The following is a 227,299-nucleotide window of genomic DNA, read 5'->3' as shown; positions in this document are numbered from 1 at the left end:
TGTTCTTCCAGGACGTCACCAACAAGCCGGTGGAAGGCATGAAGCCGCGCACCGCGCTGGAACTGGAAGGCCGCGACGTCTATATCGCCAACGGCTGTGTCGGCTGCCACTCGCAGATGATCCGTCCGTTCCGCGCTGAAACCGAACGTTACGGCCACTACTCGGTCGCCGGTGAAAGCGTCTGGGACCACCCGTTCCTGTGGGGTTCCAAGCGTACCGGTCCGGACCTGGCCCGCGTCGGTGGTCGTTACTCCGATGACTGGCAACGTGCGCACTTGTACAACCCGCGCAACGTTGTACCCGAGTCGAAAATGCCGGCTTACCCGTTCCTCGTAGAAAACAAGCTCGACGGCAAAGACACCGCGAAAAAAATGGAAGTCTTGCGCACGCTCGGCGTCCCTTACACCGACGAAGACATCGCCGGTGCCAAGGATGCCGTGAAGGGCAAAACCGAAATGGACGCGCTGGTGGCCTATCTGCAAGGCCTGGGCACCATCATCAAAAGCAAACGGTGATTTAGATGGATATCGGGATGATTCGTGGCCTGGGCACCGTAGTGGTGATGGTGGCCTTCATCGGCCTGGCGCTGTGGGTATTCAGCCCCAAGCGCAAGTCCGAGTTCGAAGACGCGACCTTGCTGCCGTTCGCGGATGATCCCGAAGCCATCAAGCACGTCGAGCAAGCTTCTAGGAGTAACAAAGAATGACTACGTTCTGGAGTCTGTACGTCACAGTCCTCAGTCTGGGTACCATTTTCGCCCTGACCTGGCTGCTGCTGTCGACCCGCAAGGGCCAGCGCGCCGAGCAGACCGACGAGACGGTCGGCCACTCCTTCGACGGGATCGAGGAGTACGACAACCCGCTGCCGAAATGGTGGTTCATGTTGTTCGTCGGCACCATCGTCTTCGCCCTGGGTTATCTGGTGCTCTACCCGGGCCTGGGTAACTGGAAAGGCCTGCTGCCAGGCTACAACTACCTGGACACCGAAAAGCAGACCCCCTTCGCCAACGGCCAGACCGGCTGGACCGGCGTGCACGAGTGGGAAAAGGAAATGGCCAAGTCGGACGCCAAGTTCGGTCCGATCTTCGCCAAGTTCGCCTCCATGCCGATCGAAGAAGTCGCCAAGGACCCGCAAGCCCTGAAGATGGGTGGCCGCCTGTTCGCCTCCAACTGCTCGGTCTGCCACGGTTCCGACGCCAAGGGCGCCTATGGCTTCCCGAACCTGACCGACGCCGACTGGCGCTGGGGCGGCGAGCCGGAGACCATCAAGACCACCATCATGGGCGGTCGTCACGCGGTGATGCCGGCCTGGGCCGAAGTCATCGGCGAACAAGGCGTCAGCGATGTGGCCGCCTATGTGCTGACCAACCTCGATGGCCGCAAGCTGCCGGAAAGCGCCAAGGCCGACCCGGCCAACGGCCAGAAGATCTTCGCCGCCAACTGCGTGGCGTGCCACGGTCCGGCCGGTAAAGGCACCCCAGCCATGGGCGCGCCTGACCTGACCCACCCGGGCGCGTTCATCTACGGCTCGAGCTTCGCCCAACTGCAGCAGACCATCCGTTACGGCCGCCAGGGCCAGATGCCTGCCCAGGAACAGCTGCAAGGCAACGACAAGGTTCACCTGCTGGCGGCTTACGTCTACAGCCTGTCCCACAGTGACAAGCCGGCGGACGCCGAGTAAGACAGACACCTTCGGGTAACAGAAAAGGCCCCGCCAATGTCCATTGGCGGGGCCTTTTTATTTTCCTCTCCCCCTCACGTCCGTCGCTCTGCCCCCGCTTGAGATTGCCGCCTCCCCGCCAAGAGTAGTAACGTTGCTACATGAAATTTTTGTCGAGGGTATGACGATGCCTACCACCACCATCTCCAGTCGCGAATTCAATCAGGACACAAGTGGTGCCAAAAAAGCCTCAAGAAACGGCCCGGTCATCATCACCGACCGTGGCAGGCCCGCCCATGTGCTGCTAAGCATTGAGGACTACGAAAAACTGAGCGGCCTGAACACCAGCATCGTCGACATGCTGGTCATGCCTGAAGCGCCTGAAATCGATTTCGAAACAGAGCGCGCAACCATCATTCCTCGCGAGATCGATCTGTCCTGATGTTTTTGCTCGATACCAACGTCGTGTCCGAATTACGTAAGCCCAACGCTGATCGCAAGGTTGTGGCCTGGGCTCAGACCGTTGCGCCAACCAGCCTGTTTTTGTCAGTCATTACGTTATTGGAACTGGAAACCGGCATCCTGCGGTTGGAACGCCGCGATCGCACCCAAGGGGCGCTGCTGCGTGCCTGGCTGGAACTGCACGTGATGCCCGCTTTCAACGGACGAATACTGGCCATTGACCCTGCTGTCGCGATGCGCTGCGCCCGATTGCACGTTCCTGATCGCAGTAATGAATGCGATGCCCTGATTGCGGCGACCGCCCTGGAACATGGGCTGACAGTCGTTACCCGCAACATCGCCGACTTCCAGTCCAGCGGTGTGCAACTGCTCAACCCGTGGAACGATTGAACGCGGTCGCGGCGAAAAGCGTCCATAATTCACAAGTCAATTGATTCAAGTCATTACACCATCATTTGATTTCCCCCAACGCGACCAAAGGTCGCACCCTTGAGCTAGAGCGACAGGCGTATCATTGCGCCACTGCAACACCCCTACTTGATCGCGGTCGGCACGTACTGACCGGGGCATTTCTCCACTGCCGTGGGATGCAATGATGAGCAACCAGATTCCGGTACATGACGTCACCCCTCCTGCCAAGAATTCGAACAACAGCGTAGACCTCTACGCCTCTCGGGAAAAAATCTACACACGCGCTTTCACCGGCCTCTTCCGCAACTTGCGGATGGTTGGCGGTGCGGCCCTGTTCCTGCTGTATTTCGGTACGGTGTGGCTCAACTGGGGCGGCCACCAGGCTGTCTGGTGGAACCTGCCGGAACGCAAGTTCTTCATTTTCGGCGCCACCTTCTGGCCCCAGGATTTTATCCTGCTGTCCGGGCTTTTGATCATCGCCGCCTTCGGCCTGTTCTTCATCACCGTGTATGCCGGGCGCGTCTGGTGCGGCTATACCTGCCCGCAAAGCGTCTGGACCTGGATCTTCATGTGGTGCGAGAAGGTCACCGAAGGCGACCGCAACCAGCGCATCAAGCTCGACAAGGCGCCGATGAGCGCCAACAAATTGCTGCGCAAGTTCAGCAAGCACAGCCTCTGGCTGCTGATCGGCTTCGTCACCGGCATGACCTTCGTCGGTTACTTCTCGCCGATCCGCGAGCTGGTCATCGACTTCTTCACCGGCCAGGCCGATGGCTGGTCGTATTTCTGGGTCGGCTTCTTCACCCTCGCCACCTATGGCAACGCCGGCTGGCTGCGCGAACAGGTGTGCATCTACATGTGCCCGTACGCCCGCTTCCAGAGCGTGATGTTCGACAAGGACACCCTGATCGTCTCCTACGACCCGCGTCGTGGCGAAGGTCGCGGCCCGCGCAAGAAAGGCGCCGACTACAAGGCCATGGGCCTGGGCGATTGCATCGACTGCACCATGTGCGTGCAGGTCTGCCCGACCGGCATCGACATCCGTGACGGCCTGCAGATCGAATGCATCGGCTGCGCCGCCTGTATCGATGCCTGCGACAACATCATGGACAAGATGGACTACCCGCGCGGCCTGATCAGCTACACCACCGAACACAACCTGTCCGGGCAGAAAACCCATAAACTGCGTCCACGCCTGATCGGTTATGCGCTGGTGCTGCTGGCGATGATCAGCCTGCTGGTCACGGCCTTCTTCATGCGTTCGCTGGTGGGCTTCGATGTCAGCAAGGACCGTGTGCTCTATCGCGAGAACGCCGAAGGCCGGATCGAAAACGTCTACAGCCTGAAGATCATGAACAAGGACCAGCGCGACCATACCTACGTACTGGACGCCGCCGGCCTGCCGGGCCTCAAGCTGCAAGGCCGGCGCGAGATCAAGGTGGCAGCCGGCGATATCGTCAGCATGCCGGTCGAGCTGTCGAGTTCGCCGGAACAACTGCCGTCGAGCACCAACGAGGTGAAGTTCATCCTCAAGGACGCCGACGACGAAAGCGTCCACGTTGAAGCCAAGAGCCGGTTCATCGGCCCACAAATTCGTTAAGAGAAGTCATCATGCCCGCAGCGACCGCCACAAGCCCCTGGTACAAGCACCTCTGGCCCTGGATCATCATCGGCATCCTGGCCTGCTCGGTGACCTTGACCCTGTCCATGGTGACCATCGCGGTGAACAACCCGGACAACCTGGTCAACGACAACTACTACGAGGCCGGCAAAGGTATCAACCGCTCCCTGGACCGCGAGCTGCTGGCCCAGACCCTGCAACTGCGCGCCAGCGTGCATCTGGATGACCTCACCGGCGAAGTCGACCTGCGCCTGAGCGGCAACAGCGCGCCCGCCACCCTGGAGCTGAACCTGATCTCGCCGACCCAGCCGGAAAAAGACCGCAAGATCACCCTCGCCCGCAGCGAAACCGAACAAGGCCGCTACATTGGCCAGTTGAGCGACAAGGTCGATGGCCGCCGGTTTGTCGAACTGCTGGGTGTCGAGGGCGACAAGACCTGGCGCATGTTCGAAGAAGAACAGGTCAGCCACGACAAGGACCTGCTGCTGGGTGACGAACCGCTGCAAGGCGCGGAACACCTGGACAAGTAAGCGCCCTCCGAACATCGCTGGCAGGCTGCTGCTTCCCAGGCAGCGGCCTGCCGGCGATGAGGTCCGCCCCTGGAACAAAGACCCGCGATGACCACGCCACTGCCCTGCTACCACTGCGCCCTGCCCGTTCCCGCCGGCAGCCGCTTCACCGCCGTCGTGCTCGGCGCCCCCCGCGAGTTCTGCTGCCCGGGCTGCCAGGCGGTGGCCGAAGCCATAGTCGCTGGCGGCCTGGAAAGCTACTACAGCCATCGCAGCGAAGCCTCGGCCAACCCGGAGGCGCTGCCGGTGCAACTGGTGGACGAACTGGCGCTGTACGACCGGGCGGACGTGCAGCAACCCTTCGTCCGGCATGAGGGAGAACTGGCCGAAACCACCCTGCTGATGGAAGGCATCAGCTGCGCCGCCTGTGGCTGGCTGATCGAGAAACACCTGCGCAGCCTGCCGGCGGTGGCCGAGGCGCGGCTGAACCTGTCCAACCATCGCCTGCATGTGCGCTGGGCCGACAGCCAGTTGCCACTGAGCCAGGTGCTCAGCGAGCTGCGCCTGATCGGCTACGCCGCACACCCCTATCAGGCCGACCGTGCTTCCGAGCAACTAGCCAGTGAAAACCGCCTGGCCCTGCGCCAACTGGGCGTGGCCGGGCTGCTGTGGTTCCAGGCGATGATGGCGACCATGGCCACCTGGCCGGAATTCAATATCGACCTGAGCCCCGAGCTGCACACCATCCTGCGCTGGGTCGCGCTGTTTCTCACCACGCCGATCGTGTTCTACAGCTGCTCGCCGTTTTTCAAGGGCGCCCTGCGCGACCTGCGCACCCGCCACCTGACCATGGACGTTTCCGTATCGCTGGCGATTGGCGCCGCCTACATCGCCGGGATCTGGACCTCGATCACTGGCGTCGGCGAGCTGTACTTCGATGCCGTGGGCATGTTCGCCCTGTTCCTGCTGGCCGGACGCTACCTGGAACGCCGTGCCCGCGAACGCACCGCCGCCGCTACCGCGCAACTGGTGAACCTGCTGCCGGCCTCGTGCCTGCGCCTGGGCGCCGACGGCCAGAGCGAACGCATCCTGCTCAGCGAACTGCGCCTGGGCGACCAGGTGCTGGTGCATCCCGGCGCCATTCTGCCGGCCGACGGCAAGATCCTCGATGGCCAGTCGAGCATCGACGAATCCCTGCTCACCGGTGAATACCTGCCGCAACCGCGCAACATCGGCGATGCGGTTACCGCCGGCACCCTCAACGTCGAGGGCGCGCTGACCGTGGAGGTCCTGGCCCTGGGGCAGGACACACGCCTGTCGGCCATCGTCCGCCTGCTGGACCGGGCCCAGGCGGAAAAACCGCGCCTGGCGGAGATCGCCGACCGCGCCGCCCAATGGTTCCTGCTGTTCTCCCTGATCGCCGCGGCCGCCATCGGCCTGCTCTGGTGGCAGCTGGACGCCTCCCGGGCCTTCTGGATCGTCCTGGCCATGCTGGTCGCCACCTGCCCCTGTGCGCTGTCCCTGGCCACCCCGACCGCGCTCACCGCCGCCACCGGCACCCTGCACAAACTCGGCCTGCTGCTGACCCGCGGCCATGTACTCGAAGGCCTGAACCAGATCGACACGGTGATTTTCGACAAGACCGGCACCCTCACCGAGGGGCGCCTGGCCTTGCGCTCGATTCTTCCTGTGGGCGACCTCGACAGCCAGCAGTGCCTGGGCCTGGCCGCCGCCCTGGAAAACCGCTCCGAACACCCGATTGCCCGAGCCTTCGGCCGTGCGCCGCTGGCCGCGGAAGAAGTACTGAGCATGCCCGGGCTGGGCCTGGAAGGGCTGGTGGGCGAACAGCGTCTGCGCATCGGCCAACCCGCCTTCGTCTGCGAGCTCAGCGCCTGTGCGGTCCCGGCGATGCCGGACGAAGCCGGCCAATGGCTGCTGCTGGGCGATAGCCGAGGGCCGCTGGCCTGGCTGGTCCTCGACGATCGCCTGCGCAGCGATGCTCCGGCACTGCTGGCCGCCTGCAAGGCGCGCGGCTGGAACACCCTGCTGCTCTCGGGCGACAGCTCGCCGATGGTCGCCAGCGTCGCCGCCGAACTGGGCATCGACGAAGCCCGCGGCGGCCTGCGTCCCGACGACAAGCTGCAGGTGCTGCAACAACTGCATCGCCAGGGTCGCAAAGTGCTGATGCTCGGCGACGGGGTCAATGATGTGCCAGTGCTGGCCGCCGCCGATATCAGCGTGGCTATGGGCTCGGCCACCGACCTGGCCAAGACCAGCGCCGATGCGGTGCTGCTGTCCAACCGCCTGGATGCGCTGGTGCAGGCCTTCGGCCTGGCCCGCCGCACGCGTCGAATAATCATCGAGAACCTGCTGTGGGCCGGGCTGTACAATGGCCTCATGCTGCCGTTCGCCGCCCTCGGCTGGATCACTCCGGTATGGGCCGCCATCGGCATGTCCATCAGTTCGTTGACCGTGGTGCTCAATGCCCTGCGCCTGACTCGCCTGCCGGGCCAGCCCCAGGCCGAGGCCACGACCCAAACCCGCCCGCTGCCGGCCTGAGCCGCGCGGGCATGGAGCCTACCCATGCCAGCTCTCTACGTGATGATCCCCGCGGCGCTGCTGATCGTGGCCATCGCCATCTACATCTTCTTCTGGGCGGTCGACAGCGGTCAGTACGACGACCTCGACGGCCCCGCCCACAGCATTCTGTTCGACGACCAGGACCCCAAGCACACCGCCGCGATCGACGAAGCCAAGGGCCAGCCAGCGGCCGAGCAGCCACCGCACAAAGACCAGGTGCCGCCCCATGCTTGAGCTGGCGCCGCTGCTGGTTTCCGCGGTGATTCTCGGCCTGCTCGGCGGCGGTCACTGCCTGGGCATGTGCGGCGGCCTGATGGGCGCCTTGACCCTGGCCATTCCCCAGGAGCAGCGCAGCCGGCGTTTTCGCCTGCTGCTGGCCTACAACCTGGGGCGCATCCTCAGCTATGCCACCGCGGGCCTGCTGATCGGCCTGGCCGGCTGGGCCGTGGCCAGCAGCCCGGCGGCCATGGCCATGCGCGTGCTGGCCGGCCTGCTGCTGATTGCCATGGGCCTGTACCTGGCCGGCTGGTGGAGCGGCCTGACCCGCATCGAAAGCCTCGGACGCGGCCTGTGGCGCCATATACAGCCGGTGGCCAACCGCCTGCTGCCGGTGTCGAGCCTGCCACGCGCCTTGCTGCTGGGCGCGCTCTGGGGCTGGCTGCCGTGCGGCCTGGTCTACAGCACCCTGCTGTGGTCCGCCAGCCAGGGCAATGCCCTCGACAGCGCCTTGCTGATGCTGGCCTTCGGCCTGGGTACCTGGCCGGTGCTGCTGGCGACCGGGCTCGCAGCGGAACGGGTCACCGCGCTGCTGCGTCGGCGCAGCGTGCGCATGGCCGGTGGCCTGCTGGTGATCCTGTTCGGCATCTGGACCTTGCCCGGTCCACATCAGCATTGGTTGATGGGGCACTGAGGCAACCCTTCCCGCTGCCTCCGCCCTTCGGCAGCGACGACGCAAGACTCGTATGACAGGTTCCGCGCCCCCGCCAGCCTTGATGCAAATCAAGATGGTCCGGGCGCCAACCCCCTAGACTCGCGAACACTGCCAGCCTACCGGGGGAATTCCCGCATGCTCGACGCCATTCGTTGGGACACCGATCTGATCCGCCGTTACGACCTGGCGGGACCGCGCTACACCTCCTACCCCACCGCTGTGCAATTCCACAGCCAGGTGGGCACCTTCGACCTGCTCCACGCCCTGCGCGAGAGCCGCAAGGCGCTACGGCCGCTGTCGCTGTACGTGCACGTGCCGTTCTGCGCGAACATCTGCTACTACTGCGCCTGCAACAAGGTCATCACCAAGGACCGCGGGCGCGCCCTGCCCTACTTGCAGCGCCTGGAACAGGAAATCCAGCTGATCGCCTGCCATCTCGACCCCGGGCAGAAGGTCGAGCAACTGCACTTCGGCGGCGGCACCCCGACCTTTCTCAGCCACGATGAACTGCGGCAGCTGATGAGCCACCTGCGCCAGCACTTCAACCTGCTGGACGATGATTCGGGCGACTACGGCATCGAGATCGACCCACGCGAAGCCGACTGGTCGACCATGGGCCTGCTGCGCGAGCTGGGCTTCAACCGCGTCAGCATCGGCCTGCAGGATCTCGACCCGGCGGTACAGCGCGCGGTCAATCGCCTGCAGAGCCTGGAAGAAACCCGGGCGGTGATCGAAGCGGCGCGCACCCTGCAGTTTCGCTCGATCAACATCGACCTGATCTACGGCCTGCCAAAACAGACGCCGGACAACTTCGCCCGCACCGTCGAGGAAGTCATCAACCTGCAGCCGGACCGGCTCTCGGTGTTCAACTACGCGCATCTGCCGGAGCGCTTCATGCCGCAACGGCGGATCAACAGCCACGAGCTGCCGGAACCGGCGGAAAAACTGCAGATGCTGCAGCGCACCATCGAACAGCTGACGGCTGCGGGCTACCGCTACATCGGCATGGACCATTTCGCCCTGCCCGACGATGAGCTGGCGATCGCCCAGGAAGAATCGACCCTGCAACGCAACTTCCAGGGCTACACCACCCATGGCCACTGCGACCTGATCGGCCTGGGCGTCTCGGCCATCAGCCAGATCGGCGACCTGTACTGCCAGAACAGCAGCGACCTGACCCAGTACCAGAACCTGTTGGGCGGCGCGCAACTGGCCACCAGTCGCGGCCTGGTATGCAATCAGGACGACCGCGTCAGGCGCGCGGTGATCCAGCAGTTGATCTGTAATTTCAGCCTCGACTTCGAGGCCATCGAGCAGCAGTTCAACATCGACTTTCGCGGTTACTTCGGCGACCTCTGGCCGCAACTGCAAGCCATGGCCGAAGACGGCCTGATCACGCTGAACAACGAAGGCATTGAAGTGCTGCCTGCCGGGCGCCTGCTGGTGCGTTCGGTGTGCATGGTGTTCGACACGTATCTGGAGCAACAGAATCGACAGCGTTTTTCCCGGGTCATCTAGGGCGTCATGAGCCACGACCTGACCGCTCGGCGCGACAACTTGTCGCAGGTAGCGGGCAAAAACTGTCGGGACAGACAAGGCGCAAACAAGCCTGATACTTGACGCTGGGATAATCGGCGGCTGCAAGTGACGGTCAGCGCTGGAAATACCCTGAATGGACTGCACGAGCGCATTTTTCCGCAGTGGCCTGGAAGCTACAAACGGACAGCTTTACGACTAAGCGCAAATACGGCACGGACTGGCCGGAACCTCCTCCCGTGAGTTACCCTTACGGCTTATGTGTGTTTTCCCACAAGGATTCTATTGAATGTCCGAGCCAGTAAAACTGCGCGCTCACAACCAGGCCCATTGCAAGGATTGCAGCCTGGCCCCCCTCTGCCTGCCACTTTCTCTGAATCTGGAAGACATGGATGCGCTGGACGAAATCGTTAAACGCGGCCGCCCCCTGAAAAAAGGCGAGTTCCTGTTTCGCCAGGGCGACGCCTTCGACTCCGTCTATGCAGTGCGCTCCGGTGCCCTGAAGACCTTCAGCCTCAGCGACGGCGGCGAAGAACAGATCACCGGCTTCCACCTGCCCAGCGAACTGGTCGGCCTGTCCGGCATGGACACCGAGATCCACCCGGTTTCCGCCCAGGCCCTGGAAACCACGTCGGTCTGTGAAATCCCCTTCGAACGCCTCGACGAACTGGCCCTGCAGTTGCCCCAACTGCGCCGCCAGCTGATGCGGGTGATGAGCCGCGAGATCCGCGACGACCAGCAGATGATGCTGTTGCTGTCGAAAAAGACCGCCGACGAGCGCATCGCCACCTTCCTGGTCAACCTGTCGGCACGCTTCCGCGCCCGCGGCTTCTCGGCCAACCAGTTCCGCTTGAGCATGTCGCGCAACGAGATCGGCAACTACCTGGGGCTGGCGGTGGAAACCGTGTCCCGGGTGTTCACCCGCTTCCAGCAGAACGCGTTGATCGCCGCTGAAGGCAAAGAGGTGCACATTCTCGACCCGATCCAGCTGTGCGCCCTCGCCGGCGGCTCCCTGGAAGGCTGAAGCAGAGCCCCCGCCCGAGCCAAGCGGCTCGTGCGGGGCTATACTGGCGCGCTCCACTTCATGCCCGCCAGGACACCGCCACGATGGCCTTCGACTCCTTCGACATCAAATCCCTGATCCGCCCAGTCATCGACTTCCCCAAGCCGGGCGTGATCTTCCGTGACATCACTCCCCTGTTCCAGTCGCCCAAGGCCTTGCGCCTGGTCGCCGACACCTTTGCCCAGCGTTATGTCGAAGAAGACTTCACTCACGTCGGTGCCATGGATGCCCGCGGCTTCCTGATCGGCTCGATCATCGCCTACCAGCTGAACAAACCGCTGATCCTGTTCCGCAAGCAAGGCAAGCTGCCGGCCGATGTGCTTGCCGAGGGTTACCAGACCGAATACGGCGAAGCCTTCCTGGAAGTGCATGCCGACAGCCTGTGCGAAGGCGATTCGGTGCTGATGTTCGATGACCTGATCGCCACCGGCGGTACCTTGATCGCCGCAGCCAACCTAGTGCGCCGCATGGGGGCAAAAGTCTACGAGGCCGCCGCCATTATCGACCTGCCTGAGCTGGGCGGCTCGCAACGCCTGCGAGACATGGACATTCCAACTTTCTGCCTGACGCAGTTCTCGTTGAGCGAGCGTTAAATCGCTGCCACTTGGGTTGTCAGGGCCGGCGCTATCGCGAGCAAGCTTCGCTCCTACAGAGATGGCGCCCCACGCCTTCAGCTGGCCTACAACCCCATCTGCTTGCTGATGATTTCGTTCATCACTTCCCGGGTGCCGCCGCCGATGGACAGGATGCGGTTGTCGCGATACAGCCGCTCCACCAGGCTTTCGCGCATGTAACCCAGCCCGCCGAGAATCTGCACGGCATCGTGGGTGATGCGGTCGGCGGTATCGGTGGCGAAGTTCTTGGCCATGGAAATCTCCTTGATCACACTCTGGCCCGCCGCCATCTTCGCCGCCTGGCGATAAGTGAACTCGCGGGACACCTCCAGCGCGGTCGCCATCTCCGCCAGGCGATGCTTGATCACCTGGAACTTGCCGATGGGCTTGCCGAAGGCCTCGCGCTCCCGGGCCCACTTCAGGCTCTCTTCCAGCGCCAGCTGAGCGGTCATGTTGGCCATCAGGGCCAGCGCCAGGCGCTCGCTCTGGAAGTTGCCCATGATGCAGGCGAAGCCCAGGTTCTCGACGCCGATCAAGTGGCTGGCCGGCACCCGGCAATCGTCGAAAAACAGCTCGGCGGTATCCGACGCCCACCAGCCCATCTTCTTCAGTTGCCGGCCGACGGTGAATCCCGGTGTGCCCTTGTCGATCAGCAGCAGGCTGATGCCGCCGAAACCGGGCTCGCCGGTACGCACCGCCACCGTGTAGAAATCGGCGCGCACGCCACTGGTGATAAAGGTCTTGCTGCCGCTGACGCGGTAGAAGTCGCCGTCACGCAGCGCCCGGGTCTGCAGATTGGCCACGTCCGAACCGCCGCCGGGCTCGGTGACCGCCAGGGCGCTGATCTTCTCCCCCGCCAGTACCTGCGGCACCACTCGCTCGCGAGCCTCGGGCCGCGCCCATTTGACGATCGGCGGCAAACCGATGTCCAGCGACCCCAGGCCCGCCACCAGGCCGCCGGAGCCACAGCGCATCAGCTCCTCGCTGGCGGCGATCTTGGCGAACAGGTCGCCCTCATGGCTGCCCCCCAGGGCCTCGGGATAGCCGATACCGAGGATGCCGGCCGCGCCAGCCTTGAGGTACAGCTCGCGGGGGAAGCCTTGCGCCTCCTCCCATTGATCGATGTCCGGGAGGATTTCCCGCTCGACGAAACGTCGAACGCTGTCGCGGACCAACTGATGGCTAGGGTCGAAGTATTCCTGGCAGGCAGACATCGGCAAGCTCCTCTGAAGGTTGAGGAAACTTACCTAGCGCTTGCTTGGTTTTCAAGAAGGACCGCGCGAACCGCCCTGTAGGAGCCAGCTTGCTGGCGATGCAAGCGACGCGGCGCGCCAGGTCGGGCGGCCATCGCGAGCAAGCTCGCTCCTACAGTAGTTTTTTGCTCACAGCCGAAACACTTACAGCGCGATCGGCTTGCGCCCGGCAAACGAGTGCGCCAGGGTGCCGCCGTCCACCAGTTCCAGCTCGCCGCCCAGGGGCACGCCATGGGCGATACGCGAGGTGATCAGGCCTTTGTTGGTCAACAGCTGGGCAATGTAATGGGCGGTCGCCTCGCCTTCCACCGTCGGGTTGGTGGCCAGGATCACCTCGGTGAAACTGCCTTGCTCTTCGATCCGCGCCAGCAGTTGGGGAATGCCGATGGCTTCCGGGCCCAGGCCGTCGAGAGGCGACAGGTGGCCTTTGAGCACGAAATAGCGACCGCGATAACCGGTCTGCTCCACCGCGTAGACATCCATCGGCCCTTCGACCACGCACAACAGCGTGTCGTCGCGCCGTGGATCGGCGCATTGCGGGCACAGGTCGTCCTCGGTCAGGGTGCGGCACAGGCGGCAGTGGCCGACGCCCTCCATGGCCTGGCTCAGCGCCTGGGCCAATCGCGTACCGCCGCTGCGGTCGCGCTCCAGCAGCTGCAAGGCCATGCGCTGGGCGGTTTTCTGACCCACGCCCGGCAAAGTGCGCAGGGCATCAATCAGTTGGCGAATCAGGGGGCTGAAGCTCATGGGTAAAGGTCCGACAAAACGACGAGACGCGGTTTATACCCGCGCCTCCGATTAGCGTCAAATGCTCAGTCCGGGGCGACCCGCACCACCAGCTTGCCGAAGTTGCGCCCTTCCAGCAGCCCGATGAAGGCTTGCGGCGCGTGCTCCAGGCCGTCTACCACATCCTCCTTGAACTTGACCTTGCCCTGCAGCACCCAGGGCGCCATGGCGCTGACAAACTCCGGCTGCCGATCGCCGTAGTCGTCGAACACGATAAACCCCTGGATGCGCACGCGCTTGGTCAACAGCTGACGCTGCAACAGTGGCAGGCGATCAGGTCCTGGCGGCAATTCCTGAGCGTTGTACTGGGCGATCAGCCCGCACAGCGGAATCCGCGCCTTGGGGTTGAGCAACGGCAGCACCGCATCGAATACCTTGCCACCGACGTTTTCAAAGTAGACGTCCACGCCCTCGGAGCAGGCCTGCGCCAGTTCGTCGGCAAAGTCCGGGCTGTGGTGGTCGATACAGGCATCAAACCCCAGCTCCTCGACCACATAGCGGCACTTGTCGGCACCGCCCGCCACACCGACCGCCCGCAGCCCCTTGATCTTGGCCACCTGCCCCACCACCGAGCCCACGGCGCCCGACGCCGCGGCCACCACCAGGGTTTCCCCGGCCTTGGGCTGGCCGATGTCCATCAGGCCCATGTAGGCGGTCATGCCCGGCATACCCAGCACGCCCAGGGCCATCGAAGGGCTGGGCAAACCCGCCGGCACCGGTATCAGGTTACGCCCGTCGCAAATGCTGTGGCTCTGCCATCCGGTGGCGCCCACCACCAGGTCGCCCTCCTGGAATTTCGGATTCAGCGAGCGCTCGACCCGGCTGACTGCGCCACCGGTCATCACTTCGTTGATTTGCACCGGGGCGGCGTAGGACGGCGCATCACTCATGCGCCCGCGCATATAAGGGTCCAGCGACAGGTAAAGGGTTTTGAGCAACACCTGGCCATCCGCCAGGTCCGGCAGCGCCACCCGCTCCAGGCGGAAGTTTTCCGGCACGGGCGCGCCCTGGGGCCGGGAGGCCAGAACAATGCGCTGGTTGAGGGTCAATGCTTGCGACATCAGAGCAACTCCTTATCGAGAATTGAATCGGACCATACAGAGTGCAGACCATCGTACTGCGATCGGCGTTCGATGTTTCTCTTCCCTCGCCGCTGCCGCAGGCTGCGATCGATTGCACGGCAACCACAATCATCCAGTCAGACCCCATCGCCTGAATGACGACCGCTGCGCGCTCGATCGCAGCCTGCGGCAGCGGCTACAGGCGCCACAAACAAAAATGCCAGGCGCGATGCCTGGCATTTTCAAGTCCGACCGATGCGCGGGCGCGAATCAGAACGGCAGCTTCATACCCGGTGGCAGTTGCATGCCAGCGGTCACGCCGGACATCTTGTCCTGGCTGTTGGCTTCGATCTTGCGCACGGCGTCGTTGACGGCGGCGGCGAACAGATCTTCCAGCACTTCGCGGTCATCTTCGCTGACGCCTTCCAGCAGGCTTGGGTCGATGCTCACGCGCTTGATGTCGTGACGACCGGTCATGACCACGGTGACCATATCGCCACCCGCCTTGCCGGTGACTTCGGCGTTGGCCAGCTCTTCCTGCATCTTGGCCATCTTTTCCTGCATCTGCTGCGCCTGCTTCATCAGGCCGGCCATGCCACCTTTCATCATGGGAATCACCTCAAAGTACTTGGATAAAAACAGCGCCCGGCCTCAAGGCCCGGCGCCCTTCAGTTATTAACCCTGGCTGACCAGGGCCTCGACAGGTTCAATAGTATCGTGACGGACCACCGCGCCGAACTCCCGCACCATCTGCTGGATGAACGGATCGCCGTGGATCGACTCCTCGGCTTCGCGCTGGCGATTGGCCCGGCGGCGCGACGCGGCCTGGGCCGGGGTCTCCTGCTCGGGTTTGATCAGCTCGATGCTCACCGTCAGCGTGCGCTGGTGGTACTGGTTCAGGGCATCGTTCAGGCGCCGCTGCTGAGTGGCGTTGAACAAGGCGCTGTGGGCCGGATCCAGATGCAGCAACCAGTTGTCGCCCTCGGCGGCAATCAAGGTGCAGTTGGCGGCGATGCTCGCCGTCATCCCGGAAATCGGCAGCTTCGGGAACAGCTCCAGCCACTCCAGCGCCAGGCCGGTGGCCGGCTGGGCGGCTGGCAACGGCTCGGGTTCCGGCTCGGGATCGGCGGCGTGCTCGCTGGCCAGTTCGTCCAGGTAGCTGTAGGCCGAATCCATGTCCGGCTCGATGTAGTCTTCGTCCAGCGGTGGCTCGTCGTCCAGGTCGATCCCCGGTGTCGCGGCATCGACCTCGGCAACGCTGGGCTCCGGCACCGGGGCGCTGACCCATTCCGGCGCGTCCGGCACCACGCTGTCCGGGGCCGGGGTCGGCATCGGAGTCAGCTCAGGCTGCTCTGCGGCGGTCTCCAGCACGGGCTCGACGGCCGGTTGCTGCGCGACGACCGGTTCGACCGGGTCGTTCCACGGCAGGTCGACCACCTCTTCGGCGACGACAGGCGCTGCCTCTGGCGGCGTCTCGACCACAGGTTGCGGTGCAGGCGCCACCGGCGCTGCTGAAACAGGTGCGGGCGTTGCAACCGGGGCTGCGGCAGGTACGGCCACGGGAGTGGCCTCGACCACCGGCGCCACAACCGGCGCGGCGGCGGCAACTACCGGCGCAGCAACGGCTGCGCCAGCCACGGATTGGGCGGAATCAACTGTGGCCTGGCTGATCCCCACTGGCTTTAGCGGTTGTCTCGGCGCGTCTGCCGAGTCCGCTGGCCGGAAGGCCAGCATCCGCAGCAGGACCATCTCGAAACCGCCCCGAGGATCTGGCGCCAGCGGCAAGTCGCGCCGGCCGATCAGGCCCATCTGGTAATAGAACTGCACATCTTCGGCCGGCAACGCCTGGGCCAAAGCCAGCACCCGATCGCGGTCGCCATGCCCGTTGTCGACACCGTCCGGCAAGGCCTGGGCAATGGCCACACGGTGCAGGACATTGAGAATCTCCGACAGCACGCCGTTCCAATCCGGGCCCTGTTCGGCCAAGTGACGTACGGCCTCCAGCAAGGCCTTGGCATCGCCGTCGATCAGCGCATGCAGGACGTCGTAGACCTGACCGTGATCGAGGGTGCCGAGCATCGCCCGCACATCGGCGGCCATGACCTTGCCTTCACCGAAGGCGATGGCCTGGTCGGTGAGGCTCATGGCATCGCGCATCGAACCGTCGGCGGCGCGGCCCAACAGCCACAGCGCGTCGTCTTCGAACGGCACGTTCTCGACGCCCAGCACATGGGTCAGGTGCTCGACCACTCGCTCCGGGGTCATGTTCTTCAGAGAGAACTGCAGGCAGCGCGAAAGAATCGTTGCCGGAAGTTTCTGCGGGTCGGTGGTCGCCAGAATGAATTTGACGTAGGGCGGCGGCTCTTCCAGGGTCTTCAACAAGGCGTTGAACGAGTGACTGGACAGCATGTGCACTTCGTCGATCAGGTAGACCTTGAAGCGCCCGCGGCTCGGGGCGTATTGCACGTTGTCCAGCAGCTCGCGCGTGTCCTCGACCTTGGTCCGGCTCGCGGCGTCGATCTCGATCAGGTCGACGAAACGCCCTTCGTCGATCTCGCGGCATACCGAACAGGTGCCGCAGGGCGTGGAAGTAATGCCTGTTTCACAGTTCAGGCATTTGGCAATGATCCGCGCGATGGTGGTCTTGCCCACCCCGCGGGTGCCGGTAAACAGATAGGCATGGTGCAGCCGCTGGCTGTCCAAGGCATTGATCAGAGCCTTGAGCACATGGGTCTGGCCGACCATTTCGCGGAACGAGCGCGGACGCCATTTACGTGCAAGAACCTGATAACTCATCGAAAACCGTCGCAACTGGGAAGCGGAAGCCCGTAATGCTAGCGGAGCAAGGGCGAAATTGCATCCGGTGCGCTCGTCTAATCTGGCTAAGCTGCTCTTTGTCGGGCTCGTCAGTGGCCTTTTCCTGCGTGGAGACTCTATGCGTTTAGCCTTGGGCGCCTTTCTGCTGGTTGCCATGAATGGTTTTGCCGCAGAACCGGCCCTGCGCTTCTCGATCCCCGACAGCTGGGCCATGCCCGTGGTACAGATCGAACGCGGCCGGCCCACCCAGGGCATTCTCCACGACCTGATGGCCAGCCTCGCCACCCAGGTTGGCAACCCGGCCGAATTCCATGTTCTGGCCCGGGCTCGCGTACAAGCGGCCATGGATCATGGGGAAATCGATATCCGCTGCTATGCCGCCCAGTCCTGGCTGTCCAACCCGTCCGGCGATTACATCTGGAGTATCCCGCTGTTCGTCCAGCGCGACCTGCTGATCAGCCGCGAGCAGCCCCCGCTCCCGGTCATTCCCAGGGACCTGCCGGCGCAGCCCATCGGCACCGTCCTCAGCTACACCTACCCTTCCCTGCAACCCTTGTTCGACAGCCGCCAGTTGATCCGCGACGATGCGCGCAACCAGGAACAGGTGCTGCAAAAACTCTGGGCCGGCCGCTACCGCTACGCGGTGAGCAACCAATGGACACTGGACTGGTTCAATCAGACCCTGCCACCCGACCAGCAGTTGCACGGCGTGGCCATCCTCCAGGAACAGGCGGTCGGCTGCGTCATCCGCAACGATCCGGCGCTACCGGTGCAACGAGTGCTGCGCACTTTGTTGCGCATGAAGATGTCAGGAGAGATCGACGACATCATCGGCCTGTACACCGGCCGCAGGCCGACCGAGAGCGTCCCGCAAAGCTATGGGGCGCCGTAGCTGTCAGCCGGCTTCGTCCTGCGGACACCACTCCAGCGGCGGCAGGAAGGTCGCCACCCAGCCCGGCACCTCGCTGGCCGGCATGGGCGGGGCGATGAAATAGCCTTGCGCCACGTCGCAGCCCAGCGACATCAGCAACTCGCCGTGCTCCATGGTTTCCAGGCCTTCGGCCACCACCTGCCGGTCAAACGCCCGGGCCAGGCCGATCAGGGCCTGGGTCAGCGCCAGATCGCCCTTGTCGTGCAGCATGTCGCGCACGAACATGCGGTCGATCTTGATGGTCTGGGTGCGCAAGCGCTTGAGGTAGCTCAGCGACGAATGCCCGGTACCGAAATCCCCCAGGGAGAATTGCACGCCCAGCGCCTGGCAGGCCTCGAGGCAAGCGCTGACGTGCTGGAGATTCTCCACCGCCACCGCCTCGACGATTTCCAGGTCCAGCAACTGCGGGGCAATCTGCGGATGGCGCTCAAGCACCGCCTTGAGCCGGTCGACGAAATCCCCCCGCTGGAAATGCCGCGCGGCGATATTGACGCTGATCGGCCAACGCTGTCCGGCCAACTGCCATTGCCGCAACTGGGCCATGACCTGCTCCATCACCCACTCGCCGATATCGACGATCAGGTCGGTCTCCTCCACCAGCGGCAGGAACTCCCGAGGCGCAACCATGCCCCGCTGCGGATGCTGCCAACGCAGCAACGCCTCGAAACCCACCACCTCGCCGCTGCGCATATTGACCTTGGGTTGAAAGTGCAGGCACAGCTCGCCGGCCGCCAGCGCCTGCCGGACCCGCTCCACTGTCTGGTGGGTGGCCTTGACCTCGCGGTCCCGCGACACATCGAACAAGTGGAAGCGATTGCGCCCGCTCTGCTTGGCCACGTACATCGCCTGGTCGGCATGCCGCAGCAAGGTGTCGGCATCGTCATTGTCAGCGGGAAACAGCGTGACGCCGATGCTGGCGCAGACGTTGATCTCCTTGTCCTGGATCAGATAAGGCGTGGCGATCACCCCCAGCACCCGGTGCAGCGCCGCCCGCAACTCGCGAATGTCACGCACATGACGCAGGATCAGCACGAACTCGTCCCCGGCCAGCCGCGCCACCACGTCTTCGCCGCGAATGATCGAGCGCAGGCGCGCCGCTACCTCCACCAATAACAGGTCGCCACTGGCATGCCCGTAGCCATCGTTGACCGCCTTGAAGCCGTCGAGATCGAGCATGCACACCGCCAGCGCAATGTTCTCCTTGCGCGAGTAGTCCAGCGCCTGGTTGAGCAGGTCGGACAGAAAGGAACGGTTGGGCAAACCGGTCAGCACATCGTGCCCGACCCGCCATTGCAGCGAGTGCAACAAGCGCCGTTTTTCGCTGATATCGAAACGGATCGCCACATAACGCTGGACCCGACCAGTGGCCTCATCGAGTAAGGGCACGACAGTGCTGTCGACCCAATACAAGGTCCCATCCTTGGCCCGGTTGCAGATCTCGCCCTTCCAGACCTGGCCCAGGGCAATGGTGCGCCACATGCTGCTGAAAAATTCGGGAGGGTGCAGGCCGGAGCCAAGGATCCGGTGATTGGCGCCCAGCAGCTCTTCACGGCTGTAGCCGGAAATCGAACAGAACTGGTCGTTGACGTAAGTGATCCGGCCGGTCAGGTCGGTCTCGGAAAAAATGGCGGCTGCATCCACGGCCCTGCGGTATTTCTCATCCATGAGTCTGGCTCACTGTCGCTAGCGGTTGAACCGCTCGACCAAGGCACGAGGCCCGGAAGAGATGTTTGGGCGTTCATCCTCACTCACTTCGCAAACCCAGGCAGGCTTAGGCTGCTGGTCCGAAGGTATCTGCTGAACAGAGGTGACCGGCACATTCAGACGCACGTTAAAACTCCATAGACAGCATTCGACAATGCCAGCCCAGACAAGCCGGCAAGAGGCCGACCGAGGAAAATGGCGCACCGTCTCGCCCCACCTGACGCAATTGCAACCGTACAGCGATCGGCACCGTCATTGACCTTCGAATCGACGAAGATCAACTAAAATCAGTTAGGGATCAGCCGAATTTGGCGGGTGGGACACTGGCAATCATCAGCGAGACGTTCGCGCCTGCGCCATACCCTCGATTCTGGTGAACAAGGAAAATGCAATGAGTTCTTGTTTCATCAGTTCATCTTCTGAAACTAGATCACCAAATGCCTGTCCGAAGCGTCGATTCTACGAATTGCATCACATTTTGCAAGGCAAGGTGATGAATCATGGCGTTGCCTAATGCAAAGATTTATCGTTAAGTTCTTGATTCTAAATGGGAATTGAGCGATGCAAATTTCAAGTTTGGGTCCAGCCATCAGGCGTTACCGCAAGGTAGCGGGGCTTACTCAGGCTGAACTAGGCGAAAAAACCGGTTTTGACCCTAAAACCATCAGCCGCTTCGAAACCGGCACCTACACCCCCAGTGTGGAAGCCCTGTTCCTGCTGGCCGATGTACTCGGGGTGAAGCTGAAAGCCTTTTTCGCAGATCTGGGCGACGAAGACGAACAGCGGGCGTATCTGTTCGGTGTCATTCACAAAGCCACCCCGAAGGACCTGGGAAAGCTGATAGCAGCGGTAGACCTGGCCTTGTCCAAGCCTTAGAGCCGAGCAACACGCAGAGGAGGCAGATCTATCGAAGCCGATAGCCTGCCTCCTCTTCATTTCCGCCAGACGACTCCTGACAGGAACTGACAGCGGCGCCCCTTAAGCTGGCGTGCGCAGCCCAACCTTCCCAGGAGTCCAGATGATCGCTACCAGCACTTACCTTCTGCTTTACGTCGACAGCCCCGCCACCAGCGCCAACTTTTATAGCCGCCTGCTGGACAGGCCACCGGTCGAGCTGTCGCCGACCTTTGCCCTGTTCATTCTTGATTCGGGGCTCAAGCTCGGCCTGTGGTCCAGACAGGATGTCGAGCCAGCCACCCAAGTCACCGGCGGTGGCGGCGAACTGGCCCTGGCCGTGGCCGATAAGCAGACCGTCGACCTGCTGCACGGCCAATGGGGCGAATCCGGCGTGAACATCGCCCAGGCCCCGACCACCCTGGACTTCGGCTACACCTTCGTCGCCCTGGACCCGGACGGGCATCGGCTCAGGGTGTTTTGCCTCACCCCGGAGTGAACAGGAGCCGTGTCGATAGTGTCCGGCAGCACGGAGCGGCGCCGCGCCCAGCGCCCCTCCAGCTGCATCGCCATTACGCTGCCGAGGACGATCGCCGCGCCCACGATCACCGCGCCATGCACCCGCTCATGCAGGACCAACGCCGCCAGCAGCATGGCGATCGGCGGTATCAGGTACATGGCGATGGATGCCCGGCTGACTTCGACCCGCGCCAGCACATAGGCCCACGCCAGGTAAGCCAACGCACTGGGAAACAGCCCCAGCAGCAATACCGCCAGATTCACCCGCCATGGCGCCTGGACCACCGCGACCGCCAGCCCCGGCCAATACAGGCTCAACAGCAAGGTGCCGGCCCAGACCATGTAGCACACGACGGTCAGCAGGTCGTAACGCCCCGAATAGCGCCGCTGCAAAACGAAGTACAAGCCCCAGGAGAAGGCCGCCAGCAGCACCAGCAATCCCTGCGGCTCGATCGACGCCATGCCCTGGTCGCCCCAGACCACCACGACCGCCCCCAGCAACCCCAGCCCGACACAACCCCAGCGCCAGCCGCTGACCGGCTCTCTCAAGCAGAAAAACGCAATCAGGGTGCTGAAGATCGGCGCCGACTGCGCCAGCACACTGGATGCCCCCGCGCTCAAACCCTGCTGGCCATAGTTGAGGCTGACGTGATGCAGGGCGATGGCGAAAAAGCCCAGCACCAGCAACCAGGGCAGATCGCGCCAGCGCGGCAGGGAGATTCTTTTCACCAGGGCGATTGCCCCCATGAACAGCGAGGCAATCAAAAAGCGCAGCAACGCCAGATGGCCAGGTTCGTAGCCTTCCAGCCCAATGTGGATACCCACCGGGGAGTAGGCCCAACACAGAATGACCGCAGCGGTCGCCAGGACCAGCTTCAACGCAGGAGAGATGTTCAAGACACAGGCACTCGGCAGCACAAGAAAGGCCTTCAGTCTCCCGCCCGCCACAACTCACCACAATTAACGGATACTGAGACCAGACCTCACTGGAAATGAGTAATGGAACTGAGCCAACTGAAAATGGTGAAAGCGGTCGCCCGCACCGGCAGCATTGCCCGGGCAGCCGAACAACTGCATTGCGTGCCCTCCAACATCACCAACCGCCTCAAGCAACTGGAAGGCGAGCTGGGCACCCGCCTGTTTATCCGCGCCGGCCGCGGGCTGAAAATCAGTCCGGACGGGGAAATATTTCTCGGCTACAGCGAGCGCATCCTGGCCCTGGTGGATGAAGCCAAACGCTCTGTCGACCGCAAGGCCGAACCCAGCGGCATCCTGCGCATCGGCGCCATCGAATCCTGCGCCGGCGGGCGCTTGCCGCCCCTGCTGGCGGAATTCCATCAGCGCTTTCCACAGGTCACTCTGGAGCTGGTAACCGGCACTTGGTCGCAGCTGTTCGAGGAACTGCAACATCACCGGATCGATGGCGCACTGGTCGCGGTCGACACCCTCCCCCCGAAACTGGAGCGCACCGCCCTCTACAACGAGCCACTGGTGCTGGTTACCAGCGCCGACGCCGCGCCCGTGCTGAACCCGCGAGACCTGCAAGACCAGACCCTGTTCATGTGGCCCGGCGGCTGCCCTTATCGCCGCGCCCTGGAGCATTGGCTGAACGCCCACGACGTGACCGCGACCATCATCGGTTACGCCAGTTGGGGCACCATTATCGACTGCGTCAGCGCCGGCGCCGGCATGACCCTGGCCCCGGAAGGCGTACTCGACCGCTACACCCTGTCCGCAGGCCTGGCGCGCCACCGCTTCGCCGACCTGCAGCCGATCGACATTCGTTTTGTCTGGAACAAGGAAATACAACGCCACACCGCACGGGACGCGTTTGCGCAGTTATTGCAGGAACGATTGGGGAAATGAAACGAGCGACCGGCGAGAGACCAGATCAGGTAAAACAGGGGGGGAATTCAGAATATTCGTCGAGGACCGACAGAGGGCGTTATGGAGGCAACCCCACCAGCCACACCCCGGCACACAATGTCACCGCTGCGGCTGCTCCCTTCCAGGCCTGACCGGGTTCACGGCTGATCGTTGCGAGGGGACCAATGGGGTCACCATAACGACGCTCACCTGACGGCGAGCCGCGCCATTGTACCTATCTGCGGCGAAGTTACAACCGCTCTGTAAAGATTAAAAAATCTGAACCGCTTCAAGTACTTGGATCATTACCCCGCTCGCTTGTCGATTCCTGTAGCCGCTGCCGCAAACTGCGATCGACGGCGAAGCCGTCGCCAACCATTGGTCGAGCAGCAACGAAACGCCCTGTTGTCCGCCATTGCGGCCGCTGCGCGACCGATCGCAGCCTGCGGCAGCGGCTACAGGGACCGCGCATGAGCGAGATGGCAGTTTTGCGGCGAGCCGGCAGTCGATTTTTCGCTTTGTTTTGTAAGGGGTTTCCTAGAAACTCTGGAACGCCTTTGGGCGGGTTGTACCCCTGAATTTGATCGGGCAGTCTGCGTGGGTCGTTGCAGTTTCAACGACCCGGATGTGGAAGTCTGGAAAAGTCATTGGTACAGCGCTCAACAGCGACTGCTGGCGTTTTATGTCCGCAGATCCGTGTTATGGCGACCATGCGTGGGGCACTTTCGAGTGCGCCGGGTTTTGGGTACCAAGGACTCCCCGGTCTTCCACACCCACGCATGGCTGCCACCCTCTCGTGTGGAAGCGAGACTGGCGGCTTTCACTTTTCAGAGAGTCGTAGGTACCCACATGAAAAAGCTCGTCCCCGACCCGCCCTTCACCACCCCGCGCCGATTACGCGACCCTGAACTGGATGCGGCCAATGCCTCCCTACTCCTGTCGCTCAACGACCAGAAACAACCGCTGCTGGCGCAACTGAAAGAAACCCGCAGCCAGCCCTTCGGCCTGCATGACGCCCAGCAACGGCCGCTGTTCGCGGTGCAGGCCGGGGTGAATGCCGAAGAAGCCTTGATGCACGTCTCGCTATTGCTCAAATGCGCCGAAGAAGTCTCGGATGAAATCACCGAACAGGGCAGCGGCATCGAACGCGGGTTGATCTGGTCCATGGTGCATTCCGTGGAGATGGCTCGCGCGGTGGTCGATGCCTTGCTCGATGGCGTGCGCACCAGCCGCTGATCGCGATCCAGGGGCTTGCTTGCGATGCAGGCGACGCGGTCCGGAAGCAGACCGTGGGGATGCCATCGCGAGCAAGCTTCGCTCCTACAGAAGCAGATGGTGAGCTCAGGCTTGTTCGAGTGCTGCGTCGGCCTTGCCGCCGGCTTGTTGGATCACCAGGTGGATGAAGTGCAGCTTGGCGATCACCGCCGGCGGCAGGATGAAGGGATAGAAATCCGGCTGGCCCATGCTGCGCGACAGTTCGTTGAGCATGCCGGCCAGTTCGATCCAGGCGTTAACAAAAGAGAGGAACGCCGGGCCGCCAGGGTGCTGCGGGTCATACAGGGTATCCAGCGGGAACGGCTGGTAGTCGAAGTCCATTTCCCGGGCGCTCATGCCGAAGCCCAGCGCGGTATCGACCGCGTCCATCATGTGCAGGTAATGGGCCCAGGTTTCCGCCCAGTCCTCCCAGGGATGCATGGTGGCGTAGGCGCTGACATAGGTCTGCGACCAATCGTTCGGTGCGCCCTGCTGGTAATGCCGGTCCAGGGCTTCGGCGTAGCTCGCGCGTTCGTCGCCGAACAGCGCGCGACAGGGTTCCAGCCAATGGCTGCCTGCGATCAGGCGATCCCAGTAGTAATGCCCCACCTCATGCCGGAAGTGGCCGAGCAAGGTGCGATAGGGTTCGCGCATCTGTACCCGCACCTGCTCGCGATACGCATCGTCGGCCTCCTTGATGTCGAGGGTGATCAGGCCGTTGGCGTGGCCGGTCATGGGCGCCCTGCCCTGCAGATCAATGCCGACAAAATCGAAAGCCAGGCCGGCCTCTTCATCCTCGGCCTTGGCGATCAGCGGCAAGCCCAGGCTCACCAGTTGCGCCACCAGGCGGCGCTTGGCGATTTCCACCATGCGCCAGCGCTCGGGGTTTTCCGGTACGCTAAGATCGGGAATGGTCCGGTTCAGCCTGCACGCCACACACAGGGTAGCGGCGCCATGCGCAGGCAGCAGCCAATTGCAGGCCGCCGGGGTATCGAGGTTGGCGCAACGCCGGAACAACCCGGCTTGCGGATCGACGTCCAGCCGCCAGGTATCGGCCTCCGGTCCTGGCTGCAGCGACGACAGGCGACTCTGCTCGGGCTGATAACCCAGGGCCGCCGAACAGGCCAGGCACTGACTGTTGCGAAAGAACAGCGATTGCCCGCAGCGACACCGCCAGACCTTGCTGTTGCGGCTGTCTTCACGGACAAAGGGTGCGGCGATACGGGAACTGAGCTGTTCGAAGAAGCGGTACATGGCGATCTCTCCCTGGGCGTGCCAAGACTAGATCATATGGACGAGATGATCGTTCCATCACCTTCAGGGTGTTCCTGCCGGGGAACGCCATTCCATGTAGCCGCTGCCGCAGGCTGCGACAAGGTCCGCAGGACCTTCCGGCGCCCAACAGAGCAACGCCCGCTGCGCGGTCGATCGCCGCCTTCGGCAGCGGCTACAGGGTTATACCGAGATACCGTGCTGGCCGAGGAAGGCCACGAAGGCTTCTTCGTCCAGCACTTTCAGGCCCAATTCGTTGGCCTTGGCCAGCTTGGAGCCGGCACCGGGGCCGGCCACCACGCAGTGGGTCTTGGCCGAAACGGAACCGGCGACCTTGGCGCCCAGGCTTTCCAGCTTGTCCTTGGCCACGTCGCGGCTCATCAGCTCCAGCGAGCCGGTGAGCACCCAGGTCTGACCGGCCAGCGGCAGCCCTTCCACCACTTTCTTCTCGCTCTGCCAGTGCATGCCGAAGGCTTGCAACTGCGCCTCGATGGCCAGTGCCCGCTCGGCGTTTTCCGCGATGTCGAAGAACTCGCGCACGGCCTTGGCCTGCTTCTCCGGCAAGGTCTGGCGCATGTCCAGCCAGTCCGCCTTGACCACGCCGTCGAGGGTCGCGAACTTGTCCGCCAACTTCTGCGCCGCACCCGGCCCCACCGATGGAATGTTCAGCTTGTCGAGCATGCCGCCCAGGGTGGTGCTGGCAGCGAACTCGGCGCCCAGGTCGCCCTGATCCTGCAACTGCAGCCCGCACTGCTGCGGATCGAGCAGGGCACCGATCACCTGCTGGTTATGGCTGTCCTCGAAGAAGCTGTGAATCTCGTGAGCCACTTCCAGGCCGATATCCGGCAGGTAGGTCAGTACTTCCGGCAAGGCCTGCTGCACGCGCTCCAGAGAGGCCAGGGAGCGTGCCAGGACCTTGGCCGTCTCCTCGCCCACATCGGGAATGCCCAGGGCGTAGATGAAACGCGCCAGGCCCGGCTTCTTGCTGTCTTCGATGGCCTTGAGCAGCTTGTTGCTGGAGACTTCGGCGAAGCCTTCCAGGTCGATGATCTGCTCGTACTTGAGTTTGTAGAGATCGGCCGGCGAACCAATGAGCTTTTCGTCCACCAGCTGCTCGATGGTCTTGTCGCCCAGCCCTTCGATATCCATCGCCCGACGGGAAACGAAGTGGATGATCGCCTGCTTGAGCTGCGCGCCACAGGCCAGGCGACCGACGCAGCGGTACACCGCACCTTCGCTGATGGTTTCCTTGCCCTTGCTGCGCTTGATCAGTTGCGTGCGCTCGACATGGGAGCCGCACACCGGGCAGGTCTGCGGGATATGCACCTTGCGCGCATTTTCCGGACGACGCTCGGCGACCACCTGCACCACTTGCGGAATCACATCGCCCGCCCGGCGGATGATCACGGTGTCGCCGATCATCAGGCCCAGGCGCGCCACTTCATCCATGTTGTGCAGGGTCGCGTTGGAGACGGTGACACCCGCCACCTTGACCGGTTTCAGACGGGCCACCGGGGTCACCGCGCCGGTGCGGCCAACCTGGAATTCCACGTCCAGCAGCTCGGTCAGCTCCTCCATCGCCGGGAATTTATGAGCGATCGCCCAGCGCGGCTCGCGAGCCCGGAAGCCCAGTTCGCGCTGCGAGGCAATGCTGTTGACCTTGAACACCACACCGTCGATTTCATAAGGCAAGCCGTTACGGCGCTCGCCGATATCGCGGTAGTAATCCAGGCATTCGTCGATACCCTTGGCCAGTTTCAGCTCGCGACTGACGGGCATGCCCCAGCGCTTGAGCTGCTCCAGGTTGCCGATATGGGTGTCGGCGATATCCGCAGTAACCTGGCCGATCCCGTAGCAGCAGAATTCCAGCGGGCGACTGGCGGTGATCTTCGAGTCCAGCTGGCGCAAGCTGCCGGCCGCGGCGTTCCGTGGGTTGGCGAAGGTCTTGCCGCCAACTTCCAGCTGCGCGGCATTGAGCCGCTCGAAACCGGCCTTGGACATGTACACCTCGCCGCGCACCTCCAGGGTCGCCGGCCAGCCACTGCCGTGCAGCTTCAGCGGAATGTTGCGCACGGTGCGCACGTTGACGCTGATGTCTTCGCCAGTGGTGCCGTCGCCGCGAGTCGCGCCGCGCACCAGCACGCCGTCCAGGTACAGCAGGCTGACCGCCAGGCCATCGAGCTTCGGCTCGCAGCTGTATTCCACCGCCGCACCGCCACCGAACAGATCGCCTACCGGCAGGTCGAGACCCTCGGTCACCCGGCGATCGAACTCGCGCATGTCGGTTTCTTCGAAGGCGTTGCCCAGGCTGAGCATGGGGATTTCGTGGCGCACCTGAGTGAAGGCCGAGAGCGCCGCACTACCGACGCGCTGGGTGGGCGAGTCGCTGCTGACCAGCTCCGGGTGTTCGGCTTCCAGTGCCTTGAGCTCATGGAACAGGCGATCGTATTCAGCGTCCGGAATGCTCGGCTCGTCGAGTACGTGATAGCGATAGTTGTGCTGATCCAGCTCAGCGCGCAGCTCAAGAATGCGGGTTTCGGCGGAGGTCATGGTGTTCTCTCAAAAAGCAAAAGAGCAGCCTAGGCTGCTCAATATTTGTCTGGGTGGGCCCTTCGGCCCTATCGCGAGCCCGCTCCGGCAGGCCAAGGGTTATGCCGGAACGGCTGGCTCGCGAAGCGCTCAGCGCTTCTGGGTCAGGGCGCGACGTTCGAATTCGACGATGCGCTGACGGTAGTGCTCGATGGTCTGGGCGGTCAGCACACTGCGCTGGTCATCCTTCAGCTCGCCATTCAGTTCCTGGGACAGCTTGCGCGCCGCGGCCACCATCACGTCGAAAGCCTGTTTCGGATGACGCGGGCCTGGCAGGCCGAGAAAGAAGCTCACTGCCGGGGTGCTGAAGTGGTCGATGTCGTCCAGGTCGAACACGCCTGGCTTGACCGCGTTGGCCATGGAGAACAGCACTTCGCCGTTGCCGGCCATGCTTTCGTGACGGTGGAAAATATCCATCTCGCCAAAACGCAGGCCGCTTTCCAGGATGTTCTGCAACAGCGCCGGGCCCTTGAAGCCGCCGGAGTCACGGCAGATCACGCTGATCACCAGCACTTCTTCGGCTTGCGGCTGGTCCTTGTCGGCGTAACCGGAAGCCTTGGTTTCATCCGGGAAGTCATCGTCGCGGCTGCTGAAGCTCGGGCCGCCATCCAGATCCAGGTTGAGGTTCAGGTCGCCCTGCTGTGGCTCGCTGGCACGCTTGCCACGCTTGGAACCGGATTCGCGCGGTTCGCGCGCCGGCGCGCTCATCGACGGCAGGTCGTGCTCGTCGAGTTGCGGTTCCTTATGGGTATCCAGCACGCGGGGCGGGCCCAGCAGTTCGGCACTGCTGTCGTCGTCCGGCAGGTTGGACAGGCTACGATCCAGGCGGAATTTCAACTTTCCCTTGCCGCCGCGCATACGGCGCCAGCCATCAAAAAGAATACCGGCAATGACAATGATGCCGATGACGATCAGCCACTCGCGCAGACCGATTTCCATGTAATCCCGTGCCTCTATGAAAAATGCTGAAAAATAAGAGGTTTAGCAAACTGCAAACCGCTTTAAAACGTGGCGCCAACTCTATGTTCTGACTGGCCTTTTGCCCACGTATAGGAAAAATTGACATTAAACTAGCACGACCAAAGACAACTTTACACCGTCTGTCGCAACGGCTTCATTCAATATGTCGATCAGCCAGTACTCGGCACAGGTAAAAACCTCTTACTTGTCACTTACATACCGGCTTTGGTCGCCCGGATATCAGGCGTCCACCATCGCCATCGCCTCCTCGACATCCACTGCTACCAGGCGCGAACAGCCGGGTTCGTGCATCGTCACGCCCATCAATTGATCGGCCATTTCCATGGCGATCTTGTTGTGGGTGATATAGATGAACTGCACCGTCTGCGACATCTCTTTAACCAGCCTTGCGTAGCGTCCAACGTTAGCGTCATCCAGCGGGGCGTCAACTTCGTCGAGCATGCAGAACGGTGCCGGGTTCAACTTGAAGATGGCAAATACCAGCGCCAGGGCCGTCAATGCTTTCTCACCACCGGACAACAAATGAATGGTGCTGTTCTTCTTCCCTGGCGGACGCGCCATGATCGTTACCCCTGTATCGAGTAGATCTTCGCCCGTCAGTTCCAAATAAGCGCTGCCGCCACCGAAAACTTTTGGAAAGAGCGCCTGTAAACCGCCGTTAATCTGATCAAAGGTATCCTTGAAACGATTACGGGTTTCCTTGTCGATCTTGCGAATCACGTTTTCCAGGGTTTCCAGGGCTTCCACCAGATCGGCGTCCTGGGCGTCCAGATAACGTTTGCGCTCGGACTGCTGCTGGTACTCATCGATGGCCGCGAGGTTGATCGCCCCCAGGCGCTGGATACGCGCGGCAATCCGCTCGAGTTCTTCCTCGGCCTCTTTCTCGCTGGCCTGCTCGGCCAGCGTGGCGAGCACGCCCTGCAAGTCGTAGCCGTCTTCCAGCAACTGGTCCTGCAAGGTCTTGCGGCGCACGCTCAGGGCCTGCCATTCCATGCGCTGCTGTTCGAGCTGGCCACGGATCAACTGCGATTGCTGCTCGGCCTGGGTCCGACGTTTTTCCGCGTCGCGCAATTCGCGGTCGGCATCTTCCATGGCGATCTGCGCGCTCTTGAGCTCGACGTCGACGGTCATGCGTTTTTCGAGCAATTCCTCGAGTTTCAAGCGCAGCTCTTCCAGCGGCGCGGCGCCCTCCTCCAGGTTCAGGCTGAGCTGTTCGCGCTTCTCCGTCAGGCGTTCCGATTGCAGCTCCAGGCGCTCCAGGGCCTGACGGGTGGAATCGTGCTGGGCCTTGAGCGACCCCAGGCGTACCGCCAACTGATGAGCGTGATCCTTGTGCTGGCGCGCCTCCTGGCGCACCCGATCCAGGTGCTCGCGCAAACTGTCGCGCTGGGCCAGCAGCAATTCGCGCTGCTCGGTGTCCAGGGCCATGCTGTCGAGGGCTTCCTGCAACTGCAGACGGGCTTCGCCCACCTGCTCGTGCTCCACAGCGCGCTGCTCGCCCAGCTCCGCCACTTCTTCATCCAGACGGGTACGGCGCAGGGCCAACTGCTCGGCCTTGGCCTTGCCGGCGGAAAGCCTGGCTTTCAATTCACCCTGCTGACGGGCTTCGTCCTGCAGCAGGCGGCGCAGGTGTTCGCGACCGTTCTCTTGCTGGCGCTGTTGCGCACGCAGGTTCTGCAAATGGGTTTCCAGGTCTTCCACGCTGGCTTCGCGCTCGTCGCGCTCTTGGCTCAACTGCTCGATTTCCTGGTTGCGCGCGAGCATGCCGCTTTCCGCTTCGCTGGCGCGGCGCACCCGCAGGAAATGCCGACCGACCCAGAAGCCGTCGCGACTGATCAGACTCTCGCCGGCCGCCAACTGACCGCGCAGAGCGAGGGCCTGTTCAAGGCTTTCCACCGGCTTGACCTGGCCCAGCCACGGCGCCAGATCGACCTGAGAATCGACCTTGTCCAGCAGGCTGCCAGGCATCCGCGCGCCCTCGCCCGCCAACTGGAGCAGGCGCAGCTCGCCCTGCTCGAAGCCGGCCAGGTCGAAGCCGGCAAAATCGTCGACCAGTACCGCTTGCAGGTCGGCGCCGAGTACGGTTTCCACCGCCAGCTCCCAACCGGCCTCGACCTTCAGGCCTTCGGCCAGCCGCGGACGCTCGGCCAACTGTTGCTCCTGCAGCCATTGCGCGGCGCCGGTCCCCGGATTGAGTGCTGCCTGCTGCAAAGCCTCCAGCGAGGCCAGGCGCCCATTGAGACGCTGCAATTCGCCCTGGGCCTGCTGTTGGGCCTGGGTCGCCTGATGCAGCTCCTGGCGCAGTTGCTCCAGGCGCTCGACTTGAGCGTCTTCGCTGGCCTGCAAATCTTCCAGGGTCGCCTCGCTGGCCGCGAGTTGTTCATTGAGTTCGAGGATCGCCGCGTCTTCCGGGTCGGCGGCGAGCAACGCGCGCTCCTCCACCAGGCGCCGCTGGCGCTCGCCCAGGCGTTCCATGCTGCCTTCGAGCTGCTGGATACGCGACTGCTGCACCTCGGCCTGGCGTCGCGGTTCGGCGGATTTGAGGTTGAAACCGTCCCACTGCTCCTGCCAGCCGTGCATGGTGGTTTCGGCTTCTTCCAGGGCCGCGGCGGCCTCTTCGGCGGCGGCGCTGGTGACTTCCTGCTCGGGCTCGAGCATTTCCAGCTCTTCACCGAGAGTGGCGAGCAAGGTGCGGTCGTGGCCCAGGTGGGATTCGGTCTCCTGCCGTGCACGCTCGGCTTCGCGCAAGTCGTCCTGCAACTGGCGCAAACGCTGCTGGCCGTGCTGGATGCTCTGCTCGACCCGGGCGATGTCGCCACCGACCGAATAGAAGCGCCCCTGCACTAGATTGAAGCGCTCGGACAGCTCATGGTGACCGTCACGCAGGCGTTCGATGGCGGCATCGGCATTGCGTTGCTCCGCCACCAGGGCTTCAAAGCCGACTTCCTGGTTGCCGATGATCGACTCGCGCTGGCCGACCTGATCGTTCAACGCCTGCCAGCGCAACGCCGACAGCTGGGCCTTGAGCTGACGCTCCTCGCTTTTGTATTCCTGGTACTTCTCGGCCGCCTGGGCCTGGCGGTGCAGGCGTTCGAGCTGGCGTTCCAGCTCCTCGCGCAGGTCGGTCAGGCGCGCCAGGTTTTCGTGGGTACGGCGGATGCGGTTTTCGGTTTCCCGGCGGCGCTCCTTGTACTTGGAAATCCCGGCGGCTTCCTCGATGAAGTTGCGCAGGTCTTCCGGCTTGGCTTCGATCAGCTTGGAGATCATGCCCTGCTCGATGATCGAGTAGCTGCGTGGCCCCAGGCCGGTGCCGAGGAAAATGTCGGTAATGTCGCGACGGCGGCACTTGGCGCCGTTGAGGAAATAGCTGTTCTGGCTGTCGCGGGTGACCTTGCGGCGGATGGAGATTTCCGCGTAGGCCGCGTACTCGCCGACCAGGGTGCCGTCGGAGTTGTCGAAGACCAGCTCGATGCTGGCCTGGCTCACTGGCTTGCGACTGGTGGAACCGTTGAAGATGACGTCGGTCATCGACTCGCCGCGCAGGTTCTTGGCCGAGCTCTCGCCCATGACCCAGCGCACGGCGTCGATGATGTTCGACTTGCCGCAACCATTGGGTCCGACCACCGCCGCCATGTTACTGGGGAAGTTCACCGTGGTCGGGTCGACGAAGGACTTGAAGCCCGCCAGCTTGATGCACTTGAGCCGCACGCTCAGGCAACCGTCAAGGCGGCGACTACCAGGTCGCAACTGCGCCGGGCATAGGCCGTCAGCACCAGGCGGATCGTCGGCAGGTCACGGGCCAGCACGGCGGCCAGCAGTTGCTCGAACAGGTCGAGGAATTCGCTCATTTCCGCCTTGCGCTGCTCCAGGGCCAGGAAATAGGCACGGCTCATCGCCGGCTGCAGGTTCTCGACGGTTTCCTGCAAGTACGGGTTGTCGGCGAACGGGTAGGCGGCGCGCATCACGTTGAAGCTGTCTTCGACGAAACTGCGGATGTCCTGGCGCTCGTAGGCGGCGATCAATCGTTGTTGGATCTGCAGGAACGGCGCCATGTCGGCCTGCAGTTCCCAGCCGTTGGCCACCGAGTTGCCCAGCAGGATGTACAGCTCGCTCATCAGGGTGCACAGGCTCTGCACCTTGTGCGGGGTGAGTTCGGTCACATGGGCGCCACGACGCGGCAGGATGGCGATCAGGTGACGGCGCTCGAGGATCAGCAGGGCCTCGCGGACCGAGCCGCGGCTGACGTTGAGGGCCAACGTGACCTTCTGTTCCTGAATGCGCTCCCCAGGCTTGAGCTCGCCGCGAATGATGCGTTCGGCGAGGTGGTGAGCGATTTGCTCGGCGAGGCTGTCCGGCGCCTTGAACGTCATGGTTTTCCTTCAAACTCTTAGATCGGTACAAGCGGCGCAGTGTAGCGCAATTGCTACCTCATGGCGGAGTGCCCAAGGGCCTGAATTTGGCACGGAATAAGCAAAAGGCACTGCGGCCCGGGAGGGTCAATACTGTTTGAAAGCGCTTGTTGATCGGCAAAAAACGATTTCCTGACCCTTAAGTCAGAAAATCATTGACCGAAAAGTCAGACATGACTAAATTCGGCCCCAGTCGGTTAACAACAATAATGAGTCTGCGAGGCCTTCCGTGATCCAGTTTTTACTCAACCAGGAACTCCGTAGCGAGCACACCCTGGACCCGAATCTGACGGTGCTCAATTATCTGCGCGAGCATCTGGGCAAGCCCGGCACCAAGGAAGGCTGCGCCAGTGGCGACTGTGGCGCCTGCACCGTGGTGGTCGGCGAATTGCAGACCGACGATACGGGCACGGAGCACATCCGTTATCGCAGCCTCAACTCGTGCCTGACCTTCGTCTCGTCGCTGCACGGCAAACAGCTGATCAGCGTCGAAGACCTCAAGCACCAGAGCCAGTTGCACAGCGTGCAGAAGGCCATGGTCGAGTGCCACGGCTCGCAGTGCGGCTTCTGTACGCCGGGCTTCGTCATGTCGCTGTTCGCCCTGCAGAAGAACTCCGAACAACCCGATGCGCACAAGGCCCACGAGGCCCTGGCCGGCAACCTGTGCCGCTGCACCGGCTACCGCCCGATCCTCGCCGCCGCCGAGCAGGCCTGCTGCGGCAAGCAGCCGGACCAGTTCGACGCCCGCGAAGCCGAGACCATCGCCCGCCTGAAAGCCATCGCCCCCAGCGACACTGGCGAGCTGAACAGTGGCAACAAGCGTTGCCTGGTACCCCTGACCGTATCCGACCTGGCCGACCTGTATGACGCCTACCCGCAAGCTCGGTTGCTGGCCGGCGGCACCGACCTGGCGCTGGAGGTCACCCAGTTCCACCGCCCGCTGCCGGTGATGATCTACGTCGGCAACGTCGCCGAAATGAAACGCGTCGAGCGCTTCGACGACCGCCTGGAAATCGGCGCCGCCACCGTCCTCTCCGATTGCTACGACGCCCTCAAGGCCGAGTACCCGGACTTCGGCGAACTGCTGCAACGCTTCGCCTCGTTGCAGATCCGCAACCAGGGCACCCTGGGCGGCAACATCGGCAACGCTTCGCCCATCGGCGACTCACCGCCCTTGCTGATCGCCCTGGGCGCGCAGATCGTCCTGTGCAAGGGCAACACCCGCCGCACCCTGGCCCTGGAAGACTATTTCATCGACTACCGCGTCACCGCGCGCCAGGAAAGCGAGTTCATCGAGAAGATCATCGTGCCACGGGCCAGTGCCCAGCAGCTGTTCCGCGCCTACAAGGTGTCCAAGCGCCTGGACGACGATATTTCCGCGGTCTGCGCGGCCTTCAACCTGCGTATCGAGAACGGCGTGATCGCCGACGCCCGCGTGGCCTTCGGTGGCATGGCCGCCACCCCGAAACGCGCCAAGCACTGTGAGGCCGCACTGCTCGGCGCCTCGTGGAGCGAGACCACCGTCGAACGTGCCTGCGCCGCCCTCGGCGAAGACTTCACCCCGCTTTCGGACTTCCGCGCCAGCAAGGAATACCGCCTGCTCAGCGCCCAGAACCTGCTGCGCAAATACTTTATCGAACTGCAAACACCGCACATCGAGACCCGGGTGACCGCTTATGTCTAATCATCACAAAGTCGAGAAGACTCAAGCCGAACTGAGCACCCTGTTTCAACAGGACCTGGCCACCGGCGTCGGGCGCAGCGTCAAGCACGACAGCGCCGCCAAGCATGTGTCCGGCGAGGCGGTGTACATCGATGACCGGCTGGAATTCCCCAACCAGCTGCATGTGTATGCGCGCCTCTCGGACCGAGCCCACGCCAAGATCCTCAGCATCGACACCGCGCCCTGCCATGCCTTCGACGGCGTGCGTATCGTCATCACCCACAAGGACATTCCGGGGCTGAAAGACATCGGCCCGCTGCTGCCCGGCGACCCGCTGCTGGCCATCGACGACGTGCAGTTCGTCGGCCAGCCGGTGCTGGCCGTGGCCGCCCGCGACCTGGAAACCGCGCGCCAGGCGGCCATGGCCGCGGTCATCGAATACGAGGACCTGGAGCCAGTCCTGGACGTGGTCGAAGCCCTGCGCAAACGCCACTTCGTCCTCGACAGCCACACCCACCAGCGCGGCGACTCGGCCAAGGCCCTGGCCAGCGCCGAGCATCGCCTGCAGGGCACGCTGCACATCGGCGGCCAGGAACACTTCTACCTGGAGACCCAGATTTCCTCGGTGATGCCCACCGAAGACGGCGGCATGATCGTCTACTGCTCGACCCAGAACCCCACCGAGGTGCAGAAACTGGTGGCCGAGGTGCTGGACGTGTCGATGAACAAGATCGTGGTCGACATGCGCCGCATGGGCGGTGGTTTCGGCGGCAAGGAAACCCAGGCCGCCAGCCCGGCATGCCTGTGCGCGGTAATCGCGCACCTCACCGGCCAGCCGACCAAGATGCGCCTGCCGCGGGTCGAAGACATGCTGATGACCGGCAAGCGCCACCCCTTCTATATCGAGTACGACGTCGGCTTCGACAGCACCGGGCGCCTGCATGGCATCCAGCTGGAGCTGGCCGGCAACTGCGGTTGCTCGCCGGACCTGTCGGCCTCGATCGTCGATCGGGCAATGTTCCACGCCGACAACTCGTACTACCTGGGCGACGCCACCATCAACGGCCATCGCTGCAAGACCAACACCGCGTCGAACACCGCCTACCGTGGTTTCGGCGGCCCGCAAGGCATGGTCGCCATCGAGGAAGTGATGGACGCCATCGCCCGCCATCTCGCCCTTGATCCGCTGGCCGTGCGCAAGGCCAACTACTACGGCAAGACCGAACGCAACGTCACCCACTACTACCAGACCGTCGAGCACAACATGCTCGAAGAAATGACCGCCGAACTGGAAGCCAGCAGCCAGTACGCCGAGCGCCGCGAAGCGATCCGCCGCTACAACGCCGGCAGCCCGATCCTGAAAAAGGGTCTGGCGCTGACCCCGGTGAAATTCGGCATTTCCTTCACCGCCAGCTTCCTCAACCAGGCCGGCGCGCTGGTGCACGTCTATACCGACGGCAGCATCCACCTCAACCACGGCGGCACGGAAATGGGCCAGGGCCTGAACACCAAGGTGGCGCAGGTGGTGGCCGAGGTGTTCCAGGTGGAGATCGACCGGGTGCAGATCACCGCGACCAACACCGACAAGGTGCCCAACACCTCGCCGACCGCCGCCTCCAGCGGTGCCGACCTGAACGGCAAGGCGGCGCAGAACGCAGCGGAAATCATCAAGAAACGCCTGGTGGAGTTTGCCGCCCGGCAGTACAAGGTCAGCGAGGAAGATGTGGAATTCCACAACGGCCATGTGCGGGTCCGCGACCAGATCCTGAGTTTCGAGGAGCTGATCCAGCAGGCCTATTTTGCCCAGGTTTCGCTGTCCAGCACCGGCTTCTACAAAACCCCGAAAATCTACTACGACCGCGCCCAGGCCCGTGGCCGGCCGTTCTACTACTTCGCCTACGGTGCCGCCTGCGCCGAAGTGATAGTCGACACCCTGACCGGCGAGTACAAGATGCTGCGCACCGACATCCTGCATGACGTCGGTGCCTCGCTGAACCCGGCCATCGACATCGGCCAGGTGGAAGGTGGCTTTATCCAGGGCATGGGCTGGCTGACCATGGAAGAGCTGGTGTGGAACAACAAGGGCAAGCTGATGACCAACGGCCCGGCCAGCTACAAGATTCCAGCCGTTGCCGACATGCCTTTGGATTTGCGCGTGAAACTGGTGGAAAACCGCAAGAACCCGGAAGACACGGTGTTCCACTCCAAGGCCGTGGGCGAGCCGCCGTTCATGCTCGGCATCGCCGCCTGGTGCGCGATCAAGGACGCCGTGGCCAGCCTCGGCGATTACCGGCACCAGCCGAAGATCGACGCACCGGCCACGCCGGAGCGGGTGTTGTGGGGCTGCGAGCAGATGCGCCAGCTGAAGGTGGCGAAGGCCGTGGAGACCAAGGCGGAACTGGCTTCCCTGTAAATCCCATCGCGAGCAAGCTCGCTCCTACAGATATCGCACCCTCCTGTAGGAGCGAGCTTGCTCGCGATGACGACATTGCAGACGACAACGTTGCAAGAGGTGAAACATGTACAACTGGATCAGCGCCCTCGCCGACCTGCAAACTCGCGGCGAACCCTGCGTGCTGGTGACCATCATCGAAGAGCTGGGTTCGACGCCACGCAATGCCGGCTCGAAAATGGTCATCAGCGCCACCCAGAGCTTCGACACCATCGGCGGCGGCCACCTGGAATACAAGGCCATGCAGATCGCCCGCGAGATGCTCGCCAGCGGTAAGCAGGATACCCACCTGGAGCGCTTCAGCCTGGGCGCCAGCCTCGGCCAGTGCTGCGGCGGCGTGACGGTGTTGCTGTTCGAACCCATGGGCCAGGTCCAGGCGCAGATTGCGGTCTTCGGCGCCGGCCATGTCGGCCGCGCCCTGGTGCCGCTGCTCGCCAGCCTGCCGTGCAAGGTGCGCTGGATCGACTCGCGGGAACAGGAATTCCCCGAGCAAATCCCCCAGGGCGTACGCAAGATTGTCAGCGAAGAGCCCGTCGATGAAATCGACGACCTGCCCGCCGGCAGCTACTGCATCGTCATGACCCACAATCACCAGCTCGACCTGGAGCTCACCGCCGCGATCCTCAAGCGCAACGACTTTGCCTACTTCGGCCTGATCGGCTCGAAGACCAAACGGGTGAAGTTCGAACACCGCCTGCGCGAGCGCGGCTTCGACAGCGGTGTGCTGCAACGCATGCGCTGCCCGATGGGGCTCGGCGAAGTCAAAGGCAAGTTGCCTGTGGAAATCGCCATCTCCATCGCCGGCGAAATCATCGCCACCTATAACGCCAATTTCGGCCAGCACAGTGCCCGCGCCGAACCCATTGCCAAACTGCTGCCGGCCTCGCGCCGCAGCCATGCCACTCATTAAAAAGCCACGAACCGAGACTGCCTCATGCCTCTGACTCGCAAAGCCTACCGTGCCGCCATCCTGCACAGCATCGCCGACCCCGCCGAGGTCGGCATCGAAGCCTCCTACGAGTATTTCGAGGATGGCCTGCTGGTGGTCGACAACGGCCAGATCAGCGCCCTCGGCCACGCCAGCGAATTGCTCGCCAGCCTGCCCGCCGATATCGAGATCACTCACTACCAGGATGCGCTGATCACCCCAGGCTTTATCGACACCCATATCCACCTGCCGCAGACCGGCATGGTCGGTGCCTATGGCGAGCAATTGCTGGACTGGCTCAACACCTACACCTTCCCCTGCGAAAGCCAGTTCGCCGACCAGGCTCATGCCGAGGAAGTGGCGGAGATTTTCATCAAGGAACTGCTGCGCAACGGCACCACTACCGCCCTGGTCTTCGGCAGCGTGCATCCGCAATCGGTGAATGCCTTTTTCGAAGCGGCCGAGAAGCTCGACCTGCGGATGATCGCCGGCAAGGTCATGATGGACCGCAACGCCCCCGACTACCTGACCGACACCGCCGAATCCAGCTACCTGGAAAGCAAGGCGCTGATCGAGCGCTGGCATGGCAAGGGCCGCCTGCACTACGCGGTGACGCCGCGTTTCGCCCCGACCAGCACCCCGGAACAACTGACCCTCGCCGGGCAGTTGCTCGGCGAATACCCCGACCTGTACATGCAGACCCACATCAGCGAGAACCTGCAGGAAGTCGAATGGGTCAAGGAACTGTTCCCCGAGCGCAAGGGCTACCTGGACGTGTACGACCACTACCAGTTGCTGGGCGAGCGCTCGGTGTTCGCCCACGGCGTGCACCTGTGCGACGACGAATGCGCGCGCCTGGCGCAGACCGGTTCGGCCGTGGCCTTCTGCCCGACCTCGAACCTGTTCCTCGGCAGCGGCCTGTTCAACCTGCCGATGGCCGAGAAGCACAAGCTGAATGTCGGCCTGGGCACCGACGTCGGCGGCGGCACCAGCTTCTCGCTGCTGCAGACCCTGAACGAAGCCTACAAGGTCATGCAGTTGCAGGGCGCGCGCCTGAGTCCGTTCAAGTCGCTGTACCTGGCCACCCTCGGCGGCGCGCGCGCACTGCGCCTGGAAGAGCGGATCGGCACCCTGCAACCAGGCACCGACGCCGACTTCCTGGTGCTCGACTACAACGCCACGCCACTGCTGAGCTATCGCCTGAAACAATCCAAGAGCATCGCCGAGACGCTGTTCGTGCTGATGACCCTGGGCGATGACCGCACCGTGGCGCAGACCTATGCCGCAGGCAATCTGGTGCACCAGCGCTAATCCCGGAAACGAAAAATCCCCCGCCTCATGCGCTGAGGCGGGGGATTTTTTTATCTGCTGTAAACCCTGTAGGAGCGAGCTTGCTCGCGAAAAGATCGCCAAGGATGACGAGTTTTGGCAGACAGGTCGCCGCTTCGCGGCTATCGCGAGCAAGCTCGCTCCTACAGAGATATGGCGTTACAGCTTGGCGGGAGAGCGGCCCGGCTTCTTGGTTTGCAGCAGGTGCGAGAACACCGCATGCAGGTCGTCCGAGGCGCTTTCTTCGTCGAGGTTGAGCTTGCTGTCGATGTGATCCATGTGATGCATCATCAGGGTCACCGCCAGCTCAGCGTCGCGGGCCTCGATGGCGTCGATCAACTGGGTGTGCTCATCGTAGGAACAGTGCGAACGGTTGCCGCTTTCGTACTGGGCGATGATCAGCGAGGTCTGCGACACCAGGCTGCGCTGGAAGCTGATCAGCGGAGCATTCTTCGCCGCCTCGGCAAGTTTGAGGTGGAACTCGCCCGACAAGCGGATACCGGCGCCGCGATCGCCACGGGAAAAACTGTCGCGCTCGTCGTTGACCATCTGCCGCAGCTCGGCAAGCTGTTCGGCCGTGGCGTGCTGCACCGCCAGCTCGGTGATCGCCCGTTCCACCAGCCGGCGCGCCATGAACACCTGGCGGGCTTCCTCGACACTCGGGCTGGCCACGACCGCGCCGCGATTGGGCCGCAGCAGCACCACGCCTTCATGGGCCAGGCGCGACAGCGCACGACGAATGATGGTACGGCTGACCCCGAAAATTTCCCCCAGCGCCTCTTCGCTCAACTTGGTGCCGGGCGCCAGGCGCTGTTCGAGGATGGCCTCGAAGATATGCGCGTAGACAATATCGTCCTGGGTCCCGCTGCGACCGGCCTTGCCTGCTCGCGGTTGTTTCTTGAGGGGTTGCAACTGTTCGTTCATGGGCACTCGAGTCGGGAGAACTGCGGCGAATTGACCGTGACTGTAATACGGCACAGCGGGTCGCTGACAAGTATCGCGTAAAAACAATGGCACATTGTACACAACCCATGGGGTCCATTCGCAATAACTGTATGGGCCACAGGCAACCACAACGACTGTACGGCCATTTGCCGCCCTGGCTGTATTGCAATGAATGGTTACTTTTACGTTTAGGCTTGGCCCCTGCTTTCGTCACCCAACTCCCCTGCGCCGGGCTTTCGGGCGACAGATATCTTTATCAGAACAAGGAACAGTGCTCCATGTCCGACGCCTCCCTCGCGCCATTACGCCCCCTGGCCGATACTTCGCCCTCGGCCGTAGTCGCCGGCTTCATCGCCATGATGACCGGCTACACCAGCTCCCTGGTGCTGATGTTCCAGGCCGGACAGGCCGCCGGGCTGACCAGCGGGCAGATTTCCTCGTGGATCTGGGCCATCTCCATCGGCATGGCCATCTGCAGCATCGGCCTGTCCTTGCGCTACCGCACCCCGATCACCGTCGCCTGGTCGACCCCCGGCGCCGCGCTGCTGATCACCAGCCTGTCCGGGGTGAGCTACGGCGAAGCCATCGGCGCCTATATCACCTGCGCGGTGCTGGTAACCATCTGTGGCCTGACCGGCAGCTTCGAACGCCTGGTCAAGCGCATCCCGGCCTCCCTCGCCGCGGCACTGCTGGCGGGCATCCTGTTCAAGATCGGCAGCGAGATCTTCGTCGCCGCGCAGCACCGCACCGGCCTGGTGCTGGGCATGTTCTTCAGCTACCTGCTGGTCAAGCGCCTGTCGCCACGCTATGCGGTGCTCGCCGCGCTGCTGATCGGCACTGCATTGGCCGGGGTGATGGGCCTGCTGGACTTCAGCCAATTCCACCTGGAAGTTGCCACGCCAGTGTGGACCACCCCGCACTTCTCCCTGGCGGCGACCATCAGCATCGGCATCCCGCTGTTCGTGGTGGCCATGACCTCGCAGAACATGCCCGGGGTCGCCGTGCTGCGCGCCGACGGCTACAACGTGCCGGCCTCGCCACTGGTCACCATCACCGGTATCGCCTCCCTGCTGCTGGCGCCGTTCGGCTCCCACGGCATCAACCTGGCGGCCATCAGCGCGGCGATTTGCACCGGGCCCCACGCCCATGAGGACCGCAACAAGCGCTACACCGCGGCGGTCTGGTGCGGGATTTTCTACGGCATCGCCGGGGTCTTCGGCGCCACGTTGGCGGCACTGTTCGCGGCCCTGCCCAAGGAGTTGGTGCTGTCGATCGCCGCGCTGGCGCTGTTCGGCTCGATCATCAATGGCCTGAGCATCGCCATGAGCCAGGTGAAGGAGCGCGAGGCGGCGTTGATCACCTTTATGGTGACCGCCTCGGGCCTGACCCTGTTCTCCGTCGGCTCGGCGTTCTGGGGAATCGTGGCCGGCGTGCTGACCCTGGCGATCCTGAACTGGAACAACGAATAAGCCTGTAGCCGCTGCCGCAGGCTGCGACAAGCCCGAAGGGCTTCAGCGATCTCAAGACCTTGCGCGTCCTTCGGTCGCGATCGCAGCCTACGGCAGCGGCTACAACCCGCCCACGCGAAATCCCGGGAAACAGGCCCGAGGCATATCAAGGTTCTGCGGGGGAAATAAATAGAGAAGGCTGTACAGCGACAGCCGTGAGTCGGCGACCCGGACGGGCCACCGACTCAGCACATCAGGCTACCGGATTGATCGAGTTTTCCGGGTACCAGACGTCCAGCAGCGGGCTGACTTCAACGCTGGTCAGCTCGGTGCGGGCCTTGAGCCAGGCTTCGACCTTGGCACGTTGCTCTTCGCTGACCGAACCGCGTTTGCTCAGGCAAACCAGGCCGAAGTCATCGCCACCAACATAGCCGAGGCCGTTGGCTTCCATCGCTTCTTTCAGGAACGCGTCGAGGAAAGCGTCAATAGCCTCTTCGGCCAGATCTTCTTTGAAATCCAGGTTCAGCTCAAAACCCAGCTCCTGAAATTCATCTACGCACAGTTTTTTGCGCAGACGGCGGGAACGGTTAGTGGCCATGGAACAATCCTCATAAGTAATAACGGGCGGCACTTTACCAGTTTAAGCAACCGATTGCCTGACTCTATGAGGGCCTTGGCCTGCCATTGGGAAAAAAATAGCGCATTAGCCCGCCGCGGCACGGCACAAGCCGCTATACCTTGGGGCATAATGCCGACACTTTCGTGACCACTGAGGGAATTTATCGTCATGCCCTCGTCTTTTCTCCCCTCGGCTGTAGGGTTTTACTTCACATGATCAAATCTTTGCGTCCACTTTTTCTTGCCGGTCTTCTTCTGCCCCTGGCCATTTCCGTTTCCGCCGCCCCCGTCAACACCACCCTTTCGCCCAAGGTCCAACAGGCCCTCAAGGCCAGCAAACTGCAAGACAACGCCCTGTCGCTGGTGATGATCCCGCTCAGCGGCCCGGGCACGGCCACCGTTTACAACGCCGACGTGTCGGTCAACCCGGCCTCGACCATGAAACTGGTTACCACCTACGCCGCCCTGGAAATGCTCGGCCCGACCCACCAGTGGAAAACCGAGTTCTACACCGACGGCACCCTGAGCGGCGGCATCCTCAATGGCAACCTGTACCTCAAGGGCGGCGGCGATCCCAAGCTGAACATGGAAAAACTCTGGTTGCTGATGCGCGACCTGCGGGCCAACGGCGTGCAGCAAGTGACCGGCGACCTGGTGCTGGACCGCAACTTCTTCGTGCAGCCGCAGCTGCCGCAGTTCAACGACGACGGTAACGACGAGAACAAGCCGTTCCTGGTCAAGCCCGATGCCCTGCTGGTCAACCTCAAGGCCCTGCGCTTCGTGGCGCGCAACGATTCGGGCAAGGTGCTGATTTCCGTCGAGCCGCCGATTGCCAGCATTCGCATCGACAACCAGGTCAAGGCCATCGGCGGCAAGCAGTGCACCGGCAACGTGCGCTACAACCCGGTCCCACAGGCGGACGGCAGCGTCACCGTGACCGTCAACGGCCAACTGGGCGACGGTTGCAGCTCTCAGACCTACCTGTCGCTGCTCGACCACGCGACCTACACCGCCGGCGCCGTACGCGCCATCTGGAAGGAACTGGGCGGCAGCATCCAGGGCAAGGACCGCCTGGCCGCCGTGCCATCCAGCGCCAAGGTGCTGGCCCGGGCCTTCTCGCCGGACCTGGCGGAAATCATCCGCGACATAAACAAATACAGTAACAACACCATGGCCCAGCAACTGTTCCTCAGCCTCGGCGCGCAATACCGCACCGAAGCCGATGGCGACGATGCCAAGGCGGCGCAACGGGTGGTGCGTCAGTGGCTGGCGAAGAAAGGCATCACCGCACCGCACCTGGTGATGGAGAACGGTTCGGGCCTGTCCCGTGCCGAACGGGTCAGCGCCCGCGAAATGGCCTCCATGCTGCAAGCGGCCTGGAGAAGCCCGTACTCGGCGGAGTTCATCAGCTCGATGCCGATCGCCGGCATGGATGGCACCATGCGCAAGCGCCTGAAGCGCACCGCGATGTCCGGTGAAGCCCACGTGAAGACCGGGACCCTGAACACCGTCCGCGCCATCGCCGGCTACAGCCGCGACAGCAACGGCAACACCTGGGCCGTGGTAGCGATTCTCAACGATCCGAAGCCCTGGGGCGCGTCCTCGGTGCTCGATCAGGTGCTGCTGGATCTGTACCGCCAGCCGAAACTGGCAGACACCGCTTCGACCCTGTAAACCGTCACTCAGGTGGCGCGAGGACAACCTCGCGTCACCCCCACTTCCGCGTCCCTGCCTACCCCATCTCGGCCTCGACCCGGTCGCGCCCAGCCTGCTTGGCCGCATAGACCCCGGAATCCGCCCGCAGCAACAGCCCGTCGGCCCCTTCGTGCTCCCGCCAGCTGGCGATGCCGAAACTGGCCGTGACAATGCCCACGCCATCGATCGGCGAGCTGCGCAGCCCGCGCCACAGTTCCTCGGCCAGGACATAGGCTTGCTGGCCATCGGTGTCCGGGCACAGCACCATGAACTCTTCGCCGCCCAGCCGGCAAAACACATCCGTGCGCCGCAGACGAAGGCCGATGCGCTCACAGACGCCGCGCAGCACCATGTCGCCGATGGCATGCCCGTACTGGTCGTTGATCCGCTTGAAGTGGTCGATATCCAGCATGATCACCGCCAGGCTGCCCACCCCGCGCTCGACCCGCGCCATTTCCGTCTGCAGGCGCTCCTGGAAATAGCGGCGGTTGTGGATACCGGTCAGCGAGTCGGTGACCGACAGGGCCCGCAACTCTTCCTCGACCCGCTTGAGGTCGGAGATGTCCGACAGATAGCCATGCCACAGCACCCCGCCCCCCGCCAGCTTTTCCGGGGTCGCTTCGCCGCGTATCCAGCGCAGGCCGCGCTGTGGCAACTGCACCCGATATTCCTCGCGCCAGGGGCTGAGTTTCTTCGCCGAGGTCCAGATCGAGCCGCGCACCCGGGCCACATCGTCCGGATGAATACGCTCGAACACCGGGTTGGCATCGCGCTGCAACTGCTGTGGATCGATCTCGTAGATATCGCGGATGCCGTCACTGACGTAGCTGAAGCTGGAATGGCCTTCGGCATCCACCTGGAACTGATAGATGGCGCCCGGTACATGGGCGCTGAGCTTCTTCAGCAGACGATCACGGGCCGCCAGCGCCTCGTGGACTCGCTTGCGTTCGGTGATATCGATACAAATCGCCAGGTGCCCGACCCATAAACCGTGATCGTCCAGGACCGGGGTGGCCAGCATGTTCACCACCAGATGGCTGCCATCGCGGCGCATCAGGGTCCACTCGCGGGTTTCCTCGCCACGCTCTTCGGAACCGTCCACCAGCATCGCCTGGCACATCGGGATCTGCCGGCCGTAACGCTGGCTCAGGGCTTGCGCGCGCGCATTCAGCTCCGCGGGCAGGTGCAGGCTTTCCAGGGTCAGGTGGCCCACCACCTCGGCGCTGCTGTAGCCGAGCATATGTTCGGCGCCGGCATTGAAGGTGCTGATCACGCCCCGCAGGTCGGTGGCGATGATCGCCACCTGGGTCGCCGCATTGAGCACGCTGCGCAGCTGTCCGTGGGTGCCGCGCAATTCCTGCTCCCTGGCCCGCAGCTCCCCGGTGCGCTGCTCCACCAGCCGCAGCGCGCGCTGCCGCTGGCTGACCAGGACATACAGCAAGGCACTGAGCAGCAGACTCAGCAGCGTGCCCAGGACCACCTGACTGGACACCGAAGAATGGTTGGCCTGGAGGAACACCGCGCTGGGGCGGATGTTCACCTGGTAATCATGGTCGGCCAGGCTCAGCACCCGGCTCACCGCCAGTGGGCTGTCCCCCGGCCCGTTGCTCGACTCATAGAGTTTGCCGTACGACTCGGCGGTCGACAGGTCGATGATCTGCACGAACAGGTTGTCCTGACGCTGCTCGGGCAGACCATCGACCACCAGCTGGCGCATGCTGATCACCGCGATCACATAACCGTAAGGCTCGGGGGTCGACATGGCCACATCGGCGCGCAGGCTGACGGGAGTCGCCAGGATGATGCCGCGCGCGTAGGAAGGCTCGACTCCGACCAAGCGCACCGGCTGCGAAACCGCCACGCCGCCACGCCGCCGTGCCCGTTCGAGGGTGTCGCGACGCATTGGCTGGGCCAACAGGTCGAACCCCAGGGGCGAGCCCAGCGGGCTTTGGGTCTGGCTGTAGAGCACCGGTATGTACTCATCGCGCTCGGCGGCTCGCTGCAGCTTGCCTTCGGCATTCAGGTCGGCAATGAAATAATCCGGCGCCCCCTGCTCCTGCGCCATGCGCTCGAACAGCGCACGCTCGGCACCGCTGACGCGCGGCGCCCAAGCGTAGGCCTGGGTGCGATGCAAGAGAGGTTGGGTGTAGCCGTCGAAATCCTGGCGCGAGACCGCGCCGGAATTGATGAAGAAACGCTTGAGACCATCCAGGCGCTGCTCCTGATCTTCGAAGCGCTCTTCGATGCGGCTATAACGTTCGCTGGCCAGCAGCTGGAAACGTTGGCGCAACTGCTGCTGATACAGATTGAGGGTCGACCAGGCCAGCAGCCCGGTCAATACACAACCAAACAGCAATACCACTAACGCGACCAGCCAGGCCGACACGTCTTCGCTGATGAAGCCCAGGATTTTCGGGCGTACCGAGTGCAACGACATAAGCAAAACTCATAACGCCAGCGAACGTGAGCGTCACATGGGCTTGCATTGAGTTATAGCTATTCGCCACTAATTTGGCTAGAGCAAAGAGCCTTGAAAATCAAGGCTCTGTGGATCCAATCAACCTCAGCGGGCGGTGATTTTCCAGGCCCGGTGGATCTTGCCGTTACGGGCGAAATCCGGGTCGATGGTCTTGGCGGTGATCTCCTCGACGGCATAACGCGCCGCCAGGTTTTCCTCGAGCTGGAACTTGCGGAAGTTGTTGGAGAAATACAGCACGCCACCGCTGGCCAACCGGGCCATGGCCAGGTCGAGCAGTTGCACGTGGTCACGCTGCACGTCGAACACCCCTTCCATGCGCTTGGAGTTGGAGAAGGTCGGCGGGTCGATGAAGATCAGGTCGAACTCATCGCGGCAAGTCTCCAGCCAGGCCATGACATCGCCCTGCTCCAGACGGTTCTTGTCAGAGAAACCGTTGAGCGACAGGTTGCGCCGCGCCCAATCCAGGTAGGTTTTCGACAGGTCGACGCTGGTGGTGCTGCGCGCGCCGCCCTTGGCCGCGTGCACACTGGCGGTGGCGGTGTAGCAGAACAGGTTGAGGAAACGCTTGCCGGCGGCTTCTTTCTGGATCCGCAGGCGCATCGGCCGGTGGTCGAGGAACAGCCCGGTGTCGAGATAGTCGGTGAGGTTGACCAACAGCTTCACGCCGCCTTCGCTGACCTCGGTGAACTTGCCCTGGGCGCTCTGGCGTTCGTACTGCTTGGTGCCGCTCTGGCGTTCGCGGCGCTTGATCACCACCCGGTTCTTGTCGACGTTCAACGCTTGCGGAATGGCCGCCAGGGCATCGAACAGACGGGCCTGGGCCTTTTCCGGGTCGATGGATTTCGGCGCGGCGTATTCCTGCACGTGCACCCAGTCGTGGTACAGGTCGATGGCCAGGGAATATTCCGGCATGTCGGCATCGTAGACGCGATAGCACTCGACGCCTTCGCGCTTGGCCCACTTGCCCAGCAGCTTGAGGTTCTTCTGCAGGCGGTTGGCGAACATCTGCCCGCCTTCGCTCAGGCGCGCCTGCTCGACCACGGGGGCTGGCGCCGGCGTCGGTTTGATCGGGTTGCCATTCTTGTTGTACTGGCGCTCCTGCGGAACCAGCGGCGCCTTGTCGGCCTCGGCCTGTTCGCGTTCGATCTGCCGTTGCTCCGGGGTACGCCGCTCGCCGGTGACGAACTGGTCTGGCTGCACCTTGATCAACAGCAGCTTGCACGGCAAGGCGCCGTTCCAGAACGAATACTGCTTGTGGCTGCGGATGCCCATGCGCTTGCCCAGGTCCGGCGCGCCGGTGAATACCGCCGCTTCCCAGCCCAGGCAGGCCTGACGCAGGCGCTCGCCGAGGTTCTGGTAGAGATACAGCAGGCTGGCTTCGTCACCCAGGCGCTCGCCGTAGGGCGGGTTGCTGATCACCAGGCCTTTCTGATTCTGGTCCGGGCGCGGCTCGAAGGTCGCCACTTCGCCCTGGTAGATCTTGATCCACTCACTGAGGCCGGCGCGCTCGACGTTGTTGCGCCCTGGCTGGATCAGCCGCGGGTCGGCTTCGTAACCGCGAATCCACAGCGGCGGCTTGGCCAGGCCGGCCTGGGCCCGCGCCTGGGCTTCTTCATGCAGCTTGCGCCACAGGGCCGGGACGTGACCGAGCCAGGCAGTGAACCCCCATTGCTCGCGCTTGAGGTTGGGGGCGATGTCGGCGGCAATCATCGCTGCTTCCACCAGGAAGGTCCCCACGCCGCACATCGGGTCGGCCAGGGCGCCGCCATTGGCCGCGATACGTGGCCAGCCGGAACGGATCAGGATCGCCGCCGCGAGGTTTTCCTTCAGCGGCGCCGCGCCCTGCTGCAGGCGATAGCCGCGCTGGTGCAGGCTGTGGCCGGACAGGTCGAGGGAGAGGATGGCTTCGCCGCGATCCAGGCGCAGGTGAATGCGCAGGTCCGGGTTGAGCTTGTCGATGGAGGGACGCTCGCCGGTCGGCGTGCGCAGCCGGTCGACGATGGCGTCCTTGACCTTCAAGGCGCCGAAGTGAGTGTTGTCGATGCCCGAGCCGTGGCCGCTGAACTCCACCGCCAGGGTGCCGTCCGCCAGCATGTGGTCCTGCCAGTCGACGTCATGCACGCCGTGATAGAGGTCTTCGGCGTCCTTCATCGGGAAGCGCTTGAGCACCAGCAGTACCCGGTTGGCCAGGCGCGACCAGAGGCACAGGCGGTAGGCGGTCTCCATGTCGGCCATGCCGCGCACGGCCGAGGTATGTTCGCGCGCGTCTTCAAGGCCAAGCCCGGCGGCTTCCTCGATGAGCAGGCCTTCAAGGCCTTTGGGACAGGTGAGGAAGAGTTCGTAGCGATCCGACATGGGAGTTCAGGGCCTTTAGCAATAAGTGAACGGACAACGCATCGTCCGCCCGGTTTTCAATCAAGCGCTTTTCTTGAAGAGCGCTCGCGTGGCACGAATCTGTGCCGTCCCGCCCCTGCTGTTCAGCTCGCCGCTAGCGGTGACCACTGGGGTCAAAAGAGCTTAGATGCCGGGGCAGATAATAAAGTCAGCGAAACAAAAGGTCATAACTCGACCTTTCATCGAATAATACCTGAGTGCAACGGAATGGAATTCTCACTAAAGCATTAAGCCCATCATCCAGTAAGAGGCTGATCAGAGCGAGGTTTGCCTGATCAACCCGATGTAAAGCAGGCCGTTCTTATGGCCTCAACATCATTATCGTTACGTCCTTATGACAAAACGATCATTCCCTCGTTGTGACGCATTGGTTAGAAATCAACTCAGGTTGGCGCCGCAATGACGCCAACGCCACGCTCGCGACGCCGGCAGCGAGCACCAACGGCAGAAGCATTCTGCCCGGCCTCAAACGAGGCCGACGGGACATAAGACAGTCAACAAGTGAGGGAAACACCCTATGAGAAGACTTAAGCGTGATCCGTTGGAAAGAGCATTTTTGCGCGGATATCAGTATGGCGTTCATGGCAAGTCCCGTGAGCTTTGCCCATTTACTCTACCGTCGGTACGCCAAGCCTGGATCAATGGCTGGCGCGAAGGACGCGGCGACAACTGGGACGGTATGACCGGCACTGCGGGAATCCACAGACTCAACGAACTTCACGCCGTCGGCTAAAACAGGGCACACATTCCGACACCAAAATATGAATACGTAACGACTTAACCACGCACGTCCCATCCGGACGGCGGGCTGCGGCCCAGGGGCTCCTTTAAGGAGCCCTTTTTATTGGCCGCGCAAAAAGCCGCTGTCCTCAGCGCAACGCCGCGATCGCGTCCACCGACTCGCGAATCAGCGCCGGGCCCTTGTAGATGAAGCCCGAATACAACTGCACCAGGCTGGCGCCGGCAGCGATCTTTTCCGCCGCATGCTTGCCTTCGGTGATACCGCCCACCGCAATGATCGGCAAACGCCCGGCCAGCTCGCCCGCCAGCACCTTCACGGTGTGGGTGCTCTTGTCGCGCACCGGCGCACCGGACAGGCCGCCCGCCTCGTCGCCGTGCTCCATGCCTTCGACGCCAACACGGCTCAGGGTGGTGTTGGTGGCGATGACCGCGTCCATCCCGGTCTCGATCAGGGCTTGCGCCACTTCGGCAGTTTCTTCGTCGGTCATGTCAGGGGCGATCTTGATCGCCAGCGGAACCCGCTTGCCGTGCTGCACTGCCAGCTCCTGCTGACGCTGGCTGAGGGCGCCAAGCAACTGCTTGAGCGACTCGCCGAACTGCAGGCTGCGCAGGCCCGGGGTGTTGGGCGAACTGACGTTGACCGTCACATAGCTGGCGTGGGCATACACCTTGTCCAGGCAGATCAGGTAATCATCCACCGCACGCTCGACCGGGGTGTCGAAGTTCTTGCCGATGTTGATCCCCAGCACGCCCTTGTACTTGGCCGCCGCCACCCGGGCCAGCAGGTGATCGACGCCCAGGTTGTTGAAGCCCATGCGGTTGATGATCGCCTCGGCTTCCGGCAGGCGGAAGATCCGCGGCTTGGGATTGCCCGGCTGCGGACGCGGAGTGATGGTGCCGATTTCGACGAAACCGAAACCCAATTGGGCGAAGCCGTCGATGGCCGCGCCATTCTTGTCCAGGCCGGCCGCGAGGCCGACCGGGTTCGGGAAGTCCAGGCCCATGACCTTCACCGGCATCTGCGCCGGCGCCTTGCACAGCAAGCCATTGAGGCCCAAACGCCCGCCCGCGCCGATCAGGTCCAAGGACAGATCGTGGGAGGTTTCCGGGGAGAGTTTGAACAACAGCTGGCGGGCCAGGGTATACATGGGCGGGCTTGACTCGGTGGCGGCGAAATGAGGCGGCGATTATAGCCGGGCATGGGGGCCGCAGGCGAGGCACGCGGCGAAATCAGCGGTGAATGGCATATGCCTTGCACCACAACCTGCATCAGCACCCAGGCCAATGGCGGCGTGGGTCGAAAGACAAAGGCGTCGTTACCCCGCCGGCTCTGCCTGGCGCGGGTGCGACGTTTTTTTTATGGAAGCTTTTTATCGAGGGCGCCACCCCATGAACGAACTCCCCGTCAGCCCGCTGGCCTGGGTCAACGGCAGCGATGCCCCGGAAAAGACCGCGATCAACCTCGGCTTCATGGCCTTGAGCGACTGCGCCTCGGTGGTGGTCGCCGCCACCCAGGGCTTCGCCCAGCCTTACGGCCTGACCCTGAACCTCAAGCGCCAGGCGTCCTGGGCCAACCTGCGGGACAAGCTGGTGAGCGGCGAGCTGGATGCCGCCCACAGCCTGTACGGCCTGATCTACGCCGTGCACCTGGGCATCGGCGGGGTCAACGCCAGCGACATGGCGGTGCTGATGGGCCTGAACCAGAACGGCCAGAGCATCAACCTCTCGCGAGAGCTGCAAGCCCTGAACGTGACCACTCCTGAAGCGCTTCACCGGCACGTGCACCAAAGCCGGGCAAGGCTGACCTTCGCCCAGACCTTCCCCACCGGCACCCACGCCATGTGGCTGTATTACTGGCTGGCCGCCCAGGGCATCCACCCGTTGCAGGACGTCGACAGCGTGGTGGTGCCGCCGCCGCAAATGGTCGCGCACCTGCAGGCCGGGCGCATCGACGGTTTCTGCGTGGGTGAACCCTGGAGCGCCAGCGCGGTGAACCAGAACCTGGGCTTCACCCTGGCCACCAGCCAGGCGATCTGGCCCGACCACCCGGAAAAAGTCCTCGGCTGCACCCGTGCCTTCGTCGAGCAGTACCCGAACACCGCGCGGGCCCTGGTCATGGCGATCCTCGAGGCCAGCCGCTTCATCGAGCAGAGCCGCGAGAACCGCCAGAGCACCGCGCAACTGCTGAGCGCCCGCGAGTACCTCGATGCGCCGCTGGACTGCATCGAGCCGCGCCTGCTCGGCGAATATGCCGACGGCCTCGGCCACCGCTGGCAGGACCTGCACGCGCTACGCTTTCATAATGAAGGCGCGGTCAACCTGCCGTATCTGTCCGACGGCATGTGGTTCATGACCCAGTTCCGCCGCTGGGGCCTGCTGCGCGAAGACCCGGATTACCTGGGCATCGCGCGCCAGGTGCAGCAACTCGAACTCTATCGTGAAGCCGCCACTGCCGTCGGCGTCGCCTCCTGGGGCCAGGACATGCGCAGCAGCCAGTTGATCGACGGCAAGCTATGGGACGGTTCGGACCCGGCCGCCTATGCCCGCAGCTTCCAGCTGCACGCCATGAGCGACAGCTCCCCTCTTCTCGCCAGCCGCTGACAGGAGCCCGAGACCATGTTGCGTATCCTGCTGATCAACGACACCGCCAAGAAGGTCGGTCGGCTCAAGGCGGCCCTGATGGAAGCCGGTTTCGAGGTGATCGACGAATCGGGCCTGACCATCGACCTGCCGACGCGCGTCGAAACGGTGCGTCCGGACGTGATCCTGATCGATACCGAATCACCGAGCCGCGATGTGATGGAGCAAGTGGTGCTGGTCAGCCGCGACCAGCCACGGCCGATCGTGATGTTCACCGACGAGCACGACCCCGACGTGATGCGCCACGCCATCAAGTCCGGGGTCAGTGCCTACATAGTCGAAGGCATCCAGGCCCAACGCCTGCAGCCCATTCTCGACGTGGCCATGGCCCGCTTCGAGAGCGACCAGGCCTTGCGCGCGCAGCTGCAGGCCCGCGACCAGCAACTGGCCGAGCGCAAGCGCATCGAGCTGGCCAAGGGCCTGTTGATGAAGATGAAAGACTGCAACGAAGAACAGGCCTACACCCTGATGCGCCGCCAGGCCATGAGCCGCCAGCAGAAGCTGATCCAGGTGGCCGAGCAGATCATCGCCATGAGCGAGTTGCTGGGCTGAATCCCACGGCTGCGGTGCAGCTTGCCCGCGATCCGGAACACCAGGACTGCAACTCTTGGCACAAATCTGGCTATGTAATCGACACAGGTAACCAACGGCGGTTGCCCCACCTACGACAAAGACGTCGCACACCCTTCTCGCCCCAGGCGAAACGGGTTGCGGCGTTTTTTCGTTTTGGCCCCACAGCCCGGGGCCGGTGGAGCGGCCGTAATGGCGCCCCACGCAAAAGCTCATGACTCCTTTCGAGACTCTTAACAGCTGAGGTGCGCGATGAATTCAAGCTTCTGGAAATCCGGCCACACCCCGACATTGTTCGCGGCCTTCCTCTACTTCGACCTGAGCTTCATGGTCTGGTACCTGCTCGGCCCGCTGGCCGTGCAGATCGCCGCCGACCTGCAACTGACCACCCAGCAGCGCGGGCTGATGGTGGCCACGCCGATCCTGGCCGGCGCCGTGCTGCGGTTCGCCATGGGCCTGCTGGCCGATCGCCTGTCCCCCAAGACCGCCGGGCTGATCGGTCAGGTGATTGTCATCGGCGCGCTGTTCTGCGCCTGGAAGCTGGGCATCCACAGCTATGAACAGGCCCTGCTGCTGGGGCTGTTCCTGGGCATGGCCGGCGCTTCGTTCGCCGTGGCCCTGCCGCTGGCCTCGCAATGGTATCCACCGCAGCACCAGGGCAAGGCGATGGGCATCGCCGGGGCCGGCAACTCCGGTACGGTATTCGCGGCGCTGTTCGCGCCCTTGCTGGCCGGTGCCTTCGGCTGGAGCAACGTGTTCGGCTTCGCCCTGATCCCTCTGATCCTGACCCTGGTCCTGTTCGCCTGGCTGGCCAGGAACGCCCCGGAACGGCCCAAGGCCAAATCCATGGCCGACTACTTCAAGGCCCTGGGCGACCGCGACAGCTGGTGGTTCATGTTCTTCTACAGCGTGACCTTCGGCGGCTTCATCGGCCTGGCCAGCGCCCTGCCCGGCTACTTCAACGACCAGTACGGCCTGAGCCCGGTCACCGCCGGCTACTACACTGCCGCCTGCGTGTTCGGCGGCAGCCTGATGCGCCCGCTGGGCGGCGCGCTGGCCGATCGTTTCGGCGGCATTCGCACCCTGCTGGTGATGTACAGCGTCGCGGCGGTATGCATCGCCGCGGTCGGTTTCAACCTGCCCAGCTCCTACGCGGCCCTGGCCCTGTTCGTGTGCACCATGCTCGGCCTGGGTGCGGGTAACGGCGCGGTCTTCCAGTTGGTGCCGCAACGTTTCCGCCGCGAGATCGGGGTGATGACCGGGCTGATCGGCATGGCCGGCGGCATCGGCGGTTTCGCCCTGGCCGCGGGCATGGGCGCGATCAAGCAAAGCACCGGCAACTATCAACTGGCCCTGTGGCTGTTCGCCAGCCTGGGCGTGCTGGCCTGGTTCGGCCTGCACGGGGTGAAACGCCGCTGGCGGACCACCTGGGGCTCCGCCGCCGTCACGGCGGCGCGGGTCTGAGCCGTCCATGAGCCTGCGACTGAGCCACGCCCAGGCCAGCGCCATCGGTCCGCGCGCGGAGAACCAGGACGCCTTGCGCCTGGTCACCCCGGCGCCGACCCTGGCCGCCAGCAAGGGCCTGCTGTTCGCCATCGCAGACGGTGTCAGCCAATGCGCCGATGGCGGCCTGGCCGCGCGCTCGACCTTGCAGGCGCTGGCGCTGGACTACTACGCCACCCCGGAAACCTGGGCCGTGGCCCAGGCGCTGGAACGCCTGCTGCTGGCGCAGAATCGCTGGTTGCAGGCCAACGGCGGCGGCCAGCCGCTGCTGACCACCGTCAGCGCCCTGGTGCTGCGCGGCCGGCGCTTTACCCTGGCCCATGTCGGCGACTGCCGGGTCTATCGCTGGCATGCCGATCAGTTGCAACGCATCAGCGACGATCATGTCTGGGACCAACCCGGCATGCAGCATGTGCTCAAGCGTGCCCTGGGCCTGGACCAGCACCTGGTGGTGGATTTCCTCGATGGCGAGCTACGGGAAAACGAAAGTTTCCTGATGCTCAGCGATGGCGTCTGGGCCACCCTGGGCGACACCGCCATCGCCGCGATCCTGCGCGACCAGCCCGACCTCGACAGCGCAGTGCAGACCCTGGTCAGCGCCGCGCACCTGGCCGGCAGCCAGGACAATGCCAGCGCCCTGCTGGTGCGGGTCGAAGCCCTGGGCGAAAGCTCCATCGGCGACGCCCTGATTCACTTGCAGCAATGGCCACTGCCGCCGCCTCTCAAACCGGGCCAGCACTTCGAAGGCTGGCAAGTCGTCGAGGTGCTCGGGCACAGCCAGCAATCCCTGCTGTACCGCGTGCTCGATGCGCAACAACAACCCTGGCTGCTGAAAACCCTGCCCGGTCATCTGCACGACGATCATCAGGCCGGGCAATCGCTGCTGTCAGAGGAGTGGTTCCTGCGCCGGGTGGCCGGCCGGCACTTTCCCGAAGTGCATGCCGCGACCAGCCGCCAGCATCTGTATTACGTGATGCGCGAATACCCGGGGCAGACCCTGGCCGAGCATCTGCAACAACATGGTCCCTTGCCGCTGGCGCAGTGGCAGGACCTGGCCGAGCGCCTGCTGCGGGCCGTGGGCCTGCTGCACCGCCGGCAGATCCTGCACCGCGACATCAAGCCGGAAAACCTGCTGCTCGGGGACGACGGCGAACTGCGCCTGCTGGATTTCGGCCTGGCCTATTGCCCCGGCCTGTCCGAGGACCAGGCGCACCTGCTGCCCGGCACCCCGAGCTATATCGCCCCAGAGGCTTTCAACGGCGTGGCGCCGACACCGCGGCAGGACCTGTACGCGGTGGGCGTGACCCTCTACCACTTGCTGACCGGGCATTTTCCCTACGGCGAAATCGAAGCCTTCCAGCGCCCGCGCTTCACCACCCCGGTCAGCGCCAGCCGCTATCGCCCGGACCTGCCGGACTGGCTCGAACAGAGCCTGGAACGCGCGATACAGGCCGATCCGGCCCAGCGCTATGAAACCGCCGAAGAGTGGTTACTGGTGCTGGAACAGGGCGAGCGCCGCAGCCTCAGCGTGCGCCCCAGACCGCTGCTGGAACGCGAGCCCTTGAAAGTCTGGCGCACCCTGGCGCTGGTCTCGCTGTTGCTCAACCTGCTGTTGCTGTACCTGTTCCTGCACCACTGACCTCACTGTTCTCCTGTAGCCGCTGCCGCAGGCTGCGATCGGCACCCCAGGGGCCGCAGAACCTGACGACGCGGTTTTACCCGCAGGTAGGGGATGCCGCCTTACGCCGGCTACGTCGTCGATTGCAGCCTGCGGCAGCGGCTACAGGGATAGCGCTGCGTGCGCCAGAAACGGGCAAGACGCTTTGAATCGGTGCAGAAAATCCTCCCTGCTGGCCAGAGGCAGGCTTTCAGCCCCGCTGAAACCGCCATTGGCGGAACTTGGCACAACCGCTGCATTAACTCTCCCAACAGCACATACGACCCGGCCTTCAACGACGAAGGATGGGTTTTCCCGAGAGAACGGGACCGGACAAAGGCGTCCTGCCAGGCAACTGGCGGGACGCCTTTTTTGTTTGCGCAACGTTTATCGAGCCAGGCCCGGCACGCCCGACGGCCTGTCTACGCGGAGAGCGAAATGAACAAACTCAAGCTGGTGATGATCGGCAACGGCATGGCCGGGGTACGCACCCTGGAAGAGCTGCTCAAGCTGAGCAATGAGCTGTACGACATCACGGTCTTCGGCGCGGAACCCCACACCAACTACAACCGCATCCTGCTTTCCCCGGTATTGGCCGGCGAACAGACCTTCGAAGAAATCGTGCTCAACGACCTGAGCTGGTACCTGGACAACCACATCAAGCTGCTGCTCAACCGCAAGGTGGTGCAGATCGACCGGGTCAAGCGCCGGGTGATCGCCGAAGACGGCAGCGAAGCCGAGTACGACCGCCTGCTGATCGCCACCGGTTCGACCCCGTTCATCCTGCCGATTCCCGGCAACGACCTGCAGGGCGTGATCGGCTACCGCGATATCGCCGACACCCAGGCGATGATCGACACCGCCAAGACCCACAAGCACGCAGTGGTCATCGGCGGCGGCCTGCTCGGCCTGGAAGCCGCCAACGGCCTGATGCTGCGTGGCATGGACGTGACCGTGGTGCACATCGGCGAATGGCTGCTGGAGCGCCAGCTGGACAAGACCAGCGGCCAGCTGCTGCAAAACGCCCTGGAAAGCCGCGGCCTGAAATTCCGCCTGAGCGAACAGACCCAGGCCCTGCACGACGCGGGCAATGGCCGGGTCGGCTCGGTGCAGTTCAAGAACGGCGACATCATCCCCGCCGACCTGGTGGTGATGGCCGCCGGCATCCGGCCCAATACCGAGCTCGCGGAAAAAGCCGGGCTGCCGTGCAGCCGCGGGATCCTGGTCAACGACACCCTGCAGACCTACGACCCACGCATCTACGCCATCGGCGAATGCGCCAGCCATCGCGGCATCGCCTACGGCCTGGTGGCGCCGCTGTTCGAACAGGCCAAGGTCTGCGCCAACCATCTCGCTCAACTGGGCTTCGCCACTTACAAGGGCTCGGTGACCTCGACCAAGCTGAAAGTCACCGGCATCGACCTGTTCTCCGCCGGCGACTTCATGGGCGGCGAAGGCACCGAGACCATCACCCTCTCCGACCCCATCGGCGGCGTGTACAAGAAGCTGGTGATCAAGGACGACATCCTGGTCGGCGCCTGCCTGTATGGCGACACCGCCGACGGCGGCTGGTACTTCCGGCAGATCCGCGAGAACCACGCCATCGGCGAGATCCGCGACCACCTGATGTTCGGCGAGAACGCTTTGGGCGACGTCGGCCACCAGGGCCAGGACAAGGCCATGAGCATGGCCGACAGCGCCGAAGTTTGCGGCTGCAACGGCGTGTGCAAGGGCACCATCGTCAAGGCGATCCAGGAGCACGGTCTGTTCAGCGTCGACGAGGTCAAGAAGCGCACCAAGGCCGCCAGTTCCTGCGGCTCCTGTGCCGGCCTGGTGGAACAGATCCTGATCAACACCGTGGGTGGCGCGGCCGACGTCAAGCCGAAAAGCGAGAAAGCCATCTGCGGCTGCAGCGACCTCAACCACGGGCAGATCCGCCAGGCGATCCGCGAACAGCACCTGTTGACCATCGCCGGCACCATGAGCTACCTGAACTGGCGCACGCCCAATGGCTGCGCCACCTGCCGCCCGGCGCTGAACTACTACCTGATTGCCACCTGGCCAGGCGAAGCCAGGGACGACCCGCAATCGCGCCTGATCAACGAACGGGCCCACGCCAATATCCAGAAAGACGGCACCTATTCGGTGGTGCCGCGGATGTGGGGCGGCGTCACCACCCCCTCCGAACTGCGGCGCATCGCCGACGTGGCGGACAAGTACCAGGTGCCGATGGTCAAGGTCACCGGCGGCCAGCGCATCGACCTTTTGGGTATCAAGAAGCAGGATTTGCCCGGGGTCTGGAAAGACCTGGACATGCCCTCCGGCCACGCCTACGGCAAGTCCATCCGCACCGTGAAAACCTGTGTCGGCAGCGAGTTCTGCCGCTTCGGCACGCAGAACTCCACCCAGCTGGGCATCGAACTGGAGCATGACCTGTTCAACATGTGGTCGCCGCACAAGGTCAAGCTGGCGGTCTCCGGCTGCCCGCGCAACTGCGCCGAGGCCGGGATCAAGGACGTCGGCATCATCGGCGTCGACTCGGGCTGGGAGATGTATATCGGCGGCAACGGCGGGATCAAGACCGAGGTCGCGGAGTTCTTCGTCAAGCTGAAAACCGCCGACGAAGTGCGCGAATACAACGGCGCTTTCCTGCAGCTGTACCGCGAGGAAGCCTTCTACCTGGAGCGCACCGTGCACTACCTGCAACGGGTCGGCATGGCGCACATCAAGCAGGCCATCATCGAAGACCCGCAACGGCGCAAGGCCCTCAACGAGCGCCTGCAATTCTCCCTGTCCTTCGAACAGGACCCGTGGAAGGAGCGCCTGGAACAGCCGCAGCTGAAAAAAGAGTTCGAGCCGATCCGCGTCAAGCAACTGGAGGTGCTGCCATGAACTGGCTGGATATCTGCGCCCTGGACGAGATCAACGCCCTGGGCTCGCGCATCGTCAACGGCCCCAAGGGCGACATCGCGATCTTTCGCACCAGCGACGACGAAGTCTTCGCCCTCGACGACCGCTGCCCGCACAAGGGCGGGCCGCTGTCCCAGGGGCTGATCTACGGCAAGACGGTCGCCTGCCCGTTGCACAACTGGCAGATCGACCTGGAGTCCGGCGCAGCACAGGCGCCGGATATCGGCTGCGCCCATCACCATCTGGCGCGGGTGGAAAACGGCCGCGTGCTGCTGGCCCTGCGGGATGCCGGCTGATGAACCGCCAGACGACCGCCTCGACCTGCTGTTACTGCGGCGTTGGCTGTGGCGTGCTGATCGAGCACGACGGCGAACGCATCCTCGGCGTCAGTGGCGACCCGAGCCACCCGGCCAACCACGGCAAACTGTGCAGCAAGGGTTCCACCCTGCACCTGACCGGCGACCTCGCGGCCCGCGCCCTGTATCCGGAATTGCGCCTGGGCAAGGCCCTGGCGCGCAGCCGCACCGACTGGGATACCGCACTGGAACACGCGGCCAACCTGTTTGCCGAAACCATCGCCGAACATGGCCCGGACAGCGTGGCCTTCTATATCTCCGGGCAATTGCTTACCGAGGATTACTACGCCTTCAACAAGCTGGCCCGGGCCCTGGTGGGCACCAACAACATCGACAGCAATTCGCGGCTGTGCATGTCCTCGGCGGTGGTCGGCTACAAACGCAGCCTGGGCGCCGACGCTCCACCCTGCAGCTACGAAGACCTCGAACTGAGCGATTGCGTGATGATCGTCGGCAGCAACATGGCCTACGCTCATCCGGTGCTGTTCCGCCGCCTGGAGCAGGCCAAGCGCCTGCGGCCGCAGATGAAAGTGATCGTCATCGACCCGCGGCGCACCGACACCTGCGACCTGGCCGATTTGCACCTGGCGATCCTGCCCGGCACCGATGTCGCGCTGCTCCACGGCATCCTGCACCTGCTGCTGTGGCAGGACTGGATCGATCGCGACTTCATCCAGGCTCATACCGAAGGCCTGGCCGAGCTGAAGAACCTGGTCCACGACTACACCCCGCATATGGTCGCGCAGCTGTGCGGCATCAGCGTCGAGCAACTGCGCCAGTGCGCCGAATGGGTCGGCACCTCACCGAGCTTCCTGTCGCTGTGGTGCATGGGGCTGAACCAGTCCAGTGCCGGCAGCGCGAAAAACAGCGCACTGATCAACCTGCACCTGGCCACCGGGCAAATCGGCCGCCCGGGGGCCGGCCCTTTCTCCCTCACCGGCCAACCGAATGCCATGGGCGGCCGGGAGACCGGCAGCCTGTCGAACCTGCTGCCGGGGCACCGGGACGCCGCCAACCCGGAGCACCGGGCTGAAGTCGCGGCCTACTGGGGCGTCGAGCAATTGCCGGCCAACCCCGGCCTGACCGCGATCGAGCTGTTCGAACAACTGCGCGGCGGCAAGATCAAGGCGCTGTGGATCGCCTGCACCAACCCGGCGCAGTCGCTGCCCGACCAGAACGCGGTGCGAGAGGCCTTGCTGGCCTGCCCGTTCGTGGTCCTGCAGGAAGCCTTTCGCACCACCGAGACCGCGACCTTTGCCGACCTGCTACTGCCCGCCGCCAGCTGGGGCGAGAAGGAAGGCAGCGTGACCAACTCGGAACGGCGCATCTCCCATGTGCGCCGCGCCGTGGCCGCGCCGGGCGAAGCACGTCCGGATTGGGCCATCACCCTGGACTTCGCCCGGCGCCTGGAACAGCGCCTGCGCCCGCAACAGCCCAGCCTGTTCGCCCTGGATACGCCTGCCCAGCTGTTCGATGAGTACAAACTGCTGACCCGCGGCCGTGACCTGGACCTTTCCGGCATCAGCCACGCGCTGATCGACCGTATCGGCCCACAGCAATGGCCCTTCCCCGCCGGCGCCGAACAGGGGACGCCGCGGCTGTACGTCGACGGCCGCTTCCCGACCGCTAGCGGGCGGGCGCAATTCGTCAGCGACCCGTATCGCGCGGCCAAGGAACAGCGGGATGCGCGCTTCCCCCTGACCCTGATCACCGGCCGCCTGCGAGATCAATGGCACGGCATGAGCCGCACCGGCACCGCGGCCCAGCTGTTCGGGCACGTCAGCGAAGCCGTCCTCAGCCTGCACCCGGACGAACTGCGCCGGCAGAACCTGCAAGCGGGTGACCTGGTCTCGCTGAAAAGCCGTCGCGGCAGCGTGACAGTCGCAGTAGCGGATGACGACAGCGTGCGCCCGGGCCAGGCTTTCCTGCCGATGCACTGGGGCGATCGGTTTCTCAAGGGCGGCGTCAATGCCGTGACTCAACCGGCGTTCGATCCACTGTCCAAACAGCCGGAACTCAAGCACAGCGGTGTACGCCTGGAGCCGGTCCAGCTGCCGTGGCAATTGTTCGCCCTGATCGAAGGCGACGTGCAGCGGCATTTCGAAGCCCTGCGCCCGCTCTGCGAAAGTTTCGCCTACGTCAGCCTGAGCCTGGCCGGCCGCGAACGCCCGGCCCTGCTGCTGCGGGTGGCCAACGCCGAGGCGCCGGCGCCGCAACTGCTCAAGGACATCGATCAGTTGCTGGGGCTCAACGCAGGCCCGGTGCTGGCCTATGACGATCCTCGGCGCTCCATCGGCAAGCGGGTACGCATCGAACAGGGGCGGATCACCGCCATTCGCCTGGCCGGTGAAACCCTGGCCCGGCACTGGCTGCAGAACCTGTGGCTGGAAGGCAAAGCCGATGAGCAACTGCGCCGCTGGCTGCTGGCGCCGATGAGCGCACCGCCAGGGGCAGCCGGGTTGATTGCGTCGAACGGCAAGACCTTGTGCAACTGCAAGAACGTCAGCCAGAGCGCGGTCTGTGCCGGGATCTCTCGCGGCCTGGACCTCGATGGCCTGAAACAGGAGCTGGGCTGCGGCACTCAATGTGGCTCCTGCGTCCCCGAAATCAAACGTCTGCTGGCCAGCTCGGCACAGCCCGTCGCAATCCCCCTGTGAGGAAACAAACATGAGCGCAAAAGTCTGGCTGGTGGGTGCGGGCCCTGGCGATCCTGAACTGCTGACCCTCAAGGCCGTGCGTGCCCTGGGCGAGGCGGATGTGGTGCTGATCGACGACCTGGTGAATCCGGCGGTGCTGGAGCACTGCCCCCGGGCACGGGTCATCGCCGTGGGTAAACGCGGAGGCTGTCGTTCGACGCCCCAGGCGTTCATTCATCGGCTGATGCTGCGCTACGCCCGTCATGGCAAGTGCGTGGTACGCCTCAAGGGCGGCGATCCGTGCATCTTCGGCCGTGGCGGTGAAGAAGCGCAGTGGCTGCAGGAACGTGGCGTCGAGGTGGAACTGGTGAACGGCATCACGGCCGGCCTGGCGGGAGCTACCCAGTGCGGTATCCCGCTGACCCTGCGCGGTGTCGCCCGTGGCGTCACCCTGCTGACGGCCCATACCCAGGACGACAGCAGCCTGAACTGGCAAGCCCTGGCACAAAGCGGTACGACGTTGGTGATCTATATGGGAGTGGCCAAACTGGGTGAGATCCGTGAACAGCTGATCGCTGGCGGCCTGGCACCGCATACCCCGGTGGCCATGATTGAAAACGCGTCCCTGCCCGAGCAACGGCTGTGCCGGAGCGCTCTGCACACCATGCAGGACGATGCCCATGCCTTCCAGCTGAAAAGCCCAGCCATCCTGGTCGTCGGCGAAGTGGCTGCCTGCGGCGCACAACTGCCCGCCTTTTCCGAAGCAGCCCTGGCGGCGGCGTTCTCGGCCTGACTCCAGGCGCTTTCATCAAATCGCGGACAAAGAAAAACCCGGCCTAGGCCGGGTTTTTCAAAGCTGCAAGCTACAGATTACTGAGCTTGTTGAGCTTGTGCTTCAACCTGCGCTTCTACGCGACGGTTTACAGCGCGGCCAGCTTCAGTTGCGTTGTCAGCAACTGGGCGGGACTCACCGTAACCAACGGATTGAACGCGGCTCGACTCAACACCGTACTGGCTGGTCAGAACTTGCTTAACGGCGTTTGCACGACGCTCAGACAGTTTCTGGTTGTAAGCGTCAGGACCGACGGAGTCAGTGTGACCTTCAACAACGGTGGTGGTTTGTGGGTACTGCTTCATGAAGTCAGCGAGGTTCTTGATGTCAGCGTAGCTGTTAGGCTTAACGACCGACTTGTCGAAGTCGAACTTCACGTCCAGCTCAACACGAACAACTTCAGCAACCGGAGCTTCTGGTTCTGGAGTTGGCTCTGGAACTGGAGCAGGAGCTGGAGCAACCTTGCCAGCGTTGCCGCCGAAGTTCACACCCAGACCAACCAGAGCGGAGTAGTCCCACTTGCCGTTGTCCATTGCGTAGTCGGCTTCAACGCCGGCACGAGCGAACAGGTTGTCGGTGAAGTAGTACTTAACACCGGTACCGATGATAGCCAGGGTCGACTGGTCGCGACCGCTGTGGCCGTCAGCCAGGACGTTGGTACGGCTCTGGTGACCGAAACCACCGGAAACGTATGGACGCAGGGAGTCCACGCCAGCTTGACCGAAGTGGTAGGTAGCCAGCAGGCTGCCGGTGTCACCTTTGATCTTCTGGTTGCCAGTGCCGTCGTTCGAACGGGTGTGGTTGGTTTTGTCGTAGTTCAGGTCCAACGACAGGTCATCGGTCAGGAAGTAGCCGATACGAGCGCCTGGGTTGAAGCCGTCTTCGATGTGCTTAACGCTGTCGTTGTACTGTTTTTTGTAAAACAGTTCACCCTCGACCGCGCCTTGGCCTTGCGCCAGAACGCCGAACGAAGTCACGGCAACAATAGAACCAATGGCAATGCCCAAGGTGTTTTTCAGTTTCATCCGTTAAATCCCCATCTGGTGATTGTAAAGCAGTCCCACATACCGGGGGACAACTCGGCGGTAAGTCTATCAGAACTTACCTAGACGTAAGAGATATTTGCGCCGAACTAAGTTTCAGCAATGCCTGCAAATTTCTCACGCAATTTATCAAGCGCACGCTTGTACCGCATTTTCGTAGCACTCAACCCCATGTGCATGATGTCTGCGATCTCCTGGAACTCCAGTTCTGCGACGAATCGTAGCACCAGAATCTCCCGATCGATCGGGTTCACATGCACCAACCAGCGGTCAAGTCCGCCCTTTTCCTCAGGTTTCGGCGCCTTATCTTCAGACGCTTCCTCGAGGGGATCAAGACTTAACGCATCCATCAAGCGACGTTTCCGCCGTTCTTTCCGATACTGCGTGATGCATTCGTTGTACGTGATGCTATAGAGCCATGTCTTGAACTTCGATTTCCCCTCGAAGTTCTTGAGGCCATACAGCACCTTCAACATCACCTCCTGACAGACATCGTCAGCATCACGATCGTTCCCTAAATAACGAGCACAAACGTTGAAGAGGGTTCGCTGATAGCGTCGCATCAACTCTTCATACGCACGCGTTACGTGAAACAGCTCCGTGTGCGAGCGCGCAACCAACTCCTCGTCAGAGAGCTCACGGGGGTCATAGCGCGTGGATAGCGATTGGGCTTTATTCAAAACGAGTCGGGCCGACAGTCAGGTCAATGTCCACCGCAGCCCAGACACGGGCATTTTGCGGCGGCATACATTAGCAGGGTTTGCCGGGTTAGCGGCTACTTACATGCTGCTCCAGCAGGATCCGATTGGAGAGCGAGACCAGCTCGCCCTCATCGGTCAGCAGTGTAGTCTTAACCGTGCCGATCTCCTCGATCTGCCCTTCGACCTCGCCAACTCGCACTTGTTGCCCAACCTGATACAACTCACGCACATAGATTCCCGCAAGAATCTGACCGGCAATATCCCGGCTTCCCAACCCCATGGCCAAGGCAACAGCCAGACCAACGGTAATCAAAACGATCACGATCACATGGTTGAGCAGGTCGGTTTTGACCTCCAACTGACTGATCGCAACGGAAATACTGATGATGATCACCAGGCCCTGGGCGATTCGCCCCAGGCCACTGGCGTAATCCAGACCGACCCCTTCGGCCGCTCCGCGCACCAGCCCATTGGCCAATTGCGCCAGCAATACCCCCACCAACAGCACCAGCGCGGCCCCGAAAACCTTCGGTAAATACAACGCCAGCATGTCGAGCGTAGCCGAAACCCGCTCCAGGCCAAGGGATTCTGCAGCAGAAACCAGAAAAATCAGTAATACGAACCAATACACGATTTTACCGATCAAGGTAGAAATCGGTACCTGCAAGCCCGCACGGGACAGCAGTTTGGTCAAACCGGTACCGCCCATCAAACGGTCCAGGCCCAGTTTGGCGAGCAATTTGGAAAGCAGGGTATCCAGCAGTTTGGCAACTACAAAACCCAGCAGCAGCACGACCAGCGCGCCAAACAGATTGGGAATGAAGTTCGCTACCTTGGTCCACAACGCAGTCATCGCAGTGACGAGGCTCTGAGTCCAGAGATCAAGTTCCATATTCAATCAGCCTTATCAGCAGTGCGAGCAGTAGGTTTACGACGGGAAACCGGCGAGATATGGGCCGATCCGTTATTCAGAGCAATCATCAGCGCCGGCAACCAGCGGCCGAGCAGGCTGAACAGATCGCCCGCCCCCACCTGCCGGTTGGCGGTTTTCAGTACGCGGCCCAGGCACGCATCGTCGTCCCGGGTGGACGGTGTGGCCTTGAGCATGTCACGCAACGACTGTTCAAACGGATCGTGCATACGCACCTCTCGATATGTCAGTGAAAGACGCGATCAAAATTCCTTGGGTCACATAGTTCATGATCAGACCCAGCGCAAACGTCGGAATAACCACCACTGTCCCAGCGCGACCAGCGCCATCAACAGGCAGGCCACCAGAAACCCGTAGGGGCTGTTGGAAAGCGGAATGCCTCCCACGTTGATCCCCAGCAAGCCGGCCAGAAAACTCATCGGCAGAAAGATCCCGGTGATGATCCCGAAGCGAAACATGATGCGGTTCATGCGCACGCTCAGGCGCCGGTCTTCGGCCTCCAGCACAAGCCCCACGCGCTCTCGGGTCAATTCGAGCTCTTCCAGGTAGCGGGTCAGGCTGTTGTTCAATTCGTTCCAGTAATCGCCATCGTCATCGGCGAACCAAGGCAGCCTGATGCGGCTGAGCTGACCGAAAATATCCCGCTGCGGAGCGAGGAAACGCTTGAGTCCGGCAGCCCGTCGACGAATCTGCAGAATGTTGCTGTGCTCAGGGGTATACCGTTCGTCGGCATCCAGTTTTTCTTCCTCGGCATCGACCACTTCCGACAGGTCGCTGACCAGGTCCTGCACTTTATGGGTCAGGTACTCAGCCATATAAAGGATGAGTTCGGAGGCGGTTTTCGGTCCCTTGCCTTCGCCCAGTTGCACCAGCAGCTCATCGGTCGCGCGCAATGGCCGCAGGCGCAGGGAGATCACTCGCTGGGCCGAACCGAAGATGCGTACCGAAACCATGTCCTCCGGCTCGGCGCCGGGGTTGAGGTTGATGCCGCGTAAAAACAGCAAGAACTCGGAGTCCGGCAGCGCCAACAGGCGCGGCCGGGTGTTTTCTTCGAGTAAAAGGTCACAGCTGAACTCACTCAGACCGCTGGATTTACGCAGCCAGGTCTGGGTTTGCGGATGGCTGCGATCCCAATGCAGCCAGAGGCTCTCATGGGCTTGCAGCTGCAAGTCGTCCAGTTCAGTTCGGGCAATTGCACGCGCACCACCTTTACCGTCCAGCACCAGGGCATGTACCAGCCCCCATTGCGCGTTGTCTTCCTCGAACATCCTCATCCCTTGCTTGGTCGACTGCTTATTCGGGCATTTTCAGCGGGCTTGGCGAAACGATCACGCCATTGTTGTCGGCATAGACATATTCGCCCGGACGGAAAGTCACCCCGGCAAAAGTCACCACCACGTTGAGATCGCCAATGCCGCGCTTGTCGGTTTTCATCGGGTGACTGGCCAGCGCCTGAACGCCCAGGTCGGTTTGCGCGATGACATCGACATCACGGATGCAACCGTAGATCACCAGCCCTTCCCAACCGTTCTTCGCCGCCTTCTCGGCCAGCATATCGCCCAGCAGCGCACGGCGCAGGGAGCCGCCACCGTCGACCACCAGCACCTTGCCGTGGCCCTTGAGCTCGACCTGTTCCTTGACCAGCGAGTTGTCTTCGAAGCATTTGATGGTCACGATTTCGCCGCCAAAGGAGTCGCGGCCACCGAAATTGCTGAACATCGGTTCAACCACCTGTACCAGATCCGGGTAGGCGTCGCACAGGTCGGGAGTGAGGTAATGATTCATCGAGAAACTCCTGTAATGGAAAGAACACGTCGCGGTGTCGGAATTCGCAGGGTTCATGCTGAGTGATACGAGGGCAGACGGAGAATGTTTAACATTTCAGCCAGCCCTCACCATACGCCAATTTCAGCAGGCTCGGCGGCACGAACAGAATGCTTGACCGGCGACCGAATGTGACCGGAACCGCTCAACGCGTCATATCTTAGCCGCAAGCGCATCGGAACGAAATGCTCTTGTCAGAGCCTTCTGAACTCAGCTGGCGGCAGCCAGTTCGGTGCCCGACGCCAACAACGGGCTCTGCTGATCCTTCAACCAACGCGCGACCAAAGGCCAGACTTCAGCCTGGGCCGCTTTGCTCACCAGCATCTCCACATGGCCGAAATTGCCGCTGAACCCTTGTTCGCGTCCCAGGCAGACAAACTGCTTATGCTCGGAACTCAACTGGTCAAACAGCTTGCGACAAGCCCAGGTCGGATCCTGATGATCCCCGGCCGCGCTCACCGCCAATACCGGCAGCGAAACATCGGACAAACCGGCCCACCAGTCCTTCTGCCCATCGCCGAAACGCCCGAACAGCCCGTACCAGCGCATGCCTTCCAGGGCCAGGCCAATGGGCTCGTCCTCGGGACCGCGCTTGAGTCGCGAGCCGGACAACTGGGCAAAACGCTTGAGAATGAATCGACCGCCCCACTCCACCGCCGGGATTTTCAATGGCCAATAGGTGCGGCTGACCTGACAGCCGAACAGCGCCGCCGACGCCACTGCCGGCTCTCCCAGGTACTGGCCGCCCAAGGCCGCCGCCAGGGTAATGCCACCCAGGGAATGACCAATCCAGTGCGGAACCTGGCCGCTTTGTTCCCGCACGAAGGCGCCAATGGCAGGCAGATCGTATTGCGCATAGTCGGCGACGCGATTCTTGCGGTAGTCGGCATTGCGTCGCGACAGGCCATGACCACGCATCTCGGGGATCCATACATCGAAGCCCATGCGCGCCAGATACGCGCCCAGGCCGATGCCCTTGGGCGAATACCAGAAACGCCGATTGGAGAAGCTGCCGTGCAGCAGGATCACCGGGACACCACGGGATTCGGGCTCATCCGCCATCCCCAGGCGGGTAACGGCCAGCTCGACCGTGGCGTCCGGGCTATTGCCGGGCTTCAGGCGGTAGACGTCTTCACTCAGGTCGCCTCGACGTTCGGCACTGATCAAGGCGACGGGAAACAGGTTGCTGCTGCTTTGCATAATGCTCTTGCACAAAAAAGGGCGGCTTCCAGATGGAGCCCGCCCTACTTGAATCTCAAAGCACCGGCCAGCCCGAAGGCTGGCCAGTGCTTCATTCCGCTTAGACCGCACCCTGCCCCTCGGCCAGGAAGAACCAGGTTTCCAGTACGGAATCCGGGTTCAGCGAGACGCTTTCGATGCCCTGCTCCATCAGCCACTTGGCCAGGTCCGGATGGTCGGACGGGCCCTGGCCGCAAATACCGATGTATTTGCCGGCCTTGTTGCAGGCGGCGATAGCGTTGGCCAGCAGCTTCTTGACCGCCGGATTACGCTCGTCGAACAGGTGCGCGATGATGCCCGAATCGCGGTCCAGGCCCAGGGTCAGCTGGGTCAGGTCGTTGGAGCCGATGGAGAAGCCGTCGAAGAACTCGAGGAACTCTTCGGCCAGGATCGCGTTGGAAGGCAGCTCGCACATCATAATCACGCGCAGGCCGTTTTCACCGCGCTTGAGGCCGTTTTCAGCCAGCAGATCCACCACCTGGCTGGCTTCGCCCAGGGTGCGGACGAACGGCACCATGATCTCGACGTTGGTCAGGCCCATGTCGTTACGCACGCGCTTGAGGGCGCGGCATTCGAGCTCGAAGCAGTCACGGAAGGCTTCGCTGATGTAACGCGAAGCACCGCGGAAGCCCAGCATCGGGTTTTCTTCTTCCGGCTCGTAGAGCTTGCCGCCGATCAGGTTGGCGTATTCGTTGGACTTGAAGTCCGACAGGCGCACGATGACCTTTTTCGGCCAGAAGGCCGCAGCCAGGGTGCTGATGCCTTCAACCAGCTTGTCGACGTAAAAACCGACCGGATCGTTATAGCCAGCGATGCGCTTGTCGACGCTGTCCTTGATTTCATGGGGCAGGCCGGCGTAGTTCAGCAGCGCCTTGGGGTGCACGCCGATCATGCGGTTGATGATGAACTCCAGGCGGGCCAGGCCCACGCCGGCGTTCGGCAACTGGGCGAAGTCGAAGGCGCGGTCCGGGTTGCCGACGTTCATCATGATCTTGAACGGCAGCTCCGGCATGGCGTCGACGGAGTTTTTCTTCACGTCGAAGCCCAGCTCGCCTTCGAAGATGAAACCGGTGTCGCCTTCAGCGCAGGACACGGTCACGCCCTGGCCGTCCTTCAACAGTTCGGTGGCATTGCCGCAACCGACAACCGCTGGAATCCCCAGCTCGCGCGCAATGATCGCGGCGTGGCAGGTACGGCCGCCACGGTTGGTGACGATGGCGCTGGCGCGCTTCATCACCGGTTCCCAGTCCGGGTCGGTCATGTCGGATACCAGCACATCGCCGGCCTGGACCTTATCCATCTCCGACACGTCCTTGATGATCCGCACCTTGCCGGCGCCGATGCGCTGGCCGATGGCGCGACCTTCCACCAGCACGGTGCCGGTTTCCTTCAACAGGTAACGTTCCATGACGTTGGCCTGGGTGCGGCTCTTCACGGTTTCCGGACGGGCCTGGACGATGTACAGCTTGCCGTCGTCGCCGTCTTTGGCCCATTCGATGTCCATCGGGCACTTGTAGTGCTTCTCGATGATCATCGCCTGCTTGGCCAGCTCGCTGACTTCGGCGTCGGTCAGGCAGAAACGCGCGCGATCGGCCTTGTCGACGTCGACGGTCTTGACCGAGCGACCGGCCTTGGCTTCGTCGCCGTAGATCATCTTGATCGCCTTGCTGCCCAGGTTGCGGCGCAGGATGGCCGGGCGACCGGCTTGCAGGGTGCCCTTGTGGACGTAGAACTCGTCCGGGTTCACCGCACCTTGAACGACGGTTTCACCCAGGCCGTAGGCGCCGGTGATGAATACCACGTCACGGAAGCCCGACTCGGTGTCGAGGGTGAACATCACGCCGGCGGTACCGGTTTCCGAACGCACCATGCGCTGCACGCCGGCAGACAGGGCGACCAGCTTGTGGTCGAAGCCCTGGTGCACGCGGTAGGAAATGGCGCGGTCGTTGAACAGGGAAGCGAAGACTTCCTTGGCGGCGCGAATGACGTTCTCGACGCCACGGATATTGAGGAAGGTTTCCTGCTGGCCGGCGAAGGAAGCGTCCGGCAGGTCTTCGGCGGTGGCCGAGGAGCGCACGGCCACGGCCATGTCAGGGTTGCCCGCGGACAGCTTGGCGAACGCGGTGCGGATTTCGCTATTCAGTTGCTCGGGGAACTCGGCTTCCATGATCCATTGACGGATCTGCGCGCCGGTCTTGGCCAGGGCATTCACGTCATCGACGTCCAGGGCGTCGAGCGCGGCGTGGATCTGGTCGTTAAGACCGCTCAATTCGAGAAAATCACGATAGGCCTGGGCCGTCGTGGCAAAGCCTCCAGGGACGGATACACCGGCGCCTGCAAGGTTACTGATCATCTCGCCCAGGGATGCGTTCTTGCCCCCCACATGCTCTACATCATGGACGCCGAGCTTATCGAGGGAAACTACGTACTCTACCAAGGTGATCTCTCCACTAACTGTGTTGGAAAAGCTCAGAAGCCGGCTGCTCGGGGGAGCGCTTGCCAGCTGTATGGCCTGGACCTGGAAAATAAGTGAGAATGCGGGCCATTGGAGGCCGGCAAATCGCGCCTATCATATCCAAGATTCGTCACTAGCTTAAGGCCCAAGGTGCAAATGAAACGATCTGCTTTCTTTATCTCCGACGGTACCGGCATCACCGCTGAAACCCTCGGCCAGAGCCTCCTGGCGCAGTTCGAAAACATTACCTTCAGCAAAATCACGCGGCCGTATATCGACAGCGTAGATAAAGCGCGGGCCATGGTACAACAAATCAACATCGCCGCCGAAAAGGACGGATTTCGCCCGATTATCTTCGACACCATCGTCAATCAGGACATCCGTGAGATCCTCGCGACGTCCAATGGTTTCATGATCGACATCTTCTCGACCTTCCTCGCCCCCCTGGAGCTGGAGTTGAGCGAGCACTCGTCGTACTCGGTCGGCAAGTCCCACTCCATTGGCGGCAACTCCAACTATATGGAGCGGATCGAGGCGGTGAACTTCGCCCTCGACAACGACGACGGCGCCCGCACCCACTACTACGACAAGGCCGACCTGATCCTGGTCGGCGTGTCGCGCTGCGGCAAGACCCCGACCTGCCTGTACATGGCCATGCAGTTCGGGATCCGCGCCGCCAACTACCCGCTGACCGAAGACGACATGGAACGCCTGCAGCTGCCGACCGCCCTGCGCGCCCACCAGCACAAGCTGTTCGGCCTGACCATCGACCCCGACCGGCTCACCGCCATCCGCAACGAGCGCAAGCCCAACAGCCGTTACTCGAGCTACGCCCAGTGCGAGTTCGAAGTGCGCGAGGTGGAAAACCTGTTCCGCCGCGAGAACATTCCGCACATCAATTCCACCCATTTCTCGGTGGAAGAGATCTCGGCGAAGATCCTGGTGGAAAAAGGCGTCGAGCGGCGCTTCAAGTAGCGTTATCTGACCAATAGAAGGCTATCGCGAGCAATCGAGCGTCGACCGGCTGCTCCTACATGGCCTACAAGATCTTGTAGGAGCGAGCTTGCTCGCGATCAGACCAACGGTCCGCCCTGCCCTCAGATCACCAACAGGTCCACGAACCGGTGCACCGCCGTGGCTTCCAGCTGCGCCTGGTCCTTACACAGGGCAAAGATCTGCGCTGAACGCTGGGCCGTGAAGCGGGTGGCCAGGTTGGCCTTGAACTTGTCTTCCAGCAGCGCAATGCCTTCGGCGCGACGCCGGCGATGGCCAATCGGGTATTCCACCACCACCTGCTCGGAGCTCGAGCCATCCTTGAAAAACACCTGTAGCGCATTGGCGATGGAGCGCTTGTCGGCCTCCAGGTACTCGCGGGTGTAGCGCGGCTCCTCGACGACCTGCATCTTCTCGCGCAACTGATCGATGATCGGGTGGGCGGCATGGAAGCCGTCTTCATAGTGCTCGGCCACCAGGTTGCCGAACGCCAGCGGCACGGCGGTCATGTACTGGATGCAGTGGTCGCGGTCGGCGGCGTTGGCCAGTGGGCCGACCTTGGAAATGATGCGGATCGCCGATTCGTGGGTGGTGATGACGATCCTGTCGATCTCGTGCAGGCGATTGCGCACCAGCGGGTGCAGGGTCACCGCCGCTTCACAGGCGGTCTGCGCATGGAACTCGGCCGGGAAGCTGATCTTGAACAGCACGTTTTCCATCACATAGCTGCCGTACTGCTGCGACAGGCTGAAACGGCGCTGGTCTTCGGGCTTGAGCGCCAGGTCCTTGTTGGTGTGGCTGAACAGCACGTCGTAGAAGCCCCACTGCGGCGCGCTCAGCACTCCCGGGATGCCCATCTCGCCACGCAGGGCGATATCCGCCAGGCGCACGCCACGGCTGGTGGCATCCCCCGCCGCCCAGGATTTGCGCGAACCGGCGTTCGGCGCATGGCGATAGGTACGCAGCGCCTGGCCATCGACAAAGGCATGGGACAGCGCCGCCAGCAACTGCTCGCGGTTGGCCCCCATCAACTTGGCGGTGACCGCGGTCGAGGCGACTTTCACCAGCAGCACATGGTCGAGGCCGACCCGGTTGAAGGAGTTTTCCAGGGCAATCACCCCCTGGATCTCATGGGCCATGATCATGGCCTCGAGCACCGCACGCATGGTCAGCGGCGCTTCGCCATTGGCCACGCGTTTTTGCGACAGGTGATCGGCCACGGCGAGGATGCCACCGAGGTTGTCGGAAGGATGGCCCCACTCGGCGGCGAGCCAGGTGTCGTTGTAATCCAGCCAACGGACAATGCAGCCGATATCCCAGGCCGCCTTGACCGGGTCCAGGCGCAAGCGGGTACCCGGCACCCGCGCGCCAAACGGCACGACCGTGCCCTCCACTATCGGCCCCAGGTGCTTGGTGCACTCTGGAAAGCGCAGGGCCAGCAGGCCGCAGCCGAGGGTGTCCATCAGGCAGTTGCGGGCGGTATCCAGAGCCTCGCGGGACTCGATCCGATAGTTCAGAACGTAGTCGGCGATATCCTGCAGGACCTGGTCGTAATCGGGGCGTTCGTTCAGATCAACATTGGCACTCATGGGCAGTTCACTCCATCAAGGGTTGGGTTGCATCCTCAAGGTCAGGCTGATCGGGTTACTTTTTTATTCAACCCATTGTAGGAGCGAGCTTGCTCGCGATGACGGATGGACTGTCGACATCGATGTCGACCGTGGTATCGCTATCGCGAGCAAGCTCGCTCCTACAGGGGCCGTTTATGATTTAGAACGCGTCGCCGGGCACACGCACCCAGCCTTCCATCAAGACCCGCGCGCTACGACTCATGATGGCCTTGGTCACGCTCCATTCGCCGTTGTCCTGCACGGCTTCGGCGCCGACGCGCAGGGTCCCCGACGGGTGGCCGAAGCGCACCGCGCTGCGCTCACCGCCGCCGGCCGCCAGGTTGACCAGGGTCCCGGGGATCGCCGCCGCCGTGCCAATGGCCACCGCTGCGGTGCCCATCATCGCGTGGTGCAGCTTGCCCATGGACAGCGCGCGCACCAGCAGATCGACATCCGCGGCCTGCACCGCCTTGCCACTGGAAGCCTGGTAGCCCGCGGGCGGCGCGACAAAGGCGACCTTGGGCGTGTGCTGACGCTTGGCCGCTTCATCCAGATTCTGGATCAGCCCCATGCGCAGCGCGCCGTGGGCGCGAATAGTCTCGAACATCGCCAACGCCTTGGGGTCGCCGTTGATATCGCCCTGCAGCTCGGTACCGCTGTAGCCGATGTCGCGGGCGTTGATGAAAATCGTCGGGATCCCGGCATTGATCATGGTGGCCTGGAAAGTCCCGACGCCCGGCACCTCCAGGTCGTCCACCAGGTTGCCGGTGGGGAACATCGAACCGCCGGCGCCCTCTTCCTCGGCCGCCGGGTCAAGGAACTCCAACTGCACTTCGGCCGCCGGGAAAGTCACCCCGTCCAGCTCGAAATCACCGGTTTCCTGGACCGCGCCGTTGGTGATCGGCACGTGGGCGATGATGGTCTTGCCGATATTGGCCTGCCAGATACGCACCACCGCCACGCCGTTCTGCACAATGCGCTCGGCATCCACCAGGCCGCTGCTGATGGCGAAGGAACCGACCGCCGCCGACAGGTTGCCGCAGTTGCCGCTCCAGTCGACGAAAGGTTTGTCGATGGACACTTGGCCGAACAGGTAATCCACGTCGTGGCCGGGCTTGATGCTTTTCGACAGGATCACCGTCTTGCTGGTGCTGGACGTGGCGCCGCCCATGCCGTCGATCTGCTTGTCGTACGGGTCGGGGCTGCCGATCACCCGCAACAGCAAGGCATCGCGGGCCGCGCCCGGTAGCTGCGCCGCCTCGGGCAGGTCTTGCAGGCTGAAGAACACACCCTTGCTGGTGCCGCCCCGCATATAGGTGGCGGGAATCTTGATTTGCGCTACGAAAGCCATGAGTTTTCGGTCCTGATAAAGACCGAGGGCGGCGCCTTGCGGCCCGCCCCCGGTACGTCACTTAACTGGCCACAGCCGATTCGAGGAAGTCCTGGGCAAAGCGCTGCAACACCCCGCCCGCTTCGTAGATCGACACCTCTTCGGCGGTGTCGAGCCGGCAGGTCACCGGCACCTCGACCCGCTCGCCGTTCTTGCGCTGGATCACCAGGGTCAGCGTGGCGCGCGGCTTGCGCTCGCCCACCACATCGAAGGTTTCGGTGCCGTCGATGCCCAGGGTCTTGCGGTCGGTGCCCGGCTTGAACTCCAGCGGCAGCACGCCCATGCCCACCAGGTTGGTGCGGTGGATGCGCTCGAAGCCTTCGGCGGCGATGGCTTCCACCCCGGCCAGGCGCACGCCCTTGGCCGCCCAGTCACGGGACGAACCCTGGCCGTAGTCGGCGCCGGCGATGATGATCAGCGGCTGCTTGCGCTGCATATAGGTCTCGATGGCTTCCCACATCCGGGTGACCTGGCCTTCCGGCTCGATCCGCGCCAGCGAACCCTGCTTGACCTTGCCGCCTTCCTGGACCATTTCGTTGAACAGTTTCGGGTTGGCGAAGGTCGCGCGTTGCGCGGTCAGGTGGTCGCCCCGGTGGGTCGCGTAAGAGTTGAAGTCCTCTTCCGGCAGGCCCATTTTCGCCAGGTACTCGCCGGCCGCGCTGTCGAGCATGATGGCGTTGGACGGCGACAGGTGATCGGTGGTGATGTTGTCCGGCAGCACTGCCAGCGGGCGCATGCCAGTCAGGCTGCGCACCCCGGCCAGGGCGCCTTCCCAGTACGGCGGACGGCGGATGTAGGTGCTCATCTCACGCCAGTCGTACAGCGGCTCGACCTTGGGCCCGGTGTCTTCGTGAATGGCGAACATCGGGATATACACCTTGCGGAACTGCTCGGGTTTCACCGAAGCCTTGACCACCGCGTCGATCTCTTCGTCGCTCGGCCAGATGTCCTTGAGGCGGATTTCCTTGCCGTTGGCATCCAGGCCCAGCACGTCCTTCTCGATGTCGAAACGGATGGTCCCGGCAATCGCATAAGCCACCACCAGCGGCGGCGACGCGAGGAACGCCTGCTTGGCGTATGGATGGATGCGCCCGTCGAAGTTGCGGTTGCCCGAAAGCACCGCGGTGGCATACAGGTCGCGGTCGATGATCTCTTTCTGGATCACCGGGTCCAGCGCGCCGGACATGCCGTTGCAGGTGGTGCAGGCAAAGGCCACGACGCCAAAGCCCAATTGCTCCAGCTCCCTGGTCAAGCCCGCTTCGTCCAGGTACATGGCGACGGTCTTGGAGCCCGGGGCCAGCGACGACTTGACCCAGGGTTTGCGGGTCAGGCCGAGCTTGTTGGCATTGCGCGCCAGCAGGCCGGCGGCGATCACGTTGCGCGGGTTGCTGGTGTTGGTGCAGCTGGTGATGGCCGCGATGATCACCGCGCCATCGGGCATTTGCCCCGGCACCTCTTCCCACTGGCCAGCGATGCCCTTGGCCGCCAGGTCGCTGGTCGCCACCCGGGCGTGGGGGTTGCTCGGGCCCGCCATGTTGCGCACCACCGAGGACAGGTCGAACTGCAAGCCACGCTCGTACTGCGCGTTCTTCAGGCTGTCGGCCCACAGGCCGGCCTGTTTGGCATAGGTCTCGACCAGTTGTACTTGCTCGTCTTCACGACCAGTGAGCTTGAGGTAGTCGATGGTCTGCTGGTCGATGTAGAACATCGCCGCGGTGGCGCCGTATTCCGGGGCCATGTTGGAAATGGTCGCGCGGTCACCCAGGGTCAGCGCCGCGGCGCCCTCGCCGAAGAACTCCAGGTAGGCGCCCACCACCTTCTGCTTGCGCAGGAATTCGGTCAGCGCCAGCACCATATCGGTGGCGGTGATGCCCGGTTGCAGCTTGCCGGTCAGCTCGACGCCGACGATTTCCGGCAGGCGCATCCAGGACGCCCGGCCGAGCATCACGCTTTCGGCTTCCAGGCCGCCGACGCCGATGGCGATCACGCCCAGGGCATCCACGTGCGGGGTGTGGCTGTCGGTGCCGACGCAGGTATCGGGGAAGGCCACACCATCGCGCGCCTGGATCACCGGGGACATTTTCTCCAGGTTGATCTGGTGCATGATGCCGTTGCCCGGCGGGATCACGTCGACGTTCTTGAAGGCCTTCTTGGTCCAGTTGATGAAGTGGAAACGGTCTTCGTTGCGCCGGTCTTCCACGGCACGGTTCTTGGCGAACGCATCCGGGTCGAAGCCGCCGCACTCCACCGCCAGCGAGTGGTCGACGATCAACTGGGTCGGCACCACCGGGTTGACCTGGGCCGGGTCGCCGCCCTGGTCGGCGATGGCGTCACGCAGGCCGGCCAGGTCCACCAGGGCGGTCTGGCCAAGAATGTCATGGCACACCACGCGGGCCGGAAACCACGGGAAGTCGAGGTCGCGCTTGCGCTCGATCAGTTGCTTCAGGGAAGCGCTCAGGGTCGCCGGATCGCAGCGCCGCACCAGGTTTTCCGCGAGCACGCGCGAGGTGTACGGCAGGCTGTCGTAGGCGCCGGGCTGGATCGCCTCGACAGCCGCGCGGGTGTCGAAGTAGTCCAGTCGGGTACCGGGTAACGGTTTACGAAATTCAGTGTTCATCGTCAGGACTCGGTCACGGTGATTGCAAAAGGTGGGGCTGGCACCGGCACTGAACCGCCCTCTGTAGGAGCGAAGCTTGCTCGCGATAGCGGTGTAACGGTCGACATAGATGTTGAATGTCATTCCGTCTTCGCGAGCAAGCTTCGCTCCTACAGGGCTTCGGGTTCAGCCAGTGACGGCAGCCACCGGTCAGCGACGTTCGATTGGCACGAACTTGCGCTGTTCAACGCCGACGTACTCGGCGCTTGGACGGATGATGCGGTTGTTGGCGCGCTGTTCGAACACATGGGCGGCCCAGCCGGTCAGGCGCGAGCAGACGAAGATCGGGGTGAACAGCTTGGTCGGGATGCCCATGAAGTGGTACGCCGAGGCATGGTAGAAATCGGCGTTGGGGAACAGCTTCTTCTGCTCCCACATGGTCTTGTCGATGGCTTCGGAAACCGGGAACAACACCTTGTCGCCCACCTCAATGGCGAGCTTTTTCGACCAGCCCTTGATCACCTCGTTGCGCGGGTCGTTGTCTTTGTAGATCGCGTGACCGAAGCCCATGATCTTGTCCTTGCGCTCGAGCATGCCGAGGGTGCCCTTGATCGCCTCTTCCGGCGAAGCAAAGCGCTCGATCATCTCCATCGCCGCCTCGTTGGCGCCGCCGTGCAGCGGGCCGCGCAGCGAACCGATGGCCGCGGTGACACAGGAGTACAAGTCCGACAGGGTCGAGGCACAGACCCGGGCAGTGAAGGTCGAGGCGTTGAATTCGTGCTCGGCGTAGAGGATCAGCGACACGTTCATCACCTTGGTGTGCAGCTCGCTCGGCTTCTTGCCGTGCAGCAAGTGCAGGAAGTGGCTGCCGATGCACGGCTCGTCGGTCACGCAATCGATGCGTTTGCCGTCGTGGCTGAAGCGGTACCAGTAGCACATGATCGCCGGGAAGGCGGCCAGCAGACGGTCGGTTTTGTCGCGCTGCTCGGAGAAATCCTGTTCCGGCTCGATATTGCCGAGGAACGAGCAACCGGTGCGCATCACATCCATCGGATGGGCGTCGGCCGGAATGCGTTCCAGCACTTCCTTGAGCGCCTGCGGCAGGTCGCGCAGCTTGCTCAGCTTCCGGGTGTAGGCGTCCAGTTGCGCCTGGGTCGGCAGCTCGCCGTATAGCAGCAGGTAGGCCACTTCCTCGAACTGCGCGTCGGCCGCCAGTTCGCGTACGTCGTAACCCCGGTAGGTCAGCCCGGCACCGGCCTGGCCCACGGTCGACAAGGCAGTCTGTCCGGCCACCTGGCCACGCAGGCCAGCGCCACTCAATACTTTTGCTTCGGCCATTGCTCTCTCCAATCTTGAATTTGTTAGGGAATCGGCAAATCGTCAAAACCAATACTGCTTTCTGTAGCCGCTGCCGCAGGCTGCGACAGGACCGAAGGTCCTCCTGCGTCGAGAGGCGCGCCGCGGCCGTGCCTGCCGATCGCAGCCTGCGGCAGCGGCTACAGGTTTTGCATCAGTACGGCATCACCCCTTCTTCTGGGCGAACAGCGCATCGAGCTTCTGCTCGAAGGTGTGGTAGTCGATGCGGTCGTACAGCTCCATGCGGGTCTGCATGGTGTCGATCACGTTCTGCTGGGTGCCATCGCGACGGATCGCGGTGTAGACGTTCTCCGCCGCCTTGTTCATGGCGCGGAACGCCGACAGCGGGTACAGCACCAGGGAAACATCCACGGATTTCAGTTGCTCGGTGGTGTACAGCGGCGTGGCGCCGAACTCGGTGATGTTGGCCAGGATCGGCGCTTTCACCCGGCTGGCGAAGATCTTGTACATCTCCAGTTCAGTGATGGCTTCCGGGAACACCATGTCGGCGCCGGCTTCGATGCAGGCGGCGGCGCGATCCAGGGCCGACTCCAGCCCCTCCACCGCCAGGGCGTCGGTGCGGGCCATGATCACGAAGCTGTCGTCGGTGCGGGCATCCACCGCGGCCTTGATGCGGTCGACCATTTCCTGCTGGGAAACGATCTCCTTGTTCGGCCGGTGGCCGCAGCGCTTGGCGCCGACCTGGTCCTCGATATGAATCGCCGCCGCGCCGAACTTGATCATCGACTTGACGGTGCGCGCCACGTTGAATGCCGACGAACCGAAACCGGTGTCCACGTCCACCAGCAACGGCAGGTCGCAGACGTCGGTGATGCGGCGCACGTCGGTCAGCACGTCGTCCAGTCCGGTGATGCCCAGGTCCGGCACGCCGAGGGAGCCGGCCGCCACCCCGCCACCGGACAGGTAGATCGCCTTGAATCCGGCGCGCTTGGCCAGCAGCGCATGGTTGGCATTGATGGCGCCGACCACCTGCAACGGTCGTTCGCTGGCGACCGCATCGCGAAAGCGCTGGCCTGGAGTGCTCTTGTTGTTGGAACTCATGACTCACCTCTCTAGGGCGCGCACTCTGGAAAGTGACGGGCAATGTTGCGTTTGGAAGCACCGATGTGACGGCGCATCAACAACTCGGCCAGTTCGCCGTCGCGATCGGCAATGGCATCGAGAATCCGGTGGTGCTCGGCGAACGCCTGGTGCGGGCGATTGGGCGTGGCGGAAAACTGGATGCGGTACATGCGCACCAGTTGGTACAGCTCGCCGCAGAGCATCTGCGTGAGGGTGCGGTTGCCCGCGCCCTGGATGATCCGGTAATGGAAGTCAAAATCGCCTTCCTGCTGGTAGTAGCCGACCCCGGCCTGGAACGCCGCGTCGCGCTCGTGGGTATCGAGGACCCGGCGCAGCTCGTCGATTTCCTCGTTGGTCATGCGCTCGGCGGCCAGGCGGCAGGCCATGCCTTCCAGGGATTCGCGGATTTCATAGAGCTCGATCAGCTCGGCGTGGCTCAGGGACACCACCCGCGCCCCGACATGGGGCACCCGCACCAGCAGGCGCTGGCCTTCCAGACGGTGGATCGCCTCGCGCAAGGGGCCACGGCTGATGCCGTAGGTGCGCGCCAGTTCCGGCTCGGAAATCTTGCTGCCCGGGGCGATCTCGCCCTTGACGATGGCCGCCTGAATGCGCCTGAAGACGTTTTCGGACAAGGTTTCCGAATCGTCCTGCGTCACGGCGGGGGGATCGAGCTGATCCAACATATTGTCGACACCTTGAAAATCAATGCGACAAAAACTAGCCAATACAACCGATACAGTCAAAGGAAAAATAGATATTGTCGACAATCGTCTAATAACCCTTTGCACCAAACCGGCACAAAAGCCCCCGCCCCGCCGCTGGCGCCATAAAACCAGCATGCTAGAATGCCGCCCGCATTTGCCTGTCACATTAATAAGGCAGCACACGAGGGAGCTTGCGCAGCAATGCCAGTCGCCTTGAACTGAAGAACCCATGCAACGCACCAGGATCTATGAGACTCAAGGCCTTCTCCATACTGTTCTGCCTGCTCGGCCTGCCGGGCCTGAGTGCCGCCGCCGGCAAGACCGTTTACGGTCTGAATGAATACGCCAGACTGTCCGGGATCGACCTGGAAGTCGCCGCCAAGCTCGACACCGGCGCCAAGACCGCCTCCCTCAGCGCCCGCGATATCAAGCGCTTCAAGCGCAATGGCGAGTCCTGGGTACGCTTCTACCTGGCCATCGACGCCGCCCATTCCCACCCCATCGAACGTCCGCTGGCCCGCGTCAGCAAGATCAAGCGCCGCGCCGGCGACTACGACCCCGATGAGGAAAACAACAAGAAGTACACCGCGCGCCCGGTCATCGAGCTGGATATCTGCATGGGCAGAGCCCTGCGCAGCATAGAAGTGAACTTGACCGACCGCAGTGCATTCCAATACCCGCTCTTGATCGGTTCCGAAGCGCTCAAGCGCTTCGATGCACTGGTCGACCCCAGTCTTAAATACGCTGCTGGCAAACCTGCCTGCGCCACCGACGCTCATACCGCAGAGTAATTCCAATGCGCTCTCTTACCCTCCATCTGAAAATCCTGATCGCCATCCTGGTGGTGCTGGGCATTTCGATCACGGCCTATCAGATTTTCGTGCTCGGCATCCCGGTGACCGAAGACGCCACCGACGACCTGTGGAACATCGACGCCAAGGTCGAGTTCGTCGCCAACGCCAAGGACCCGATCAAGATCCAGATGTTCGTGCCGCCCCTGAGCCGCGACTATGTCAGCCTGAACGAGAGCTTCATCTCCAATAATTACGGGGTGGCGGTGAACCGCGTCGACGGCAACCGCAAGGTGACTTGGTCGGCCCGCCGCGCCAAGGGCAACCAGACCCTCTACTACCGCCTGGTGCTGACCAAGCGCTACACCGCGGAAAAAGCCAAGATCAAGGGCCCGACCTTCCGCGACAGCATCGCCGTCGAAGGCCCGGAAAAGATCGCCGCCGAAGCCCTGCTCGCGCCGATCCGCCAGCACTCGGCCGACGTCGAGACCTTCATCAGCGAAGCCATCAAGCGGGTCAACAACAGCAGCGACGACAACGCCAAGATGCTCCTGGCGGGCGATCCGTCGCCGGCGAACAAAGCCAAGATCGTCGACCTGCTGCTGTCCATCGCCCACGTGCCGATGGAAAAGGTCCACACCATTCGCCTGGTGGCCGACCAGCCGCAGGCCCCGGAACTGTGGCTGCGCAGCTTCAACGGTACCGACTGGCTGTACTTCAACCCGGAAACCGGCGAACAAGGCCTGCCCAGCGACCGCCTGTTGTGGTGGATCGGTGACGACAGCCTGATCACCGTCGATGGCGGCAAGAAAGCCACCGTCACCTTCAGCCTGAACAACAGCGAAATGAACGCCATTCGCCTGGCCAAGCTGACCGACGAGAACACCGACGCCAACTTCCTCGAATACTCGCTGTACGGCCTGCCGCTGCAGACCCAGCAGACCTTCATGATCATGGTGATGATCCCGATCGGCGTGCTGGTGATCCTGGTGCTGCGCAACCTGATCGGCTTGCAGACCCTGGGCACCTTCACCCCGGTGCTGATCGCCCTGGCCTTCCGCGAAACCCAGCTGGGCTTCGGTATCGTGCTGTTCACGGTGATCACCGCGCTCGGGCTGTCGCTCAGGTCCTACCTGGAACACCTGAAGCTGCAGATGCTGCCGCGGCTGTCGGTGGTGCTGACCTTCGTCGTGGTGCTGATCGCCGCCATCAGCCTGTTCAGCCACAAACTCGGCCTGGAACGCGGCCTGTCGGTGGCCCTGTTCCCGATGGTGATCCTGACCATGACTATCGAACGCCTGTCGATCACCTGGGAAGAACGAGGCGCCGGCCATGCGATGAAAGTCGCCATCGGCACGCTGTTCGCCGCCTCCCTGGCACACCTGATCATGAGCGTGCCGGAGCTGGTCTACTTCGTCTTCACCTTCCCGGCGATGCTGCTGATCCTGGTGGGCTTCATGCTGGCGATGGGTCGCTACCGCGGCTACCGCCTGACCGAGCTGATCCGTTTCAAAGCCTTCGTCAAGGCTGATTCGTAATGTTCGGCCTGTGGAAGACCTGGAAGGCCCTGGAAGCCCGGGGCATCATGGGGATCAATCGGCGTAACGCGGACTACGTGCTCAAGTACAACAAGCGCAGCCTGTACCCGATCGTCGACGACAAGATCATCACCAAGGAGCGCGCGATCAAGGCCGGCATCCATGTGCCGGAACTGTACGGCGTGATCTCCACGGAGAAGGAAATCGACAAGCTCGACGAGATCATCGGCGGGCGCAACGACTTCGTGATCAAGCCGGCGCAAGGCGCCGGCGGCGACGGCATCATCGTGATTGCCGACCGTTTCGAGGGTCGCTACCGCACGGTGTCCGGCAAGATCATCAGTCATGAAGAAATCGAGCACCACATCTCCAGCATCCTCACCGGCCTCTATTCCCTGGGCGGCCACCGTGACCGGGCGCTGATCGAATACCGGGTGACCCCGGACCAGATCTTCAAGAGCATCAGCTACGAAGGCGTGCCGGACATCCGCATCATCGTGCTCATGGGCTACCCGGTGATGGCCATGCTGCGCCTGCCGACCCGCCAGTCCGGCGGCAAGGCCAACCTGCACCAGGGCGCCATCGGCGTCGGCGTCGACCTGGCCACCGGCCTGACCCTGCGCGGCACCTGGCTGAACAACATCATCGCCAAGCACCCGGACACCACCAACGCGGTGGACGGCGTGCAACTGCCCTACTGGGACGGCTTCATGAAGCTGGCGGCCGGCTGCTACGAGCTGTGCGGCCTGGGCTACATCGGGGTGGACATGGTGCTGGACCAGGAAAAGGGCCCGTTGATCCTCGAGCTCAACGCCCGCCCCGGCCTGAACATCCAGATCGCCAACGACTGCGGCCTGACCCAGCGCACCCACGCGGTCGAAGCGCACCTGGCAGAACTGAAAGCCCGCGGCATCAGCGAAACCGTCGAGCAGCGCGTGCAGTTTGCCCAGGACCTGTTCGGCCATATCCCGGCGGTGGAAGGCTGATCCACAGCAACGAAAAACCCTGTAGCCGCTGCCGCAGGCTGCGCCCGACCGCGAAGCGGGCGCCGCTTTCGACATCGCCGAGGACCTTCGGTCCTTTCGCAGCCTTCGGCAGCGGCTACAGGGTATGCGGCGAGGCGGGCAATGCGTCGTAAACCGGGCAATCCCCGACATCCCCACTAGGAGCAAATCCCTGAGGGGACTACAATCGCCAGCCGCGCTCCTCCGATGGCTGATCCGCCCCGCATGTCGACCTGTTCCGTACACCCGCTGCCCTATCGCACCAACCCCGCCGAGTATTTCGCGGCGATCCGCCATACCCCTGGCGCCGTCCTGCTCGACAGCGGCCGGCCCAGTGCCGAGCGCGGCCGCTACGACCTGCTCAGCGCCTGGCCACGGGCCCAGTTGGCCGTCCTCAAGGACGAAAGCGGCGAAGATTTCCTGCAACGCCTGCGGCTCAACCTGGACCAATTGGGTCAGGCGGCGATCCCCGCGCCTTACCAGTTGCCTTTCGCCGGCGGGCTGATCGGCTACCTGAGCTACGACTTCGGACGCCATCTGGAACGCCTGCCCAGCCAGGCCCTGGATGACCTGCAACTGCCCGATGCGCGCTTCGGCCTCTACGACTGGGCGCTGATCAGCGACCATCAGCAGCGCACCAGCCAACTGGTGTTCCACCCCGCCCTCGCCGCCGCCGAACGCCAGCGCCTGATCGCTCTGTTCGGCCAGGCGCCAGTCAGCGCCAACGACAGCTTCAAGCTCAGCGGGCCGATGCTGCCTGACCTCAGCGCCGCGCAGTACCAACAGGCGTTCGAGCGCATCCAGGCATACATCCAGGCCGGCGACTGCTATCAGGTCAACTTCGCCCAGCGCTTTCGCGCGCCCTGCGCTGGCGATCCGTGGGTTGCCTACTGCGCGCTGCGGGCGGCCTGCCCGACGCCTTTTTCCGGGTTCCAGAGCCTGCCGGAAGGTGGCGCGGTGCTGAGCCTGTCGCCGGAGCGCTTCGTGCGGATCAGTGAGCGCCAGGTGGAAACCCGGCCGATCAAGGGCACCCGCCCGCGCGGCCAGGATGCCGCCGAAGACGCGGCGAACGCCGCCGAGCTGCTGGCCAGCCCCAAGGACCGCGCGGAAAACCTGATGATCGTCGACCTGCTGCGCAACGACCTGGGCCGCACCTGCCGCATCGGCTCGGTGCGGGTACCGGAGCTGTTCAGCCTGGAGAGTTACCCCAACGTGCACCACCTGGTGAGCAGCGTCACCGGCGAACTGGCGGACGACAAGGACGCCCTGGACCTGATCGCCGGCAGCTTCCCCGGCGGCTCGATCACCGGCGCACCGAAGATCCGCGCGATGCAGATCATCGACGAGCTGGAGCCGACCCGGCGCGGGCTGTATTGCGGTTCGCTGCTGTACCTGGACGTGCGTGGCGAGATGGACAGCTCGATCGCCATCCGCAGCCTGCTGGTCAAGGATGGGCAAGTCTGCTGCTGGGGCGGTGGCGGGATTGTCGCGGACTCGGACTGGCAGGCCGAGTATCAGGAGTCCATCACCAAGGTGAAGGTGCTGCTGGAGACCTTGCAGAACCTCTGATCATGCCCCTGTAGCCGCTGCCGAAGGCTGCGATAGGGCCGCAGGCCCTTCAGCGTTGGGGAAGACGCCGCGGCCGTACCGGCCGATCGCAGCCTTCGGCAGCGGCTACAGGTACAGCGTTACAAGCTCAATTCGCGGTTCGACGCCTTGAGGAACTCCTGCTTCAGCTCGGCAAAGCTGTGCACCGCCGGGAACTGTGGAAACTCGCGAATCACGTTGTCCGGGGCATGGAACAGAATGCCGGCATCGGCCTCGCCGAGCATGCTGGTGTCGTTGTACGAATCCCCCGCCGCAATCACCCGGTAATACAGGCTCTTGAAGGCCAGCACCGACTGGCGCTTGGGGTCTTTCTGGCGCAGCTGGTAACCGGTCACCCGGCCGCTGTCGTCGGTGACCAGGCGGTGGCACAGCAGCGTGGGAAAGCCCAGCTGGCGCATCAGCGGCTGGGAAAACTCATAGAAGGTGTCGGACAGAATCACCACCTGGAAACGCTCGCGCAGCCAGTCGACGAACTCGATGGCGCCGTCCAGCGGCTTGAGGGTGGCGATCACTTCCTGAATGTCCGAGAGCTTCAGGCCGTGCTCGTCGAGAATCCGCAGGCGCTGCTTCATCAGCACGTCGTAATCGGGAATATCCCGGGTGGTCGCCTTGAGGGATTCAATCCCGGTTTTTTCGGCAAAGGCGATCCAGATTTCCGGGACCAGTACACCTTCCAGGTCGAGACAGGCAATTTCCACAGGACACTCCCATTTGTATTGGTTATTCGAGCGAGCAAAAGGACTGCCGAACTCTAGCGATTCGCCCTGGCCCACGCAACGCGAGGAGCGCGCCAGCCGGGGGCGGATTTTGTTACCATCGCCAGTATCTAGAGCGCTCAGCGCCACCGACCTGTAGGAAACCGCCCTGATGAGCCCATCGTTCAATGTCGCTGAACTCGCCGCGACCTATGCCCAAAAATCCGCCCAGGACATTCTCAAACTGGCATTCGCCGAGTTCGGCGATGACCTGTGGATCTCTTTCAGTGGTGCCGAGGATGTGGTGCTGGTGGACATGGCCTGGAAGCTGAACAAGAACGTCAAGGTGTTCAGCCTCGACACCGGGCGCCTGCACCCGGAAACCTACCGCTTCATCGAGCAGGTACGCGAGCACTACAAGATCGACATCGAAGTGGTTTCGCCGGACCACGCCAAGCTCGAACCCTTCGTCAAGGAGAAAGGCCTGTTCAGCTTCTACAAGGATGGCCACGGCGAGTGCTGCGGCATCCGCAAGATCGAACCGCTGCGCCGCAAGCTGTCCACCGTCAGCGCCTGGGCCACCGGCCAACGCCGCGACCAGAGCCCGGGTACCCGCAGCCAGGTGGCGGTACTGGAGATCGACAGCGCCTTCTCCACCCCGGAGCGCACCCTGTACAAGTTCAACCCGCTGGCGCAGATGACCAGCGAAGAGATCTGGGGGTACATCCGCATGCTCGAGCTGCCGTACAACAGCCTGCACGAACGCGGCTTCATCAGCATCGGCTGCGAGCCTTGCACCCGCCCTGTGCTGCCGAACCAGCATGAGCGCGAAGGCCGCTGGTGGTGGGAAGAAGCCACGCAGAAGGAATGTGGCCTGCACGCCGGCAATATCATCAGCAAGGGCTAAAGCCCCAATTCCTCTTTCTTCTGTAGGAGCGAAGCTTGCTCGCGAGACGGTGTATCTGACACACCGCTTCGCGAGCAAGCTTCGCTCCTGCAGAAGCCCCTCCTCCCGGTAAAAATCTTGTACACATAAGTGTCACCACAGGTGCCATTTTTGTGTGCACTTTATGCCTCTACGCCCCAAAAAGTTACACCCTCCTCCCTGGGCCATTCTCCACCGCGCTCACACCCTGCCCCCTCGAAAAATAAATACCTGTTCAATCGGTCAATTTATAGTTTCGCAGTTTCAGTCACTTAGAAAATCTTAAGAACAAACCGAAATTATCGGTCGCTTGCTTAGATTGGGATCTGGCACGGAAGTGGCTTAGGTCGATTCGCATCTTGTATACAACTTAAATAAAAAATACATACACTTTACATCCGCAAGCCGGGTTCCCGAATCCGCCTGCAGATGCCCAGAACCCAGTGATTCCCGGACTGCGCCGAAGACTGCCGAGCCTTGCGCTCAAGCACAGTCAGCGCGGGTCCGCGATCAGGAGCCTGCCGGAATGCGTACCAGTCCTTCCAATAACATCGCACTGGATTTGCCCTCCTCCCATACCCACGCCAACCTCGACCCCAGCATCGCCCACGGCACCGCTTCGCCGGTCGACCTCAGCCCGCGCCTGCACAACCGCGACCTGGCGCCGACCAAGGTCGAAGGCCGGCGCTGGGGTGGCTACAGCATCTTTGCCCTGTGGACCAATGACGTGCACAACATCGCCAATTACTCCTTCGCCATCGGCCTGTACGCCCTGGGCCTGGGCGGCTGGCAGATCCTCCTGTCCCTGGGTATCGGCGCGGCGCTGGTGTACTTCTTCATGAACCTGTCCGGCTACATGGGCCAGAAGACCGGCGTGCCCTTCCCGGTGATCAGCCGTATCAGCTTCGGCATCCATGGCGCGCAGATTCCGGCGCTGATCCGCGCGGTGATCGCCATCGCCTGGTTCGGTATCCAGACCTACCTGGCCTCGGTGGTGTTCCGGGTATTGCTCACGGCCATCCACCCCGGCTTCGCCGACTACGACCACAACTCGATCCTCGGCCTGTCGAGCCTGGGCTGGGTGTGTTTCGTGGCGATCTGGCTGGTGCAGTTGGCGATCCTCGCCTACGGCATGGAGATGGTCCGGCGCTATGAGGCCTTTGCCGGCCCGGTGATCCTGGTGACCGTTGCCGCCCTCGCCGCCTGGATGTACACCCAGGCCAACGCCAGCATCGCCTGGTCGATCCGCGAGCCCTTGAGCGGTGGCGAAATGTGGCGCCAGATCTTCGCCGGCGGCGCGCTGTGGCTGGCGATCTACGGCACGCTGATCCTCAACTTCTGCGATTTCGCCCGCTCCTCGCCCTGCCGCCGGACCATCAAGGTCGGCAACTTCTGGGGCCTGCCGGTGAACATCCTGGTGTTCGCGGCCATCACCGTGTTGCTCTGCGGCGCGCAGTTCCAGATCAACGGCAAGATCATCGAAAGCCCGACCGAAATCATCGCCTCGATCCCCAACACCTTCTTTCTGGTACTCGGTTGCCTGGCATTTCTGATCGTCACCGTGGCGGTGAATATCATGGCCAACTTCGTCGCCCCGGCCTTCGTGCTCAGCAACCTGGCGCCGAAATACCTGACCTTCCGTCGCGCCGGGCTGATCAGCGCGACCCTCGCGGTGCTGATCCTGCCATGGAACCTCTACAACAGCCCGCTGGTGATTGTGTATTTCCTGTCCGGGCTCGGTGCCCTGCTGGGGCCGCTGTACGGGGTGATCATGGTCGACTACTGGCTGCTGCGCAAAGGCCGGATCAACGTGCCCGAGCTGTACAGCGAGCACCCGCAAGGCGCGTATTTCTACAGCCATGGGGTCAACCTGCGGGCGGTGGCGGCATTCGTTCCCTCGGCGCTGATCGCCATCGTCCTGGCCCTGGTGCCGGGGTTTGCCAGCGTCTCGCCCTTCTCCTGGCTGATCGGCGCCGGCATTGCCGGCCTGCTGTACCTGATCGTCGCCAAACGCCAGCCCTACTATGCGGATGTCAGCGGTGAATCCATCGCCGTCGATAACGCCAGCCACTAACCTTGAACGGCCCGTCTGCGGCGGGCCCCGAATGCCTCAACGATAAGGACAGCCCATGCGAATTCTCGTGGTCAACGTCAACACCACCGACTCCATCACCCAGGCTATCGCCCGCCAGGCCCAGGCCGTGGCCGCGCCCGGCACCGAAATCATCGGCCTGACCCCACACTTCGGCGCCGACTCCATCGAAGGCAACTTCGAAAGCTACCTGGCCGCCATCGCCGTCATGGACCGCGTGCTGTCCTACGACCAGCCCTACGACGCGGTGATCCAGGCCGGTTATGGCGAGCACGGCCGCGAAGGCTTGCAGGAGCTGCTCAACGTGCCGGTGGTGGACATCACCGACGCCGGCGCCAGCACCGCAATGTTCCTCGGCCACGCCTATTCGGTGGTGACGACCCTGGATCGCACCGTGCCGCTGATCGAGGACCGCCTGAAACTCTCCGGCCTGTACGACCGCTGCGCCTCGGTTCGAGCCAGCGGGCTGGCGGTGCTGGAGCTGGAAGAAGATCCGGCGCGTGCCGTGGAAGCCATCGTGCACCAGGCCGAACTGGCGGTCAGCGAAGACAAGGCCGAGGTGATCTGCCTGGGCTGTGGCGGCATGGCCGGCCTGGACGAACAGATCCGCCAGCGCACCGGCGTGCCGGTGGTGGACGGCGTGACCGCGGCGGTGACCATCGCCGAATCCCTGGTGCGCCTGGGGCTGTCCACCTCCAAGGTACGCACCTACGCCACGCCACGGCCAAAAACCATCATCGGCTGGCCCGGGCGCTTCGGGCGCTGAGCCTTCGCCTGTCGCGAGCAAACCCGCTCCTGCCGGGAAGCGGGTTTGCGCGCCTCTTCAAACCGCGCTGAAGCGTTGCTCCAGGCCCTGCTCGGCGAACCGCTCGATCACGAAGTCGACGAAGGCCCGGGTCTTGCCCGGCAACAGTTTGTGCTCGGCGTAATAGATCGAGATGTTGCCGTCGTCGACGTACCAGTCCGGCAATACCCGCACCAGGGTGCCGGCGTTCAAGTAACCGACGGCGAACGGCATGCTTACCAGGGCCACCCCCAGGCCCTGGGCGGCAGCGGCGCAGGCCGCTTCCGAATCGCTCATGGTCATCCGCGCTTTCAGGCTCAACGGGCTTTGCTGCCGGGTGCGGCTGGTCAGGGCCCAGGAGCGCACCCGCCCGGTCTGTGGCGAGCGGATCAGGATGCCTTCGCAATATTGCAAATCCTCGGGCTGCTCGACCGCCGCGCAGCGCGCCAGATAGTCCGGCGAGGCCACCAGGATGCGGTGAGCCGGGGTCAGCCGTCGCGCCACCACCCCCTGGGGCAGCTCAAAGCCGCCGCCGATCGCCGCGTCGAAACCCTGGCCGATCAGGTCCACCTGACGGTTATCGAAATGCCAGTCCGGGCTGATCTCTGGGAAACGCCGCAGGAATTCGCCGAGCATGGGCACGATGTACAGCCGTCCAAACACCGTGCCCATGCTGACTTTCAGGGTGCCCGCCGGGCGCCCTTCGGCGCTGGCCAGGTTGGCCACGGCGTTCTGGATGGTGTACAGGCTGGCGCTGACCTCGCCAAGAAACAGCTTGCCGGCCTCGGTCAGGGTCAGGCTGCGGGTGCTGCGCTGAAACAACCGGACCCCGAGCCGGGCCTCGAGCTTGGCCACGCTTTTACCCACCGCGGCAGGGGTCAGGCTCAAGCGTCGCGCGGCTTCGGCAAAACTTCCGACTTCGGCGCTGCGCACAAAGCATTCGATGCTGCTGAAGGTTTCCATGGTGCCTCACTATAAACTTCTGGTTTACACAGACTAGAGCGATTCCTATCTACACAGCACCTAATCCGAAGTCGATACTCGACTCCAACCACAAGGCAGCCCGCCTTGGACTTTTTTGGAGAACGACATGACCACTCAATCCCTCAGCGGCAAAGCAGCCCTGGTTCAAGGCGGTTCCCGCGGCATCGGCGCGGCCATCGTGCAACGCCTGGCGGCCGAAGGCGCCGCCGTCGCCTTCACCTATGTCAGCTCTACCACCAAGGCCGAAGCCTTGCAGGACAGCATCACCGCCGCTGGCGGCAAGGCCCTGGCGATCCTCGCCGACAGCGCCGATGCCGCGGCTATCCGCCAGGCGGTCGAGAGCACGGTCGAAACCTTTGGTCGCCTGGACATCCTGGTCAACAACGCCGGCGTCCTGGCTATCGGCCCGCTGGAAGACTTCAAGCTGGAAGACTTCGACCGGACCCTGGCCATCAACATCCGCAGCGTGTTCGTCGCTACCCAGGAAGCGGCCCGGCATATGGGCGAAGGCTCGCGCATCATCAACATCGGCAGCACCAACGCCGAGCGCATGCCCTTTGCCGGTGGCGGCACCTATGCCATGAGCAAGTCGGCCCTGGTCGGCCTGACCAAAGGCCTGTCCCGCGACCTTGGCCCACGGGGCATCACCATCAACAATGTGCAACCCGGCCCGGTCGACACCGACATGAACCCGGCCCACGGCGACTTCGCCGAAAGCCTGATCCCGCTGATGGCCATCGGGCGCTATGGCCACGCGGAAGAAATCGCCAGCTTCGTGGCTTACCTGGCCGGCCCGGAAGCGGGTTACATCACCGGCGCCAGCCTGAGCATCGATGGCGGCTTCAGCGCCTGACTTCCGCGCCCATGAAAAACGCCGGGCCACCCTCATCAGGTGGCCCGGCGTTTTTGTAGCCGCTGCCGCAGGCTGCGATCGATTCCGCAGAAAGCGCCGCACTTGAGACCGCCTAAGCCCTGGCGGGCTTATCGCAGCCTGCGGCAGCGGCTACAGGTTCAGGACCACGCCAACTGCGGCAAACCACAGGCCGCCGGCTGGAACCCCTTCAGCGAACGCAGAATGGCATCGGCATGGGCGTACTTGGCGTCCGCCATCGCCGGATCGGGAATGGCAATCGCGGTCATCCCCGCCGCCTTCGCCGCGGTGACACCAAAGGGCGAATCCTCGAACACCAGGCAATCCCCGGGCGCGACACCCAGGCGCCGCGCGGCGGTCAGGAAGATGTCCGGCGCCGGCTTGGCCGCGCCCACTTCCGGGTCGTCGGCGGTGACTATGGTGTCGAACAGCGCGAACCAGTCGCCGTGCAAGGTGGTTTTCTGGGCAAAAGACTGGCGCGAAGAACTGGTACCCACGGCAATCGGCACATTATTGGCCTTGAGGTGCTGCACCAGTTCCTGTGCGCCCGGCATCGCCAGCGCCCGAGGAAAGCGTTCGCGCATCAGTGGCTCGCGAATCACCAGGAACTCCTCGGGCGTGATCGGCAGGTCCAGGGCTTGCACCACATAGCGGGCCAGGTCCGCGGCGCCACGGCCAATGATGTTCTGCTTGATCGTCCAATCGAAGGTGCGGCCATAACGATCGGCGATGATCTGCGTCACCTCGGTGTAGATGCCTTCGGTGTCCAGCAGCAAACCGTCCATATCGAAAATCACGGCCTTGATCGGGCCCACGTCATTCAACTGTGCATTCATCGCATCTGATCCGTTAACAAAAAACATCCCGGGGAGCGGCTCAGGTACGGCCAGTTTCTTGCCCGATTAAAGGGTTCAGCAGCATAGCCGCGGCAGATGACGGGGAGCAACCGCGGGTCAGCGTGCAGGCAGACAAAAGCCCGGACAGGCCGGGCTCGCTGGTCTCGACATCATGAGTGAACAAAGCACGCTAGCGTCCCGCCCGTCCGCTACCGCCTCCTGGCCCCCCGGTGCCACCGCCCGCGCTGCCGGTTCCACCACCGGCACCGCCACCGCCCATGATGGAACCATTGACGCCAGTGGAGCCCATGCCGCCGCCCTGGCCGGAAGAGCCGCGCGACTTGTCGGCCCGCGAACGGCTGTCCGTGACACCTACACCATTCCCGCCCAGGGCTCCTGGCCGCAGCATGAGTTCGTTGCCGGAACCGCCCTCGAACGACCGCAGCGGAGGATTGGCCGGGGCTCGTCCGTCAGCGGACTCTGCCAGGCTGGAGAAACAGAAAATCGACACCAGGGCGACCAACACCAGGCTCAGCAGTTTTGCGCGGCTCACGACGCGCCTCCCGGGGCGGTACGCCGTTTGCCCCTGGCCACCTTGCGCTGCGGCTCGGGTCGAGACAGCTCCTGCTCGGCGTTGGCATCCGGGAGGATCTGCTCGGGACTCAGCGCATCCGTGGGGGAAGGCAGCGGATATTCGGGCGTGTCATCCCGGTCGATCGGTTTCGGATCATGCTTCATAGGCACCTCACACCGGTCATGCCAGCGTGCTGGAAGCAGACTTCACGGGCCCTTTTCCTCCGACTCGCCTGCCTCATCGTCATCGCTCAGCGGCACCAGGGCGTCATCCATCAACGAGCCCGGATCTTCATTGCCCGGATCGTTGACCAAGGGCACGCCCGAAGCGTCCTGTTCTTTCTTGCCTAGGGTTTCTGGAATCATGGCAAACCTCGTCGACACAGTGTGTCCATCAATGAATTCGAGGGGCTGGAGCGCTATTCGTTCCCATAAAAAAGCCCGGCACGAGGCCGGGCTTTTTTACGCACTGCTGCAGAATCAATCGTGCTTGTGTTTATTCTTGTGCTTTCTGCCGCCGGAGTGATGGTCATCGTCACCCATGCTGCTGCCCAAAGCACCGCCGGCCGCGCCACCCAGGCCTGCGCCGATGGTCGAGCCGGTTTTGCCGCCCAGCTTGTTGCCGATCACCGAACCGCCGGCCGAACCCAGGCCGCCACCGATGGCTGCTTCGGTCCGACTGCCTTTACGGGCACCGACCGCACTGCCGGCGGCGCCGCCAAGGCCCGCACCCACCGCGGCGCCCGTGCTGCCGCCAATCTGTTGTCCCACCACATTGCCCAGCGCGCCACCCAAACCGCCGCCGACCGCAGCAGTGCCATCACCGGCGGCCATCGCACCTTGAGCAGCCAGAAGCCCCAAAACCAGAGCAGGCAGTGTTAAACGCATGATGTAAACCTCGAAAAAGATGCTGGAGAGTCATTCTATAGCGGTGTCTGACTAAAGCTGAGCGGCGACAGCAGAACGCTGTGATCCTTTTAGTCACAGTCTTGGACCGTTTTTGCGCAAAGAGTTTTCACCCAGGCAAAAAAAAGCCCGCTGGGGAGACGGGCTAATAGGATTTGCTTTAACGGATGAGTCGAGCCTACGCAGTCGTTTGTGAATAAATTGTGAAAACCCCGCTACCCTGTGCAACGGATAAGACGAAAGGTCCAACTTCATTCAAATCAATCGCGGCGGCCCATTGTTCAGGTAACAAAAACCCCGCCCGGAAGCGGGGTCGTTCGGTATGTATGAAGGCTACCTTCTCTTAGGAAGCGCCGCTTTCGGGAAAAACTTTGTCTGGGTCACCCTGGGTAATGCACTGGCCCTGGTCTTGCCAACCGACGCCTTGGCCGGTGGCTCGCTGTCAAACGCTGCCTGACCGCAGCGCACCAGGTTGTTGATTGGGAACTCATCCCCGTTGTCCTCGATATAAGGATCGCTCATCTCCCTGCTCCCTCCAACAACCGGTCGATACCGGCAAGCACCTGACTGCCTAGAAAATATCGACCGTCACGGCGTTTCAGACTAGACGGTCATTTAAGGACCTATAGTTCACAAAGAGAAAAGACCGACGAATGGCCCAAGCTGGAGTTCTTCGTCCAAGGGTGTGAATCGTCGTTGAAAAAGGAGCTGATGGTGTGCATCAGCTCCTTTGCGACTGTGTTTCGCCTAGACCTTACGAGCGTAGTTGCTGGCCCCGAACCAGTCGACCACCACCACGGTTTCATCCCCCACCACCCAGGCGTCATGTCCCTTAGGCAGGGAGGTGATATCACCCGGCCCGGCGATGATTTCGGTGCCGTCATCCATCAGGATCGCCAGCCTGCCGGCCACGTGATACTGAAAATGCGGTGCCTGGCAACTCGGTGTCTGCGCCAGCGGTTTAATGTCGTTCGACCAGCGCCAGCCCGGCTTGAACGTGAAGCGTCCCACTTCACACTGACCGATCTTCAGGATCTCTGCCTTGCCATTGGAAAACTCGCGGGTCTCATCCGGTTCGGAGAAGGATTTATGCTCGGTGACCTGTTCGTGCGTGGACATGATGGTGTTCTCGATTGAGTAGCTGCAAAGCCTGCCGACGCCGGCAATATCACCCCGCGCCCGCAGACAACCAGCATCGCCCCACTCGATGCGCATGACCATTCTAGACCTGAAAGCGTGGATCGCCTGCGACAAACGCTAAACGTAAGGTTGCCCGCCAAAACCCCGAGGCAGACGCTGCAACCCGGCCATGGCCGTCAGCCGCTGGGTCCAGGCTGCACGCCAGTCGCTTGCCGCGTGTTCTGCCTTGGCTTGACACACCCGGTGGTTTCACCGAAAGCACCAGATACCGGGCCGTTTTTAATCGTCGCACTGACTTTCAATGCGAGCTGCACAAATGTCGCCTGCTCGAGACGTATCGCCTGTTAGACGCCCGAAAACCTGAGTACGTGATCCTGCGGATCATCCACAATTACTCGTCGAACGCTCTGGCCTGTGAAATTCCTCGCTCAGGCATTGACTATGTACCCTTAAGCAGGCGAGCACCTATCCAGCCCTCGCACCGACTATCCAAAGACTGCTTATTTTGCCTTTTAACCGCCGGGGCCGGCCCTCTAACTGCACCCCAAAAAAAAGCCACTAATTAGTAGTGGCTAAAAAGGAGAAAGACGGCCTGGCCTGAAATTACAGAATCGACATCGGATAATCGACAATCAAACGAAACTCGTCCGCATCACCATCGATTTGAGTAGATGTGGAGCGGTGCCAGGCTTGACGCAGCCGAATTGACAAATTTTTGGCAGGGCCAGTCTGAACAACATACTTAGCCTCCAGGTTAGTTTCGTGATGCTTATCGTCAGCACCATACTCGCCTGTGTAAGGGCTATTGGCCGGCGTATGACTACCATCAATATCGAAGCCATTAGCATATCGAGTCATGAAGGTCAGACCTGGCACCCCATAAGTAGCCATGTTCAAGTCGTAACGTGCTTGCCAGGATTTTTCGCCGGGCCCATTGAAGTCGGAGTACTGAATGGAGTTAGCAAGAAACATCGAGTTACCTCCCCGATTGTTGTCGCCGACGCCTATATAGTCAAATGGTGTATTGCCGCTCACTTTCTGAAAGGATAGCGTGAAACGATGCGCAGACAAAAAAGAGTAAGCAGCCGATAACGAGTACGTATTGTTATCAATAACGCCAGCGTTGGCGCGCCCCTCATCTGCGGTATGGTAGAAGTTGAAATCAAAATTCAACGACTGGAGCTCACTCACAGGAAGTTGATAGTTAACGTTAGTGTAGTACTGATCCCAGATATCCTCCAATTTTGAAACATACAAAGATGTCGTGAGTCGATCGGTAACAGCGTACTGACCTCCCACGAAGTCAATACTCTTGGAGCTTACACCAGCGTATGTCGCCCAAAGTTCGCCATCGCGGTTTGTCTGATCTTGACTGGTGCTTGAATAGAAGTGTCCAGCCTCGAAGTTCAGCCCCTTGATTTCGCTGGTCATTAGATTGATGCCGCTTGCGGTTTGAGGTGTCAGACGCGTGCCCCCCACTGCAAAAACCGGGCTGGTCGACGGTTGCATGTCGCCAACTTTCAATTCTGTTTTCGATACTCTAACTTTAAGCGCGGCTCCGCTTTTACCGTAGCTATCGTGGTTGCCATCAACCTGCCCCAGGCTGTTGGTAGTGGTCGTCAAGTTACCCGAACCGGCGTATTTGTCCTGGCCATCAAGCTTCAGGCCAATATAACCAAAGGCATCGATGCCGAAACCTACTGTTCCTTGAGTAAAACCAGAGCTATAGACACCCTGCACGGCTCCCGTCCAGTCTTTGTCGTCGACCGCACCGTCTTTTTTGTTACGATTAAAATAATAACTACGCATCAGCAAATCAAACTTGCTGTCATCGATAAAACCTTTTGACCCAGCTTGATCTGTGACAAAGTCCGCGGCTGATGCAAATTGAATCTGACTCGCGCTTACAGCGAGCGCAATCGCGCTCCACATGAAGACTCTCATGTTAGTTCCTTTTATTATTTTTAGGTAAAGTAATGCCATTCCACATACTGAATTATCAGGCGGTGCTTATGGAAAAAGGCATTACTGCTAGCTAGTGCAGCAAACTTTAGGACAACAACTTAATCAATCCAAACTGGCAGTGGCCTCTATTTCAATCAAAAAATCAGGCAGCGCTAACGCTTGCACCCCAATGAAAGAGTTTGCCGCAGGTTCGGCCCCCTCGTAAAATTCGCTTATCAGCGCGCACACACCAGCCAGATTTTCCGGCGAATGATTGACCACATAAGTTCGCAAACGCACGACGTCAGCCGGTATAGCACCTGCATCACGCAGTACTTCTTTCAAATTAATCAGCACTTGACGAGTTTGCGCAATCAAGTCTTTCGCCCCAACTAACTCGCCTTTGGAGTTCCACGCTACCTGCCCGGCCAGATGCAAAGTACGCCCCGGTTGTTGTTCAACTGCGTGAGAAAAGCCAAAGGGCACGCTTGGGTACATCGACTTGGGATTAATTGCACGCCTGCTCATGATTGCACTCTACTGTTAGTTAACGGTTACGGGGGCTACTGCGCGAACTTCGACCAGTTCGAAAATGTTTTGCCAAGGATCTTTAAAATAACGAAAACTGCTACCCTCAGTCGGGCCAGAATCCATTTCAATGCGCTCCAGTACCGTGCAGCCGTGCTCTACCAATACCTTGGCGGCCTGTTCAAGGTCCTCCACCTCGATACCCATGTGATGGCTGCCAACGTGATTGCTACTCAGCGGCGCGTCGTTGGTGCCAACCGGCAGCTCGTACTGAAAGAGCTCAACCTTGAAGCCATCGGGAAATTCGAGCATGGCCAGGCTGAACCGGGCCATGGCGATTCCCAGGTGCGTATCGGTCCAATCCCGTCCGGCGGGGTCGCGAGGCATCTGCTCCGCATCCAGCGGTCCCATTTGATACAGAAGCCGGGCGCCGATAACTTTTGTGTAAAACTCGATAACCGGCTCAAGCTCCAAGACGGTCCAAGAAGCGTGATTGACTCGACAAAAACCAATGAGAGACTTACCCATGAACGGACTCCTCTTAAGGTGCCATGAAGTGGCCGGCAGAAGGTGTCAGTAACCCCAGCTCCACATGCTTGGCAGACGGAGCCTTGGTCAACACGCTAACCCCCATTACAACCATTGCATTGGCCAACATGGCAATCAGGCCAGGTTCCCAATTTGGTAGCGCAGTGGCCAGGTAGGCACTCGACGAAGGCAGCAGCAAAATCATGAAGCCCACGATAATCCCGCAGACAACACCCGCGGCCGAGGTCCGCTTCCACAGAAAGCCCAGGAATACGCCGGGTGCAAGCATCCCGATGGCTGAGTAGGCGCTAAGGAGAATCGAAACCAGCGAACCTTTTTGTGTAAGGGTGATGGCGACGGCAATCGCCGCAAAAACCACCACACTGGTACGAGATATACGTAGCGACTGTTTTTCACTGAGTTGCGGTTTAAAAGGAGCAACGATGTTGCGACTGAAGATCGAGCCCGCGGTGAGCAGCAATACCGATCCAGGTGCCAGTGCCAACAAGAAGCCTGTTCCGGCCAACAGGCCTATGACCCATTGCGGGTATTTGTCAGTCACGAATTGCAGCAGTACAGCATTCATGTTTCCGTCGGGCGGTTGAGTTCCCGCTACCAGTGCGGCAAATCCGAGCAGGATAATGAAACCGAACGCCAGTGAGTAAATCGGTTGCCAGATAGCGTTGCGACGAATTGAAGTCGCGCTATCCGCCGAATAGGAAACCTGAAACAGGTGAGGGAAAACCCAATTGCCCAATGCAATGTTGATGGCCGACGTCATCAGCCAGACACTGGTCGTTGGAGAGGTCAGATCCAGCCCTGGAAACTTTCCGATACCCGGATGAGCAGCTTCAGCTTTCGTAAAGATATCGATTAAAGAACTCGCACCGACCGCGTCTGCCACCGTCCAGGCCAGCACCACAACCAGCACAATCATCAAAATATCTTTGACAGCCGCGGCAAAAGCAGCGGAACGCAGACCGGCAAACAAGACGAATGCAACCATCAAACAGCCAGCTACGATAGTTGAAGCGGTAGTGGAAAGTGCACCATCGAAGGTCAAGGAAACGATCAGCCCCAAGCTGACCAGTTGAATCTGCACGTAAACAATTAATGCACCTATGCCGATGACACCGGTCGTAATTCCGAGCCAGCGACTGTCATAGCGGTTGGCGAAAAAATCAGCTTGAGTGATAAGGCCTCGTAGACGTCCGGCTTTCCAGATCTTGGGCATCAGCCAGTATCCAATGGCGTATGACAAAGACACCGAACAAAAAGCCAGATATGCAGGTGCGCCCAGAGCCCATGCGTAACCGGCAATACCGAACACTGCAAACGTCGTGTAGATTTCGCCGGCGTTCACAAACCAGAACAGCAACCCACCAAGACTACGCCCCCCCACCGCCCAATCGGCAAGGCTACGCTTGCGAGCCTGTCGGGCACGACCAAAAACAATAGAACCTACGACCGCTATTATTAGAATAAGACTTACAATCAATAGTTTCATCGATGCTACTCAACGTTTGAGTGGGTCTGTGCCAGCAAAAATGCCTGCTCCTCATCTTCGACGCCTGCACGGCGATCCAAATGAAAAATGACGGCGAATACGACGCTGGAGAAAATCACCCCTAGCATTTGCCAGACCATCGGAAACGGTAGGCCTAGAGGCGTGTAGTCGATAGTGTTGGCCCACGGTACTGCAGCCACTTGCCATAAGAACGGCAAGCAAAGCATCCATAGATGCGGGCGCTTGCTTTTGCGATCGCGTATGAGCGGTAAGGCACGTTCGGTCATGATCAATTACCTTTTTATTATTGTGCAGCAGGAGTGCACAACAGGAACGTAAGGCCAAGCTGTCTAACTGTCAAAACGTTTCTGACGGAAAGTAAAAAAACTTCGCAGACACTGGATAAAACCCGTGACAAAGTGGATAAATGTGTCAGGCCAATTCATAAGTGCACCATGACTGCACAAAAAAACTTGATTATCGTGCACTCATGACGTACAAAACATCTATCGCCTGGAGTAACAGAGCGTGCTAGGAAAACGATTGAATGAGTTGCGTGTGTCGCGCGGATTGTCGTTGCGAGCCTTGGCTGCCGAGACAGGACTGTCTGCGACCTTGCTGAGTCAGATTGAAAGAGAAGTGACTGAACCCAGTCTCATGACCCTGCGCAGACTCAGCAGTGTGTTCGGAGAGTCGATGTCGGCTCTTTTCTCCGACCCAAGCGCCCCGAGCGTGTGGATTAGTCGCCCAGGCGAGCGAACCACTCTGATGGGACCCAAGGGCGGAGTGAGCTACGAACGCTTGACCCGGGGAAACGGGCAAATGGAAGTCTTGCGGGCGGTTTTTCAACCGGGCCAATTTTCGTCTGAGATCCCATTGAGGCATCCCTCGCTCGAAAGCGTCTACGTGGTCCGTGGCACTCTCAAAGCGGTCATTGGCGACGTTCCTTACGTCGTCGACGCCGGTGAAAGCATCACATTCGACGCTAGCGCTGCACATCGATACATAAACGAAGGACAAGAGGACGTAGAGATCATCATGTCGATCACCCCTCCGGTTCCTTGATATTTTGAGCCCACCTGAAGGTTTTGCAATGAACAGAAACGATGTCGACTGGTACGGCTACATTCCGGCAATTACCACCCCCTTTACCCGTGAGGGTGATCTGGATCTGAATGGTCTGGCTGGACAGCTCGAATGGTATGTTCAACAGCGCATGCATGGTGTGGTTCTGGCAGGAACCTCGGGTGAGTGGTTCAGCCTGAGCGAGTCGGAAAGGGCTCAGTTGTTCAGTGAATCTGCGCGCACCATCAACGGCCGAATGACCGTGATCGGCAGCTGCAATGCGTTCACCGCGGCTGAAGCCATCCGCCACGCTCATGCTGCCGAGCGCGCCGGGCTAGACGGTATTCTGTTAACCCCTCCGCCTTACATTGTTCCTAGTGCCAATGAGTTGGTGCAGTTCTATCAGGACGTTTCCGACGCTACCAATATGCCAATGTGTATCTACAACTGGCCACGGGGATGTGTTGTCGATATGGATGTCGATTTACTGGACCGCCTGGCCGACATCGAAAATGTGGTTGCCATCAAGAACTCGACACCGAACTTTGCGGCTTTTCTCGACGGACTCTATCGACTGTCCGACAAGGTTCGCTACTTCAACGTTCCGACCTCAAAGCTTGGGGCGGATTTGGTCGAAATGGGACATGGCGATGGACTGATGGGCGCTGGCGGTGTTCTGGGTAGCGACCACCCGGATTTTTGGAACTTGATACGTAGCGGCGATAAGGCTCGCGCAATTGAATTGGGCGAACGTGACCGGGTGATCATGAAAGCCTGGTTCAACAAGGACTTTGCGGGGAACTTCGGGAGTGCCCAAGCCATTCTCAAAACCGCCTTGCGTCTGCGTGGGGTGCCGGCAGGCTTCGTGCGTCGGCCATTGCTGGAACTTAACGAGGCTGAAGTCGCGTCGGTGGCGGCAACCTTGACCAGTTTGGGCATCGAAATCGTTAACCCGACTGCATAGTGAACGCGCTAATGACTGTCATGTCCACACAGGCCGAGACACAGGGCACAGTTGACTGCCTGGTGATAGGCGGCGGTCTGCTGGGAAGTGCGGTGACCTACTACTTGGCGAAGGCCGGCGCCACAGTGCGCCTGGTTGAACGCGCGCAACTGAACAGCGCAGCGTCGAGTCAGAACGCCGGCAGCCTGCACTTTCAGCTCGAATACCGCATGATCGAAAATGGTTCCGAAGCCGCCCGCAAGGCAGCAGAAGCAATGCCGTTGCACCTTGATGCGCAAAACGCCTGGGCCGGCCTGGAGAAGGAGCTTGGCATGCCAGTCGGAGTCTCTCAGCATGGTGGTTTCATGGTCGCGGAGACGCCTCAACAGATCGAAACTTTGAAGCAGAAAGTAATGCTCGAACGCGCCAGCGGCTTGGACGTAGAGCTACTGGACGGGGCTCAAGTGCGCAGCCGTGCGCCCTACCTCAGCGAACGAATACTGGGTGCAGCATTTTGTGCAAAAGAGGGTAAAGCGGATCCACGCAGCTGCGTTCTGGCCTACGCTGCGGCAGCTGCCCGCCTTGGCGCCCGCATCGATAGCGGCCTTGGCGTAAGCACAATGAATTATGAACAAGGTGTTTGGCGAGTGTATTTCAGTGACGGCAGCGAATGCTTGGCTCGCACACTGGCAATTACCGCCGGCGCCTGGTCAGGAAGAATAGCGGCCATGGCCGGCATCAGTCTGCCTGTCAGTCCAGTGGCTCTGACCATGACCACGACCGTGCGCACTTCTCCTATGATCAGCCATCTGATTCAACACGCCGGGCGCCGTCTTTCTCTCAAGCAAACCAGCGACGGTAATATTCTCATCGGCGGCGGCTGGCCTGCACGTTTGCATCATGTCAATGGCGTGATCGACCTGGATCGCCGACCCGAGCTTTTAATCAGCTCACTGACTGGCAATATGAGCGCCGCGCTGGCGGTGGTCCCAGCGTTGAAAAAACTTTCGATCCTGCGGGTGTGGACCGGTACTACTGCACTGGTAGCTGATCAACTTCCGCTGCTGGGTGAAGTTCCCAAAAGTCACGGTTTGTACATTGCCACGGGGGGGTCAGCTTTTACTTTGGGCCCCACCTACGCACGATTGCTCGCCGAATGCATTCTCGGCCGACCTGCAACGCTGGACATCACTCCTTTCGATCCACGCCGCTTTGGGAGCCTGACCCTTGCCTGACTGTAGACGCATTGAACCCATGGCGGATTTGCGCCCTGCCCCCATCCAAATACTCGTGAATGGTCACGAGATGTTGTGTTATCCAGGTGAAACTGTCGCGACCGCATTACTGGGTGCCGGGACTCGCGGCTTCCGCCGTAGTGTGACCGGCACCTTGCGTACACCGGTATGCAACATGGGTGTTTGTTATGAATGCATGGTCAAGATCAATGGATTGGAAGCCCAACGCAGCTGTATGACCCTCGTTAGCCCGGGAATGTGCATAGAGGTGACCGATGAAGCTTGAAACCCTTAACTATGATCTTGTAGTGGTCGGCGCAGGGCCGGCTGGTCTGACAGCGGCACTTCTGGCCAGTGACGCCGGATTGCACGTTGCTGTCATTGATGAGCAGGCCGCACCCGGTGGACAGATTTTTCGCCAGCCTCCCGCGACCTTCAACGCACCGCCGAGTAGTGCATTTGCCAGTTACCCATTCGGAAAAAAACTGCTTGAGCAGGCGCGCAACGACATCCGCATAAAATGGTATTTCTCGACCTGTGCCTGGGGGGTCTTCCATCCTGAAAAAGGTGGAGTTCAACTGGCGATTGTCGAGGGAGAACAATCTCATCTGCTCGACTGCAGCAAACTACTAATCGCTACAGGCGCATATGACTTACCCGTAGCGTTCCCAGGCTGGACTCTGCCTGGAGTCATGACAGCTGGTGGAGTACAGACACTGCTTAAAAGTCAGTTTTTGTGTTCGGCGAAACGTTATGTGCTCGCCGGTTCACACCCCTTATTACTACTACTGGCCGGGCAGCTTCTAGATGCTGGTGCACAAATCCAGGAAGTAGCCATTGCCCGGCCACGACCACGTCTTGGCGAACTGCTTGCCGGCTGGCGCGCACTACCTGGTCATGTTCGACTATTTGCTCAACTGGCAGGGATACTCTTCAAACTGTGGCGCAAGAAAGTGCCATTACGCTTTTCGACTATCGTCACCCGTGCTCAAGGTAATGACGGCGTGGATCGCGTTACGCTGAGCGATGTTGATACGAACTGGACCATCCTCCCCGACACCGAACGTAACCACGACATCGACGGACTGGCTATCGGTTACGGCTTGCTGGCGAGCACCGAACTCGCCCGCCAAGCCGGCTGCAGTGTCAGCTGGAACCCCGAGCGTGGCGGCTGGATCGTTGATCATGACGACACAATGCGCAGCTCACAGGAGCATGTTTATATCGCAGGAGAACCTGTCGGTGTATCCGGCGCTGAAATGGCTCACTGCCAAGGCAGACTGGCGGGTGTATCAATAGTTGCGGCGCTCAATCCCGACACGGCGCCGTCCACAGCACCTGCTCGTCGGGCGCTGGGACGCGCTCAGCCTTTCGCAGACACTGTCGCTACTTTCTTTGCGCCGCGTCTGGATGCACTCGCCAGACTCGCCGACAGCGATACGCTGATTTGTCGATGTGAAGACGTAACGGCCGGCCAAGTGTGCGGTTTTCTCAAGGCTCACCCCCATGTCACCTCAGTCAACAGCGTAAAACTCGCCTGCCGCAGCGGCATGGGCCCATGCCAAGGTCGTTATTGCCAACATACTGTTGCCCATTTGGTATCGGCAGAACGAGGTATCGCTGTCAATCAAACGGGAGCCTATACCGCTCAAGCACCGATCAAACCAATCCCAGTGGCTAGCTTGGCGCTCGTCCAGCAGGATTGAGCGGCAGAACTTCGATCTGGCTTAGCGTCTGGGGTTCCTGCAGGACTCGGTGGGCGCTATCGCCAGATCATTCGAAGCACTCCTCAACCTGCGCGACGTAAAAACCCTCGCTCTACGCTGCAGCAATGCTGCTGGAGCCGGCACAATGGCTGGAACGCCAACCGCAAGTGACGCGTGCCTATTATCCCGGCTGCCCCCCCCCCCGCTCGCAGCACGAGCTGATATGTGGCATCCCATCCAACACAATGACGGGTACATTGATGTAGATCCATTGTTCTGCATGTACCTAAGACCATTATTCAGGATGGTACATAAGCTTACAAACTACCAATTGACTTCCGTCAGTCGTGCGAAATACGGGATCAACCCATTCGTTTTTCAACGTCCTTGTCCGCTACTTGATGATTGAGGCTACCCCGCTCGCGATAGCATCGCGCCATGAACTACAATTCCGCGCGCAAGCCCGTACCGATCATCCTTCTGGTTCTGCTCGACATTTACGGCACTCGTCGATTGCGCACTTGGTAAACAACGCTTAGTTCGTCTCTGAGTATCCAAACCTGTCGTCGACGTGGACCCGCCTGGGTCTATGAGCCTGGGCAGGGATGACCGTAGGTATACAAGGCGAAAGCCCTGCAAGGGTGATGGTGTCGTCCAGCCTATCCGCTGATGGCGACGCTACGTGTCCATCTGATGCAAAACTGGTTCGGCTGGCCAGAAGCGTCTGGCTTCCCGAGCAGCGATGCGCGACCTGGGGAGCCTGAGTGGCTTTCTCAGTATCTGTAAGGCTCTAGTGCCAAATCCACCGAGAAAATAGACGGGAGCAAGGGCGGGTCGCCATGCCAAATACCTCGCCAAGCGATGCCAAATCCGGCGCGCGCTTACACGACTGGATCGCGGAACAGATGGGGCACACCAACGGGAACATGATCCGTCAGCACTACGGCACCTGGATTAATGAGGACGGTCCGGACGTCATTGGCATGCTCGAGCACGCCCTCAGCCTGTAGCCCTGGTCCCAATCTGGTCCCATATCGATCCCATCGGGTCTTTTTTCAGACGGCAGAAACCACGAAGCCCCTGACTTTCTCTAGGAAAATCAGGGGCTTCGTGTATTTCAAGTATGGCGGTTGAGGAGGGATTCGAACCCTCGATACAGTTTCCTGTATACACACTTTCCAGGCGTGCTCCTTAAGCCACTCGGACACCCAACCGTGTCTCGTCAAACCGATTCAGTCTGTCGAGGCGCGCTAATGTAGTCGAAAGCTTTTCTGATGGCAAAGGTTTTTTTCAGAATTTTCATGCGCTTAAGACATTTCTTCGGATTCCGGTACTGCGCTGGCATCAGCGCCATGGCAAACCGGCCAATCTCTGGCCTGGCTGACAGCTATATAAGAGGGCCGATCCGCGCCCCAGGTGGCCGGCTACGCTTGTCAGGCCAGAAAGGGCTGACTCACCAGTCAGTCACAGCGCTTTACCTGACCTGTGACCGTGGGTAACGTCTGCCCCACTTCAATACAAGGAATTGCGTCATGAGTGAGTTGATTTCTTACCACCTCGAAGACGGTATCGCGACCCTGACCTTGAGCAATGGCAAGGTCAATGCCATTTCCCCGGACGTGATTGCCGCCTTCAATGCCGCGCTGGACCAGGCCGTCACCGATCGCGCGGTGGTGATCATCACCGGGCAGCCCGGCATTCTGTCGGGTGGCTACGACCTGAAAGTGATGACCGCCGGCCCTAAAGAAGCCGTGAGCCTGGTGACCTCGGGTTCGACCCTGGCCCGTCGCCTGCTGTCGCACCCCTTCCCCGTCATCGTCGCCTGCCCTGGGCACGCCGTGGCCAAGGGCGCGTTCCTGCTGCTGTCCGCGGACTACCGCATCGGCGTCGAAGGCCCGTTCAGCATCGGCCTGAACGAAGTGCAGATCGGCATGACCATGCACCACGCCGGCATCGAGCTGGCCCGTGACCGCCTGCGCAAATCCGCACTGCACCGCTCGGTGATCAATGGAGAGATGTTCGACCCACAAGGCGCGGTGGATGCCGGCTTCCTCGATAAGGTGGTCAGCATTGAGGAACTGCAAGGCGCCGCCCTGGCCGCCGCGCGTCAGTTGAAGAAGATCAATATGACCGCCCACAAGAACACCAAGCTGAAAGTGCGCAAGGCGCTGCTGGAAGCCCTGGACAACGCGATCATTCTCGACCAGGAACACCTGGGCTGAAGCCTGGGCCCGCCACCCACCAGCCCGACCTGCGCGTCGGGCTTTTTTATGCCCGCACCTTTATGCACGCACCGCGAGAAAGACTGTGCGACGCTCTAGTTCGCCGCTGAGCAAAGAGTCGGAAACATGCGCTTAAACATCGGCCATCTTCTCCTTCTATACAGGTAATTGCCGAAAACAGTGCACATCCGTACACTGCGCCACCTTTTGTCCCCGGTAGGCCTGTAGATGCTGTATCTGTTTCGTATGTTATTGATGGGCCTGCATTTTGTTGCAGCGGGGATTCTCGGCGTGGTGCTGGGGCTATGTCGCCCGTTCAACCCGGATAACAGCCGCCTGTGCGCGCGCCTGTATGCCTTGCCGGCCATGTGCATTCTGCGCCTGCGGGTCAAGGCCGAAGTCGGGCCGCTGATGGACAAGCCCAAGAGCTGCGTGATCATCGCCAACCACCAGTCCAACTACGACCTGTTCGTGTTCGGCAACGTGGTGCCCCGGCGCACCGTGTGCATCGGTAAAAAGAGCCTGAAATGGGTGCCGCTGTTCGGCCAGTTGTTCTGGCTGGCGGGCAATGTGTTGATCGACCGTGGCAACGCGCACAAGGCGCGCCGCTCGATGTTGACCACCACCCACACCCTGCAACACAAAGACACCTCGATCTGGGTCTTCCCGGAAGGCACCCGCAACCTCGGCGAGGACCTGCTGCCGTTCAAGAAAGGCGCCTTCCAGATGGCCATCGCCGCCGGCGTGCCGATCGTCCCGGTGTGCGCCAGCAGCTACATCCGCCATATGCGCCTCAACCGCTGGCGCAGTGGCAGGATCCTGATCCGCTCGCTGCCGGCGATCCCCACCGCCGGGCTGAGCCTGGACGACATGCCGAGGCTGATCGAGCAGTGTCGCGAACAGATGCGCGAATGCATCGAGTCGATGGACCGCCAGCTACAGGCCGTCTGAAAACAGCCCGCCGCGTGCGGGCTTGTTTATTGCCGGCGAACTCCACCCAACAGGCTGACTCTGATCAGTCATGGGGCTAAGCTGCACGAAGTCTCATTCCTCATTTCGATAAGAAGAAGCGAACAGGAACCATGGGTAGAGTTGTTGCCGCCGCAGTCTACAGCGCGGGTAAAAGAGTCACGGACATCACCCTCGACGAAGGGGCGGCCTGGGCCGCCAAACCCGGGCACTTCGTCTGGATCGGCCTCGAAGAACCCAACGCCCAGGAACTGGCCAATCTGCAACGCCAGTTCAACCTGCACGAGCTGGCCATCGAGGACGCCCTGGAAAAACACAGCCGGCCGAAACTCGAAACCTTCGGCGACGCACTGTTTATCGTCACCTACTCCCCGGTGCGCGAAGCCGGCAAGCTGGAGTTCATCGAAACCCATATCTTTGCCGGCAACGGCTACATCATCACTGCCCGCAATGGCCACTCCAAATCCTATGGCTTCGTGCGCCAGCGCTGCGAGGCACGACCGCTGCTGCTGGAGCACGGCGAAGACTTCGTGCTCTACGCGCTACTGGATTTCGTCACCGAGAACTACCAGCCGGTCAGCGAAGCAATCCATGCCGAGATCGACGAACTGGAGCACAGCGTGCTGTGCAGTTCGCTCAACGAGCGGGATATCCAGCACCTCCACAGCCTGCGCCGCGATGTGCTGCGCCTGCGCCGCTATGTAGCACCCATGGTGGAGATCAGCGAAGAGCTGCAGAAGCTCAGCTTCCCCTTTATCGACAAGAACATGCGCCCGTACTTTCGCGACGTGCAGATCCATGTCACCCGGCAGATGGAAGACCTGGCGACCTTGCGCGACATCGCCAGCCAGACCATCGAGATCGGCGTCCTGCTGGAGGCCTCGCGACAAAGCGTGGTGCAACGCAAGTTCGCCGCCTGGGCGGCGATCCTGGCGTTCCCGACCGCGGTGGCAGGGATCTACGGAATGAACTTCGACAACATGCCCGAGCTGAAGATGCACTACGGCTACTTCGGTGTGCTGGCGTTTCTGGTGCTGGGCTGTACGGGGTTGTGGGCGAGCTTCAAGCGCTCGGGGTGGCTCTGACAGCAGAGCCGGGCCGGACGCTCCTGCAAGGGCCTTGAAGCCGTTGTAGAAGCGAGCCGGCCGGCGATGCGACTATGGATTCAAACCGATCCGGCCTGCGGCTTGTGCGCCACAAAACGCATCATCCACTCGGCAACGGTGCTGCCGTGATGATCCCGGCCCAGACTGGCGATGCCCTTTTGATAGACCTGTTCGCCCAGGTGCTGCTGGCGCAGGTCCAGCAAGGCCCGCGAATAGTCGTGGATAAACTCCGGGTGGCCCTGGAAGCACAGCACCTGATCATTGATGTGATAGGCCGCGAACGGGCAGAAATCGCTCGAAGCGATGACCGTGGCGTTTTCCGGCAAGGCAGTCACCTGGTCCTGATGGCTGATCAACAGCGTCAGCTCTTCCACCACCGGGCTCATCCACGGCGCCCTGGCCGCCAGCTTGTAGTTGTGGGTACCCACGCCCCAGCCCTGGGTCGCGCGTTCGCTCTTGCCGCCCAGCAGCAACGCCAGCAACTGATGGCCAAAGCAGATGCCCAGCAGTTTGTCGCCGCGCTTATAACGCTCCAGCAGGTAGGTCTTGAGAGTTTGAATCCAGGGGTCGGTACCGAAGGAGTCGGCCTTGCTCCCCGTGACCAGATAAGCGTCGAAGCTTTGGTCGTCGCTCGGGTAGTGGCCCTGCATCACGTTGTAGACGGTAAATTCGGCAGCGAGCGGCTGCTGTGAAAACAGGCGCTGAAACATCTGCCCGTAACCCTGATATTGATCGACCAATTCTGGACGCAGGATGTCGGTTTCCAGAATGCAGATGCGTAGCGACATAAAAAATACCTGACACGTGATGGGAATAATGAACACCCCAGAGCCTGCCTTGAAACGCCCGATCAAGGCAAGCCCCGCGATGCATCACTTTATCCCTTCAGCCTCAGAACAACTGGCCCTTGGCGGCCTTCTCCAGCAGCAGCGCCGGCGGCGCGAAACGCTCGCCATATTGCTCGGCCAGGTACTGGGCCCGGGCGATAAAGTCCTTCAGGCCGTACTGGTTGATGAACTGCAAGGCCCCGCCGGTCCAGGCTGCGAAGCCGATACCGAAAATCGAACCGATATTGGCATCGGCCGTCGAGCGCAACACGCCCTCCTCCACACAACGCACGGTTTCGATGGCCTGCACGAACAACAATCGGTCGCGCACGTCCTGCGGCGAAATCTGCCCGTCGGCTTTCTCGAAGCGGGTTTTCAGTTGCGGCCACAAATGCTTCTGCCCCCCGGCCGGGTAATCATAGAAACCACCGCCCGCCGCCTTGCCTGGGCGCTTGTATTCATTGAGCAGCAGGTCGATCACGGCGAAGGCCGGATGCTCCGGCGACGGCTTGCCTTCGGCCTGCAGGTCCTTGGCGGTCTGTTGGCGGATATGGCTCAGCAGGCTCAGGGAAACCTCGTCGCAGATCGCCAGCGGGCCGATCGGCATGCCCGCCTTGCGCGCCTCGGTCTCGATCATCGGCGCGGCCACACCCTCACCGAGCATGGCGATACCTTCGTTGGTGAAGGTGCCGAACACCCGCGAAGTGAAAAAGCCGCGGCTGTCGTTGACCACGATCGGGGTCTTCTTGATCTGCTGGACGAAGTCGAAGCCGCGCGCCAGGGTTTCGTCGCTGGTCTGCTCGCCCTTGATGATTTCCACCAGGGGCATTTTTTCCACCGGGCTGAAAAAATGCAGGCCGATGAACTTGCCTTGATCCGGTACGGCCCTGGCCAGGCCGCTGATCGGCAAGGTCGAGGTGTTGGACGCGATCACCGCCTGCGTCCCTACCACCTGTTGCGCCGCCGCCGAGACCCTGGCCTTGAGTTCGCGATCCTCGAACACCGCCTCGATGATCAGGTCGCACCCGGCCAGGTCGGCGTCCTGCTCGGTGGTGCGGATCCGCGCCAGCGTGGCGTCACGCTGCTCGGCGCTCAACTGGCCACGGGCGACCTTCTTCTCCAGCAACGCCGCCGAATGGGCCTTGCCCTTCTCGGCTGCCGCCAGGCTGATGTCCTTGAGCACCACTTCGATGCCAGCCACGGCGCTGACGTAAGCGATCCCGGCGCCCATCATCCCGGCACCCAGCACCCCGACCTTCCTGGTCACATAGGGCGCGAAGCCTTGGGGCCGGGAGCCACCGGCATTGATCTCGTTAAGCTGGAACCAGAAGGTGCCGATCATGTTTTTCGCCACCTGGCCGGTGGTCAGCTCGGTGAAATAGCGGGCTTCGATCAACTGCGCGGTGTCGAAATCGACCTGGGCGCCCTCCACTGCCGCACAGAGGATTTTCTCCGGCGCCGGCAGGCAGCCCTGGGTCTTGCTGCGCAGGATCGACGGTGCGATGGCCAGCATCTGCGCGACTTTCGGGTGCGACGGCGTGCCCCCTGGGATCTGGTAGCCGGACACGTCCCAGCGCTGCTTGACCGCCGGGTTGGCGACAATCCACGCCCTGGCCTTGGCCAGCAGGTCGTCGCGGTCGCTGGCCAGTTGGTCGATCAGGCCGGCTTTCAGCGCCTGCTGCGGTCGGACCTTCTTGCCCTCCAGCAGATACGGCAGGGCTTTTTCCAGCCCCAGCAAACGCACCATGCGCACCACCCCGCCACCGCCCGGCAGCAGGCCGAGGGTCACTTCCGGCAGGCCGACCTGCAGCGACGAATCGTCCAGCGCCACCCGGTGATGGCAGGCCAGGCAGATCTCCCAGCCACCGCCCAAGGCCGTGCCGTTGATCGCCGCTACCACCGGCTTGCCCAGGGTCTCCAGGGCCCGCAGCTGGCCCTTGAGGGTCAGCACCATGTCATAGAAGGCCTGGGCTTCGGGCTTGCCAACCTTGATCAATTCATTGAGGTCACCGCCGGCGAAGAAGGTCTTTTTCGCCGAAGTGACGATCACCCCGGCAATCGATTCCTGCTCGGCTTGCAGGCGGGCCACGCAGGCGGCCATGGCCTCGCGGTACACCGCGTTCATGGTGTTGGCGCTCTGGCCCGGCATGTCGATGGTCAGAACGACGATCTGGTCCTGGCCCTTTTCGTAACGGATGGCTTGGGTCATGAAAGTGTTTCCTTGAAGTCAGGGCTCAGAGGCGTTCGATGATGGTGGCGATACCCATGCCGCCGCCGACGCAGAGGGTCGCCAGGCCGTAACGCTGGCGCCGCACTTCCAGCTCGTCGAGCAAGGTGCCGAGGATCGCGCAGCCGGTGGCGCCCAGCGGGTGGCCCATGGCGATGGAGCCGCCGTTGACGTTGACCTTGCCAGGGTCGATGGCCATGTCCTTGATGAACTTCAGCACCACCGAAGCGAAGGCCTCGTTGACCTCGAACAGGTCGATGTCCTCGACCCGCAGCCCGGCCTTGGCCAGCGCCTTGCGCGTGGCCGGCGCCGGCCCGGTGAGCATGATGGTCGGATCGGTGCTGGTGACCGCCGTGGCGACGATCCGCGCCCGTGGCTTGAGGCCCAGCGCCTGGCCCTTGGCTTCGGAACCGATCAGCATCAGCGCCGCACCATCGACTATCCCTGAGCTGTTGCCCGGGGTGTGCACGTGGTGGATGCACTCGACATGGCTGTAGACCCGCAAGGCGGTGGCATCGAAACCCATCTGGCCGATCATCTCGAAGCTGGGCTTGAGCTTGCCCAGACCTTCGAGGGTGGAGTCGGCGCGTATGAACTCATCATGATCCAGCAGGACGATGCCGTTCTGGTCCTGCACCGGCACCAGGGACTTGCTGAAAGCCCCCGCCGCCCTGGCCCGCGCGGCCTTTTGCTGGGACTGCAGGGCAAAGCTGTCGACATCCTCACGGCTGAAGCCTTCCAGGGTGGCGATCAGGTCCGCGCCTATGCCTTGCGGGGTGAAATGGCTGTGCATATTGGTTTGCGGGTCAAGCACCCAGGCACCGCCGTCGCTGCCCATGGGCACCCGCGACATCGACTCGACACCGCCGACCACCACCAGGTCCTCGAAGCCGGAGCGCACTTTCATCGCGCCCAGGTTCACCGCTTCGAGGCCCGAGGCGCAAAAACGGTTGATCTGCACTCCGGCTACGCTGACGTCCCAGTCGGCGACCAGCGCCGCGGTCTTGGCGATGTCGGCCCCCTGATCGCCGATCGGCGTCACGCAGCCGAGCACGATGTCGTCGACCTGGCTGGTGTCGAGTCCGCTACGCCGCTGCAGGGCCTCGAGCAACCCGGCCAGCAGGTTCACCGGCTTGACGCTGTGCAGGGCGCCGTCGGCCTTGCCTTTGCCACGGGGGGTGCGTAATGCATCGAATATCAAAGCCTGGGTCATGACGTCCTCGAACCGCTGTGCAGATGAATGATGACAGGGCTCCCACTCTTGGCCTCGAGGGCCCCGGATTCAATGACCGATGCGCTCACTGACCTTGACGGTCACGCTCAGACGAACGGTAGTGAGCTAATGGATTCAGCCCGCCGCATAACGGAACTGTCTAGACAAAGGCCGGGCAAGAAGATGGCAATAAGCCTCATGCGTTTTTTAAAGCATCCGCCTATTAGCTGATATGAAATGGATCTAAGCCAAGGGTTACAAGGCCCCTAAGGTAGGAACTGTAGGCAGTGAATCGTTGCAGCCGGGTCTTGCCGGTGCACGTGTAAGAAAAGGGACACATCGCCTGACCAGAGTGAAGCGGCAGGCATGCATTTGATGTTCAGGAATAACAACAAAAGGCATTCAGCCATGTTCAAGCATTCGAAAGTCCGTCAAGCGGGGCTCATTCTGTTCGCAACCACCTTGCTTCTGATTTTGCCGAATCTCACCAAAGTGATCGGCTAGAGGCGTGGCCATCCCGTCACGCAATTGCATCTTTGTGCTCCGGTTCGCTACCGAGGCAGGTGCTTGTGTGCCACTCTTTCTGACGCTGCGGCCACGCTGAATCAGGGCGTCGTCGCGCTTATCAGAAAACTGGAGACAGGCCGTACGCACTGCTCTCCACCTCAGCGACGGAACAGCGATCAATTGAAATCTCTTATCCTCCTGTGCAGCGCCCTGCTGCTCACCACACCCGTGCATGCCGCGCAGCTGACCCTGGAACTGGGGGCCGGCAGTCGCACCTGGCAGACCGAAGAATTGCTCAAGCACCCTCAGGCCCGGACCGTCACCGTCAAGGATGACGTGTCGTACAAACGCGACATGAGTTACCGCGCGGTGCCGATCTCGGCCCTGCTCACCGGCATCAAGGCTGATGACCATCTGCAGGCTGTCGCCCTGGACGGTTTCGCCGCCGAGTTGCCCGCCGCCCCCCTGCTCAACCAGGACGGCGCCCAGGCCTGGCTGGCCATCGAAGACCCGGCCAAGCCCTGGCCGCCCCTGGCTGAAGGCAAGCACAGCGCCGGGCCTTTCTACCTGGTGTGGACCAACCCGCAGGCCGGTCATATCAGCCCCGAGCAATGGCCGTTCGAAGTGGCGAGCATCAAGCGCCTGGCACCGGTGGCCGAGCGTTTCCCGGCCCTGCGCCCGGACCCCAAACTGGCGGCCGGCGACCCGGTGAACCAGGGCTTCGCCCTGTTCCAGAAGAACTGCCTGGCTTGCCATCGCCTCAACGGCGCCGGCGACTCGCAGTTCGGCCCGGACCTGAATATCCCCTACAGCCCCACCGAGTATTTCGGTGCGGACTTCCTCAAGCGTTATATCCGTGACCCACAGAGCCTGCGCCGCTGGCCACAGGCGAAGATGCCGGCCTTCGCAAGCAGCGTATTGCCGGATGCCGAGCTGGAGTTGCTGGTGGGGTATCTGAAGCATATGGCGGGACGTAAGCAGCCTGGGCAATAAAGCTGGTTTGGGGAGGTGCTGTCCAGAATGCCATCGCAGGCAAGCCTCGCTCCTTACAGTCGGGCGAACTCCCCGGCAAGTGCTCCATTGCAATGCAGTGGCTATCGACGGCATAGCCAGACTTGATTTCACCGCTTGGGCAAAACTGCGCAAAATTCGCTGCAACAGCGCAGATGACTTCAGTACCACCACGGTGCGCAGTCGACGCCCCACCCTTCATGGCGCCAATCGCAGCCGGCCCCGGAATGTCCCCGACCGGTTTCCTCTCCTACCGGTCTTCCCTTTTGGCCACCCTCAGCGGGTGGCCTTTTTTTACCCGCTTTTTTGTAGGAACCCGGGGGCAGAAACGAAATCGGCCGACCCGAAGGTCAGCCGATGCTGAGTCTTGACGCTATTCATATGCACTAAACGAGTCGCCCTCGAACCTCCTGCTTCACGCCCCAACCTTCAATGATCCCGCCCAGGGGCGCGACCACCGCTTCAAAGTCCTGCTCGAAATCGCCAATGCCGCCGTAGGTGGCGTACATCACCTTGCTCAGCTCCAGGTACCAGGCGCCGTCATCGCGCACGCTGACCTGGGCATTCAAGGATTCACCGCGGAACTGCCCTGCCGCCCTGCGTGCCCGCTCCTCGTCCGGGAAAATGGCGTAGAACTCGATGGGATGGAATCGTGAAAAGTCGAAACCGCCTTCTTTCATGCGGCGCAGCACGCTGCTGCTGATGTCTTCTTGATAGGCTGTGCTCATGAAACGTCCTCCTCAAACCGATGGATAGACTTTCCGTACTCCCTTGCCTGTCACCGCACGGTGCAGGCTTGCGGCGAGAAGATCGCCGCCAGGAAACAAGCATGTAGCTGACAAGACCAGACCTTAGCGATTCATTCGCTGATCTCGAATGCAGAGTAGCGCCAAGACGCAGGCGCTGCCAAGGTCTGGGTTAAAGCTCGGTGGAGCTTTGCGCATTAAAGATTAAATCGGCGTAATGCTGAGGATTTGAATGCTGTTCTGATCTTTCAGGCTCTTGAGCGTAGGGTCGTCGGTGCGCCCTTCCAGATCGTTGAGGTCAAGCTCGGCCGGAACCGGCAGAAGCTTTGCGCGAATCAATTGTGCCGCCTCCTCCATGCTGGGCTGCTGCTCACAGTCGAACTGCTCGACTGACTGGACACCATGATCGTCAACGAAAGTGACTTGCCACTTTTGCATCAGTGCCTCCTTGATGAAGCCCATGGATGGACTCACAAGATGTCGACCCTGAAGAACCAAGGATCGTTCAAACCAAAGGCCCGGCGGTGCCATTAAAAAAGGCTGCCCTGGGGCAGCCTTTGCGCAACGATCGGCGCTTACGGTTTCTCGGCGCGCGCCTTCAATGCCTTGAGGGTGTTGAACGGCGCATCCACGACAAACTTGTTGGCCAGCCAGGACGGCACGCTGCCGCCCGGTTCGGTGTGCACCTGATAGGTCACTTCGACCTGGTCCGCCCCCTTGGGCACGAACTTCCAGAAGCCTTCGACCTGGGCAACACGCACGAAACCTTTCTCCTCGGGAAGGTAGGTCGGTACGCCTTCGAGCTTGCGGGTCAGGCTGCCATCGGCCGCTTCGCTGGTGGTGACGTGCAGCACCGAATCACGCGGCGTGACCGGCCATGGGGTGTTGAACTGGGTGTAGGTCCAGCTCTGCTCACCTTCGTGCTTGAGCAGTTTCTGCGACTTGCATTCATGGATCCAGGCGCAGGCGCCCGTCACGTCGTCCTGCAAAGCGCGCAGCTTGGCCACGCTGGTTTTCATGGTGGTCACGCCCCGGTAGGCCTTGTATTTGGAGCCGGCCACTTCACTCAAGGAGACCTTGATGCCGTCTTCATCCTTGGCCGTTTGCCAATCTTCGGCATGGGCGGTTGCCGAGAGCAGAACGGTCAACCCACAGAGCACAGCAATTCGATGCAGCGAACCCATTGTCTTATTCCTTATTGTTGAAGTTCCGTTCATTTCAAACACTTCACGCCGCCGTCATTTGCTCCCACCAGCCCAACAAGCGGATAGCCTCTTCCCGACTGCCGCCACAGACTTCTACATCGGCCTGGAACGCACCACAGACGGCGGGCCGTTCGGGTTGGCCGAACAAACCGCACAGCAGTTCGACAGAAAGATGGATGCAACGTTCTCCGGCCGGTTTGCCATTGGGCATTCCAGGAATCGGGGTACTGATGGAAGGGGCAATGCAACAGGCGCCACAGCCTTCACGGCAGTTCATGACGACAAGCTCCTCGCGACGGGCAAAGTATTGAAATGACGCGGACTAGAGTAACCGCTAAAACAGCCGTTTGAAATTGGCCGCCCACGGGTTTTTACGTTCAGGCTCGCGTGACTGACCAGTCTCCGACAAAGCGTCAGGGCTGCGGGTCACAGTCAGGATGAGGGTTTACTGCTTGAACTCGAAATCCAGCGCCGCGCCTTCCACATCACGCCGTTCGTCATTGCGCAGCTGCAACTGCATTTCGTTGCTCAGCAAGCGACCGTTGAGCTGGAACGGACTGTCGTCCTTGGGTTTCTCGCCGAACATCGGCGGCAGCAACGGGGTGCGCTTGGGCTGGTTGACCGAGCCGATCGGCTGCAATTGCTTGACCATTTCCGGCGGCAGGCTCAGATCGACATTGGCCGAAGGCAAACGCGTCCTCACGATCTCACTGGCAGGCTTGGACTTGGAAGCGATCGGCGCGCGCCTTTTCTGTGCCTTGGCCTTGGGTTTGGCCTTGCTGGTCACTGCCGCCTTCTTTACCGGCGCGGCTTTCTTGGCTGTCGCGGTTTTCTGCGATTTATTCGCGGTGGCGCTTGCCGCGACCTTTTCCTGGGCCGGAGACGCCAGAACGCTGGCCGTGCCGAAAGCACTCAATACGCTGACCAATACCCAGGCAACAGGAAAAATCGCTTTCATAGAGAGACAACAGGATCGGCGGCAAAGAGCCATATGCTCGCCTGTTGACCGCGCGAAAACAAGCACGGTAACCGATCCTTCAAAAACCGCCCGCGGCCTCCTGGCACAGCTGGCTGGCCAACATGCCCAAGGTCATCAGTGCCCGTTCGGCCTCGCGATTCCATGGGGTACCGCAGTTGAGGCGAATGCAGTGGTTGAACTGCTCGGTATTACTGAAGATCAGCCCCGGCGCGATACTGATGCCCTGCTGCAATGCCCGGACATGTAATTCCTGGGTATTGACCCGCCCCGGCAGGCTGACCCAGAGAATGAAACCGCCGTTCGGACGGGTAATCTGCGTGCCCTCCGGGAAGTACTGCTGCACCGCCAACTGAAAGGCGCTGAGGTTCTTGCGGTACTCCTGGCGGATGAAACGCAGATGCCGGTCGTAACCGCCGTTCTCCAGGTAGGCCGCAACGCCCATCTGGGTGACGCTGCAGGCCGAGTGGGTGCTGAAGGTTTGCAAACGCTGGATTTCCTGCTGGAACTTGCCGGCAATCATCCAGCCGATACGCACGCCGGGTGACAGGGTCTTGGAAAAGCTCGAGCAATAGATCACCCGATCCAGACGGTCATAGGCTTTCAGCGCCTTGGTACGACCGACCTCGAACATCAGTTCGCCGTAGATATCGTCCTCGACCACCTGGATATCGAAATCCGAAGCCAGGCGCAGCAGTTGTTTCTGCCGCTCTTCCGGCATGGTGCCGCCCAGTGGATTGCTCAGGCGCGTGGTCAACACCAGGGCCTTGATCGACCACTGGTTGGCCGCCAGTTGCAGCGCTTCCAGGCTCATGCCGGTGGAAGGGTCGCTGGGAATCTCGATGACCTTGAGCCCCAGCAGGTCGGCCAGTTGCAACAGGCCGTAGTAAGTCGGCGACTCCGCGGCGATCAGGTCGCCCGGGCGGGTCAGCACGCGCAACGACATCTGCAGGGCATCCACGCAGCCGTGGGTGATCACCACTTCGGAGGGGTCGACCACCACGCCAGCGTCGCGCATGCGAATCGCCACCTGTCGGCGCAACGGCTCGAAGCCGGGGCTGAACATGTAGCTGAAGGCGCGCGGGCTGTGGAAACGGGTGACCTTGGCCAGTTGCTGGTGCAGCGCCCGCACCGGCAAGTAATCGACACTGGGCACCGCGGCGCCCAGCGGAAACACGCCTTCACGGCGCGACTCCACCAACACTTGATGAATGATGCTGCTGCGCGTTACCAGGCCCGGCCGCTCGACCCGGGCGATGTCCGGGGTCGGCGCGGTCAGCGCCGGGGTCTGGTGCACGTAATAGCCCGACTGCGGACGGGCGCGGATCAGCCCCTGGTCCTCGAGATTGGCGTAGGCCTGGAGCACCGTGGCATGGCTGACGTTGAGCTGGGAACTCATCTTGCGTACCGAAGGTACGCGTTCCCCGGGCTGGTACACACCACGACGGATATCTTCAGCCAGCTGCTGAGCGATACGTTGATAAAGCAAGAGATTGGTCATGACGCTGCACTCGATTTCACCGGCATTTTATTCTTGTGGATGACGATACCGGAACAGTTCATAAGTGTACTGGGACAGTTGCCACAATAGTCGACCGTACAGGGCAGTGTCAGCAAAAACTGTACTGTTTTGTGTGCCAATCGTCAGGCACAAAAAAACCCGGCTCCGCGGGGGAAACCGGGTTGTCTTGAGCCACCGCGTCTTAGCGCGCGGCGCCCAACTGGCCTTTCTCGTCGGAGAAGACGATTTCCACCCGACGGTTCTGCGCCCGCCCACGTTCCGAGGCGTTGGCCTCGACCGGGTACTCATCGCCATAACCTTCGACCTGGACCCGTTTCTCCTCGACGCCCAGGTCCACCAGGATATCGGCCACGGCCTGCGCCCGGTCGCGGGACAGTTTCAGATTGCTCTGCTTGTCGCCGGTGTTGTCCGTGTAGCCCTCGATCCGCACCACACGCTTGGGGTTCAGTTGGAGAAACTGCACGACTTTGAGCACGGTACGATTGGCCGAGCTCTTCAGCTCCGCTTCGCCGGTGTCGAACAGCACATCGCCCAGGGTCATCACTAGCCCGCGATCGGTCTGAGTCGTGGCCAGGTTGATGATCTGCTCTTCCAGCCATTTGCCCTGCTGCTGCACGCTCAGCAATTTGGCCTCGCGCAGGGCCAGTTGCAGGCGCTGGCGTTCGAGTTCGAGCTTGGCCGCCTGCTCCTGGTTCAGCGCCTGGTTGGTGTGCTCGCGAGCGATTTCGCTGTAGCGCTGGCTGAGGTAGGCGTAGTGCACCACATCCGAACCGCTGCCCCAGTAGCTGGACAGGCGATCGGCCCGGGCCAGGGACTCACCAGCGCGGATCACATCCTTGGGCGCGATGCGCAGCACATTGGAATCTTCCTTGACCTTCTGGAAGTCTTCGCCGGCCTGTTCCAGCGCTGCTTCGCTGCGTTGCCCGGCGCAGCCGTAGAGGCCGGTGCAGGCGATCAGCAGCACGCCACTCAATACCTGGGTCAGACGAATCATTGGGCATCTCCCAACTGCTTGCGCAGACGAGTGATGCGAGTCTGGACGAGGTTCAGCTGTTCCTGGCTTTTCAGGGTCAGGACCCGCGCCTCGGCCAGGCGCGCATCCAGTTCCGCCTGCTCGGCACGCATGCGCGCGTGCTTGAACGACTCTTCCTGCATGTTGCGTTGGGCGCGGGCGAATTTGTCCTCGGCCAGTTTCATTTCCGGCACATCCTCTGCCGTGGCTCCCACGGCCTTGGCCTGGGCCAGGGTTTGTTCGGTCAGGCGCATTTGTTCATTCGGCGCCGGATCGGCTGCGCAACCCGCCAGAGCCAGGACGGCCAGGGCAGCGAAAAGAGGTCGAATACTCACTAGAAATCCCTACTGTTTGGGGGTGCTGACAGGTTGCTGCAACTGTGCCTTCCAACGCTCGAGATTGCGCTGCAGCACGGCTTCCGTCAGACCGGACGCGGGCAATTCTGTCATCTTTTTTGCCAACTGTCCGCGCAACCATGGGTCGTTGCAGGCGGAGTTGTGCGAGATGGCCAGGAACAGGCCAGGTTTGTCGGCAGGCTGCGGGAATGCCAGCAGATCGTTGGCCATGCCCAGCGACTGGGCCAGGGCCATGCCGGCGTAGCGTCCGGCCAGTACGTACTCCACCTCCCCCAGCAACAGTTTCTGGAATGCCTGGGTCAGATTCGGCATGCGGGTCAGGCTCAATTGCTCCTTGGCGAAGGCATCGAAGGGCGGCGTCAGGCGCGCCCTTTCCGACAATGCGCCGGTATGCCCATGCAGGTCCGACGGCTGACTGTAGCTCAGCGTCGAGCCCTTGCGGGTCCAGACCAGGAAATCGTTCTCCAGCAGCGGCGGATGAATGTAGTCCAGCGCTTCCAGCTCACTCACCGTCAGCGGCGCGTCGGCCAGCATGTCCATGCGCCCGCTGCGCACTTCGTCCAGGGCGGAGGAGCGTTTGCCGGCATACAACAACTCGACCTTGATCCCCAGTTCCTGCGCCACGTGCTGCAGCAGTTCGGCGCTGGCGCCAATCAGGTGGCTGGGGTCCTGCGGGTCGCGCCACAGATACGGCGGGGCATCCGGACTGCCGGTCACCACCAGGCGCTCGCATTTACCGGCGGCCATCGACGACAACGGCATCAATGTCAGTCCCAGCAGCACTGACAGGCCACCCAGGCGGCGCAAATCCATGGCGAAATTCTCCCACTCAAATCCCAGACAATAAAAAAGCCCGGCCAAAAGACCGGGCTCTCTTATAAGTGAAGCCGCTGGATTAGACCAGCTTCTCCAGCTCTGGTACGGCTTCGAACAAGTCCGCCACCAGGCCGTAATCGGCCACCTGGAAGATCGGCGCTTCTTCGTCCTTGTTGATCGCAACGATCACCTTGGAGTCTTTCATACCGGCCAGGTGCTGGATCGCGCCGGAAATACCGACGGCGATGTACAGCTGTGGCGCCACGATCTTGCCGGTCTGGCCGACCTGCATGTCGTTGGGTACGAAACCTGCGTCGACCGCGGCGCGCGAAGCACCCACGGCAGCGCCCAGCTTGTCGGCCAGGGCGTACAGGTGTTTGAAGTTGTCGCCGTTCTGCATGCCGCGGCCGCCGGAAATGACGATCTTGGCAGCAGTCAGTTCAGGACGGTCGGACTTGGCCAGTTCTTCGCCGACGAAGCTCGATTTGCCTGCGTCGTGAGCGGCAGCAACCGCTTCGACAGCGGCCGAACCGCCTTCGGCGGCAACCGGATCGAAACCGGTGGCGCGCACGGTGATGACCTTCACGGCGGCGTTCGATTGCACGGTAGCGATGGCGTTACCGGCATAAATCGGACGCTTGAAGGTGTCGGCGCTTTCTACCGAGATGATCTCGGAGATCTGGTCGACGTCCAGCTGCGCGGCCACGCGCGGCAGGATGTTTTTGCCGTTGGAAGTGGCGGCGGCCAGGATGTGGCTGTAGCCCTTGCCCAGCTCTGCTACCAGAGGGGCAACGTTTTCCGGCAGTTGGTGAGCGTAAGCGGCGTTGTCGGCCGACAGGACTTTGCTCACGCCAGCGATTTTCGCCGCGGCTTCAGCCACGGCGCCAGCGCCCTGGCCGGCGACCAGGACGTGGATGTCGCCACCGATTTTGGCAGCGGCGGCAACGGTGTTCAGGGTGGCCGGAGCCAGCACCTTGTTGTCGTGTTCAGCGATTACCAAGATAGTCATGATCAGATTACCTTCGCTTCGTTTTTCAGTTTCTCGACCAGTTCAGCGACCGACTTGACCTTGATACCCGCGCTGCGTGCAGCCGGCGCTTCGACTTTCAGGGTCTTGTTGGTAGAGGCGGTGGAAACGCCCAAAGCATCAGGAGTCAGCACTTCAAGCGGCTTCTTCTTGGCTTTCATGATGTTTGGCAAAGACGCGTAGCGCGGCTCGTTCAAACGCAGGTCGGTGGTGACGATCGCTGGCAGGTTCAGCGAAACGGTTTGCAAGCCACCGTCGATTTCACGGGTCACGGCAACCTTGTCGCCCGCAACGATGACCTTGGAGGCGAAGGTGCCTTGAGCGTAACCGCTCAGGGCTGCCAGCATCTGGCCGGTCTGGTTGTTGTCGCTGTCGATGGCTTGCTTGCCAAGGATCACCAGCTGAGGCTGTTCCTTGTCGACCACGGCCTTGAGCAGCTTGGCCACGGCCAGGGAGTTCAGTTCATCAGCGGACTCGACGAGAATGGCACGATCGGCACCCAGCGCCAGGGCGGTACGCAGTTGCTCTTGAGCAGTAGCGGGACCGATGGAGACGACGACGATTTCAGTCGCTACGCCTTTTTCTTTCAGGCGTACGGCTTCTTCCACTGCGATTTCGCAGAAAGGGTTCATCGACATCTTGACGTTGGCGAGGTCGACGCCGGAATTGTCCGCCTTGACGCGAACCTTGACGTTGTAATCGACAACGCGTTTGACAGCTACAAGAACCTTCATGGATTCCTCGTTACTCTCCGGTGAAAAGAAAGTCGCCTAGGCGAACCTGGCGGTTGATGCTCATCGGGCACAAGGGCACCTCTAAAAACGCTGGCATGGACTCTTGCAACAGCAGACAGATGACCTTGCTCACGGGATGATGACCGTTCGTCAGTAGCGACTGGCCGGTCATTCTTTATCGCGGCGTGTAAACTGCGCGTTGCGTCACCTTGTACTGCCTTCGCCCTGTCTTTAGAGGTGCTCTTGAAACCAACAGTCAGCCTACGGCGAGCGCAAAACCGACCGTATCTTGACCGGAACGCCTATTCTGGTCAATACGCCAAAATGGCCAGTCATAAGCCGCGCTTCTTTGATTTACATGGGCTGCAGCAAATTCAAACAAACGTTTGTATTGGACGCTAAGAGTGGTGTAGATATAATGCGCCGCCTAGAGAGAAAGGCGGGTCGTTCATTGTCCCCTCCCCTGTTTGGCGGAGAAAACCATCGATGCGACACCCAACCTCCAATTAGAAAAAAACCGTTGAGCCTTGAGTAGGAGATAGCCTAGTGGAACGCGAATACATGGAATTCGACGTGGTCATCGTCGGTGCCGGCCCCGCTGGCTTGTCTGCCGCCTGCCGACTGAAGCAGAAGGCCGCCGAAGCCGGTAAGGAAATCAGCGTCTGCGTGGTCGAGAAAGGCTCCGAAGTCGGTGCTCACATTCTTTCCGGCGCCGTGTTCGAACCGCGCGCCCTGAACGAGCTGTTCCCGGACTGGAAGGAGCTCGGCGCCCCGCTGAACACCCCGGTCAAGCGCGATGACATCTATGTCCTGAAAAACGCCGACAGCGCGACCAAAGTTCCCGACTTCTTTGTGCCCAAGACCATGCACAACGAAGGCAACTACATCATCTCTCTGGGCAACCTGTGCCGCTGGCTGGCCCAGCAGGCCGAGAACCTGGGCGTGGAAATCTACCCGGGCTTCGCCGCCCAGGAAGCGCTGTTCGACGAGAACGGCGTGGTCCGCGGGATCATCACCGGCGACCTGGGTGTCGACCGCGAAGGCAATCCGAAGGAAGGCCTGTACACCCCCGGCATGGAACTGCGTGGCAAGTACACCCTGTTCGCCGAAGGCTGCCGTGGCCACATCGGCAAGCAACTGATCAAGCGCTTCAACCTGGACAGCGACGCCGACGCCCAGCACTACGGCATCGGCCTCAAGGAAATCTGGGAAATCGATCCGACCAAGCATCAGCCAGGCCTGGTGGTCCACACCGCCGGCTGGCCGCTGGACATCATGGGCACCGAGAACACTGGCGGCTCCTTCCTTTATCACCTGGAAAACAACCAGGTGGTGGTCGGCCTGATCGTCGACCTGTCCTACAGCAACACCTACCTGTCGCCGTTCGACGAATTCCAGCGCCTCAAGCATCACCCGGTGCTCAAGCAGTACCTCGAAGGCGGCAAGCGCGTCAGCTACGGCGCGCGCGCCATCTGCAAAGGCGGCCTGAACTCGCTGCCGAAGATGGTGTTCAAGGGCGGCGCGCTGATCGGTTGCGACCTGGGCACCCTGAACTTCGCCAAGATCAAGGGCAGCCACACCGCCATGAAGTCCGGCATGCTCGCCGCTGACGCCGTGGCCGATGCGCTGTTCGCCGGTTCCGAAGGCGCCGACGAGCTGAACACCTATGTAGAAGCGTTCAAGTCCAGCTGGCTGTACGAAGAACTGTTCGCCAGCCGTAACTTCGGCCCGGCGATCCACAAGTACGGCGCCATCGTCGGCGGCGGTTTCAACTGGGTCGACCAGAACCTCTTCGGTGGCAAGCTGCCGTTCACCCTGCACGACACCAAGCCGGACTACGCCTGCCTGAAGCTGGCCGCGGACTGCAAGAAGATCGACTACCCGAAACCGGACGGCAAGCTCAGCTTCGACAAACTCAGCTCGGTGTTCATCTCGGGCACCAACCATGAAGAAGAACAGCCTTGCCACCTGAAGCTGACCGACCCGAGCATCCCGATCGGCAAGAACCTGCCGCTGTACGATGAGCCTGCTCAACGCTACTGCCCGGCCGGGGTGTATGAAGTGATCACCAAGGAAGACGGCGAGAAGCGCTTCCAGATCAACGCCCAGAACTGTGTGCACTGCAAGACCTGCGACATCAAGGACCCTGCGCAGAACATCACCTGGGTCGCGCCGGAAGGCGCGGGCGGTCCGACTTACCCGAATATGTAAGGCGTACGCTTGAAGAAAAAAGGCTCCCGAATGGGGGCCTTTTTTATTGCCGGCGCCACTGCCCTGCTTCTGTAGGAGCACAGCTTGCGTGCGATAAGGATTTGGCGATGTATCTGCCAGGTCGCATCCCCCTTCATCGCGGGCAAGCCTCGCTCCTCCAGACGAGCGCCTCCCATCACGCTGCTCGCTCATCCCCCGGATTGCGCTCGAAGTAGCGCTTGTATTCACGGCTGAACTGCGAGGTACTCTGGTAGCCCACCCGATGCGCCACCTGGGCCACGCCCAGCCCTTCCCCCAGCAGCAACTGCTGCGCCTTGAGCAAGCGCAGGCGCTTGAGGTACTGCACCGGCGACAGCAGTGTGCTGCGCTTGAAGTGCTCATGAAAGGTCGAGGTGCTCATGTTCGCGCAACGGGCCAGCGTCTCGACGTTCAGCGGCTCGGTGTAATGCTCGTGCAAGTGATTCAGCGAGGCCGCCACCCGGGCAAACTGCCCGTGCTGCTCCACCAGCGCGCGCAGCACATCGGCCTGCGGCCCGCGCAAGACGGTGAACATCAATTCGCGCAAGCGCGCCGGGCCCATCACCTTGCACTCCAGAGGATCGTGCAGGCAGCGCAGCAGGCGCTCCACGCAACCGCGCATCGTGTCATCGAGCACCACCGAGGTCATCGACTCCGGGGTCTGCGCCTGGGCACTGCGCCCCGCGGCAACGCCCATCGCCAGCACCAGCTCGCCCAACAGCGCCCGGTCGATGGCGATGGACACCCCGAGCAACGGCGCATTGGGCATGGCGAAGGTCTCGCACTCGAAGGGCACCGACAGCGCCTGGATCAGGTAATGCCCAGCGCCGTACTCCAGGGTCCGCGGGCCCAGATACGCCAGCTTGCTGCCCTGGACGATGATCATCAGGCTCGGCTCGTAGATATGCGGGCCGCGGGCCACGTCGCAACTGGCTCGCAACACCTGGACCCCGGGCAGCCCCGTGGGAACGAAACCGTCGCGGGTCGCAAGAGGCTGGATCAGGGACACCAGGGTGGCATTGGCATCGAGATGGCGGGTCAACAACATGGGAAAAACTTCACGGAAAAAGGGATGAAAACATCATCGCAGGTCTGCACGCCAATGCCGCGCGCAAATGGCCGATGGCGGAGGAATAGGCATGACATGCCGAGGAATCGCCATGTTCGCGCCAGGGAGCGGCGCCGAGAATGGCCCGCCTCACCTGTCAGTGCTTTTGCGAGGTTCATCATGTACACAGCCATCGGTTACGCCGCCCAGTCCGCCACCACTCCCCTCGCCCCCATGAGTTTTCAGCGCCGCAGCCCGCGTCCCGACGACGTGGCCATCGAGATTCTCTACTGCGGCGTCTGCCACTCCGATATCCACCAGGCCCGCAATGAATGGGGCATCGCCGTGTACCCGCTGATGCCGGGCCACGAAATCGTCGGCAAGGTCACCGCCGTCGGCGCCCAAGTGACCAGGCACAAGGTGGGCGACCTGGTCGGCGTCGGCTGCATGGTCGACTCCTGCCGGCATTGCGAAGCCTGCGCCGCCAACCTGGAGCAATACTGCCTGGAAGGCCCGACCATGACCTACGCCACCCCGGACCGGGTCGACGGCAGCAACACCATGGGCGGGTACTCCGACAGCATCGTGGTCAACGAGCACTTTGTCGTGCGCATTCCCGAGAAACTCGACCTGGCCAGCGCCGCGCCGATCCTCTGCGCGGGCATCACCACCTACTCGCCGCTCAAGCATTACGGGGTGAAGGCCGGCGACAAGGTGGGCATTCTCGGCATGGGTGGCCTGGGCCACATGGGTATCAAGTTCGCCAAGGCCCTGGGCGCAGAAGTGACCCTGTTCACCCGTTCGGCGAGCAAGGCCGAGGAAGCCCGTCGCCAGGGCGCCGATCATGTGATCGTCTCCACCGATGCCGAGCAGATGAAGGCCGCGGCCGGCCGCTTCGACTTCCTGCTGGATACCATCCCGGTGCAACACGACCTCAACCCCTACCTGGATACCCTGCGTTTTGACGGCGTACACATCCTGGTCGGCCTGATCGAACCGGTGGACCCGCCCGTGCACGCGGCCAAGCTGGTACTGGGCCGTCGCGTGCTGGCCGGCTCGCTGATCGGCGGCATCGCCGAAACCCAGGAAGTGCTGGATTTCTGCGCCGAGCACAACATCACCTGCGACATCGAAATGCTCGACATCCGCCAGATCAATGAGGCTTACGCGCGGATGATCGCCGGCGATGTGAAATACCGCTTCGTCATCGACATGGCGACCCTCAAGCAATAAACGCAGTCCCGTAGGAGCCTTGCCCGCGATGGCGATGGACCTGGAAAAATGCCATCGCGGGCAAGCTTCGCCTATGCAAGCCTGAGTCAGCCGACGAGTTCGGCGGAGATGCCAGCAGCGGCCTGCTGATCGACAAAACCACCCCACTCGATGTCCTCCACGCCAACAGCGCCGCCCGTCTGCTGGCCGTCAACCAACTGCTGGAAAGCCTGTCGCGGCTAGACATGAAAGCCGCCGACAACACCGACTGCAACATCTGGCCAGCGCGATCCTGTTGCGCGACAGCTGCGATCTGCTGGATGTGATGGGCTGGCACCTGCAGGCCTGAGCCCTGGTCGAACGACGGTAGCCCTGAACTTGAGGGCTGCCTTGAGAATGGAGTTGGCTGTCAGGATTGCTATCGCGAGCAAGCTCGCTCCTGCACGAAAGAAGCGCCAGGTAAATCAGCCCTGGGCGAACGCGCGCAGCACATCGCCATCCATGCGGTACCTCACCCACTCTTCCTGGGGCTGGGCGCCCAGGGATTTGTAGAACTGGATCGCCGGTTCGTTCCACTCCAGCACGCTCCATTCGAAGCGCCCGCAACCGTTGTCGCAGGCGATCCGCGCCAGGTGCCGCAGCAGCTGTTTGCCTGCACCGCCGCCGCGTTGTGCGGGGGTGATGTAGAGGTCTTCCAGGTACAGGCAATTGCTGCCCAGCCAGGTGGAATAGCTGAAGAAAAACACCGCGAAGCCGATCGGCACGCCGTCGCGCAGGCAGATCAGGCCGTGGGCCGTGGCGCCCTCGCTGAACAGGCTGCGCTCGATGTCGGCGACGCTGGCGATGACCTCATGGCGAGCACGTTCGTAATCGGCCAACTCCCTGATGAAGGCAAGGATTTGCGGTGCATCGCTGGGCACGGCTGGACGGATTTCGACGGACATCGGCGGGTCTCGGTTGGAAGGCAGGCGGCCATATTAGATCGACAGGGGAAGGACATGCACGGGTATTTCACAGGGACATGCCTGGAGGTCGTGACGGGTGATTGTCCATGTCGGAATTGCCCGATACCTGTAGCCGCTGCCGCTGGCTGCGATCGGTCGCGAAGCGCACGGCACTTTTATCGACGCCCGAAGGTCCCGCGGACCTTATCGCAGCCTGCGGCAGCGGCTACAGTGTGCGCCTGTATTTTTACTGCCTGGCTGAAATGACTTCCGACGCTTTTGCTCCCCTGCCCGATCTCGCCAACACCCTGCTGCCCCACGCGCTGGAGCCCGTAGACGACGGCGCCCACGACCTGTCGCACCTGCAGCGGGTGTGGGCCAATGTGCGGCGCATCGCCCGGGAAGACGGCGGCGATCTGCAAGTGCTGCTGGCCGCCACCCTGCTGCACGATTGCGTCGCCGTGGAAAAGAGCTCACCGCTGCGCGCCCAGGCCTCGCGCCTGTCGGCGGAAAAGGCCTCGGCCCTGCTGCACCGACTGGGCTGGCCCGAAGCGAAGATCGCCGCGGTGGCCCACGCCATCGAAGCCCACAGTTTTTCCGCCGCCATCGAGGCGCGCACCCTGGAGGCGAAGATCCTGCAGGACGCCGACCGTCTCGACGCCCTGGGCGCTCTCGGCGTAGCCCGCACCTTCTATGTCGGCGGCCGGTTGAACCGAGCCTTCTACGACCCCCACGACCCGCACGCCGAACACCGCGGCTACGACGACCTGAACTTCACCCTCGACCACTTCCACACCAAGCTGCTGCACCTGGCCGAGGGTTTCCAGACCGTGACCGGCGCGCGCCTGGCGCAGGTGCGCCATGCCCGCCTGAAGCGCTTCATGGACGAATTCATCGACGAGATCGGTGGCTGACTTACTCCGCTGCGGGCTAATCCTGAAGCCTGCAAGATCACAACTAACGCGACAACCGCCCATGGTAGAACGGCGCCTCATGAATCCAACAAGAACGAGGCCTGCGCATGTGCAGCGCTACCCCACCCCCCATGGTTCCAGCCAGGCTGTTCGGGCTGTTCTGCGTCGCCAGCTACCTGCTGTCGCTGTCCTATGGCTCGACCTTCCTGCTCTCGCTGCTGATCGGCTCGCGCGGTGGCAATGAGCACGATGCCGGCAGCGTGATTTCGGTCGCCATGCTCAGCACCTTGGTCGCCGTGATCTTCTCCGGGCACCTGTCGGACCTGCTGGGCGCCGCGCGCTCGATTGCCCTGTTCGGCTGCCTGCTGGTGGTCGCCAGCCTGGGCTTTGCCCTGGCGCCGGGCTTCGGCGATGCCCTGCTGTTTTTCGGCCTGACCCTGGGCCTGGGCAAGGAGGTGCTGGATAACTATCGCGGCGAAAGAGTCGTGGCCAGTACCCTGGCAATGTTGCAGGAACGCGGTTTGATCAAGGAGGGTCATGTCACCCTCAACCCGGCGGGCGAACATGCCCTGAACCTGCCGATCAAGCTGACCGCTTCCGGAGTGGAAGCGGCCCGCAAGCTGGACGCCTGATCGAAGACCGGGGCGTTCGTTCGCGCCCACCGGCACCCGCGTTACGACGCGGGTGCCGTCAGCGCCGACTCAGCAGGTCGGATGGTTGAAGCGATTGATCATGTTGCCGTAGGTGCGGTTGTAGCGGTTGGCCGAGCGGACGATGCTCGAACTCTGCATGTGTGCCGGCAGGTTCTTCATCGCGCCCTCGGGAGCGCGCTTGTATACCCCGTCCTTGACGTCGCGGACGATCGAACGCGACTGGCCGATGAACTCATTGATTTCCAGCATGCCGCCACCGCACGACTTGCCGCTCTGTGCGGCCTGGGCGCTGACCTTGCCATTCCAGCCCGCGGCCGCGTCGGCCACCAGTGCCAGGGACTTCTCGAAGGCCGCCAGGGCCTGCGGATCGTTCGGTTCGGCGAACAGCGTCTCGGCATCCGCGGTGTTGAGTTTGCCGTAGTAGATCAGCCCGGCACGGTAGTAGGCCGCGGTGTCTTTCGGCGCCTCATCGAATGCCTGCTTGGTCAGCGCCAGGTCACGCGCGCCAAGGCCGGCGTAGAAGTCCTGCTCCTTCTCGCTGACTGCGGTCAGGGCGGCCAGGTAGGCCTGGCCCTGGCGACGGGCCAGCTCGCCGTTGTCGCTCAGGTAGCCCTTGGAAGTGGCGTAGTTCTGCAGTTCATGGCTCAAGGGCGAGAGGGTTTTCAGGGCCGCGGAAAAGGCCTGGGCCGCCTGGTCCACTTCCGGGATCGGCGTATCGATGGCCAGGGCGCCATCCAGGGCCCGGCTCAGGCGATCGATGAGAATATCGTTGCCAATGCTGAAGGCAGTGATCGGCGCCTTGCCCGCCAGGGCCGGCACCTCGTACTGCTGGTAACGCTGGAGGAAGGTCTGGAAGGATTCGCTGATGCTGTTCGCCGCACCGACGTACTGGTTGTATTTCTCTATTTCCTGTTGCCGGGTATCGACCTGCGCGACGGGCTGGCTGACCTTTTCACTCTTGTCGCCACAACCGGCCAGCAGCATGCTGCCGCCCAACAGGGCCGCAGCCAAAAACATCCGGGTATTCATTGGTTCATTCCTTTAAAAACAGGCCACGACCAACCGCACGGCAGCGACAGACCGGTGACGGGGTTGGATGGGCACAACAGGGGATTGACGGCAGGCGTGCCGTGTCGATCAGCCGCCCCTGATCTGGGGCGTAAGAATCATCCATGAGTAACTCGCGAAAAGGCCTGAGAATTCGTCAGACGCATCCATTTCCGGGGCAGGCATTGTGCGAGACTTCCCCCGCCCTGGCAAACCTCGGGCCGCCCTGGCCTGCCCCTCTTGCGCGAAATGCCGCGCTTCTGTGATAGCGATCACACCCTCTGGCACGGTATCCAGAGCCCATCCGTCGATTCCCGGGCACTTATCGGCCTTTTCCCCGCCCCAACTTCAGGTACCCATTGCCAAAGGAGAGCCCTCATGCCTCGTGGAAGCAAAGCCAAATACACCGCCGAACAGAAGCGCAAGGCCGCGCATATCGAAGCCGGCTACGAAGCCAAGGGCGTGCCCAAGGACGAGGCCGAAGCGCGCGCCTGGGCCACGGTGAACAAGCAGTCCGGTGGAGGGGAACGGGCTGGCGGCTCCGGGCAACGCACACCGGCCTCGGAAAAAACCGCCGCGCGCCAGTCCTCGGCCAGGCGTGCCGTCGCCAGCCGTGAAGGACATGCCCGCAACAGCACGACGTCGCTGAGCACCCAGACGAAGGACAGCCTGCTGAAGGAGGCCCGAACGAAGAACATTCGTGGCCGCTCGACCATGAGCAAGCAGGAACTGATCGAGGCATTGCGCAAGGCGGGATAAACCACGGATCGCGAGCAGGCCTACTCCCGGCGGGAACGAGCTTGCTCGCGATCGCTCTCGTTCAGCCGGCAAACGCCTAGGCTCGGACGCTATCCCCATTGACCAGCGCATCCACCTCCGCTGCACCCGGCGCGGTGGCCGGCCCCCAGCGGGTCACCGCCAGGGCCGCCGCGGCGTTGGCACGGCGCGCCGCCTGCACTGGCTCCAGCCCCTGCGCCAGCGCTGCGACGAAGACTCCGGCATGGGCATCGCCAGCGCCGTTGCTGTCCACCGCCCGGACCTTGAAGCCCGGCACATGGGCGCTATGGCCATGCTGGCTGACCCAGCAGCCCTGCGGCCCGTCCCTGACCACCAGCAACACCTCCTGCGACAGTTCGTCATGCAGGCGTCGCAGGGCTTCGGCGATGGTCGAGGTCCCGGTGAAGCGCAAGGCCTCGACGCTGTTGCTGGTCCAGATATCGATACGCGGCAGCAGCCGGCGCATGGCCGCGGAGTCCGGCGATTCCACCAACGGGCCCGGATCGAACACCACCTGGATCCCCTGCGGCAAGGCCAGCAGCCAGTCCAGCAAAGCCTCGGCCTTGCCGACATGCAGCAGGCTGTAGCCGCTGACATAGACAAAGTCATCGGCCTGCACCGCGACACCGTCCAGGTCCTCGGCCGACAGCTGGCCTTCCACCCCGATATAGGAAATGAAGCTGCGTTCGGCCGTGGCTTCGGTCAGCGCCACGCACAGACCGGTGTCCTCGGTGCGGCTGGCCTCGAGAGCGATCCGGATGCCCTCGGCGCGCATCGCCTCCCGCGCCAGCTCCCCGAAGCGACCGTTGCCGTGTCGCCCCAGGTACAGCACCGGCAAGCCGTTACGCTGGGCGGCAGCCATCACGTTGAAGCCGCCGCCGGCCTCGAAGCTGGCGGACTGCGCCAGCACATCGCCGCCGGAGCTCGGCAGGCGCTCCACGGACATCACCAGATCGACGATAACCTGGCCGGTGTGCAGCATTCTAGGCATTGGCATTCTCGACAAAAGCACCGCGGCGATCCCGGGCCCCGCCCAGCACCGCATACACGCCGCCGGCTACCAGGAAGGTGACGATCCAGCCCAGGCCGTTATGGCCCAGCCAGGAATCGGCCAGCGGCCCGGCGAACCAGACGTTCTCGGCGCTGGTACCGATGGTGGTGAAGCTGAAACCCAGCACTATAGCCAGTGCCCAGGCACCGAAGGCCCGCCATTCGACACCGCCGCGATACCAGTAGGCGCTGCTCGGGCTGACGTCCAGCAGATCCTTGGGGCTGTAGTAGTGACGGTGGATCAGGTCGACCACGAAGATCCCGACCCAGGCGGTTAGAGGCACCGCCAGCAAGGAAATGAAGGTAATGAACGGCCCATAGAAACTCTCGGCGATCAGCATGAAGTAGATGGAGCCGGCGAAGATCGCCACGATGTCCACCACCACCGCGTACACCCGCTTGACCTTGAGCCCCAGGGTCAGAGTGGTCAGGCCGGCCGAGTACACCGACAGGTTGTTCGACAGCAGCAGACCGCCGAAAGCGGTGATCAGGTACGGCACCGCCATCCAGGTCGGCATCATGTCGCGAATCGCCACGATCGGGTCGGTGGCCGAGGCCAGGTCATCGTTGCCCACCGACAGCAGGCCACCCAGGGTAATCAGCAGCACCAGCGGAATGCCGGCGCCGAAGGCCGCCGATGCCACCAGGCGCGAGGCCTTGACGCTGCTGTGCTGGTAACGCGACATGTCGGCACCGGTATTGGCCCAGCCGATACCGGTGCCCGCGGCCATGGTGCCGATACCGATGATCATCGCGCTCAACGGCGCCGGGGTGGCGTTGAACACCGCGCTCCAGTCGATGGTGGCGCAAAGGAAGCCGCCCACCAGCAGGTTCAGCGCGCCGAACACATAGGTGGCCCACTTCTGGATCACCAGCAAGGTGGCGTGGCCGAGGCCGGAGACGGCCAGGGTCAGCAGCACGAAAATGCCGATGAACAGCAGGGTCAGCAGCGGCGCACTCTTGGCTTCCACCGGCGAGCCGAACAGGATTGAACACAGCGACAGCAGGACGAAGGCAGCGGTAGTGGTGTTGACGGTTTCCCAGCCCACCCGCGACATCAGCGACACCAGGGTCGGGCCGATATTGCCGCGCACGCCGAAGATCGCCCGCGACAGCGTCAGGCTCGGCGCCCGCCCGCGACGCCCTGCGATGGAGATGATCCCCACCACCGCGAACGAACCGGCGGCGCCGAGGATGGCAACGATGATCGCCTGCCAGATCGACAGGCCACGAAAGGCCACCAGGGTCGCCCCCAGCGGCAAGCCGAGGATGCTGATATTGGCGGCGAACCAGACCCAGAACAGTTGCAGCGGATGGCCGTTGCACTCGCCTTCCGGCACCGGCTCGATGCCGCGGGTTTCCAGTTGCCCGGCGCTTTGCCCGGGGTTCGATGCACTCATGAAAAAGCTCCTGTTGCCCTTGTTGTGATTGTCGGCAATTTCGGAAGTCGATCAGACATCCCGGCACTCCTCGCCGTTTCCTGCTATCCATGGCAAAAATGCTTCAGCGACGGCTCGCGCACAGCTGGTGGGAACCTTGGCCATGCAGCCAGTCTTTAACGCAGGGCCAGCAGCCCCTGCACCAGCGGTTCGAGGTCCAGGTCGTTGACCTGCTTGATCTGCTCGATCAAGGCGGCCGGCCAGCACTCCATCCCCTGGCAGGCACCGAGCATCGCGCCGAGGATGGCGGCAATGGTATCGGTGTCGCCCCCAAGGCTCGCGGCCATGCACAGCGCTTCGAACGCCTGCAGCTCGCCGATGGCCACCTGATGCGCCAGGGCGAAGGACACCACCACCGATTCCTGGGACGCGACGGAGGTGCCGATCACGTCGTACAGCAGATCGGCCAGCAGCGCCTTGTCGCTTTCGACGCTGAGGGTGCGCGCCCAACTGATGCGCGTGGCAATACGGCCGCCAGCCACCCAGTGACCATGCCGCTCCGCTTCCAGGGCGATCTGCACGCCGATCTGCAAGGCGTCGCCCAGCGGCACGCCATTGATCCCGGCGGACACTACCGCCGCCACCGCCGCCGCGCTGGAGATACCCAGTGTGGTGTTATGGGTGACCTGGCAAGCTTCCACCACCGCGCGGATGAAGCCCTGGACATCGTCGACGTTCGCTGCGATGCCCACCGGGGTGATGCGCATCGCCGCGCCGTTGGTGGTGCCGTAGCGCCCGGCCTCTTCCGCGGTATGGCCGGCGAGGATCATCTCGATGGCGCGCTTGGTCGAGGGGCCCAAAAGGTCCTGGGAGCCCTTGGCCTGCATCGCCGCTTCCCACTCGATCAGGCTGTGGGCCAACGCCGCCGGTTCAATCCGGCCCTTGCCCGCGACCAGCAGGTCGCCGACCAGGATCGCCTGCTCGGTGTCGTCGGTGATCGAGCCCTTGGGCATGTTGGCGGCGATCGGCTGATCGGGGCCGGCGTCCTCCAGGCGATGGATGGCACCGAAACGCTGCTTGATCTGCTGCCGGCTGAGGGATTGGGTCGGCATGCCCAGGGCATCGCCCAGGGCCAGCCCGTAAAAGGCGCCCAGAGCGCGATCCAGCGGGATCATTTCTGTGCTCCGAATTCCAGGTGCAGGCGAAAGTGCAGCGGGTCGAGAAAACTCTCCACCTGTTCCATGAAACGCCCGCGGCGGTCATAGGTGGTCCGCAGGGCCTTGAGAAACACACTGCCGGCCGGACGTCCCAGCAGTCGTGCCTCTTCTTCACCCAGTGGCTCGGCGCCGATCCATTGATCGCCGCGCTCGCCGATATAGCCGTAGGCGGCCAGGGTAATGGTCAGGGAATCATCGATCAGCCCTACTCGCGGCAGGCTTTCCAGGCCTCCGGTGGCAGGCATCAGGGAACGTTCAAGGGAAACCACGGTGCCGTCGGTAGAGCGTCGGCGCCGGTCCAGGGCGATGAACTGGTCAGTGCCGAAGCGACTGAGCAGGTCGGGACGCTGCACCGCTTCCAGGCGCAGCAGCTCGGTGTTGATCAGCGCCCCGCTATCCGCCAGGGCCTGGGCCCAGCCGTTTTGCTGGTCCAGCACCACACCGTCAAAGGTGACGATGGAGCCGACCCCGCTCTGGGTGGCGATGTAGTTGCGGCGTTTGAGTTCGGCCAGGGCCTCACGCAGGGTGCCACGACTCACCGAGAATTCCTGGGCCAACTGATGCTCGCCCGGCAGCAGGAAACCGTCCTCCATGAGGCCGCTTTCGATGCGTCGGATCAGTTCATCGACCACGCGTTTTTTCTTGTCAAATCGAACATGTCTAATCATGTACAAATTGATACCCGAAAGGGGATCTTCGTCGCAAGATATTTATTCGATCAACAAGAGGTTTCGCAGCTCAGGGCTCCAGGCCGATCGGGAAGAACACCCCGCCGCTCCAGACGCCCAGCCAGTTCTGACCGTCGATCGGACGGCTCACCGCCAGCTCCACCAGTTGGTAGAACACATTGCGGTGCACCAGCGCCTCCAGATTGCTGCGTACATGAACGTAAGGCGCCGGCTCCTGGGTCTGCGGGTCGATCACCACTCGCAGCGGATGCTCGCTGCCGGCGCTGACCTGCTCGTCGACGTTGGTGGTAAAGCGCAGGATCTGGGCCTCGCCTTCCCCTTCGACCTCCAGGGTGACGGCGACAAAAGGCGCGTCATCAACCTTGATGCCGACCTTTTCCACCGGGGTGATCAGGAAATAGTCGTCGCCGTCGCGGCGAATGATGGTGGAGAACAGCTTGACCATCGGTTTGCGGCCAATGGGGGTACCCAGGTAGTACCAGGTGCCGTCGCGGGCGATACGCATGTCGATATCGCCACAGAAGTCGGGGTTCCACAGGTGGACCGGCGGCAAGCCCTTCTGCGCCTTGGGAATCTGCGCCAACAGATCGTTGGCTTTGCCCGGACCACTCATGCTGCTCTCCTCGTGCTTGGCTTAATCGCTCAAGCCTAACAGGCTGCGGGCGTATTGTTCGAGCGGCGGGCCAAGCAGGTCTTCCGGCTTTTTGTCGTGGAACGTCAGTAAACCGCCACGACTGCGAATCCGCGCGGTGTCGATCAGATACTGGGTACTGGTCTCGATCAGCATGATCTGAATCACGCCGTTGTCGATCCCCAGGCGATCCACGGCCTCCTGGTCGAACCATTCATCGGAGTTGCCGATGCGGTCGTCGGCCTTGGCAAAACGGGTGTACAGCAGGTAATGCGCACCCACCTCACGGGCCTCGGCCATGGCCTGGTCCAGGCCTTCCGGCGCCCGGGCGCGGCGGACCATGGGGAAGTATTCGATAAAGCCCTTGAAGGCTTCCTCGGCCACCACGTTGGGGCGCGGGTAAGCGCTACCCGGCGGCGCAAAGGCGCCCTGGGCGATGAAAATGAACGAGTCCGGTTGAACGCGGAACGAGTTGGAGCGCTGGGTATTACTGTGATCGAGAAAACCCGCATCACTCATGTGATAGCGAACGCCCTCGCCCATATCGCTGACATTCATGCAGCCGCCGAGCCCCAAAAAAGCCAGCAGCAAAACCAGGCTACGCATCCTTCCCTCCAGAAGCCGGTGACGGAAAACCGGCGAATGGCCACGAGATGCAGCTTCCGCGCCAGCTCGGACGCCTGTAGCCGCTGCCGCAGGCTGCGAATGGCTGCGCAGCAGCCACAAACCTGGTGAAGGCTATTGGCTGGAGGGAAATGGGTCGCCTGGATTGGCGAGGGCTACGCCCTCGATCCCAGCCTGCGACAGCGGCTACAGAGAGCGGGGATCAGGGAGACGGGGTTTAGCCGCCGATGATTTTCATCACCGTCGCACCACCGGAGAATGCCACGTCCTGCTTGTCGCCCAAGGCTTTGACCAGCAAGCGCTGCAAGGCCGGCAAGGCCTGGTGGCGCGGCTTGTCCAGCAGATCGCCGACGTAATGCCGGTTACTCGACGACAGGCAACCGTGCAGCCAGCCGGTGGACGACAGCCGCAGGCGCGAGCAGGTCCGGCAGAACGGTACGCTTTCATTGGCGATCACGCCGAAATGGCCCTGCCCCGGAATTTCATAGCGTACTGCGGTGGCGTCCACCGGCGCATCGGCCTGCAGGTATTCGTAGCGCTCGCCGATCAGGCTCAGCAGTTGCTGCAGGCTGACGAACTGCTGCAGGAAAGCATTGGAATCGCTGGCCAGGTGGCCCATGCGCATCAGCTCGATAAAGCGCAGTTCATAGCCACGCTCCAGGCAGTAGTCGAGCAGCGGCATTACCTGGTCCAGGTTCTGCCCGCGCAGCGGCACCATATTGACCTTGATTTTCATGCCCGCCGCGTGAGCCTGGTCCATGCCGTCGAGCACGGTAGCCAGATCGCCGCCACGCGCAATGCCGCGGAAAGCCGAGGCGTCCAGGGTATCGAGGGAAACGTTGATGCGCCGGATACCGGCATCCACCAGCAACGGCAGCTTGCGTGCGAGCAATTGGCCATTGGTGGTCAGGCTGATGTCTTCCAGCCCCATTTGCCCCACCGCCGCCATGAAGGCTTCGAGTTTCGGACTGACCAGGGGCTCGCCGCCGGTGATCCGCAGGCGTTCAATGCCTGCTGCCTCGATCAGATAGGCCACGCCGCGCGCCATGGCCTCGGCCGACAACTCGTCCTGGGCAGCCACCAGCCGCTTGCCGTTGGGCACGCAGTAGGTACAGGCGTAGTTGCAGGCAGAAGTCAGGCTGATACGCAGATTGCGAAAACGCCTGCCTTGACGATCAACGATCATGGATGACTCCGGCGAAGGAAGAGTGAACCGACCAAAACCTGACTCAAAAATCAGGTTTTGGCAAGTCCCATGCCTGAGTATATTCCTGGGACACTGCGCCATATAGAGAAATCATGGCGCCATAAGGCCACTGAATGAATCAGCTGCCGGAGCTATCGGGGTCGCGCTTGCGCTTGTTGCCCATGCGCACGCCGATGTCCATCAGGAACTGGAAGAAGCCTTCCTGGTCTTCCAGCACGTTGCTCCAGAACGGCGAGTGATACAGCGCCACTGCACCATGCACCAGCGCCCAGGCTGCGCAGTAGTGGAAGTAAGGCGGCACGTCTTCGAGCTTGCCTTCGCTGATGCGGCCCTTGATCAACAAGGTCAGGCGTTCGAAGTTGGAAGCACGGATCTTGTGCAGCTCCTCGACCATTTCCGGCACCTGGTTGCCCTTGACCACCTTCTCTTCCAGGCGATCGAACAGCCGGTAACGCTGTGGATCACGCATGCGGAATTCGAAGTAGGCCCGGGACAGGGCTTCCTTATCCTTGTCGACATCGGCAGAGTGCAGCAGCTCGTTCAGGTCGCGCTCATAATCGAGCATCAGGCGCAGATAAATCTCCGCCTTGGACTTGAAGTGCTTGTAGATGGTCCCTTTGCCGATACCAACGGCATCAGCGATCATCTCGACGGTGACGCTGTCTTCACCTTGATCGAGGAACAGCTTGAGCGCGGTATCGAGAATTTCTTGCTCACGGCGACGAAACTCACGGACCTTACGAGGTTCTTTCTGCATAAGAAAAGGTCTGTCGGGGTCAAAATCGAAGCCGCGTATTATGCCTAAATTGCGCCAAAATGCACGGATCATCCGACCATGACTATGTTTCTTGATGAATTTGTACAGGCCCCGGGCCTGCGTTATTTGAATCACGCAGCTGTCGCCCCCTGGCCGAATCGGGCCGCCGAAGCCGTGGCGCGCTTCGCCAAAGAGAACGTTTTGCTGGGCGCGCGGGACTATCCGGACTGGATGGCCCTTGAGCAACGCCTGCGCGAACGCCTGATGCGCCTGCTAAATGCACCGTCAACGGATGACATCGCGCTGGTCAAAAATACTTCGGAAGCGCTGTCATTCGTCGCCTTTGGTCTGCCTTGGGAACAAGGTGAGCAGATCGTCATCAGCGACGAGGAATTCCCCTCCAACCGCGTCGTCTGGGAAGCCCTGGCCAGCCAGGGTGTGGAAGTGCTGCAGGTCAGCCTTAAGGGCGACGATCCGGAAGGCGCGCTGCTGGCCGCCTGCGGGCCGCGCACCCGGCTGATGGCGATCAGCGCGGTGCAGTTCGCCAGCGGTCTGCGCCTGGACCTGCAGCGCTTGGGCGCCGGCTGCAAACAACAGAACGTGCTGTTCTGCATCGACGCCATCCAGCAACTGGGCGCCCAACCCTTCGATGCCCAGGCCTATCAATGCGACTTCGCCATGGCCGACGGCCACAAATGGATGCTCGGGCCTGAAGGCCTCGGTGTGTTCTATTGCCGCAGCGAGCTGCGCGCGCAGCTCAAGCTCCATGAGTTCGGCTGGCACATGCTGGAACACATGGGCGATTACAGCCGCAGCGAATGGGAACCGGCCAAGAGCGCGCGGCGCTTCGAGTGCGGCAGCCCGAACATGCTCGGCGCCATGGCCCTGGAAGCAAGCCTGTCGTTATTGGAAGAAGTGGGCATGGAACACGTGGCGACCTTGATCGCCGAACGGGTCCAGTGGCTCCAGGATGGCCTGAATGCTATCCCCGGCGTACGCCTGCACACCCCGCTCAACCCTGCCCGACGCGGCGGAATTTTCTCGTTCAGTATCGATGGCATCGATAATCAGGCAGTTCATGAGGCGCTGCAACAGCAGCAGGTGGTGTGTATTCCCCGTGGTCCAGGGATTAGATTTTCACCGCATTTCTATACCGAAAAACGCGTAATCGACGAAACTCTCGCCATCGTGGCTGATATCGCCCGGCAATGAGAACTCAAGCGAAGCGCTCGTATTCCAAATTTGTTTAAAAAACGAGCAAGGCCAACTGGACTGAATTCAATAGTGATCAATACTTGAAATGTCGGCGTGACATCTCCCCCAAGTGAAGCGCCGATGAAGGTACCAAGGGATGGCGTGCCTTTGTTTTACTCCTAATGGTCTTAACCCGGATTCACCCCCCAGAACCCGGGTTTTTTTTGCCTGCGATTCAGCCCTTGACGTGCGCCAGCGGGAACAGACGCTTGAAGTTCTCGGTGGTCTGTTCGGCAAAACGCTCGTAGGGCTCCCCACGCAGCATGGCCAGGAACTCGGCGACTTCACGCACGTACTGCGGCAGGTTGGGCTTGCCGCGATAAGGAATCGGCGCCAGGTACGGCGAATCGGTTTCCACCAGCAAACGGTCGGCCGGCACCTGGCGCGCCACGTCCCGCAGTGCATCGGCATTGCGGAAAGTGACAATCCCGGACAGGGAAATGTAGAAACCCAGGTCCAGCGCGGCCTTGGCCATGTCCCAGTCTTCGGTGAAGCAGTGCAGGACCCCGGCTTGCGGCAACGCCGCTTCGCGCAGCAGAGTCAGGGTATCGGCGCGCGCGCCACGGGTGTGGACGATCACCGGCTTGCCGGTCTGCTGGGCGGCTTGCAGGTGCAGACGGAAGGATTCCTGCTGCAACTGCGCGGCTTCCGGCTCGTAGTGGTAATCCAGGCCGGTCTCGCCGATGGCCACCACCCGCGGGTGATTCAACTCCCGCAGCAGCCAGTCGAGGGCTGGCGCGGCGCCAGGCTGGACATCCAGGGGATGGACACCCACCGAGCAATCGACGTCGTCATAACGCTCAGCCAAAGCCTTGACGTCGGCCGCATTGTCGGCGCTGATGCCAATGCACAGGAAATGCCCGACACCGCGCTGACGAGCCGCGTCCAGGGCGGCGTCAAGCGAGCCGTCGTGCGCGGCGAGATCGAGGCGATCGAGGTGACAATGGGAATCTACAAGCATAAGAAGCGACAACCACATTCGGTCAATGAACAGGCCGGCCCGAGCAGCAGCCGGCGATTCGGTTTGTTTCCAGGCGCCGCCGTCAGTTGCGGGCAGGCAGTGCGGCCCACTGCACCAGCAAGGCTTCGAGCAACAGCACCCGATTGAGGTTGGCCTTGTTCAACACCTTCTGGCGCTGCGCAAGGATCCAGTCCTGGATCTCCAGAACCTTGGCCTGGGAGGACTTCTGCGCGAGGTACTGCACCACTTTGCGCATATCGACCAATCCCAGCCCCTCCTCGTCCTGCGTCAGCTGATAGCGCAGGATCAGGCTCGACCAGTCGCAAAACCAGTCGAACAGCAGCAACAAGGGTATCGCATTCCAGCCTTCAGCCAGTTGGGTCGGCGATTGCTGCTGCTTGAGCAACTTCTTCACCCCGTCGACCACCTGCGCCCGCTGCTCGCGCGCGCCCTGGGCTTGCAGGCTGACAGCCGCCAGGGGCGAACCGGCCGCCAGGGTCAACAGCTCGACCCGTTCCTCCTCCGAGCAGTCCGGCAGGGCCTTGCTCAGCCATTGCAGGCTCATGGCCTCACTGGGCAGAGGACAGGCCTGCTGCACGCAGCGACTCTTGATGGTCGGCAACAAGCGGCTCGGCTGGTGGCTGACCAGCAGCAACACCGTATCGCCGGACGGCTCTTCGAGGCTTTTCAGCAGCGCGTTGGAAGCGTTGATGTTCATCGACTCCACCGGCTCGATCAGCACCACCTTGCGCCCGCCCAGTTGCGCAGTCTGCACCACGAAGCTGACCAGCTCGCGCACCTGGTCGACCTTGATCGCCTTGTCCGCTTCCTCCGGCTCCAGCACGTAGTTGTCCGGATGGCTGCCGGCCTGCAGCAGCAAGCACGACTTGCATTGCCCGCAGGCATCCAGCCCGGCCGGACGCTGGCACAGCAGGCGCGCCATCAGGCGCTCGGCCAGCGCACGCTTGCCGATACCCGCCGGGCCATGGAGCAGATAGGCGTGGGCATGCTGCGCTCGGCCCGCCAGCTGCTGCCAGAGTTCGTCCTGCCAGGGAAAGGCCTCAGCCACGGTGCAGCTCCAGCAATTTCGGCAACAGGGCGTCCAGTGCTTGCTGGACCTGGGACAGCGACTGCGCCGCATCCACCAACAGGTAACGCGCCGGATCGGCTGCCGCGCGCTTCAGGTACGCCTGGCGTACCGCATCGAAGAATACCCGGCCTTCCAGCTCGAAACGGTCCAGACGGCCACGGGCACTGGCGCGGGCCAGACCCACTTCGACCGGCAGGTCGAACACCAGGGTCAGGTCGGGTCGCAGCTCACCCTGAACGAACTGCTCCAGGGTCGCGATGCGCTCCACGGACAAACCACGACCACCGCCCTGATAGGCGTAGGTGGAATCGGTAAAACGGTCGCACAACACCACTGCGCCACGGGCCAGCGCCGGACGAATCACCTCAGCCAGATGCTGGGCGCGCGCGGCGAACACCAGCAACAGCTCGGTATCGGGATTCATGACCTCGTCGCCGGGGGTCAGCAGCACCTCGCGGATCCGCTCGGCCAAGGGCGTACCGCCCGGCTCGCGAGTCAGCAACACCTCGATGCCAGAGGCGCGCAGGCGCTCGGCCAGGTATTCGCGGTTGGTGCTCTTACCCGCGCCTTCCGGGCCTTCCAGAGTAATAAACAAGCCAGTCACAGGCAGTCCTTAATCAAAGTCATTGCGGGCTTTTCGGCTCGGGCTCGACGGGAGTTTCGAGCGGTGCTTGCGGCGGTACTTCCGGGCTCACTTGGGGAGCCTCCTGAGAAGGCTCTTCAGGGGATTCCTGCGGAACTGCCTCGGGCGCCGTATCGGGTGACGCCGCCGGAGTCGACTCCGGAGCTTCGGAAGCCGCCGGGCTGCCCGCCGGTGCCGGGCTGGAACGATAATCGGCGCGACGCTTGAGCTGGAACTCGCGCACGGCATTGTTATGCGCATCCAGATCGTCGGAGAACACATGGCTGCCATCGCCACGCGCCACGAAATACAGACTGCTGCCCGGCACCGGGTTGAGCGCGGCATGGATCGCCTCGCGACCGACCATGGCGATCGGCGTCGGCGGCAAGCCACTGATCACGTAGGTGTTGTAGGGGGTCGCTTCCTTCAGCAGGGCGCGGGTCAACTTACCGTTGTAACGCTCGCCCAGACCATAGATCACCGTCGGATCGGTTTGCAGCAACATACCCACCCGCATGCGGCGCACGAATACCCCGGCAATCTGTCCGCGCTCCTGGGGCACGCCGGTTTCCTTCTCCACCAGCGAGGCCATGATCAGCGCCTGATAAGGCTCGGTATAAGGCACATCGGCCGAGCGCTTGTTCCATTCCTTGGCCAGCACCTCGTCCAGGCGGCTGTAGGCTTTTTCCAGCAGCTCCACATCGGTCATCCCGCGCACGAAACGGTAGGTATCGGGAAAGAACCGGCCTTCGGGGAAAACGCCACCATGACCGAGTTTTTCCATGACTTCACTGTCACTCAACCCATTCAGGGTCTGCTCGAGCTTGTCATGCTTGGCCAACGCCGCGCGCACCTGACGGAAGGTCCAGCCTTCCACCAGGGTCAGGCTGTACTGCACTACTTCACCACGCTGCCAGACCCCGATCAGGCCATGCGCGGTCATCCCTGGGGTCATGCGGTATTCGCCGCTGTGCAGTGGCTGTCCTTCCATGTTGAAGCGCCAGTACAGGCGCAGCCAGAACGCGTCCTTGAGAACGCCATTGGCTTCCATACGGTTGAAGGTACCGCCTGGCGTCGAGCCAGCCGGCACGTCGAGCAATTGCTCTTGGGTCAGGTTGAGAGGCTGCTCCAGCGCCGAGTTCAACTTCCAGGCCGAGGCGCCCAGCGCCAGACCTGCCAGAACCAGTCCGGTCTCCAGCAGAAGCAATAGTTTACGTCTCACAAATCAGGCATCCAGTAGCGTGCGGGCAATGCGTTGCAGTTTACGGGTGAGCGGTCCGGCCGACCAGCGCAGCGCGCCACAGGCAAGCACCGGCCAAATGCCATAGACACTGTTGCAGACAAAGACTTCGTCGGCCTGTTGCAACTGTTCGAGACTGATGTCGGCGATTTCCGTGGGGATAGCCAAGGACGCGGCCTGAAACAATATTTCAGCGCGCATCACTCCGGCGACCCCGCAACGGCTCAGATCGGCCGTGAATAAGGCACCGTCGCGCACCAGGAATAGATTGCTGAACACGCCCTCGATCACCCGCCCGGAAACGTCGAGCATCAAGCCTTCGGCATGCTCGCTGTCCTGCCACTCGGAACGGGCAAGAACCTGCTCCAGTCGGTTGAGGTGCTTGAGGCCGGCGAGCAAGGGCTGCTCGGACAGGCGGGTGGTGCAAGGGAACAGTCGAACCCCCTGCTCGGCATGCGCCGCCGGATAAGCAGCCGGCGCATTACCCTGGAGGATTCGCCGCGGCTGCGCCCGCGGGTCGGCGGCATAACCGCGCTGGCTGTCACCCCGGGTGAGGATCAGCTTGAGCACGCCCTCCCCCAGCAGCGAGGCGTAGGCGGTGAGCTCGCTGCGGATCAACGCCTGATCGGCAGCGATGGCCAGGCGCGAACAGCCCTCGGCCAGGCGCAGCAGGTGCCGCTCCAGCAACAAGGGCTGGCCTGCCCTTACCGCGATGGTCTCGAACAGGCCATCGCCATAGGCCAGGCCGCGGTCCTTGAGCGACAGAACGTCAGCCGGCTGACCGTCGACCCAGCTGTCCATCAGCCGGCGAACCGGCGGAACACCAGGGAGCCGTTGGTACCGCCGAACCCGAAGGAGTTGGACAGCACCACGTCGATGTCCATGTTGCGTGCGGTGTGTGGCACGAAATCCAGGTCGCAACCTTCATCCGGCTCATCGAGGTTGATGGTCGGTGGCGCTGCCTGGCTGTTGATCGCCAGCACGCTGAAGATGGCCTCGATGGCACCCGCGGCACCCAGCAGATGGCCGGTCATGGACTTGGTGGAGCTGATCGCCAGCTTGTAGGCGTGATCGCCGAACACACTCTTGATCGCCTCGGCTTCCGCCAGGTCACCGGCAGGTGTCGAAGTACCGTGGGCATTGATGTACTGCACCTGCTCGACGTTCAGCTTGGCGTCACGCAGCGCATTGGCGATGCAACGCGCCGCGCCGGCGCCATCGGCGGGTGGCGAAGTCATGTGGTAGGCATCGCCGCTCATGCCAAAACCGATCAGTTCGGCATAGATGGTCGCGCCACGGGCCTTGGCATGCTCCAGCTCTTCGAGCACCAGCGCGCCGGCACCGTCGGACAGCACGAAGCCATCACGGCCTTTGTCCCAAGGACGGCTGGCACGGGTTGGCTCGTCATTGCGGGTCGACAGCGCGCGGGATGCGCCAAAGCCACCCATGCCCAGGCCGCAGGCAGCCATTTCAGCGCCACCGGCGATCATCACGTCGGCTTCGCCGAAGGCAATATTGCGGGCCGCCATGCCAATGCAGTGGGTACCTGTGGTACAGGCCGTGGAAATGGCGTAGTTCGGCCCCTGGGCACCCAGATGGATGGACAGGAATCCGGAAATCATATTGATGATCGAGCCAGGCACGAAGAACGGAGAGATTCGACGCGGGCCGGAATCATGCAGCGTGCGGCTGGTTTCCTCGATATTGGTCAAACCGCCAATACCCGACCCCATGGCAACGCCGATTCGCTCGCGGTTGGCATCGGTCACTTCCAGGCCGGCATTACGCACTGCCTGAAAACCGGCCGCCAAGCCGTATTGAATGAACAGGTCGAGCTTGCGAGCCTCTTTGACCGACAGGTATTCCTCGACATTGAAGCCCTTTACCGAGCCGCCAAAACGGGTGGAATAGGCAGAAAGGTCGGTGTGTTCGATCAGACCAATGCCACTGCGGCCAGCCAGAATGCCCTGCCAACTGCTCGGAACATCCGTACCCAGTGGCGACAACATACCCATACCGGTGACTACGACGCGTCTACGCGACACAGCACTCTCCTTTTTTCTAATGACGACACTTTGCATCAGGCCTAAAGAAAAAACCGCACGCCGTAACGGCAGTGCGGTTTTTCCATGACAGCAAAAGACGACTAAATACGATTAAGCCTGGTGGCTGGTAACGTAGTCGATAGCTGCTTGAACGGTAGTGATCTTTTCAGCTTCTTCGTCAGGGATTTCGGTCTCGAATTCCTCTTCCAGAGCCATCACCAGCTCAACGGTGTCAAGGGAGTCGGCACCCAGGTCTTCAACGAAGGAAGCGGTGTTAACAACTTCTTCTTCTTTAACGCCCAGTTGCTCAGCAACGATTTTCTTGACGCGCTCTTCGATGGTGCTCATACCTTGTTTTCACTCCTAATGGACAAATTCAGGCAGCTGGCCAGTGGGTAAGTGTATAGAAAGGCTTTTCAGCTTTTCAACTGAAAGCTTCACTCCTCAAACCCTTTGGCCACCTGCCTATAAATTGATTGCAGCTTTATAACGGATTTTAGACAGCTCGTATGACATTTTTTTGAAGCAATCCGTCACATTTAACTCACATGTACATCCCGCCGTTCACCGGGATTGTAGCCCCGGTCACGTATGCCGCACCGTCGGATGCAAGAAAAGCGACCACTTGCGCGATCTCTTGAGCCTGCCCCAGACGACCCAGCGGAATTTGTGTTTGCAGCGCTTCACGCTGCGCTTCAGGCAAGTCGCGGGTCATGTCGGTATCGATGAAACCCGGAGTCACCGAGTTCACGGTAACCGACCGCGAGCCGACCTCACGCGCCAGAGCACGGCTGAAACCTTCCAGGCCCGCCTTGGCGGTGGCGTAGTTTACTTGGCCAGCGTTGCCCATGGCACCCACCACCGAACCAATACTGATGATTCGACCCCAGCGAGCCTTGGTCATGCCGCGCAGAACGCCCTTGGACAGGCGATACAGACTGTTCAGGTTGGTATCGATCACGTCGTACCACTCGTCGTCTTTCATGCGCATCATCAGGTTGTCACGGGTAATACCGGCGTTGTTCACCAGGATCGCCGGCGCGCCGAACTGCTCCTGAATACTGGCCAATACGGCAGCAACGGACTCGTCGCTGGTGACATTGAGTTCAAGGCCAGTGCCTTGAATGCCGTTTTCCTTCAACGTGGCAGCAATAGCCTCGGCGCCCGAAGCGGAGGTTGCGGTACCCACAACGATCGCGCCCAGGCGACCCAGCTCAAGCGCGATGGCCTGGCCAATACCGCGGCTGGCGCCGGTAACCAATGCAACTTTACCTTGCAGACTCATGCAGGCTTCTCCTAATTCAGACCAACGCTGCGCGAGCGACAGCGAAGGCATCTGGGGTGTTCAGGTTAGAGGTCGATACGCCTTCGGCGCAGCGCTTGTTGAGACCCGCCAGGACCTTGCCCGGACCGCACTCGACCAGCTGGGTAGCGCCCTTGGCGGCCAGGGTCTGCACCGACTCCACCCAACGCACCGGCTTGTACAGCTGCTCCAGCAGGTCGCGCTTGAGGGTTTCGAGATCCGGCGCCACATCAGCGCTGACATTCTGTACCAACGGAATCTGTGGCGCCTGCCAGTTAATGGCGGCAATCGACTCGGCGAAACGCTCGGCAGCCGGACGCATCAGCTCGCAGTGTGATGGCACGCTGACGGGCAATGGCATGGCGCGCTTGGCGCCACGCGCCTTGCAACCCTCGATGGCGCGCTCGACAGCGGCCTTGGCGCCGGCGATCACCACCTGGCCCGGGGAGTTGAAATTGACCGCGCTGACCACTTCGCCTTGTGCGGCTTCGGCACAAGCGGCCAGCACATCGGCATCTTCCAGGCCGAGAATCGCCGCCATGCCGCCCTGCCCTGCAGGAACGGCTTCTTGCATCAACTGGCCGCGACGCTCTACCAGCTTCACGGCTTCGCCCAGAGTCAGGCTGCCAGCGGCAACCAGAGCGCTGTATTCACCCAGGCTATGGCCGGCAACGAATGCCGGGCGCGCCCCGCCCTCCGCCAGCCACAGACGCCACAGGGCGATAGAGGCGGTCAGAATGGCCGGCTGGGTTTTGTCGGTTTGATTGAGCAGCTCTTCGGGACCCTCTTGGGTCAAGGCCCAGAGATCGTAGCCCAGAGCATCGGAAGCTTCTTTGAAGGTTTCGAGGATCAACGGGTACTGCGCGCCCAACTCGGCCAACATGCCGAGGGACTGCGAGCCCTGTCCTGGAAAGACGAATGCGAGGGATGCAGACATGTAACAAGCCCCTAATGATCTTGTCGTCGGAGAATTGACGCCCCACCGTGGTGGACGCAAGAAACTGACAGTTGGATGGCCAATTGAACTGAGCGGTCACATTTAAGCATTTCCGAGTGCAAACGCCTAAAGCAACAGATCTTCGAGCCGCCCATGCAGGCGCTCCGGGAGGTTTTCCTGGATCTCGATCAACGCCCGTTGAATCGCACTCTGGAAACCCTGAACCCCTGCCGAACCGTGGCTTTTCACGACTATTCCCTGCAAGCCGAGAAAACTCGCGCCATTGTGTCGCGCCGGCGCCAGATCGGCCTGCAGACGCCGCATCAGCGGCAGCGCCAGAGCACCGACTACACGGGAAACCGCGCTTTGCTTGAACAGGGATTCGATGCGAGCGGCAATCATGGTCGCCAGCCCCTCGCTGGACTTGAGCAGGATGTTGCCGACAAAACCGTCGCACACCACCACGTCCGCCTCGCCGCGATACAACCCGTCGCCCTCGACAAAACCGATGTAATTCAAGCCCCGGGCATTCTGCAGCAGGCTAGCTGCCAGCTTGACCTGCTGATTGCCCTTGATGTCTTCAGTACCGATATTGAGCAACGCCACTCGCGGACGAACGACCCCCAGCGTCTCGGCCGCCACCGACCCCATGACCGCGAACTGGAACAGGTGCTCGGCGCTGCAATCGACGTTTGCCCCCAGATCCAGCAGCTGGCAATAGCCGCGTTGGGTTGGAATAGCCGCCACCATCGCCGGACGATCGATGCCCGGAAGGGTTTTCAACACATAACGCGACAACGCCATCAGCGCACCGGTATTGCCGGCGCTGACACAGGCCTGAGCCTTGCTATCACGCAGCAGCTCTAACGCCACCCGCATGGAGGAGTCCGGCTTGCCACGCAGAGCCTGGGAAGGTTTCTCATCCATGCCAATGACTTCTGCGGCGGGCACAACCGTCAGGCGCGCGCGATCCACAGCCGAATGACCGGAAATCAGTTCTTCTAGAAGGAAAGGTTGACCGACAAGGGCCAGTTGCAGCGAGGGGGTGGCAGACAGGCAAGCAAGGCTGGCCTGAACAATGCTGCGGGGACCGAAGTCCCCGCCCATTGCGTCAATCGCGATGACTTGAGCGGACAAGGATTACTCGTCAGCGCCCTTGTCGATCACTTTACGACCACGGTATACGCCTTCTGGCGATACGTGGTGACGCAGGTGAACTTCACCAGTGGTCTTTTCTACGGACAGGGTGCTAGCCTCGAGAGCGTCGTGCGAACGACGCATGTCACGGGCAGAGCGGGATTTTTTGTTCTGCTGAACAGCCATAATTGATTAACTCCTAAACGTTTGGGTCACGCTTTAACTGCGCCAATACACTGAACGGGTTGGACCGCGTTACCTCGTCCTCGCTCGGTTCGGGCTCATCGAGACCCGCCGGCTGCTGGCATTCTTCCGGATGATGAGCAGGCACGATGGGCAAGGCGAGCAAAAGCTCCTCCTCGATCAAAGCCTGCAGATCCAAAGGATCTTCGCCCAGTTCCAGCACGTCATAACCTTTCGGCAACGACTGGGTATTCGCACCCTCCTTCACCACAGCGTAACTGCATTCGCTGTGGATCGGCAGGGTGACCAGCTCAAGACAACGCTGGCAAACCATTTTGACTTCAGTGTCGATAAAGCTGTGGATCACCACAGATTTACGTTCATCTCGTTCAAAAACGAATTTAGCCTGCACCGTACCGACATCGTCGGAAAGCGGGTCGCAGAGTCTCTTCAAATCGGCCAGCAGCAGTTCACCTTGAAGGGTGGTGCCACGGTCAGCCAATTTGCGCGGGTCAACGTGAGGTGGAATCGGGTCATTCAACATAGGCGCAGCATTATAGGGATGCCCCCGGCCATGTCAAAGGAAATTCAGCCCTGTCCGTCACTTGCAAGCCCCGCTAGAATTCGCGGCCAGCCTCAGGAGATGCGCATGCTGCCTTTATTACTTGCCTCAAGCTCGGCCTACCGGCGCGAATTGCTCACCCGCCTGCGCCTGCCATTTACCTGCAGTTCTCCAGATATCGACGAAAGCCACCGCCCCGGGGAATCCGCCAGCGGCCTGGTCAAGCGCCTCGCCGAAGAGAAAGCCCGAGCGCTGGCCGCCACCCACCCGGGACACTTGATCATTGGCTCGGACCAGGTCGCGGTGCTCGGCGAGCGCATCATCGGCAAGCCCCACACATTCGAAAAGGCGCGCGAGCAATTGCTCGCCGCCAGCGGCGCCAGCGTGACCTTTCTCACCGGCCTAGCCCTGCTCAACAGCAAGAGCGGCCACTGCCAGGTCGACTGCATACCCTTCACCGTGCATATGCGCGAGCTGAGCCCTGCCCGCATCGAACGCTACCTGCACGCCGAACAGCCTTATGACTGTGCCGGCAGCTTCAAGGCCGAGGGCCTGGGCATCAGCCTATTCCGCAGCACCGAGGGCAGCGACGCCAGCAGCCTGATCGGCCTGCCGCTGATCCGCCTGGTAGACATGCTGCTCGCCGAAAGCGTGGAAATCCCCTGACCACCCACACTAAAAAAGCCGGCCATAGAGCCGGCTTTTTTTAAAACAGCGCAATCAACGCAGTGTCGGCCCCTGAAAGCCCATCCACATGGCCAGATGCTCGGCAACACTGGCGCCCAGCTTTTTCGAGAAGCGATCGAAAGGCGACTCCTGCACGGTGAAATCCACCAACTCCTTCTCGCCGACCACATCCCGGGCAACCGAGCTGGCACTCCCCAGCCCATCGATCAAGCCCAGTTGCAGCGCCTGCTCGCCAGACCAGACCAGGCCGGAGAACAGCTCCGGATGATCCTTGCCCTTGAGACGCTCGCCACGCCCCTGCTTGACGCTGGCGATGAACTGGCGATGAGTGGTATCCAGCACCCCCTGCCAGAACTGGGTTTCCTCGGGCTTCTGCGGCTGGAACGGATCCAGAAACGACTTGTGCTCACCCGAGGTGTAGGTACGACGCTCCACACCCAGCTTCTCCATGGTGCCGACGAAACCATAGCCGGCCGCCGTGACCCCGATGGAACCGACCAGGCTCGCCTTGTCGGCATAGATCTGATCGGCGGCGCTGGCAATGTAGTAGGCGCCGGAAGTCCCCAGATCGGAAATCACTGCATACACCTTGATATCCGGATGCAAGCCACGCAGACGACGGATTTCGTCATAGACATAACCCGACTGTACCGGGCTACCGCCAGGACTGTTGATACGCAGCACAATGCCTTTGACCTTCGAGTCCTCGAAAGCCGCACGCAAGCCGGTCACGATGTTGTCGGCGCTCGCCGACTCCTTGTCCGCGATCACGCCCGTCACCTCGACCAACGCCGTGTAACCGGCCCCGCGGGTGGCGGTTTTTTCCATATCCATCAACGGCGTAAACAGCGCCAGGGCCACAAGCAGATAAACAAAGGTCAGGAGCTTGAAGAAAATCCCCCAGCGCCGCGAACGCCGCTGCTCTTGCACACCGGCCAGCAGGGTCTTTTCCAGCAGCTTCCAGCTCTTGTCGTCAGCACTGTCGGCAGCCGATTTACTCGGCGCCTTCCATTCGTCGCTCATGCTTTTACCCCAAAAGACTCAATTGCCCCGCTGGCCGAGCCAGGCATGCAATTGAGGAAAACTATCGATAGACAGGCGCGGCTCGTAAGCCTGCAAGACTTCCAGCGATTGCGCGCCATAACCGACCGCAACCGATGCCATGCCCGCGTTACGCGCCATCAGCAGGTCGAAAGAGGAATCCCCCACCATCAACGCCTGCTCGGGGCGCACCTCGCAATACGCCAGGATCTGCTCGAGCATCAGCGGATGAGGCTTGCTCGCGGTTTCGTCAGCAGCGCGAGTGATGTCGAAATAATCTTCCCAGCCATGCGCCTTCAACACCCGATCCAGGCCACGCCGTGCCTTGCCGGTCGCTACCGCCAGATGATATCCCTCGCTCCGGAAAGCTTCGAGAGACTGCACCACCCCGGCGAACAACGGAGAAGGCTCGGCCTCGAGAGCGATGTAGTGATCGGCATAGTGCTGGCGAAAATCTACCAGCTCGGCATCGCTGATGTGCGGATACAGTGTGCGGATCGCCTCCGGCAATCCCAGACCGATAATGCCCTTGACCGCAAAATCGTCGCACCGGGCAAACCCCGAGCGATCGGAGGCCACATGCATGGCCTCGACTATCCGACCAATGGAGTCAGCCAGGGTGCCGTCCCAATCAAAGATCAGCAGCTTGTAATCAGGATGCACTCAGGCGCTCCACGGTCTTGGCCCACATTTCATCCACCGGCGCCTGCAATTTCAGCTCGCCGCCATCGGGCAGCGGCACGGTCAGCATATAGGCATGCAGAAACAGGCGCTTACCGCCCAGGTCGCGGATTTCCTTGGTGAAATCGTCATCGCCATACTTGCTGTCGCCGGCAATGCAGTGCCCGGCATGCAGGGTATGCACACGGATCTGGTGAGTACGACCGGTCACCGGCTTGGCTTCGACCATGGTGGCAAAGTCACCGAAGCGGCGCAGCACCTTGAACACGGTCAAGGCCTCCTTGCCCTCTTCGTTCACTTCGACCATGCGCTCGCCGGAACGCAGGTTGCTCTTGAGCAGCGGCGCACGGACCTGCTTGATCGAGGTCGCCCAGTTGCCGCGTACCAGCGCCATGTAGCGCTTGTCGACACCATCGCCGCGCAAGGCTTCATGCAAATGACGCAGCATGCTGCGTTTCTTGGCGATCATCAGCAGGCCGGAAGTGTCGCGGTCGAGACGGTGAACCAGCTCCAGCTCCTTGGCGTCCGGGCGCAACTGACGAAAGGCTTCGATCACCCCGAAATTCAGACCGCTGCCACCATGCACAGCGATGCCGGCGGGCTTGTTGATCACGATCAGGGCTTTGTCTTCATAGACAATCGAAGCCTCCAGGCGCTGCAACAAACCCTGCGCCACGGGCACGGGTTCGTCACGCTCCGGCACGCGCACCGGCGGCACGCGCACGATATCGCCCGCCTGCAGCTTGTATTCGGGCTTGATCCGACCCTTGTTCACCCGCACTTCGCCTTTGCGCAAAATGCGGTAAATCAAGGTCTTGGGCACGCCTTTGAGCCGAGCGAGGAGGAAATTGTCGATTCGTTGGCCGGCATATTCCGGCGAGACCTCAAGCAGTTGAACGCCTGGGGTCGAGGGGGCAGTAGTCGTCATGGCGCAAATGATAACAATTTTTTATGGAATTGAAGCACTTAATGATTACTGCTATAGTCGCGAACGCCGCCAAAAGCGGCCTGGACAGCGGACCAACGGCCAACAGCCGGCCCTGACCAACGCAATTCACCAGGATGCGAGGCCGTCCTACGGGGCTTTCGCTACGAACGGTGGAGTTTTGCAGTTGTAACAAGCGCAGGTGACATGAGGCCTGAAGCACGCCGAAAAGCAGAGTTTCCACTCGCCTTTCGAGCAAATATTCACGGCCAGTTCACAAAGTGCAGTCAGCTACGAACGAACCCGAGCGAGCGCTTCGGAAACACCGCCTAAATTAGCCATGATGCGTGAGCTCCCCTTTCGGAGCTCACGGTAAATGCCAACCCGCTGCGGATTCTGCGCGCGGCAGCACCCGAATTATCAGGGATACGTGTAGGGTGGAGATGCACAACCGTTGGACTGTGTAGCATTAGGCTTTATCAAGACGCTTCATCTCGTCCACAGTCGCCGGTTGATTCCTCCTCCTGATTGAGCTTTTGCTTAAGAGGTGCCTTTTGTCACCCCAGCAAGCAGGACGCGTGAGTCGCGAGTTCGCCCCAACTGGTCGGATTTCGCTAGACACTGGAGCGGCCAACCGCTCCTGACGCACCTGACACCGACCGTGAGAAGTCGTGTGTGCCGAACGCCGTTTCCGGCAGCCCGGAAACCGACGGTACTACATGAAAAGAATGCTGATTAACGCAACTCAACCCGAAGAGTTGCGTGTTGCACTGGTAGATGGCCAACGCCTCTACGACCTGGACATCGAATCCGGTGCACGCGAGCAGAAGAAGGCCAACATCTATAAAGGCCGTATCACTCGCATCGAACCAAGCCTCGAGGCTGCCTTTGTCGATTTCGGCTCTGAGCGCCACGGCTTCCTGCCCCTCAAAGAAATCTCCCGCGAATACTTCAAGAAAGCTCCCGAAGGCCGCGTCAATATCAAGGACGTCCTGAGCGAAGGCCAGGAAGTCATCGTTCAGGTCGAAAAAGAAGAACGTGGCAACAAGGGCGCAGCCCTGACCACCTTCATCAGCCTGGCCGGTCGTTACCTGGTGCTGATGCCGAACAACCCGCGTGCCGGTGGCATCTCCCGTCGCATCGAAGGCGAAGAGCGCAACGAACTGCGCGAAGCCTTGAACGGCCTGGTCGCCCCTGCCGACATGGGCCTGATCGTTCGCACTGCCGGCCTGGGCCGCAGCAGCGAAGAAATGCAGTGGGACCTCGACTACTTGCTGCAACTCTGGACCGCCATCAAAGAAGCCTCGCTGGACCGCGCAGCGCCTTTCCTGATCTACCAGGAAAGCAACGTGATCATCCGCGCCATCCGTGACTACCTGCGCCAGGACATCGGCGAAGTGCTGATCGACAGCGTTGAAGCCCAGGACGAAGCCCTGACCTTCATCCGCCAGGTGATGCCGCAGTACGCCAGCAAGATCAAGCTGTACGAAGACAGCGTTCCGCTGTTCAACCGTTTCCAGATCGAAAGCCAGATCGAAACCGCCTTCCAGCGCGTCGTCGAACTGCCTTCCGGCGGCTCCATCGTTATCGATCCGACCGAAGCCCTGGTGTCCATCGACATCAACTCGGCGCGCGCCACCAAAGGCAGCGACATCGAGGAAACCGCCCTGCAGACCAACCTGGAAGCAGCGGAAGAAATCGCTCGCCAGCTGCGCCTGCGTGACATCGGCGGCCTGATCGTCATCGACTTCATCGACATGACCCCGGCCAAGAACCAGCGCGCCGTGGAAGAGAAAGTCCGCGAATGCCTGGAAGCCGACCGCGCTCGCGTCCAAGTCGGTCGCATCTCGCGCTTCGGCCTGCTGGAAATGTCCCGCCAGCGCCTGCGTCCATCCCTCGGCGAAAGCAGCGGCATCGTCTGCCCACGCTGCAACGGCACCGGCATCATCCGTGACGTCGAATCGCTGTCGCTGGCGATCCTGCGCCTGATCGAAGAAGAAGCCCTGAAAGACCGCACCGCCGAAGTTCGCGCCCAAGTGCCGATTCCGGTTGCTGCCTTCCTGCTCAACGAAAAACGCAACTCGATCACCAAGATCGAACTGCGCACCCGTGCTCGTATCGTCATTCTGCCGAACGACCATCTCGAAACGCCGCACTTCGAAGTCCAGCGTCTGCGTGATGACAGCCCGGAAGCCGGCATCAACCAGTCCAGCTACGAAATCGCCGCTGCCGCTGCCGAAGCCGAAGAAGTCCAGCCAGCCGCCGCGACCCGCACCCTGGTTCGCCAGGAAGCCGCCGTCAAGACCGCTCCAGCCCGCGCCAACGCACCGGTCCCAACCGAAGTGGCCGCCGCCCCGGTTGCCGCTCCGGCCGCCGTTGCCGAGCCAAGCCTGTTCAAGGGTCTGGTGAAATCCCTGGTCAGCCTGTTCGCCACCAAGGAAGAGCCAGCCGCTCCGGTCGTGGTTGAAAAGCCGGCCACCGAGCGTCCTGCACGCAACGAAGAACGCCGCAACGGTCGTCAGCAGAGCCGCAATCGCAACGGTCGCCGCGACGAAGAGCGCAAGCCACGCGAAGAACGCGCCCCTCGTGAAGAGCGCGCACCGCGCGAAGCCCGCGAAGAGCGTCAGCCACGCGAAGTCCGCGAGGCTCGCGAGGAAGTCCAGGCCACCGCTCGCGAAGAGCGCGCGCCACGTCCGCCACGCGAAGAGCGTCAACCACGCCCACCACGTGAAGACCGCAAGCCACGCGGCGAGCGTGAAGAACGCGTGCGTGAACTGCGCGAACCGCTGGACGCCGCTCCTGCCGCTGCCGCCGAAGAACGTCCGGCTCGTCAGCCACGCGAAGAGCGTCAACCGCGCCCACCGCGTGAAGAGCGTCAACCTCGCGCCGAACAGGCCGCTGCCGTAGCTGAAGAAGAGCTGCTGCCGAACGAAGAGCAACTGCAGGAAGACGGTCAGGAGAACGCCGAGGGCGATCGTCCACGCCGCCGCTCCCGTGGCCAGCGTCGTCGCAGCAACCGTCGTGAGCGTCAGCGTGACGCCAACGGCAATGTGATCGAAGGTTCGGAAGAAAACAGCGAAGAGCCAAGCAGCGCCGATCTGGCCGCAGGCCTGGCGGTAACCGCTGCCGTTGCCAGCACCGTGATCAGCGCCCCGGCCGAAGCCCAGGCTCACGAGCAGGCCGAACGTGCCACTGCTGCCGTCCAGGAAGCCGCACCGACCGTCGAAGCACCGGTCGTCGAGGCCACCACTGCGGTAGAGATTCCAGCAGCACCTGCTGTCGAAGTCGCCCAGGTTCGTGAAGAACAGCACGAAGAACAGGCTGTGCAACCTGCAATTGTTGCAGAACAACCTGCAGTCGTTGCCGAGCCAGTGGTCGAAGCGCCAGTCGCCGAAGCACCAGCGGCAGAGCCAGCCCAGGAAGCGCCTCGTGCCTTCGAGCGTGCCGCCGAGGCGATCGTTGCCGAAGCGCCTGCACCAGTCGCAGAAGTTGTGGCTGAAGCAGTCGTGGCTGCTGAACCTGTAGTTGCCGAGCCTGTGGCTGCCGCACCGGCAGCGCCGGTTGAGGCACCTGCCGCCGAAGTGGCTGCACCGGTTGTCGAGGCCGCTCCGGTCAGCGCCCTGACCAGCACCGGTCGCGCGCCAAACGACCCACGTGAAGTGCGTCGTCGCAAGCGCGAAGCCGAGCGCCTGCAGAAGGAAGCCGAACTGGCTGCCGCTGCTGCCGCTGAAGCTCCGGTAGAAGCCGTAGTGGCTGCCGAGCCTGCGCCGGTGGTTGCCGAGGCGGTCGAGGCAGCTCCTGCTGCCGAACCGGCCATCAAGCAACCTGCGCCTGCCGCCGACGAAGCCCCGCGCTCCGTCGAAGAAGTGGTAGAGCACAAGCCCAAGGCCCAGGAAGAAGAGCACGAGCCTAAACCCCTCGTCTGATTCCTAGCCCGATAAAAAGCCCCGCCTGGTCACCCAGGCGGGGCTTTTTCATGCCTGCAATTCTTCGATCAACATCTTCGCCGCGAAAGCGAACCCAGCGATCTCAACCGGTAAAAACCAACGCCTGCGGCGTATCCACATCCCACAACACGCCTGCATCCGCCAGTTCCACCTCGACGACCTGCCCCACGGCAAACAGCGGCCTGGCTCCTCGATCCCCGGTCAGGCTCTGCAACGCCTGACCAAAGGCCGCGCCAAAAGCCACCGGGTGACCATAGGCCCCCTTATAAACAGGCACCCGGATCATTTGCTCGCCCAGTTCCCGCACCACGCTCTCGATACTCGACGGCAGGATAAAGGGCATATCCCCCAGCACCACCAGCCAGCCACTGGCATCGGCGCAGGCTGCGACGGCGGCCGCGAGGCTGTCGCCCATGCCCGGCGAATCCAGAAGCACCACCTGGCAGCCATAGGCTTCAGCCAAGGCAATCACCTCGGTACGGTCCGGCGTTGTCACCAGGACTCTACAGGCCAGCAGTGCGGGCAAGCTCCTCAGGACCTGCTCGACTACCGGCCTGATCACCGCATCTCGTCCCAGACATGGAGCCAGCAACTTGTCTTGCCCGCCCCCCGCCGCCTGTCGGAAACGACTGCCCTGCCCCGCGGCCAAGATGACCGCGCACAGCGACTCGCTCACGCGCTCACCTGCGCAGCCACTTGGGACGGCTTTTTCTGCAACAAGTCGATGCCGTTCTTGATGGCAACGATCTCCGACATCACCGACAGGGCAATCTCCGCCGGTGTATGGCTGCCGATATGCAGGCCGATGGGCCCGTGCAAGCGTTCGATGGCCTGCGGCTCCAGCCCCAGCTGGGCCAGATTCTCCCGACGCTTCTGACTATTGACCCGAGAGCCCAGCGCCCCGACGTAAAACGCCCGGGAATTGAGCGCAGTCAACAGCGCCATATCATCCAGCCGGGGGTCATGGGTCAGCGCGACAATGGCCGTACGCTCGTCGGTCTCGATATTCAGCACCGCATCGTCCGGCATTCCCGGCACAAAACGCCCGTGCTGCTCTTCCCAACCGTAGACAAACTCCTTGCGCGGATCGCAGATCAGTACTTCGAAGTCCAGCAGCCGCGCCATTTCCGCCACATACCGCGACAACTGCCCGGCGCCGATCAGCAACAGCCGCCAGCGCGGGCCATAGATCGCCCGCAGGGTGGTGTCATCGAAGCTCAGCACATCGGTCTTGCTGGCCGGCTTTAGCAGCACCTCACCGCTGCTCAGGTTCAACTCCCGGGCGACGATTTCATGCGCCTCGCAACGAGCCAGCAGTTCCGCGACCCAGGCCGGATCGCCAACCCGCTCCTCGGTCAGGCGCAAGGTGCCGCCGCACGGCAGGCCAAAACGCGCGGCCTCCTCGCGGGTCACGCCATAAGTCACCAGTTGCACTGGCGGCCCGTCCAGAGGCAGGCGGCCATCGTGCAAACGGGCGATCAGGTCGTCCTCGATACAACCGCCTGAGACCGAGCCAATCACCATGCCGTCTTCGCGCAAAGCCAGCATCGCGCCCGGTGGCCGTGGCGCGCTACCCCAGGTCTGGACCACGCTGTATAAGGTTACGCGCTGCCCCGCGCGGCGCCATTCCAGCACGCTGCGCAGGACATTCAGATCAACGCTGTCCATCAGGCCTTGCTCGCTTGTTGCCAGCCTTGCAGCTGGTAACGCACTGGCAGGTTGCGGATGCGCTTGCCGGTGGCGGCAAAGATCGCATTACACAGGGCCGGCGCGATCGGCGGCACGCCCGGCTCACCGACACCACCCAGCGGCACATCGCCTGGTGGCGTCACCAGATGCACGGCCACTTCCTTCGGCGCCAAGGACATGCGCGCCACTTCATACATATGGAAGTTGTCCTGCTGGACCTTGCCGTCCTTGAAGCTGATCTCACCCACCACCGCATTGCCCAGGCCCATCACACAGGCGCCCTCGAACTGCGAGCGGATACGCTCGGGATTGATCTGCGGACCGCAGTCCACGGCGATATCGGCCTTGTGCACGATCAGGGTGCCATCATCCTTGACCTCGACCTCGATCACCGCCGCCACATAGGTGACGAAGCTGTAGTGCACCGCCAGCCCCAGGCCGCGGCCCTTGGGCAGGCTACGGCCCCAGCCCGCCGCCTTGGCCGCCGTCTCCAACACGCCACGCATACGGGCGGTGTCGATCGGGTAACGCTCCGGCGACTCACCGTAGTTCCACTCTTCGCTCAAGGTCCGCGGATCGATCCGGCGATCCGGCCCGAGCAGTTTGAGCTGGTACTTCAACGGGTCCTGGCCCGCCTTATGGGCCAGTTCGTCGACAAAGCTCTGGATGGCGAAACCGTGGGGGATGTTCGACACCGAGCGATACCAGCCAACCCGGGTATGCGCAGCGGCCTCGGGGTTTTCCAGGCGCACGTTGGGAATCGCATAGGCCAGGTTGGTGAAGCCCATGCCCAGCTCGAAGGCGGCCTCATGGTTCATGCCCTGGGCGAACAGCGCGGTGATGCTCGGCGCCACGGTGCGGTGCAGCCAGCCGGACGGCATGCCGTCCTTGTTCAGGCTGGCCTTGAGGTATTCCGCCGACACGGTGTGGAAGTAGGAATTGTGAATGTCGTCTTCGCGGGTCCATTGCACCCGTACCGCCTTGCCTGGCACTTCCTTGGCGAGAATCGCCGCCTCGAGGATGAAGTCGGGCTTGGATTTACGCCCGAAGCCACCGCCGAGCAAGGTGATGTTGACCGTCACCTTGTCGAAGGGAATGCCCAGACGCTCGGCAATACGTTCGCGGGTCACCTGTGGCGCCTGGCTCGGAGCCCAGGCTTCGCACTGGCCGTCCTTGAAGCGCGCCACGGCGACCATCGGTTCCATCGGCGCCTGCGCCAGGTGCGGCAGGTAGTAGGAGGCCTCCAGGCTGCTGTCGGCGCTGCCCATGGCGTCGTCGATATTGCCGGTGCTGCGTACTACCTTGCCGGGCTTGAGCGCCGCGGCTTCCAGTTCCTTGCGGTAGGCAATCGAGTCGTAGCCGGCGTTGACGCCATCGTCCCACTCGATCTTCAACGCATCGCGACCCTTGATCGCCGCCCAGGTATTGCTGGCGATCACCGCCACACCACCCAGCGGCTGAAACTCGGAAGGCAGCGGGCGACTTTCGATCGGCACCACCTTGATCACGCCCGGCACCTTCAGCGCCGCGCTGCCATCGAAGGATTTGACCTTGCCGCCATAGACCCGTGGGCGCGCAACCGTCGCGAAGAGCATGCCGTCGAAATGCACGTCGGCGCCGTAGACCGCCTGGCCATTGACGATGTCCGCACCGTCGATGGCGCGGGTGCCCTCCTTGCCGATGTAGCGGAATTCGCTGGGTTGCTTCAGACGCAGGCTGTCGCGGGCCGGCACCGCCAGGGCGCTCGCCGCGGCGGCCAGGGCGCCGTAGCCCAGTTCACGGCCGCTCGGCTGGTGGACCACTTTATGCAACTGCGCCCGGCACTCGGCCAGCGGGACTTTCCATTGTTCGGCCGCTGCCTGCTCGAGCATGGTCCGCGCCGCCGCACCGCAGCGCCGCATCGGCTCGTACCAATGGCGCATGCTGCGCGAACCGTCGGTGTCCTGGTTACCGAACAGCGCCTCGTCGCCCGGCGCCTGCCTGACCTTCACCAGCGCCCAGTCGGCCTCCAGTTCGTCAGCGACCACCATGCTCAGGCTGGTACGCACACCCTGGCCCATTTCCGAACGGTTGCAGAGCACGGTCACGCTGCCGTCGGCGGCGATGCTCACGTACACCTTGGGGTCATCGACCCAGCCGTTGGGCATGCCGTCGGCACCGAACTTCTTCTCTTCGGCGAAAGCGTCCTGCCAACCCCAACTGGCCGCCAGCACCAGTGCGCCGGTGGCTCCGACGCCTTTGAGAAAACCGCGGCGGCTGAGGTTGCTCAAGGCAAAATCATTCGGCAGCTGGCTCATGCCTTGGCCTCCTTCAGGTGGGTGGAGGCCTGGCGGATCGCCGTCTTGATCCGGTTGTAGGTGCCACAGCGGCAGATGTTGCCAACCATGGCGGCCTCGATCTGTTCGTCGCTGGGGTTGGGGTTGACCTTGAGCAAGGCAGTGGCCGACATGATCTGCCCGCCCTGGCAGTAGCCGCACTGGGCCACCGCGCTGTCCAGCCAGGCCTGCTGCACGACTTTGCCGACCGGGTCGCTGTGCAGGTTGTCAATGGTGCTGACATTCTGCCCGACCACCGAGCCGATCGGCGTGATGCAACTGCGCGCCGGGGAGCCGTCGATATGGATGGTGCATGCGCCGCACAGGCCCATGCCGCAACCGAACTTGGTGCCGTTGTAGCCCGCCACGTCGCGGATAGCCCAGAGCAGCGGCATGTCCTCGGTGACATCCAGTGGGTGATCTTGACCGTTGAGTTTCAGGGTAATCATGGGCACGCCCGCATATTTTCCGTTTATGGGGTCGAGCAATCTGCCGTTGAGTACAACGACTTGCAGGAGCAGATCGACTCAGGCTAATGGGCTCTCTTATGAAGACGGGGGGAGTCTTCACCGGGCCTTTGGGGTACAAATAGTTGCATTGTTAGCAGGCTAAGTTAAGCCGCAATTAACAAAAAAGCCTTGCAGGGTGTGAACCCGTGCAAGGCTTTGCTGGCGCGTCTTGAGCTTAGCTCAACAGGCTCAATAGAGATTGGGCTCCATCTCCAGCTGAACATGGAAGCGCTCGGCAATATCCTGCTGGATCCTTCGTGCCAGGCTTAACAGCTGCAAGCCCGTGGCACCGCCATAGTTGACCAGCACCAGCGACTGCAAACGATGCACCCCGGCATCGCCATCGCGGAAGCCCTTCCAGCCCGCCTGTTCGATCAACCAGCCAGCGGCCAGCTTCACCTGCCCGTCCGCCTGTGGATAACCCACCAGCCCCGCATGCCGCTGCCTGATCTCGGCCGCCAGCGCAGCGGACACCACCGGATTCTTGAAGAAACTGCCGGCATTGCCCAGTACCGCCGGGTCCGGCAGTTTTTCGCTGCGGATGCTGCAAATGGCGCGACTGACATCGCTGGCCGTCGGCTGCTCGATGCCCTGCTCGCTCAAGCGCTGGCGCACCGGGCCATATTCCAGATGCAGATGCTCGCTGCGGGCCAGGGCAAAACGCACCCGCAGAATCAGCCAGCGGCCGGCCTCTTGCTTGAACAGGCTATCGCGGTAGGCGAACTGACATTCCTCCAGGCTGAAATCGCGCAACTCGCCGCTCTGCCGATCCAGTGCGGTCAGGCCGGCGAACACATCCTTGATCTCGACCCCGTAGGCACCGATGTTCTGCATCGGTGCGGCGCCCACAGTCCCCGGAATCAGGCTGAGGTTTTCCAGGCCGGACAAGCCCTGTTGCAAGGTCCACTGCACGAAGGGATGCCAGGTTTCACCCGCTTCGGCTTCGACTACTACCTGCTGGCCATCGTCGCTCAGCAGGCGAATGCCACGGGTACTCATGCGCAAGACCAGCGCTGGAATATCCGCGGTCAGCAGCAGGTTGCTGCCGCCGCCAATCACCAGCAGCGGCAGTTGATGCTGCGCCGAACAGGCCAGCGCCTCACGCACGTCGGCATCGCTGTGGGCCTCGGCGAACAGCTGCGCGCGCACATCGACGCCGAAGGTGTTGAAAGGCTTGAGGGAAACCTGGGACTGCAGATGCAAGCTCATAGCCGCCCCTTCAGCTCGATCACCAGCCGGTCGCTGGCGTACTCGATCAGGTCCAGCACCTGCTCGAAACCTTGCTCACCGTCGTAGTAAGGATCCGGTACCTCGTCCACCGCCGCCTCGTAGCGGCGCAGGAACAGGTCCAGCTCGGCCTTGCCCTGGGCCGGCTGCAGCGCCTTGAGATTGCGCAGGTTGCTTTCGTCCATGGCCAGGATCAGGTCGTAGCGGGCAAAGTCCGCACTGCTGACCTGCTGGGCGCGCTGGGCCGACAGGTCGTAGCCGCGCAACAGCGCCGCGCGCTGGCTGCGCTTGTCCGGCGCCTTGCCGATGTGCCATTCGCCGGTCCCCGCGGACGCGACTTCGACCCGATCGGCCAGCCCCGCTTCGCGCAACTTGTGGCGCAATACGCCCTCCGCCGTCGGCGAACGGCAGATGTTGCCCAGGCAGACAAACAGAACCCGCATCAGGCCTCCAGCAGGCGACGAACGCGCTCAAGGTCTTCGGCAGTATCGACACCACCAGGCGGCGCTTCCAGGGTATCGGCGACATGGATACGCACGCCGTGCCACAAGGCCCGCAACTGCTCCAGCGACTCGGTGTTCTCCAGCCAGCACGGGCCCCAGCTGACGAAGTCATGCAGGAAGCCGGCGCGGTAGGCATAGATGCCAATATGGCGGCGATAAGGCACGCCTTCCGGCAGCAGGTCGCGGTTTTTCGCAAAGGCGTCGCGCGCCCAGGGCAAGGTGGCGCGGCTGAAGGTCAGGGCCAGGCCGTTGATGTCACTGACCACCTTGACCACGTTCGGGTTGAACAGGGTCTCGACGTCTTCGATCGGCTCGGCCAGGGTGGCCATGCTCGCTTCAGTGTGGGCGGCCAGGTTGGCGGCCACCTGGTCGATCACCGCCGGCGGGATCAATGGCTCGTCGCCCTGGACATTGACCACGATGGCATCCGCGGCCAGACCCAACTGGCTGGCGACTTCCGCCAGGCGATCGGTCCCGGAGTTGTGGTCCTCGCGGGTCAACACCGCTTCGGCGCCGAAGCCCTGGCAGGCTTCGACGATTCGCGCGTCGTCGGTCGCCACCACCACACGCTGGGCGGCGCTCTTGCAGGCCTGTTCCCAGACGTGCTGGATCATCGGCTTGCCGGCGATCATCTGCAGCGGTTTACCCGGCAGGCGGGTGGAGGCGAATCGGGCTGGAATGACAACGGTAAAGGCTGTGGTCATTTATCCAGGCGCTCGTCGGTGCTGAGGGTGCGGGCTTCGCTTTCCAGCATGACCGGGATGCCATCGCGAATCGGATAGGCCAGGCCGGCGCCCTTGCTGATCAGCTCGGTCTTGTCGGCGCTGAGCTTGAGCGGTCCCTTGCAGATCGGGCAAGCGAGGATATCGAGCAATTTGGTGTCCATGAGAATTCCCTGGATAGAAGCGTTAAGGCAGAAGACGAGCGGGCAACAGGCGCATCAGCTGCGTATCGAACCAGGCCACGAAGGCCGGGGATGGCACAGCATCCACCGCCAGGTACCACCAGTCGGGAGCCGCGAAGGCACGGCACTTCACCGCATCCTTTTCGGTCATGACCAGCGGCAACGCCGGGGTGAAACTCAGCGCCTGCGCGCTGTATTCGGCGTGGTCGGCGAAAGCATGCGGGACAGGCTGCCAGTGTAGCGTTTCAAGGGTAGTGAAGAAACGTTGCGGATTGCCGATACCGGCCACCGCGTGCAATGCCTGCCCCGGCGCGAAGTGCTCAAGCCCGCGGCGCTCGCCGCTTTGCAGATTGACCAGGGCGGTGGGCACCAGGCGAAAGGCGAAGCCATCCTCGCGATCGTCGCTGGCGCCGTTGTAGAGCACTGCGTCGACGCTTTGCAGGCGCTCGACCGGCTCGCGCAGTGGCCCGGCCGGCAGGCAACGCCGGTTGCCCAGCCCGCGCGCGGCGTCGATCAGCACCAGTTCGAGGTCGCGAGCCATGCGGTAATGCTGCATGCCGTCGTCGGAGAGAATCAGGTCCAGCGGCTCGGCGGCCAGCAGGGCTCGCACGGCACGACTGCGATCGGGGTCGATCATCAGCGGCACGCCGCTGCGCTGGACGATCAGCAAAGGCTCGTCGCCGGCGACTGCGGCGCTCTGCTCGGCGGCGACCCGCCATGGCCACTGCGGCGGCTTGGCGCCGTAACCACGGCTGACCACGCCGACCCGCAGCCCGCTGCGCTGGCAATGCTCGATCAACCACAGGATCAGCGGCGTCTTGCCAGTACCGCCCACGGTGATATTGCCGACCACCACCAGCGGCACCGGCGGCTGGTAAACATTGCCCTCACCGGCCAGGAAGCGTTCGCGCTTGCGCACCACCACCCGGCGATAGAGCCACTCCAGGGGCTGCAGCAGTTTCAGCGCGGGATGGCCGTTGTACCAGGCAGCGAGCAAATGATCGGACATGGCCATCAGGGTGCTGGCGCCGCCTCGACGGTGGTCATGCGCAGATGGCTGAAACCGAGCTTGCCGGCGGCATCCATCGCGGTAATGACGGCCTGGTGCTGGGCCTTGCCGTCGGCACTGATGGACAGCGGCAGGCTGGTGTCGCCCGCCGACTCCTTCTGCAAGGCTTCGATCAGGCTGGCCAGGTCGCTCTTGGGCAGCACCTGGTTGTTCACCGAAAACACCCCGTCGGCGCTGATGGCGATATCCAGTTGCTTGGTCTGCTGGTCTTCGGCCGGCGAGCCGCTGACGGCCTCCGGCAACTCGACGCGCAACTGGGTTTCCCGGGTAAAGGTGGTGGTCACGACGAAAAACAGCAGCAGGATAAACACCACGTCGATCAACGACGCGAGGTTGATATCGATGGTTTCCCGTGGCTTGCGGCGGAATTTCACGCTTTGCCCTCGGCCAGATCGACGTCGCGGTCGCCCTGCACCACTTCGACCAGTTTGATGGCTTCCTGCTCCATGCCAACCACCAGCTCATCGACTCGGCGTTGCAGGAAACGGTGGAAGAACACTGCCGGGATACCGACCATCAGGCCGGACGCGGTGGTGATCAGCGCCTTGGAAATACCACCCGCCAGCACCGCGGCGTTGCTGGTCATCCCCGAGCCCATGAACGAGCTGAAAATATCGATCATGCCCAGCACCGTACCCAGCAAGCCCAGCAGCGGGGCCATGGCGGCGATGGTGCCGAGGGCATTGAGGTAGCGCTCCAGTTCGTGGATGACCCGGGCGGCGGCTTCCTCGATGCACTCTTTCATGACCTCGCGGCCATGCTTGGAGTTGGCCAGGCCAGCGGCCAGGATCTCGCCCAGGGGCGAATGGGCGCGCAGTTCCTTGAGCTTGTCCTTGTTCAGCTGTTTGTCCTTGATCCAGCGCCACACCTGGCCCAGCAGATGAGGCGGGGTAACGCGGCTGGCCCGCAGGGTCCACAGACGCTCGGCAATGATGCCGACCGCGACAATGGAACTCAGAATGATCGGCAACATCATCCAGCCGCCGGATTTGACCAATTCCCACACAGTGACAGTCCCCTCGAAAAAGTGCGCCACTCTAACATAGGGGCCGAATGCACCGAAGAACCTGATGTCGCATGCCTTCAGGCTTTAATAACTCTCGGTTATTTAAGGAGATAGTGGCCATTTGCGCCAAAAGCGTCGCTGCGCCCGCAGGCTCGTCGGTTCGGTGTAAGTGCCCAGCATCAGCCGCAGCGCTCCCTGCTCCGCACTGTCGTAAATGGCGGTCCCTTGCTGGCGATAACGTTCGACGACCTGCGGGTGCGGATGCCCAAACCCATTGCCGTGCCCACGGGAGATCAGCACCGCCGAAGGTGCAAGGGCCTTGAGCAGGGCCGCGGACGACGAGCTGCGACTGCCGTGGTGCGGCGCCTGCAACCAGTGGGTCTCGACGGCCAGCGGGGTATCCAGCAAGGCGCGTTCGGCCAGGGCATCGATATCCCCCGTCAGCAGCAAACGCTCGCCTTGGGCCTCGACCTGCATCACGCAGGACTTCTGGTTACCGTTCTGCGCACCTGCCCATTGCCACAGGGAAAAACGCACCCCGTCCCATTGCCACTCCTCGCCGCTGGCGCAAGGCTCTGCCGGTAAATAGGCCGGCAAACCCTCGGGATCGCCGCTGACCAGCCTGGCCACCGGCAAGCCTCGCTGAATGGCCTCGGCGCCACCGGCATGATCGGCATCGGCGTGGCTGAGCAGCATCAGGTCGAGGCGCGCGACGCCCAGCTTGCGCAAGGACGGCAGCACTACCCGCGCGCCCAGGTCGGAGTCCCCCAAACGCGGACCGGCGTCATACAGCATCGCGTGCTCGCGAGTCCGTACCAGCACCGCCAGGCCCTGCCCGACATCCAGTTGCCAGACTTCCGCCTCGCCATATGGCAGCGTGTTTTTCGGCGGGAACACCACCAACAGCAGCATCGGCCAGCCCAAGGGACGTAGCGGCACGCCCGCAGGCAGCAACAGCAGCAAGGCTCCCAGCGCGCTGATGCTCCAGGCCCAGAGCGGTATGGCCGGCGCTACCCACGCCGGCCACTGGGCAGCCAGCAGGGTCAGGCCGCGAAACAGCAGGTCCAGCAAACCACCGGCCAGCCAGAGCAAGCCTTCGCCCAGGTAAGGCACCGCCAGCAATAAGGTGCCGAGCAACGCCGGCGGCAGCACCAGCAGGCTGATCCAGGGTTCCGCCAGCAGATTGGCCAGCGGCCCGCTGAGACTGATGGGCAACCCCAGCGCCAGCAGCACCGGGCACAGGCCGATGGCGATCAACCATTGAATACGGGTCCAGGACTGCCACCAGCGCCAGCCTCCCAGGCGCCCGCCAAAGATCAGGATCAATACCGCCACCGCGGTAAAGGACAGCCAGAACCCCGGCTGCAGACTGGCCAGCGGCTCGAACAGCAACACCGCATCCAATGCCAGCAGGAACGGCCACCAGGCGCCCAGGTGGCGAAAGCGCAGGCGCCAGATCAGCACCAGGGCCACCATCACACAGGCACGGCGCACCGGCACATCGAACCCCGCCAGCAACCCGTACCCCAGGGCCGAGGCGAATGCCAGCCCGCAGGCCCAGGGCAGCCAGGGCCAGCGTCCGGGCCACAGGCCGTAACGGGCCAGCCCCGCCACCAGGGCGTACATCACCGCAGCCAGCAAGCTGATGTGCTGCCCGGAAATCACCATCAGGTGCACGGTCCCGGTGTCTTGCAAGACACGCCAGTCTTCCTGGCTCAAGCCCGAACCATCGCCCAGCACCAGGGCCGCCAGGCCGCCGGCGCGCCCGTGGGCATCGACTTGCAGCAAGCGCTGGCGAATGCGCGCGCGCCAGCCGCCCTCCGCGGCAACCAGCAGTTGCCCATCCTTGACCGTGCCCGTGGCGCCGATGCGCTGGGCCAGCAGCCAGGCCTCGTGATCGAAGGCTTGCAGATTGACCAGGCCGGCAGGTCGCTTGAGCTTCACCGCCAGGCGCCAGCGTTCGCCGCTGTGCACCGGCGGCCCGCCATACCAGGCCAGGCGCAGGCGTTGCGGGATCCGGCCGCGCCGCGCCCGCCCGTCTTCCAGCTCAAAACGCACCAGCCCCTCGGCCTGCTGCGGCAACCCCACCACTCGACCTTCGAGCCAGCGAGTCTGCCCGTCGAGCGGTTCCGCCAAACGATCATCCAGCGCCCATTGCGCGCTGATGCAGGCCCACGCCAGGCCCAACAGAAAAAGGGCCAATGGATAGGTGCGAAACGGCAACAGCATCAAGGCCACTACCGGTAGCACTGCCAACCATCCGATCGCTGGTAGCGCCGGCAAAAAGCGCAGGCACAAAAGCCCCGCCGCCAACGCCAGCATCCCTGTGCGCATAAGCCCGTCCTTGAGCAGTTTTTGAGTGTTGTCACTCCTTGGCTTAGCTCAGCGGACCGGGGGCCGGCTTTATCATTTGTCACAAAGTCTGAATGGGCGCCTTCTAGAATCCGGGCATACTTGCCGCTTGAACTGACCGAGAAGCCTTATGCCCCGGCGCCTATTCAAACGTTACATGCCAGATCCGACCAGCATCAGGGAACACAAGTCCTTACGCTTTCTTGGCACGTTGCTGCATGACCCCAACCTCTGGCACCTCAATCGGCACTCCGTGGCGCGCGCCATGGCGGTCGGTTTGTTCGCGGCCTTTATGCCGATCCCGGCGCAAATGCTGCTGGCAGCCGTGCTGGCCATTTCCGTGCGCGGCAACATGCCAATTGCCGTGAGCCTGGTCTGGCTGACCAATCCGATCACCATGCCACCGGTGTTCTTCTGCACCTATCAGATCGGTGCCTGGTTGATGAACGTACCCGCCCGGACCCTGCCCGACGAGCTGACCTGGGAATGGATCAGCGGCGAACTCTCGACCCTCTGGCAACCCTTCCTGCTGGGCTCGCTGGTGGCCGGCCTGGTGCTGGGCGCCCTCGCCTATTGCCTGACCATGCTGTACTGGCGCTGGTGGGTCAGCCGGCAATGGCGCCGCCGCAAGCAGAGCCGGCTGTAGAAACGCAAACGGCCTCCCGAGGGAGGCCGTTGTCGTTTCTGCGCGGGCTTACTGGCGCATGCCGCGACCGCTGACCAGCAGGCGGGCACAACCGAAGTACAGGACCACGGTCGCCACCAGCATGAAGGTAATGGCCACGCTGATCTGGATATCGGAAACCCCGAGGATGCCGAAACGGAAGGCGTTGACCATATGCAGCACCGGGTTGGCCAGCGACACCGTCTGCCAGAACGGTGGCAGCAGGGTGATGGAGTAGAACACCCCGCCCAGGTAGGTCAGCGGGGTCAGCACGAAGGTCGGGATGATCGAGATATCGTCGAAATTGCGCGCGAACACTGCGTTGATAAAGCCCAACAGGGAAAAGATCGTCGCGGTGAGGACCACCACCAGCAAGGTGATGCCCAGGTGATGCACCTGGAGGTGGGTGAAGAACAGCGACAGCAGCGTCACGATCACGCCCACCGCCAGCCCCCGCAGGACACCGCCCAGGGTGTAGCCGATGAGGATGGTGTGCGGCGACACCGGCGACACCATCAACTCCTCGATGGAGCGCTGGAACTTGCTGCCGAAGAAGCTCGAGACCACGTTGCCGTAGGAGTTGGTGATCACCGACATCATGATCAGGCCCGGCACGATGTACTCCATGTAGGTGAAACCACCCATGTCGCCGATCTGCCGACCGATCAGGTTACCGAAGATCACGAAGTACAGAACCATGGTGATCGCCGGCGGCAGCAGGGTCTGCGGCCAGATCCGGGTAAAACGCCGGACTTCGCGATAGACGATAGTGTTGAGCGCGACAAGGTTGGGCCGTAGCTCGGAACTCATACCGCCACCTTCGACAGGTTTTTCTCCACCAGGGACACGAACAGCTCCTCAAGGCGATTGGTTTTGTTACGCAGGCTCAGCACTTCGATGTTCTGCTGGGCCAACTGGCTGAACAGCGCGGTGATACCCACGGCTTTGTCGACCTGGACTTCCAGGGTGTGGCTGTCCAGCAGTTTGCTTGGATAACCGATCAGTTGCGGCGCCACCTTCAGGTCGGTCTTCAGGTCGAGCAGGAAGGTTTCCACATGCAGCTGGCTCAGCAGCTGGCGCATGCTGGTGTTCTCGACGATGGTGCCGTGGTCGATGATGCCGATATTGCGGCACAGCTGCTCAGCCTCCTCCAGGTAATGGGTGGTGAGGATGATGGTGATGCCTTTCTGGTTCAGTTCGGTGAGGAAGGTCCACATCGAACGCCGCAGCTCGATGTCCACGCCGGCAGTCGGTTCGTCGAGGATCAACAGGCGCGGCTCGTGCACCAGGGCGCGGGCAATCATCAGGCGGCGCTTCATGCCGCCGGACAGCGAGCGCGACGGCACATCGCGCTTGTCCCACAAGCCGAGCTGGGTCAGGTACTGCTCGGCCCGCTCCTTGGCGACCTTGGTCGGGATACCGTAGTAACCGGCCTGGGTCACCACGATGTCGAAGGTCTTCTCGAACTGGTTGAAGTTGAATTCCTGTGGCACCACGCCGATGCAGCGCTTGAGCGCGGCGGGCTCGCGGTCCAGGTCATGGCCGAAGACATTCACCGTGCCGCTGGTCTTGTTGACCAGGGTCGAGAGGATGCCGATGGTGGTGGATTTGCCGGCACCGTTAGGGCCGAGCAAGGCGAAGAAGTCACCTTCGGCGACATCCAGATCGATACCACTCAGGGCCTGGAAACCGTTGCCGTAGGTTTTGGTTAGCTGCCGGATGGACAGAGCGGAACTCATATCGGATTTACGCACCAAGAAGGGAGAACATTATAGGTAAGGGCGGACCGCCTGCATTGCAACGGCGCCGGATACACCCAATGGTGCTTGCCGACGCCGCACAAGTACAGTCACCCGTATTGATAGTCAGTATTAAGTCAACGCAGTCATCACCGCCTTGCGGTAGGCCGGACGCTGTTGCAGGCGAGCGTACCAGGCTTGCAGATTAGACAATTGCGGGCGTTCGATGGGCATTTCGAACCAGGCATAAATGAAGCTGCCCAGAGGGATATCGCCGATGCCGATTTCCTCGCCGGACAGGTAGGGATGTTCGGCCAGGGCCTGGTCGACCACGGCCAGCAGTTCGCCGCAACTGTTCAGCGCAGCATTGATCTTGTCCCAGTCCTGCTGCTGTGCCGGCGTGCGCAGCACACCCCAGAACAGGTGCCGGAAGGGTTCGGCGAAGGTCGAAGTGGTCCAGTCCATCCACTTCTCGGCCGAGGCTCGCGCCTGTACATCGCTCGGGTACCAGGCCGTACCGGCGGCATGGCGCGCGGCGAGATAACGCACGATGGTGTTGGACTCCCACAGCACAAAGCCGTCGTCCTCGATCAGCGGAATCCGCCCATTGGGATTCATCGCCCGATATTCCGGGGTATCCACCACACCGAAGGCACCACCGGCATCCACCGCCTCGTAGGTCAGCCCGAGCTCTTCGGCGCACCACAATGCTTTCCTGACATTCGACGAGTTTTTCCGACCCCAGATCTTCAGCATGACCGCTCCTCAGTGATGAATGCCGAGGCAGTCTACGCCGGATCAGACCTGACTCAAATCACTCTGCATGTCGCCCAGCAGCAACGGCATCTGCTCGGCGAACAGATGCGGATAACACTTTTCCAGGTGTTTGAAGAAGAAGGTCTCGGGGACGTCGGCGAATTGTCCGTGGTCCAGCACGTATTCCATCATCTGCTCGCCCTGGCGGTTGAAGGGGTGGAATACGCTGTCGTGGCGGCCATCGAACTCCAGGGGCGCCACATCGTACATCTCGCAGAGTTTCCGGTTGAACGCCGGCGTGGCCTTGACCCAGCGTCCTTGCAGGTACAGCTCGGTATAGCCGTGCATGGCAAACACATCACTGCGCAGCAACTCCAGCAAACGCGGGGTCGACAAGTGATTGCGCACGTCCGCCAGGCCGATCCGCGCGGCGATCCCGCAATGCCGCGCGCAGCCGGCAAGCAGGGTGGCCTTGGGCACGCAGTAACTTTCGCCGGTAGCCAGGGCATGGCTGCCACGCAGGGTCTCGGGGTCGCGACTGAAGGTGTAGGGGTTGTAGCGCACGGCCTCGCGCACCGCGTAATAGAGGTTCACCGCCTGCTCCAACGGATCGCTGCTGGCGCCACGATGAGTTTCCGCGAACTCCACCACCGCGGGGTGGTCACTATCGATGAAGCGGCTGGGACTCAGGTACTCGTGCATGGGGATGATCTCCGAGTGAAGTCCCGAGTCTAACGACGGCCTCATCCCAGCGATAACGACGTTTCGGCCAAATATCAGAGGCTGCCGCTTCGAGCCTGACAAGATCGACACGCTGCTGACCCGATGCCTGACGTCTGCGTCCGCTTCTTCTTGCCGCTGCAAGCGCACTGCCCTGTCACCCCTTTTGTCGGATGCCGACTAAGCTCTGTGGGTGATTTTGCCCCTGGTTTCACGGAGGATTAAATATGCTGTTGTTGTGGATACTGGTTCTGCTGGTCGGTATTGCCTACCTGGCCCACCGCCGCATTGCGCCCCTGCCCGCCCTGGGTGTGGTGGCCGTCTACCTGCTGGCCATGGGCGCCTTCAGCCGTGCACCGGGCTGGTTGCTGCTGATCTTCTGGGTATTGCTGGCCGCGGTGGCAGCGCCCTTGCTACTGCCCGACCTGCGCCGCAAGTACTTCAGCGCCCCGCTGTTCAGTTGGTTCCAGAAAGTCCTGCCACCGATGTCGCAAACCGAACGCGACGCCATCGATGCCGGCACGGTCTGGTGGGACGGTGAACTGTTCAGCGGCCGTCCGGACTGGGACAAGCTGCTGGCCTACCCGAAAGCGCAACTGAGCGAAGAGGAACAGGCCTTCATCGACGGCCCCACCGAAGAGCTGTGCGCCATGGTCAGCGACTGGCAGATCGGCCAGTCCATGGACCTGCCGCCTGCGGCCTGGGAGCACATCAAGCAACACGGTTTCTTTGCCCTGATCATCCCCAAGGAGTTCGGTGGCAAGGGCTTCTCCGCCTATGCCCACTCACAGGTGGCGATGAAACTGGCGACCCGCAGCGGCGACCTGGCGTCCACCGTGATGGTCCCCAACTCCCTCGGCCCGGCCGAATTGCTGCTGCATTACGGCACCGACGAACAGCGTAATCACTACCTGCCGCGGCTGGCCCGTGGCGACGATATCCCCTGTTTCGCCCTCACCGGCCCGCTGGCCGGCTCCGACGCCGGCGCCATGCCCGATACCGGGGTGATCTGCAAAGGCCAATGGCAAGGCGAGGAAACCCTCGGCCTGCGCCTGAACTGGGAAAAGCGCTACATCACCCTGGGCCCGGTCGCCACCCTCCTCGGCCTGGCCTTCAAGGCCTACGACCCGGACCATCTGCTGGGTGACGATGAAGACCTGGGGATCAGCCTGGCGCTGATTCCGACCGACACCCCCGGCGTGGAGATCGGCCGTCGCCACCTGCCGCTCGGCGCTGCCTTCATGAACGGTCCGAACTCCGGCAAGGACGTGTTCATTCCCCTGGACTTCCTTATCGGCGGCCAGGAAATGCTCGGCAAGGGCTGGATGATGCTGATGAACTGCCTGTCGGTCGGCCGCTCCATTTCCCTGCCGGCCGTCGGCACTGGCGCGGCCAAGTTCACCAGCCTGGTGACCGGCCAGTATGCCCAGGTGCGTGAGCAGTTCAACGTCCCGCTCAACGCCTTCGAAGGCATCCAGGAAGCCCTGGCCCGCATCGGCGGCAACGCCTGGCTGATGGACAGCGCGCGCATGCTCACGGCCAATGCGGTCGACCTGGGGGAAAAGCCTTCGGTGCTGTCGGCGATTCTCAAGTACCACCTGACCGAGCGCGGCCGCGAGTGCATCGGCCACGCGATGGACGTGCACGGCGGCAAGGCCATCATCATGGGCCCGAACAACTACCTGGGCCGCAGTTGGCAAGGCGCGCCGATCTTCATCACCGTGGAAGGCGCGAACATTCTCTCGCGCAACCTGATGATCTTCGGCCAGGGCGCCATTCGCTGCCATCCGTTCGTGCTCAAGGAAATGGCCCTGGCCGGTCGCGAAGACCACGATCAGGCGCTGGTCGAATTCGACGGCCTGCTGCTCAAGCACATCGGTTTTGCCGTGGGCAACGCAGCCAGCACCCTGGTGCTGAACCTGGGCCTGGGGCACTTCGAACAGGCGCCGGGGGACAAGCTCAGCCAGGGTTACTTCCGCGCCCTCAACCGACAGGCCGCGGCCTTCTCCATGCTGGCCGACCTGAGCATGATGCTGCTGGGCGGCGAGCTGAAGCGTCGCGAACGCCTGTCGGCACGCCTCGGCGATGTGCTCAGCCACATGTACCTCGCCTCCGCCGCACTCAAGCGCTACCACGACCTGGATTCGCCGGAGCATCTGCGGCCGCTGTTCACCTGGGCCCTGGAAGAAAGCCTCGGCCAGTCGGAACGAGCCCTGGACGAACTGCTCGAGAACTTCCCGAACCGGGTGCTGGGTTGCCTGCTGCGGGTGGTGGTATTCCCGTTCGGCCGCCGTCACAAAGGTCCGTCCGACCAGCTGGACGCCGAGGTCGCCGCAATCATCGGCCGGGCCAAGGGCGACCCGACCCTGGAAGAGCTGCTGGCCGGCTGCTACCGCCCACAATCGACGCAAGACCCTGTCGGCGCCCTGCAACACGCCTTCGACTTGTTGAGCGCCAGTCACCCGCTGCAGAAAAAACTGCACGAGGCGCTGAAAAGTGGCCAGGTCAAACCGGTGGCCGGTGAACATGCCATCGACGCCGCGCTGGAGGCCGGCGTGTTGCAACCGGTGGAAGCCCAGACCCTGCGCGAGGCTGAAGCCGCCCGCCGCAAAGTCATCGATGTCGATGATTTTGCCAAGGAAGAGCTGACCCTGAGCGAAGGGAAAACCCGCTAAGGCGCAGGACCGTCAGGCGGATTATGAAACCGGGCGCGGGAGCTATATACTCCCGCGCCCGTTTTGCTGTTGAGGACTCATGTCATGTCCAACGTCGTCGCCGATCATCTCGTCCTGCTCGACCATTTGCGCAGTATCCTGGTCGCCGTAGGTGAAGCCGAGCAGGTTCCCGAAGAAAGCCATGCCTTGTTCCTGGAACGCTTCGACGAACTGCGCGCCTCGCTGCCGATCGACCCGATCGAAAGCCAGTACCTGGGCCAGGATCTGCTGTGCCAGGTGATGCAGCGTTATCCACAGGTCGCCCATCTGGTACCGCGCGACCTGCTGTGGTTCTTTGCTGGGGATTGCCTGCACTACATGCCCGACGAGGAAATCGACCTGTACCAGGCGCTCGAAGAGCGTCGCTACGAGGCCGAGCAGAATGATGAACCGTTCGACTGGAACCAGGAAAAGCAACTGCTGGCGCTCTCCGCCCAGGACAGCAAGCACTGAGTCCGGCCCGGACACTACAAAGGCCCGCACGGTTGAACCGGCGGGCCTTTTTTTCTACCCATGAGTGGCTGGCTCAACCCGCGCCATCGCCTTCGGGCTGTTCGTAGCCTTTCGCCTCCTGCTTGCCCTGCCGGCTCAAGGTCGGCTCCTTGGCCAGGCACTCCACCAGGTAATCGATGAATACCCGCAGCTTCGGCGGCAGGTAACGGGTTGGCGAATGCAACAGCCAGGCACCGCCATGGTAGGAAGCGAGAAACGTCCAGTCCGGTAGAACCTGCACCAGCAAGCCCTGCTCCAGGGCATGCCGCGCGGTGAAGTACGGCAAGCTGCCGATGCCGATATGCTCCAGCACCGCCCCCAGCCGTACCCCGGTGTGATTGGCCGCATAACGCCCACGCACGCCAACCGTCACCGACTTGCTGCCCTTCTTGAACTTCCAGCGCGCATCGCTGGGGGTTTCACCCAGGTAAATGCAACTGTGGTTGAGCAGATCGTGGGGATGGCTCGGCGTCCCGTGCTCGGCCAGGTACTGCGGCGTGGCGCACAGCATATGATCGATGGTCAGCAACTGGCGCCCGACCAGCCCCGCCGGCGGCCGATCGGTGATGCGGATGGCCAGGTCCACGTTGTCGTCGATCAGGTCGATGTTGCGATCTTCCAATAACAGCTCGACATCGACCTTGGGGTAACGCCGCAGAAACTCAGGCATGTACGGATGCACGACAAAACGCCCCACGGCCTTGGGCACGCTGACCCGCACCAGCCCTTCGGCCTCGTGGGTGAACTGACCGCTGATTTCCATCACCGACTTGGCGGCGCTGACCATCTCGCTGCAGCGCTTGAACACCTCCTCGCCCCCTTCGCTCAAGCGCAACTTGCGCGTGGTGCGTTGCAGCAAGCGAGTCGCCAGCGCCTTCTCCAGACGGGAAATGCTGCGACTCACCGCCGAGGGTGACGAACCCAACTGGCGGGCGGCTTCGGAGAAGCTGCCGACCTCGACGACCTTGACGAAAATCGCCATTTCGCCCAGCAGCGGAAGGGGGAGATTTATGCTCACAGCACAACAGTCCTTTGAGGTTTGAACGGATTATCACGCAATTCCGCCGCGCCATATAATTAAAAAAGGTATTTTAATAAGGGCACGGAATATGACGCTTCGCCTCTTTTTTCATAATGATGAACTCAAGGCCAACGTTGAAGTGCTCGAATGCACCCCGCAGGACAACGAATTCGCGGTGATCCTGCGTGCCACGATCTTTCATCCCCAAGGCGGCGGCCAACCCTGCGACACCGGCTGGATCGGCGAAAGCCAGGTGTTGCGCGTGGTCCAGGAACCCGAGCGAATCATTCATTACGTCAGCCAGCCGGTGCAACCGGGCATGGTCCAGGTCCAGGTCGATGAACAGCGCCGCCAGTTCAATACCCGCATGCACTCGGCCGGGCACCTGATCGGTCATTTCGGCGAAACCCGCGGCTGGGTCCCGGTCAAGGCCCATCACTGGCCTGGTGAGGGCCGCGTGTCTTTCAAGCCCGGGGACAGCCCGCAGGAACTCGACGTCGACAGCCTGCAGAGTGGCATCGATCACTGGATTGCCGCCGACCTGCCGCGCCTGGTCTCGCTGCGTGAAGGCTCGCGGGAAATCGGTTTCGGCGAGCTTCCCGCCTATGGCTGCGGGGGGACCCATGTGAAGCGCCTGAAGGAATTGGGCAACGTCACTATCGCCTCCCTCTCGCAGAAGAAAGGAATGCTTTCGGTTCACTACCACGTGGACTGATTCATCGGCGGTGTCGCCTTGCACATCACGCGACGCATCGCCTGACACAGGGGAAACCCGCGTGCGCGGGTTCGACGATTATCGGATAGAGGGATCTGCAGATGATGCTTGACGTCGAGCGTCTCGATGAGACGTGCATAAAGAAACTGGCCCAGGAACAAGTGCTCGCCCTGCGCATCAAGAATTTCCTGCCGCACACCCAGGCGATCCAGCTGGGTAACAAGATTCTCGCTCCCGGCTTCGAGGGCTACATCAACGCCCCCAGCATCGGGCGGATCGGCATGGCGTTTTATGAGGCGGAAAACCAGCCGCTGCTGATCGAAGACTATTTCGAACGCGCCACCGCCAACATCGCCGAACTGCGCACGCGTTGCGCACCCTATGCGTCTCCCGTCGACACCCTGCGCTGCATGCTCGACGAGTCCTGGCCGGCCGGCGCCCACCTGGAAAACCTGTACGGGCGCAAGATGTACGTTGGCCTGTCGCGGGTGGTGAAACCCGGGGTGTGCTTCCTTGCCCATCACGACATTTTCGCCAAGGACGCCCCCGACAGCTTCCAGGCCCACAGCCTGGAGGCGCAGTTCGCCTGCAACCTCTACCTGAACATGCCTGACGCGGGTGGCGCCCTGCAGATGTGGAATCACGATATTTCCCCGGACCAGTTCGACGACATGCGCGGCGACAGCTACGGCATCGAGCCCGCCCTGCTCGGCACACCCTCGCTGGAGATCCGCCCGGAGCCCGGAGATTTCATCATGTTCAACTCAAGGCGCATGCACGCAGTCACCCCGGGGGTGGCCAACCCGCGCCTGAGCCTTTCCTTTTTTGTCGGCTATCGCGGCAGCTCGTCCCCCCTGACCTTCTGGAGTTGAAATGCTTTCCAACTATCTAGGCGAATTCCTGGCCCTGGCGACCATCCACTTTCTCGCCGTGGTGGCTCCCGGGCCTGACTTTGCCGTGACCATCCGCCAGAGCGTGCGCTTTGGCCGGGTGGTCGGGCTGTGCACGGCCATCGGCATCGGTGCGGGGATTTCCGTGCATGTGCTGTACACCCTGCTGGGGGTCGGTGCGCTGATGCATACCACGCCATGGCTGCTGAACGTGGCCAAGGTGGTAGGTGGCGCCTACATTCTTTATCTCGGGGTCAGCCTGTTGCGCAGCAAACCCAAGACATCAATCGAGGGCAGCGACACGAACAACGATCAGGTGCAGCGGCAGACCTTGCCCAAGGCCTTCATGACCGGTTTCCTGACCAACGCCACCAACCCCAAGGCCACGCTGTTCTTCCTGGCGATTTTCACCACGGTGATCAGCGCCACCACGCCCCTCAAGGTGCAGGCGCTCTACGGTGTATGGATGTGTTGTGTGAACGCGCTGTGGTTCGTGATCGTCGCGCTGTTCTTTTCCAGCCCGCGGGTGCGCTTGCTGTTCATGCGCATGGGCCACTGGTTCGAGCGAACCATGGGAGTGATCCTGATTCTGTTCGCCGGACGCCTGATCCTGTCGATGTAAGCCGCATCCCAACGCCCTGCTCAAGCGAGCCGCCAGCAACTGACGGCTCGACACAGGCTTGCTCAGTTCCGATCCAAGATCAGCTGACGGATGACAAGGCCTGAAGCAAGATTCCCTGCGGTTTTGCCATTTCGTCCAGGACTGAAAAGTGCGTGCAGCCCGGCACGTGAATCAGCTGCACAGACTCTCCTCGGGCCAACGCTTGCTTGGCGTATTCATCAGACTGGCGGACCAGTTCCGACAGTTCGTCGGCACCTACCGCCACCCATGTATGGGCGCCCTTGCCAATATGGTGCAGCGGGCTATAGGCATTGATCTCCGCTTCCGAGAGACTCAGTTTCTGGTTGAGCCACGACAGGCTTATGGGTTCCAGGTCGACCAATGCGCTGATCGCCAGGACATCGGTCACCCATGGGTACGAACGGAACTGGATCGCCAGGTGGCCACCTGCCGAGTGCCCGCTCAGGACCACCTTGTGCCCCGCAATACCCAGGTGATCAACGTCGGCCTGGAGATGCTCGAGCAGGCTGCCAATCTCGCTGACGATCTGTGTCATCGAGGCTTGCGGCGCGAGCGTATATTCGGCCAGGACGACGTTGAACCCCGCAGCCAGGGGACCGGCGGCGATGAAGGCGAAATCTTCCTTGCTGCAATTCTGCCAATACCCGCCATGGATGAAGATGAACGTCGGGGCGTCGGCTTTGCCACAGGGCAACCAGTCATAACGCTGCCTGGAGCCGGTGCCGTAAGGCAGATCGAGCCGGCCGGCCACAGAGGCGTAGAAACTGGCGCTACGCGCCTGCAAATCCGAGTAGATACCGGGGAAATCCGGCACTGCCTCGGTGTTGTTATACGCCGCGTCGAGCTGGGCTTGATTCATGTCGCGATAGAGAATGGTCATGGTCATCTCCGATGGAAGGAATGTTTAAAAGGGCTTGGTCAGCGGCCTGCGATTGGTGCGGACGTGTCCGTCATCGGGCAGGAAGGTTTCAGGGGAGCGGCTTCGCTGTCCACGGCTGCTCTCTGTGAGAGGAATGCCACGCGTGGTTGGGGACTGTAGGCAGGGTGGTGTGCGGAACGCGGCTCGAATGCGCTAAAGAGTGAGTGGAGCCCAGGTCAGACGTAAATCAGCCGAATCTTAAATTTCTCTAGGATTTATCTTGCCATGGCCGCCCTGGGTGAACGGCGCAACGGCATATCAACGTGAAGCGGGGAGATATTCAGGCGGGGGCCATGCAGGCCAGAGCGATGCTGGGAAAGCCGGCGCTGAGTACGTCCGGCCCGCTCAGTCAGCGCCGCGATTGTCCGGGATGGGATGTCCGGCATGCTGTCCTGGCGAGCGGTTCGTCGCGCTCAAGCCCGCGCAGGGGCTCGTTGAGTATTCTCCAGAGCCTGCCTCAGTACCTGCTGGGTCAGGGGCTTGAACACCACCTCATCCATCCCGGCGGCCAGGCAGCGCTGGATTTCCGCGTCCTCGGCACTGGCGGTCGCCCCCAGGATCCAGCAGCGTCGGCGCCCCTCCTCGCGCTCCATCTGGCGGATGCGCACGGTCAAGTCATAGCCGCCCAGGCGTGGCATCTGGCTGTCGGTGATCAACACATCGTACTCGGCGGCCAGCCAGGCTTCCCACGCCGCCTGCCCATCCTCGACCAGCGTCACGCGATGCCCCAGAACCAGCAATTGCTCTTCCAGCGTCAGCCGGCTGAACGCATTGTCCTCAGCAACGAGGATATTCAGCGAAAGCTGCTCCGTGCTCGCCTGCGGTACTTCTGCCGCGGCTTCGGCAGGCGCCTCGGCCAGAGGCAGTTGCAGGGTCACGCTGAAGCAGGAGCCTATATCCGGTTCGCTGCTCAGGACGATAGTGCCGCCCATGAGTTCGACCAGCCGCCGGGTGATATTCAGCCCCAGCCCACTGCCAAAGGTTTGCCCGGCCTGAGCCGAACTGACCTGGGAGAATGGCTGGAACAATCTGGCCTGATCCTGCTCCGAGATACCGATACCGCTGTCGATGACCTCCAGCAACAGGTGCAGATGTTCTGCCTCCCGGCTGCCCGAGGCATGCAGCGTCACCCGACCGCGCTCGGTGAACTTGATGGCATTGCTCAGCAGGTTGAACAGCACCTGTTTCAAATGCAGCGGGTCGATCAGCACCCATTGCTCCATGTCGCCGGTGAACCGCATCTCGAACGCCAGCTGCTTCTGTCGCGCCATGCCAACCACCAGGGGCGCGATCGCTTCGATCTGGGCCTTGATCAGCACCGCCTCGGGCGCCGAGTCGATCATCCCCGACTCGATCCGGTTCAGGTCGAGCACATTGCCGAGCAACAGCAGCAGCCCCTGTGCCGCCTCCTGCGCGACGACCAGCGACGCCAGGTCCAGCTCGCCCCGTTCGGCCTTCTGCTGCACCACTTCCTGCAGGCCGATGATGGCGTTCAGCGGGGTACGGATCTCATGGCTCATGGTGGACAAAAAGATGCTCTTGGCCTCGTTGGCCGCTTCGGCCTTCTCCCGCGCCAGCGCCAGCTCGCCTTCGGCCTGGCGGGTCTTGCGCACCTGCCGGGTCAGGTAGAAACCCCAGATCAGCGACAACAGGACCAGCAAGCCGAAGACACCGCCAAGCCGGAGGATATTGCTGCGATGATCCCGCCAGAAATGGCTGCCCAAGGTAGAAATACGCGGCTCCCACTGCTCCACGATGTCCGCCACTTCCTCCGGGGTGATCGCCACCTGGGCCTTCTCCAGGATGCTGCGCAGCTCTTCCTGCCCCTTCAGCACCCCAAGGCTGACCGGTCGGGAGAACTCGTCGAGAATGCCGATTACGCGCAAGCGGTTGTTGAAACGCTGGGCGGACAGGAAACGACCGGTGTAGTCACTGCCGATGAACGCGTCGCTACGCCCGTCGTCGACACTGCGCATGGCCTCCAGAAAGTTGGGATAGATCTGTAAGCGGATATCCGGATAGTTCTGCTGAATGACCTGATTGACGAAATAACCCGGGACGCTGGCCAGGCGCTTGCCTTGCAGGTCATTCAGGCTATGGAAAGGACTGCCCTGGGTACGGGCTGCCTTGGGTCCGGCCATCAGTACCACCGAGCTCCTCAGATAAGGAAGAAGGATATCCATATAGGCCTCGGTGTCGGTGTCGGCAGACGTAACCGAGGTCATCAGGGTCTTGCCCTCGGTTATCTGCGCGTTCATCTCGGCATAGTTCTGCGCGCGGACAGGGCGGAACGTCAGGCCGCTACGCTGGCTGAGCAACTTGAGATAGTCGGGGCCGATACCCCGCACCTGCCCACCGTTGTCCAATTGTCCCAGGGCGCCGAGAGAGTCATGGACAGTCACCGGGATTTCCGGATGGGCGTCCAGCCAACGGTTTTCGGCGGGCGTCAGCGTCACGCGCTGCTGAGTCAGGCGCAGGCTGCTCCCCGCACTCCAATTGCGCAGAATACTTTCGCTATGGCGTGAGCGAATGGTCGGAAGGGCTCGTTCGATCACGGCATGCAGGCGGGTATCGGTGGCACGCACCAGGAAGCCGAAAGCACGGCTTTCCACCGGCGCGAAGTTTTCGATGTGCAGGTCCAGCAGGTAGTTGATGTTGATCAGATAGTGGGCCGATACCGCATCATCGATCACCCCATCGACCTCTCCCAGGCTCAACGCCTCGAGCGCGCGCAGCGGCGAGGCGAATGGCAGGATCTGGCTGTACGGATAAACCGCGGAGACCTTTTCCTCGACACGGTAGCCGGCAAACACCCCCAGCCGGGTGCCGCTTGCTTGTGGGTCGAAAGGACGGCCTTCGGCGGTTACCAGCACCGGTTGGTTCGGTTCATAGGCCTGGGTCAGGAGCAGACCGTTATCCTCGGCATCCATCGCGGAGCCACCGCCAACCAGGTCAATCTCACCATTGTGCAGCGCGTCCAGCGCCGCCTGCCTGGAAGGGAATTGACGGACCTTGGGGGGGATCTCGAACAACAGGGCGAGGTAATCCGCGGTGATGCCCTGGAAACGATTGACGTCAAGCATGCCCAGCGGCGGATAGTCGGGCAATGCCACTCCGATCGTGAGTGGGCCTCTGCTTGCCAGCCACTGCCGGTCTACTTCACTCAGCCATGGCCGGCTGGTCACTGCCACCCTTGAGACGAGGGAAATATCGGGCTCCTGTGCGACCAGGGCGGGTGAAAGAACAAGTAACAGGCAGAGAGCGACCATCCGACAACACGCTGGAATCATGGAATACCTTCCTGGAAATCGAACCCCGGCAACCTGCGCAAATGGGCCGTTGTCCCACGAGCAATAGCGTCACCCTCTTATGGAGAGTGCCGCTTTGATCTGTGGCAATGGGGGATGGATCAAGAGTGATCCGTCGGTATTCTAGCCGGGCGCCGGCGGTTGTGAAATCGAGCGGCGAGAGCCTTTCTCGACTATGCGCGCCCTTGTGCTCTGGGGGCTCGGGAAGGCTGGACAGCAACTGGCTCGCGATAGCCATCCGACCAGGGCAGGAAACGGGCCGGCGAGCAGAAGAATATGTGCCCGCCACCGATGACGATCAGTTGTAGTTGAGAACGAAGCTCATGGTCGCATCACCCTTGCCCGGTTTTATCTCGCCACCTGTCGGAACGTATTTGGCGCTGCCGGAGAACCGGTAAATGGAGCCCTCCACCACCTCTCTATTCCAATCGAGGGCGATGGACCTGGCAATATTGAACGGCAACTTGACGCCCTTGTTATTGACCAGGGAAATACCAACTCCCGATGCAACGCCGGGCTGGCCCAGATTGACAAGTTTGAGCAGGCCGTCGGCCTGGGAGTTGCCTTCGAAGTAGACTTTTACCGGAACTTTCGTGTCAGGCTTCAAGCCGTCGCAGCGGACATCGAAGTTGAACGGCACCTCCCTGACGCTGCCCTTGGTAATATGCTCAATGGTCTGCTTACCCATCTGGACATTGACCGCCGCTCCTACAGATTCGCATCCGGCGAAAAATATATCGTTGACCAGTTCGGTACCGCCTTGTGATCTGACCACAAGGGATTTGTCTCCCATTTGCCAGTTCACCTTGAGGTCCATCGGAACATTACCAGAGGCTACGGCGCGATTGGTACGAACGAACATCACATCGATGAACTTGGGAAGGAGCGGGGATGAGCTTGAGCCGACCGAATAAGAGTATGGAGCACACCAAGTGTCGTCGCCAAAACTCAGCGCCAGGCAGAATTTAACACCGACGCCTTTAATACCGGCTTCATAGACCTTGGGCAGTGCCGATGGCGTAAACGCGGCATCTACTGTAATAGAAACATCAGTTTGACTGGAACAACTTGCCAGCCCACTCCAGAGGCTCGTTCTGTGTGTTGCAAGTACCTGCCCAACGGGAGCAGCCTTGATGATCATTTTAGAGGGAAGAATCATATCCATTGTGAGTTGCGCTGGAGGAGAGCCGGTCCAAGTGCAAGTAACTGCAAGTACATCCCGGGCACACAGGCTGGATAAAAATATCAAGATGAACATTAGCTTGCGCATATATAGAGTTCCTTCCCAGGCCACATTAAGTGCCCAGATACAAATCGATGATGACCCAAAAGAAGTAGCTAGAAAGTTCTCGTCGCCACTAATAAAAGACGCCAAGCCTCAGCTAGAGATAACACCGTCGTATTTGAGGATTCCACCGAAATCGCCGATGACTTCGAATTCAACCTTGAGGTCGTTAGCCTGGACGCCGTTCGGCAGGTCCGCCATCTCGACCCGGGAAGTCGCGGTCGGCGCGACCATATCGATCGGCGCGGTAAAACTCTTGCTTCCCATCCGCAACGTGATCCCGGCAAAAGACAGGTGGAAAGCCGACGGGTTGGCCACTTCCAAATAGGGTTTGCCGTCGTTGGCAAGCAGGCGCCACTTCAGCTGTTGCGGGGCCTCCGTGACCTTGCCCGGTAGCCCGGCCGGTAGAACAGCTTGAGGCGCTGCTGCACGGCGATTTGCAGGGTGTTTTCCTCCCGGGACTTTTGCGGAGCCTCCCGCACGTTCAGCCAGTACACCGACTCCTTGTCGGTCGGCAGGCCCTTGCCGCTGTAGAGGATGCGCAACACCTGCTGCTGTTCGCCAGCCAGGCGCTTGAGCACCGGGGTGATGGCGAAAGGCACATCCTCGCTCTTGTCGGCCGATTCGACCCAGGCCTGGAACATCAGGTCCTCGGTCGCGCTGTTCTTGATCACCAGGGACGCTTCCTTGCTCGGTGCCGCAAGCACCACACGGGTATTTTCCAGGTTGATGCCAGCCTGGGAGCAAGCAGGAGAAAACAGGGCGAAGCTGGCCAGAATCAGTCCGGCGATAGCTGGAGTCTTCACGGTAAATTCTCTACCTCGGTATGCGTCGAAGGGCGGCCCCCCCCGTTGTTACGCGTCATGCAAAGTTACGCGCCATGCAAAAACATCGATGGACTCGATGAAGCGAACCGTACGGGTATTCGTGACGTTCGAGAAAGGCAGGAGGCAGGAAAACTACAGTAGATAGGCGTCGTAATCAGTAGGACGATTCCTAAAAGGAACAACATGCTCACTCATATGCGAAAGCCGAAAAGAGCGAACAGAATAAGCAATCTCCCTCGAAGTCCATATCGCTAGATATCTACCTGCGCATCAGTACTTTCTAGAAACAAGTATTTTCGACCCAGAAACTCCAGACCGAGGGTATTTCTATTACCCCCTGACATTCGAAATATTATGCTGTCATGGGTCTGATATTTCCCAACATGCATGAAATATCAACCCTGTTGACTTACATCCAGGCTTTAACTTAGACAACCCTCTCACAGAACAAAAGCACCGCAGCCCGAAACCGCCCAGGCTCGACGATCGAGAAGGCCTGCCAGGCAAGCCCAAGGCCCTGGCCCGCTGTTTTTGCGATGCCTCCTAAAGCGGAGGAAGTGGTGATTTTCCCAGGGAATCGCGCTTCTGATTCTGCCAGGCCATCGCGCGCCAGGCTGCAAGGACTTCAATATGACGAGCGCAATAGCTAGCTGTCTTACTTCAACTAGGAAAGCGCCGTAGACCAGTTAAGAAAGTTCTGGTTTTTTATTTTATTTCCTTTTGTTAATTAATACACCCCTCTGAGCAACCAGGCATTTACATGCAAATAACTCCAGCCTCAACGCTGGCGCGTACAGGCTCGCAATCAATTCGCTCGTGAATTCGGATAGTCACTCGAAACACTCGAACAGCCACTTTCTAGACGTTATGTAGCAGGTCTTATCTGACAAAAACCCCATGAGCCTCCCTTGCTTGGAGGCCCATGAAATCAAGCACGGATTGAGACAAACAACTTCCCTCCCGCATGGAGGGAAGGCGCCCCGGCTTTGCGTGACCGCCTCGGCGCCTGCCCCGCATCCGTTGTACCCGTTCTGCTGGGGGGATCAGCAGAGTATTCATATAGAGGAAGCATCATGAACAAAAGCTATGCACTGATCTGGAACCAGGCCACTGGTTGCTGGAACGTCGCCAGCGAAGGAACCCGACGCCGGGGCAAATCAAGCCGACTCAAGGTCGTGATCGCCGCCGGCTTCTCGCTGCTGGGCCTGCTGGCCCAGGCCCCGGCCTTCGCCCTGCCGGGTGGAGCCGCGATAGTCGCGGGCGACGCTGGCATCCATACCACGGTCGACGGCAAACATATGACCGTCGATCAGAAGAGCAACAAACTGATCACCAACTGGAACGACTTCAGCGTCGCTGGCGACGAAAGCGTCAGCTTCCACCAGCCCGGTAGCCAATCGATCGCCCTCAACCGCGTACTGGGCACCAATGGCAGCGATATCCAGGGCCGCATCAATGCCAACGGCAAGGTGTTCCTGATCAACCCCAATGGCGTGGTCTTCGGCAAGTCCGCCCAGGTCAACGTCGGCGGCCTGGTGGCCTCCACCCAGAACATCAGCGACAAGGATTTCCTCGACGGCACTTACCGCTTTACCGGGAATTCCAGCTCTGCCGTGAGCAACGCCGGCCAGATCACCGCCAGCGAGGGCGGCAGCGTCGCATTGCTAGGCGCCCAGGTCAGCAACAGCGGGGTAATCCAGGCGCAGATGGGCAGTGTCGCGCTGGGCGCGGGCAAGGACTTCAGCGTCAACTTCGACGGCAACGGCCTGCTCAACCTGCAGGTGAACGGTGCCACGGTGGATGCCCTGGTGCAGAACGGTGGCCTGCTCAAGGCCGACGGCGGCCAGGTGTTGATGACCGCCAGCAGCGCCAGCAGCCTGCTGAAAAACGTGGTGAGCAACCAGGGCGTGATCGAAGCCAAGACCTTGCAGAACAAGGCCGGCAAGATTGTCCTGGATGGTGGCGACAACGGTATCGTCCAGGTCGCTGGGCGCCAGGACGCCAGCGCCCTGGGTGGCCAGGGTAACGGTGGCGTGGTGGAAAACCGCGGCGCCCGGGTCGAGGTCCAACTGGCTGCGCAAGTGGATACGCACGCCGACCAGGGCGCGACCGGTACCTGGAAGATCAGCGCGGACGAGGTGAACGTTTCCAAGGTAGAAAGTCCGTCCACGCGTGGATTGATCATTGGCGGCGGTATCAACGGCAACAACGGAACGGGCGGCACCACCGGCGCGGCCCCTACCCTGCACGCCGATACCCTGGCCCAGAACCTGGCCCGGACCAACGTCGAACTGAGCAGCAAGGGCAACCTGTCGGTCAACAAGGCGGTGTCCTGGAACAGCGGTAACAAGCTCGGCCTGACCGCCGAGCGCGGCGACGTCCAGGTGAACGCGGCATTGAGCGCCACCGGCGACGGCGCGGCCCTGGCCCTGAATGCCGCGCAGGGAAGCATCCGCCTGAATGACGATGTCGCGCTGACCGGAACGGGAGCGAGCCTGGAGCTGAACTCCAAAAACGGCCACAGCCTCAAGGATGACAAGAGCGTCACCCTCTCCGGTACGAATGCCCGCTTCAGCGCCAACGGCGAGTCCTACCAGGTGGTGCAGAACCTGAAGCAGTTGCGCGATATCGAAAACAACATGAATGGCCGCTATGTACTGGGTAACCGGATCACCGGCCAAGGCAGCTTCAGGACGCTTGGCGAAGGTGGCTCCTTCACCGGCAAGCTCGATGGCCTGGGCAATACCATCAGTGACCTGTCGCTCTATAGCAGCGCCGCCTTTGTCGGGCTGTTCGGCACCAACGCGGGGCAGATCAGCAACCTGAACCTCGAACGAATTTCAGCCAGCGGCGCCTCTTCCACCTACTACAACACCCAGGTCGGTACGCTTGCCGCGGTGAACATGGGTAGCATCCGCAACGTCAAGGCCAAGGACGTGCGGGTGACCGGAGCCTCTCATCTGAACTCGCTGGGCGGCCTGGTAGCGCTCAACCTGGCCGGCGACATCACCAACTCCTCGGCCAGCGGCCAGGTGATCGGCAACCAGTACACCTTTGCAATGGGTGGCCTGGTGGGGGAAAACATCACCAACCCCGATGGCGTGGCGAAAATCACCAATAGTCATGCCGATATCGCCCTCAGGGGGCAGATGAATGCTGACTCCAAAGGCGCAGGTGGATTGGTGGGTTCGAACCACGGAGTCATCGACAACGCCTCCAGCACCGGCACGATCGACCTCGCCGGCGCCAACCTGAACATCGGCGGCCTGGTCGGTGAGAATACGGGCAATGGCAGCATCAGCAATTCCCGCTCCAGCACCAATGTTTCGGGCAGCAAGGCTGGTCGGGTCGGAGGCCTGGTCGGCTCCAACCAGGGTTCGCTGGCCAACTCTCACGCCAGCGGCGACGTAACCGGCAATGGCACGGAAGCGATCGGCGGTCTGGTTGGCAGGAATCAGGGTGGCTCGATTACCAACAGCTCTGCCAGCAACAACGTGTCCGACCTGTACAGCAAAAATGTGGGCGGCCTGGTTGGCCATAACCAGGGCGGCCAAGTCGATAACAGCTTGTTCTCCGGCACGGTGAAAGGCGGCAGGAATGCCAATATCGGCGGCCTGATCGGCACGAACCAGAATGGCTTGATCAGCAACAGCTCGACCAAAGGCAATGTGTCCGGTCTGTACGGTAGCAATGTGGGTGGCCTGATTGGCTACAACCAGAACAGCCGTATCGATAATGTAACGGTGGCCGGCACGGTGAAAGGCGATAGCAGGGCCAATATCGGCGGGCTGATCGGCTACAACGAAAACTCCTCCATCGTCAATGCGTCCTCCACTTCCCTGTCCGTTACCGGCGGCAATGACGCCCTTATCGGTGGCCTCGTCGGCTATAGCCTGGCTAGCAGTATCACCAACTCATCGGTATCTGCCACGGTGACCGCCGGCAACGGTAGCCAGAGCGGTGGCCTGGTCGGCTACAGCAAAAACACCGATATCACCAACGCCTCGGCGACCGCCCTGGTGATCAGCGGCGACAATAGCCTGGCCGGTGGTCTGGTGGGCCACAGCCAGGATAGCCGTATCATCAACGCCTCCGCATCCGGCACGGTGAGCAGCGGTAACAATAGCCAGGTCGGCGGCCTGGTCGGTTACAACCAAAACAGCGACATCAGCAACGCCACGGCATCCGCCATGGTGAACGGTGGCGACGATAGCCAGGTCGGCGGCCTGGTTGGCAGACAGCAGGGCAAGGTCGCCAACTCCTCCGCCAAAGGTTCGGTCAACGGCGGTCGCTATAGCAGTGTGGGTGGCTTGGCCGGGATGAATGAAGGGGAGATCAGCAACTCCAAAACCACCAGTAACGTCAGCGGCGGTTACGGCGCGCGTCTGGGCGGGCTGGCGGGGATGAACTTCGGTACGCTGCGCCTGTCATCGGCAGGCGGCAAGATCGATGGTTCGCATGCCTCCGGACAGTTCTACGGTGGCCTGGTCGGCATCGACTTCAATTCGGACCAGCAATCCAGCAACAGCGTCTTTGGTGAAGCGACCAAGGTGCCGCAGGTTGGCCTGCAGTTCTGAGAACTGAAACCCTGCCCCCCGTCATAGGGAGGCAGGGCTTGTTGTCTGATTGAAAAGAGGGGGCAATGATTCAGCCGAATCATTGCCCCCTCTTTTTTCCTGGCGCCTCTCGGCGCCCTGCTCCAGCGCTCTACTTCTCTGTCGCGACCTCAGCCCCGTCGGCGCCCGAAACGCTGGACCGGGTCAGGCGGTAGATGGATGCGCAGTAGAGCAGCAGCGCCAAGGTCGCCAGCAAGCCGCCGGCCAAGCCGATATAGGCGAACCCGAGTTGGCCCCCTACCCAGCTGCCAAGCAGCGCGCCGCCGCCGATGCCGATATTGTAGATCCCCGAAAACAGCGCCATTGCCACATCGGTAGCGTCCGGAGCGAGCACCAGGACCCTGGACTGCAGCGCCAGCCCGAAGCCCATGATCGCCATCCCCCAGATCAGGCTGAGCCCGCCCAGGTACGAGACCTCCCCGCTCAACGGCAACAGCAATGCCAGGCACAGAATAAGCAACGTCACCGTCACCAGCAGAAAGCGCTGCGGGCTGTAGCGGTGAAACCTGCTGAACAACAGCGAGCCGAAGATACCGGCGCCACCGAACAGCAGCAGGATGAGGGTCACCACATCGCCACTCAAGCCGGCCACCACCTTGATGAAAGGCTCGATATAGCTGTAGGCCGTGAACTGCGCGGTGACCACCAGGGCCGTCAGCACATAGAGCGCCATCAGCGCAGGCCGCTTGAACAGCACCGGCAGGCTTCTGAGAGAACCCGAGTTCTGGCTGGGCAACAACGGCAGGCTCCTGGCCAGCCAGAACACCAGCGCGGTAGCCAGGCCAGCAATCACGATAAAGGTGGTCCGCCAGCCCATGGCCTCGCCCAGCAACCGGCCGAGGGGAATACCCAGCACCATCGCCAGGGAAGTACCGGTGGCCAGCAAACCCAGGGCCTGGACCTGTTTTCCCGGTGGTGCCAGACGCACCGCCAGGGACGCGGTAATGGACCAGAACAGCGCATGGGACAAGGCCACACCGACCCGGCTCAGCAACAGCATGCCGAAACTCGTGGCCAGCCCCGACAGGATGTGACTGGCGATAAACATCCCGAACAGCACGAGCAACAGCTTGCGTCGCTCGACGTTGCGCGTCAGCAGCATGACCGGCAGCGAAGTCAGGGACACTATCCAGGCATAGAGAGTGAGCATCAGACCGACCCGGGCCGTCGACAGGTCGAAGCTGCTGCCGATCGAGCTCAATAGCCCGACGGGGACGAACTCCGTGGTGTTGAACACAAAGGCCGCCAACGTCAGTGCGATGACCGCCCGCCAATTACCCTTAGTTGTCGCCACGGAGATACTCATTTAAAGGTGCACCACTCTATCGATGGTCAATCAGGCCCAGACCTTCGCAAACCCTGTGCCAAACACCCACTCACAAAGGCAGGGCGCACGGTCAGGAACATGTAGGCGCCGAACAGGATCTGCGCCAGCGTACAGGACAAGGGGAAAGCAGCGTCATCCCGCACTGCAGAGGAGCAACGGACCGAAACTCGGCCACTGCCGACGGAAACGAAAAAAGGGTCCCGAATGGGACCCTTTTTCGATGAGCTACAGACCTTTGAGAATCTGTAGCTCTATGTTTGGAGCGGGAAACGAGACTCGAACTCGCGACCCCGACCTTGGCAAGGTCGTGCTCTACCAACTGAGCTATTCCCGCAAATGGCGTCCCCTAGGGGACTCGAACCCCTGTTACCGCCGTGAAAGGGCGGTGTCCTAGGCCACTAGACGAAGGGGACACGCTACCCGGAACACATGGTGTGTGTTTCGGTGTCCAGACCCGCCTCCGAAGACTTGGTTCTGGTTTCACTCAGCCCCGCCCGAAAGCAGTGCCGTTTAAAATTGGAGCGGGAAACGAGACTCGAACTCGCGACCCCGACCTTGGCAAGGTCGTGCTCTACCAACTGAGCTATTCCCGCATTGGCGTCCCCTAGGGGACTCGAACCCCTGTTACCGCCGTGAAAGGGCGGTGTCCTAGGCCACTAGACGAAGGGGACACGCTACAACATTCACTCCCTGCCGCGTTTCGCTGTGTGCTTTACGCTGCAAGTGGCGCGCATTCTATGGATGGATTGGAGGGTCGTCAACCCCCTGATATAAATTTATTTAAATCAATGACTTCGGGGTGGTTTGCGAGCCCTTTCGGGCATTTGTGCAGCCTGTGCCTTGACGCCTATATTCTGACACTCGACAAGACGCTATAGTCCACATCCTTAGGTGATGGCAATATGAAACCAGCCAGACATTTCCTATATAAGCAGAGAATCGGCCTGTTTCTGCTCGTCGACCTGCGCTAGGCGCCCCAAGGCTAAGTCACTACACTCGCCACTCGTACGCGAACCCCAGAAAGAGGTCTTACACGGTGACACCACTCATGATCACCCTGCTAGTAGTAGCCGGGATCGTAATATTGATCGCCATTGGCTACATGAACCATGTGGTGGAAAACAATAAACTGGAAAAGGCCCGTACCAAGGTCGAACTCAATGACCGCCTGCGCCGCTGCGGCGAAATCACCGAGACCTTCCCCGGCCAGTTCATGTCGCCAGGGCTCAAGCTGCTGATGACCCGCCTGGAACTCAACGTCGTTCAGCGTCTGTTGAACCTGAACAAGACCGATGCCGCGCTCAAGGCGCGTATCGCCGAGTTGAACGCGCTGGTCGGCCAGGGCGAATCGATTCCGGTCAACAACCCGCCCTGCCCGATCCAGACCGAAGCCAAGGCCAAGGACGTGCGCTTTCTCCTGGAAGCCCTGCATGGCCAGGTGACTCGCGCCGCCCAGGACGGCTTCCTGCCGACCAACGAAGCCAAGCACTGGATCCGGGAAATCCGCCACATCCTGGTGCTGCTGCACATCGAGTTCTTCAACAACCTAGGCCAGTACGCCCTGCAGCAGGAACAACCCGGCCAGGCGCGCCTGGCGTTCGAGCGCGGTGTGCAATACCTGCGCAAGCAGCCGGACCCAGCGGTCTATCGGGAACAGCTGGAGTACCTGGAAAAACTCCTGGCCCGCTCCAACGCGATGGTGCTGACCAACACCCAGCCGGTCGAAGGCGAGGTCAACCAATTGACCGAAGGCCTGAAGGTCGTCGAAGCCGACGCCGACTGGAAGAAGAAAGCCATTTACGACTGACCGGCAACAGCCGCGCGAGCAATACGCGCGGCACGGCCTACAGGCTGCGCCCCTGGCGGCGCAGCCTGTAGCAAGCATCAGCGGCATTACAACCGGAAATGCCCGACCATCCCCTTCAACTCCGCCCCCAACTGCGCCAGCTCGATGCTCGACGCCGCATTGCCCTGCATGGCCAGTGACGACTGATCGGCGCTGGCGCGGATGCTGGTGACGCTGCGGTTGATCTCTTCGGCGACCGAGCTTTGTTGCTCGGCGGCCGCGGCGATCTGCTGGTTCATCTGCTGAATCAGCGACACCGCCGTGGCGATGCTACCCAGCGCGCTTTCGGTCTGCAGCGCATCGCTGACCGCCAGCTTGACCAGTTCGCCGCTGCTCTGGATCTGCTGCACCGAGGACTGCGCCGCCGAACGCAAGGCACTGACCAGGCGCTCGATCTCTTCGGTGGATTGCTGGGTGCGCTTGGCCAGGGCCCGCACTTCGTCGGCCACCACCGCGAAGCCCCTGCCCTGCTCGCCGGCACGCGCTGCTTCGATGGCCGCGTTCAGCGCCAGCAGGTTGGTCTGCTCGGCGACACTCTTGATCACGCTGAGCACGGTGCCGATGTTCTGGATTTCGGCGCTGAGGCTTTCAATGCTGGAGCTGGCGCTGGTGGCCGAACCCGCCAGCTGTTCGATGCGCTGCATACTCTGGCGCACCACCTGCTGGCCACTTTCGACCTTGTCGTCGGCGGTCTGCGCCGCCTGCGCGGCTTCTTCGGCGTTGCGCGCGACGTCGTGCACGGTGGCGGTCATCTGGTTCATCGCAGTCGCCACCTGCTCGGTTTCTTCCTTCTGGCTGCTGACTTCCAGATTGGTCTGTTCGGTCACCGCCGACAGCGACTGGGCCGAGCTGGCCAACTGTTCGATGCCTGCCTGCAGGCCGCTGACAATACCGCTCAGGCCGCTGCCCATCTGTTGCATCGCCAGCATCAGCTGGCCGATTTCGTCCCGGCGCGTCACCTCCACCGTCGCGCTCAGGTCACCGGCGGCGATCTGCTGCGCCACGCGCATCACGCTGCGCAGCGGAGTGACGATCAAACGGGTAATGATCCAGGCCGCCAACACGCCCACCAGCAACGCCAGGGCCGAAGACGCGACGATCAACAGCGAGTTCTTTTTCAGCTCCGCCTGCATCGACTGATCCTGCGCACCGTACGCCTGGTCAACCCGCTCCATCACCTGCGCGGCACGCTCGTGCAGTTGCTGATAGACCTTTTTCTCCTGCGCCAGCAAGCCGGTGTATTCGGCGAGCTTCTCGCTGAAACCACCGATATGCCCGACCACTTCGTTGAGCACCGTCTGATAACCGGCGTCTTTGACCAGGGTCTTGAGCTGCTCGGCCTGGGCCAGGGCCTGGTCGGCCTGTTCGATCTTGCCCTGCTCGACCTCTTCCTCGCCCTTGCGGCTCCGGTCCAGGCGCACCCGGGCTTCGTTCATGGCTTGCAGCATCAAGCGCGAAACCTGACTGACCTGATTGGCCTGCTCGACGAACTCGCTGCCCTCCTTGCCGGCGGACTCCTTGAGGCTATAGGTACCGTCGTCGGCCAGGCCGGCCTGCAGCACGTCGAGGTTGTTGGCCACGCTGGACACTGACCAACTGGCCATTTCCAGCGCCAGGTCCTTGGCCTGGGTCAGCTCGACGAACTCGTCGAAGGCCTTGCGGTAAGCCCCCAGCGCCTGCTCGACATCGGTCATCACCGGCACATTTGCCGCCGAACGTTCCTTGAGCTGCGCCGCCAGGGCCAGCAAGGCGTCGACGCCCTCGTGCAAGGCGTCCGCAGTTTTGGCGTCGCCGTGCAAGGCATAGTTCTGTTCGAGCAGGCGGACCTTGAGCAAGCCGCTGTTGAGTGACGACATCTGCTTGAGGCCATCGAAACGCTGGCTGATGGTCTGCAGGGACCAGACGCCGATGGCGGCCACCAGCGCCGTCAGCAGCAGCACCAGGGTGAAGCCGACACCCAGTTTTTTCGCCATGCCGAGGTTGGCAAAACGTCCGTTCGTGGCCGAATTCATTGCGCTCAGTCCCCTTCCAGTCCCCAATGGCAACAGGGCCATTGTCCAGTTTTGCAGGTTCGCAACGGGCTGCACTGGAGCACAAGTCTCTGGCGTCGAAATAATGGCAAAAAGCTACGTTCAGGTCGTTTTCAGAATGGTCGAGGTCGATCCGGTACAACCCAGGCAACGCTTGGTCACCAGGGCCGCCCCTAAGACTGGCGAGCGTCAGATGGCGGTGGCGCCACCGTCGACCGCCAGCGCATGGCCGGTGGTGAAGGCCGCGCCGTCGCTGCACAGATACAGCACCGCGCTGGCGATTTCCTCGACCTTGCCGATCCGCCCGACCGGGTGCATGGCCGCGGCGAATTCGGCTTTCTTCGGATCAGCCTCGTAGGCGCGGCGGAACATATCGGTGTCGATCACCGCCGGGCACACCGCATTAACCCGGATTTTCTTCTTCGCATATTCGATGGCCGCCGACTTGGTCAGGCCGATCACCGCATGCTTGGAGGCGGCATAGATGCTCATCTTCGGCGCCGCGCCGAGGCCGGCCACCGACGCCGTGTTGACGATGGCCCCGCCGCCCTGGGCGAGCATCAGCGGCAACTGGTGCTTCATGCACAGCCAGACGCCCTTGACGTTGACTCCCATGATCGCGTCGAACTCATCCAGGGTGCCGTCCGCCAGCTTGCCCTTCTCGATTTCGATCCCGGCATTGTTGAAGGCATAGTCGAGGCGGCCGTAGCTGCTTACCACCTGGGCCATCAGGTTCTGCACATCCGCCTCGTCGGTAACGTTGCAGCGCACGAACAGTGCTTCGCCACCGGCGGCGCGAATCAATTGCACCGTGCCCTCGCCACCGGCGACGTCGAGGTCGGCCGCCACCACTTGCAGCCCCTGCGCGGCGAACGCCAGGGCCGTGGCCCGGCCAATACCCGCCGCTGCGCCGGTGACCAAAACGACCTGGCCGGAAAACGTCATGCTCATGGTGATGCCCTCGATGGAATGCATGGATCGGATTCGCCCAGTCTAGGCACAGGCAACGAGCACTCGGCAGCACTATCAGAGGGCCGGTTGCCCACTTATCCGCAATGGTGATGAAGGCTGCCATACCACCATCACGCCTCTGGATCGCCCCCTATTCGCTACAGCGGCAAACCTTGCGGCATCAGGGCTGAAGGTCTATCAACTAGGGTTCCATCAATTCTTGAGTGCCTGCCATGACCACCCAGACCAATCGCCAGTTTCTGCTCGCCAAACGCCCGGTGGGCGCGGCAACCCGCGAAACCTTCACCTACCAGCAGGTTCCCGTCGGCGAACCGGCGGCCGGGCAGATCCTGGTGAAGAATGAGTACCTGTCCCTCGACCCGGCCATGCGCGGCTGGATGAACGAAGGCAAGTCCTACATCCCGCCAGTGGGCATCGGTGAGGTAATGCGCGCCCTGGGCGTGGGCCAGGTGATCGCCTCGAACAACCCCGGCTTCGCCGTCGGCGACTACGTCAATGGCGCCCTGGGCGTGCAGGACTATTTCCTCGGCGAGCCGCGCGGCTTCTATAAGGTCGATCCGAAACTGGCGCCGCTGCCGCGCTATCTGTCGGCCCTGGGCATGACCGGCATGACCGCCTATTTCGCCCTGCTGGACGTCAGTGCGCCAAAAGCCGGTGAAACCGTGGTGCTGTCGGGCGCGGCCGGCGCGGTGGGCAGCATTGCCGGGCAGATCGCCAAGATCAAAGGCTGCCGGGTGGTCGGCATCGCCGGCGGCCAGGACAAATGCAAGTTCCTGATCGACGAACTGGGCTTCGACGGGGCCATCGACTACAAGAGCGAAGACGTCCATGCCGGCCTCAAGCGCGAATGCCCGGAAGGCGTCGACGTGTATTTCGATAACGTCGGCGGCGACATCCTCGATGCGGTGCTCAGTCGCCTGAACTTCAAGGCCCGGGTGGTGATCTGCGGCGCCATCAGCCAGTACAACAATAAAGAAGCGGTCAAGGGACCGGCCAACTACCTGTCGTTGCTGGCCAATCGCGCGCGCATGGAAGGTTTTGTGGTGATGGACTATGCGGCCCAGTTCGCCGCCGCCGGGCAGGAAATGGCCGGCTGGATGGCCAAGGGGCAGCTCAAGAGCAAGGAGGATATCGTCGAAGGCCTGGAGACCTTCCCGGAAACGCTGATGAAGCTGTTCAGCGGCGAGAACTTCGGCAAGCTGGTGCTGAAGGTTTGAACGTGGCTCTTTGAATCAGGCTGTCTGTACGATCGTTTCGCGAGCAAGCTCGCTCCTACAAGGGCCTATGCACTCTCTGTAGGAGCGAGCTTGCTCGCGATAGCGCGAAGCGCGCTTGCACTATCGCCGACAGCCAGCACTCCGCTGCCGGATTCAGGCCAGCTCGGCCACCACAGCCGCCAAGGCCTTGGCCGGGTCCGCCGCCTGGCTGATCGGACGGCCGATCACCAGGTAATCGGAACCGGCATCCAGCGCCTGGCGCGGGGTGAGGATGCGCCGCTGGTCGTCCTGGGCGCTGCCCGCCGGACGGATCCCCGGGGTCACCAGTTGCAGCGACGGGTGCGCGGCCTTCAGCGCCTGGGCTTCCAGGGCCGAACAGACCAGGCCATCCATGCCGGCCTTTTCCGCCAGAGCGGCGAGGCGCAGCACCTGTTCCTGCGGCTCGATATCCAAGCCGATGCCGGCCAGGTCTTCACGCTCCATGCTGGTGAGCACGGTCACGCCGATCAGCAGCGGTTTCGGGCCGCTGCGCTGGTCCAGCACTTCGCGGCAGGCCGCCATCATGCGCAAGCCGCCGGAGCAGTGCACATTGACCATCCATACGCCCATCTCCGCGGCGGCCTTGACGGCCATCGCGGTGGTGTTGGGGATGTCATGGAATTTCAGGTCGAGGAAGACTTCAAAACCCTTGTCGCGCAGGGTGCCGACGATTTCCGAAGCGCAACTGGTGAACAGTTCCTTGCCGACTTTGACCCGGCACAGCTTGGGGTCCAGCTGATCAGCCAGTTTCAGTGCGGCGTCACGGGTGGGAAAGTCCAGGGCGACGATGATAGGAGTCTGGCAAGCGGACATGAAGGGGCTCTCAGGCAAGTCGAAATCGGCGCGGATTGTAGCGCAAGCGACGACGCTCCGGGACCCGATGATCGGTAATTCATCGCCAACGGCAGCTCCCGTATCGATAAAACCGTGCAAATGCCCGACCCTGGCGGTAATTGTGTCGAGCCCGATACACTCCCGACACGCCGGCAACAACCCGCCCGGCTACCCTCGCCAGCCGCAACACTCCCGAACAGCACTTCCAGCCCCAGGGCCGGACGCCTATGCTGAAGCCACCACCTCGCCGCCCATCTTTGTGGTTGGCAGCCTACCTGGCAGACGATCGCACGCATGCACAACATTCCAGCTCCCCTCAATGACGATCAGAAAGCACCTGGCACGGGTGACGACAAGCGCTGGAACACCCGGGCGCTGATCGTCGACGACGATGTACCGATCCGCGAACTGCTGATCGACTACCTGGCCCGCTTCAATATCCACGCCACCGGCGTGACCGACGGCGCGGCGATGCGCCAGGCCTTGCAGGCGGAACACTTCGACGTGGTGGTGCTCGACCTGATGCTGCCCGGCGAAGACGGCCTGTCCCTGTGCCGCTGGCTGCGCACCGAGTCGGACATCCCGATCCTGATGCTCACCGCCCGCTGCGAACCCACCGACCGGATCATCGGCCTGGAACTGGGGGCCGACGACTACATGGCCAAGCCCTTCGAGCCTCGGGAACTGGTGGCGCGGATCCAGACCATCCTGCGCCGGGTCCGCGACGACCGCACCGAGCAGCGGGCCAATATCCGCTTCGACAACTGGCGCCTGAACAGCGTGCTGCGCCAGTTGATCTCCGCCGACGGTCTTGTCGTACCGCTGTCCAACGCCGAGTTCCGCCTGCTCTGGGTGTTCATCGAACGCCCGCGCCGGGTGCTGAGTCGCGAACAGTTGCTGGACGCCGCCCGTGGCCGCTCCATCGAAGCCTTCGATCGCAGTATCGACCTGCTGGTCTCGCGCCTGCGGCAGAAGCTTGGCGACGACCCGAAATCGCCGCAGTTGATCAAGACCGTGCGCGGCGAAGGCTACCTGTTCGACGCCCGAGACATCGGCTGATGCGTGGGCGCTTCGATACGCTGTTCGGCCGCCTGTTCGGGGTGCTGCTGATCGCGATCGTGCTCGCCCACCTGCTCGCCTTCTTCTGGTTCCGTCTCTACGGCCCGCCTCCGCGCCCGCCGGCCAGCGAATTCAGCGGCCAGACACAGCCCGGCGGCGGGCGTTTCGAGCCGCGGCCACCACGTCCCTGGTTCGGCGGCCCGATCGTGCCGCTGACCTTCCAGTTCATCTCGCTGATCATCGCCGCCTGGTACGGTGCCAAGCTGTTGACCCGACCGATCCAGCGCCTGAGCGATGCCGCCGAGCGCCTCAGCGAAGACCTCGACAGCCCGCCACTGGACGAGTCCGGCCCACGGGAAGCGCGGCAGGCGGCCCACACCTTCAACCTGATGCAACGGCGCATCCAGGAGCAGGTCAAGCAACGCGGGCGCATGCTCGGCGCGGTCTCCCACGACCTGCGCACGCCGCTGTCGCGCCTCAAGTTGCGCCTGGAACAGATCGCAGACAACAAGCTGCAGGGCCAGATGCGCCAGGACCTCGACGACATGATCAGCATGCTCGACGCGACCCTGAGCTACCTGCACGAACAGCGCACCAGCGAAGCCGTGCAGTGGATGGATGTGCAGGCGCTGGTGGAATCGCTCTGCGAAAACGCCCAGGACCAGGGCGCCGACGTGCAGACCGACGGCCATTGCACGCCCCTGCAAGTGCAGCCGATGGCCCTGCGCTCCTGCCTGAACAACCTGCTGGACAATGCCCTGCGCTATGCCGGGCATGCCCGCATCAGCCTGCAGGACAGCCGCGAGCAGGTGCTGATCCGGGTCATCGACCATGGCCCGGGCATCGCCGAAGACCAGCGCGAAGCCGTGTTCGAACCCTTCTACCGGCTGGAAGGCTCGCGCAACCGCAATTCCGGCGGCGTCGGCCTGGGCATGACCATCGCCCGCGAGGCCGCCGAACGCCTGGGCGGGCAACTGCACCTGGAAGAAACCCCCGGTGGCGGCCTGACCACCGTGGTGCGCCTGCCCCGCGTCTGAGTCGCCCGTGTGCCGGGCGGTACCCGGCTCCCGTCCACGAACCTTGCCCCCGGCGGCGTTAACGTCGCCGCCTCCACCGTACCGCTGTAGCCGCTGCCGAGCAGCGGCTACAGGCGCTTGTCTTCGCCCCGCGCCTGGCTCGCGCTCCAGTCGGTCAACAGGCTGTAGGCCACGGCCAGCAGGGTCGGGCCGATGAACAGGCCGATGAAACCGAACGCGATCAGCCCGCCGAAGACCCCGAGCAGCACGATCACCAGCGGAAGGTTGCCGCCGCGGCTGATCAGGTAGGGTTTGAGCACGTTGTCGACACCACTGATGATGAAGGTGCCCCAGATACCGAGGAACACCGCCATCCCGTATTCGCCCTTCCAGGCCAGCCAGGCGGTGGCCGGAATCCACACCAGCGGTGGGCCCATGGGAATCAGGCTGAGCAGGAAGGTGACGATCCCCAGCACCAGCGCACCCGGCACGCCGGCGATCAGGAACCCGATCAGGGCCAGGACTGCCTGGGCCGCGGCGGTGCCGATCACACCGTTGACCACCCGCTGCACCGTACCGGCCACCAGCTCGATGTAGTAGCCGGCGCGATCGCCGATCAGGCGCTCCAGCAGCCCGTGGACGAACGCCGCCAGACGCGGCCCGTCGCGATAGAAGAAAAATACGAAGACGATGCTCAGGGTCAGCTCGAGGATCCCGCCACCGATCTGCGCGCTGCGGGCCAGCAACCAGTTGCCGACCTGCCCCAGATAGGGCTTGATCGCCAGCATCATCGCCGCGCCCTGCTGGTCGATGCTGTTCCACAGCCCCACCAGCCGTTCACCGACGAAGGGCACGCCGGCCAGCCAGCTCGGCGCCGCGGGCAGGCCATCGACCTGCACATCCTTGATAAAGGCGGTGGCGTCACGCACATGGTCGGCCAGGTTGAAGCCGAGCCAGACCAGCGGCGCCGCCACCAGCAGCATCCAGCCCAGGGTCAGCACGGCCGCAGCCAGGGCCTCGCGGCCATTGAGCCAGCGGGTCAGCAAGCGCATCAGCGGCCAGCTGGCAAACGCCAGGACCGCCCCCCAGAACAACGCGGACCAGAACGGCGCCATGACCCAGAAGCTGGCGCCGAACAGCACCAGAAGCAGGATCTGCACCAACAGGCGATCATTATTGAGCATTTGGAATCTCGAGAAAGGTCAACTCACCAAGCGTAGGCGAACGGTGGATGCCCGTTCGCCCAAGCCCGTTCAATGCAGCGGTTCAGCGCAGCAGCTCAAGACGCAGGCCAGGGGCCTCGCTGCTGCCGCTTTCCATGCGTGCCGCCCGCACGCCCTGGCCGATCAGGGCCTGGCGCCAGGCTTCGGCATTCGGCCCGGAAACACTGACCCGCAAGGTGGTATCGAGGTTCAACCCGCGCGACAGCAAGGTCAGCCAGGTCGGCTGGGGCTCGCCGCCGAGCTTGGGCAGGTCCAGCTCGCCGGTGTCCTTGAGCTGGCGCAACAGGGTGGCCGAGGTCGGCAACAACTCGCCCAGGGGAGTACTGGCGTCGAATTGCTCGACATGCAGGTACGCCCGGCGGTTGCCGCGGGTAATGCTGTACAGGGCCACCAGCGAATTGTCGTTGGGTGCGGCCAGGCGCAACAGCAGGTACGCCTGCTGGGCATCGGCGCCATACAGCTTGGCGTTGCCGAACACCTCGTTGGCCCACAGGCTGCTTTCCCCGCAATCGCGGGCCTGGCACCAGAACAACAGTTCGGCGCCCTGCCCCTGCAAGGCTTCGCGGGCGGCGGTAAAGGCCGCGGTCGAAGAATGCTCCGGCGGCAACTCGTAGGTCACCGAAGTCGTGGTGCCACGAGCGCCGACCTGGCCATCGAAACGCAACTGGCCGCTGATCTTGCGGATCGAGCCCATGGGGTAGATCCGCTCCATCTCGGCCGCCGGACGATAGTCGACGATCTGCGCGTCAGGCATGCGCGGCACGATCGGCAAGTCATGGCTGCCGGGCAAATCGGCGGCGAACAGCAAGGGGCTGACAGCGGACAACAGCAGGACACTGAATAAACGCATGGGTGCTCTCATCGGATCAGCATGGCCTGGGCGCCCTTGATGACACTGGCGTCATCCGTGCGTTGCGGAACCAGCAGCCCGCGCTGCACCGCCGGCCGCACCTCGAGGGTCGCCATCCAGCGTTGCAGGGCCGCCAGGCCGTCCACCGAAACCCCGGACCATTCATGGCCTCGCACCCAGGGAAAGGTGGCGATATCGGCAATGCTGTAGTCGCCGGCAAGGAACTCGACCTCCTGCAAGCGGCTGTCGAGCACCTCGTACAGGCGCCGGGTTTCATGCTGGTAACGATCGATGGCGCCCTGGAGCTTTTCCGGAAAATAACGGAAGAACACGTTGGCCTGGCCCTGCATCGGGCCGATGCCGCCCATCTGGAACATCAGCCACTGGATCACCCGGGAACGGCCCTGGGGATCGTTGGGCAGCAGTTGCCCGCTGAGTTCAGCCAGGTAGATGAGAATCGCGCCGGACTCGAACACCGCAAAATCGCCGTTGGCGCGGTCGACAATCGCCGGAATCCGGCCATTGGGATTGATCTTGAGAAAGCCTGGAGCCTTTTGTTCCTTCTTGTCGAAACTCAGGGCATGCACCGTATAGGGCAGGCCGAGTTCCTCGAGCACGATAGAGACCTTGTGGCCATTCGGGGTCGCAGCGGTATAGAGATCTATCATGGTTGTCTCCCATTTCAACCCGCCCAGCCTCGACAGTTGCCCGCTGCAAGTCAAGAAACGGCGAAAAACCTATTGAAACAGTCTGCAACAAGGATCGCGCCGTCTTCGTCGTTCAAGTGCAGGTGATGGCCACCGGGCAGCTGTTCCCGGCTGAAGGGTAGCCGCTCCAGCAACTCTGTGTGCTTGGCCAGCATGCCGTCGGCCGCCACCACCAGATGGGCCGGACAGGCCAGGCGCTGGACGAACGTCAGGGCCTGCTCCTGGGTCAGGCGCAGCGGCGAAGCCAGGGTCAGGCGGCTGTCGCTGCGCCAGGTGTAGCCCCCCGGGACCGGCATCAGGCCGCGTTGCGCGAGCAGTTCGGCGGCTTCGCGGCTGACCGCGACCATGCCCTTCATCCGCGCCTCGATGGCGCGGTCCAGGGTGGCGTAGACCGGCTTGTGCTTGTCTCGCAGGTCCAGCTGGGCCTGCAGGGCCATGCCCATGCGCTCGGCGGCGTTTTCCCCGCTGGCGGTCGGCGGAATCACCCCATCGATCAGCGCCAGGTGGCTCACCCGCTCGGGCAACGAACCGGCCAACACCAGCGAGACAATCGCCCCCAGGGAATGCCCGAGCAGGCCAAAGCGTTTCCAGCCCAGTTGCTCGGCGACCTGCAAGACGTCATATACGTAATCCCAGAGCGCATAGCTGGCGCCCAGGGGGCGGTGTCCGGAATGGCCATGCCCGGCCATGTCCAGGGCGACGATGCGCAAGCCGCGCAACCTGGGCGCCAGCCGCGCGAAGCTGTTGGCGTTGTCCAGCCAGCCGTGCAGGGCAATGACCGGCAAGCCGTCCTCGGGGCCGAACAGGTGCGCCGCCAGCTCGATATGCGGCAGGCTCAGGCGGACTTCTTCCACCGCGGCGCTCATGCGCAGCTCCGTTCAGCGCGGGCTTCCCAGCGGCTGAAGAGTTTTTTCAGCAGGGCCGCAGTGTCCTGCGGGCGCTCCAACGGGAACATGTGCCCGCCCGGCATGCTCAGGGATTCGCCATGGGGCATGCGCCCGACACTGCTGGCGTGGTGCTTCATCACCACCCGGCTCTGGCGCCCGCGCACCACCGCCAGCGGCACCTTCAACTGGCGGGGGCGGCCCGGGCTGGTGTGCGGCACGCCGCGATAGATACTGATCTCGGTGGCCGGGTCGAAACGCAGCCGCAAACGGCCGTCGACCTGATGCAGGCCATGTTGCAGGTAGGCGTCGAAACACTCTGGGTCGAAGCCGCGGAACAGGGTCTTGCCGGCAAAGTACTTGCGCGCCGATTCCAGGTCGCTGAACTCCTCGCGGCGGCCCAGGGTCCGGCCGGCGGGGGTCAGGCGATCGATGAAACCGAACCGCTTGGCAGCGCGAATCACCCATTGATCGGCGCGGGTCAGCACCGGCGAATCGAGCATCACCACCCCGCGATACAGCTCCGGGCAGCGCAGCGCCGCATGCAGATGCAGGACGCCGCCGAAGGAATGGCCGACACCCCACACCGGCTCGGCCTGCTGTTGCAGATGGTGGATCAGTTCGTCCACCAGGTTCAGCCAGTTGTCGTCCGCCGGAAAGCGCGGATCGTGGGCGTGCTGCTGCAAATGCGCCACCTGATATTCGGGTGCCAGGGCGGCGAACAACTTGCCATAGGTACCCGAGGGAAATCCGTTGGCGTGAGTGAAAAACACCTGTTGCGACATACCGGCTAACTCATGAACAAAAAACGATGGCTGATTGTCCGCATGCCATTACCCGGCGGCAATGACAGTAACGGTCAAGAATGATGACACTCCGCTTCAGCCTATGGGTACCACTCAACGTGCCGGCGGTGTCTGCCCCAGGGGCACCACGGCCATGGTCAGGCGCGATACGCAGCTGGCCTTGCCTTCGTCGCTGCAGAGGCGAATATCCCAGACATGGGTGGTACGCCCGATATGAATCGCCCTGGCCACCGCCGTCACCCGGCCGGAACGCAGGCCGCGCAGATGGTTGGCATTGATCTCCAGGCCCACGCAGTAGAACTTGCTGGCGTCGATGCACAGGTAGCTGGCCATGGAGCCGACCGTTTCCGCCAGCACCACCGAGGCGCCACCATGCAGCAGGCCATAGGGTTGATGGGTGCGATGGTCGATCACCATGCTGGCGGTCAGGGATTCGTCGTCGAAGGACTCGAAGCGGATGTCCAGCACCTCACCGATGGTGTTTTTCTGGATCGCGTTCAGTTGCTCGATGTTCGGGGTGGTACGCCATAGGCTCATCACTGCATCCTTTAGGGAGGTTATCCGCGCTCAATCCTGCCACAGCACCGCTTCGGAGCGCTCGCTCCACTCTTTGAAGCACTCGCCGTAGGCGGCTTCGATGACATTGCGCTTGATCTTCAGGGTCGGGGTCAGAAAGCCGTTTTCCACCGCCCAACTGTCCTTCACCACCACCAGGCGGTGCAAGCGTTCATGTTTGTCGAGCGCGCCATTGACCTCATCGAGCAGGCTTTCCAGGCTCGCATGCAGGCCGCCACGGGCGTTGCCTGCGGCGTCCTGCAAACCGGCCGCGGACAACACGCACAAGCCCAGCGGCGCACTCAGGCCATCGCCGACCACGCACACCTGCTCGATCCGCGAATGCACCGCCAGGCGGTTCTCGATCGGCGCCGGGGCCACGTACTTGCCCTTGCTGGTCTTGAAGATCTCCTTGAGCCGCCCGGTCAGGCGCAGATTGCCGTCGGCGTCCTGCTCGCCCTTGTCGCCGGTACGCAGGAAACCATCCGCGGTGACGGTTTCCGCGGTCTTCTGCGGGTCCTTGAAGTAGCCGAGCATAGTCGCCCCGCTGCGCACCTGGACCTCTCCGGACTCGTCGATCCGCACCTCGACGTCCGGGCAGGGCCGGCCGATCCAGCCGGGTACATGCTGGCCGCTACGGCCAATATGGGAATAACCGCAACTTTCGGTCATGCCGTACACCTCCAGCACGTCGAGGCCCAGGCGCTGGTACCAGTCCAGCAGGGTCTGCGGCACCGGCGCGGCGCCGGACAAGGCGACCCGCAGGGCGTCCAGCCCCAGCCCGGCCAGCACCTTGTGCCCGATCCGCTTGCCGATGAAAGGCAGGCCCAGCAGGAACTCCAGGCGCTTGGCCGGGACCTTGCTATACACGCCCATCTGGAACTTGGTCCAGATCCGCGGTACGCCGAACAGCGCCGTGGGCCGCGCCCGCTGCAAGTCGGTGAGAAAGGTCTCCAGGCTCTCGGCGAAGAACACCGTCTGCCCGGTATAGATCGCCGCCATCTCGACGAACATGCGCTCGGCCACATGGCACAGCGGCAGGTAGGACAGCAGCCGGTCCGTCGGCCCGAGGCCGAACAGCTGGGTGCCGCGTGAAGCCGCGAAACCCAGGGTGCCGAAGCTGTGCATCACGCCCTTGGGCAGGCCGGTGGTGCCCGAGGTGTAGATGATGGTCGCCAGTTGCTCGGCGGCGGGGTTGGGGTCGTCCTGGATCGGCGAGCACTGCTGCAACTCGTCCCAGGTGAAGTCGAAGCGGCCTTCGGGACAGATCGGCAGGCTGATGGTGAGCAGCCCGGGCTTCACGCCGGGGGCCATCGCCGGCCAGTCGTCGAGCTTGCCGATGAACACCAGGGCCGACTCGGAATGCTCCAGCACCTGGGCCACCGAATCGGCGGTCAGGTTGGGATACAGGGGCACGGAAACGTGACCGGCCATCCAGATCGCCAGGTCGGCGATGATCCAGTGGGCGCAGTTCTTGGAAATGATCGCGACATGACTGCCCGGCGGCAGCTCGCGGGCGCGCAGCCAGTGGGCGGCGCAGCGGGCCTGGTGGCCGACGTCGGCCCAGGTCAGTTCTTCGACCCGGCCACCACCCAGGGGCTGGACCAGGAAACGTTGGCGGGGATGACGAGCTTCGCGCTCGTAGAACACTTCCAGCGGCAAACGAAAAGCAGCAGACATGCGACTCGCTCCTTTGTTTTTGTTCTGATCGTGAGGCTAGCCAACCAAGCACTTGCTCGGGCGACTATTCCACGCACAAAGGAACGCTGCAAGTTAAGAAATGTAGCGAAAAGAACAGATCGTGGTAGGAGCGAGGCTTGCCGCGATGAAGGCGGACGCGCTGCTTCGGACAGTCCGCGCAGCTTCCTTCGCGGGCAAGCCTCGCTCCTACAGCTCAGGGGCTCAGGGATTCCTGATGCTGTTGAGGGTCATCAGGCCGGCCAGCGGCCAGTCGCCTTCGAGTTCCGCCAGGCCCGCGGTGTGCATCGGCTGGGGATTGCGCAGATGACCGTGCTGCAGAAAGCCGATCAGGTTGCCCACCAGCGGCTGGTGGCTGACCAGCAGCACGTTGTCCGCCGAGTCGAGCTGGGCGACCACCGACAGGGGGTTGTTGTCCGGCGTCAGCCAGGACACGGTGCGGATTTCCGCTTCGAAGCCCAGGGCTTCGCGCACCAGCTTCGCCGTCTGCTGCGCCCGCGCATAAGGGCTGGCGATGATCGCGCTGAGCGGCTGGCCGATCAGGTGCGCGGCGCTGCGCAGCGCCTCCTCGCGGCCATGCTCGGTCAGGTTGCGCTCGGCGTCGCTGCGCGCATGAGGCTCGGCTTCACCGTGACGCAACACCCAGAGCTTCACAGCTTGGGCTCCTCGTCACGCACCGGATGGGGCGCCGGTGGCACCACATGCGGCGCTTCACCTTCAGGGGCCCGCGGGGCCGGCCAGTCGGCGAACGGCCAAGGCTTCTGGTCGGTGTGGAAACTGCCGAAACGACCGATCTGCGCCAGGAACTGGCTCAGGCTGTCGCCGAAGTTCATCAGGCTGGCACTTGGCGAGCCGTAGATCAGCCGGTAGATCAACTGCACCAGCACCAGCGCGCCGAGGATGAATTGCGCCACTTGCCAGACCAGCACGAACACCAGCATCCACAGCACACGCAGCAGGATGGATTCGTACTTGGCTTCGGAATTCGTATCGTTCATGTCTCGCTCCTGTCCTGCTCAGTTGAAACCACTGGTGGAGATAAAATCGACATCGGTTTTCGGCTCGCCGCGCATCAGCAGCTCGATGACCTGGTTCAGCGTGCGCCCCTCAAACAGGATGGCATGTAATCCGGCCACCAGCGGCATATATACGCCCACTTCCTGCGCCTTGACCTTGAGCACCTTGAGGGTGTTCACGCCTTCGGCCACCTCGCCGAGCCGGTCCACCGCCTCTTCCAGGCTCAGGCCTTCGCCCAGGGCGAAACCGACCTGGTAGTTGCGGCTCTTGGGCGACGAGCAGGTGACGATCAAATCGCCAACCCCCGCCAGGCCAAGGAAGGTCATCGGGTTGGCGCCCTGGCTGACGGCGAAACGGGTCATTTCCGCCAGCGCCCGGGTAATCAGCATGCTCTTGGTGTTTTCCCCCATGCCCAAGGCCACAGCCATGCCGGCAATGATCGCGTAGACGTTCTTCAACGCCCCGCCCAGCTCGACGCCGAAGCGGTCGGCGCTGGCATAGACGCGGAAGGTCCGGCCATGCAGGGCCGCCTGCACACGCTGGCAGAGTTCTTCGTCTTCACTGGCGACCACGGTGGCGGTCAAGGCGTGTTCGGCCACTTCACGGGCCAGGTTCGGCCCGGACAGCACGCCGATCCGCGCTTGCGGGGCGATGTCTTCGAGAATTTCGCTCATCAGCTTGAAGGTCTGCGCTTCGATGCCCTTGGTCAGGCTGACCAGCAGCTTGCCGGCGAGCAACTGCGCATGGGGCGCCAGCACCGAGCGCAGGGCGCTGGAGGGCAAGGCGACAAAACACAGGTCACTGTCGTTCAGGGTGGCCAACAGATCGGTCACCGGCTCCACCGCCGGATGAATCTTGATGCCTTTGAGGTAACGCGGATTTTCGCGATGAATGCGAATGGCCTCCGCCTGCTCCGGGTCACGCATCCACTGCCGCACCCGATGACCGTTCTCGGCCAGCAGATTGGCCACGGCGGTACCAAAGCTTCCGCCTCCCAGGACCGCGATAGGGCGCTGTTCAGTCATATGCAATCCGTCAATCCATACAGTGGCGATGGCGGCATTATACGGGGCGCCCCTGCGGCGGCCAGCCCTGTGAACAATTAGGCACAAATGCCGGGAAAACACCGATTAGGACGGGGAATGTCGGGGTTATCGACTGGAAAACCCGGTCATCTCGGTTAACATGCGCGGCAATTACTCGTTATCAAGGCTGTGCCGTGTATCCTGGCCCTCCCCTCTCCCGCCCATCCCTGTTGCTGGCGCTGCTTTGCAGCACCCCGGTGCTGGCCGACGATCTGTTCCTGGACAGCCAGCCGCTGCCGGAAATCCTCACCGCCACCCGTCTGAAACAGTCCCCCGCGGCCGTGCCCGGCAGCATGACCGTGCTCGACAGCGAACTGATCAACGCCAGCGGCGCCCGCGATATCAGCGAGCTGCTGCGCCTGGTGCCGGGGATGATGGTCGGCAATATCAGCGGCAACCAGGCCGCGGTGAACTATCACGGCACCAATGCCAGCGAAGCACGCCGCATGCAGGTGCTGATCGATGGGCGCTCGGTGTACCGGGCAGGCCTGGCCACCGTGGACTGGAGCGACATTCCGGTGGCCATGGAGGACATCGAGCGCATCGAGGTGTTCCGCGGCCCCAATACCGTCAGTTACGGCGCCAACGCGCTGATGGCGGTGATCAACATCATCACCCGCTCGCCCGCCAACAGCCACGGCACGCGGATCAAGGTCACCCGCGGCCAGCGCGGCATCAGCGACTGGTACGCCAGCCAGGGCACCGGCTGGGACAGCGGCGACCTGCGCCTGTCGCTGTCCGGGCAGGAGGACGACGGCTTCGACAGCGATCGCAACGGCACCGACTACCGCGACAGCCGGCGCTTGAACCGCTTCAGCCTGTCGGTCAGCCAGATGCTCAATGAGCAGCAGAGCATCGACTGGCAGCTCAGCGCCAAGGAAGGCAGCAACCAGCGCCCCTATACCTACCGCCCGGTGTTCTCCGGTATCACCTCGGCCGGCTACAACTCCGACGTGATCGCCAAGGACTATGCCGGCTCGCTGCGCTGGAACCTCGACATCAACCCGGACCACAGCCTTTATATACAAGGCTCGGCCCAGCACTGGGACCGCCAGCAGAACTGGCGCGCCTGTGACGCCGAAGTGTCGTTCAGCCCGGAACTGACCCGCCTCTGGCAGCTCAACCCGAACTACGCCGAACTGCTGGCCCGGCACATGGACAATTTCACCGGCTCCGGCGCCCCTCCAGGCACCGCGGCCGAACAAGCCCTGGCGAACCAGGTGCTGACGCAATGGAAGGACGGCGCCAAGCGCACGGTCTGCGGGGATATCGACCAGAGCGCCCGCGAATCGCGCTACGACCTCGAACTGCAGGACACCCTGAGCCTGTCCGATGGCGTGCGCCTGGTCAGCGGCCTGAACTATCGCTACGACCGCGCCGACTCGCAAACCTATTTCAACGGCACCCTCGACGACAGCACCTGGCGCGCCTTCGGCCAGCTGGAATGGCGCGCCACCGAACACTGGCTGTTGCAGGGCGGCGCCATGTTCGAGGACTCGCAGCTGAGCGGCAGCTCGCTGACCCCGCGGGTGGCGGTCAACTACCTGATCAACCCGCGCCACGGCCTGCGGGCGGTGTATTCGGAAGCGATCCGCTCGCCGGACATGTTCGAGAACAACGTCAACTGGAGCTACCGGGTCACCAAGCTGAGCCCCACCGCCTACGGCCAGCCCAGCGCCCAGTACTTCGTCAAGACTCGCGGCCCGGGCAACCTCGAGCAGGAACGCATGCGCTCACGGGAACTGGGCTACAACGGCTTTTTCGCCGATCTCGGGCTGAACCTCGATGTGAAACTGTTCTACGACGAAATCAGCGGGATGATCAGCGAGCCGCTGCGCAACAACCAGTACATCGCCAGCAACAGCAACAACTCACGCTTCGCCGGCACCGAAACCCAGCTGGACTGGCACCTGAACCCGGCGGACCGGCTGCGCCTGACATACGCCTATGTCGACGCCGAAGCCAGCAACCCGCTGGACGAGCAATTGACTGCGCGCCACAGCGGCTCGGCGGGCTGGTTGCGCGACTGGGGCCAGGGCTGGTCCAGCGCGCTCTTCTACTATGGTTCCAGCGCGCTCAACGGGTATCGCTTCGAACGGGTCGATACCCGCGTCGCCAAGCGTATCCCCCTGGGCAAGGGCAGCCTGGAGCTGGCCGGCGTGCTCCAGCAACGGCTCGACGACGAGCCCACTACCTTTGTCGACAACAACTATGACTCGCACCACGTCCTCTACTTCAGTGCGGAGTTGACGTTCTAGCATGAGCCACCGTCAGTCAGGGATGACGCCTGCCTTGAACCGATTCCGGGTTCGCCTGCTGCTGTTCTGTTGCCTCTGGGGTGCACTCCCCGCATGGGCGGCCCAGGTGTTGCTGACCGGCGCCGAAGACAGCGCCGGCGTGCAGGCCTTTGCCCAGGCACTGGCGCAACAGCGGCCACAGGACGACGTGCGCTTCGAGCCCCTGGCCAACCTGCCTGCCCCCGGTCAATTGCCAGCGGGCACCCGGCTGATCCTGCTCGACCCGGCCAGCCTCGAATGGCGCCAGCAGGAGGCCCAGGGGCCGGCCACGCTGGTGTTGCGCATCGGCCGGATCCAGGCTCAGCAGCGCCTGGGGGCAACGTCTTCGCCCCGGCTGAGTCTGTTATGGAGCGACCCGCCTCTGGCTCGGCAATTGCGGCTGATCCGCAAGATCCTGCCCCAGGCCCGGCGGATCGGCGTGCTCTACGGCGCCGACAGCGAATTCCTGCTCAAGGAGCTGCACCAGGCCGCCCATCCCCTGGGGCTGGAAATCATCGCCGAACGCTGGGACGACACCAATGACAGCCGTCCGCTGCAAAGCCTGCTGAAAAGCAGCGACGTCCTGCTGGGGCTGGACGATCCGCAGCTGTACAACCCGAAAACCGCGAAGAACCTGTTATTGAGCAGCTATGCCCGGCAACTGGCGCTGATCGGCCCCAATGCCGGCTTCGTCAAGGCCGGCAGCCTGGCCAGCACCTACAGCGACCAGGAAGACTGGCTGCAGGTGCTCGACGATTTGCTGGACCGGCCCACGACCCACTGGCCGCGTACCCTGTATCCACAACCGTTCAAGGTGTTGAGCAACCCGCAAGTGGCACGCTCCCTGGGTGTCGAACCGATTGACGAGCAATCGGTGGCGACCCAGCTGGCCGAAGGAGAAAAACGCCCATGACCTTCCGTCGCCGTTGGGACATCAGTACCCGCACCCAGATCATCTGCCTCGGCCCGGCGCTGCTGCTGACCCTGCTGCTGATCAGCTTCTTTACCTTCGTACGGATCCAGGATCTGCGCCAGGAGCTGAACCACACCGGCCAGTTGATCGCCAACCAGCTGGCGCCGGCCACCGAATACGGGGTGATCTCGGGCAACAGCGAAGGTCTCGAGAGCCTGCTCAAGGCCACCCTGGCCACGCCCCACGTGCGTTTTCTCGAAGTCCAGGACAGCCGCAACAAGATCCTGGTGTACGTCGAGCAGCCTTCGGAGACCCACAACCGCTCACAGCAGGTCGAAGTGTTCCAGGCCCCGGTGCGCCTGCAACGCATCCAGCTCAGCAACGATTTTTTCCAGGACGACCCGAGCGCCAGCGTGAGTCCGAGCGAGGACTACCTGGGGCGGGTGATCGTCGGCATGTCCAACGACGCCTTCAGCCAGCGCCAGCAGGAGATCCTGTTCAAGGCCGGCATCCTCGCGCTGTTCGCCCTGCTGTTCACCTTCCTCCTGGCCCGCCGCCTGGCGGCCAGCCTGTCGCAGCCGATCAGCGCCATGGGCACCGCGGTCAAGGCCATTCAACAGGGTGACTTCAAGACTCCGCTGCCGATCGTCGACGACGCCGAGCTGGGCGATCTTTCGCGGCATATCAACAACCTGGCCGCCGGCCTCGAGCAGGCCAGCCGCGAGCAGCACCAGGCCATGGCCCAGTTGATCCAGACCCGCGAAGAAGCGGAGCGGGCCAACAACGCCAAGTCGGACTTCCTGGCGATGATGAGCCATGAACTGCGCACGCCCATGAACGGCGTGCTGGGCATGCTGCAACTGCTCGAAACCACCGAAATGACCGATGAACAGCACGAATACGCGGCGCTGGCCTCCGAGTCCACCGAGCACCTGCTCAAGGTGATCAACGACATCCTCGACTTCTCGCGCATCGAGCGCTCGGCCCTGGAGCTGGAGCACATCCCGTTCAACCTCGCCGAACTGATCAGCAGTTCGGCCCAGGCCTTCCAGCACAGCGCCGCGCAACGCGGGCTGGACCTGCAACTGCGACTGCCGCCCGGCATGGAGTCGCTGCAGGTCAAAGGCGACCCGACGCGCATCCGGCAGATCCTGGTGAACCTGATCGGCAACGCCTTGAAGTTCACCGAGCAAGGCAGCGTCACCGTCGAGCCGCAATGGCAGGCCCTGGACCATGAGCTGCTGTGGTTCACCTGCAGCGTGCGCGACAGCGGGATTGGCATCAGCACCGAAAGCCTGGAACTGATGTTCAACGCCTTCCAACAGGCCGACAGTTCGATTTCCCGGCGTTATGGCGGCACCGGCCTGGGGCTGCCGATCGCCCGCACCCTGGCCGAACGCATGGGCGGCACCCTGCGCGCCCAGAGCGAGGAAGGCCGCGGCTCGGTGTTCACCCTGGAGATCCCGCTGGCGCTGTACCAGCAAAGCCTGCCGGTGCTGGCGCCGCGGGTGCACAGCGGGCATGCCCATGGCGAAGGACGCAACGTGCTGCTGGTGGAAGACAACCCGGTCAACCAGACCGTGATCCAGGCCATGCTGCGCAGCCTGGGCTTCACGGTCAGCATCGCCACCGATGGCGCCCAGGCCATTCGCAGCGCCGAGAGCCTGATCTTCGAGGCGATCCTGATGGATTGCCGGCTGCCGCTGATCGACGGCTACGAAGCCACCCGGCAGATCCGCCAACTGCCCGGATGCGCCGATCTGCCGATCATCGCCTTGACCGCCAACGCCTTGCAGGGCGACCGCGAAGCGTGTTTGTCGGCGGGGATGAACGATTACCTGGCCAAGCCGTTCAAACGCACGGATCTGCAGCAAATTCTCCAACGCTGGGTGCAGTAGCGGCCACTTATCGACCATCTGCGACTGGCGTGGCGGGCGAAAGTGCGGCAGTCTTAGGCACCCGAACAGGCCCCTCACAGGGCCTGTATAATAATTTCAGTGCACAAGTGTACATTCATGTCCCTTGTGCTGTGACTTTCACCACAACGCAATAGTCTATGAGTAGGCTGCCGGCTCGAGGCATGAACGCTTCGATCGGCCGGGAAGATTTGCCCCACCCTGCCGCATGGGACTATTGAGGAGCTCGCATGACCAAACAAAACGCCTTTACTCGGGAAGATCTGCTGCGCTGCAGTCGCGGTGAGCTGTTCGGCCCAGGTAACGCGCAACTGCCCGCCCCGAACATGCTGATGGTGGATCGCATCACTCATATCAGCCAAGAGGGCGGCAAGTACGGCAAAGGTGAATTGGTCGCCGAGCTGGATATCACCCCTGACCTGTGGTTCTTCGCCTGCCACTTCGAAGGCGATCCGGTGATGCCGGGCTGCCTGGGCCTCGACGCCATGTGGCAACTGGTCGGCTTCTTCCTGGGCTGGCAAGGCCTGCCGGGCCGCGGTCGCGCCCTGGGCTCGGGCGAAGTGAAGTTCTTTGGCCAGGTGCTGCCGACCGCCAAGAAAGTCACCTATAACATTCATATCAAGCGCGTCCTCAAGGGCAAGCTGAACATGGCCATCGCCGATGGTTCGGTCAGCGTCGACGGCCGCGAAATCTACACCGCCGAAGGCCTCCGGGTCGGCGTTTTCACCTCCACTGACAACTTCTAAGGGTTATCCGCATGCGCCGCGTCGTTATCACTGGTCTGGGCATCGTTTCGTGCCTGGGCAATGACAAAGAGACCGTCTCCGCTAACCTGCGTGCAAGTCGCCCTGGCATCCGCTTCAACCCGGAATATGCCGAAATGGGTCTGCGTAGCCAGGTTTCCGGCTCCATTGACCTCAATCTCGAAGAGCTGATCGATCGCAAGATCTATCGCTTCGTCGGCCACGCGGCGGCTTACGCCTACCTGGCCATGAAAGACGCCATCGCCGACTCCGGCCTGACCGAAGAGCAGGTTTCCAACCCGCGTACCGGCCTGATCGCCGGCTCTGGCGGCGCCTCTACCCTGAACCAGATGGAAGCGCTGGACATCCTGCGCGAGAAAGGCGTCAAGCGCGTCGGCCCATACCGCGTGACGCGGACCATGAGCAGCACCGTTTCCGCATGCCTGGCCACGCCGTTCAAGATCAAGGGCCTGAACTACTCCATCGCTTCCGCTTGCGCCACCAGTGCTCACTGCATCGGTACCGCCATGGAACAGATCCAGATGGGCAAGCAGGACATCGTGTTCGCCGGTGGCGGTGAAGAAGAACATTGGAGCCAGTCGTTCCTGTTCGACGCCATGGGCGCCCTGTCCAGCAAGCGCAATGACACCCCGGAACAAGCCTCCCGCGCCTACGATGCCGACCGTGACGGCTTCGTCATCGCCGGCGGTGGCGGCATGGTGGTGGTCGAGGAGCTGGAACACGCCCTGGCCCGTGGCGCGAAGATCTACGCCGAAATCGTTGGCTACGGCGCGACGTCCGACGGCTACGACATGGTGGCGCCAAGCGGCGAAGGTGCAATCCGTTGCATGCAGATGGCCATGTCCACTGTCGACGCACCGATCGACTACCTGAACACCCACGGCACCTCGACTCCGGTCGGAGACGTCGCGGAAATGAAAGGCGTGCGTGAAGTGTTCGGCGACAAGGCTCCAGCCATCAGCTCCACCAAGAGCCTGTCGGGTCACTCCCTGGGCGCCGCCGGCGTTCACGAAGCGATCTACTGCCTGCTGATGATGGAAGGCAACTTCATGGCAGGTTCGGCCAACATCGACGAGCTGGATCCGGAAGTGGCCGACATGCCGATCCTGACCAAGACTCGCGAAGACGCCACCATCAACACCGTGATGAGCAACAGCTTCGGCTTCGGCGGCACCAACGCCACCCTGGTCCTGAAGCGCTGGCAGGGCAAGTAAGCCCCGCCTTTGCCACATGAAAAACGCCCCGACTGGTTCGGGGCGTTTTTTATTGGGCGACTGTTTTTCCCCGCGTAAAAGCACTTACACCGAAAAACGCGCCACCAGGGTGTTCAGGTCCACCGCCAGCCGTGACAGCTCCTGGCTCGCGGCGCTGGTCTGGTTGGCCCCGGCCGAGGTCTGCATGGCCAGGTCGCGGATGTTCATCAGGTTGCGATCCACCTCCCTGGCCACCGCCGCCTGCTCCTCCGAGGCGCTGGCGATCACCGTGTTGCGCTCGTTGATCAGGGTGATCGCCCCGGCGATTTCCTCCAGCGCCGCCCCCGCCGCCTTGGCCAGCTCCAGGGTCGAGCGGGCCCGACTGTTGCTCTGCTGCATGGAGCTGACAGCCTGCTCGGTGCCCAGCTGAATGCCGCCGATCATCTGCTCGATCTCCTGGGTCGATTGCTGGGTACGATGCGCCAGCGCCCGCACCTCGTCCGCCACCACCGCGAACCCGCGACCGGCATCCCCGGCCCGCGCCGCCTCGATGGCGGCATTCAGGGCCAGCAGATTGGTCTGTTCGGCCACCGAACGAATCACATCCAGCACCTTGCTGATGCCATACACCTTCTGCGCCAGCTCTTCGACCTGGGAGGCGTTGGCAGTCACGTCGTCGGCCAGGGACTCGATGGATTGTACCGTCTGGCGCACCTGCTCACGCCCATGCTGGGCAATCAGGTCGGACTGGCGGGAGGCTTCGGACGTTGCCACGGCATTGCTGGCCACCTCCTCCACCGCAGCGGTCATCTGGTTCACCGCAGTCGCCGCCTGTTCGATTTCCTGGCTCTGCTGGTGCAGGCCACGGGTGGCATCCTCGGTCACGCAACTGAGTTCCTCCGAAGCGGAAGCCAGCTGGCTGGAGGACTCGGAAATACGCCGGATGGTCTCCCGCAGGCTGTGCTGCATGGCCTTGAGCGCCTGCAGCAGGCGCGCCGGCTCATCCTTGCCGCTGATACGAATGTCCTCGGTCAGGTCGCCGCCGGCCACCACCTCGGCCACGTTCAACGATTGCGCGAGCGGCAGCACGATGCTGCGGGTGAGCAACAGGGCCAGGACAATGGTCATCAGGCCCGCCACCACGATCATCACCACCACCCAGACCTTGGCGTTGCTGAACACCGCCCTGGCCAGCTCGGTGGCCAGGTTGGCGTTGTGCCGGTTAAGGGCCACCAGCTCATTGAGGGTGCCCGCCAGCTCATCGGCCAGCTGGCTCATCTCGCCATTGACCACCGCAACCGCATCCTCGACCCGCCCCTGCTGCGACAGCGCCATCACCTGGTTCTGATGCTCGAGGTAGCGCTTCTCGGCGGCCTTGTAGCGATCGAACAGCACACGCTCTTCCGGCAGCACAATCAGCGCGTTATAGCGCTCCTGGGCCACCGTCATGCCGCGCTTGATCTCATTGAGTTTGCTTTCGTTCTGCGCCAGGGCCTGGGGGCTGCGGTTGATCAGCAAGCGCATGGTCAGCGCCCGGACCCGCAGCAGGTCCTGATTCATTTCGCCCACCGACATCACACTGGGTAGCCAGTTATTGTCGACCTCGTCGGACTGCGCGCGCATGTTCGACATCTGCAGCAGGGCGAACGCCCCCAGGCCGAACACCATCAACGCCAGCAGGCCGAAGCCCAGGCCCGCGCGCGGTGCAATGTTGAGACTCCTGATGCTCATTCTCCGGTTCCTTCCAAAAGCGCTGCATTCGCCATACAGCGGGCTGCTCTTGAAGGTATCGGGTCGCGGAAAATTTGCTTAAGACGAAAACGTGATATCAAAACGCCCAAGCACTCCGATGCCTGGGCGTAAACGATTCAGCGTACGGTAAAACGCTGCTGGACCAACAAACGGTCGCCCTGGAATACCATGAAACGCCACTCGCCGGGGATCACCTCATGACTCTCGGTGAACTCATAGGCCATGATGTCCTGCGGCGCGCCCGGCACCAGTTTCTGGGTCACTTCGAGCTTGTCGTGACGCTGGCCATCCGGGGTGCGGATGCCCGGCGTGAAATACAGCAGGGTCAGCGGCACATCCTCGGCCACCTTGCCGGCCAACTGATAACGCAGGCCGAACTTGGTGCCCAGCCGCGCGGGCACGATCTCGGTCTGCTCGATGTTTTCGTTGCTGCGCCGCAGCACCCGCTCACCCGACTGCAACGCGGCCTTTGGCCCCTCGAACACACCATATTCCACCGGTCCTTCGACACGGACTTCAGCACTGGCAAGGCCACTGAGCATCATCAGCGCCGCCAATGCGCTTAAACGGGTGAGGTGCATATCGCGCTCCTTGATTGAGATGGCGCGAGCCTATGACGCAGGCATGACAGGCTGATGACAAACCTGCATCGCCAGCGCCTTGGCAACGCCCACCAACCGGAGCCACCCAGGATCAACGTGCGCGCGGCAGCACGGCAAGGAAGTTGTCCCGGGCCACCTTGCGCGCCACGGCCTCCGGCAAGGCATCGAGGAAGGGATCGAAGCCGCGCATTTCCCGCCCCAGCTTGTTGAAGCGCCCCACCACGTCCGAACCCAGCATGAAGCGCTCGGGAAAGCGCTCCACCAGCTTCAGCCACTGCGCCCGGGGCACGCCCTGCTCATCCAGCAGATACGGCCTGAGCACGCTCCAGGACAGGTCGATGTAGAGGTTGGGATAAGACTCGAGCATCCGCGCCAGGGTCGGCAGGAGAAAATCCAGCTGCACCTGATGCCGGTGGATCTCCATGCTGGTGCCCGCGTGGGCCCAGATAAAGCGCGTGTGGGGATGCTTGCGCAGCGGCTCTTCGATTTCCGCCAGGTACAGCGGGTTCTTCTCGCGCTTGGAGGTGATGTTGGAATGCAGCATCACCGGCAGGTCGTTTTCCGCCGCCAGGTGATAGATCCGCGTCATCGCCTCGTTATTGGCCCGTGGCGTATCGCCGGAGGTCAGCGCGGTCAGGTCGTCGTGGCGGGTGAACACCTCGCCGATGCCCTGCCATAGCCCCGGATTGAGGTCGAGCATGCGCTGGATATGGGCGTCGGAGTTCTTGTCGTTGGGGTTGAAGCCGGACAGGAACGGATGAAAATGCTGGCGCTGCTCGGGCGTCAGGCGGTTCACCGCGGCAGCGACAATCACATCGGTGGCGCTGTACCAGTAGGCATCGGCGTCGTCGCCGGCGTAGTAGCGCGGTCGCTTGGGTTCGTCTTCATGCCATTTCTTGGCCACCGGGATACCGGAAATCATCACATGCTCGATGCGATTGTCGGCCATGGCCTTGAGCAGCTTGTCCATGCCTGCCGACTCCTGGAAGAAGTCGACGTAATGCAAGTGAGCATCGCTGTAGGCGTAGTCGCGGGCCTGGGCCCAGGCGCTCGGCAGCAGCAACAGCAAGGTGCTCAGGTAGATCCAGTGCATGGGCGGGCTCCCGTCGGTTGACGCTGGGTAGACCCTGCCCCGCAGGTGACGGTTCAGAAAAAGGGGAACGCACGGCAAGCGTAATGCTCTATAACTGCACCACCTTTCAATGTCTGTTCCGACTGCTCACCACTGCCCGAGGTCCGCCATGACTATCACCGTCAACACCGAGTCCAGCGAAGGTTTCCGCCACAGCATCCAGATCGATGACCATCAATTGTTCGCCGACCTGCCCAAGACCCTGGGCGGCGAAGGCTCCGCGCCGGAACCCCACGACTTTTTCGATGCCGCCCTGGGTGCCTGCAAGGCCCTGACCCTCAAGCTGTATGCGCAGAAAAAAGAGATTCCGCTCACCGGCGTGACGGTCGAGGTCAAGCACGACAACAGCCAGGAGCAGAAAGGCAAATATGCGCTGCACGTCAAGCTGACCCTCAAGGGCGTGCTCACCGACGCCCAGCGTGAAGAACTGCATCGCGTCGCCGACCGCTGCCCGGTGCACAAGCTGATGACCACCGCCGAGGTGAGCATCGAGACCCACCTCTCCGAAGGCGCCTTCAGCCAATAGCGCCACGGCTCGCACAAGCGGGTTATGCTCCCGGGCATAACCCGATCAGCCTGGAATGCACCATGAACACACCGCTCGTGATTCGCCCTCGCGCCGAGGACGTCGAAGGCCAACCCATACTGCGTCCGCTGCCCTCGGCCCAATGCCGCAGCGTGGGGCCCTTCGTGTTTTTCGATCATATGCTGCAAACCCGCTACCCCGCGGGCAAGGGCATGAATATCCGCCAGCACCCACATATCGGCCTGTCGACCCTGACCTACCTGTTCCAGGGGCAGATCCAGCACAAGGACAGCCTGGGTTCCGACCAGGTGGTGAACCAGGGGGATGTCAGCTGGATGACCGCCGGCAGCGCCATCGCCCATGTCGAGCGCACCCCGCAGGCGCTGATCGACAGCGACTTCAGCATGCACGGCCTGCAGGTCTGGTTGGCTTCGCCCAAGGCCCATGAACAAGGCCCGGGGCACTATAGCCATCACCCGGCCGCGACCTTGCCGGTCAGCGACAACCTCGGGGTCAAGATCCGCATGATCGCCGGCAGCGGTTTCTGCCTGGAATCGCCGGTGCCGGTGCTCTCCCCGACCCTGTATGCCGAAATACAGTTGCAGACCGCGACCACCCTGCTGATCCCCGCCGAACACGAGGAGCGCGCCCTGTACGTGCTCGAAGGCGACGCCCAGCTGGATGGCGAGCCCGTCGAGCCGCATGCGCTGGTGATCCTGCCCACCGGAACCACTCCCACCCTGTTCGCCGACAGCGATTGCCATGCCGTGCTGTTCGGCGGCGCGCCGCTGGACGGTCCGCGGCGGATCAACTGGAACTTCGTTTCCAGCGACCCGGCGCGTATCGATGAAGCCCGCCAGCGCTGGGCCGCCGGCGACTGGCCGACAGTACCGGGGGAAAGCGAAAGAATCGAACTGCCCAAGGGCAAAGGCTCGCCGTCCCCCCTGTAGCGCCGGGCGCTCGGTGATCCGGACAGGTCAAGCGCCGGGCCAGGCTTCCCCCGCCGCCTGGTTGCGCAACCAGGTACCGGCCGGCGCGAGCGGTTGCGGGTAGTCGGATCCCGGCCTATGGTCCAAGCGATGCATTGCCTGCGACCGGCGCGCGATGATTCGCCGTGGGTCGCCCATCCAGCGCAGCTTTGCGCAGCGAGGTGACCACATGCCGAACGACTCCCGTCCCGCCGTGCTCGAACTGATCGGCAACACGCCGCTGGTGCGTGTCAGCCGTTTCGATACCGGCCCCTGTACGCTGTTTCTCAAGCTTGAATCGCAAAACCCCGGTGGCTCGATCAAGGACCGCATCGGCCTGGCGATGATCGACGCCGCCGAGCGCGATGGCCGCCTGCGACCCGGTGGCACCATAGTCGAGGCCACCGCCGGCAACACCGGCCTCGGCCTGGCCCTGGTCGGCCGCGCCAAGGGTTATCGAGTGGTCCTGGTGGTGCCGGACAAGATGTCCACCGAGAAAGTCCTGCACCTCAAGGCGATGGGCGCCGAAGTGCACATCACCCGCTCCGATGTCGGCAAGGGCCACCCTGACTATTACCAGGATATGGCCGCGCGCCTGACCAAGGAGATTCCCGACGCGTTCTTCGCCGATCAGTTCAACAACCCGGCCAACCCGCTGGCCCACGAATGCAGCACCGCGCCGGAAATCTGGGCGCAGACCCAGCATGACGTGGACGCCATCGTGGTCGGCGTCGGCTCCGCCGGCACCCTGACCGGCCTGACCCGGTTCTTCCGCCGGGTGCAGCCGGACCTGGCCATGGTCCTGGCCGATCCGGTCGGCTCGGTGATGGCCGAATACAGCCGCAGCGGCGCCCTCGGCACGCCCGGTTCCTGGGCGGTGGAAGGCATCGGCGAAGACTTCATTCCGTCCATCGCCGACCTCTCCAGCGTGCGCAAGGCCTATTCCATCAGCGACGAGGAAAGTTTCGAGCACGCCCGCCAGTTGCTGCGCGCCGAGGGTATTCTCGGCGGCTCTTCGACCGGTACCCTGCTGGCCGCGGCTCTGCGCTACTGCCGCGAGCAGACTGAGCCGAAGCGGGTAGTCAGCTTCGTCTGCGACACTGGCACCCGCTACCTGTCGAAGATCTACAACGACCAATGGATGAACGACCAGGGCCTGCTGCAACGCAAAGGCTACGGCGACCTGCGCGACCTGATCGCGCGGCGCTTCGAGGACGGCCGGGTGATCAGCGTGGGGCCGGACGATACCCTGCTCACCGCCTTCCAGCGCATGCGCCTGGCTGACGTCTCGCAACTGCCGGTGCTGGTGGATGGGCAGCGGCTGGTCGGGGTGATCGACGAGTCGGACATCCTGCTGGGCGTGCACGAAGATGCTTCACACTTTCGCAAGACCGTGGCCAGCGCCATGACCGATCAGCTGGAAACCCTGCCTCCCGGCGCCAGCCTGGCCGAACTGGAGGCGGAACTCGACCGTGGCTTCGTGGCGATCATCGCCGACGCTTCGGGCTTCCACGGCTTGATTACCCGGGTCGACATGCTCAACCACTTACGGAGATCACTGCCATGAGCCAACAGGATGAAAGCCGCGCGCCACGCGCCTTCGCCACCCGGGTAATCCATGCGGGGCAAACGCCGGACCCTTCCACCGGGGCGCTGATGCCGCCGATCTACGCCAACTCCACCTATGCCCAGCAAAGCCCCGGGGTGCACAAGGGGCTCGACTACGGGCGCTCGCACAACCCCACGCGCTGGGCCCTGGAACGCTGCGTGGCGGACCTCGAGGGCGGCACCCAGGCCTTCGCCTTCGCCTCCGGGCTGGCAACGATTTCCACCGTGCTCGAACTGCTCGACGCGGGCGCGCATATCGTTTCCGGCAATGACTTGTACGGCGGGACGTTCCGTCTCTTCGACAAGGTGCGCCAACGCAGCGCCGGCCATCGCTTCAGCTTCGTCGACCTGACCGATCTGTCGGCTTTCGAAGCGGCGCTGCAGGACGACACACGGATGGTCATGGTCGAGACCCCGAGCAATCCCCTGCTGCGCCTCACCGATCTCGCCGCCATCGCACGCATCTGCCGGGCGCGGGGCATCATCTGCGTCGCCGACAACACCTTTGCCAGCCCGTGGATCCAGCGTCCGCTGGAGCTGGGCTTCGATATCGTGCTGCACTCGACGACCAAGTACCTCAACGGCCATTCCGACGTGATCGGCGGCATCGCGGTGGTCGGGCAGAACCCCGACCTGGCCGAGCGCCTGGGCTTCCTGCAGAACGCCGTGGGAGCGATCGCCGGGCCGTTCGACGCCTTCCTCACCCTGCGCGGGGTGAAGACCCTGGCGCTGCGCATGGAACGCCACTGCAGCAACGCCCTGGAGCTGGCGCAATGGCTGGAACGCCAGCCACAGGTGGCGCGGGTCTACTACCCGGGCCTGCCGTCCCACCCGCAGCACGCACTGGCACGGCGGCAGATGCACGGTTTCGGCGGGATGATTTCCCTCGACCTGGACTGCGACCTCGCCGGCGCCAGGCGTTTTCTCGAGAGCGTGCGGATCTTTGCCCTGGCCGAGAGCCTGGGCGGGGTGGAAAGCCTGATCGAGCACCCGGCGATCATGACCCACGCCAGCATTCCCGCGGATACCCGGGCGCAGCTCGGCATCGGCGACGGGCTGGTGCGTTTGTCCGTGGGCGTCGAGGATGTGGAGGACCTGCGCGCCGACCTGGCCCAGGCACTGACGCGGATCTGAATGGCCGACAGGCACAAAAAAAGCCCGCCTGGCGTACAATGCGGCTCACTGAGAGCCGCATTGCATCGCCAAGCGGGCTTGTGGTTCCCGGGGCTCAGCCCTTGAACACTTCATCCAGCAAGTTGTGCATCGAGGTGAAGGCGCGACGGGCGGTCTTGGCGTCGTACATCATCTTGCCCGGCACATTGGCGTGCGGATCGGTGAAGGAATGCACCGCGCCGCCGTAACTCAGCAGTTGCCAATCCACCCCTGCGGCGTTCATTTCCTCTTCGAAGGCCGGCAATTGCTCTTTCGGCACCAGCGGGTCGGAGGCGCCATGCAGCACCAGCACCGAACCCTTGATGTTCCGGGCGTCGGCCGGGTTCGGCGTATCCAGGCTGCCGTGGAACGACACCGCGGCTTTCAGCGGCGCACCGCTGCGCGCCAACTCCAGGGAGCAGCAACCGCCAAAGCAGAAGCCGAAGGTGGCCAGCCGGGCCTTGTCCACCGCCGCTTCCTGCTGGCTCTGCAGCGCCTCGAAGGCCGCCTGCATGCGCTTGCGCAGCAAGGCCCGGTCATTCTTCAGCGGCATCATGGCGGCACCCGCCTCGTCGCCGTTGCTCGGGCGGACCTGTTGCCCGTACAGGTCGGCGATCAGCACCACATACCCCTTGGCGGCGACCGCCTCGGCGATCTTCTCGGCACCGGCGCCGACCCCCATCCAGTTCGGCGCCATCAACAGCCCCGGACACGGGCCCTGCTGGCTGGCATCGAACGCCAGGCGGCTTTCATAGGATTGACCATCAATCTGGTAGACCAGGGAACGAACAGTGACTTGGCTCATTTCAGACTCCTGATTCAAAAACACCGGAATGAAAAAACCCGCCGAAGCGGGTTTCTATACAACGCAGTTAAACCGACAGTTCAACCAGCAGCTTGTTCAGGCGGCGCACATAGGCGGCCGGGTCTTTCAAGCTGTCGCCGGCAGCCAGGGCCGCCTGATCGAAGAGGATGTGCGACAGGTCGCCGAAGCGCTCGTCGCTCTGCTCGCCGTCGAGTTTCTCGATCAACGGGTGAGCCGGGTTGAATTCGAAGATCGGCTTGGAATCCGGCACCTTCTGCCCGCTGGCCTCGAGGATCTGGCGCATCTGCAGGCCCAGGTCCTGCTCGCCGATCGCCAGGATCGCCGGGGAGTCGGTCAGACGGTGGGAAACCCGCACTTCGCTGACGGTATCGCCCAGGGCGGTCTTGATCCGCTCCACCAGGCCTTCCTTGCTCTTGGCGACTTCTTGCGCGGCCTTCTTGTCCTCTTCCGAGTCCAGGTTGCCCAGGTCCAGGTCACCCCGCGCCACGTCGACAAAACCCTTGCC

202 protein-coding genes, 5 tRNA genes, 1 other RNA gene and 7 pseudogenes (2 of these 215 only partly in view) are annotated in these 227,299 nt (G+C 62.4%); 82 read left to right on the top strand and 133 right to left on the bottom strand.

The features are described 5' to 3' along the window. The 13 genes from ccoO to J4E58_RS01255 form a co-directional block, all read left to right on the top strand. A protein-coding gene (gene ccoO, locus J4E58_RS01315) for a cytochrome-c oxidase, cbb3-type subunit II (RefSeq protein WP_009042961.1) crosses the window boundary here: on the top strand, positions 1-515 show its 3' portion. It extends 94 nt beyond the left edge of the window; 515 of the gene's 609 nt are visible here — the last part of the coding sequence; the start codon falls outside the window, past its left edge; its stop codon occupies positions 513-515. A gap of 5 nt (positions 516-520) precedes the next feature. Then, a complete protein-coding gene (locus tag J4E58_RS01310) occupies positions 521-706 on the top strand; it encodes a CcoQ/FixQ family Cbb3-type cytochrome c oxidase assembly chaperone (protein ID WP_003175465.1) in 186 nt (61 codons plus the stop codon). Next, the gene (gene ccoP, locus J4E58_RS01305; RefSeq protein ID WP_007922407.1) at positions 703-1,680 is read left to right on the top strand and encodes a cytochrome-c oxidase, cbb3-type subunit III; all 978 of its coding nucleotides are present in this window, start codon (positions 703-705) and stop codon (positions 1,678-1,680) included. The genes J4E58_RS01310 and ccoP overlap by 4 nt, the downstream gene beginning before the upstream one ends. Before the next feature lie 166 nt (positions 1,681-1,846). Continuing rightward, the gene (locus tag J4E58_RS01300; RefSeq protein ID WP_007922405.1) at positions 1,847-2,101 is read left to right on the top strand and encodes a type II toxin-antitoxin system Phd/YefM family antitoxin; all 255 of its coding nucleotides are present in this window, start codon (positions 1,847-1,849) and stop codon (positions 2,099-2,101) included. Continuing rightward, on the top strand, positions 2,101-2,511 hold the full coding sequence (locus J4E58_RS01295; protein ID WP_007922403.1) for a type II toxin-antitoxin system VapC family toxin: 411 nt from the start codon (positions 2,101-2,103) through the stop codon (positions 2,509-2,511). The genes J4E58_RS01300 and J4E58_RS01295 overlap by 1 nt, the downstream gene beginning before the upstream one ends. Positions 2,512-2,716: 205 nt before the next feature. Beyond that, a complete protein-coding gene (gene ccoG / locus J4E58_RS01290) occupies positions 2,717-4,132 on the top strand; it encodes a cytochrome c oxidase accessory protein CcoG (RefSeq protein WP_087088614.1) in 1,416 nt (471 codons plus the stop codon). 11 nt (positions 4,133-4,143) lie between these two features. Continuing rightward, entirely contained in the window at positions 4,144-4,683 is a 540-nt protein-coding gene (locus J4E58_RS01285; protein WP_007922399.1) for a FixH family protein, read from the top strand. A gap of 87 nt (positions 4,684-4,770) precedes the next feature. Beyond that, entirely contained in the window at positions 4,771-7,221 is a 2,451-nt protein-coding gene (locus tag J4E58_RS01280; protein ID WP_087088616.1) for a heavy metal translocating P-type ATPase, read from the top strand. 24 nt (positions 7,222-7,245) lie between these two features. Beyond that, entirely contained in the window at positions 7,246-7,476 is a 231-nt protein-coding gene (gene ccoS, locus J4E58_RS01275) for a cbb3-type cytochrome oxidase assembly protein CcoS (protein ID WP_038580666.1), read from the top strand. Then, the gene (locus J4E58_RS01270; protein ID WP_053278139.1) at positions 7,469-8,152 is read left to right on the top strand and encodes a sulfite exporter TauE/SafE family protein; all 684 of its coding nucleotides are present in this window, start codon (positions 7,469-7,471) and stop codon (positions 8,150-8,152) included. The genes ccoS and J4E58_RS01270 overlap by 8 nt, the downstream gene beginning before the upstream one ends. 156 nt (positions 8,153-8,308) lie before the next feature. Further along, positions 8,309-9,691 (top strand): oxygen-independent coproporphyrinogen III oxidase, encoded by a 1,383-nt coding sequence (gene hemN, locus J4E58_RS01265; protein ID WP_087088618.1) that lies wholly within the window; start codon positions 8,309-8,311, stop codon positions 9,689-9,691. Between the two features lie 307 nt (positions 9,692-9,998). Further along, entirely contained in the window at positions 9,999-10,733 is a 735-nt protein-coding gene (gene fnr, locus J4E58_RS01260; protein WP_009042954.1) for a fumarate/nitrate reduction transcriptional regulator Fnr, read from the top strand. An 83-nt stretch (positions 10,734-10,816) separates the two neighbouring features. Continuing rightward, positions 10,817-11,365, top strand: a complete 549-nt coding sequence (locus J4E58_RS01255; protein ID WP_007922389.1) for an adenine phosphoribosyltransferase — start codon at positions 10,817-10,819, stop codon at positions 11,363-11,365. 86 nt (positions 11,366-11,451) lie between these two features. Here the strand turns inward: J4E58_RS01255 and J4E58_RS01250 are convergent, their stop codons facing one another. The 5 genes from J4E58_RS01250 to dnaX all read right to left on the bottom strand — a co-directional run bounded on the left by J4E58_RS01250 (position 11,452) and on the right by dnaX (position 17,282). After that, the gene (locus J4E58_RS01250; RefSeq protein WP_087088620.1) at positions 11,452-12,600 is read right to left on the bottom strand and encodes an acyl-CoA dehydrogenase family protein; all 1,149 of its coding nucleotides are present in this window, start codon (positions 12,598-12,600) and stop codon (positions 11,452-11,454) included. A gap of 183 nt (positions 12,601-12,783) precedes the next feature. Then, positions 12,784-13,386, bottom strand: coding sequence for a recombination mediator RecR (gene recR / locus J4E58_RS01245; protein ID WP_007922386.1), 603 nt, complete (start codon positions 13,384-13,386; stop codon positions 12,784-12,786). A 65-nt stretch (positions 13,387-13,451) separates the two neighbouring features. Beyond that, a complete protein-coding gene (locus tag J4E58_RS01240) occupies positions 13,452-14,486 on the bottom strand; it encodes an NADP-dependent oxidoreductase (protein ID WP_087088622.1) in 1,035 nt (344 codons plus the stop codon). Between the two features lie 270 nt (positions 14,487-14,756). Next, positions 14,757-15,095, bottom strand: coding sequence for a YbaB/EbfC family nucleoid-associated protein (locus J4E58_RS01235; RefSeq protein WP_007922383.1), 339 nt, complete (start codon positions 15,093-15,095; stop codon positions 14,757-14,759). Between the two features lie 66 nt (positions 15,096-15,161). Next, positions 15,162-17,282, bottom strand: coding sequence for a DNA polymerase III subunit gamma/tau (gene dnaX / locus J4E58_RS01230; protein ID WP_087088624.1), 2,121 nt, complete (start codon positions 17,280-17,282; stop codon positions 15,162-15,164). Between the two features lie 139 nt (positions 17,283-17,421). Between dnaX and J4E58_RS01225 the strand changes: the two genes are divergently transcribed. Next, complete coding sequence (locus tag J4E58_RS01225; protein ID WP_053260282.1) at positions 17,422-18,195, top strand: ABC transporter substrate-binding protein; 774 nt, start codon at positions 17,422-17,424, stop codon at positions 18,193-18,195. A gap of 3 nt (positions 18,196-18,198) precedes the next feature. Here J4E58_RS01225 and J4E58_RS01220 read toward each other — a convergent pair whose 3' ends face one another. Continuing rightward, positions 18,199-19,899 (bottom strand): bifunctional diguanylate cyclase/phosphodiesterase, encoded by a 1,701-nt coding sequence (locus J4E58_RS01220; RefSeq protein WP_053260281.1) that lies wholly within the window; start codon positions 19,897-19,899, stop codon positions 18,199-18,201. A 600-nt stretch (positions 19,900-20,499) separates the two neighbouring features. Here J4E58_RS01220 and J4E58_RS01215 point away from each other — a divergent pair. Both J4E58_RS01215 and J4E58_RS01210 read left to right on the top strand, forming a co-directional pair. After that, on the top strand, positions 20,500-20,814 hold the full coding sequence (locus tag J4E58_RS01215; protein WP_007922376.1) for a helix-turn-helix domain-containing protein: 315 nt from the start codon (positions 20,500-20,502) through the stop codon (positions 20,812-20,814). 142 nt (positions 20,815-20,956) lie between these two features. Beyond that, positions 20,957-21,331: a VOC family protein gene (locus J4E58_RS01210; RefSeq protein ID WP_007922375.1), complete on the top strand. Its 375-nt coding sequence runs from the start codon at positions 20,957-20,959 to the stop codon at positions 21,329-21,331. Here the strand turns inward: J4E58_RS01210 and J4E58_RS01205 are convergent. Continuing rightward, positions 21,265-22,248, bottom strand: coding sequence for a DMT family transporter (locus J4E58_RS01205; protein ID WP_087088626.1), 984 nt, complete (start codon positions 22,246-22,248; stop codon positions 21,265-21,267). The genes J4E58_RS01210 and J4E58_RS01205 overlap by 67 nt on opposite strands. A 102-nt stretch (positions 22,249-22,350) precedes the next feature. Here J4E58_RS01205 and J4E58_RS01200 point away from each other — a divergent pair, with 102 nt between their 5' ends. Continuing rightward, positions 22,351-23,217 (top strand): LysR family transcriptional regulator, encoded by an 867-nt coding sequence (locus tag J4E58_RS01200; RefSeq protein WP_087088628.1) that lies wholly within the window; start codon positions 22,351-22,353, stop codon positions 23,215-23,217. A 91-nt stretch (positions 23,218-23,308) separates the two neighbouring features. Here the strand turns inward: J4E58_RS01200 and ffs are convergent. Continuing rightward, positions 23,309-23,405: signal recognition particle sRNA small type (ffs, locus tag J4E58_RS01195), an RNA gene on the bottom strand. Between the two features lie 661 nt (positions 23,406-24,066). Between ffs and J4E58_RS01190 the strand changes: the two genes are divergently transcribed. Beyond that, complete coding sequence (locus J4E58_RS01190) at positions 24,067-24,453, top strand: DUF6124 family protein (protein WP_087088630.1); 387 nt, start codon at positions 24,067-24,069, stop codon at positions 24,451-24,453. A 105-nt stretch (positions 24,454-24,558) separates the two neighbouring features. On the opposite strand, the gene J4E58_RS01185 is transcribed toward J4E58_RS01190, so the two are convergent. The 5 genes from J4E58_RS01185 to J4E58_RS01165 form a co-directional block, all read right to left on the bottom strand. Further along, the gene (locus J4E58_RS01185) at positions 24,559-25,725 is read right to left on the bottom strand and encodes a putative zinc-binding metallopeptidase (RefSeq protein ID WP_087088633.1); all 1,167 of its coding nucleotides are present in this window, start codon (positions 25,723-25,725) and stop codon (positions 24,559-24,561) included. A 201-nt stretch (positions 25,726-25,926) separates the two neighbouring features. Continuing rightward, a complete protein-coding gene (ligA, locus tag J4E58_RS01180) occupies positions 25,927-28,293 on the bottom strand; it encodes an NAD-dependent DNA ligase LigA (RefSeq protein WP_087088634.1) in 2,367 nt (788 codons plus the stop codon). A 129-nt stretch (positions 28,294-28,422) separates the two neighbouring features. Continuing rightward, positions 28,423-29,271, bottom strand: a complete 849-nt coding sequence (zipA, locus tag J4E58_RS01175) for a cell division protein ZipA (RefSeq protein WP_009042941.1) — start codon at positions 29,269-29,271, stop codon at positions 28,423-28,425. Positions 29,272-29,532: 261 nt separating this feature from the next. Beyond that, positions 29,533-33,021, bottom strand: a complete 3,489-nt coding sequence (gene smc / locus J4E58_RS01170) for a chromosome segregation protein SMC (RefSeq protein ID WP_087088636.1) — start codon at positions 33,019-33,021, stop codon at positions 29,533-29,535. Positions 33,022-33,023: 2 nt separating this feature from the next. Beyond that, on the bottom strand, positions 33,024-33,683 hold the full coding sequence (locus J4E58_RS01165; protein ID WP_009042939.1) for a GntR family transcriptional regulator: 660 nt from the start codon (positions 33,681-33,683) through the stop codon (positions 33,024-33,026). 268 nt (positions 33,684-33,951) lie between these two features. On the opposite strand from J4E58_RS01165, the gene xdhA reads away from it, so the two are divergent. The 4 genes from xdhA (at position 33,952) to guaD (ending at position 40,076) form a co-directional block, all read left to right on the top strand. Continuing rightward, positions 33,952-35,406, top strand: coding sequence for a xanthine dehydrogenase small subunit (gene xdhA, locus J4E58_RS01160; protein ID WP_087088638.1), 1,455 nt, complete (start codon positions 33,952-33,954; stop codon positions 35,404-35,406). Further along, positions 35,399-37,798 carry a xanthine dehydrogenase molybdopterin binding subunit gene (gene xdhB, locus J4E58_RS01155; RefSeq protein ID WP_087088640.1) on the top strand — a complete coding sequence of 800 codons (2,400 nt, stop codon included), beginning with the start codon at positions 35,399-35,401 and terminating at the stop codon, positions 37,796-37,798. Before xdhA ends, xdhB begins: the two co-directional genes overlap by 8 nt. A 106-nt stretch (positions 37,799-37,904) precedes the next feature. Continuing rightward, positions 37,905-38,747, top strand: coding sequence for a xanthine dehydrogenase accessory protein XdhC (gene xdhC, locus J4E58_RS01150; protein ID WP_009042936.1), 843 nt, complete (start codon positions 37,905-37,907; stop codon positions 38,745-38,747). Positions 38,748-38,771: 24 nt separating this feature from the next. After that, entirely contained in the window at positions 38,772-40,076 is a 1,305-nt protein-coding gene (gene guaD, locus J4E58_RS01145) for a guanine deaminase (RefSeq protein WP_087088642.1), read from the top strand. Positions 40,077-40,253: 177 nt separating this feature from the next. Here guaD and J4E58_RS01140 read toward each other — a convergent pair whose 3' ends face one another. Further along, complete coding sequence (locus J4E58_RS01140) at positions 40,254-41,018, bottom strand: GntR family transcriptional regulator (RefSeq protein WP_007932193.1); 765 nt, start codon at positions 41,016-41,018, stop codon at positions 40,254-40,256. Between the two features lie 299 nt (positions 41,019-41,317). Here J4E58_RS01140 and J4E58_RS01135 point away from each other — a divergent pair, with 299 nt between their 5' ends. Beyond that, positions 41,318-42,508, top strand: coding sequence for a benzoate/H(+) symporter BenE family transporter (locus J4E58_RS01135; protein WP_087088644.1), 1,191 nt, complete (start codon positions 41,318-41,320; stop codon positions 42,506-42,508). A gap of 232 nt (positions 42,509-42,740) precedes the next feature. On the opposite strand, the gene J4E58_RS01130 is transcribed toward J4E58_RS01135, so the two are convergent. Beyond that, on the bottom strand, positions 42,741-43,085 hold the full coding sequence (locus J4E58_RS01130) for a YggL family protein (RefSeq protein ID WP_007932191.1): 345 nt from the start codon (positions 43,083-43,085) through the stop codon (positions 42,741-42,743). 233 nt (positions 43,086-43,318) lie between these two features. On the opposite strand from J4E58_RS01130, the gene dacB reads away from it, so the two are divergent. Further along, positions 43,319-44,779, top strand: a complete 1,461-nt coding sequence (gene dacB / locus J4E58_RS01125) for a D-alanyl-D-alanine carboxypeptidase/D-alanyl-D-alanine-endopeptidase (RefSeq protein ID WP_007932190.1) — start codon at positions 43,319-43,321, stop codon at positions 44,777-44,779. Positions 44,780-44,837: 58 nt separating this feature from the next. Here the strand turns inward: dacB and J4E58_RS01120 are convergent, their stop codons facing one another. Continuing rightward, positions 44,838-47,237, bottom strand: a complete 2,400-nt coding sequence (locus J4E58_RS01120; protein ID WP_087088646.1) for a diguanylate cyclase — start codon at positions 47,235-47,237, stop codon at positions 44,838-44,840. 126 nt (positions 47,238-47,363) lie between these two features. Then, a complete protein-coding gene (gene rlmKL / locus J4E58_RS01115) occupies positions 47,364-49,634 on the bottom strand; it encodes a bifunctional 23S rRNA (guanine(2069)-N(7))-methyltransferase RlmK/23S rRNA (guanine(2445)-N(2))-methyltransferase RlmL (protein ID WP_087088649.1) in 2,271 nt (756 codons plus the stop codon). Positions 49,635-50,190: 556 nt separating this feature from the next. Here rlmKL and rmf point away from each other — a divergent pair. Then, positions 50,191-50,406 (top strand): ribosome modulation factor, encoded by a 216-nt coding sequence (rmf, locus tag J4E58_RS01110; RefSeq protein WP_002553055.1) that lies wholly within the window; start codon positions 50,191-50,193, stop codon positions 50,404-50,406. 136 nt (positions 50,407-50,542) lie between these two features. Here the strand turns inward: rmf and J4E58_RS01105 are convergent, their stop codons facing one another. After that, positions 50,543-51,562: a quinone-dependent dihydroorotate dehydrogenase gene (locus tag J4E58_RS01105; protein ID WP_009047911.1), complete on the bottom strand. Its 1,020-nt coding sequence runs from the start codon at positions 51,560-51,562 to the stop codon at positions 50,543-50,545. Positions 51,563-51,803: 241 nt separating this feature from the next. Here J4E58_RS01105 and J4E58_RS01100 point away from each other — a divergent pair, with 241 nt between their 5' ends. From J4E58_RS01100 to cobA, 8 genes are all read left to right on the top strand, one after another. Beyond that, positions 51,804-53,015, top strand: coding sequence for a CmpA/NrtA family ABC transporter substrate-binding protein (locus J4E58_RS01100; RefSeq protein ID WP_087088651.1), 1,212 nt, complete (start codon positions 51,804-51,806; stop codon positions 53,013-53,015). 15 nt (positions 53,016-53,030) lie between these two features. Continuing rightward, a complete protein-coding gene (locus J4E58_RS01095) occupies positions 53,031-53,606 on the top strand; it encodes an ANTAR domain-containing response regulator (RefSeq protein WP_007932173.1) in 576 nt (191 codons plus the stop codon). A 270-nt stretch (positions 53,607-53,876) separates the two neighbouring features. Next, on the top strand, positions 53,877-55,088 hold the full coding sequence (locus tag J4E58_RS01090) for a NarK/NasA family nitrate transporter (RefSeq protein WP_087088653.1): 1,212 nt from the start codon (positions 53,877-53,879) through the stop codon (positions 55,086-55,088). Between the two features lie 7 nt (positions 55,089-55,095). After that, positions 55,096-56,766, top strand: coding sequence for a bifunctional protein-serine/threonine kinase/phosphatase (locus J4E58_RS01085; protein WP_087088655.1), 1,671 nt, complete (start codon positions 55,096-55,098; stop codon positions 56,764-56,766). 456 nt (positions 56,767-57,222) lie between these two features. Beyond that, a complete protein-coding gene (gene nirB / locus J4E58_RS01080; RefSeq protein ID WP_087088657.1) occupies positions 57,223-59,676 on the top strand; it encodes a nitrite reductase large subunit NirB in 2,454 nt (817 codons plus the stop codon). Next, on the top strand, positions 59,673-59,990 hold the full coding sequence (gene nirD / locus J4E58_RS01075) for a nitrite reductase small subunit NirD (protein WP_087088659.1): 318 nt from the start codon (positions 59,673-59,675) through the stop codon (positions 59,988-59,990). Before nirB ends, nirD begins: the two co-directional genes overlap by 4 nt. After that, a complete protein-coding gene (locus J4E58_RS01070) occupies positions 59,990-62,707 on the top strand; it encodes a nitrate reductase (RefSeq protein ID WP_087088661.1) in 2,718 nt (905 codons plus the stop codon). Before nirD ends, J4E58_RS01070 begins: the two co-directional genes overlap by 1 nt. A 10-nt stretch (positions 62,708-62,717) precedes the next feature. Then, entirely contained in the window at positions 62,718-63,479 is a 762-nt protein-coding gene (cobA, locus tag J4E58_RS01065) for a uroporphyrinogen-III C-methyltransferase (protein ID WP_087088663.1), read from the top strand. Positions 63,480-63,556: 77 nt separating this feature from the next. On the opposite strand, the gene J4E58_RS01060 is transcribed toward cobA, so the two are convergent. The 8 genes from J4E58_RS01060 to ppsA form a co-directional block, all read right to left on the bottom strand. Continuing rightward, complete coding sequence (locus J4E58_RS01060) at positions 63,557-64,543, bottom strand: OmpA family protein (RefSeq protein ID WP_007927525.1); 987 nt, start codon at positions 64,541-64,543, stop codon at positions 63,557-63,559. A 107-nt stretch (positions 64,544-64,650) separates the two neighbouring features. Further along, positions 64,651-65,241 carry an RNA polymerase sigma factor SigX gene (gene sigX, locus J4E58_RS01055; RefSeq protein WP_009042922.1) on the bottom strand — a complete coding sequence of 197 codons (591 nt, stop codon included), beginning with the start codon at positions 65,239-65,241 and terminating at the stop codon, positions 64,651-64,653. A gap of 88 nt (positions 65,242-65,329) precedes the next feature. Continuing rightward, positions 65,330-66,154 carry a mechanosensitive ion channel family protein gene (locus tag J4E58_RS01050; protein ID WP_053260260.1) on the bottom strand — a complete coding sequence of 275 codons (825 nt, stop codon included), beginning with the start codon at positions 66,152-66,154 and terminating at the stop codon, positions 65,330-65,332. A 2-nt stretch (positions 66,155-66,156) separates the two neighbouring features. Next, positions 66,157-66,402 (bottom strand): hypothetical protein, encoded by a 246-nt coding sequence (locus tag J4E58_RS01045; RefSeq protein WP_007927518.1) that lies wholly within the window; start codon positions 66,400-66,402, stop codon positions 66,157-66,159. Positions 66,403-66,465: 63 nt separating this feature from the next. Then, the gene (locus tag J4E58_RS01040) at positions 66,466-67,461 is read right to left on the bottom strand and encodes a zinc transporter ZntB (protein ID WP_009042920.1); all 996 of its coding nucleotides are present in this window, start codon (positions 67,459-67,461) and stop codon (positions 66,466-66,468) included. 25 nt (positions 67,462-67,486) lie between these two features. Further along, the gene (rraA, locus tag J4E58_RS01035; RefSeq protein ID WP_007927511.1) at positions 67,487-67,978 is read right to left on the bottom strand and encodes a ribonuclease E activity regulator RraA; all 492 of its coding nucleotides are present in this window, start codon (positions 67,976-67,978) and stop codon (positions 67,487-67,489) included. A 249-nt stretch (positions 67,979-68,227) separates the two neighbouring features. Next, positions 68,228-69,217 (bottom strand): alpha/beta fold hydrolase, encoded by a 990-nt coding sequence (locus J4E58_RS01030; protein WP_007927509.1) that lies wholly within the window; start codon positions 69,215-69,217, stop codon positions 68,228-68,230. A 100-nt stretch (positions 69,218-69,317) separates the two neighbouring features. Continuing rightward, the gene (gene ppsA / locus J4E58_RS01025) at positions 69,318-71,693 is read right to left on the bottom strand and encodes a phosphoenolpyruvate synthase (protein WP_009042917.1); all 2,376 of its coding nucleotides are present in this window, start codon (positions 71,691-71,693) and stop codon (positions 69,318-69,320) included. Between the two features lie 174 nt (positions 71,694-71,867). Here ppsA and J4E58_RS01020 point away from each other — a divergent pair, with 174 nt between their 5' ends. Beyond that, positions 71,868-72,686: a pyruvate, water dikinase regulatory protein gene (locus J4E58_RS01020; RefSeq protein ID WP_007927505.1), complete on the top strand. Its 819-nt coding sequence runs from the start codon at positions 71,868-71,870 to the stop codon at positions 72,684-72,686. Between the two features lie 122 nt (positions 72,687-72,808). Here J4E58_RS01020 and prpD read toward each other — a convergent pair whose 3' ends face one another. The 6 genes from prpD to J4E58_RS00990 all read right to left on the bottom strand — a co-directional run bounded on the left by prpD (position 72,809) and on the right by J4E58_RS00990 (position 81,425). Continuing rightward, positions 72,809-74,293 (bottom strand): 2-methylcitrate dehydratase, encoded by a 1,485-nt coding sequence (prpD, locus tag J4E58_RS01015; RefSeq protein ID WP_087088665.1) that lies wholly within the window; start codon positions 74,291-74,293, stop codon positions 72,809-72,811. Between the two features lie 181 nt (positions 74,294-74,474). After that, positions 74,475-75,665, bottom strand: a complete 1,191-nt coding sequence (gene prpF, locus J4E58_RS01010) for a 2-methylaconitate cis-trans isomerase PrpF (protein ID WP_087088667.1) — start codon at positions 75,663-75,665, stop codon at positions 74,475-74,477. Positions 75,666-75,726: 61 nt separating this feature from the next. Then, positions 75,727-78,321: a Fe/S-dependent 2-methylisocitrate dehydratase AcnD gene (gene acnD / locus J4E58_RS01005; RefSeq protein ID WP_087089305.1), complete on the bottom strand. Its 2,595-nt coding sequence runs from the start codon at positions 78,319-78,321 to the stop codon at positions 75,727-75,729. A 189-nt stretch (positions 78,322-78,510) separates the two neighbouring features. Beyond that, positions 78,511-79,638 carry a 2-methylcitrate synthase gene (prpC, locus tag J4E58_RS01000; RefSeq protein ID WP_087088669.1) on the bottom strand — a complete coding sequence of 376 codons (1,128 nt, stop codon included), beginning with the start codon at positions 79,636-79,638 and terminating at the stop codon, positions 78,511-78,513. 183 nt (positions 79,639-79,821) lie between these two features. After that, on the bottom strand, positions 79,822-80,718 hold the full coding sequence (gene prpB, locus J4E58_RS00995; protein WP_009042912.1) for a methylisocitrate lyase: 897 nt from the start codon (positions 80,716-80,718) through the stop codon (positions 79,822-79,824). A gap of 11 nt (positions 80,719-80,729) precedes the next feature. After that, positions 80,730-81,425 carry a GntR family transcriptional regulator gene (locus J4E58_RS00990; RefSeq protein ID WP_053260254.1) on the bottom strand — a complete coding sequence of 232 codons (696 nt, stop codon included), beginning with the start codon at positions 81,423-81,425 and terminating at the stop codon, positions 80,730-80,732. Between the two features lie 269 nt (positions 81,426-81,694). On the opposite strand from J4E58_RS00990, the gene J4E58_RS00985 reads away from it, so the two are divergent. The 4 genes from J4E58_RS00985 (at position 81,695) to pabB (ending at position 86,348) form a co-directional block, all read left to right on the top strand. Beyond that, entirely contained in the window at positions 81,695-82,237 is a 543-nt protein-coding gene (locus J4E58_RS00985; protein ID WP_087088671.1) for an ATP-dependent zinc protease, read from the top strand. Positions 82,238-82,242: 5 nt separating this feature from the next. Further along, complete coding sequence (locus tag J4E58_RS00980) at positions 82,243-83,775, top strand: inactive transglutaminase family protein (RefSeq protein WP_007930639.1); 1,533 nt, start codon at positions 82,243-82,245, stop codon at positions 83,773-83,775. Continuing rightward, complete coding sequence (locus tag J4E58_RS00975; protein ID WP_007930638.1) at positions 83,775-84,761, top strand: alpha-L-glutamate ligase-like protein; 987 nt, start codon at positions 83,775-83,777, stop codon at positions 84,759-84,761. Before J4E58_RS00980 ends, J4E58_RS00975 begins: the two co-directional genes overlap by 1 nt. Positions 84,762-85,004: 243 nt before the next feature. Then, complete coding sequence (gene pabB / locus J4E58_RS00970) at positions 85,005-86,348, top strand: aminodeoxychorismate synthase component I (protein ID WP_087088673.1); 1,344 nt, start codon at positions 85,005-85,007, stop codon at positions 86,346-86,348. A 119-nt stretch (positions 86,349-86,467) separates the two neighbouring features. On the opposite strand, the gene thrH is transcribed toward pabB, so the two are convergent. Beyond that, positions 86,468-87,085 carry a bifunctional phosphoserine phosphatase/homoserine phosphotransferase ThrH gene (gene thrH, locus J4E58_RS00965; RefSeq protein ID WP_009047891.1) on the bottom strand — a complete coding sequence of 206 codons (618 nt, stop codon included), beginning with the start codon at positions 87,083-87,085 and terminating at the stop codon, positions 86,468-86,470. Positions 87,086-87,254: 169 nt separating this feature from the next. Here thrH and J4E58_RS00960 point away from each other — a divergent pair, with 169 nt between their 5' ends. From J4E58_RS00960 to J4E58_RS00950, 3 genes are all read left to right on the top strand, one after another. Further along, entirely contained in the window at positions 87,255-87,989 is a 735-nt protein-coding gene (locus J4E58_RS00960; RefSeq protein ID WP_007930635.1) for a phosphoadenylyl-sulfate reductase, read from the top strand. Between the two features lie 544 nt (positions 87,990-88,533). Continuing rightward, positions 88,534-90,081: an NCS1 family nucleobase:cation symporter-1 gene (locus J4E58_RS00955; protein WP_087088675.1), complete on the top strand. Its 1,548-nt coding sequence runs from the start codon at positions 88,534-88,536 to the stop codon at positions 90,079-90,081. A 55-nt stretch (positions 90,082-90,136) separates the two neighbouring features. After that, positions 90,137-90,865, top strand: coding sequence for an aspartate/glutamate racemase family protein (locus tag J4E58_RS00950; protein WP_087088677.1), 729 nt, complete (start codon positions 90,137-90,139; stop codon positions 90,863-90,865). Positions 90,866-90,922: 57 nt separating this feature from the next. Here J4E58_RS00950 and J4E58_RS00945 read toward each other — a convergent pair whose 3' ends face one another. Then, positions 90,923-91,846, bottom strand: a complete 924-nt coding sequence (locus J4E58_RS00945) for a LysR family transcriptional regulator (RefSeq protein ID WP_087088679.1) — start codon at positions 91,844-91,846, stop codon at positions 90,923-90,925. Positions 91,847-91,973: 127 nt separating this feature from the next. Between J4E58_RS00945 and J4E58_RS00940 the strand changes: the two genes are divergently transcribed. After that, complete coding sequence (locus J4E58_RS00940) at positions 91,974-92,720, top strand: 3-oxoacyl-ACP reductase family protein (protein ID WP_087088681.1); 747 nt, start codon at positions 91,974-91,976, stop codon at positions 92,718-92,720. 158 nt (positions 92,721-92,878) lie between these two features. On the opposite strand, the gene J4E58_RS00935 is transcribed toward J4E58_RS00940, so the two are convergent. The 12 genes from J4E58_RS00935 to J4E58_RS00880 all read right to left on the bottom strand — a co-directional run bounded on the left by J4E58_RS00935 (position 92,879) and on the right by J4E58_RS00880 (position 100,987). Continuing rightward, positions 92,879-93,574, bottom strand: a complete 696-nt coding sequence (locus J4E58_RS00935) for an HAD-IA family hydrolase (protein WP_062823147.1) — start codon at positions 93,572-93,574, stop codon at positions 92,879-92,881. A 190-nt stretch (positions 93,575-93,764) separates the two neighbouring features. Continuing rightward, positions 93,765-94,127 carry a hypothetical protein gene (locus J4E58_RS00930; RefSeq protein WP_087088683.1) on the bottom strand — a complete coding sequence of 121 codons (363 nt, stop codon included), beginning with the start codon at positions 94,125-94,127 and terminating at the stop codon, positions 93,765-93,767. Next, positions 94,124-94,312 (bottom strand): hypothetical protein, encoded by a 189-nt coding sequence (locus tag J4E58_RS00925; protein WP_087088685.1) that lies wholly within the window; start codon positions 94,310-94,312, stop codon positions 94,124-94,126. Before J4E58_RS00925 ends, J4E58_RS00930 begins: the two co-directional genes overlap by 4 nt. A 42-nt stretch (positions 94,313-94,354) precedes the next feature. Beyond that, positions 94,355-94,513, bottom strand: coding sequence for a hypothetical protein (locus J4E58_RS00920; RefSeq protein WP_009042898.1), 159 nt, complete (start codon positions 94,511-94,513; stop codon positions 94,355-94,357). Positions 94,514-94,627: 114 nt separating this feature from the next. After that, complete coding sequence (locus J4E58_RS00915) at positions 94,628-95,035, bottom strand: hypothetical protein (protein WP_053260243.1); 408 nt, start codon at positions 95,033-95,035, stop codon at positions 94,628-94,630. Positions 95,036-95,386: 351 nt separating this feature from the next. Continuing rightward, the gene (locus J4E58_RS00910) at positions 95,387-95,575 is read right to left on the bottom strand and encodes a hypothetical protein (RefSeq protein ID WP_007922997.1); all 189 of its coding nucleotides are present in this window, start codon (positions 95,573-95,575) and stop codon (positions 95,387-95,389) included. A gap of 225 nt (positions 95,576-95,800) precedes the next feature. Continuing rightward, complete coding sequence (locus J4E58_RS00905) at positions 95,801-96,268, bottom strand: cupin domain-containing protein (protein ID WP_223815873.1); 468 nt, start codon at positions 96,266-96,268, stop codon at positions 95,801-95,803. 528 nt (positions 96,269-96,796) lie between these two features. Beyond that, positions 96,797-98,137, bottom strand: a complete 1,341-nt coding sequence (locus tag J4E58_RS00900; protein WP_087088688.1) for an OprD family porin — start codon at positions 98,135-98,137, stop codon at positions 96,797-96,799. A 123-nt stretch (positions 98,138-98,260) separates the two neighbouring features. Continuing rightward, complete coding sequence (locus J4E58_RS00895; protein WP_087088690.1) at positions 98,261-98,665, bottom strand: RidA family protein; 405 nt, start codon at positions 98,663-98,665, stop codon at positions 98,261-98,263. A gap of 15 nt (positions 98,666-98,680) precedes the next feature. Further along, entirely contained in the window at positions 98,681-99,193 is a 513-nt protein-coding gene (locus J4E58_RS00890; RefSeq protein ID WP_087088692.1) for a VOC family protein, read from the bottom strand. 13 nt (positions 99,194-99,206) lie between these two features. Continuing rightward, a complete protein-coding gene (locus J4E58_RS00885) occupies positions 99,207-100,700 on the bottom strand; it encodes a sodium:solute symporter (RefSeq protein ID WP_087088694.1) in 1,494 nt (497 codons plus the stop codon). Positions 100,701-100,705: 5 nt separating this feature from the next. Further along, on the bottom strand, positions 100,706-100,987 hold the full coding sequence (locus tag J4E58_RS00880; protein WP_087088696.1) for a DUF3311 domain-containing protein: 282 nt from the start codon (positions 100,985-100,987) through the stop codon (positions 100,706-100,708). 256 nt (positions 100,988-101,243) lie between these two features. Between J4E58_RS00880 and J4E58_RS00875 the strand changes: the two genes are divergently transcribed. From J4E58_RS00875 to J4E58_RS00845, 7 genes and pseudogenes are all read left to right on the top strand, one after another. After that, the gene (locus J4E58_RS00875) at positions 101,244-101,765 is read left to right on the top strand and encodes a helix-turn-helix domain-containing protein (protein WP_207255303.1); all 522 of its coding nucleotides are present in this window, start codon (positions 101,244-101,246) and stop codon (positions 101,763-101,765) included. Between the two features lie 28 nt (positions 101,766-101,793). Continuing rightward, positions 101,794-102,729 (top strand): dihydrodipicolinate synthase family protein, encoded by a 936-nt coding sequence (locus J4E58_RS00870; protein ID WP_087088700.1) that lies wholly within the window; start codon positions 101,794-101,796, stop codon positions 102,727-102,729. An 11-nt stretch (positions 102,730-102,740) separates the two neighbouring features. Beyond that, positions 102,741-103,943: an FAD-binding oxidoreductase gene (locus J4E58_RS00865; protein ID WP_087088703.1), complete on the top strand. Its 1,203-nt coding sequence runs from the start codon at positions 102,741-102,743 to the stop codon at positions 103,941-103,943. A 19-nt stretch (positions 103,944-103,962) separates the two neighbouring features. Then, positions 103,963-104,229 carry a (2Fe-2S)-binding protein gene (locus J4E58_RS00860; protein WP_087088705.1) on the top strand — a complete coding sequence of 89 codons (267 nt, stop codon included), beginning with the start codon at positions 103,963-103,965 and terminating at the stop codon, positions 104,227-104,229. Then, complete coding sequence (locus J4E58_RS00855; RefSeq protein ID WP_087089307.1) at positions 104,219-105,649, top strand: FAD-dependent oxidoreductase; 1,431 nt, start codon at positions 104,219-104,221, stop codon at positions 105,647-105,649. The genes J4E58_RS00860 and J4E58_RS00855 overlap by 11 nt, the downstream gene beginning before the upstream one ends. 25 nt (positions 105,650-105,674) lie before the next feature. Then, positions 105,675-105,870 (top strand): annotated as a pseudogene (locus tag J4E58_RS00850) (PLP-dependent transferase); the annotation flags it as partial. A gap of 648 nt (positions 105,871-106,518) precedes the next feature. Next, a pseudogene (locus J4E58_RS00845) lies at positions 106,519-106,659 on the top strand (site-specific integrase); the annotation flags it as partial. 114 nt (positions 106,660-106,773) lie between these two features. On the opposite strand, the gene J4E58_RS00840 reads toward J4E58_RS00845, so the two are convergent. Continuing rightward, positions 106,774-106,863, bottom strand: a tRNA-Ser gene (locus J4E58_RS00840). Between the two features lie 318 nt (positions 106,864-107,181). Between J4E58_RS00840 and J4E58_RS00835 the strand changes: the two genes are divergently transcribed. The 3 genes from J4E58_RS00835 to J4E58_RS00825 all read left to right on the top strand — a co-directional run bounded on the left by J4E58_RS00835 (position 107,182) and on the right by J4E58_RS00825 (position 109,925). Then, a complete protein-coding gene (locus J4E58_RS00835) occupies positions 107,182-107,871 on the top strand; it encodes a crotonase/enoyl-CoA hydratase family protein (RefSeq protein ID WP_087088707.1) in 690 nt (229 codons plus the stop codon). A 228-nt stretch (positions 107,872-108,099) separates the two neighbouring features. Then, a complete protein-coding gene (locus tag J4E58_RS00830) occupies positions 108,100-108,822 on the top strand; it encodes a 1-acyl-sn-glycerol-3-phosphate acyltransferase (RefSeq protein WP_053260240.1) in 723 nt (240 codons plus the stop codon). Positions 108,823-108,953: 131 nt separating this feature from the next. Then, positions 108,954-109,925 (top strand): magnesium and cobalt transport protein CorA, encoded by a 972-nt coding sequence (locus tag J4E58_RS00825; RefSeq protein ID WP_053260239.1) that lies wholly within the window; start codon positions 108,954-108,956, stop codon positions 109,923-109,925. Between the two features lie 80 nt (positions 109,926-110,005). Here the strand turns inward: J4E58_RS00825 and J4E58_RS00820 are convergent, their stop codons facing one another. The 3 genes from J4E58_RS00820 to J4E58_RS00810 all read right to left on the bottom strand — a co-directional run bounded on the left by J4E58_RS00820 (position 110,006) and on the right by J4E58_RS00810 (position 114,213). Beyond that, complete coding sequence (locus J4E58_RS00820) at positions 110,006-110,734, bottom strand: amidotransferase (protein WP_087088709.1); 729 nt, start codon at positions 110,732-110,734, stop codon at positions 110,006-110,008. 103 nt (positions 110,735-110,837) lie between these two features. Next, on the bottom strand, positions 110,838-112,982 hold the full coding sequence (locus J4E58_RS00815; protein WP_087088711.1) for a 3-hydroxyacyl-CoA dehydrogenase NAD-binding domain-containing protein: 2,145 nt from the start codon (positions 112,980-112,982) through the stop codon (positions 110,838-110,840). A gap of 25 nt (positions 112,983-113,007) precedes the next feature. Next, positions 113,008-114,213, bottom strand: coding sequence for an acetyl-CoA C-acetyltransferase (locus J4E58_RS00810; protein WP_087088713.1), 1,206 nt, complete (start codon positions 114,211-114,213; stop codon positions 113,008-113,010). A gap of 687 nt (positions 114,214-114,900) precedes the next feature. Here J4E58_RS00810 and J4E58_RS00805 point away from each other — a divergent pair. Beyond that, on the top strand, positions 114,901-115,713 hold the full coding sequence (locus tag J4E58_RS00805) for a cytochrome c (protein ID WP_087088715.1): 813 nt from the start codon (positions 114,901-114,903) through the stop codon (positions 115,711-115,713). Between the two features lie 404 nt (positions 115,714-116,117). On the opposite strand, the gene J4E58_RS00800 is transcribed toward J4E58_RS00805, so the two are convergent. The 11 genes from J4E58_RS00800 to J4E58_RS00750 form a co-directional block, all read right to left on the bottom strand. Beyond that, positions 116,118-116,459 (bottom strand): ribonuclease E inhibitor RraB, encoded by a 342-nt coding sequence (locus tag J4E58_RS00800; RefSeq protein WP_009042886.1) that lies wholly within the window; start codon positions 116,457-116,459, stop codon positions 116,118-116,120. Positions 116,460-116,681: 222 nt separating this feature from the next. Then, the gene (locus J4E58_RS00795; RefSeq protein ID WP_007928144.1) at positions 116,682-116,939 is read right to left on the bottom strand and encodes a hypothetical protein; all 258 of its coding nucleotides are present in this window, start codon (positions 116,937-116,939) and stop codon (positions 116,682-116,684) included. A 113-nt stretch (positions 116,940-117,052) separates the two neighbouring features. Continuing rightward, positions 117,053-117,661, bottom strand: coding sequence for an START domain-containing protein (locus J4E58_RS00790; protein ID WP_007928143.1), 609 nt, complete (start codon positions 117,659-117,661; stop codon positions 117,053-117,055). Positions 117,662-117,704: 43 nt separating this feature from the next. Then, positions 117,705-117,959 carry a YkgJ family cysteine cluster protein gene (locus tag J4E58_RS00785; protein ID WP_080710501.1) on the bottom strand — a complete coding sequence of 85 codons (255 nt, stop codon included), beginning with the start codon at positions 117,957-117,959 and terminating at the stop codon, positions 117,705-117,707. A 168-nt stretch (positions 117,960-118,127) separates the two neighbouring features. Further along, positions 118,128-118,640: a translation initiation factor 2 gene (locus J4E58_RS00780; protein WP_087088717.1), complete on the bottom strand. Its 513-nt coding sequence runs from the start codon at positions 118,638-118,640 to the stop codon at positions 118,128-118,130. Positions 118,641-118,719: 79 nt separating this feature from the next. Further along, the gene (locus tag J4E58_RS00775) at positions 118,720-120,159 is read right to left on the bottom strand and encodes a PLP-dependent aminotransferase family protein (RefSeq protein WP_007928140.1); all 1,440 of its coding nucleotides are present in this window, start codon (positions 120,157-120,159) and stop codon (positions 118,720-118,722) included. Positions 120,160-120,361: 202 nt separating this feature from the next. Then, the gene (locus J4E58_RS00770; RefSeq protein ID WP_053260229.1) at positions 120,362-121,174 is read right to left on the bottom strand and encodes an OmpA family protein; all 813 of its coding nucleotides are present in this window, start codon (positions 121,172-121,174) and stop codon (positions 120,362-120,364) included. Then, entirely contained in the window at positions 121,171-121,527 is a 357-nt protein-coding gene (locus J4E58_RS00765; RefSeq protein ID WP_009042881.1) for a DUF4398 domain-containing protein, read from the bottom strand. The genes J4E58_RS00770 and J4E58_RS00765 overlap by 4 nt, the downstream gene beginning before the upstream one ends. A 9-nt stretch (positions 121,528-121,536) precedes the next feature. Continuing rightward, positions 121,537-122,361: an ABC transporter substrate-binding protein gene (locus J4E58_RS00760; protein WP_087088719.1), complete on the bottom strand. Its 825-nt coding sequence runs from the start codon at positions 122,359-122,361 to the stop codon at positions 121,537-121,539. Between the two features lie 82 nt (positions 122,362-122,443). Further along, positions 122,444-123,373 carry an electron transfer flavoprotein subunit alpha/FixB family protein gene (locus J4E58_RS00755; RefSeq protein ID WP_009042879.1) on the bottom strand — a complete coding sequence of 310 codons (930 nt, stop codon included), beginning with the start codon at positions 123,371-123,373 and terminating at the stop codon, positions 122,444-122,446. Positions 123,374-123,375: 2 nt separating this feature from the next. Next, positions 123,376-124,125, bottom strand: coding sequence for an electron transfer flavoprotein subunit beta/FixA family protein (locus J4E58_RS00750; RefSeq protein ID WP_062823161.1), 750 nt, complete (start codon positions 124,123-124,125; stop codon positions 123,376-123,378). 546 nt (positions 124,126-124,671) lie between these two features. On the opposite strand from J4E58_RS00750, the gene J4E58_RS00745 reads away from it, so the two are divergent. Next, positions 124,672-126,336 carry an electron transfer flavoprotein-ubiquinone oxidoreductase gene (locus J4E58_RS00745; protein ID WP_087088721.1) on the top strand — a complete coding sequence of 555 codons (1,665 nt, stop codon included), beginning with the start codon at positions 124,672-124,674 and terminating at the stop codon, positions 126,334-126,336. A gap of 175 nt (positions 126,337-126,511) precedes the next feature. Here the strand turns inward: J4E58_RS00745 and J4E58_RS00740 are convergent, their stop codons facing one another. Further along, positions 126,512-127,402, bottom strand: coding sequence for an AraC family transcriptional regulator (locus J4E58_RS00740; protein WP_087088723.1), 891 nt, complete (start codon positions 127,400-127,402; stop codon positions 126,512-126,514). A 180-nt stretch (positions 127,403-127,582) separates the two neighbouring features. On the opposite strand from J4E58_RS00740, the gene J4E58_RS00735 reads away from it, so the two are divergent. Both J4E58_RS00735 and J4E58_RS31875 read left to right on the top strand, forming a co-directional pair. Further along, complete coding sequence (locus J4E58_RS00735) at positions 127,583-128,635, top strand: NAD(P)-dependent alcohol dehydrogenase (RefSeq protein ID WP_087088725.1); 1,053 nt, start codon at positions 127,583-127,585, stop codon at positions 128,633-128,635. A gap of 122 nt (positions 128,636-128,757) precedes the next feature. Continuing rightward, positions 128,758-128,963: pseudogene (locus J4E58_RS31875) on the top strand (short-chain dehydrogenase). A 115-nt stretch (positions 128,964-129,078) separates the two neighbouring features. Here J4E58_RS31875 and J4E58_RS00730 read toward each other — a convergent pair. Next, positions 129,079-129,558, bottom strand: coding sequence for a GNAT family N-acetyltransferase (locus J4E58_RS00730; RefSeq protein ID WP_007928100.1), 480 nt, complete (start codon positions 129,556-129,558; stop codon positions 129,079-129,081). Between the two features lie 263 nt (positions 129,559-129,821). Here J4E58_RS00730 and J4E58_RS00725 point away from each other — a divergent pair, with 263 nt between their 5' ends. Together J4E58_RS00725 and J4E58_RS00715 are read left to right on the top strand one after the other, a co-directional pair. Further along, positions 129,822-130,472: an HD domain-containing protein gene (locus J4E58_RS00725; RefSeq protein WP_087089309.1), complete on the top strand. Its 651-nt coding sequence runs from the start codon at positions 129,822-129,824 to the stop codon at positions 130,470-130,472. Between the two features lie 440 nt (positions 130,473-130,912). Further along, a pseudogene (locus tag J4E58_RS00715) lies at positions 130,913-131,104 on the top strand (hypothetical protein); the annotation flags it as partial. Positions 131,105-131,173: 69 nt separating this feature from the next. Here the strand turns inward: J4E58_RS00715 and J4E58_RS00710 are convergent. Further along, positions 131,174-132,154 carry a DUF3829 domain-containing protein gene (locus J4E58_RS00710; protein ID WP_087088727.1) on the bottom strand — a complete coding sequence of 327 codons (981 nt, stop codon included), beginning with the start codon at positions 132,152-132,154 and terminating at the stop codon, positions 131,174-131,176. A 396-nt stretch (positions 132,155-132,550) separates the two neighbouring features. Here J4E58_RS00710 and J4E58_RS00705 point away from each other — a divergent pair, with 396 nt between their 5' ends. After that, positions 132,551-132,931, top strand: coding sequence for a Rho termination factor N-terminal domain-containing protein (locus J4E58_RS00705; RefSeq protein ID WP_053260217.1), 381 nt, complete (start codon positions 132,551-132,553; stop codon positions 132,929-132,931). A 76-nt stretch (positions 132,932-133,007) separates the two neighbouring features. On the opposite strand, the gene J4E58_RS00700 is transcribed toward J4E58_RS00705, so the two are convergent. The 8 genes from J4E58_RS00700 to J4E58_RS00665 all read right to left on the bottom strand — a co-directional run bounded on the left by J4E58_RS00700 (position 133,008) and on the right by J4E58_RS00665 (position 140,503). After that, on the bottom strand, positions 133,008-133,940 hold the full coding sequence (locus tag J4E58_RS00700; RefSeq protein WP_087088728.1) for a PfkB family carbohydrate kinase: 933 nt from the start codon (positions 133,938-133,940) through the stop codon (positions 133,008-133,010). Further along, positions 133,933-135,399, bottom strand: a complete 1,467-nt coding sequence (locus tag J4E58_RS00695; protein WP_087088730.1) for a cytosine permease — start codon at positions 135,397-135,399, stop codon at positions 133,933-133,935. Before J4E58_RS00695 ends, J4E58_RS00700 begins: the two co-directional genes overlap by 8 nt. Positions 135,400-135,554: 155 nt before the next feature. Continuing rightward, positions 135,555-136,553, bottom strand: coding sequence for an ADP-ribosylglycohydrolase family protein (locus J4E58_RS00690; RefSeq protein WP_087088731.1), 999 nt, complete (start codon positions 136,551-136,553; stop codon positions 135,555-135,557). Next, the gene (locus J4E58_RS00685) at positions 136,550-137,263 is read right to left on the bottom strand and encodes a GntR family transcriptional regulator (RefSeq protein ID WP_007928081.1); all 714 of its coding nucleotides are present in this window, start codon (positions 137,261-137,263) and stop codon (positions 136,550-136,552) included. The genes J4E58_RS00690 and J4E58_RS00685 overlap by 4 nt, the downstream gene beginning before the upstream one ends. A 70-nt stretch (positions 137,264-137,333) precedes the next feature. Further along, positions 137,334-137,897 carry a DUF1285 domain-containing protein gene (locus tag J4E58_RS00680; RefSeq protein WP_087088733.1) on the bottom strand — a complete coding sequence of 188 codons (564 nt, stop codon included), beginning with the start codon at positions 137,895-137,897 and terminating at the stop codon, positions 137,334-137,336. A 21-nt stretch (positions 137,898-137,918) separates the two neighbouring features. Then, positions 137,919-138,521, bottom strand: coding sequence for a DUF4823 domain-containing protein (locus tag J4E58_RS00675; RefSeq protein ID WP_007928079.1), 603 nt, complete (start codon positions 138,519-138,521; stop codon positions 137,919-137,921). Between the two features lie 235 nt (positions 138,522-138,756). Continuing rightward, positions 138,757-139,725, bottom strand: a complete 969-nt coding sequence (locus J4E58_RS00670; protein ID WP_087088735.1) for a GTP 3',8-cyclase MoaA — start codon at positions 139,723-139,725, stop codon at positions 138,757-138,759. A gap of 139 nt (positions 139,726-139,864) precedes the next feature. Continuing rightward, the gene (locus tag J4E58_RS00665; RefSeq protein WP_007928069.1) at positions 139,865-140,503 is read right to left on the bottom strand and encodes a TetR/AcrR family transcriptional regulator; all 639 of its coding nucleotides are present in this window, start codon (positions 140,501-140,503) and stop codon (positions 139,865-139,867) included. A gap of 78 nt (positions 140,504-140,581) precedes the next feature. On the opposite strand from J4E58_RS00665, the gene J4E58_RS00660 reads away from it, so the two are divergent. Continuing rightward, positions 140,582-141,715 (top strand): aminotransferase class V-fold PLP-dependent enzyme, encoded by a 1,134-nt coding sequence (locus J4E58_RS00660; RefSeq protein WP_087088737.1) that lies wholly within the window; start codon positions 140,582-140,584, stop codon positions 141,713-141,715. 217 nt (positions 141,716-141,932) lie between these two features. On the opposite strand, the gene J4E58_RS00655 is transcribed toward J4E58_RS00660, so the two are convergent. The 12 genes from J4E58_RS00655 to J4E58_RS00600 form a co-directional block, all read right to left on the bottom strand. Then, positions 141,933-142,718, bottom strand: a complete 786-nt coding sequence (locus tag J4E58_RS00655; RefSeq protein ID WP_087088739.1) for a TatD family hydrolase — start codon at positions 142,716-142,718, stop codon at positions 141,933-141,935. An 82-nt stretch (positions 142,719-142,800) separates the two neighbouring features. Further along, a complete protein-coding gene (locus J4E58_RS00650) occupies positions 142,801-143,787 on the bottom strand; it encodes a DNA polymerase III subunit delta' (RefSeq protein WP_087088741.1) in 987 nt (328 codons plus the stop codon). After that, entirely contained in the window at positions 143,780-144,412 is a 633-nt protein-coding gene (gene tmk / locus J4E58_RS00645) for a dTMP kinase (protein WP_087088743.1), read from the bottom strand. Before tmk ends, J4E58_RS00650 begins: the two co-directional genes overlap by 8 nt. A gap of 19 nt (positions 144,413-144,431) precedes the next feature. Beyond that, positions 144,432-145,652 carry an endolytic transglycosylase MltG gene (mltG, locus tag J4E58_RS00640; protein ID WP_087088745.1) on the bottom strand — a complete coding sequence of 407 codons (1,221 nt, stop codon included), beginning with the start codon at positions 145,650-145,652 and terminating at the stop codon, positions 144,432-144,434. A gap of 3 nt (positions 145,653-145,655) precedes the next feature. Next, entirely contained in the window at positions 145,656-146,471 is an 816-nt protein-coding gene (gene pabC / locus J4E58_RS00635; protein WP_087088747.1) for an aminodeoxychorismate lyase, read from the bottom strand. Beyond that, positions 146,471-147,715 carry a beta-ketoacyl-ACP synthase II gene (gene fabF, locus J4E58_RS00630; protein WP_007928055.1) on the bottom strand — a complete coding sequence of 415 codons (1,245 nt, stop codon included), beginning with the start codon at positions 147,713-147,715 and terminating at the stop codon, positions 146,471-146,473. Before fabF ends, pabC begins: the two co-directional genes overlap by 1 nt. 111 nt (positions 147,716-147,826) lie before the next feature. Further along, complete coding sequence (acpP, locus tag J4E58_RS00625) at positions 147,827-148,063, bottom strand: acyl carrier protein (protein WP_003175607.1); 237 nt, start codon at positions 148,061-148,063, stop codon at positions 147,827-147,829. Positions 148,064-148,259: 196 nt separating this feature from the next. Next, the gene (fabG, locus tag J4E58_RS00620) at positions 148,260-149,000 is read right to left on the bottom strand and encodes a 3-oxoacyl-ACP reductase FabG (RefSeq protein ID WP_053260206.1); all 741 of its coding nucleotides are present in this window, start codon (positions 148,998-149,000) and stop codon (positions 148,260-148,262) included. Positions 149,001-149,016: 16 nt separating this feature from the next. Further along, the gene (gene fabD / locus J4E58_RS00615) at positions 149,017-149,955 is read right to left on the bottom strand and encodes an ACP S-malonyltransferase (protein ID WP_087088749.1); all 939 of its coding nucleotides are present in this window, start codon (positions 149,953-149,955) and stop codon (positions 149,017-149,019) included. A 126-nt stretch (positions 149,956-150,081) separates the two neighbouring features. After that, positions 150,082-151,092 (bottom strand): phosphate acyltransferase PlsX, encoded by a 1,011-nt coding sequence (gene plsX, locus J4E58_RS00610; protein ID WP_087088751.1) that lies wholly within the window; start codon positions 151,090-151,092, stop codon positions 150,082-150,084. Between the two features lie 3 nt (positions 151,093-151,095). Beyond that, positions 151,096-151,278, bottom strand: coding sequence for a 50S ribosomal protein L32 (gene rpmF, locus J4E58_RS00605; RefSeq protein WP_003179396.1), 183 nt, complete (start codon positions 151,276-151,278; stop codon positions 151,096-151,098). Between the two features lie 13 nt (positions 151,279-151,291). After that, positions 151,292-151,819 carry a YceD family protein gene (locus J4E58_RS00600; protein ID WP_007928051.1) on the bottom strand — a complete coding sequence of 176 codons (528 nt, stop codon included), beginning with the start codon at positions 151,817-151,819 and terminating at the stop codon, positions 151,292-151,294. A gap of 105 nt (positions 151,820-151,924) precedes the next feature. Between J4E58_RS00600 and J4E58_RS00595 the strand changes: the two genes are divergently transcribed. Next, positions 151,925-152,503 carry a nucleoside triphosphate pyrophosphatase gene (locus J4E58_RS00595; RefSeq protein ID WP_087088753.1) on the top strand — a complete coding sequence of 193 codons (579 nt, stop codon included), beginning with the start codon at positions 151,925-151,927 and terminating at the stop codon, positions 152,501-152,503. Between the two features lie 54 nt (positions 152,504-152,557). On the opposite strand, the gene sppA is transcribed toward J4E58_RS00595, so the two are convergent. Genes sppA through rluC form a run of 3 tightly spaced genes read right to left on the bottom strand, consistent with a single transcriptional unit; the run spans position 152,558 to position 155,174 of the window. Beyond that, positions 152,558-153,547 carry a signal peptide peptidase SppA gene (gene sppA, locus J4E58_RS00590; protein WP_087088755.1) on the bottom strand — a complete coding sequence of 330 codons (990 nt, stop codon included), beginning with the start codon at positions 153,545-153,547 and terminating at the stop codon, positions 152,558-152,560. 18 nt (positions 153,548-153,565) lie between these two features. Then, positions 153,566-154,228 (bottom strand): HAD-IA family hydrolase, encoded by a 663-nt coding sequence (locus J4E58_RS00585; RefSeq protein ID WP_087088757.1) that lies wholly within the window; start codon positions 154,226-154,228, stop codon positions 153,566-153,568. Continuing rightward, on the bottom strand, positions 154,218-155,174 hold the full coding sequence (rluC, locus tag J4E58_RS00580; protein WP_087088759.1) for a 23S rRNA pseudouridine(955/2504/2580) synthase RluC: 957 nt from the start codon (positions 155,172-155,174) through the stop codon (positions 154,218-154,220). Before rluC ends, J4E58_RS00585 begins: the two co-directional genes overlap by 11 nt. 716 nt (positions 155,175-155,890) lie before the next feature. Between rluC and rne the strand changes: the two genes are divergently transcribed. Then, the gene (rne, locus tag J4E58_RS00575) at positions 155,891-159,097 is read left to right on the top strand and encodes a ribonuclease E (protein ID WP_087088761.1); all 3,207 of its coding nucleotides are present in this window, start codon (positions 155,891-155,893) and stop codon (positions 159,095-159,097) included. A 103-nt stretch (positions 159,098-159,200) separates the two neighbouring features. On the opposite strand, the gene J4E58_RS00570 is transcribed toward rne, so the two are convergent. From J4E58_RS00570 to J4E58_RS00515, 12 genes are all read right to left on the bottom strand, one after another. After that, the gene (locus J4E58_RS00570) at positions 159,201-159,794 is read right to left on the bottom strand and encodes an NTP transferase domain-containing protein (protein WP_087088763.1); all 594 of its coding nucleotides are present in this window, start codon (positions 159,792-159,794) and stop codon (positions 159,201-159,203) included. Continuing rightward, on the bottom strand, positions 159,791-160,786 hold the full coding sequence (locus J4E58_RS00565) for an XdhC family protein (RefSeq protein ID WP_087088765.1): 996 nt from the start codon (positions 160,784-160,786) through the stop codon (positions 159,791-159,793). Before J4E58_RS00565 ends, J4E58_RS00570 begins: the two co-directional genes overlap by 4 nt. Next, positions 160,786-163,104 carry a xanthine dehydrogenase family protein molybdopterin-binding subunit gene (locus J4E58_RS00560; RefSeq protein ID WP_087088767.1) on the bottom strand — a complete coding sequence of 773 codons (2,319 nt, stop codon included), beginning with the start codon at positions 163,102-163,104 and terminating at the stop codon, positions 160,786-160,788. Before J4E58_RS00560 ends, J4E58_RS00565 begins: the two co-directional genes overlap by 1 nt. After that, positions 163,101-163,571 (bottom strand): (2Fe-2S)-binding protein, encoded by a 471-nt coding sequence (locus tag J4E58_RS00555; RefSeq protein ID WP_007931672.1) that lies wholly within the window; start codon positions 163,569-163,571, stop codon positions 163,101-163,103. Before J4E58_RS00555 ends, J4E58_RS00560 begins: the two co-directional genes overlap by 4 nt. Positions 163,572-163,820: 249 nt before the next feature. Then, positions 163,821-164,840, bottom strand: coding sequence for a UDP-N-acetylmuramate dehydrogenase (gene murB, locus J4E58_RS00550; protein WP_087088769.1), 1,020 nt, complete (start codon positions 164,838-164,840; stop codon positions 163,821-163,823). Further along, on the bottom strand, positions 164,837-165,301 hold the full coding sequence (locus J4E58_RS00545; protein WP_007931667.1) for a low molecular weight protein-tyrosine-phosphatase: 465 nt from the start codon (positions 165,299-165,301) through the stop codon (positions 164,837-164,839). Before J4E58_RS00545 ends, murB begins: the two co-directional genes overlap by 4 nt. Then, on the bottom strand, positions 165,301-166,065 hold the full coding sequence (gene kdsB / locus J4E58_RS00540; protein ID WP_087088771.1) for a 3-deoxy-manno-octulosonate cytidylyltransferase: 765 nt from the start codon (positions 166,063-166,065) through the stop codon (positions 165,301-165,303). Before kdsB ends, J4E58_RS00545 begins: the two co-directional genes overlap by 1 nt. Next, positions 166,062-166,247 (bottom strand): Trm112 family protein, encoded by a 186-nt coding sequence (locus J4E58_RS00535; RefSeq protein WP_007931663.1) that lies wholly within the window; start codon positions 166,245-166,247, stop codon positions 166,062-166,064. The genes kdsB and J4E58_RS00535 overlap by 4 nt, the downstream gene beginning before the upstream one ends. Positions 166,248-166,269: 22 nt before the next feature. Then, positions 166,270-167,280, bottom strand: coding sequence for a tetraacyldisaccharide 4'-kinase (gene lpxK / locus J4E58_RS00530; RefSeq protein WP_087088773.1), 1,011 nt, complete (start codon positions 167,278-167,280; stop codon positions 166,270-166,272). Beyond that, positions 167,280-167,708 carry a biopolymer transporter ExbD gene (locus J4E58_RS00525; RefSeq protein ID WP_087088775.1) on the bottom strand — a complete coding sequence of 143 codons (429 nt, stop codon included), beginning with the start codon at positions 167,706-167,708 and terminating at the stop codon, positions 167,280-167,282. The genes lpxK and J4E58_RS00525 overlap by 1 nt, the downstream gene beginning before the upstream one ends. Next, the gene (locus tag J4E58_RS00520) at positions 167,705-168,340 is read right to left on the bottom strand and encodes a MotA/TolQ/ExbB proton channel family protein (RefSeq protein WP_007931657.1); all 636 of its coding nucleotides are present in this window, start codon (positions 168,338-168,340) and stop codon (positions 167,705-167,707) included. The genes J4E58_RS00525 and J4E58_RS00520 overlap by 4 nt, the downstream gene beginning before the upstream one ends. Before the next feature lie 102 nt (positions 168,341-168,442). Then, entirely contained in the window at positions 168,443-170,674 is a 2,232-nt protein-coding gene (locus tag J4E58_RS00515; protein WP_087088777.1) for a DNA internalization-related competence protein ComEC/Rec2, read from the bottom strand. A 148-nt stretch (positions 170,675-170,822) separates the two neighbouring features. Here J4E58_RS00515 and J4E58_RS00510 point away from each other — a divergent pair, with 148 nt between their 5' ends. Then, entirely contained in the window at positions 170,823-171,338 is a 516-nt protein-coding gene (locus J4E58_RS00510) for a DUF2062 domain-containing protein (RefSeq protein WP_007931653.1), read from the top strand. A 48-nt stretch (positions 171,339-171,386) separates the two neighbouring features. Here J4E58_RS00510 and J4E58_RS00505 read toward each other — a convergent pair whose 3' ends face one another. The 4 genes from J4E58_RS00505 to J4E58_RS00490 form a co-directional block, all read right to left on the bottom strand. Continuing rightward, complete coding sequence (locus J4E58_RS00505) at positions 171,387-172,166, bottom strand: ABC transporter permease (protein WP_007931651.1); 780 nt, start codon at positions 172,164-172,166, stop codon at positions 171,387-171,389. After that, the gene (locus tag J4E58_RS00500; RefSeq protein WP_007931649.1) at positions 172,163-173,095 is read right to left on the bottom strand and encodes an ABC transporter ATP-binding protein; all 933 of its coding nucleotides are present in this window, start codon (positions 173,093-173,095) and stop codon (positions 172,163-172,165) included. The genes J4E58_RS00505 and J4E58_RS00500 overlap by 4 nt, the downstream gene beginning before the upstream one ends. Before the next feature lie 132 nt (positions 173,096-173,227). Then, entirely contained in the window at positions 173,228-173,851 is a 624-nt protein-coding gene (locus tag J4E58_RS00495; protein ID WP_009042835.1) for a glutathione S-transferase family protein, read from the bottom strand. Positions 173,852-173,893: 42 nt separating this feature from the next. Continuing rightward, positions 173,894-174,553, bottom strand: coding sequence for a transglutaminase family protein (locus J4E58_RS00490; protein ID WP_007931646.1), 660 nt, complete (start codon positions 174,551-174,553; stop codon positions 173,894-173,896). A gap of 245 nt (positions 174,554-174,798) precedes the next feature. Here J4E58_RS00490 and J4E58_RS00485 point away from each other — a divergent pair, with 245 nt between their 5' ends. Both J4E58_RS00485 and J4E58_RS00480 read left to right on the top strand, forming a co-directional pair. After that, on the top strand, positions 174,799-177,246 hold the full coding sequence (locus J4E58_RS00485) for an acyl-CoA dehydrogenase (protein ID WP_087088779.1): 2,448 nt from the start codon (positions 174,799-174,801) through the stop codon (positions 177,244-177,246). A gap of 84 nt (positions 177,247-177,330) precedes the next feature. Further along, complete coding sequence (locus J4E58_RS00480; protein ID WP_007931642.1) at positions 177,331-177,738, top strand: PA2817 family protein; 408 nt, start codon at positions 177,331-177,333, stop codon at positions 177,736-177,738. A gap of 73 nt (positions 177,739-177,811) precedes the next feature. Here the strand turns inward: J4E58_RS00480 and J4E58_RS00475 are convergent, their stop codons facing one another. Continuing rightward, entirely contained in the window at positions 177,812-178,795 is a 984-nt protein-coding gene (locus tag J4E58_RS00475) for a LysR family transcriptional regulator (protein ID WP_009042832.1), read from the bottom strand. Positions 178,796-178,886: 91 nt separating this feature from the next. Between J4E58_RS00475 and J4E58_RS00470 the strand changes: the two genes are divergently transcribed. The 3 genes from J4E58_RS00470 to J4E58_RS00460 all read left to right on the top strand — a co-directional run bounded on the left by J4E58_RS00470 (position 178,887) and on the right by J4E58_RS00460 (position 181,025). Continuing rightward, complete coding sequence (locus tag J4E58_RS00470) at positions 178,887-179,513, top strand: hypothetical protein (RefSeq protein ID WP_007931638.1); 627 nt, start codon at positions 178,887-178,889, stop codon at positions 179,511-179,513. 101 nt (positions 179,514-179,614) lie between these two features. Further along, positions 179,615-180,385, top strand: a complete 771-nt coding sequence (locus J4E58_RS00465; RefSeq protein ID WP_087088781.1) for a 2OG-Fe(II) oxygenase — start codon at positions 179,615-179,617, stop codon at positions 180,383-180,385. A 1-nt stretch (position 180,386) separates the two neighbouring features. Next, positions 180,387-181,025: a LysE family translocator gene (locus tag J4E58_RS00460; RefSeq protein ID WP_009042830.1), complete on the top strand. Its 639-nt coding sequence runs from the start codon at positions 180,387-180,389 to the stop codon at positions 181,023-181,025. A gap of 79 nt (positions 181,026-181,104) precedes the next feature. Here the strand turns inward: J4E58_RS00460 and J4E58_RS00455 are convergent, their stop codons facing one another. From J4E58_RS00455 to J4E58_RS00440, 4 genes and pseudogenes are all read right to left on the bottom strand, one after another. Further along, complete coding sequence (locus J4E58_RS00455; protein ID WP_087088783.1) at positions 181,105-181,926, bottom strand: alpha/beta hydrolase; 822 nt, start codon at positions 181,924-181,926, stop codon at positions 181,105-181,107. Between the two features lie 452 nt (positions 181,927-182,378). Beyond that, positions 182,379-185,255: an ATP-binding protein gene (locus J4E58_RS00450; protein ID WP_087088785.1), complete on the bottom strand. Its 2,877-nt coding sequence runs from the start codon at positions 185,253-185,255 to the stop codon at positions 182,379-182,381. Positions 185,256-185,571: 316 nt separating this feature from the next. Beyond that, positions 185,572-186,543, bottom strand: coding sequence for a fimbrial protein (locus J4E58_RS00445; protein ID WP_087088787.1), 972 nt, complete (start codon positions 186,541-186,543; stop codon positions 185,572-185,574). A gap of 108 nt (positions 186,544-186,651) precedes the next feature. Further along, positions 186,652-187,364 (bottom strand): annotated as a pseudogene (locus tag J4E58_RS00440) (molecular chaperone). Between the two features lie 1,094 nt (positions 187,365-188,458). Here J4E58_RS00440 and J4E58_RS00435 point away from each other — a divergent pair. Then, entirely contained in the window at positions 188,459-191,962 is a 3,504-nt protein-coding gene (locus tag J4E58_RS00435) for a GLUG motif-containing protein (RefSeq protein WP_087088789.1), read from the top strand. A gap of 130 nt (positions 191,963-192,092) precedes the next feature. On the opposite strand, the gene J4E58_RS00430 is transcribed toward J4E58_RS00435, so the two are convergent. The 5 genes from J4E58_RS00430 to J4E58_RS00410 form a co-directional block, all read right to left on the bottom strand. Further along, positions 192,093-193,307, bottom strand: coding sequence for a sugar transporter (locus tag J4E58_RS00430; protein ID WP_087088791.1), 1,215 nt, complete (start codon positions 193,305-193,307; stop codon positions 192,093-192,095). A gap of 279 nt (positions 193,308-193,586) precedes the next feature. Further along, positions 193,587-193,662, bottom strand: a tRNA-Gly gene (locus J4E58_RS00425). A gap of 3 nt (positions 193,663-193,665) precedes the next feature. Next, positions 193,666-193,741: transfer RNA gene (locus J4E58_RS00420), tRNA-Glu, on the bottom strand. 104 nt (positions 193,742-193,845) lie between these two features. After that, positions 193,846-193,921 (bottom strand) — tRNA-Gly (locus tag J4E58_RS00415). 2 nt (positions 193,922-193,923) lie between these two features. Beyond that, positions 193,924-193,999: transfer RNA gene (locus tag J4E58_RS00410), tRNA-Glu, on the bottom strand. A gap of 365 nt (positions 194,000-194,364) precedes the next feature. On the opposite strand from J4E58_RS00410, the gene J4E58_RS00405 reads away from it, so the two are divergent. Continuing rightward, a complete protein-coding gene (locus J4E58_RS00405; protein ID WP_081002234.1) occupies positions 194,365-195,135 on the top strand; it encodes a hypothetical protein in 771 nt (256 codons plus the stop codon). Between the two features lie 86 nt (positions 195,136-195,221). Here the strand turns inward: J4E58_RS00405 and J4E58_RS32150 are convergent, their stop codons facing one another. The 3 genes and pseudogenes from J4E58_RS32150 to J4E58_RS00395 form a co-directional block, all read right to left on the bottom strand. Continuing rightward, complete coding sequence (locus J4E58_RS32150; RefSeq protein ID WP_371917952.1) at positions 195,222-196,085, bottom strand: methyl-accepting chemotaxis protein; 864 nt, start codon at positions 196,083-196,085, stop codon at positions 195,222-195,224. After that, positions 196,086-197,147, bottom strand: a pseudogene (locus tag J4E58_RS32145) (HAMP domain-containing protein); the annotation flags it as partial. 246 nt (positions 197,148-197,393) lie between these two features. Beyond that, a complete protein-coding gene (locus J4E58_RS00395) occupies positions 197,394-198,155 on the bottom strand; it encodes an SDR family oxidoreductase (protein WP_053260601.1) in 762 nt (253 codons plus the stop codon). Between the two features lie 233 nt (positions 198,156-198,388). On the opposite strand from J4E58_RS00395, the gene J4E58_RS00390 reads away from it, so the two are divergent. Further along, a complete protein-coding gene (locus tag J4E58_RS00390; protein WP_087088796.1) occupies positions 198,389-199,393 on the top strand; it encodes an NADP-dependent oxidoreductase in 1,005 nt (334 codons plus the stop codon). A gap of 153 nt (positions 199,394-199,546) precedes the next feature. Here J4E58_RS00390 and pyrF read toward each other — a convergent pair whose 3' ends face one another. After that, a complete protein-coding gene (gene pyrF, locus J4E58_RS00385) occupies positions 199,547-200,245 on the bottom strand; it encodes an orotidine-5'-phosphate decarboxylase (RefSeq protein WP_007931610.1) in 699 nt (232 codons plus the stop codon). 315 nt (positions 200,246-200,560) lie between these two features. Between pyrF and J4E58_RS00380 the strand changes: the two genes are divergently transcribed. Together J4E58_RS00380 and J4E58_RS00375 are read left to right on the top strand one after the other, a co-directional pair. Beyond that, positions 200,561-201,325, top strand: coding sequence for a response regulator (locus J4E58_RS00380; RefSeq protein WP_007931608.1), 765 nt, complete (start codon positions 200,561-200,563; stop codon positions 201,323-201,325). After that, positions 201,325-202,362: a HAMP domain-containing sensor histidine kinase gene (locus tag J4E58_RS00375; protein WP_087088798.1), complete on the top strand. Its 1,038-nt coding sequence runs from the start codon at positions 201,325-201,327 to the stop codon at positions 202,360-202,362. The genes J4E58_RS00380 and J4E58_RS00375 overlap by 1 nt, the downstream gene beginning before the upstream one ends. Positions 202,363-202,469: 107 nt before the next feature. On the opposite strand, the gene J4E58_RS00370 is transcribed toward J4E58_RS00375, so the two are convergent. From J4E58_RS00370 to J4E58_RS00325, 10 genes are all read right to left on the bottom strand, one after another. Continuing rightward, positions 202,470-203,525, bottom strand: a complete 1,056-nt coding sequence (locus J4E58_RS00370; RefSeq protein WP_053260176.1) for an AI-2E family transporter — start codon at positions 203,523-203,525, stop codon at positions 202,470-202,472. 82 nt (positions 203,526-203,607) lie between these two features. Then, complete coding sequence (locus tag J4E58_RS00365) at positions 203,608-204,414, bottom strand: DUF4892 domain-containing protein (protein WP_007931601.1); 807 nt, start codon at positions 204,412-204,414, stop codon at positions 203,608-203,610. Between the two features lie 8 nt (positions 204,415-204,422). Further along, the gene (locus J4E58_RS00360; RefSeq protein ID WP_087088800.1) at positions 204,423-205,082 is read right to left on the bottom strand and encodes a glutathione S-transferase family protein; all 660 of its coding nucleotides are present in this window, start codon (positions 205,080-205,082) and stop codon (positions 204,423-204,425) included. 50 nt (positions 205,083-205,132) lie between these two features. Next, entirely contained in the window at positions 205,133-205,987 is an 855-nt protein-coding gene (locus J4E58_RS00355; RefSeq protein ID WP_087088802.1) for an alpha/beta hydrolase, read from the bottom strand. Then, a complete protein-coding gene (locus tag J4E58_RS00350; protein ID WP_085530200.1) occupies positions 205,984-206,790 on the bottom strand; it encodes an alpha/beta fold hydrolase in 807 nt (268 codons plus the stop codon). The genes J4E58_RS00355 and J4E58_RS00350 overlap by 4 nt, the downstream gene beginning before the upstream one ends. A gap of 114 nt (positions 206,791-206,904) precedes the next feature. Then, complete coding sequence (locus J4E58_RS00345; RefSeq protein ID WP_007931583.1) at positions 206,905-207,348, bottom strand: hotdog fold thioesterase; 444 nt, start codon at positions 207,346-207,348, stop codon at positions 206,905-206,907. A 30-nt stretch (positions 207,349-207,378) separates the two neighbouring features. After that, positions 207,379-209,046, bottom strand: a complete 1,668-nt coding sequence (locus tag J4E58_RS00340) for an AMP-binding protein (RefSeq protein ID WP_087088804.1) — start codon at positions 209,044-209,046, stop codon at positions 207,379-207,381. Positions 209,047-209,268: 222 nt separating this feature from the next. Next, positions 209,269-209,718 (bottom strand): phosphohistidine phosphatase SixA, encoded by a 450-nt coding sequence (gene sixA, locus J4E58_RS00335; protein ID WP_007931572.1) that lies wholly within the window; start codon positions 209,716-209,718, stop codon positions 209,269-209,271. Beyond that, the gene (locus J4E58_RS00330) at positions 209,715-210,062 is read right to left on the bottom strand and encodes a DUF4389 domain-containing protein (RefSeq protein WP_007931570.1); all 348 of its coding nucleotides are present in this window, start codon (positions 210,060-210,062) and stop codon (positions 209,715-209,717) included. Before J4E58_RS00330 ends, sixA begins: the two co-directional genes overlap by 4 nt. An 18-nt stretch (positions 210,063-210,080) precedes the next feature. Next, entirely contained in the window at positions 210,081-211,106 is a 1,026-nt protein-coding gene (locus J4E58_RS00325; protein ID WP_007931569.1) for an NAD(P)H-dependent glycerol-3-phosphate dehydrogenase, read from the bottom strand. A gap of 194 nt (positions 211,107-211,300) precedes the next feature. Here J4E58_RS00325 and J4E58_RS00320 point away from each other — a divergent pair, with 194 nt between their 5' ends. From J4E58_RS00320 to fabB, 5 genes are all read left to right on the top strand, one after another. After that, positions 211,301-213,424 carry a TonB-dependent siderophore receptor gene (locus J4E58_RS00320; RefSeq protein WP_087088806.1) on the top strand — a complete coding sequence of 708 codons (2,124 nt, stop codon included), beginning with the start codon at positions 211,301-211,303 and terminating at the stop codon, positions 213,422-213,424. A 1-nt stretch (position 213,425) separates the two neighbouring features. Beyond that, entirely contained in the window at positions 213,426-214,355 is a 930-nt protein-coding gene (locus J4E58_RS00315; protein WP_172962976.1) for an ABC transporter substrate-binding protein, read from the top strand. Beyond that, positions 214,352-216,253 carry an ATP-binding protein gene (locus J4E58_RS00310; RefSeq protein WP_053260166.1) on the top strand — a complete coding sequence of 634 codons (1,902 nt, stop codon included), beginning with the start codon at positions 214,352-214,354 and terminating at the stop codon, positions 216,251-216,253. The genes J4E58_RS00315 and J4E58_RS00310 overlap by 4 nt, the downstream gene beginning before the upstream one ends. Positions 216,254-216,501: 248 nt before the next feature. Further along, on the top strand, positions 216,502-217,017 hold the full coding sequence (gene fabA / locus J4E58_RS00305; RefSeq protein ID WP_007931558.1) for a 3-hydroxyacyl-[acyl-carrier-protein] dehydratase FabA: 516 nt from the start codon (positions 216,502-216,504) through the stop codon (positions 217,015-217,017). 11 nt (positions 217,018-217,028) lie between these two features. Next, positions 217,029-218,249, top strand: a complete 1,221-nt coding sequence (gene fabB, locus J4E58_RS00300) for a beta-ketoacyl-ACP synthase I (protein ID WP_007931556.1) — start codon at positions 217,029-217,031, stop codon at positions 218,247-218,249. A gap of 84 nt (positions 218,250-218,333) precedes the next feature. Here the strand turns inward: fabB and J4E58_RS32140 are convergent, their stop codons facing one another. The 4 genes and pseudogenes from J4E58_RS32140 to J4E58_RS00285 all read right to left on the bottom strand — a co-directional run bounded on the left by J4E58_RS32140 (position 218,334) and on the right by J4E58_RS00285 (position 221,675). Beyond that, complete coding sequence (locus tag J4E58_RS32140; protein ID WP_370686805.1) at positions 218,334-219,197, bottom strand: methyl-accepting chemotaxis protein; 864 nt, start codon at positions 219,195-219,197, stop codon at positions 218,334-218,336. Then, positions 219,189-219,959 (bottom strand): annotated as a pseudogene (locus J4E58_RS32135) (MCP four helix bundle domain-containing protein); the annotation flags it as partial. The gene J4E58_RS32140 and the pseudogene J4E58_RS32135, both read right to left, overlap by 9 nt. Before the next feature lie 137 nt (positions 219,960-220,096). Next, positions 220,097-220,561, bottom strand: coding sequence for a DUF3859 domain-containing protein (locus tag J4E58_RS00290; RefSeq protein ID WP_007931553.1), 465 nt, complete (start codon positions 220,559-220,561; stop codon positions 220,097-220,099). 112 nt (positions 220,562-220,673) lie between these two features. After that, positions 220,674-221,675 carry an amidohydrolase family protein gene (locus J4E58_RS00285; protein ID WP_087088808.1) on the bottom strand — a complete coding sequence of 334 codons (1,002 nt, stop codon included), beginning with the start codon at positions 221,673-221,675 and terminating at the stop codon, positions 220,674-220,676. Between the two features lie 148 nt (positions 221,676-221,823). On the opposite strand from J4E58_RS00285, the gene J4E58_RS00280 reads away from it, so the two are divergent. From J4E58_RS00280 to J4E58_RS00265, 4 genes are all read left to right on the top strand, one after another. Then, a complete protein-coding gene (locus tag J4E58_RS00280) occupies positions 221,824-222,240 on the top strand; it encodes an OsmC family protein (protein WP_007931549.1) in 417 nt (138 codons plus the stop codon). A gap of 62 nt (positions 222,241-222,302) precedes the next feature. Next, a complete protein-coding gene (locus J4E58_RS00275; protein ID WP_009042800.1) occupies positions 222,303-223,190 on the top strand; it encodes a pirin family protein in 888 nt (295 codons plus the stop codon). Positions 223,191-223,398: 208 nt separating this feature from the next. After that, positions 223,399-224,775 (top strand): pyridoxal-phosphate dependent enzyme, encoded by a 1,377-nt coding sequence (locus tag J4E58_RS00270; RefSeq protein WP_085530195.1) that lies wholly within the window; start codon positions 223,399-223,401, stop codon positions 224,773-224,775. Then, the gene (locus tag J4E58_RS00265; RefSeq protein ID WP_087088810.1) at positions 224,772-225,950 is read left to right on the top strand and encodes a PLP-dependent aspartate aminotransferase family protein; all 1,179 of its coding nucleotides are present in this window, start codon (positions 224,772-224,774) and stop codon (positions 225,948-225,950) included. Before J4E58_RS00270 ends, J4E58_RS00265 begins: the two co-directional genes overlap by 4 nt. A gap of 94 nt (positions 225,951-226,044) precedes the next feature. Here the strand turns inward: J4E58_RS00265 and J4E58_RS00260 are convergent, their stop codons facing one another. Together J4E58_RS00260 and htpG are read right to left on the bottom strand one after the other, a co-directional pair. Next, on the bottom strand, positions 226,045-226,773 hold the full coding sequence (locus J4E58_RS00260; RefSeq protein WP_087088813.1) for a dienelactone hydrolase family protein: 729 nt from the start codon (positions 226,771-226,773) through the stop codon (positions 226,045-226,047). Between the two features lie 67 nt (positions 226,774-226,840). Then, positions 226,841-227,299, bottom strand: partial view of a molecular chaperone HtpG gene (htpG, locus tag J4E58_RS00255; RefSeq protein WP_087089313.1) — the end only. It continues 1,446 nt past the right edge of the window; only the last 459 of its 1,905 coding nucleotides appear in the window; its start codon lies beyond the right edge, outside the window; the stop codon is at positions 226,841-226,843.

The sequence above is a fragment of the Pseudomonas sp. FW305-25 genome, from assembly GCF_017351415.1.
Classification (GTDB): domain Bacteria; phylum Pseudomonadota; class Gammaproteobacteria; order Pseudomonadales; family Pseudomonadaceae; genus Aquipseudomonas; species Aquipseudomonas chlororaphis.
The sequence above is the reverse complement of the archived record's forward strand: the minus strand, read 5'-3'. Positions and strand labels throughout refer to the sequence as shown.

What these genes read in the sequence shown, in the direction of transcription:
- J4E58_RS01310 (WP_003175465.1), top strand. Translation starts at nt 521, where the DNA reads ATGGATATCGGGATGATTCGTGGCCTGGGCACCGTAGTGGTGATGGTG.
- ccoP (WP_007922407.1), top strand. Translation starts at nt 703, where the DNA reads ATGACTACGTTCTGGAGTCTGTACGTCACAGTCCTCAGTCTGGGTACC.
- J4E58_RS01300 (WP_007922405.1), top strand. Translation starts at nt 1,847, where the DNA reads ATGCCTACCACCACCATCTCCAGTCGCGAATTCAATCAGGACACAAGT.
- J4E58_RS01295 (WP_007922403.1), top strand. Translation starts at nt 2,101, where the DNA reads ATGTTTTTGCTCGATACCAACGTCGTGTCCGAATTACGTAAGCCCAAC.
- ccoG (WP_087088614.1), top strand. Translation starts at nt 2,717, where the DNA reads ATGAGCAACCAGATTCCGGTACATGACGTCACCCCTCCTGCCAAGAAT.
- J4E58_RS01285 (WP_007922399.1), top strand. Translation starts at nt 4,144, where the DNA reads ATGCCCGCAGCGACCGCCACAAGCCCCTGGTACAAGCACCTCTGGCCC.
- J4E58_RS01280 (WP_087088616.1), top strand. Translation starts at nt 4,771, where the DNA reads ATGACCACGCCACTGCCCTGCTACCACTGCGCCCTGCCCGTTCCCGCC.
- ccoS (WP_038580666.1), top strand. Translation starts at nt 7,246, where the DNA reads ATGCCAGCTCTCTACGTGATGATCCCCGCGGCGCTGCTGATCGTGGCC.
- J4E58_RS01270 (WP_053278139.1), top strand. Translation starts at nt 7,469, where the DNA reads ATGCTTGAGCTGGCGCCGCTGCTGGTTTCCGCGGTGATTCTCGGCCTG.
- hemN (WP_087088618.1), top strand. Translation starts at nt 8,309, where the DNA reads ATGCTCGACGCCATTCGTTGGGACACCGATCTGATCCGCCGTTACGAC.
- fnr (WP_009042954.1), top strand. Translation starts at nt 9,999, where the DNA reads ATGTCCGAGCCAGTAAAACTGCGCGCTCACAACCAGGCCCATTGCAAG.
- J4E58_RS01255 (WP_007922389.1), top strand. Translation starts at nt 10,817, where the DNA reads ATGGCCTTCGACTCCTTCGACATCAAATCCCTGATCCGCCCAGTCATC.
- J4E58_RS01250 (WP_087088620.1), bottom strand. Translation starts at nt 12,600, where the DNA reads ATGTCTGCCTGCCAGGAATACTTCGACCCTAGCCATCAGTTGGTCCGC.
- recR (WP_007922386.1), bottom strand. Translation starts at nt 13,386, where the DNA reads ATGAGCTTCAGCCCCCTGATTCGCCAACTGATTGATGCCCTGCGCACT.
- J4E58_RS01240 (WP_087088622.1), bottom strand. Translation starts at nt 14,486, where the DNA reads ATGTCGCAAGCATTGACCCTCAACCAGCGCATTGTTCTGGCCTCCCGG.
- J4E58_RS01235 (WP_007922383.1), bottom strand. Translation starts at nt 15,095, where the DNA reads ATGATGAAAGGTGGCATGGCCGGCCTGATGAAGCAGGCGCAGCAGATG.
- dnaX (WP_087088624.1), bottom strand. Translation starts at nt 17,282, where the DNA reads ATGAGTTATCAGGTTCTTGCACGTAAATGGCGTCCGCGCTCGTTCCGC.
- J4E58_RS01225 (WP_053260282.1), top strand. Translation starts at nt 17,422, where the DNA reads ATGCGTTTAGCCTTGGGCGCCTTTCTGCTGGTTGCCATGAATGGTTTT.
- J4E58_RS01220 (WP_053260281.1), bottom strand. Translation starts at nt 19,899, where the DNA reads ATGGATGAGAAATACCGCAGGGCCGTGGATGCAGCCGCCATTTTTTCC.
- J4E58_RS01215 (WP_007922376.1), top strand. Translation starts at nt 20,500, where the DNA reads ATGCAAATTTCAAGTTTGGGTCCAGCCATCAGGCGTTACCGCAAGGTA.
- J4E58_RS01210 (WP_007922375.1), top strand. Translation starts at nt 20,957, where the DNA reads ATGATCGCTACCAGCACTTACCTTCTGCTTTACGTCGACAGCCCCGCC.
- J4E58_RS01200 (WP_087088628.1), top strand. Translation starts at nt 22,351, where the DNA reads ATGGAACTGAGCCAACTGAAAATGGTGAAAGCGGTCGCCCGCACCGGC.
- J4E58_RS01190 (WP_087088630.1), top strand. Translation starts at nt 24,067, where the DNA reads ATGAAAAAGCTCGTCCCCGACCCGCCCTTCACCACCCCGCGCCGATTA.
- J4E58_RS01185 (WP_087088633.1), bottom strand. Translation starts at nt 25,725, where the DNA reads ATGTACCGCTTCTTCGAACAGCTCAGTTCCCGTATCGCCGCACCCTTT.
- ligA (WP_087088634.1), bottom strand. Translation starts at nt 28,293, where the DNA reads ATGACCTCCGCCGAAACCCGCATTCTTGAGCTGCGCGCTGAGCTGGAT.
- zipA (WP_009042941.1), bottom strand. Translation starts at nt 29,271, where the DNA reads ATGGAAATCGGTCTGCGCGAGTGGCTGATCGTCATCGGCATCATTGTC.
- J4E58_RS01165 (WP_009042939.1), bottom strand. Translation starts at nt 33,683, where the DNA reads ATGACGTTCAAGGCGCCGGACAGCCTCGCCGAGCAAATCGCTCACCAC.
- xdhB (WP_087088640.1), top strand. Translation starts at nt 35,399, where the DNA reads ATGTCTAATCATCACAAAGTCGAGAAGACTCAAGCCGAACTGAGCACC.
- xdhC (WP_009042936.1), top strand. Translation starts at nt 37,905, where the DNA reads ATGTACAACTGGATCAGCGCCCTCGCCGACCTGCAAACTCGCGGCGAA.
- guaD (WP_087088642.1), top strand. Translation starts at nt 38,772, where the DNA reads ATGCCTCTGACTCGCAAAGCCTACCGTGCCGCCATCCTGCACAGCATC.
- J4E58_RS01140 (WP_007932193.1), bottom strand. Translation starts at nt 41,018, where the DNA reads ATGAACGAACAGTTGCAACCCCTCAAGAAACAACCGCGAGCAGGCAAG.
- J4E58_RS01135 (WP_087088644.1), top strand. Translation starts at nt 41,318, where the DNA reads ATGTCCGACGCCTCCCTCGCGCCATTACGCCCCCTGGCCGATACTTCG.
- J4E58_RS01130 (WP_007932191.1), bottom strand. Translation starts at nt 43,085, where the DNA reads ATGGCCACTAACCGTTCCCGCCGTCTGCGCAAAAAACTGTGCGTAGAT.
- dacB (WP_007932190.1), top strand. Translation starts at nt 43,319, where the DNA reads ATGATCAAATCTTTGCGTCCACTTTTTCTTGCCGGTCTTCTTCTGCCC.
- J4E58_RS01120 (WP_087088646.1), bottom strand. Translation starts at nt 47,237, where the DNA reads ATGTCGTTGCACTCGGTACGCCCGAAAATCCTGGGCTTCATCAGCGAA.
- rlmKL (WP_087088649.1), bottom strand. Translation starts at nt 49,634, where the DNA reads ATGTCGGATCGCTACGAACTCTTCCTCACCTGTCCCAAAGGCCTTGAA.
- rmf (WP_002553055.1), top strand. Translation starts at nt 50,191, where the DNA reads ATGAGAAGACTTAAGCGTGATCCGTTGGAAAGAGCATTTTTGCGCGGA.
- J4E58_RS01105 (WP_009047911.1), bottom strand. Translation starts at nt 51,562, where the DNA reads ATGTATACCCTGGCCCGCCAGCTGTTGTTCAAACTCTCCCCGGAAACC.
- J4E58_RS01100 (WP_087088651.1), top strand. Translation starts at nt 51,804, where the DNA reads ATGAACGAACTCCCCGTCAGCCCGCTGGCCTGGGTCAACGGCAGCGAT.
- J4E58_RS01095 (WP_007932173.1), top strand. Translation starts at nt 53,031, where the DNA reads ATGTTGCGTATCCTGCTGATCAACGACACCGCCAAGAAGGTCGGTCGG.
- J4E58_RS01090 (WP_087088653.1), top strand. Translation starts at nt 53,877, where the DNA reads ATGAATTCAAGCTTCTGGAAATCCGGCCACACCCCGACATTGTTCGCG.
- J4E58_RS01085 (WP_087088655.1), top strand. Translation starts at nt 55,096, where the DNA reads ATGAGCCTGCGACTGAGCCACGCCCAGGCCAGCGCCATCGGTCCGCGC.
- nirB (WP_087088657.1), top strand. Translation starts at nt 57,223, where the DNA reads ATGAACAAACTCAAGCTGGTGATGATCGGCAACGGCATGGCCGGGGTA.
- nirD (WP_087088659.1), top strand. Translation starts at nt 59,673, where the DNA reads ATGAACTGGCTGGATATCTGCGCCCTGGACGAGATCAACGCCCTGGGC.
- J4E58_RS01070 (WP_087088661.1), top strand. Translation starts at nt 59,990, where the DNA reads ATGAACCGCCAGACGACCGCCTCGACCTGCTGTTACTGCGGCGTTGGC.
- cobA (WP_087088663.1), top strand. Translation starts at nt 62,718, where the DNA reads ATGAGCGCAAAAGTCTGGCTGGTGGGTGCGGGCCCTGGCGATCCTGAA.
- J4E58_RS01060 (WP_007927525.1), bottom strand. Translation starts at nt 64,543, where the DNA reads ATGAAACTGAAAAACACCTTGGGCATTGCCATTGGTTCTATTGTTGCC.
- J4E58_RS01050 (WP_053260260.1), bottom strand. Translation starts at nt 66,154, where the DNA reads ATGGAACTTGATCTCTGGACTCAGAGCCTCGTCACTGCGATGACTGCG.
- J4E58_RS01045 (WP_007927518.1), bottom strand. Translation starts at nt 66,402, where the DNA reads ATGCACGATCCGTTTGAACAGTCGTTGCGTGACATGCTCAAGGCCACA.
- J4E58_RS01040 (WP_009042920.1), bottom strand. Translation starts at nt 67,461, where the DNA reads ATGTTCGAGGAAGACAACGCGCAATGGGGGCTGGTACATGCCCTGGTG.
- rraA (WP_007927511.1), bottom strand. Translation starts at nt 67,978, where the DNA reads ATGAATCATTACCTCACTCCCGACCTGTGCGACGCCTACCCGGATCTG.
- J4E58_RS01030 (WP_007927509.1), bottom strand. Translation starts at nt 69,217, where the DNA reads ATGCAAAGCAGCAGCAACCTGTTTCCCGTCGCCTTGATCAGTGCCGAA.
- J4E58_RS01020 (WP_007927505.1), top strand. Translation starts at nt 71,868, where the DNA reads ATGAAACGATCTGCTTTCTTTATCTCCGACGGTACCGGCATCACCGCT.
- prpD (WP_087088665.1), bottom strand. Translation starts at nt 74,293, where the DNA reads ATGAGTGCCAATGTTGATCTGAACGAACGCCCCGATTACGACCAGGTC.
- prpF (WP_087088667.1), bottom strand. Translation starts at nt 75,665, where the DNA reads ATGGCTTTCGTAGCGCAAATCAAGATTCCCGCCACCTATATGCGGGGC.
- acnD (WP_087089305.1), bottom strand. Translation starts at nt 78,321, where the DNA reads ATGAACACTGAATTTCGTAAACCGTTACCCGGTACCCGACTGGACTAC.
- prpC (WP_087088669.1), bottom strand. Translation starts at nt 79,638, where the DNA reads ATGGCCGAAGCAAAAGTATTGAGTGGCGCTGGCCTGCGTGGCCAGGTG.
- prpB (WP_009042912.1), bottom strand. Translation starts at nt 80,718, where the DNA reads ATGAGTTCCAACAACAAGAGCACTCCAGGCCAGCGCTTTCGCGATGCG.
- J4E58_RS00990 (WP_053260254.1), bottom strand. Translation starts at nt 81,425, where the DNA reads ATGTTGGATCAGCTCGATCCCCCCGCCGTGACGCAGGACGATTCGGAA.
- J4E58_RS00985 (WP_087088671.1), top strand. Translation starts at nt 81,695, where the DNA reads ATGAGACTCAAGGCCTTCTCCATACTGTTCTGCCTGCTCGGCCTGCCG.
- J4E58_RS00980 (WP_007930639.1), top strand. Translation starts at nt 82,243, where the DNA reads ATGCGCTCTCTTACCCTCCATCTGAAAATCCTGATCGCCATCCTGGTG.
- J4E58_RS00975 (WP_007930638.1), top strand. Translation starts at nt 83,775, where the DNA reads ATGTTCGGCCTGTGGAAGACCTGGAAGGCCCTGGAAGCCCGGGGCATC.
- pabB (WP_087088673.1), top strand. Translation starts at nt 85,005, where the DNA reads ATGTCGACCTGTTCCGTACACCCGCTGCCCTATCGCACCAACCCCGCC.
- J4E58_RS00960 (WP_007930635.1), top strand. Translation starts at nt 87,255, where the DNA reads ATGAGCCCATCGTTCAATGTCGCTGAACTCGCCGCGACCTATGCCCAA.
- J4E58_RS00955 (WP_087088675.1), top strand. Translation starts at nt 88,534, where the DNA reads ATGCGTACCAGTCCTTCCAATAACATCGCACTGGATTTGCCCTCCTCC.
- J4E58_RS00950 (WP_087088677.1), top strand. Translation starts at nt 90,137, where the DNA reads ATGCGAATTCTCGTGGTCAACGTCAACACCACCGACTCCATCACCCAG.
- J4E58_RS00945 (WP_087088679.1), bottom strand. Translation starts at nt 91,846, where the DNA reads ATGGAAACCTTCAGCAGCATCGAATGCTTTGTGCGCAGCGCCGAAGTC.
- J4E58_RS00940 (WP_087088681.1), top strand. Translation starts at nt 91,974, where the DNA reads ATGACCACTCAATCCCTCAGCGGCAAAGCAGCCCTGGTTCAAGGCGGT.
- J4E58_RS00935 (WP_062823147.1), bottom strand. Translation starts at nt 93,574, where the DNA reads ATGAATGCACAGTTGAATGACGTGGGCCCGATCAAGGCCGTGATTTTC.
- J4E58_RS00925 (WP_087088685.1), bottom strand. Translation starts at nt 94,312, where the DNA reads ATGAAGCATGATCCGAAACCGATCGACCGGGATGACACGCCCGAATAT.
- J4E58_RS00920 (WP_009042898.1), bottom strand. Translation starts at nt 94,513, where the DNA reads ATGATTCCAGAAACCCTAGGCAAGAAAGAACAGGACGCTTCGGGCGTG.
- J4E58_RS00915 (WP_053260243.1), bottom strand. Translation starts at nt 95,035, where the DNA reads ATGCGTTTAACACTGCCTGCTCTGGTTTTGGGGCTTCTGGCTGCTCAA.
- J4E58_RS00910 (WP_007922997.1), bottom strand. Translation starts at nt 95,575, where the DNA reads ATGAGCGATCCTTATATCGAGGACAACGGGGATGAGTTCCCAATCAAC.
- J4E58_RS00905 (WP_223815873.1), bottom strand. Translation starts at nt 96,268, where the DNA reads ATGCGCATCGAGTGGGGCGATGCTGGTTGTCTGCGGGCGCGGGGTGAT.
- J4E58_RS00900 (WP_087088688.1), bottom strand. Translation starts at nt 98,137, where the DNA reads ATGAGAGTCTTCATGTGGAGCGCGATTGCGCTCGCTGTAAGCGCGAGT.
- J4E58_RS00895 (WP_087088690.1), bottom strand. Translation starts at nt 98,665, where the DNA reads ATGAGCAGGCGTGCAATTAATCCCAAGTCGATGTACCCAAGCGTGCCC.
- J4E58_RS00890 (WP_087088692.1), bottom strand. Translation starts at nt 99,193, where the DNA reads ATGGGTAAGTCTCTCATTGGTTTTTGTCGAGTCAATCACGCTTCTTGG.
- J4E58_RS00885 (WP_087088694.1), bottom strand. Translation starts at nt 100,700, where the DNA reads ATGAAACTATTGATTGTAAGTCTTATTCTAATAATAGCGGTCGTAGGT.
- J4E58_RS00880 (WP_087088696.1), bottom strand. Translation starts at nt 100,987, where the DNA reads ATGACCGAACGTGCCTTACCGCTCATACGCGATCGCAAAAGCAAGCGC.
- J4E58_RS00870 (WP_087088700.1), top strand. Translation starts at nt 101,794, where the DNA reads ATGAACAGAAACGATGTCGACTGGTACGGCTACATTCCGGCAATTACC.
- J4E58_RS00865 (WP_087088703.1), top strand. Translation starts at nt 102,741, where the DNA reads ATGACTGTCATGTCCACACAGGCCGAGACACAGGGCACAGTTGACTGC.
- J4E58_RS00860 (WP_087088705.1), top strand. Translation starts at nt 103,963, where the DNA reads ATGGCGGATTTGCGCCCTGCCCCCATCCAAATACTCGTGAATGGTCAC.
- J4E58_RS00855 (WP_087089307.1), top strand. Translation starts at nt 104,219, where the DNA reads ATGAAGCTTGAAACCCTTAACTATGATCTTGTAGTGGTCGGCGCAGGG.
- J4E58_RS00835 (WP_087088707.1), top strand. Translation starts at nt 107,182, where the DNA reads ATGAGTGAGTTGATTTCTTACCACCTCGAAGACGGTATCGCGACCCTG.
- J4E58_RS00830 (WP_053260240.1), top strand. Translation starts at nt 108,100, where the DNA reads ATGCTGTATCTGTTTCGTATGTTATTGATGGGCCTGCATTTTGTTGCA.
- J4E58_RS00825 (WP_053260239.1), top strand. Translation starts at nt 108,954, where the DNA reads ATGGGTAGAGTTGTTGCCGCCGCAGTCTACAGCGCGGGTAAAAGAGTC.
- J4E58_RS00820 (WP_087088709.1), bottom strand. Translation starts at nt 110,734, where the DNA reads ATGTCGCTACGCATCTGCATTCTGGAAACCGACATCCTGCGTCCAGAA.
- J4E58_RS00815 (WP_087088711.1), bottom strand. Translation starts at nt 112,982, where the DNA reads ATGACCCAAGCCATCCGTTACGAAAAGGGCCAGGACCAGATCGTCGTT.
- J4E58_RS00810 (WP_087088713.1), bottom strand. Translation starts at nt 114,213, where the DNA reads ATGACCCAGGCTTTGATATTCGATGCATTACGCACCCCCCGTGGCAAA.
- J4E58_RS00800 (WP_009042886.1), bottom strand. Translation starts at nt 116,459, where the DNA reads ATGAGCACAGCCTATCAAGAAGACATCAGCAGCAGCGTGCTGCGCCGC.
- J4E58_RS00795 (WP_007928144.1), bottom strand. Translation starts at nt 116,939, where the DNA reads ATGGGCTTCATCAAGGAGGCACTGATGCAAAAGTGGCAAGTCACTTTC.
- J4E58_RS00790 (WP_007928143.1), bottom strand. Translation starts at nt 117,661, where the DNA reads ATGGGTTCGCTGCATCGAATTGCTGTGCTCTGTGGGTTGACCGTTCTG.
- J4E58_RS00785 (WP_080710501.1), bottom strand. Translation starts at nt 117,959, where the DNA reads ATGAACTGCCGTGAAGGCTGTGGCGCCTGTTGCATTGCCCCTTCCATC.
- J4E58_RS00780 (WP_087088717.1), bottom strand. Translation starts at nt 118,640, where the DNA reads ATGAAAGCGATTTTTCCTGTTGCCTGGGTATTGGTCAGCGTATTGAGT.
- J4E58_RS00775 (WP_007928140.1), bottom strand. Translation starts at nt 120,159, where the DNA reads ATGACCAATCTCTTGCTTTATCAACGTATCGCTCAGCAGCTGGCTGAA.
- J4E58_RS00770 (WP_053260229.1), bottom strand. Translation starts at nt 121,174, where the DNA reads ATGATTCGTCTGACCCAGGTATTGAGTGGCGTGCTGCTGATCGCCTGC.
- J4E58_RS00760 (WP_087088719.1), bottom strand. Translation starts at nt 122,361, where the DNA reads ATGGATTTGCGCCGCCTGGGTGGCCTGTCAGTGCTGCTGGGACTGACA.
- J4E58_RS00755 (WP_009042879.1), bottom strand. Translation starts at nt 123,373, where the DNA reads ATGACTATCTTGGTAATCGCTGAACACGACAACAAGGTGCTGGCTCCG.
- J4E58_RS00750 (WP_062823161.1), bottom strand. Translation starts at nt 124,125, where the DNA reads ATGAAGGTTCTTGTAGCTGTCAAACGCGTTGTCGATTACAACGTCAAG.
- J4E58_RS00740 (WP_087088723.1), bottom strand. Translation starts at nt 127,402, where the DNA reads ATGTTGTTGACCCGCCATCTCGATGCCAATGCCACCCTGGTGTCCCTG.
- J4E58_RS00735 (WP_087088725.1), top strand. Translation starts at nt 127,583, where the DNA reads ATGTACACAGCCATCGGTTACGCCGCCCAGTCCGCCACCACTCCCCTC.
- J4E58_RS00730 (WP_007928100.1), bottom strand. Translation starts at nt 129,558, where the DNA reads ATGTCCGTCGAAATCCGTCCAGCCGTGCCCAGCGATGCACCGCAAATC.
- J4E58_RS00725 (WP_087089309.1), top strand. Translation starts at nt 129,822, where the DNA reads ATGACTTCCGACGCTTTTGCTCCCCTGCCCGATCTCGCCAACACCCTG.
- J4E58_RS00710 (WP_087088727.1), bottom strand. Translation starts at nt 132,154, where the DNA reads ATGAATACCCGGATGTTTTTGGCTGCGGCCCTGTTGGGCGGCAGCATG.
- J4E58_RS00705 (WP_053260217.1), top strand. Translation starts at nt 132,551, where the DNA reads ATGCCTCGTGGAAGCAAAGCCAAATACACCGCCGAACAGAAGCGCAAG.
- J4E58_RS00700 (WP_087088728.1), bottom strand. Translation starts at nt 133,940, where the DNA reads ATGCCTAGAATGCTGCACACCGGCCAGGTTATCGTCGATCTGGTGATG.
- J4E58_RS00695 (WP_087088730.1), bottom strand. Translation starts at nt 135,399, where the DNA reads ATGAGTGCATCGAACCCCGGGCAAAGCGCCGGGCAACTGGAAACCCGC.
- J4E58_RS00690 (WP_087088731.1), bottom strand. Translation starts at nt 136,553, where the DNA reads ATGATCCCGCTGGATCGCGCTCTGGGCGCCTTTTACGGGCTGGCCCTG.
- J4E58_RS00685 (WP_007928081.1), bottom strand. Translation starts at nt 137,263, where the DNA reads ATGATTAGACATGTTCGATTTGACAAGAAAAAACGCGTGGTCGATGAA.
- J4E58_RS00680 (WP_087088733.1), bottom strand. Translation starts at nt 137,897, where the DNA reads ATGAGTGGTCCGGGCAAAGCCAACGATCTGTTGGCGCAGATTCCCAAG.
- J4E58_RS00675 (WP_007928079.1), bottom strand. Translation starts at nt 138,521, where the DNA reads ATGCGTAGCCTGGTTTTGCTGCTGGCTTTTTTGGGGCTCGGCGGCTGC.
- J4E58_RS00670 (WP_087088735.1), bottom strand. Translation starts at nt 139,725, where the DNA reads ATGATCGTTGATCGTCAAGGCAGGCGTTTTCGCAATCTGCGTATCAGC.
- J4E58_RS00665 (WP_007928069.1), bottom strand. Translation starts at nt 140,503, where the DNA reads ATGCAGAAAGAACCTCGTAAGGTCCGTGAGTTTCGTCGCCGTGAGCAA.
- J4E58_RS00660 (WP_087088737.1), top strand. Translation starts at nt 140,582, where the DNA reads ATGACTATGTTTCTTGATGAATTTGTACAGGCCCCGGGCCTGCGTTAT.
- J4E58_RS00655 (WP_087088739.1), bottom strand. Translation starts at nt 142,718, where the DNA reads ATGCTTGTAGATTCCCATTGTCACCTCGATCGCCTCGATCTCGCCGCG.
- pabC (WP_087088747.1), bottom strand. Translation starts at nt 146,471, where the DNA reads ATGGACAGCTGGGTCGACGGTCAGCCGGCTGACGTTCTGTCGCTCAAG.
- acpP (WP_003175607.1), bottom strand. Translation starts at nt 148,063, where the DNA reads ATGAGCACCATCGAAGAGCGCGTCAAGAAAATCGTTGCTGAGCAACTG.
- fabG (WP_053260206.1), bottom strand. Translation starts at nt 149,000, where the DNA reads ATGAGTCTGCAAGGTAAAGTTGCATTGGTTACCGGCGCCAGCCGCGGT.
- fabD (WP_087088749.1), bottom strand. Translation starts at nt 149,955, where the DNA reads ATGTCTGCATCCCTCGCATTCGTCTTTCCAGGACAGGGCTCGCAGTCC.
- rpmF (WP_003179396.1), bottom strand. Translation starts at nt 151,278, where the DNA reads ATGGCTGTTCAGCAGAACAAAAAATCCCGCTCTGCCCGTGACATGCGT.
- J4E58_RS00600 (WP_007928051.1), bottom strand. Translation starts at nt 151,819, where the DNA reads ATGTTGAATGACCCGATTCCACCTCACGTTGACCCGCGCAAATTGGCT.
- J4E58_RS00595 (WP_087088753.1), top strand. Translation starts at nt 151,925, where the DNA reads ATGCTGCCTTTATTACTTGCCTCAAGCTCGGCCTACCGGCGCGAATTG.
- sppA (WP_087088755.1), bottom strand. Translation starts at nt 153,547, where the DNA reads ATGAGCGACGAATGGAAGGCGCCGAGTAAATCGGCTGCCGACAGTGCT.
- rluC (WP_087088759.1), bottom strand. Translation starts at nt 155,174, where the DNA reads ATGACGACTACTGCCCCCTCGACCCCAGGCGTTCAACTGCTTGAGGTC.
- rne (WP_087088761.1), top strand. Translation starts at nt 155,891, where the DNA reads ATGAAAAGAATGCTGATTAACGCAACTCAACCCGAAGAGTTGCGTGTT.
- J4E58_RS00565 (WP_087088765.1), bottom strand. Translation starts at nt 160,786, where the DNA reads ATGGACAGCGTTGATCTGAATGTCCTGCGCAGCGTGCTGGAATGGCGC.
- J4E58_RS00560 (WP_087088767.1), bottom strand. Translation starts at nt 163,104, where the DNA reads ATGAGCCAGCTGCCGAATGATTTTGCCTTGAGCAACCTCAGCCGCCGC.
- J4E58_RS00555 (WP_007931672.1), bottom strand. Translation starts at nt 163,571, where the DNA reads ATGATTACCCTGAAACTCAACGGTCAAGATCACCCACTGGATGTCACC.
- murB (WP_087088769.1), bottom strand. Translation starts at nt 164,840, where the DNA reads ATGAGCTTGCATCTGCAGTCCCAGGTTTCCCTCAAGCCTTTCAACACC.
- J4E58_RS00545 (WP_007931667.1), bottom strand. Translation starts at nt 165,301, where the DNA reads ATGCGGGTTCTGTTTGTCTGCCTGGGCAACATCTGCCGTTCGCCGACG.
- kdsB (WP_087088771.1), bottom strand. Translation starts at nt 166,065, where the DNA reads ATGACCACAGCCTTTACCGTTGTCATTCCAGCCCGATTCGCCTCCACC.
- J4E58_RS00535 (WP_007931663.1), bottom strand. Translation starts at nt 166,247, where the DNA reads ATGGACACCAAATTGCTCGATATCCTCGCTTGCCCGATCTGCAAGGGA.
- lpxK (WP_087088773.1), bottom strand. Translation starts at nt 167,280, where the DNA reads ATGGCCATGTCCGATCATTTGCTCGCTGCCTGGTACAACGGCCATCCC.
- J4E58_RS00515 (WP_087088777.1), bottom strand. Translation starts at nt 170,674, where the DNA reads ATGCGCACAGGGATGCTGGCGTTGGCGGCGGGGCTTTTGTGCCTGCGC.
- J4E58_RS00510 (WP_007931653.1), top strand. Translation starts at nt 170,823, where the DNA reads ATGCCCCGGCGCCTATTCAAACGTTACATGCCAGATCCGACCAGCATC.
- J4E58_RS00505 (WP_007931651.1), bottom strand. Translation starts at nt 172,166, where the DNA reads ATGAGTTCCGAGCTACGGCCCAACCTTGTCGCGCTCAACACTATCGTC.
- J4E58_RS00500 (WP_007931649.1), bottom strand. Translation starts at nt 173,095, where the DNA reads ATGAGTTCCGCTCTGTCCATCCGGCAGCTAACCAAAACCTACGGCAAC.
- J4E58_RS00495 (WP_009042835.1), bottom strand. Translation starts at nt 173,851, where the DNA reads ATGCTGAAGATCTGGGGTCGGAAAAACTCGTCGAATGTCAGGAAAGCA.
- J4E58_RS00490 (WP_007931646.1), bottom strand. Translation starts at nt 174,553, where the DNA reads ATGCACGAGTACCTGAGTCCCAGCCGCTTCATCGATAGTGACCACCCC.
- J4E58_RS00485 (WP_087088779.1), top strand. Translation starts at nt 174,799, where the DNA reads ATGCTGTTGTTGTGGATACTGGTTCTGCTGGTCGGTATTGCCTACCTG.
- J4E58_RS00480 (WP_007931642.1), top strand. Translation starts at nt 177,331, where the DNA reads ATGTCCAACGTCGTCGCCGATCATCTCGTCCTGCTCGACCATTTGCGC.
- J4E58_RS00470 (WP_007931638.1), top strand. Translation starts at nt 178,887, where the DNA reads ATGACGCTTCGCCTCTTTTTTCATAATGATGAACTCAAGGCCAACGTT.
- J4E58_RS00465 (WP_087088781.1), top strand. Translation starts at nt 179,615, where the DNA reads ATGATGCTTGACGTCGAGCGTCTCGATGAGACGTGCATAAAGAAACTG.
- J4E58_RS00460 (WP_009042830.1), top strand. Translation starts at nt 180,387, where the DNA reads ATGCTTTCCAACTATCTAGGCGAATTCCTGGCCCTGGCGACCATCCAC.
- J4E58_RS00455 (WP_087088783.1), bottom strand. Translation starts at nt 181,926, where the DNA reads ATGACCATTCTCTATCGCGACATGAATCAAGCCCAGCTCGACGCGGCG.
- J4E58_RS00450 (WP_087088785.1), bottom strand. Translation starts at nt 185,255, where the DNA reads ATGATTCCAGCGTGTTGTCGGATGGTCGCTCTCTGCCTGTTACTTGTT.
- J4E58_RS00445 (WP_087088787.1), bottom strand. Translation starts at nt 186,543, where the DNA reads ATGCGCAAGCTAATGTTCATCTTGATATTTTTATCCAGCCTGTGTGCC.
- J4E58_RS00435 (WP_087088789.1), top strand. Translation starts at nt 188,459, where the DNA reads ATGAACAAAAGCTATGCACTGATCTGGAACCAGGCCACTGGTTGCTGG.
- J4E58_RS00430 (WP_087088791.1), bottom strand. Translation starts at nt 193,307, where the DNA reads ATGAGTATCTCCGTGGCGACAACTAAGGGTAATTGGCGGGCGGTCATC.
- J4E58_RS32150 (WP_371917952.1), bottom strand. Translation starts at nt 196,085, where the DNA reads ATGGGCAGCGGCCTGAGCGGTATTGTCAGCGGCCTGCAGGCAGGCATC.
- J4E58_RS00395 (WP_053260601.1), bottom strand. Translation starts at nt 198,155, where the DNA reads ATGAGCATGACGTTTTCCGGCCAGGTCGTTTTGGTCACCGGCGCAGCG.
- J4E58_RS00390 (WP_087088796.1), top strand. Translation starts at nt 198,389, where the DNA reads ATGACCACCCAGACCAATCGCCAGTTTCTGCTCGCCAAACGCCCGGTG.
- pyrF (WP_007931610.1), bottom strand. Translation starts at nt 200,245, where the DNA reads ATGTCCGCTTGCCAGACTCCTATCATCGTCGCCCTGGACTTTCCCACC.
- J4E58_RS00380 (WP_007931608.1), top strand. Translation starts at nt 200,561, where the DNA reads ATGCACAACATTCCAGCTCCCCTCAATGACGATCAGAAAGCACCTGGC.
- J4E58_RS00375 (WP_087088798.1), top strand. Translation starts at nt 201,325, where the DNA reads ATGCGTGGGCGCTTCGATACGCTGTTCGGCCGCCTGTTCGGGGTGCTG.
- J4E58_RS00370 (WP_053260176.1), bottom strand. Translation starts at nt 203,525, where the DNA reads ATGCTCAATAATGATCGCCTGTTGGTGCAGATCCTGCTTCTGGTGCTG.
- J4E58_RS00365 (WP_007931601.1), bottom strand. Translation starts at nt 204,414, where the DNA reads ATGCGTTTATTCAGTGTCCTGCTGTTGTCCGCTGTCAGCCCCTTGCTG.
- J4E58_RS00360 (WP_087088800.1), bottom strand. Translation starts at nt 205,082, where the DNA reads ATGATAGATCTCTATACCGCTGCGACCCCGAATGGCCACAAGGTCTCT.
- J4E58_RS00355 (WP_087088802.1), bottom strand. Translation starts at nt 205,987, where the DNA reads ATGAGCGCCGCGGTGGAAGAAGTCCGCCTGAGCCTGCCGCATATCGAG.
- J4E58_RS00350 (WP_085530200.1), bottom strand. Translation starts at nt 206,790, where the DNA reads ATGTCGCAACAGGTGTTTTTCACTCACGCCAACGGATTTCCCTCGGGT.
- J4E58_RS00345 (WP_007931583.1), bottom strand. Translation starts at nt 207,348, where the DNA reads ATGAGCCTATGGCGTACCACCCCGAACATCGAGCAACTGAACGCGATC.
- J4E58_RS00340 (WP_087088804.1), bottom strand. Translation starts at nt 209,046, where the DNA reads ATGTCTGCTGCTTTTCGTTTGCCGCTGGAAGTGTTCTACGAGCGCGAA.
- J4E58_RS00330 (WP_007931570.1), bottom strand. Translation starts at nt 210,062, where the DNA reads ATGAACGATACGAATTCCGAAGCCAAGTACGAATCCATCCTGCTGCGT.
- J4E58_RS00325 (WP_007931569.1), bottom strand. Translation starts at nt 211,106, where the DNA reads ATGACTGAACAGCGCCCTATCGCGGTCCTGGGAGGCGGAAGCTTTGGT.
- J4E58_RS00315 (WP_172962976.1), top strand. Translation starts at nt 213,426, where the DNA reads ATGAGCCACCGTCAGTCAGGGATGACGCCTGCCTTGAACCGATTCCGG.
- J4E58_RS00310 (WP_053260166.1), top strand. Translation starts at nt 214,352, where the DNA reads ATGACCTTCCGTCGCCGTTGGGACATCAGTACCCGCACCCAGATCATC.
- fabA (WP_007931558.1), top strand. Translation starts at nt 216,502, where the DNA reads ATGACCAAACAAAACGCCTTTACTCGGGAAGATCTGCTGCGCTGCAGT.
- fabB (WP_007931556.1), top strand. Translation starts at nt 217,029, where the DNA reads ATGCGCCGCGTCGTTATCACTGGTCTGGGCATCGTTTCGTGCCTGGGC.
- J4E58_RS32140 (WP_370686805.1), bottom strand. Translation starts at nt 219,197, where the DNA reads ATGCAGCACAGCCTGCGGGAGACCATCCGGCGTATTTCCGAGTCCTCC.
- J4E58_RS00290 (WP_007931553.1), bottom strand. Translation starts at nt 220,561, where the DNA reads ATGCACCTCACCCGTTTAAGCGCATTGGCGGCGCTGATGATGCTCAGT.
- J4E58_RS00285 (WP_087088808.1), bottom strand. Translation starts at nt 221,675, where the DNA reads ATGCACTGGATCTACCTGAGCACCTTGCTGTTGCTGCTGCCGAGCGCC.
- J4E58_RS00280 (WP_007931549.1), top strand. Translation starts at nt 221,824, where the DNA reads ATGACTATCACCGTCAACACCGAGTCCAGCGAAGGTTTCCGCCACAGC.
- J4E58_RS00275 (WP_009042800.1), top strand. Translation starts at nt 222,303, where the DNA reads ATGAACACACCGCTCGTGATTCGCCCTCGCGCCGAGGACGTCGAAGGC.
- J4E58_RS00270 (WP_085530195.1), top strand. Translation starts at nt 223,399, where the DNA reads ATGCCGAACGACTCCCGTCCCGCCGTGCTCGAACTGATCGGCAACACG.
- J4E58_RS00265 (WP_087088810.1), top strand. Translation starts at nt 224,772, where the DNA reads ATGAGCCAACAGGATGAAAGCCGCGCGCCACGCGCCTTCGCCACCCGG.
- J4E58_RS00260 (WP_087088813.1), bottom strand. Translation starts at nt 226,773, where the DNA reads ATGAGCCAAGTCACTGTTCGTTCCCTGGTCTACCAGATTGATGGTCAA.